The organism is Leptolyngbya sp. NK1-12, assembly GCF_032598965.1.
Taxonomy (GTDB): domain Bacteria; phylum Cyanobacteriota; class Cyanobacteriia; order Elainellales; family Elainellaceae; genus Elainella.
Map to the genome: position 1 here is coordinate 57672 of NZ_CP053586.1, position 230686 is coordinate 288357.

At 51.1% G+C, this 230686-nt stretch carries 158 protein-coding genes and 1 pseudogene (2 of these 159 only partly in view); 95 read left to right on the plus strand and 64 right to left on the minus strand.

Annotated features, from left to right (window positions below; translation table 11 throughout):
• Window positions 1-2822, minus strand: the 5' portion of a protein-coding gene (locus HJG54_RS00060) for an AMP-binding protein (protein WP_316432638.1). It extends 1285 nt beyond the left edge of the window; 2822 of the gene's 4107 nt are visible here — the first part of the coding sequence; it begins with the start codon at window positions 2820-2822; its stop codon lies off the left edge, out of view.
• 743 nt (window positions 2823-3565) lie between these two features.
• Here HJG54_RS00060 and HJG54_RS00065 point away from each other — a divergent pair.
• From HJG54_RS00065 to HJG54_RS00115, 12 genes and pseudogenes are all read left to right on the plus strand, one after another.
• Entirely contained in the window at window positions 3566-6160 is a 2595-nt protein-coding gene (locus HJG54_RS00065) for a TonB-dependent siderophore receptor (protein WP_316432639.1), read from the plus strand.
• 417 nt (window positions 6161-6577) lie between these two features.
• On the plus strand, window positions 6578-6883 hold the full coding sequence (locus tag HJG54_RS35315) for a hypothetical protein (protein WP_420717404.1): 306 nt from the start codon (window positions 6578-6580) through the stop codon (window positions 6881-6883).
• A gap of 161 nt (window positions 6884-7044) precedes the next feature.
• The gene (locus HJG54_RS00070; protein WP_316432641.1) at window positions 7045-8430 is read left to right on the plus strand and encodes an MFS transporter; all 1386 of its coding nucleotides are present in this window, start codon (window positions 7045-7047) and stop codon (window positions 8428-8430) included.
• A 20-nt stretch (window positions 8431-8450) separates the two neighbouring features.
• Window positions 8451-9869: a serine hydrolase gene (locus HJG54_RS00075; protein ID WP_316432643.1), complete on the plus strand. Its 1419-nt coding sequence runs from the start codon at window positions 8451-8453 to the stop codon at window positions 9867-9869.
• 776 nt (window positions 9870-10645) lie between these two features.
• Window positions 10646-11779 (plus strand): Ig-like domain-containing protein, encoded by a 1134-nt coding sequence (locus HJG54_RS00080; protein WP_316432645.1) that lies wholly within the window; start codon window positions 10646-10648, stop codon window positions 11777-11779.
• Between the two features lie 176 nt (window positions 11780-11955).
• Complete coding sequence (locus HJG54_RS00085; RefSeq protein ID WP_316432647.1) at window positions 11956-17481, plus strand: PPC domain-containing protein; 5526 nt, start codon at window positions 11956-11958, stop codon at window positions 17479-17481.
• A 1093-nt stretch (window positions 17482-18574) separates the two neighbouring features.
• Window positions 18575-23212 carry a DVUA0089 family protein gene (locus HJG54_RS00090; RefSeq protein ID WP_316432649.1) on the plus strand — a complete coding sequence of 1546 codons (4638 nt, stop codon included), beginning with the start codon at window positions 18575-18577 and terminating at the stop codon, window positions 23210-23212.
• Window positions 23213-23316: 104 nt separating this feature from the next.
• Complete coding sequence (locus HJG54_RS00095) at window positions 23317-25119, plus strand: TIGR03118 family protein (RefSeq protein WP_316432650.1); 1803 nt, start codon at window positions 23317-23319, stop codon at window positions 25117-25119.
• A 70-nt stretch (window positions 25120-25189) separates the two neighbouring features.
• Window positions 25190-25426, plus strand: a pseudogene (locus HJG54_RS00100) (helix-turn-helix transcriptional regulator); the annotation flags it as partial.
• Between the two features lie 77 nt (window positions 25427-25503).
• Window positions 25504-25920 carry a hypothetical protein gene (locus HJG54_RS00105; protein WP_316432651.1) on the plus strand — a complete coding sequence of 139 codons (417 nt, stop codon included), beginning with the start codon at window positions 25504-25506 and terminating at the stop codon, window positions 25918-25920.
• A 248-nt stretch (window positions 25921-26168) separates the two neighbouring features.
• On the plus strand, window positions 26169-26363 hold the full coding sequence (locus tag HJG54_RS00110; RefSeq protein WP_316432652.1) for a hypothetical protein: 195 nt from the start codon (window positions 26169-26171) through the stop codon (window positions 26361-26363).
• A gap of 7 nt (window positions 26364-26370) precedes the next feature.
• Window positions 26371-26724, plus strand: a complete 354-nt coding sequence (locus HJG54_RS00115; protein ID WP_316432653.1) for a hypothetical protein — start codon at window positions 26371-26373, stop codon at window positions 26722-26724.
• Window positions 26725-26811: 87 nt separating this feature from the next.
• Here HJG54_RS00115 and nagA read toward each other — a convergent pair whose 3' ends face one another.
• Genes nagA through nagE form a run of 3 tightly spaced genes read right to left on the minus strand, consistent with a single transcriptional unit; the run spans window position 26812 to window position 30646 of the window.
• Complete coding sequence (gene nagA / locus HJG54_RS00120) at window positions 26812-27969, minus strand: N-acetylglucosamine-6-phosphate deacetylase (RefSeq protein ID WP_316432654.1); 1158 nt, start codon at window positions 27967-27969, stop codon at window positions 26812-26814.
• A gap of 21 nt (window positions 27970-27990) precedes the next feature.
• On the minus strand, window positions 27991-28794 hold the full coding sequence (nagB, locus tag HJG54_RS00125; RefSeq protein WP_316432655.1) for a glucosamine-6-phosphate deaminase: 804 nt from the start codon (window positions 28792-28794) through the stop codon (window positions 27991-27993).
• A 55-nt stretch (window positions 28795-28849) separates the two neighbouring features.
• Window positions 28850-30646 (minus strand): N-acetylglucosamine-specific PTS transporter subunit IIBC, encoded by a 1797-nt coding sequence (nagE, locus tag HJG54_RS00130; protein ID WP_316432657.1) that lies wholly within the window; start codon window positions 30644-30646, stop codon window positions 28850-28852.
• Between the two features lie 69 nt (window positions 30647-30715).
• Between nagE and HJG54_RS00135 the strand changes: the two genes are divergently transcribed.
• Window positions 30716-31531, plus strand: a complete 816-nt coding sequence (locus tag HJG54_RS00135; RefSeq protein WP_316432659.1) for a DUF2993 domain-containing protein — start codon at window positions 30716-30718, stop codon at window positions 31529-31531.
• Window positions 31532-31623: 92 nt separating this feature from the next.
• Window positions 31624-32265, plus strand: a complete 642-nt coding sequence (locus tag HJG54_RS00140) for a GerMN domain-containing protein (protein ID WP_316432660.1) — start codon at window positions 31624-31626, stop codon at window positions 32263-32265.
• An 81-nt stretch (window positions 32266-32346) separates the two neighbouring features.
• On the opposite strand, the gene HJG54_RS00145 is transcribed toward HJG54_RS00140, so the two are convergent.
• The 5 genes from HJG54_RS00145 to ilvD all read right to left on the minus strand — a co-directional run bounded on the left by HJG54_RS00145 (window position 32347) and on the right by ilvD (window position 38650).
• Window positions 32347-32700 (minus strand): ArsR/SmtB family transcription factor, encoded by a 354-nt coding sequence (locus HJG54_RS00145; RefSeq protein WP_051925079.1) that lies wholly within the window; start codon window positions 32698-32700, stop codon window positions 32347-32349.
• A gap of 170 nt (window positions 32701-32870) precedes the next feature.
• Window positions 32871-33647: a CAP domain-containing protein gene (locus HJG54_RS00150; protein WP_316432661.1), complete on the minus strand. Its 777-nt coding sequence runs from the start codon at window positions 33645-33647 to the stop codon at window positions 32871-32873.
• A gap of 97 nt (window positions 33648-33744) precedes the next feature.
• The gene (locus HJG54_RS00155; RefSeq protein ID WP_316432662.1) at window positions 33745-34923 is read right to left on the minus strand and encodes a TRC40/GET3/ArsA family transport-energizing ATPase; all 1179 of its coding nucleotides are present in this window, start codon (window positions 34921-34923) and stop codon (window positions 33745-33747) included.
• A 250-nt stretch (window positions 34924-35173) separates the two neighbouring features.
• Entirely contained in the window at window positions 35174-36604 is a 1431-nt protein-coding gene (locus tag HJG54_RS00160) for an MFS transporter (protein ID WP_316432663.1), read from the minus strand.
• A gap of 345 nt (window positions 36605-36949) precedes the next feature.
• Complete coding sequence (gene ilvD, locus HJG54_RS00165; protein ID WP_316432664.1) at window positions 36950-38650, minus strand: dihydroxy-acid dehydratase; 1701 nt, start codon at window positions 38648-38650, stop codon at window positions 36950-36952.
• Between the two features lie 566 nt (window positions 38651-39216).
• On the opposite strand from ilvD, the gene HJG54_RS00170 reads away from it, so the two are divergent.
• Both HJG54_RS00170 and HJG54_RS00175 read left to right on the plus strand, forming a co-directional pair.
• Window positions 39217-40056 (plus strand): pentapeptide repeat-containing protein, encoded by an 840-nt coding sequence (locus HJG54_RS00170; protein WP_316432666.1) that lies wholly within the window; start codon window positions 39217-39219, stop codon window positions 40054-40056.
• Window positions 40057-40449: 393 nt separating this feature from the next.
• Window positions 40450-41742, plus strand: a complete 1293-nt coding sequence (locus HJG54_RS00175) for a type IV pilus twitching motility protein PilT (RefSeq protein WP_316432668.1) — start codon at window positions 40450-40452, stop codon at window positions 41740-41742.
• 184 nt (window positions 41743-41926) lie between these two features.
• On the opposite strand, the gene HJG54_RS00180 is transcribed toward HJG54_RS00175, so the two are convergent.
• Together HJG54_RS00180 and HJG54_RS00185 are read right to left on the minus strand one after the other, a co-directional pair.
• Complete coding sequence (locus HJG54_RS00180; RefSeq protein WP_316432669.1) at window positions 41927-45037, minus strand: DUF4347 domain-containing protein; 3111 nt, start codon at window positions 45035-45037, stop codon at window positions 41927-41929.
• Window positions 45038-45945: 908 nt separating this feature from the next.
• Window positions 45946-49293: a bluetail domain-containing putative surface protein gene (locus tag HJG54_RS00185; protein WP_316432670.1), complete on the minus strand. Its 3348-nt coding sequence runs from the start codon at window positions 49291-49293 to the stop codon at window positions 45946-45948.
• Window positions 49294-49806: 513 nt separating this feature from the next.
• Here HJG54_RS00185 and HJG54_RS00190 point away from each other — a divergent pair.
• Entirely contained in the window at window positions 49807-51237 is a 1431-nt protein-coding gene (locus HJG54_RS00190; protein ID WP_316432671.1) for a sensor histidine kinase, read from the plus strand.
• A 173-nt stretch (window positions 51238-51410) separates the two neighbouring features.
• Here HJG54_RS00190 and HJG54_RS00195 read toward each other — a convergent pair whose 3' ends face one another.
• Window positions 51411-51641, minus strand: coding sequence for a photosystem II protein, Psb35-related (locus HJG54_RS00195; RefSeq protein WP_036000570.1), 231 nt, complete (start codon window positions 51639-51641; stop codon window positions 51411-51413).
• Window positions 51642-51743: 102 nt separating this feature from the next.
• The gene (gene pgr5, locus HJG54_RS00200; RefSeq protein WP_036000574.1) at window positions 51744-51941 is read right to left on the minus strand and encodes a cyclic electron transport protein PGR5; all 198 of its coding nucleotides are present in this window, start codon (window positions 51939-51941) and stop codon (window positions 51744-51746) included.
• Window positions 51942-52134: 193 nt separating this feature from the next.
• Between pgr5 and HJG54_RS00205 the strand changes: the two genes are divergently transcribed.
• The gene (locus HJG54_RS00205; protein WP_316432672.1) at window positions 52135-52881 is read left to right on the plus strand and encodes a 16S rRNA (uracil(1498)-N(3))-methyltransferase; all 747 of its coding nucleotides are present in this window, start codon (window positions 52135-52137) and stop codon (window positions 52879-52881) included.
• Between the two features lie 100 nt (window positions 52882-52981).
• On the opposite strand, the gene HJG54_RS00210 is transcribed toward HJG54_RS00205, so the two are convergent.
• Entirely contained in the window at window positions 52982-53812 is an 831-nt protein-coding gene (locus HJG54_RS00210; protein ID WP_316432673.1) for a TrmB family transcriptional regulator, read from the minus strand.
• Between the two features lie 80 nt (window positions 53813-53892).
• On the opposite strand from HJG54_RS00210, the gene HJG54_RS00215 reads away from it, so the two are divergent.
• Window positions 53893-54891 carry a branched-chain amino acid transaminase gene (locus HJG54_RS00215; RefSeq protein ID WP_316432674.1) on the plus strand — a complete coding sequence of 333 codons (999 nt, stop codon included), beginning with the start codon at window positions 53893-53895 and terminating at the stop codon, window positions 54889-54891.
• A 102-nt stretch (window positions 54892-54993) separates the two neighbouring features.
• Complete coding sequence (locus HJG54_RS00220; protein ID WP_316432675.1) at window positions 54994-56076, plus strand: tetratricopeptide repeat protein; 1083 nt, start codon at window positions 54994-54996, stop codon at window positions 56074-56076.
• Between the two features lie 79 nt (window positions 56077-56155).
• Here HJG54_RS00220 and HJG54_RS00225 read toward each other — a convergent pair whose 3' ends face one another.
• The 5 genes from HJG54_RS00225 to HJG54_RS00245 form a co-directional block, all read right to left on the minus strand.
• Window positions 56156-57202: a glycosyltransferase family 61 protein gene (locus HJG54_RS00225; RefSeq protein WP_316432676.1), complete on the minus strand. Its 1047-nt coding sequence runs from the start codon at window positions 57200-57202 to the stop codon at window positions 56156-56158.
• Window positions 57203-57621: 419 nt separating this feature from the next.
• The gene (locus tag HJG54_RS00230; RefSeq protein ID WP_316432677.1) at window positions 57622-58110 is read right to left on the minus strand and encodes a hypothetical protein; all 489 of its coding nucleotides are present in this window, start codon (window positions 58108-58110) and stop codon (window positions 57622-57624) included.
• Window positions 58111-58258: 148 nt separating this feature from the next.
• Window positions 58259-59743 (minus strand): signal recognition particle protein, encoded by a 1485-nt coding sequence (gene ffh / locus HJG54_RS00235; protein ID WP_316432678.1) that lies wholly within the window; start codon window positions 59741-59743, stop codon window positions 58259-58261.
• 353 nt (window positions 59744-60096) lie between these two features.
• Window positions 60097-60900: a histidine kinase gene (locus HJG54_RS00240; RefSeq protein WP_316432679.1), complete on the minus strand. Its 804-nt coding sequence runs from the start codon at window positions 60898-60900 to the stop codon at window positions 60097-60099.
• Window positions 60901-61208: 308 nt separating this feature from the next.
• Complete coding sequence (locus tag HJG54_RS00245; RefSeq protein ID WP_316432680.1) at window positions 61209-61403, minus strand: hypothetical protein; 195 nt, start codon at window positions 61401-61403, stop codon at window positions 61209-61211.
• 178 nt (window positions 61404-61581) lie between these two features.
• Here HJG54_RS00245 and HJG54_RS00250 point away from each other — a divergent pair, with 178 nt between their 5' ends.
• Window positions 61582-61974 (plus strand): hypothetical protein, encoded by a 393-nt coding sequence (locus HJG54_RS00250; protein ID WP_316432681.1) that lies wholly within the window; start codon window positions 61582-61584, stop codon window positions 61972-61974.
• A gap of 143 nt (window positions 61975-62117) precedes the next feature.
• Here the strand turns inward: HJG54_RS00250 and rffA are convergent, their stop codons facing one another.
• On the minus strand, window positions 62118-63293 hold the full coding sequence (gene rffA, locus HJG54_RS00255) for a dTDP-4-amino-4,6-dideoxygalactose transaminase (RefSeq protein WP_316432682.1): 1176 nt from the start codon (window positions 63291-63293) through the stop codon (window positions 62118-62120).
• A gap of 1007 nt (window positions 63294-64300) precedes the next feature.
• On the opposite strand from rffA, the gene HJG54_RS00260 reads away from it, so the two are divergent.
• Window positions 64301-65182 (plus strand): glycosyltransferase, encoded by an 882-nt coding sequence (locus HJG54_RS00260; RefSeq protein WP_316432683.1) that lies wholly within the window; start codon window positions 64301-64303, stop codon window positions 65180-65182.
• Between the two features lie 10 nt (window positions 65183-65192).
• On the opposite strand, the gene alaS is transcribed toward HJG54_RS00260, so the two are convergent.
• Complete coding sequence (gene alaS, locus HJG54_RS00265; RefSeq protein ID WP_316432684.1) at window positions 65193-67832, minus strand: alanine--tRNA ligase; 2640 nt, start codon at window positions 67830-67832, stop codon at window positions 65193-65195.
• A 450-nt stretch (window positions 67833-68282) separates the two neighbouring features.
• On the opposite strand from alaS, the gene HJG54_RS00270 reads away from it, so the two are divergent.
• The 4 genes from HJG54_RS00270 to HJG54_RS00285 all read left to right on the plus strand — a co-directional run bounded on the left by HJG54_RS00270 (window position 68283) and on the right by HJG54_RS00285 (window position 72151).
• The gene (locus HJG54_RS00270) at window positions 68283-69293 is read left to right on the plus strand and encodes a diguanylate cyclase (protein WP_316432685.1); all 1011 of its coding nucleotides are present in this window, start codon (window positions 68283-68285) and stop codon (window positions 69291-69293) included.
• 177 nt (window positions 69294-69470) lie between these two features.
• Entirely contained in the window at window positions 69471-70925 is a 1455-nt protein-coding gene (locus HJG54_RS00275; RefSeq protein WP_316432686.1) for an ATP-binding protein, read from the plus strand.
• Entirely contained in the window at window positions 70922-71590 is a 669-nt protein-coding gene (locus HJG54_RS00280; protein ID WP_036000604.1) for a response regulator transcription factor, read from the plus strand. The genes HJG54_RS00275 and HJG54_RS00280 overlap by 4 nt, the downstream gene beginning before the upstream one ends.
• A 192-nt stretch (window positions 71591-71782) precedes the next feature.
• Complete coding sequence (locus HJG54_RS00285; RefSeq protein ID WP_316432687.1) at window positions 71783-72151, plus strand: response regulator transcription factor; 369 nt, start codon at window positions 71783-71785, stop codon at window positions 72149-72151.
• Between the two features lie 15 nt (window positions 72152-72166).
• Here the strand turns inward: HJG54_RS00285 and HJG54_RS00290 are convergent, their stop codons facing one another.
• Window positions 72167-75793 carry a response regulator gene (locus HJG54_RS00290; RefSeq protein WP_316432689.1) on the minus strand — a complete coding sequence of 1209 codons (3627 nt, stop codon included), beginning with the start codon at window positions 75791-75793 and terminating at the stop codon, window positions 72167-72169.
• 349 nt (window positions 75794-76142) lie between these two features.
• Between HJG54_RS00290 and HJG54_RS00295 the strand changes: the two genes are divergently transcribed.
• Entirely contained in the window at window positions 76143-76973 is an 831-nt protein-coding gene (locus HJG54_RS00295) for a CheR family methyltransferase (protein ID WP_316432690.1), read from the plus strand.
• A complete protein-coding gene (locus tag HJG54_RS00300) occupies window positions 76973-77530 on the plus strand; it encodes a chemotaxis protein CheB (protein WP_316432692.1) in 558 nt (185 codons plus the stop codon). Before HJG54_RS00295 ends, HJG54_RS00300 begins: the two co-directional genes overlap by 1 nt.
• A gap of 63 nt (window positions 77531-77593) precedes the next feature.
• Here the strand turns inward: HJG54_RS00300 and HJG54_RS00305 are convergent, their stop codons facing one another.
• Window positions 77594-79117, minus strand: a complete 1524-nt coding sequence (locus tag HJG54_RS00305) for a sensor histidine kinase (protein WP_316432694.1) — start codon at window positions 79115-79117, stop codon at window positions 77594-77596.
• 286 nt (window positions 79118-79403) lie between these two features.
• Between HJG54_RS00305 and HJG54_RS00310 the strand changes: the two genes are divergently transcribed.
• Window positions 79404-80387: an alpha/beta hydrolase gene (locus HJG54_RS00310; protein WP_316432695.1), complete on the plus strand. Its 984-nt coding sequence runs from the start codon at window positions 79404-79406 to the stop codon at window positions 80385-80387.
• A gap of 25 nt (window positions 80388-80412) precedes the next feature.
• On the opposite strand, the gene HJG54_RS00315 is transcribed toward HJG54_RS00310, so the two are convergent.
• Complete coding sequence (locus tag HJG54_RS00315; protein WP_316432696.1) at window positions 80413-82740, minus strand: peptidoglycan DD-metalloendopeptidase family protein; 2328 nt, start codon at window positions 82738-82740, stop codon at window positions 80413-80415.
• Window positions 82741-83650: 910 nt separating this feature from the next.
• On the opposite strand from HJG54_RS00315, the gene HJG54_RS00320 reads away from it, so the two are divergent.
• Window positions 83651-84409, plus strand: a complete 759-nt coding sequence (locus HJG54_RS00320; protein WP_316432697.1) for a hypothetical protein — start codon at window positions 83651-83653, stop codon at window positions 84407-84409.
• A 141-nt stretch (window positions 84410-84550) separates the two neighbouring features.
• Window positions 84551-85567, plus strand: coding sequence for a pentapeptide repeat-containing protein (locus HJG54_RS00325; protein WP_316432698.1), 1017 nt, complete (start codon window positions 84551-84553; stop codon window positions 85565-85567).
• Between the two features lie 37 nt (window positions 85568-85604).
• Here the strand turns inward: HJG54_RS00325 and HJG54_RS00330 are convergent, their stop codons facing one another.
• Window positions 85605-86300, minus strand: a complete 696-nt coding sequence (locus HJG54_RS00330) for a hypothetical protein (protein WP_316432699.1) — start codon at window positions 86298-86300, stop codon at window positions 85605-85607.
• Window positions 86301-87278: 978 nt separating this feature from the next.
• Here HJG54_RS00330 and HJG54_RS00335 point away from each other — a divergent pair.
• The 13 genes from HJG54_RS00335 (at window position 87279) to HJG54_RS00395 (ending at window position 113574) form a co-directional block, all read left to right on the plus strand.
• Window positions 87279-88898: a hypothetical protein gene (locus tag HJG54_RS00335; protein WP_316432701.1), complete on the plus strand. Its 1620-nt coding sequence runs from the start codon at window positions 87279-87281 to the stop codon at window positions 88896-88898.
• Window positions 88895-91183: a tetratricopeptide repeat protein gene (locus HJG54_RS00340; protein WP_316432702.1), complete on the plus strand. Its 2289-nt coding sequence runs from the start codon at window positions 88895-88897 to the stop codon at window positions 91181-91183. Before HJG54_RS00335 ends, HJG54_RS00340 begins: the two co-directional genes overlap by 4 nt.
• A 111-nt stretch (window positions 91184-91294) precedes the next feature.
• Window positions 91295-93685 carry a cellulose biosynthesis cyclic di-GMP-binding regulatory protein BcsB gene (locus HJG54_RS00345; RefSeq protein WP_316432703.1) on the plus strand — a complete coding sequence of 797 codons (2391 nt, stop codon included), beginning with the start codon at window positions 91295-91297 and terminating at the stop codon, window positions 93683-93685.
• Window positions 93682-96315, plus strand: coding sequence for a UDP-forming cellulose synthase catalytic subunit (bcsA, locus tag HJG54_RS00350; RefSeq protein ID WP_316432704.1), 2634 nt, complete (start codon window positions 93682-93684; stop codon window positions 96313-96315). The genes HJG54_RS00345 and bcsA overlap by 4 nt, the downstream gene beginning before the upstream one ends.
• A 1221-nt stretch (window positions 96316-97536) precedes the next feature.
• On the plus strand, window positions 97537-98640 hold the full coding sequence (locus HJG54_RS00355; protein ID WP_316432705.1) for a response regulator: 1104 nt from the start codon (window positions 97537-97539) through the stop codon (window positions 98638-98640).
• Window positions 98641-98808: 168 nt separating this feature from the next.
• Window positions 98809-99171 carry a response regulator transcription factor gene (locus tag HJG54_RS00360; RefSeq protein WP_036000628.1) on the plus strand — a complete coding sequence of 121 codons (363 nt, stop codon included), beginning with the start codon at window positions 98809-98811 and terminating at the stop codon, window positions 99169-99171.
• Window positions 99172-99242: 71 nt separating this feature from the next.
• Complete coding sequence (locus tag HJG54_RS00365; RefSeq protein ID WP_316432706.1) at window positions 99243-99755, plus strand: chemotaxis protein CheW; 513 nt, start codon at window positions 99243-99245, stop codon at window positions 99753-99755.
• 214 nt (window positions 99756-99969) lie between these two features.
• Window positions 99970-103365: a methyl-accepting chemotaxis protein gene (locus HJG54_RS00370; protein ID WP_316432707.1), complete on the plus strand. Its 3396-nt coding sequence runs from the start codon at window positions 99970-99972 to the stop codon at window positions 103363-103365.
• A gap of 278 nt (window positions 103366-103643) precedes the next feature.
• Entirely contained in the window at window positions 103644-106808 is a 3165-nt protein-coding gene (locus tag HJG54_RS00375) for a hybrid sensor histidine kinase/response regulator (RefSeq protein WP_316432708.1), read from the plus strand.
• Window positions 106809-106821: 13 nt separating this feature from the next.
• On the plus strand, window positions 106822-107598 hold the full coding sequence (locus HJG54_RS00380) for a pentapeptide repeat-containing protein (protein WP_316432709.1): 777 nt from the start codon (window positions 106822-106824) through the stop codon (window positions 107596-107598).
• A gap of 840 nt (window positions 107599-108438) precedes the next feature.
• A complete protein-coding gene (locus tag HJG54_RS00385; RefSeq protein WP_316432711.1) occupies window positions 108439-110877 on the plus strand; it encodes a phosphoketolase in 2439 nt (812 codons plus the stop codon).
• 271 nt (window positions 110878-111148) lie between these two features.
• Window positions 111149-112453 (plus strand): phosphopyruvate hydratase, encoded by a 1305-nt coding sequence (gene eno / locus HJG54_RS00390; RefSeq protein ID WP_316432713.1) that lies wholly within the window; start codon window positions 111149-111151, stop codon window positions 112451-112453.
• A gap of 95 nt (window positions 112454-112548) precedes the next feature.
• Window positions 112549-113574, plus strand: a complete 1026-nt coding sequence (locus HJG54_RS00395) for a 2-hydroxyacid dehydrogenase (protein ID WP_316432714.1) — start codon at window positions 112549-112551, stop codon at window positions 113572-113574.
• 30 nt (window positions 113575-113604) lie between these two features.
• On the opposite strand, the gene HJG54_RS00400 is transcribed toward HJG54_RS00395, so the two are convergent.
• The 7 genes from HJG54_RS00400 to HJG54_RS00430 all read right to left on the minus strand — a co-directional run bounded on the left by HJG54_RS00400 (window position 113605) and on the right by HJG54_RS00430 (window position 124442).
• Entirely contained in the window at window positions 113605-115056 is a 1452-nt protein-coding gene (locus tag HJG54_RS00400) for a glycosyltransferase family 39 protein (RefSeq protein ID WP_316432715.1), read from the minus strand.
• Window positions 115057-115338: 282 nt separating this feature from the next.
• A complete protein-coding gene (locus HJG54_RS00405; protein WP_316432716.1) occupies window positions 115339-116634 on the minus strand; it encodes a glycosyltransferase in 1296 nt (431 codons plus the stop codon).
• A gap of 661 nt (window positions 116635-117295) precedes the next feature.
• The gene (locus HJG54_RS00410) at window positions 117296-117949 is read right to left on the minus strand and encodes a class I SAM-dependent methyltransferase (RefSeq protein ID WP_316432717.1); all 654 of its coding nucleotides are present in this window, start codon (window positions 117947-117949) and stop codon (window positions 117296-117298) included.
• 677 nt (window positions 117950-118626) lie between these two features.
• On the minus strand, window positions 118627-119544 hold the full coding sequence (locus HJG54_RS00415; RefSeq protein WP_316432718.1) for a glycosyltransferase family 2 protein: 918 nt from the start codon (window positions 119542-119544) through the stop codon (window positions 118627-118629).
• Window positions 119545-120146: 602 nt separating this feature from the next.
• A complete protein-coding gene (locus tag HJG54_RS00420) occupies window positions 120147-121568 on the minus strand; it encodes an O-antigen ligase domain-containing protein (protein WP_316432719.1) in 1422 nt (473 codons plus the stop codon).
• A gap of 130 nt (window positions 121569-121698) precedes the next feature.
• On the minus strand, window positions 121699-122808 hold the full coding sequence (locus tag HJG54_RS00425) for a glycosyltransferase family 4 protein (RefSeq protein ID WP_316432720.1): 1110 nt from the start codon (window positions 122806-122808) through the stop codon (window positions 121699-121701).
• A gap of 251 nt (window positions 122809-123059) precedes the next feature.
• Window positions 123060-124442 (minus strand): oligosaccharide flippase family protein, encoded by a 1383-nt coding sequence (locus HJG54_RS00430; RefSeq protein WP_316432721.1) that lies wholly within the window; start codon window positions 124440-124442, stop codon window positions 123060-123062.
• Between the two features lie 530 nt (window positions 124443-124972).
• Here HJG54_RS00430 and HJG54_RS00435 point away from each other — a divergent pair.
• A complete protein-coding gene (locus HJG54_RS00435; RefSeq protein WP_316432722.1) occupies window positions 124973-126097 on the plus strand; it encodes a Gfo/Idh/MocA family protein in 1125 nt (374 codons plus the stop codon).
• Between the two features lie 147 nt (window positions 126098-126244).
• Here HJG54_RS00435 and HJG54_RS00440 read toward each other — a convergent pair whose 3' ends face one another.
• The 5 genes from HJG54_RS00440 to argC all read right to left on the minus strand — a co-directional run bounded on the left by HJG54_RS00440 (window position 126245) and on the right by argC (window position 132406).
• Window positions 126245-127504, minus strand: a complete 1260-nt coding sequence (locus HJG54_RS00440) for a glycosyltransferase (protein WP_316432723.1) — start codon at window positions 127502-127504, stop codon at window positions 126245-126247.
• 39 nt (window positions 127505-127543) lie between these two features.
• Window positions 127544-128590: an NAD-dependent epimerase/dehydratase family protein gene (locus HJG54_RS00445; protein ID WP_316432724.1), complete on the minus strand. Its 1047-nt coding sequence runs from the start codon at window positions 128588-128590 to the stop codon at window positions 127544-127546.
• A gap of 91 nt (window positions 128591-128681) precedes the next feature.
• On the minus strand, window positions 128682-129728 hold the full coding sequence (locus HJG54_RS00450) for a glycosyltransferase (RefSeq protein ID WP_316432725.1): 1047 nt from the start codon (window positions 129726-129728) through the stop codon (window positions 128682-128684).
• Window positions 129729-129956: 228 nt separating this feature from the next.
• Complete coding sequence (locus tag HJG54_RS00455) at window positions 129957-131174, minus strand: glycosyltransferase (RefSeq protein WP_316432726.1); 1218 nt, start codon at window positions 131172-131174, stop codon at window positions 129957-129959.
• A gap of 173 nt (window positions 131175-131347) precedes the next feature.
• Complete coding sequence (argC, locus tag HJG54_RS00460; protein ID WP_316432727.1) at window positions 131348-132406, minus strand: N-acetyl-gamma-glutamyl-phosphate reductase; 1059 nt, start codon at window positions 132404-132406, stop codon at window positions 131348-131350.
• A 529-nt stretch (window positions 132407-132935) separates the two neighbouring features.
• On the opposite strand from argC, the gene ribBA reads away from it, so the two are divergent.
• Complete coding sequence (ribBA, locus tag HJG54_RS00465; protein ID WP_316432728.1) at window positions 132936-134762, plus strand: bifunctional 3,4-dihydroxy-2-butanone-4-phosphate synthase/GTP cyclohydrolase II; 1827 nt, start codon at window positions 132936-132938, stop codon at window positions 134760-134762.
• A 25-nt stretch (window positions 134763-134787) separates the two neighbouring features.
• On the opposite strand, the gene gntT is transcribed toward ribBA, so the two are convergent.
• The 3 genes from gntT to ppc all read right to left on the minus strand — a co-directional run bounded on the left by gntT (window position 134788) and on the right by ppc (window position 139961).
• Window positions 134788-136161 carry a guanitoxin biosynthesis MATE family efflux transporter GntT gene (gene gntT, locus HJG54_RS00470; RefSeq protein ID WP_316432730.1) on the minus strand — a complete coding sequence of 458 codons (1374 nt, stop codon included), beginning with the start codon at window positions 136159-136161 and terminating at the stop codon, window positions 134788-134790.
• A gap of 13 nt (window positions 136162-136174) precedes the next feature.
• Window positions 136175-136768, minus strand: a complete 594-nt coding sequence (locus HJG54_RS00475; protein WP_316432732.1) for a rhomboid family intramembrane serine protease — start codon at window positions 136766-136768, stop codon at window positions 136175-136177.
• 70 nt (window positions 136769-136838) lie between these two features.
• Complete coding sequence (gene ppc / locus HJG54_RS00480) at window positions 136839-139961, minus strand: phosphoenolpyruvate carboxylase (RefSeq protein WP_316432733.1); 3123 nt, start codon at window positions 139959-139961, stop codon at window positions 136839-136841.
• Between the two features lie 624 nt (window positions 139962-140585).
• Here ppc and HJG54_RS00485 point away from each other — a divergent pair.
• The 3 genes from HJG54_RS00485 to ccsB all read left to right on the plus strand — a co-directional run bounded on the left by HJG54_RS00485 (window position 140586) and on the right by ccsB (window position 145201).
• Complete coding sequence (locus HJG54_RS00485; RefSeq protein WP_316432734.1) at window positions 140586-141890, plus strand: recombinase family protein; 1305 nt, start codon at window positions 140586-140588, stop codon at window positions 141888-141890.
• Window positions 141891-142161: 271 nt separating this feature from the next.
• On the plus strand, window positions 142162-143949 hold the full coding sequence (locus HJG54_RS00490; protein WP_316432735.1) for a DUF3352 domain-containing protein: 1788 nt from the start codon (window positions 142162-142164) through the stop codon (window positions 143947-143949).
• Between the two features lie 229 nt (window positions 143950-144178).
• A complete protein-coding gene (gene ccsB, locus HJG54_RS00495; protein ID WP_316432736.1) occupies window positions 144179-145201 on the plus strand; it encodes a c-type cytochrome biogenesis protein CcsB in 1023 nt (340 codons plus the stop codon).
• A gap of 52 nt (window positions 145202-145253) precedes the next feature.
• On the opposite strand, the gene HJG54_RS00500 is transcribed toward ccsB, so the two are convergent.
• On the minus strand, window positions 145254-145625 hold the full coding sequence (locus tag HJG54_RS00500) for a hypothetical protein (RefSeq protein WP_316432737.1): 372 nt from the start codon (window positions 145623-145625) through the stop codon (window positions 145254-145256).
• A gap of 228 nt (window positions 145626-145853) precedes the next feature.
• Between HJG54_RS00500 and HJG54_RS00505 the strand changes: the two genes are divergently transcribed.
• Window positions 145854-146315, plus strand: a complete 462-nt coding sequence (locus HJG54_RS00505) for a KGK domain-containing protein (RefSeq protein WP_316432738.1) — start codon at window positions 145854-145856, stop codon at window positions 146313-146315.
• A gap of 30 nt (window positions 146316-146345) precedes the next feature.
• Window positions 146346-147359: a tRNA lysidine(34) synthetase TilS gene (gene tilS / locus HJG54_RS00510; RefSeq protein ID WP_316432739.1), complete on the plus strand. Its 1014-nt coding sequence runs from the start codon at window positions 146346-146348 to the stop codon at window positions 147357-147359.
• Here tilS and hmpF read toward each other — a convergent pair.
• The gene (gene hmpF, locus HJG54_RS00515) at window positions 147356-149095 is read right to left on the minus strand and encodes a pilus motility taxis protein HmpF (RefSeq protein ID WP_316432740.1); all 1740 of its coding nucleotides are present in this window, start codon (window positions 149093-149095) and stop codon (window positions 147356-147358) included. The genes tilS and hmpF overlap by 4 nt on opposite strands.
• Before the next feature lie 1044 nt (window positions 149096-150139).
• On the opposite strand from hmpF, the gene HJG54_RS00520 reads away from it, so the two are divergent.
• From HJG54_RS00520 to HJG54_RS00540, 5 genes are all read left to right on the plus strand, one after another.
• Window positions 150140-151441: a response regulator gene (locus tag HJG54_RS00520; protein ID WP_316432741.1), complete on the plus strand. Its 1302-nt coding sequence runs from the start codon at window positions 150140-150142 to the stop codon at window positions 151439-151441.
• Window positions 151442-151621: 180 nt separating this feature from the next.
• Complete coding sequence (locus tag HJG54_RS00525; RefSeq protein ID WP_036000701.1) at window positions 151622-151987, plus strand: response regulator transcription factor; 366 nt, start codon at window positions 151622-151624, stop codon at window positions 151985-151987.
• A gap of 121 nt (window positions 151988-152108) precedes the next feature.
• Complete coding sequence (locus HJG54_RS00530) at window positions 152109-152636, plus strand: chemotaxis protein CheW (RefSeq protein WP_036000703.1); 528 nt, start codon at window positions 152109-152111, stop codon at window positions 152634-152636.
• Between the two features lie 46 nt (window positions 152637-152682).
• Window positions 152683-155682 (plus strand): methyl-accepting chemotaxis protein, encoded by a 3000-nt coding sequence (locus HJG54_RS00535; protein ID WP_316432742.1) that lies wholly within the window; start codon window positions 152683-152685, stop codon window positions 155680-155682.
• Window positions 155683-155726: 44 nt separating this feature from the next.
• Window positions 155727-156512, plus strand: coding sequence for a TrmH family RNA methyltransferase (locus HJG54_RS00540; RefSeq protein WP_316432744.1), 786 nt, complete (start codon window positions 155727-155729; stop codon window positions 156510-156512).
• Window positions 156513-156537: 25 nt separating this feature from the next.
• On the opposite strand, the gene HJG54_RS00545 is transcribed toward HJG54_RS00540, so the two are convergent.
• A complete protein-coding gene (locus HJG54_RS00545) occupies window positions 156538-157791 on the minus strand; it encodes an FIST N-terminal domain-containing protein (protein ID WP_316432745.1) in 1254 nt (417 codons plus the stop codon).
• 603 nt (window positions 157792-158394) lie between these two features.
• Between HJG54_RS00545 and HJG54_RS00550 the strand changes: the two genes are divergently transcribed.
• Window positions 158395-158622 carry a Calvin cycle protein CP12 gene (locus tag HJG54_RS00550; RefSeq protein WP_036000717.1) on the plus strand — a complete coding sequence of 76 codons (228 nt, stop codon included), beginning with the start codon at window positions 158395-158397 and terminating at the stop codon, window positions 158620-158622.
• A gap of 235 nt (window positions 158623-158857) precedes the next feature.
• Window positions 158858-159355: a tRNA (adenosine(37)-N6)-threonylcarbamoyltransferase complex ATPase subunit type 1 TsaE gene (tsaE, locus tag HJG54_RS00555; RefSeq protein WP_316432746.1), complete on the plus strand. Its 498-nt coding sequence runs from the start codon at window positions 158858-158860 to the stop codon at window positions 159353-159355.
• Here the strand turns inward: tsaE and HJG54_RS00560 are convergent.
• From HJG54_RS00560 to HJG54_RS00570, 3 genes are all read right to left on the minus strand, one after another.
• On the minus strand, window positions 159352-159753 hold the full coding sequence (locus HJG54_RS00560) for an ExbD/TolR family protein (protein WP_316432747.1): 402 nt from the start codon (window positions 159751-159753) through the stop codon (window positions 159352-159354). The two genes, tsaE and HJG54_RS00560, sit on opposite strands and share 4 nt — an antisense overlap.
• On the minus strand, window positions 159737-160384 hold the full coding sequence (locus HJG54_RS00565; protein WP_036000723.1) for a MotA/TolQ/ExbB proton channel family protein: 648 nt from the start codon (window positions 160382-160384) through the stop codon (window positions 159737-159739). The genes HJG54_RS00560 and HJG54_RS00565 overlap by 17 nt, the downstream gene beginning before the upstream one ends.
• Before the next feature lie 89 nt (window positions 160385-160473).
• Window positions 160474-161274 (minus strand): DUF2993 domain-containing protein, encoded by an 801-nt coding sequence (locus HJG54_RS00570; protein WP_316432748.1) that lies wholly within the window; start codon window positions 161272-161274, stop codon window positions 160474-160476.
• 362 nt (window positions 161275-161636) lie between these two features.
• On the opposite strand from HJG54_RS00570, the gene HJG54_RS00575 reads away from it, so the two are divergent.
• From HJG54_RS00575 to HJG54_RS00590, 4 genes are all read left to right on the plus strand, one after another.
• On the plus strand, window positions 161637-162563 hold the full coding sequence (locus HJG54_RS00575) for an NAD(+) kinase (RefSeq protein WP_420717304.1): 927 nt from the start codon (window positions 161637-161639) through the stop codon (window positions 162561-162563).
• A 132-nt stretch (window positions 162564-162695) separates the two neighbouring features.
• Entirely contained in the window at window positions 162696-163391 is a 696-nt protein-coding gene (nblR, locus tag HJG54_RS00580; RefSeq protein WP_316432749.1) for a response regulator transcription factor NblR, read from the plus strand.
• 10 nt (window positions 163392-163401) lie between these two features.
• Window positions 163402-164337, plus strand: coding sequence for an amino acid ABC transporter substrate-binding protein (locus HJG54_RS00585; RefSeq protein WP_316432751.1), 936 nt, complete (start codon window positions 163402-163404; stop codon window positions 164335-164337).
• Between the two features lie 130 nt (window positions 164338-164467).
• Window positions 164468-165019: a DUF192 domain-containing protein gene (locus HJG54_RS00590; RefSeq protein ID WP_316432753.1), complete on the plus strand. Its 552-nt coding sequence runs from the start codon at window positions 164468-164470 to the stop codon at window positions 165017-165019.
• A gap of 47 nt (window positions 165020-165066) precedes the next feature.
• On the opposite strand, the gene HJG54_RS00595 is transcribed toward HJG54_RS00590, so the two are convergent.
• Complete coding sequence (locus HJG54_RS00595; RefSeq protein WP_316432754.1) at window positions 165067-165858, minus strand: Crp/Fnr family transcriptional regulator; 792 nt, start codon at window positions 165856-165858, stop codon at window positions 165067-165069.
• 379 nt (window positions 165859-166237) lie between these two features.
• Here HJG54_RS00595 and HJG54_RS00600 point away from each other — a divergent pair, with 379 nt between their 5' ends.
• Both HJG54_RS00600 and HJG54_RS00605 read left to right on the plus strand, forming a co-directional pair.
• Window positions 166238-166771: a cysteine dioxygenase gene (locus HJG54_RS00600; protein WP_316432755.1), complete on the plus strand. Its 534-nt coding sequence runs from the start codon at window positions 166238-166240 to the stop codon at window positions 166769-166771.
• A 6-nt stretch (window positions 166772-166777) separates the two neighbouring features.
• Window positions 166778-168250, plus strand: a complete 1473-nt coding sequence (locus tag HJG54_RS00605) for an FAD/NAD(P)-binding protein (RefSeq protein ID WP_316432756.1) — start codon at window positions 166778-166780, stop codon at window positions 168248-168250.
• Here HJG54_RS00605 and HJG54_RS00610 read toward each other — a convergent pair.
• Complete coding sequence (locus HJG54_RS00610; RefSeq protein WP_051925104.1) at window positions 168178-168489, minus strand: NIL domain-containing protein; 312 nt, start codon at window positions 168487-168489, stop codon at window positions 168178-168180. The genes HJG54_RS00605 and HJG54_RS00610 overlap by 73 nt on opposite strands.
• Window positions 168490-169601: 1112 nt before the next feature.
• Between HJG54_RS00610 and HJG54_RS00615 the strand changes: the two genes are divergently transcribed.
• Window positions 169602-169799 (plus strand): DUF2949 domain-containing protein, encoded by a 198-nt coding sequence (locus tag HJG54_RS00615; RefSeq protein ID WP_036007722.1) that lies wholly within the window; start codon window positions 169602-169604, stop codon window positions 169797-169799.
• A gap of 179 nt (window positions 169800-169978) precedes the next feature.
• Here the strand turns inward: HJG54_RS00615 and HJG54_RS00620 are convergent, their stop codons facing one another.
• The 6 genes from HJG54_RS00620 to HJG54_RS00645 form a co-directional block, all read right to left on the minus strand.
• Window positions 169979-171130 (minus strand): pyridoxal-phosphate-dependent aminotransferase family protein, encoded by a 1152-nt coding sequence (locus HJG54_RS00620; RefSeq protein WP_316432758.1) that lies wholly within the window; start codon window positions 171128-171130, stop codon window positions 169979-169981.
• A gap of 163 nt (window positions 171131-171293) precedes the next feature.
• Window positions 171294-172607, minus strand: a complete 1314-nt coding sequence (locus HJG54_RS00625; RefSeq protein ID WP_316432759.1) for a hypothetical protein — start codon at window positions 172605-172607, stop codon at window positions 171294-171296.
• A gap of 118 nt (window positions 172608-172725) precedes the next feature.
• Complete coding sequence (locus HJG54_RS00630) at window positions 172726-173022, minus strand: DUF5340 domain-containing protein (RefSeq protein ID WP_316432760.1); 297 nt, start codon at window positions 173020-173022, stop codon at window positions 172726-172728.
• Between the two features lie 180 nt (window positions 173023-173202).
• A complete protein-coding gene (gene trpC / locus HJG54_RS00635; RefSeq protein WP_316432761.1) occupies window positions 173203-174111 on the minus strand; it encodes an indole-3-glycerol phosphate synthase TrpC in 909 nt (302 codons plus the stop codon).
• A gap of 25 nt (window positions 174112-174136) precedes the next feature.
• Window positions 174137-175570: a dihydrolipoyl dehydrogenase gene (lpdA, locus tag HJG54_RS00640; RefSeq protein ID WP_316432762.1), complete on the minus strand. Its 1434-nt coding sequence runs from the start codon at window positions 175568-175570 to the stop codon at window positions 174137-174139.
• Window positions 175571-175799: 229 nt separating this feature from the next.
• A complete protein-coding gene (locus HJG54_RS00645) occupies window positions 175800-177197 on the minus strand; it encodes an IS110 family transposase (protein WP_316431088.1) in 1398 nt (465 codons plus the stop codon).
• Between the two features lie 408 nt (window positions 177198-177605).
• Between HJG54_RS00645 and HJG54_RS00650 the strand changes: the two genes are divergently transcribed.
• Entirely contained in the window at window positions 177606-178502 is an 897-nt protein-coding gene (locus HJG54_RS00650) for a DMT family transporter (RefSeq protein WP_316432763.1), read from the plus strand.
• Window positions 178503-178530: 28 nt separating this feature from the next.
• Here HJG54_RS00650 and HJG54_RS00655 read toward each other — a convergent pair whose 3' ends face one another.
• The gene (locus HJG54_RS00655) at window positions 178531-180726 is read right to left on the minus strand and encodes a phosphoketolase (RefSeq protein ID WP_316432764.1); all 2196 of its coding nucleotides are present in this window, start codon (window positions 180724-180726) and stop codon (window positions 178531-178533) included.
• A gap of 355 nt (window positions 180727-181081) precedes the next feature.
• Between HJG54_RS00655 and HJG54_RS00660 the strand changes: the two genes are divergently transcribed.
• Complete coding sequence (locus HJG54_RS00660; protein WP_316432765.1) at window positions 181082-181927, plus strand: Uma2 family endonuclease; 846 nt, start codon at window positions 181082-181084, stop codon at window positions 181925-181927.
• Window positions 181928-181948: 21 nt separating this feature from the next.
• Here HJG54_RS00660 and gshA read toward each other — a convergent pair whose 3' ends face one another.
• Window positions 181949-183097 (minus strand): glutamate--cysteine ligase, encoded by a 1149-nt coding sequence (gene gshA, locus HJG54_RS00665; protein ID WP_316432766.1) that lies wholly within the window; start codon window positions 183095-183097, stop codon window positions 181949-181951.
• A gap of 177 nt (window positions 183098-183274) precedes the next feature.
• Window positions 183275-183811, minus strand: coding sequence for a GNAT family N-acetyltransferase (locus HJG54_RS00670; protein ID WP_316432768.1), 537 nt, complete (start codon window positions 183809-183811; stop codon window positions 183275-183277).
• 130 nt (window positions 183812-183941) lie between these two features.
• Here HJG54_RS00670 and purU point away from each other — a divergent pair, with 130 nt between their 5' ends.
• The 4 genes from purU to HJG54_RS00690 all read left to right on the plus strand — a co-directional run bounded on the left by purU (window position 183942) and on the right by HJG54_RS00690 (window position 193776).
• Window positions 183942-184826, plus strand: coding sequence for a formyltetrahydrofolate deformylase (gene purU, locus HJG54_RS00675; RefSeq protein WP_316432769.1), 885 nt, complete (start codon window positions 183942-183944; stop codon window positions 184824-184826).
• Between the two features lie 294 nt (window positions 184827-185120).
• Window positions 185121-185564: a hypothetical protein gene (locus HJG54_RS00680; RefSeq protein ID WP_316432771.1), complete on the plus strand. Its 444-nt coding sequence runs from the start codon at window positions 185121-185123 to the stop codon at window positions 185562-185564.
• Between the two features lie 113 nt (window positions 185565-185677).
• Entirely contained in the window at window positions 185678-187870 is a 2193-nt protein-coding gene (locus tag HJG54_RS00685; RefSeq protein ID WP_316432772.1) for a S8 family peptidase, read from the plus strand.
• A 296-nt stretch (window positions 187871-188166) separates the two neighbouring features.
• Window positions 188167-193776, plus strand: coding sequence for a filamentous hemagglutinin N-terminal domain-containing protein (locus HJG54_RS00690; protein WP_316432773.1), 5610 nt, complete (start codon window positions 188167-188169; stop codon window positions 193774-193776).
• A gap of 167 nt (window positions 193777-193943) precedes the next feature.
• Here HJG54_RS00690 and HJG54_RS00695 read toward each other — a convergent pair whose 3' ends face one another.
• Window positions 193944-194786: a DNA adenine methylase gene (locus tag HJG54_RS00695; RefSeq protein WP_316432775.1), complete on the minus strand. Its 843-nt coding sequence runs from the start codon at window positions 194784-194786 to the stop codon at window positions 193944-193946.
• Window positions 194787-195123: 337 nt separating this feature from the next.
• On the opposite strand from HJG54_RS00695, the gene HJG54_RS00700 reads away from it, so the two are divergent.
• On the plus strand, window positions 195124-196752 hold the full coding sequence (locus tag HJG54_RS00700) for an MFS transporter (RefSeq protein WP_316432777.1): 1629 nt from the start codon (window positions 195124-195126) through the stop codon (window positions 196750-196752).
• Window positions 196753-196844: 92 nt separating this feature from the next.
• On the opposite strand, the gene HJG54_RS00705 is transcribed toward HJG54_RS00700, so the two are convergent.
• Window positions 196845-197375, minus strand: coding sequence for a hypothetical protein (locus HJG54_RS00705; protein WP_316432779.1), 531 nt, complete (start codon window positions 197373-197375; stop codon window positions 196845-196847).
• 319 nt (window positions 197376-197694) lie between these two features.
• Between HJG54_RS00705 and HJG54_RS00710 the strand changes: the two genes are divergently transcribed.
• From HJG54_RS00710 to HJG54_RS00775, 14 genes are all read left to right on the plus strand, one after another.
• Complete coding sequence (locus HJG54_RS00710; RefSeq protein ID WP_316432780.1) at window positions 197695-198318, plus strand: hypothetical protein; 624 nt, start codon at window positions 197695-197697, stop codon at window positions 198316-198318.
• 465 nt (window positions 198319-198783) lie between these two features.
• Window positions 198784-199278 (plus strand): DUF1269 domain-containing protein, encoded by a 495-nt coding sequence (locus tag HJG54_RS00715; RefSeq protein ID WP_316432781.1) that lies wholly within the window; start codon window positions 198784-198786, stop codon window positions 199276-199278.
• Window positions 199279-199781: 503 nt separating this feature from the next.
• The gene (locus HJG54_RS00720) at window positions 199782-200165 is read left to right on the plus strand and encodes a hypothetical protein (RefSeq protein ID WP_316432782.1); all 384 of its coding nucleotides are present in this window, start codon (window positions 199782-199784) and stop codon (window positions 200163-200165) included.
• Window positions 200166-200303: 138 nt separating this feature from the next.
• Window positions 200304-200873 (plus strand): HdeD family acid-resistance protein, encoded by a 570-nt coding sequence (locus tag HJG54_RS00725; RefSeq protein WP_316432783.1) that lies wholly within the window; start codon window positions 200304-200306, stop codon window positions 200871-200873.
• Window positions 200874-200963: 90 nt separating this feature from the next.
• Complete coding sequence (locus HJG54_RS00730) at window positions 200964-203699, plus strand: MGH1-like glycoside hydrolase domain-containing protein (RefSeq protein ID WP_316432784.1); 2736 nt, start codon at window positions 200964-200966, stop codon at window positions 203697-203699.
• Between the two features lie 18 nt (window positions 203700-203717).
• Window positions 203718-204599 carry an SMP-30/gluconolactonase/LRE family protein gene (locus HJG54_RS00735; protein WP_316432785.1) on the plus strand — a complete coding sequence of 294 codons (882 nt, stop codon included), beginning with the start codon at window positions 203718-203720 and terminating at the stop codon, window positions 204597-204599.
• Between the two features lie 142 nt (window positions 204600-204741).
• Window positions 204742-205548, plus strand: coding sequence for a glucose 1-dehydrogenase (locus tag HJG54_RS00740; protein ID WP_316432786.1), 807 nt, complete (start codon window positions 204742-204744; stop codon window positions 205546-205548).
• Window positions 205549-205718: 170 nt separating this feature from the next.
• Window positions 205719-206435: a hypothetical protein gene (locus tag HJG54_RS00745; RefSeq protein ID WP_316432787.1), complete on the plus strand. Its 717-nt coding sequence runs from the start codon at window positions 205719-205721 to the stop codon at window positions 206433-206435.
• A 126-nt stretch (window positions 206436-206561) separates the two neighbouring features.
• Window positions 206562-207080 (plus strand): META domain-containing protein, encoded by a 519-nt coding sequence (locus HJG54_RS00750; RefSeq protein ID WP_316432788.1) that lies wholly within the window; start codon window positions 206562-206564, stop codon window positions 207078-207080.
• Window positions 207081-207086: 6 nt separating this feature from the next.
• Complete coding sequence (locus tag HJG54_RS00755; RefSeq protein WP_316432789.1) at window positions 207087-209894, plus strand: cyclic nucleotide-binding domain-containing protein; 2808 nt, start codon at window positions 207087-207089, stop codon at window positions 209892-209894.
• 865 nt (window positions 209895-210759) lie between these two features.
• Window positions 210760-211923 carry a response regulator gene (locus HJG54_RS00760; protein WP_316432790.1) on the plus strand — a complete coding sequence of 388 codons (1164 nt, stop codon included), beginning with the start codon at window positions 210760-210762 and terminating at the stop codon, window positions 211921-211923.
• 129 nt (window positions 211924-212052) lie between these two features.
• A complete protein-coding gene (locus HJG54_RS00765) occupies window positions 212053-212289 on the plus strand; it encodes a hypothetical protein (protein WP_316432791.1) in 237 nt (78 codons plus the stop codon).
• Window positions 212290-212320: 31 nt separating this feature from the next.
• Window positions 212321-213124: a cyanophycinase gene (locus HJG54_RS00770; protein ID WP_316432792.1), complete on the plus strand. Its 804-nt coding sequence runs from the start codon at window positions 212321-212323 to the stop codon at window positions 213122-213124.
• A 13-nt stretch (window positions 213125-213137) separates the two neighbouring features.
• Window positions 213138-214199: a M14 family metallopeptidase gene (locus tag HJG54_RS00775; protein WP_316432793.1), complete on the plus strand. Its 1062-nt coding sequence runs from the start codon at window positions 213138-213140 to the stop codon at window positions 214197-214199.
• Window positions 214200-214466: 267 nt separating this feature from the next.
• Here the strand turns inward: HJG54_RS00775 and HJG54_RS00780 are convergent, their stop codons facing one another.
• Both HJG54_RS00780 and HJG54_RS00785 read right to left on the minus strand, forming a co-directional pair.
• On the minus strand, window positions 214467-215006 hold the full coding sequence (locus tag HJG54_RS00780; protein WP_316432794.1) for a DUF308 domain-containing protein: 540 nt from the start codon (window positions 215004-215006) through the stop codon (window positions 214467-214469).
• Between the two features lie 31 nt (window positions 215007-215037).
• Window positions 215038-215751, minus strand: a complete 714-nt coding sequence (locus HJG54_RS00785; protein ID WP_316432795.1) for a hypothetical protein — start codon at window positions 215749-215751, stop codon at window positions 215038-215040.
• Window positions 215752-216675: 924 nt separating this feature from the next.
• Between HJG54_RS00785 and HJG54_RS00790 the strand changes: the two genes are divergently transcribed.
• The 4 genes from HJG54_RS00790 (at window position 216676) to HJG54_RS00805 (ending at window position 220700) form a co-directional block, all read left to right on the plus strand.
• Window positions 216676-217236, plus strand: coding sequence for an HdeD family acid-resistance protein (locus HJG54_RS00790; protein WP_036000818.1), 561 nt, complete (start codon window positions 216676-216678; stop codon window positions 217234-217236).
• A 77-nt stretch (window positions 217237-217313) separates the two neighbouring features.
• Window positions 217314-217940, plus strand: coding sequence for a hypothetical protein (locus tag HJG54_RS00795; protein ID WP_316432796.1), 627 nt, complete (start codon window positions 217314-217316; stop codon window positions 217938-217940).
• Between the two features lie 126 nt (window positions 217941-218066).
• Complete coding sequence (locus HJG54_RS00800; RefSeq protein ID WP_316432797.1) at window positions 218067-219491, plus strand: DUF2252 domain-containing protein; 1425 nt, start codon at window positions 218067-218069, stop codon at window positions 219489-219491.
• Between the two features lie 300 nt (window positions 219492-219791).
• Window positions 219792-220700: a transglutaminase family protein gene (locus HJG54_RS00805; RefSeq protein WP_316432798.1), complete on the plus strand. Its 909-nt coding sequence runs from the start codon at window positions 219792-219794 to the stop codon at window positions 220698-220700.
• A 12-nt stretch (window positions 220701-220712) separates the two neighbouring features.
• Here the strand turns inward: HJG54_RS00805 and HJG54_RS00810 are convergent, their stop codons facing one another.
• A complete protein-coding gene (locus HJG54_RS00810; protein ID WP_316432799.1) occupies window positions 220713-220913 on the minus strand; it encodes a cation:proton antiporter in 201 nt (66 codons plus the stop codon).
• A 40-nt stretch (window positions 220914-220953) separates the two neighbouring features.
• Entirely contained in the window at window positions 220954-221331 is a 378-nt protein-coding gene (locus HJG54_RS00815; RefSeq protein WP_316432800.1) for a response regulator, read from the minus strand.
• A gap of 314 nt (window positions 221332-221645) precedes the next feature.
• On the opposite strand from HJG54_RS00815, the gene HJG54_RS00820 reads away from it, so the two are divergent.
• The 5 genes from HJG54_RS00820 (at window position 221646) to HJG54_RS00840 (ending at window position 230151) form a co-directional block, all read left to right on the plus strand.
• Window positions 221646-224141 carry an HAD-IC family P-type ATPase gene (locus tag HJG54_RS00820; protein WP_316432801.1) on the plus strand — a complete coding sequence of 832 codons (2496 nt, stop codon included), beginning with the start codon at window positions 221646-221648 and terminating at the stop codon, window positions 224139-224141.
• Between the two features lie 468 nt (window positions 224142-224609).
• The gene (locus tag HJG54_RS00825; RefSeq protein ID WP_316432802.1) at window positions 224610-224864 is read left to right on the plus strand and encodes a hypothetical protein; all 255 of its coding nucleotides are present in this window, start codon (window positions 224610-224612) and stop codon (window positions 224862-224864) included.
• Between the two features lie 445 nt (window positions 224865-225309).
• Window positions 225310-227388 carry an NAD(P)H-quinone oxidoreductase subunit 5 gene (locus HJG54_RS00830; RefSeq protein ID WP_316432803.1) on the plus strand — a complete coding sequence of 693 codons (2079 nt, stop codon included), beginning with the start codon at window positions 225310-225312 and terminating at the stop codon, window positions 227386-227388.
• Between the two features lie 278 nt (window positions 227389-227666).
• Window positions 227667-229244 carry a photosynthetic/respiratory NAD(P)H-quinone oxidoreductase subunit D1 gene (gene ndhD1, locus HJG54_RS00835; protein ID WP_316432804.1) on the plus strand — a complete coding sequence of 526 codons (1578 nt, stop codon included), beginning with the start codon at window positions 227667-227669 and terminating at the stop codon, window positions 229242-229244.
• 322 nt (window positions 229245-229566) lie between these two features.
• A complete protein-coding gene (locus tag HJG54_RS00840; protein WP_316432805.1) occupies window positions 229567-230151 on the plus strand; it encodes a Uma2 family endonuclease in 585 nt (194 codons plus the stop codon).
• A gap of 14 nt (window positions 230152-230165) precedes the next feature.
• Here HJG54_RS00840 and HJG54_RS00845 read toward each other — a convergent pair whose 3' ends face one another.
• Window positions 230166-230686, minus strand: partial view of an SDR family NAD(P)-dependent oxidoreductase gene (locus HJG54_RS00845; protein WP_316432806.1) — the 3' portion only. Its footprint extends 253 nt past the window's final position; the window shows 521 of its 774 coding nt (coding positions 254-774); its start codon lies beyond the right edge, outside the window; its stop codon occupies window positions 230166-230168.

The window sequence follows — 230686 nt, forward strand, 5'->3', positions numbered from 1 at the left end:
TAGCGCAGCATCAGTTGGGCACACCGCTTCATCCCGCCGATGCTAGCCGCCGCGATCGCCAAACGGCCATACATCATCGCATCCTGAGCAATTGACATACCGGTTCCCACGGTACCCAGCAGTTGATCGGTCGTTACCGGTGCGTTTTCCAAGTAGAGCGTATTCTGCACCATGCCGCGCATGCCCATCGTTAGGGCTTCTGGCCCCTGCCGCAGTCCTGGGTTGCCGCGTTGCAGCACAAAGCCACTGATGCCGCGATGCTGATCCTGTTGATGCTGCACAAATACATTAATCACTCCGGCCCAAGCCGCCGAGCCGCTCCAGATTTTGGTACCGTTCAGCCGCCAGCCGTCTTTCTCTGGAATAGCGTGGGCTGCAATTGCCTGGGGATTGGCTCCGGCCCCCGGTTCTGTTAGAGCAAAGGCGGCCAGTTCCCGTCCGGTAGCGAGTAAGGGCAGCAGATCGTCCTTGAGGGCAGGGGCAGCAGATTGAGCGATCGGGCGAATTCCCAAAACATTGTTGAGTCCGACAAAGAGGGCTAAGGTGGGGTCAATCGCGCCGAGTTGCTGCAAGACCCGCATCGTCTCGGTATGCCCTAGTTCGAGGCCGCCGTACTGCTGCGACACCTGCATGCCCAGCAGCCCTTGATTGCCGAAATCTAAAACAATTGCAGGCGGAATACAGCGGCGTTCGTCGATCAGGCGGGAGTTGATGTGGTGGGTGGCGTAGTCGCGCAGCCAATCGATCAGGCAATCCGTCAGGTGCTCGGTTTTGCGGCTAGTTTGGTTTGGTTTGGCAGCGGGAGCAATTGGCAGTTCCACTAACTTGTTAGTCGAAGCGTTCAATCGGTTCAATGGATTCATCAATGGATTCAATCGATTCAAATCGGTTTGTGGGCCTGCACTAATAAGACAGGCAAGATGACCATTCCACGGTGATGCAATCGGTTTTTTAGATTGACTTCTAGTCGGCTCCGTTTGTCTCGAAGGCGAGGTCGGATCTTGTTCAATAACCGTTTTAATAACTGTAAATTCACCGTTCTCAAACTTTTCTCGACAGGCATACCGTTTAATTTTACCGCTAGATGTTTTGGGAATTGTGCCCGGTTTAAGCAATTGGATCGTATGGACCTGAAGCTGATGTTCCTCGGAAATGGCCGCTCGGATTGCCGTAATCATCTCTTCTGGGTTTGCCGATCTCCAATGCTCACGATTTACTTCTTGTATGATAATGAGCTGCTCAGTACCATCAACTTCACAGATAAAGGCGGCTCCACATCCTGGACTTAGGGCTGGATGGGATTGTTCAACCGTGCGTTCAATGTCTTGAGGATAATAATTTCTACCGCGAATAATCAGGACATCTTTAAGTCGTCCAGTTATGAATAACTCGTTATTATAAATGAAACCTAAATCCCCTGTGCGTAAATAAATACTTGGATTGTGCTCTGATCCGGTTGCTGACTGGAGTTCTACAAAGGTTCGGGCATTCAGCTCCGGCTGATTCCAGTAGCCCCGCGTCACGCTTCCGCCCGCTAGCCAAATTTCACCGATGCGATCAGGCGCATAGGGCTGCCTGGTTTCTGGATCAACAATGAGCAGCGACTGATCTGCCGCTGGCTGACCGCAGCTCACCAATCGTTGTGCGGCTTCTGACTGGGCAGCGTCTGAATCGCACACAACTTCAACCCGATGCTGCTGGAGAGCACTGATCGAAACTGAGATCTGCTGTGGCTTACTGGCTTTGTCCCCTCCCGTCACCAATAGAGTTGCTTCGGCTAGGCCATAGCAGGGGTAAAACGCCTCCGGGCGAAAGCCACAGTCGGCAAAAGCAGCGGTGAATCGAGACAGGGTGGCAGCCCAAATTGGCTCGGCTCCGGTGAAGGCCACAGTCCAACCGCTCAGATCTAGATTAGCTTTCTGTGCGGGCGTAATCTTTTCAACACAGCGCTCGTAGGCAAAATTGGGACCACCGCTGGTGACTGCACCCTTCGCACCACAGCGGGAAATGGCCTCTAACCAGCGAATCGGCTTTTGCAGAAACGCCACTGGAGCCATTAGGGTGACGGGAAAACCGCCGTAGAGCGGCTGCAATATGCCACCAATCAAACCCATATCATGGTAAGGCGGCAGCCAAATCACACCCCTACTAGCTGGAGAATGACCGAATTTTTCGTAGATCAGAGCTGAATTGTGCAGCAGATTGGCATGGCTGACCATCACTCCCTTGGGTTGCCCGGTTGAACCAGACGTGTACTGCAAAAAGGCGAGTCTATTGGGATCAAGGGTAATCGGTTGCCAAGCATCTGGTTGCCCATTAGTCAGTTGCCCATCGCTGAACGGCGGGCCAGAGCTTTTGCTCAAAATTTGATCGGTGGCAATCCAGTGATCGATCCCGACCAATTGGGCTGTTTGCGTCAGCAAGGACTGCTGGGTCAGCACTGTGCTGGCTTGGGCATCAGCGGCAATGGTCTGTACGGATGATAAATTACGACGGGGCGGATAAACGGGAACGGCAATCACCCCAGCATATAGACAGCCAAAAAAGGCAGCTATAAAGTCCAAACCAGGCGAGTAGATTAACAGAGCGCGTCCGCCTTGTAATTCTAAGCGCTGAAGTTGGGCTGCGATGGCTCGCGCCTGTCGGTCTAAATCGCGATAACTGAGGCTGGCTTCCTGCTGTTCCCCATCGATCAAAAAGCGGTAGGCGAGCTGATTCGGTTGGTGGATGGCCCGATAGTGTAGCAGATCCACAACCGTAGAGAATTCGGCGCGTTGGGAAGCAGAGCTGAGGAGATTTGCCGCCATAAGGAACTCAGACATTCAACCATTTATCAACAAATTCGGCGATCATGCTTGTGCAACTCTTCTCCAGATTTGAGATTTCGCCTCTAAACTCGATCTGGCTCCTTCTATGAGAGGTACAAAAATCAATTCGGTAATTCTATAGTGCGTATATTCGTCTCGCTGCCACAGAAGGCGTCCGCACTTCAAGGAACCTAATTATTTTTTTAACTTTCACTAGAGAGCAGTCAGACTAGTATTGAAGACAACGGTTCGGATTCAATGGCATCCTCTTCCGATATGAAGATTATCGACTGATTAGGTGTTTCGTGCAACCATTGTTAGTAAAATTTCTCAAGAACATTGAGGTCGATGGTATGACTGAAATCTATAATCTAGGCAGTATAACCTAGGCAGCCAGAGCATAGTTAGCCAATCTCAGTAGATTGCAAATCCTGTTGAGATCCCCCCTGGCCCCCCTTACAGAAGGGGGGAACCATAGGCGAAGCCTGGGCGCAGCACATACTAACAATGATTTGAAGGTCCCCTTCATAAGCTACGGCGTCTACACAAGTCGAAGATCCCCCCTAACCCCCCTTAAATCAAGGGGAAGAGGCAAAGCCTGGGCGCAGCACCTACCAATCAGGGCTTGAAGTCCCCCTTGATCTACGCCGAAGGCGCATCCCCGCTGGGGTTTAGGGGGAGTGTGCTAGGCACACGCTGCGCGAACGAACTCAAGTCTAGTGAGCAAAACGAATTCATTTTCGATCGACTGAGGTTTAATGGTGCGTTTTTGCTGGTTTTTCCAACTCGTGGCGGTAGCTTCCGTCATTGCGGCTCAACCCGTAGGGGCACAAACTGTTTCTCCGGGTAATGAGCTTGGTATCGATCCAGATAGTGCGGATGTCCATTCTGCCCCGGCTGAGGTCACAGGTAATTCTGGGCCAATCGTGACCAATATTCACCTGGAGCCATCTTCTGATGGAGCCAACCTGATTCTCTTCAGTGAAATGCCGCTTCAGTTCCGCCAATTTCAGGACGGCAGCAGTCTGATTGTCGAAATCGAGCGGGCGCGGCTAGCGGGTGAATTTGCTGACGAGGGGTTTCGGCAGGACAATCCGGTCGCGGGTATGGCGGCAATTACGGTGATGCAGGTAGAAACCGGGATTCGGGTGACGCTGACGGGAGTAGATACCGTTCCCAATGCCACGGTCACTCCAGATCCGCGAGGATTAGTGTTAAGTCTGACTGTTGCTGATAGCAGCACTGCCGAAGCGCTGGAACCGCCCGCCGCTCTACCGTTGCAGGTGCCGCCTCCTTCAGAGAACGCGATTCGGATTATTGTCACCGGTGAGCGAGAGACCTATCGAGTTTCCGAGTCTGCGGTCGGGACGCGCACCGATACGGATATTCGCGATGTGCCGCAGGCGATTCAGGTGATTCCACAGCAAGTCCTTGAAGATCAGGGAATCCAGGAAATTGGCGATGCGTTACAAAATGCAAGTGGAGTCGTCCAGGCAGAACGTGCTAGCACCCCCCTGCCAGGAATTTCCGCCATCATTCGCGGCTTTGAGACAAATAACGTCTTACGAAACGGGTTGCGAGATACCAACGCTCGATTTGCAACAGTAGAAGACAATATTGCACAAGTTGAAATTTTGAAAGGCCCTGCTTCTGTGCTGTTTGGGCAGGGTAATTTAGGTGGAACCATCAACTTGGTAACAGAGATTCCGCTTGAGGAGCCAACCTACCAGTTTGAGTATAGTGGTGGGCAGTTTGGTTTCAATCGATTCGCGGTTGATTTTTCTAGCCCATTTGAATTAGGTAGTCCTTTGGGGTTTCGGGCAAACGCTGCCTATGAATTTGCAGATGGTTTTCGAGAATTTGAACACACCGAACTGCTATTTGTTGCCCCCACAGTCCAGTTGATTGCTAATGATACTACCGAACTGCTAGTCGATTTAGAATACCTCAAATTTCGCTCCTATGGTATTGCACCAGAGCTTCCAGCATCGGGGACGGTGCTAGATAACCCGAATGGTGATGTGGATCGTACAATCAACCTAGGTGAACCAGATCTGGTAGAAGGAGAGGATATTATCACCCGTGTCGGCTACCGATTTGAGCATCGATTTAGTGAAGATTGGCGTTTGAGGAATGAATTTCTACTGTCGCATCGCGAATCAGAGAGCGTTGGAGTTACGCCCAGATCAGATAATCGCACGGATGTGGGTTTAGAGCCTGAACTCCAAACTGTACAGCGGCTTTTGACTATTAACCCTGGTGAGCAAACTAGCATCGCCTTAAATACGAGCGTGACGGGCCGCTTTGAGACTTGGGGCATTGAGCATCAGGTGCTAGCTGGCGTTGAGCTGCTTTCCGACCGTGCCAAAGATCGGATTGTATTTGACACGATCGATTCAATCAATATCTTTGATCCAGATTATGCTCCTGAGAGCCGTCGCCCCTTAACGGTGTTTCAAGATGAAGTGACCCAGACAGTTTCAGTTGGACTGTATTTACAGGATCAGATCACCCTGCTGGATAACTTGATTTTGCTCTTGGGCGGGCGATTCGACATTGTGAATCAGAGTAATCAGAATTTGATCAACGAAGAGTTGAACTTTGAACAGGAAGACCGGGCCTTCAGTCCGCGTGTAGGAATTGTCTATCGTCCAATTGAGCCAATTTCGCTCTATGCAAGCTATTCCGAGTCGTTTCTGCCTGTTAATGGCCGTGAGACATCCGAAGGAGCAGATGGGCAAACCCTGTTTGGCGATCCGTTTGAGCCAGAGCGGGGTAGACAGTATGAAGTAGGGATTAAAGCAGACATTTCAGATCAAATTTCGGCCACTTTGGCATTCTACGATTTGGAGCGTAGCAATGTGAGGGTGCAAGGTAGCGATAACCCCTTAACACAGTTTCAGGTGGGAGTTCAACGTAGCCGTGGCATCGAATTTGATATTGCAGGAGAGATTTTACCAGGATGGCAGGTAATTGCAGGCTATGCGTACACTGATGCTAGAGTGATCGAAGACGATCGGATTGCAGTAGGAAATCGCCTCTCCAACGTGCCAGAACATGCTGCTAGCATTTGGACAAGCTATGAAATTCAGTCAGGAACTCTGCAAGGTCTAGGGTTTGGAGTTGGGCTATTCTTTCAGGACGAGCGAGAAGTCGCACCTGAGAACTTATTCACGTTACCTAGCTACTGGCGAACGGATGCAGCACTGTTTTACCGGCGCGATCAGCTCCAGGTGTCTTTGAATTTTCGGAATTTATTTGACGTAGAGTATTATCCAGCAGGTCGGGACTACGTTAGAGTTATTCCTGGTCAACCTTTCACAATCATAGGCAAGATTAGCTGGGAGTTCTGATTGCAAGAGGGAGAAAGTTGCAGTACGCCCTATTCAGCTATAAGAAAGCTAAATGCAAGATTTGAGATTATCGTGTTTAATCAAAGAGCTGATATCTCTAACTTCTCATTTGCAAAGAATCTAGAACTACTACATCCACATTTGCTCATTTCATTGATGAAGATTCAGTTTTTGTTATCAATACACGTGCTAGCATTGCGATTTATTTTCACGATGATTACTGCCACAGAATATACTTGAATAAATATCAAGCTGCGATTATTCTCATCGTAGAAACTCTTTTCATAGTCTAAATAATTCAAGGATTTCAGAGATGGCACTAATCAGAGGTACCAGTGGAGCAGATAATCTGAATGGTACTAATTCAACGGCTACGGAGGTAACGATCAAATAAATGGAAATCGCGGTGATGACTTAATTTATGGAGGTGCTGGTGCAGATCGTCTATACAGTGGCGGTGGGCGAGATGATCTTTACGGTGAAGGTGGCAATGATCAACTCTGGTCTACTGGGGGCGGTTCCGTAAATATGTACGGCGGTTCAGGTGCAGATTCGTTTTATTATGGCAGTGGAGGGGTGACTGTTTTTGACTATAATGCCTTTGAAGGGGACAAAGTATTGCTTCCAAATTCTTATAGATCGGGAATTTCAATCAATTTAATTGATCCGGTGGGACCAATACTGTATTCAGATATCAAGTGCTCTACAACAACCAAGCAATAATGACCATTTTAGGTCCAGGTGGTGCTTCTGCTCCTCCTCTCACCGTCGAATACTACTAACAGCTCTCCAGTCAAAGGGTTGTGAACCGGGAAAGTTAGGGAGTGTGAGCAATCGCAACTCCCTACTTGGCTTTTTGGGTAGTTTGGAAGCTTTTAAATTTAATGCGGAACTTTACCATTCTCTGGTTCGGGCAGTTGGTTTCGACGATCGGCAGCTACATGACCGTGTTTGCTCTGTTGATCTGGGTCTGGCAGCAAACCGAATCGGCCACAACGCTGGCTCTGGTGACTTTCTTTTCCCAGCTACCGCGCATTTTCATCACGCCCATTGCTGGGATTATTGTGGATCGATTCCATCGCAAACGGCTGATTCTGCTAGGCGACGGGATCGCACTGTTGAGTACATTGGCGATTGGATTGCTGTATCTCACGGGCGTACTGCAAATCTGGCATCTCTATATCGTCGTAGCGCTCTACGGCTGCTTCGGACAACTGCAAACCCTAGCCTATTCTGCCTCAATTGCCATGCTGGTTCCCAAGGCACAATACACCAGGGCCGAAAGCATGATTGCAATGGTGGGCTACAGCGGTGCCGTTTTTTCACCAATTTTGGCCGGCAGCCTCTACCCGCTGATTGGAATTACCGGCATCATTGCCATTGATCTGATCAGCTTTATAGCTGGATTAATCACGCTAATTCTCACGCCAATTCCTCAGCCCATCAGTGAGCCAAACAGCAAGCCTAGCAGCGACAAATCTGGAATCAACCCATTCACCTGGCAAACTCTCACCTTCGGCTTCCGCTATATTGCCGCCAAACCTGCTCTGACCGCAATGGTGGTTGCCTTTACGCTGTTTGCCATTCCGGGCGACATTGGCAAAGCCTTGTATAATCCGATGATTTTGGCCCGCTCCGGCGGAGATGCCAGAGTGCTGGGATTTGTCACAACAGCGGCAGGGGTAGGGGGCGTAATCGGCGCAATTCTGTTTAGCATTTGGGGTGGCTTTCCGCGGCGGATTCACGGCATGTTGTTGGGGTTTGCCGCCACCGGGCTATGCAAAATTATTTTAGGACTGGGGCGAACGCCGCTAATCTGGGCCACTGCTCACTTTTGTGCCACCCTGCCGATTCCGATGTTCTACAGCTCTAGTAATGCGATTTGGTACGCCAAGGTGCCGCCGTCGTTGCAGGGCCGAGTCCTGGCCGCCGACCAGATGATTGGCCTGATTGTTGGCACGCTGGCTCCGCTGCTGGCTGGTCCGTTAGCCGATCGCGTCTTTGAACCGGCGATGCAGCCGGATGGTTGGCTCGCACCTTTGTTTGCTCCCCTGTTCGGCACAGGTTCCGGATCTGGCATGGCACTGCTATATACGCTGACAGCCCTCTGGATGCTGCTGGTTGGTCTGGGTGGCTACGGATTTCGGACGCTGCGCCAGGTAGAAACGCTCTTACCCGATCACGATGTGGCGGATCAGGATGCTTCTAACCAGAATGCTTCTAACCAAAACATCTCCAATCCCGATCAGTCACTGTTTCATACGCCATAAATTTATTTCTATCATTTCCCATGACAACTCAGTTATCTTTAGCGTCTGCTGATTCGGTTACTGTTGCTCGCAGGCGCGCTTTACAAACTGGATTGGATCACGCCTTGGGCAGCACGGTTGGTGCCACAGCCGCAATCAGCACACCAGCTGGAAACTGGTTGGGAGCTAGCGGGGTTGCCAGCCGCCGGACCGGGTTAGCGGTACAGCCAGATGATTTGTTTCAAATTGGCAGCATCACTAAACCATTTGTCTCAACCGTTGTTTTACAGTTGTTCGAGTCCGGTCAGCTTTCGCTGGATGATCCCCTGACTCGCTGGCTATCGCCGGATCTGGTGCAGCCAATTCCCAATGGCAGCCAAATCACGATACGACAGTTGCTCAACCACACCAGCGGCATTCCCGACTATGTACCAATTTTATTAGCAGCGGGTGTCAACCTATTTCGCGACTGGCAGCCGCAGGAATTGACTCAGCTCATTGGCGGACAGGCGGCGGCATTTACCCCCGGTACCGGCTGGTCCTACTCTAACACCAACTACATTCTGCTAGGGCTAATCATTCAGCAGGTGACGGGCAATCCGATCGCTAGCGATATTCGCTCCCGGATTCTAGATCCACTTGGTCTGAAGCAGACCTATTTCGCTGCAGCCGAGGTAGGGCCAAATCCGGTCAGCGGCTATTGGGACGTGAACAACGACGGTCGTTTAGATGATGTCAGCAGTCTGAGCCTATCTTGGGCTTGGTCTGCCGGAGCATTGATTTCCAATACTAAGGACTTACTGCGGTTTAGTCGAGCATTGTTTGGGGGTGAACTGCTCCAGCCCGACACCCTGAAGCAAATGCTCACCTTTGTCGAACCGATTCGCTCGAATGCTTTTTCCGGCTATGGCCTGGGGATCGCTCGTCTCAAAACCAGCGAAGGCACTTTCTATGGACACACCGGCCTGACGCTGGGCTTCCGCAGCAGCCTTTGGTATGAGCCGGAAACGCAGTTGATTTATACTGACCTGCAAAATACGCGCCGGTTTAATAATCTGTTCTCGCCTCTGTTAGCAACCTGGGAAGGCGAACCGGAACGCTCTTTAGTCGGCACTGCCAGCAATGATTTTCTCTTAGGCAGCGGCAAGCACGATACGATTCAAGGCCGAGCAGGAGATGATCTCCTCAGCGGCGGCAAGGGCAATGATTTTCTTTGGGGCAATGCCGGGCGCGATCGGTTCTATCTGGTACCCGGCGAAGGCATCGATGCGATTGTAGATTTTGTCGCCACAGAGGACCGCATCTTGCTGCCCAATCTTGACTTTGACCAAATCACCCTCACCGAACGCTACGGTAACACCCTTATCAGCCTCACGGCCACCGGAGAACGACTAGGCGGACTGATCAACGTTGCCGCTAGTGACCTAACCACCGCCAATTTTGTCAGTACTTTGACTTGATTAGCCTGCTACAGTCCCTACAACTGTGCAAATTTTGCACAAACGTCTTTTGGAGAAGCAACAATTCTAACTGGCGTTGCTGAATCTAGTATGCTTTTGCCCTCCACCTCCCTTCTGGAGTGCCCGACAGGGCTATATGCCGAGGGTTAGAACCGACTCAAAGTCCCCCAAAGTTGCTACGGTATACACACCAGTCGAAGATCCCCCCTAACCCTCTTACCTAAAGGGGGAACCGTAGGCGCAGCCTGGGCGTAGCCCATACCAACCAAGGATTGAAGTCCCCCTTGATAAGGGGAATTTAGGCGGCCGGGAGGAAACGAAACTCTAACCAAACGTTCCTCATTCAACAACGCCCTAACTTTCACTCATTAGGGGCTTCTTTATAAGAACTTAACAAATCTGTAGTGTGAAAAGGCAGAAGAAAGTGTTATTGTTTGTACTGTTTGCAGTTGTTGAGAGGAATTCTCAAGAAATAAACTTTAAATAAAATTTGAGCAAGAAATGGAGCCTGTCTAGATTGTGGCAATCCGATTGTGGCAATCCGATTATTTGGCCTCGTCACTTTCCATCCGCGTGTCAACAGCGGGCTGCTTTGTAGCAGCTCCCTGGCCTTTTTACTAGGCCGATTGAGCCTTGTCTGAGTTTGGATCGCCAATGGCGATTGAGTGTGATTGTTTTCGTTTGCAACTAGGTATCCCTTTCGTAGAAGCCAATGGTTATTCTCAATTAATTTTTAGCTACTTTTACTTGTAACTATCAACGCAGCATCTGGATTAATGAAAATTGGATTTACAGCGAATCCCACAACGCTGATCGAGGATCAAAAAACGACCTTCACACTAACATTCACCCTGGATCAACTGCCGCCCAGCGAAGGTCTTCTCGTTAGTATTGATAGTGATATTCCTCGCGCCTTAGCCGAATTGGATGTCTTTGCGGCTGAGTTCTCTGGAGTTAGGCTGACAGGTGCTAATGCTGATGCGAGTGGTTTAACCTTGAGAATCACCCAGCAAACTGCCACAATCACGCTGCCCGTCTTCGACGACGATCAACCCGAAGGAACAGAGCTGTTTACTTATACGATCCAACCCAGCAGCAGTTACACGGTTGATCCCAATGCTGCATCTGTGACGCTGACCATTCTCGATCAGCCAGCCCCCAATCAAGCCCCGGTTGCCAATCCAGACAGCTACAGCACCACCGCCGACACGACCTTGACGATTGCAGCAGCGGGTCTATTAGCCAATGACACTGATGCCGATGGCAATGCCTTAACTGCAGCTCTGGTGACGCCGCCTAGCAACGGCAGATTAACGCTGAATCCAGATGGTTCCTTTACCTATAGCCCCAATGCTGGCTTTAGCGGCACCGATCAGTTTACCTATCAGGCTAATGACGGCACAGTGAATTCTAGTCCTGCCACCGTTAGTTTGACTGTCACAGCTGCGCCTGCCCCATCTCCACCTGGAACGATCTTAGGTACAGCAGGCCGCGATTTGCTCAGGGGCACACCGAATTCTGACCGGATCGAAGGGTTGGGCGGTAATGATCAAATCACGGGTTTAGGCGGCAACGATCTGCTGTTGGGTGGTGCCGGAGCAGACCGAATTGTGGCAGGAGCAGGTGACGACCAGATCTTTGGTGGCACGGGCAATAACCGGCTCACAGGTGGTCAAGGTCGGGATCGGTTTGGTTTAGAGGCCGGAGCCGGACGCAGCCTGATTACAGATTTCCAAGATGGTCAGGACCGCTTGGGATTAGTTGGCTTTAGCTTTGGTGAGTTGGAGATTACTCAACGAGGCCGCAACACGCTGATCCGCAGTGGCGATGACCTGCTAGCGATTTTGAGCGGAGTGCAGCCCAATCAACTGACGCGGGCTGATTTTATCCAGGTTTCAGTTCCAACCTAGCGGTCTGAAGTGGCAGTCTCAACAGGCTGCTTCGATGCAACCGCTGCAAACGGGAACTGAAACCGCGACTGATGCAAAAACACTGATGCAAAAACACTGATGCAAAAACACCGATCCGGCCAGCCTGTCATCAGGGTGCAAATTTCAACAAAACAACTCCTCAAAAGGTAGGAACTATGGCAATTTCAATCTCAGCATCTCCCTCGGTTTTGCAAGAAGAACAAGGTACTGTTATTACCCTCACCCTCACCTCTAGTGAACCAGTTCCTCCAGAAGGTTTAGAGGTAACGGTGGATAGCGGTGTTGAAAATGCCCTGGGTCAGTTTGATGTATTTGCTACTGAGTTCAACAATGTACGTCTAGTCCGTGTTACTGACAATACCAGCGGCTTCACCGTGCGTTTGACTGGACAGACCGGAACGCTGCGCCTACCAGTGTTTGATGATGATTTATCCGATAGTCCGCTCAATCTAACTTTCGCAGTTCAGCCCGGTGCGGGGTATACCGTTGATCCGAGTGCCGGTTCCGTGTCTCTGACCATTCAGGATACAGACAGCGCTCCCACTCCATCTCCGGCCCCGAGTCCCGCACCCGCTCCAGCCCCCGCACCCGCTCCAGCCCCGGCCCCCGCTCCGGCCCCGAGTCCTGCACCCACCCCGGCTCCATCTCCGGCCCCGAGTCCAGCCCCTGCCCCCGCCCCGGCTCCATCTCCGGCCCCGAGTCCAGCCCCTGCCCCTGCCCCGAGTCCAGCCCCTGCGCCGAGTCCAGATCCCGGAGCCCAACCTATCGTCAGCTTTGAAGTGACACCTGCTAATCTTTCAGAAGAAGATGCTGATGCAACTGTGATCTGGAAATGGACAGTGACAGGAGACTTTCCAGAAGATGGTGTGGTGATCAATCTTGATACATTGGGCGACAACGATGTAATTAAGTTCACCGAACAATTTGCTGCCGATCGAGAAGTTGAGTTTGTCAACTCTGAAATTGTCGGGTTTGATGAGGCAACTGGCCGTCTGCAAATTCTGCTTTCAGCTCCCGAAGCTTCTTTTGTGTTGCCAATCATTAACGACATTATTGAGGAAGGTGCACAAACCTTTGATTTCAAACTTGCTGAAGGCGAGGGGTACACCGTCGATCCACAGAAAAATGCTACTCTGCTGACGATTACGGATGACAATGGCGGCCCTGGAGTCGGTCCTACTGTGGGTCTATCGGTGGACAAAACCAATTTGGTCGAAGGCGATCAGTTGACCGTCACCTTTACCGTTGATGGCGAGATTCCGGCAGACGGTTTGCAGGTGTTGGTGCAAAGTCCCGTGATGGCTGCACTCGGACAGTTTGATCTGACAGATCTGAGTACACTTCAAACCACGGGCATCAAAGGAGAACCGACCGTTGGTGATGGCAGCGGCAGCAGTTTCTTTGTCACAATTACCGAACCCACGGCAACCATTACGCTATCTACTTTGGATGATATTGAGGCAGAAGAGCCGTTAGAGATTCCGTTCAGTCTGGCGAATGGCGAACTCTACGAAGTTGATCCCAATGCCTCATCGGTGACGTTGAACATTGCCGATGAAGTGGAACCTGGACTTGGTCCGACGGTTGGCCTCACGGTTGATAAAACGAATCTTGCTGAAGGCGAGGAATTCACGATTAATTTTACGGTAGATGGCGAGATTCCGCCGGAAGGCGTCACGGTTTTGGTTCAAGGCCCTGGCATTGCCGCCCTCTCTGAATTTGATATTGCTGGCATCGATCCGGCAACCGACATCACGGGCACCAATGGTGAATTTCCCATTCCCGGTGACGATCGCAGCAGCTTCCTGATCACGATTACGGAACCGCAAGCCTCGATCACCCTCTCCACATTTGACGATGGACCCAACGAAGGGGCAGAAGAACTGACATTTAACTTAGCCGATGGCGAGCGCTATAACGTCAATCCAGAGGCAAGCGGAGTCACGCTGACCATCAATGACGGCGGGACGCCCTCTCCCTCTCCTAGCCCGTCGCCAGCGCCCAGTCCAGATCCATCCCCCGATCCATCTCCAACTCCGGGTGCACCTACCGTATCCTTCTCGACCGTGACGGGGACGTTTGATCCAGAGGATAACATCCTCTCGCCCTATCTGGTGCAGTCGATCGAGGGCGGCAACCCGGTGTTGACCTTGGCGTTCAGCGTCGATAGCGAGATTCCGGAAGAGGGTTTGGTTGTCACCGTCAACAGCGACATTCCGCTGCAAGATTACTTTGCCAACCTGGGCATTGAACCCTTCTCACCCGGCGGTAAGCTGCTGGAGGCTGTCTACGATGACGATGGAGTTGCTACCGGCTTCAAATTCCGGATCGAGCAGCCGCGTGCCCTGATCACGCTGGTGGGCAAAAATGCCGACAATACCGAGCCAGTCGATGCCACCTTTACCCTAGAGGCAGGCGAAGGCTATAACCCTGATGCTCAGGCCAATGCGTCTACCGTTACCTTCTACGACACGATCGAGCAGGTGCCCGCCACGGCAGTGACCCCCGAAGTCAGCCTTAGCCTCGACGAGACGACCCTCAACGAATCCACGGGCAACACGACCACACTGACCTTCCAACTCAGCGAAGCACCGCCACCCGAAGGAGTCTTGGTCTACCTCAAGGGCACGGCTCCGGTTGGGGTGGATGAAAACCAGACGGGCAATTCGCTGGCCGAACTAGATGTTTACAATGCCAAAGTGACTGGCGGTGCCTTCCCTGCTCCCAACTTTGGGGCGAATGGGTTCTTCTTCCGGATTACCGAGCAGATGGCCACCATCACACTGCCCGCTTTCAAAGACGAAGATTTGGAAGGCATCGATGAATACACCTTTGCGCTGCAAGAAGCACCAGGGTATACCATCGCTGAAGATGCAGGAGCTATAACCGTAAACGTTATCGATGACGAGAACTCCCAGATTCAGGTGGGCCTTACCACCGAGCCAGCGGTGCTGATCGAATCGGAGAAAACTGTGTCGGTGCACAACTTCAGCCTCAGCGCTACCCCGCCGGACGCAGGGCTGGTTGTTTCGGTGGTGGCTCCCAATCTCAGCGAGTTTGACCTCAGTGGCATCAAGACCGAAGGCGGCGAAATTGCAGCCGTCACTCCGACTGGCTTTGACTTCAAAATCACGGCCAAGAATGCCAAGATCGAGCTGCCAGTGGCCGAGGATGGCGAGGACGAAGGACTAGAAGAAGCTACCTTTACCTTGCAGGATGCACCAGAGTATCAGGTGAACCCCGATGCGATTGTGGGTAGCTTCCAAATTGTCGATACGCCGGAACAGGCTCCAGCGCTGGAAGTGACTGAACCGAATGACACAATCGAGAAAGCGCTGGATACTAAGTTGAGCGCTACCAATAATAAAGTGTCGTTCAAGAGCACGCTCGATTTTGAGTTTGAGAACTCCTACGAAAATGCTGATGGCAGTGTCGTCTATGTAGACGCCAGCGAAGATGTTGACTTCTATAAGGTCAGCCTCAAGGCCGGAGACACGATCTACATCGATACCGATTCCAATCAATTCGACGAGGGCAGAAAGGTAGACACTTGGCTGCGCGTCTTTGATGGAAGCGGTACGGCCCTAGCCAGCAACGACGATGGTACTGCTCCCGATGAAGTGTTTGAGTCGCGCTTCCAGTCCTATATTGAGTTCACCGCTCCATCGGATGGCGATTACTACGTGGGTGTGACGCTGTATAACAACAGCAAATACGACCCCAACAAACCTGCCACAGGTGGTGCCTTCTCCTCTCTCGATCCCAATGAATACGGTACCGGAGAATATACGCTGAATATTAACCTGAACGAATCACCGCTAGCTGCACCAACAGCAATTCCACGCGGCGATGGAACAGGTCCGGCGATTTCCCTGTTTAGCGTGGCTGGCGTCTACGGCGATGATTTCGATACGCTTGGCTTCGATATTAAAGCCACCGGATTGGCAGAAACTGTTGCCGAAGGTGCGGGCGCAGCGCTCAACTTTGTCCTGACCGCCGATAGCGAAATTCCTGAAGGTGGTGTCGAAGTTGTGATCAACAGCGATGTTGACCTGACCCAGTACTTCGGTGGCGTTGGCGAAGAGAACTACACCGTGCCCTATGGCGGTAACTTGAACAACAAACCGTTTACTCGCGGTGGGCAGTTCCTCGATGCGGTGTATGACGCGACAGGTAAACCGACTGGCTTCAAGTTCCTCTTGGAGCAGCCCTTTGCTACTATCGTTCTCAATCCCAGCAACCGGGAAGAGGCAGAGACTGATGGCCCCGAAACTGCTACCTTCTCAATCGTTGAAAGCAAAGGCTACACCACCTCGGATCTGAGCAGCTCTACTGTTACTTTCTACGACACCGTAGAGCAAATCCCAACTCCGGCCACCACCCCCGAAGTCCGCCTGGAACTGAGCACCACCGAGCTGATCGAAACGGAAGAAACGCCAATCACGCTCACCTTCACCCTGAGTGAACCTCCACCCGAAGGCGGCGTCCAGATCTATGTCAGCGGTAACGCCCAAGACTTCCTGAATGAGTTCTCCATCTTCCAGGCAGAATTTTCTGGTGGGGTTGCCGTAGCCGATGGAGCCGTGAGTGGCTTCTACTTGCAGATGTTCGAGCAGACCGCCACCATCACCTTGCCCGTCTTCAATAGCACCGACATCACCGAAGGCATCGAGGAGTTTAACCTAGCGATTCGACCGGGTGCGGGCTACACGGTGAACGAAGCCCAAAATGGCGGCACGATCCGCATCAAGGACACGCCTGACTCCCAGATTCAGGTCAGCCTCAGCACCGAACCTGCTGTGCTGATCGAAGCAGAGCAAACCGTGTCGGTGCATAACTTCAGCCTCAGTGCCACACCGCCGGAGGAGGGAGTAACGGTTGCCGTGAGTGCCCCCAATCTGAGCGAGTTTAACCTAGAGGGCATTGCCGTCGAAGGCGGTGAGATTGTTGGAGTTCGAGACGATGGCTTCGACTTCAAGATTACGGCCAAAGAGGCCAAGATCAGTCTGCCTATTGCCAACGATGGCACGGAGGAAGGAGTCGAGGAAGCGACCTTTACGCTCAATCCCGGCAGCGGCTATCAGGTCAACCCAGATGCAGGCAGCGCTACTTTTACCGTAGTGGATGCCCCAGAGCAGGCTCCCGGCTCCACCGAGGAATCCAACGATACGCTGGATACGGCGATTGCCACTGGTCTGAGTGCAGCCAAATCAACCGTGACGTTTGATGGTGAAATTGCCGAGCACTCGATTGAAGTGGGTCCGGAAGAAGAAATCACGATTGATGGTACCGAAGATGTTGATCTGTACAAAGTTGATCTGCTCACAGGTCAAACATTAACCATCGATCTGGATTCCCTTGATCCCGATCCCGACCAAGCGGGTGCCACCAAGCTGCAATATGCTCAAATCCGTGTGTTTGATGCCACCGGCAAAGAGCTAGCCAAAACCAGCTTTGATGATTTTCAGGCGGCACCGGATGAATTGTTCACCGTGTTCAATGATCCGTATCTTCAGTTCCGGGCTGAAACCGACGGCGTTTACTATGTCGGCATCAGTCAGATTGGTAACGATTACTATGATCCGACCAAGGCTGGCAGTGGCTCCGGCTGGATCTTCCCCGACTTTGACATCGGAACAGGCGGCAAGTACACGCTGAATTTGGGTGTTACGCCGGCATAACCTGAACCGAGGTTAGCTCCTCTCAGCGATGGTGGGAAGTTCCGAATGGGGCTTCCCTTTTTTGCCGATTTTTAGCTCGTTGCCTGAGTTGGAGGATCGTGCAAATTTTGCACAGGCTGCTAAATAGGTTACCCAATTAAACAGTAGATGGAGCGCGGGTATCTTGCCTACGCCAGCGAGACGCTGACACTACGGAGCTTCAAATTGGTGATGTTGATTTACTTATAAATTGTGCCAATCAACACACCATCTTATAACTTTACAGAAACTTTGCAATCAAACAATTCTGAACTAAACTGGAGATGTTATTTTTATAACTATAGACAGCCCAAAACATGCCTAGAGTGACTTGTCTGTATAAGCTGCTCTGAACAGAATTGTAGTTTTTATCCAGATGGTTACTATCTAGGATTCATAGCAGGGTGTATGGAATGTATTTATGCTAGAACACAAAAGCTAATTTCTCTAACCGATCAACAACTGATCAACAGTGGAGAAGCGAGCTGAGTGTTGAATTAAGTTGATCAACCCAATCATTGGTGATTTGGTATTGCCCAAATCACCTGGCTAAAGCATTTGGCCAAAGCATCTTTGCGCAACGCACACTCGATGAGTGAGGCGGGTTGAATCACTTAAAATTAGTAGATTCAAAGGGTGTATTCAATCGTTCTAAGCAGTTTTGAAGGACACGTCAGAAGACAGGCCCTAAAAAGTTGTCCTGAAGTCATCCTAAAATCATCCTGAAAATTGTCGCATTAATCCACTCAACCGGGCTTTCGCTGCTTAGGCAGTGCTTAGGCTCAATTGATCCCATCGGACCATTCTACCAACTGAACCATGATCTACAGCGTCAATGCTCTACGACATGATTGTCGGACCACCCAGGATTACTGTCACTGATGGCTGGTACGAAATTAGCTTGAACAGGCTATCAATCCATCGTTGCACCAGGATCTTGTGAGAGGAGACAGTATCAGCATTGAGTTAGTCAATGTTGAGTCACGACCCATCAATCAACACAAGGATCAGGACTATTCATTTGATCCATCTAGATTCTTACTGACTGTACATTACGACCCAAAAACTAGAAATTATGGCAATTAGAATTTCGGCAGCTCCAACCATTCTCCGAGAGGAGGAGGGTACCTTTGTCACCCTCACCCTATCCTCGACTGAACCGGTTCCAGCAGCGGGTTTGGTGATCACCGTCGATAGCGGCGTACCTAACGCCCTCGGCCAGTTTGATGTATTTGCCACTGAATTCAATAATGTTCGCTTGGTTGGTGTCACCGATAATACCAGCGGCTTTACTGTGCGCCTGACCGGACAAACCGGAACGCTGCGGCTACCTGTATTCGACGATGATTTACCCGACAGTCCGCTGACACTCAATTTCACCGTTCAGCCCGGTGCGGGGTATACCGTTGATCCGAGTGCCGGTTCCGTGTCTCTGACCATTCAGGATACAGACAGCGCTCCCACTCCATCTCCGGCTCCGAGTCCCGCTCCCACTCCAGCCCCCGCACCCGCTCCAAGTCCGGCTCCAAGTCCCGTCCCCAGTCCTGCCCCTGCGCCCAGTCCCGCTCCCACTCCAGATCCCGCTCCCACTCCAGATCCCGCTCCCACTCCGGGTGACAAACCTGTCGTTTCTCTTGAGACGGTTACGGGTGCCTTTGGCGTTGATGACAACGTGTTAGCACCTGCTCTCGTAGATGGACTCGTTACCTTTGAAACCGGTACTTCGGTCCTCAGCTTGGTGCTGAATGCGGCAGGTGAGATTCCAGCCGACGGCTTGGTTGTCACGATCGATACCGATGTGAATTTAAGCGATTACTTTGGTCGTCTTGGCCGGACACCATTCACACCGGGCGGTGAAATTGTCGAAGTTCTGTATGACGAGGCGGGTAAAACCACGGGCTTCAAGTTCCGTATGGATGCACCCAATGCGATTATCAACTTGAATGTAGCCGATGATGACAATGTGGACGGCGTGCGGGAAGCAACGTTTTCCTTAGCCGATGATGAGGGCTATGCCGTCAAGTCAGGCAGTGATGCTTCGACTGTACAATTCTACGACACGCTAGCGCAGGTACCGCAGCCCACAGTGACGCCTGAAGTTGGCTTCTCAGTAGACAAGACCATGCTAGTCGAGACAGAAGGCACAGCTCTAACGTTGAATTTTACCCTCAGCGAACCGCCTCCAGCCGAAGGTGTACTGGTCTATGTCTTGAGTCCGCAGCGGGGTGCATTGAGCGAATTTGATGTCTTGAATGCCAAAGTCGAAGGCGGCGTCTTTCCTCCGGCCAACTTCCAATCGAGCGGGTTCTATTTCAAGATCACCGAGCAAATGGCCAGCATTACCCTGGAAGCGTTCAACGATGGTGATCAGGAAGGTATCGAAGAACTCACCTTTGCAATTCAGTCGGGTCCAGGATACACCATTGCTGAAGGCAAAGATACGGTTAAAGTTAACATTGCCGATGATGCTAACTCGCAAATTCAAGTTGGATTAACCACCGAACCAGCCGTGTTGATCGAAGCGGAGAAAACCGTGTCGGTGCACAAGTTCAGCCTCAGCGCTACCCCGCCGGACGCAGGATTAGTTGTCTCGGTGGTGGCTCCCAACCTCAGCGAGTTTGATCTATCCGGGGTTGAAACCGAAGGTGGAGAAATTGCCAGAATCACGCCAATCGGATTCGATTTCAAGATCACGGCGAAAACCGCCACGATCAAGCTGCCGGTTGCCGACGATGGCACAGCGGAAGGGCCAGAAACTGCCGTGTTTACGCTGCAAGATGGGCCGATCTATCAAGTCGCTCCCAATGCTATCGAAGGCCAGTTCACGATTGTAGACACTGCCGATCAAGCTCCACCCGCAACTGTAGTGAGGGAACCCAATGATACGATTGCTAACGCTTTCGATACCAAGCTGAGCGATTTGTATCCCACCTTCAAGATCAAGAGCCGCATTGATTTCGACTCTGCGAATCCTAACGTGGATGCAACCGAAGATGTAGACTTCTACAAGTTCACCCTCAATGCTGGTGAAACCGTCACCATCGACACGGACGCTACAGCCGTTAATCTGGGCAACTTCATCAACACTGGCTTCAACACGGTGCTGCGCTTGTTTGACGCCAATGGTAACGAGTTGGCCCTCAACAACAACGGCAGTGCGCCCGATGAGGTGTTCTTCCGGACGCTGGACTCCTTCATCAGCTACACGGCTGAGACTGATGGCACCTACTATGTTGCAGTCAGCAGTTCCAACAACAATGCCTATGATCCAAACCAGGCTGGAACCGGCAGCGGTAACACCCGCGGTGAGTACGAATTGGAAATCAAGCTGAATCCAGAGCAGCCTGCACCAACGGCCTTGCCTCCAGCAGGAACACCAGCTGCCAATGCGCCGACTGTGACCATGGATACGGTAGTGGGAACATTCGACGGTGTGCTGCCGGCTGCTGAAAATCCCAACTTCGATAACATCGTTGTGCCAGCTCTGGTACAGTCGTTGGCTCCTTCGCTAGTACGTGGTCAGTCTTTGCTCACTTTCTCCTTCCAAACCGACGGCGAAATCCCGCCGGACGGATTAGAAGTGTTCATCCGAGCTGACTCCGATATTGCCGAATTTCTCAATAAAGATGCGCGAGTGCTGCTGGTCGGAGCCAACACCAACGGACCAATTTACAGCAACAGCGGCGAACTGATTGGCTTTAAGTTGTCCTTATTTGAACCCCAGGCCAACGCCACCTTTGTATTGCAGAACAAAGAGGAAATTGAAACCGACGGCCCCGAAACGGTCAATTTCTCACTGTTGCCAACTAGCAGCTACAAGATTGGTGGGGAAGCGACGCTGCCGGTCACAGTTTACGACACAGTCGAGCAAGCCAAGGCTGCTGTCCTAACCGGACCCGAACCCGAAGTCAGCCTCAGCCTCAGCCAAACCGCGCTAGTGGAATCGGAAGGTACCGAAACTACCCTCACCTTCAACGTCAAAGGGGACATTCCCCCCGATGGTTTATTGGTCTACGTAGATAGCCCCACCCGTGCTGCTCTGGGCGATTTAGACTTGACCAAAGCCAAAATTACAGGAGCCGAATTCCCACCTGCAAACTTCGATGCCAGCGGCTTCTACATCAAGATCAAGGAAAATGGAGCCAGCATTAGCTTCAAAGCCCTCGATGAAACCCAACTGCCGCTGATCTACACCCCAGAAGAAGCCTCTGAAGGGCTGGAAGGCTTCACCTACAAATTGGTCGATGCTCCTGGCTACACGGTGAATTCAGAGGCCAGTGAAGTCAAGTTCACGATTGCTGACACACCCGACTCGCAGGTACGGGTCAGCCTCACCGGATCGCCTGCGGTGCTGGTGGAATCGGAGCAAACGGTAGCCAAGCTCAACTTCAGACTCAGTGCCCCCCCGCCTGACGAAGGAGTGCTGGTGACGATCGCTGCTCCAGAAATGCTGGAGTTTAGCCCCAAGAGCTTGACGGCTGAGGGCGGTGAACTAGTTTCGGCTTCACCCGATAACACGAGTTTCACCTTCCGCATCACGTCACCAACCGCTAGCGTCAGCGTCGCCGTAGCCGATGATGGTGTGGCTGAGGAGCTAGAAACGGCGACCTTCACCCTCCAACCCGGTGCTGGCTATGAAGTCAGCCCAACGGCGGGAGCCGCCACCTTTACGCTGGTAGATACGCTCGCGGATGTGCCGCCCATTGCCCAAGAGACCGACACAGGCAGCGCTGGAAACGATACGCTCGAAACAGCCAATGTGGTATCCCTGCGATATGGTGAAGCGGATGTTAAAGGTGCAATCTCAGGTCGGAGTGGCGTTGATGCCTCCGAAGATGTTGATCTCTATGCCATCACGCTAAAAGCCGGTGAAACGATCAAGCTCGATGTTGATTCGGTGCCTTATTCCATTGCGGAAACCAGCCGTGAACAGCGAGTTGATACCGAACTCCGCATCTTTGATGCCTCTGGGGTCGAGTTGGCCTACAACGCCGAAGCTCCTGCCCCAGGCGAGATTTTCCAATCTGGTCGGGATGCTTACTTGGAGTTCACAGCTCCTAGTGATGGAGTCTACTATGTGGGCGTTGCTCAGTTGGGCAACCGCAATTACGACCCCAACCAGCCGGCGTCGGGCAGCGGTCGCATCTTCCCCAACTCTGGCATCAACACCGGAGCCTACACACTCAACTTCACGCTCGATTCCACCGCAGCCCCCGTGCCTGCCTCCGCCAACGACCTGCTGGATCTGCGCCCGCTGACCGGCATGCCCAAGGTAGAGATCCGTAACCCGCAGTCGGAGGCGCTGTTCAATAACGCCGTTGGCTTCTACCGCATCGAAGACCCCAGCGGCACGGTGATCGATCCGTTAACGGGCAGTTCCCTAGCGCCCGGAGATGCTGGCTATGCGGTAGCCGCTCTACGGCGCAGCCAGACCAAGGGCGATGGCTTCAGCTTTGGCATCCGCGGCACAGAGCCTGTAGTCGCTAACCTGAAGGGTGGTGCTCTCTATGCTCCATTCATTGTGGCAGATGGCAGTGTGGAGCAGGGCATCAGTGGCAGCAAGGATGTCTTCTTTGACTTCGCAGCCGCCAACCCAACCGGGCTGGATCACGTCAGAAAATCGAGCAACAGTTATTCGTTTGAAGATTCTCGCGGGTTCGACCTCGACTTCAACGATGCGGTGTTCTCGGTGAGAACGACAGTGGTGGCATAGCCAATGCTGTGGGGAAGGACAGACTGAAGCGATTCAGCAGTTCTTCCCCGACTCCTTCTCTACTTTACCGAAACTCGTTCAACCAAGGAAAGGGATAATCAACTATGACTTCCACAGCTCAATCAGGCTACCTTGAAACAACGCTTGCCTCCAATAATCCCAATTACGATCCCCAACTCCTTGATCCCTATGTTCAATTAGCCTGGGGAATTGCGATTCGTCCAGCAGGGTTTGGCGGTCACTTTTGGGTCAACAATAGTGCTACCGGAACCGTTACTGAATATGTAGGTGATGTTAGGGGTATACCAATCTACCAGGATGCCCTCAAAGTTGTGGATATTCCTTTTGCGCCCGGGAATCCTTTTGAGGTCTCTGGACCCACCGGACAGGTCTTCAACGGTTCCAATGAGTTTGTGATTACCCAAGATCATCCCAATGGCGAAATCACGGCTGCCAGCAAATTTATTTTTGTCACCACCGATGGCAGTATTACCGCCTGGACAGAGCGCAAAAATCCAGACGGTACATTTGACTGGCCATCTGAAGCCGAGATCGTGATCAATCAATTTGGTTCAGCAATTTATTATGGGGTCGCCATCACCGATTTTGAGCAAAACAACCGCCTCTACGCTGTAGATTTTGATGACACGCCCAGCATCCAAGTCTACGACGGCAACTTCCAGGATATTAGTGACCAAGTTCAATTCACGAATCCGTTTGCAGTAGAAGGATACGCCGCCTATAATATTCAAACCCTGGGCGATTCTCTCTACGTCACCTATGCCCAGCCGTTGCCGGATGTTCCTGGAGATGAATTGGTTGGTCCTGGGTTGGGGAAACTAGCACAATTTGATTTTGACGGTAACCTGATCGCCACTTGGGACGATGGGGGCTTGCTGAATGCCCCCTGGGGATTGGCCATTGCTCCGGCGGATTTTGGTGAATTTAGCAATACTTTGCTGGTGACGAACTTTGGTGATGGGACGATTGTTGCCTTTGATCAAACCACGCGCCAACCGTTAGGTTACTTGGAGGACCCCAAAGGTGACCCAATCGCGATTCCTGGCATCTGGGGAATTCTTTTTGGCAACGGCGCCAGTCTCGGTGAAACCAACCATCTCTACTATGCCGCTGGTCCCGATACGGGTCCCAATGCTGGCGATGGACTGTTCGGTAAAATTCAGCCTGCCGATACGGTGACGACCTTTCCGGGCGGTGATTCCACCTTCTCTGGTAATGATCAGGACGATTTGTTCCAAATCGGTGGAGACAATAATCTCATCCTGGCAGGAGAAGGAAATAACACAGTTACGGCTCGCGGTGTGAATCAAACTGTATATGCTGGATCTGGCAATGATATTATCAGCATCGGTAGCGGTATAGTATACGCCGGAGAAGGAACCAATTTTGTCGCCACTAGTAATGGGGTAACAACCATCTATGCCGGAGCCGGTGACGACACGCTGAACGCTGTGCGAGGTAATACAACTATCTACGCTGGCGACGGTGCGAACACAGTTATAACTGGAGCCGGTGATGATTTAATCTATGCCGGTGCAGGAGATGATGTGATTCATGCTGGCGCTGGAACAAATACAATCTACCTGGGTGAGGGAAATAATTCGATTACCTCAGTTGGAAACGATACAATCTACGCAGGCAGTGGCATCGATACCTGGACGTTAAGCCCTGGTGAAGGAGTCGCCACTATTTTTGGATTTGGCAGCAATGACAAGATCAATTTAAGCGGATTTAACAGTGATTTCACCGGAGCACTCACTGCTGCCGATCTGAGTTTGGAGCAGGTGGGTACCGATGCGGTAATCAAAATTACAGCTACCGATGATGTCCTGGCGATTCTGAAATGGACGCAGGTGAATGCGATTAGCAGCAGCAATTTTCAGTAGCTTGCAAATAAGCTGATTTTGATTGCGAGGTATGATCTCTCCCTAACTCTGATCGCAACTCAACGAGTGTACGTTGAAGCAAGGATTCAAGCAGGAATTTGGCATGACGGTGTTCGATTATTTGTTGAACTACCGCTTAGAGCAGGCACGGGAACTGCTGGAACGGGGAGCAATGCAGGTGGCAGAAGTGATGACGGCAGTGGGGTTAAAGAATCGCAGCTATTTTGCAGCGGCATTTCGACGAAAATTTGGACAGAACCCGAAGCAATATCAGCAGCAGTTTTGGCATTTTCAGACAAAAGGTTAGCCCTCCGTCTGACGTTCTTTTTGCTTTTCTGAATCATACCAAGCCTGATATGGTTCTTGGCAGCTATTCTCAAGAGCATGGAATGGTGTGGGAGCAGTGATGGTAAGCAGCCAGCGTTTTGTAATGAAGTCCTGGAGAAAGTTGTCGTTTCAGGTATGGCTTTGATTGGTGTGGTGTCGGGAGGTGTGGCGAAGAGCTTACTTGTGTTTCCGGCTAGGGCACAGGAAGAAGGGGAACGGTTATTGGTCAATCGTCAGCCGTCATTAGTCATAGGTCAGCCGTCATTAGTAGAAGATCAATCACAACTGACAACTGACCAGGGGCAAATCACCAATGACTCTCTCCTCCTGAGTGAGATTGAGCAGCCTGCTACAACGATCGCAGGCTGGATGGCACAAATTGAGGCATCGCTGGTACAAATCACTGAGGTGCGAGGTTATCTGCACCTTACAAACAGAGGTAGCTTTTTATCGAGATGCTGTTTTTCTCTCTAAAAACTGTCCAAACTATTGATCTAGGCTATTTTAGTAATATCGATAATATTACGATTGTTCATCCTCAATCCATTTTAGAAGCGCCCCAAGATTAGCTGTTTAGGGTTCTTAGAGATTAAGCAGAACACAATGAAATCTAATCTGTAAAGCGTAGATTTTTAATTCCACTCATCGCACAACTCGCCATTCCTAACAACCAGATGCGTAAAGCGCATCTTGGCTCAAGCTGCCGTATTCATATTTTTCTTATGCGTACTTTCATCATCATCTGGTCAGGACAACTGGTGTCTACCGTTGGTAGCTCCATGACCGGTTTTGCCCTGACCCTCTGGGCTTGGGAAGTAACGGGTTCTGCCACGGCTCTTGCCCTCGTTGAGTTTTTTGCCCAGATGCCCTCCGATCACCCTGGTTGTCGGTCTAATTGTCGATCGCCTCAATCGTAAACACTTGATGATATTGGGAGATACGATCGCCGCTTGCTCTACCCTGGCTATTTTACTGCTGTATTTCACGCATCAACTTCAAATTTGGCACATTTATCTCATTAGTGCTGTGAATGGTGGATTTGGTCAAATTCAAAATCTTGTCTACTCCACTTCACTGACCCTGATTGTGCCGCCACACCACTACATCCGCACCAACAGTATGGATTCAATCGTAGGATATGCCCCGCAAATTTTTGCGCCTGCTTTAGCGGGTATTCTTTACTTCATCATTGGTCTGGTCGGAATTGCGTTGATTGACCTTGCCACCTTCGCAGTGGCGATCGCCACGCTCCTTGCAATTCACATTCCGCAACTATGATTAGATTGAATTGTTGACTATAATCATTGATGTTGATTTTAGATTTTGGTAGGAGGGTAGGGAGATATAAACATGATTTGCAATCTACTAAATATCTACTGGGATATATTTACCTCGATCGACCATCGCTTTGATCTGGAACGTGTCATCAAAAATTATCAGATTAGCTACATAGCCTGGGGCAATTCTGCCAAGATAATCGTCTACACCAATTGCTTGGGCTGGATACAAAGAGGCCATTCGCAGCGCTTCAGCTAAGGGTAGCCCGACCTGCTGCACACAGTTGGCTACAGCCTCGATCATCGTCAGAGCGGACCCTCCCAGCGTGCCATCAGCGGAAACACATTTACCGTCTTTATAAAAGACCTCTTGACCACCAATCCAAAACGACGCCATCTGGGTGCCCACGGGCGGTGTGGCATCGGTGACTAGCAGCAGTTTGGATTGCTTGAGGCGATGAGCCAGCGCAATCGATTCAAAGTGGACATGATAGCCGTCGGCAATAATCCCCGCGTAGACCTCAGAGTGGCTGAAAACGGCTCCCACCACCCCCGGACTGCGGCCTAACCAGGGCGACATGGCGTTGAACAAATGGGTCACCATCGCTACACCCGCCTCAAATCCGGCAATCGCCTGCTCGTAGGTCGCGTCGGTGTGTCCAGCGGAAACCACGATGCCCTGCTCGGCCAGTAAGCGGATCTCGGCTGGCGTAGCCTGTTCTGGAGCCAAGGTGATCAGTTTAACTACGTCTGAACCAGCGGCAGCGATCGTTTCCAGCATGGCGCGATCGGGCAGGCGGATATAGGCTTCGTTGTGGATGCCTTTGCGTTTGGGATTCAGATAGGGTCCTTCCAGATGCAGCCCCAGCACATTGTGGGGGCTATGCTGGCGATAGGTTTTCACTACTTCTAAAGCCTTCAGCATGTCGGCATTAGGAGCTGTAATCAAAGTTGGTAGATAGCTGGTTGTACCGCTTTTTAGACTGGTTTGATGCATGATCTCTAGCGTTTCTGCAGTGATGGCATCGTTGAACATCACTCCACCACAGCCATTGAGCTGCAAATCAATAAATCCGGGAGCGACAGAATAGCCCGCTAAATCGATGATTGGGTGAATAGTGGTGTGAACAAAATCGAGCGCATTAACAGGAACAATATCAACAATACGTTCAGCATCGATGAGCACCGCCTGATCGGTCAATGCTTGCTCGCTGGTGTAGAGATGGCAGTTGGTTAAGGCATACATAGAAAATAGACTCTATCAAAATTAATCAACTAAGGTGGGACTATCGTGTTCCAACTCTTTGAAATACTTCACGGTCTTCACCTTCAACTCCAGCGTTGCGTCTTCATCACAAACGATAATACTGTGGGGATGGAGTTGGAGAGCTGAAACTGTCCACATGTGATTTACACTGCCTTCGATCGCCTGTTTCAAAGCAATGGCTTTGTTATAGCCCTGAGCTAGAATCATCACTTCTCGTGCGTCCATGATAGTGCCAACCCCAACGGTGAGGGCATGTTTCGGAACTTTCGTAACATCGTTGTCAAAGAAGCGAGCGTTGGCAAGCTGGGTACTGTAGGTGAGGGTTTTGATGCGGGTGCGGGATTGGAGCGATGAACCTGGCTCGTTGAAGGCGATATGCCCATCTTCGCCCACACCGCCAATAAATAGCTCGATGCCGCCAAAGGCTTGGATTTTTGCCTCGTATTCTTCGCACTCTTTGTCTACGTCAGAAGCATTACCATCGAGAATGTGAATGTGATGATGGGGAATATCAATATGGTCAAACAAATTGCGATACATGAAGGCATGATAGCTCTCTGGATGATCATTCGGTAAGCCAACGTATTCATCCATATTGAACGTCACCACATGTTGAAAGCTGAGTTGACCAGCCTGATGCAGTTGAATTAGCTTTTTGTACATGCGCAGCGGCGTTCCGCCCGTGGGCAAGCCCAGCACAAAAGGCCGCTCATTTGTAGGAGCAAACGCTGCGATGCGGTGTTTGACATACCGCGCGGCCCAGTCTGCTACGGCATCTGGGGATTGGCAAATAATCAGACGCATACTATGCTCCTAGTAGAGGTGATCTAAGGGTTAATCAACAAAGTTAATCAAAAAGTTAATCAACGATTTTCTTCATTGCGGCTGCAATTGAGTCTGCCTGCTGCTCCAGAAAAATCTGCACTACCTCGGAGCCAGGGCGGGCCATGCCCACAGCACCCAAGGCGATAATTTGGGATTCAGATACGAGGTCGCGATTGGTTAAGACGACCCGCAGCTTGGTACCGTTGGCATCGATGCTCTTAATGTTATCTCGTCCGCCTAGGGCCGCGATGTAGTGGTGGGCGAATTGGGTAGCGCCAGTTTGAGCCAGATCCGTTTGAGCCAGATCCGTTTGGGCTACAGAAGCAGGCTTATCAACAATGGCGATAGTATCCCCGGTGGCTGCCCGGTTGGTGATGGGTGCGCCCATGTTCAATGTCCCGACATTTGGAGCCATATCGCGCAGGTTTTTCATCTCTTCGGCTACAGATTCCGCTAGCGGACCGAGGATAACCTGCATGCCATCTGCCCCAGCCCGAATCACGCCTTTGGCTCCCAGAGACTTCAAGGCATCATCCGAAACCAGATCGCGATTCACCATAGTCAGCCGCAGTCGCGTAATACAGGAATCAATCGTTTTGATGTTTTCGTGACCGCCCAAGGCGGCCAGATAGCGACGGGCCAACTGAGTTGTATCGTTGGAGGCCGCCATTCCTGGACTGGGAGTGTCCTGCAATGAAGTAGCCGAATCTGCTTCGACAACTGTTCCGGCTTCGCGTCCGGGTGTTTGCAAATTCAAGGCCCGAATCATAAAGCGGAACAAAAAGTAATAAATAGCAAAATACACTAATCCAATCGGCAGAATCAGCCAGCCTTGGGTTGACAGACCCAGATTGAGGACAAAGTCAATGGCTCCGGCAGAGAAGGTGAACCCATGCTTGATGCCCAAGATGTCGAGTAAGGCTAAGGAAATTCCGGTTAGTACCGCATGAACCGCGTACAGGACCGGAGCTAGAAACATAAACGTAAACTCGATCGGTTCGGTAATGCCGGTCAGGAAGGAAGTCAGCGCCATACTCAGCATCACGCCGGAGGTAACACGCCGGTTTTCGGGACGAGCCATGTGAGCCATCGCGATGCAAGCTGCCGGTAGCCCAAACATCATCACTGGATAGAACCCGGCCATGAAGGTGCCCGCTGTTGGATCGCCGGCAAAGAAACGGTTCAGGTCGCCCGTGGCAATTGTGCCGTCCGGTTTGGGATAGGAGCCGAATACAAACCACACCAGACTGTTGAGAATGTGGTGCAGCCCCAGCGGAATCAGCAGTCGGTTCAGCGTGCCGTAAACAAACGCGCCAATTGAACCGGAGGTCACAATCCAATTGCCGATCGCCTCAATCACCGCCTGGATTGGCGGCCAGATAAAGCCAAACAGTACCGCTAGCAAAAAGCAGACACCGCCTGTGATAATTGGCACAAACCGTTTACCGCCGAAGAACCCCAGATAGTCGGGCAGTTTGATTCTATAAAAGCGGTTGTAGAGTAAACCAGCCGTAACGCCTGTGATGATACCGGCTAATACGCCCATGTTGATATCGGCGTTGATGGCTTTCATCCCCGTTGTCATCACATAGTAACCCACCAAGCCCGCTAGCCCTGCTGCTCCTGCCGCATCTTTGGAAAAGCCAACTGCAATCCCCGCTGCAAAAATGGCCGCCAAATTGTCGAACACGGCCCCGCCCGCTTTGGTCATGACCGGAATATCTAACACATCGGGTGCGCCCAAGCGCAACAGCAACCCCGCCGCTGGCAACACGGCAATCGGCAGCATCAAGGCTTTTCCCAAGCGCTGTAGCTCGCTAAATCCTGCCATTTGTCTTCCCTCCCCCGCTTGTGGTTAGTTATTAATGAATCATGTCTGATCAGTGGAACCGTAAATTTGATGGAATTTTTTACGATTGTCCTGTCGGGATTGCTAGGAATCGTTTCGCCGTTTGGGTTTGTGGTGGAGCGGGTGGCAGAAGATACGATTCGTGATCGGTTGGAAGCTGTGGAAACGCTGGCTGTTCGCGTGGATAATACGCCCAACTATCAGTTGGCTCAAGGGAACGTGGATCGAGTGCGGCTGGCGGCGCGAGGTGTTTATCCAGAGGCAGGAATTCGGATTGCGCTGCTGGAGGTAGAAACAGATGCCATTCAGGTCGATCCAGGCAGACTGCGGCAGGGTGAACTGACACTGGAACGGCCCTTGAACGCAGGAGTGCGGCTGGTGCTGACGGAAACTGACCTGAATCAAGCCTTGCAGTCGCCCCAAGTCAGTGAACAACTCCGGGACCTCAGCCTGGATTTTCTGGGCGATCCGGCGCAGCAGCTAGAACGCTATGAGTTCGTCGATCCTCAAGTCGAGTTTCTGGACGGCAACCGCGTGCGCTTTCAGACGGTGTTGCAGTCGCAGCAGTTCCAGCAGCAGCTTGTGATTATTGTTGAATCAGGAATTCAGATCCTTGCCGGTCGGCAACTCCAGCTCGTAGAGCCAACTGTTACCATCGATGGCAACCCCTTACCACCTGAATTGATTCAGTTTTTGGTGGGTGGCATCAGTCAGCAGCTCGATCTCGCTAATTTGACAGAGCAAGGCATCACGGCCCGCATTCTAGAATGGAGCCTCGATGCAAATCAGCTCAGCTTGGCAGCCTTTGTGCAAGTCCAACCCGAATTTGTAGAACAGAACTTGACTCAACTGACTCAATCAAATTAGCTGATGCAAATCACCATTTTCTGGCTAAACTGAAACCTCTGACGGTGCTAGCAGTCAAGTGAGAAAGCAATCCAGCGAATAGGAGCAGGCCAATGCGAGACCATGATCCAGCATCCCCCCAACCCACCTCCCGCCGCTCAGTTCCCCGTGGCGTAATTGCCGGACTAGCCGCCGTGGTGCTGGCAACCGCAGCTGGAACCGCCTGGTGGACTTGGCGATCCTTCCAAGCTCAGCAACAGCCGCAGCCACTTCCCACCACCGCACCGCAGCCAACCCAATCTCCTGACATCAGCCAAGCCCCGATCCAACAAACCGTTCAGGTCTACTGGCTGAGAAGTTTGGACGACCGCTTTGAACTGGTGCCAGTACCCGTCGCAGTCACAGCTCCCGGTCAGCCGGATGCCTTAGTGAAAGCGGCGCTAGAAGCAATGCTGCAAGGTACCCCGGAATCAGAATTCACCTCAACTGTGCCCCAGGGCACCCAACTGCGGCAGGTTGAAATCAAGCCAGACGGCATCCATGTAGATTTATCGCCAGAATTTACTGGCGGCGGCGGCAGTGCCTCCATGACCGGCAGACTGGGACAGGTGCTCTACACAGCCACAACCCTCGATCCGAATGCACCCGTCTGGATTTCTGTGGAGGGTAAACCGCTGGAGGTGCTGGGTGGCGAGGGATTGATGATCGATCAACCGATGACGCGGCAAAGCTTTGAGCAGAATTTTCCGCTCTAAAAATGTGCTCTTAAAAATGTGCTCTTAAAAATGTGCTTTTGAAAAACTGTTCTAAAAACTTGCTCTAGTTTTAAATCAAGCCTACTGCCGACTGGTGAGGCTAAAGGACCGAAAATGCTTGGCTTGTTCTTCGATCCGGCTGGCGAGTCGGTCACATACCAGATGGCACAGTTCGTAGCTGAGGTCATCCGCCACACTGTAATAGGCTGATGTGCCCTCACTGCGGCGATTCAAAATGCCAGCTTGCAGCATCACTTTCAAGTGCTTCGACACATTGGCCTGACTGGTTTCGGTGGCTTCGACTAGATCTTGGACGCATTTTTCCCCATCCCGCAGCAAGTTCAGGATGCGTAAGCGCATCGGTTCGCTCAACACGCTAAAGTAATCAGCCACCTGCTGCACAACCTCTGAAGGTACAGATTCCGCCGTTTTCATGCAATCTAACCTAGAAAGGACTGATCCCCAAATTGTAGCACTCAACCCCTCTATAGTAATGGAGTGATTGACCCCCGCTCAGGTGGAGGCTCCAAAGAGACGGACACTGCATTCTAGCGACAAATTTCAAAATCGGCGCAACCAAAATTAGCGTCATTAAACTAAAGAATTTAGCGAATCCGAATCCGCAGGCGCGGCAACCGGACTCCCCGCTGTGTGGGTGGTTGGGAGGCTTCAGATGGCATGATTCGCCGGTTATTCGGATCAATCGAAGCGATTTCTGCCTTGACCGGGTCGCGGTCTTCTCCCACCCAAAGCACCGCATACTGCCGGTAAATCCCAATTCCCATCGCTCGCCAGCGACTATTCCGCCAGTTGTTCAGATTCAGGAGCAGCGCGTTGTGGGAAGGGCTGTTTTGCCAGCCGCGCAGAGCTGATGCTGCCGTGGCTCCCCGCGCACTGTAGTGGGCATTCTCGTAAGCTTTGCCAGGATAGGCTGTGCCGAGCCGTTGAGCCGCCCGCGAGCTACAGTTTAGGGTTCTCAAATCACTGGGATTATAGTCACAATCACTCCAGCTATGGGTAAGCTGACCGATATTTAGCGCTATGTCTAGAACATGCCGATTCGCCAGTAAATCCAGCGACGGAGAACGGGGAATGGGTGGTAAACCCTGCTCAGCCCGATATTGATTCACCAACTCGTGCAGGCGCGCTTCTTCCAGTTCCTGTCCATCGCCCTGGCACTGAATGGCACTGAAAATCGCCTGACCAGAACATTGGGGCAAGGCCGAATTGACCGCTGCATCGGTGGCTGTATCAGTCCTACTCGCTGAGGGTGAACGGGTGGCTTGGGAAATTTGGTGCAGTGGAGTTGGCGAGGGTGGTTCTACTCCAGACGAGATACCCAATACCAAGCTTGCTAAAACCGAAACCCCAAGTTGTTCCATCGATAGTAACCTCCCGACTCCGTGATCCCACGACCTGGAGAAAGTTTACCATCTGCTCCAATCAGCACTCCGTATCGCCCGATTCAACCGCTGTCTACTAAACCGAGGCAAACCGAATCTTCAGGTAGTCCTCCTCCATCTTGGCGCCGGCGGGCTGGAGGGCAGCTAATGCCTGCGGTAAAACCAAATTGCGACGGTGGTTGCCGATTCGGATGTTGAGTTCGTCGCCGGTTTTGCTCAGCTCCACTTTGTTTTTGGGAATGCCGGGTAAATAGACTTCTAAGCTGTATTGGTTTTGCTCCTGCACGACCCGCAGCGTGGTTTCTTTGTAGTAGACCTGGGCCGGATCTTCGTCGGCATAGAGCGTTTCCTTCAGGCGTTCCAGCGCTGCTAAGCCGCACATTTCCTCAGAGTAAAGCGGCACTTCTTTCACCGGCAGCGGCGTAAAGTTATCGTGGATCTCCTGGCGGTATTGCTGTTGATTCTGCTTCCAGCGCTGAAAGAAGGGATCGTTGACGTGATCGGGAATGATTCGATTGGCGATCACCAGATCGGTAGCAACATTGTACAAACTGAGATAGGCATGGGCACGCAGCGATTCCTTGATCACCATTTTTTCTGGATTCGTGACCAGACGAACCGAGGTTTTGGTATTGTCCGTCAAGACTTTCTCCAACTCCTCGATCTGCTGATAGAACTCGTAGGGAGCATCCATCACCTGTTGGTCCGGCAGCGAAAATCCGGCAATTGGCCGAAACAGCGGTTCTACCAGCGGACGCAGGGCGGCTGATACGGCTTGTAAAGGTTTGTAAAAGCGTCGCATATACCAGCCCGCTACTTCCGGTAGACTCAGCAATCGCAGTGCCGTTCCCGTCGGAGCCGAATCGATAATCAGCACATCGAACTCGCCTTCATCGTAATGGCGCTTCATCCGCACCAAGCTAAAAATTTCATCCATGCCGGGTAAAATCGCTAGTTCCTCAGCTTCGACACCTTCCAAACCCCGTGCCTGCAACACCTGAGTGATGTAGCGTTTCACCGCTCCCCAGTTGCCTTCCAACTCCATCAGCGCATCTAGTTCAGCCCCCCACAGGTTTGGCCGCACTTGCCGGGGCGCATGTTCTAGCTCCATATCAAAGCTGTCGGCCAGCGAGTGGGCCGGATCGGTACTCAAAACTAATGTCTTATACCCCAGTTCGGCACACCGCAATCCCGTGGCGGCTGCTACCGAGGTTTTGCCAACGCCTCCCTTACCGGTCATCAAAATTACGCGCATGGATGAACTATACCTACCTGAGAAGTCTTCACATTCCTTTACCTACTGTATCGGTTTTTTGCAGAAGCCGGAGGATTCAGTATAAGTTTTGATAGGTTTTGAGGTTTAAGTTTTGTATAGATCCGGTAGGGGCGGTCGCATGGCGGTGCTTCGCACTCAGCATATGCCAAAGAGGCTGCAACGCAATCAGACAGATTTATGAGAAATGCTTCGCCCTTAACTAATCTAGGCAAAGTGCATCGTTTTGGTTCTATTGTCTTTCCTGGCGTTCTCGTAGTTTCAGCAGAATTTCTGCGTGGACTTCGCGGGTGATCGGGTAGAAATAGGCCAGGAATAGGCCGATGATCAGCGCTACGGTAGGCACGGGACCGATTGCCAGCCGGATGGCCAGCAGCGCGGATTCGGGTTGAACCGGAGTGGGTTGTCCGGCCACACTCTCGATGAAGCCAGCTTGGTCGAGGGCCTGTCCCACGATAAATAAACCGAGTGCCAATCCCAACTTTTGCAGCAGCACCATAAAGCCGTAGAAAATCCCTTCCCGCCGCTGGCCGGTGTTTAGCTCGTCCAGTTCAATCACGTCGGGAATCATCGACCAGGGAATCAGGTAGGCCGTGGAGACGCCGATGCCCGCCATAATCGCCAGTGGGTACACCAATCCCGATTGGTTGGGCTGCAAGAAAAACAAGCCAGCCTGGGCGATAATCCACAGCACCATGCCCATAAAGTACACTGCCTTTTTGCCGACGCGGGCGCTAATCGCGCTCCAAACAAACAGCATTAACAAGGCCGTTCCCTGTACCGCTAGGGCAATCAGGGTGAAGGTCTCTGACGACAGACCCAAACAGTTGACGACAAAATAGGGCAGGATCGTGGCTGTGATCTGCACCGCTAACCAGGAGCAGAGGTAAATCCCAATCACAAATAGAAACGGGCGATTGCTGAAGGCGATCTTGAGCTGGGTGAAAAATGGGATATTCTGTTCATTCTGGGATCCGTGCAGTTGCACCATTGCCATTGTGCGGCGGTAGGTGCCAAACACACACCAATACAGCGGCAGGGTTGAAATCACAGCACAAATCCCCCCCAGCCACAGGTACTGCTGGCCCGCATCGGGCACGATTCGGAAAATCACCAGCGCCAAAATCAGCGAGAGAATACTGCCACCAATCGAAAAGGCGAACCGAAAGCTGTTGAGGCTGGTGCGTTCGTTGTAGTCTTGGGTCAGTTCGGGGGTAAGGGCCGTGTAGGGCAGGTTCACCATTGTGTAGAAAATATTGAACAGCACCGAAATCAAGACATAGTAGGCAAACAATCCCCATTGATTGGCAGCTTCGTTCTGGCTAAAGCGAGGCACTACCCATTGCAGAAAGAAAGTGACCCCAAACGGAATTGCACCATACAACATCCAGGGATAGCGCCTGCCCCAGCGCGCCGAACGGGTGCGATCGCTCAAGACGCCAACAAGCGGGTCATTCACCGCATCCCAGATTTTGCCGATCATCAACACGCTGCCTGCTAACGCCGCATTCATACCGGCCACGTTAGTAAAAAAGAACAGCAAAAAGAAGGCCAGAATGTTGGCCGTAATCGCCGGACCCAGATCTCCAGCACCGTAAGCTAGTTTCGTGCTGAAGTTGAGCGGTGGTGGGACAACAGGGCGTGGCGCAGAAGACTCAGACATAGGAGTTTGATGGGAAAAATGAATTGAGAAGGGCGATCAGACAGGGCGAACTAGAGCCGCCCGCAAGTTCTCAGCCGCCCGCTCCGAATCGTTGGCCAGATAGAGTTCTCCAGCCAGCATGTTCTGTTTTTCTGTTTTTTCGGAGGATTCACCGGAAAAGTCAGTAATAGAGTGGCAACAAACTGTGTTCCCACTCTATTACGTTTTCCCTTTACCGTTTTACTTCTTTGATCAAATCCAAATACAGGCGTTTTGCCAAAAGTACAGACGTTTTGCCAAAAGTACAGGCGTTTTGCCAAAACGCCTCTACGTACGCGAACGCTGGCGGATCAACCGGATTTGATATTATTTCTCTTGCTCCACAAACAAATTCAAATCCGTCACCGCGCCTAAGCTGCTCGAAGAAACTAGTTTGGCGTACTTAGCCAGCACTCCTCTTGTGTAGCGGGGCTGGGGCGGTTTCCAGTTGAGGCGACGCTGGGCTAGCTCTTCGTCGGATACATTCACTTGCAGCAGACGCGCATCGGCATCGATGGTAATCGAATCGCCTGCTTGGACTAGGGCAATCGGTCCACCCACAAAGGCTTCTGGAGCCACATGGCCGACTACCATGCCGTAGGTGCCGCCAGAGAAGCGGCCATCGGTAATCAACCCCACCGAGTCGCCTAAGCCTGCGCCGATAATCGCTGAGGTGGGAGCCAGCATTTCTCGCATGCCGGGACCGCCCTTCGGACCCTCGTAACGAATCACAATCACATCTCCGGCCTGAATCTTGCCAGCCAGGATCGCGTCTAGACAGGCTTCTTCCGATTCAAATACACGAGCGGGACCGGTGATTTTGCGATTCTTGACGCCGGTCAGTTTCGCGACCGACCCATCGGGAGCCAAATTGCCGCGCAGAATCCCCAAATGCCCCTGCGGATACATCGGGTTACTCCAGGGACGAATCACATCCTGGTCGGCACGCGGTTCTGCGGGAATGTCTTGCAGCAGCTCAGCCACGGTTTTGCCGCTGATCGTGATGCAGTCGCCGTGCAGCAAGTCATGGGCCAGCAGCATTTTCATGACCTGAGGAATGCCACCAGCTTGGTGCAAATCGGTGGCTACATAGCGGCCCGAAGGTTTCAGGTCACATAAAACAGGCACACGGGCGCGGATAGTTTCAAAATCGTCGAGGGTCAGGGGCACACCGGCTGAATGGGCAATCGCCAGAAAGTGCAGCACCGCATTTGTGGAACCACCCACAGCCATGATCACCGAAATCGCGTTTTCGATCGACTTGCGGGTGATGATGTCTCTGGGGCGGAGGTCGTTGCGGATCGCTTCCACTAGGGTTTTGCCGGCAATCTCGGTGTTGATCGCCTTTTCGGCATCTTCAGCCGACATGGTTGAGGAATACATCAAACTCATGCCCATCGCCTCGAAGGCAGCCGACATGGTGTTGGCCGTGTACATGCCGCCGCAGGAACCCGCTCCCGGACAGGCATTGCGCTCGACCGCCAGCAGCCGCACCTCGTCGATTCGGCCTGCGCTGTATTGCCCCACCGCCTCAAACGAACTCACAACCGTCAAGTCTTCGCCTTCGAGATGACCGGGTTTGATTGTGCCGCCATAGACAAAAATTGCCGGAATATTCATGCGCGCCATTGCAATCATGGCTCCGGGCATGTTTTTGTCGCAGCCGCCGATTGCCAGCACTCCATCCATGCTCTGGGCATTACAGGCGGTTTCAATCGAATCGGCAATTACATCGCGAGACACCAAAGAATACTTCATGCCTTCGGTGCCCATCGAGATGCCGTCACTCACCGTGATCGTGCCGAATACCTGAGGCATTCCCCCTGCCGCTCGAATCCCGGCTTCGGCCTTTGCCGCTAAGGGAGCAATGCCCATGTTGCAAGGAGTAATCGTACTGTGGGCACTGGCAACCCCGACAATTGGCTTAGAAAAGTCCTCATCCTTAAAACCAACCGCTCGCAGCATGGCCCGATTTGGCGATCGCTGCACCCCCTGGGTGATCGTCCGGCTCCTTAAATTCTCTGGCATTGCGCTTCCTCTCTGTGATCTCTAACTAAACTGAACCGATTGCTGTGATGTCTGCCGACCCAAAGTTTATTAGGGATTTGGGCCAGTTGGCAAAACGCACTCCGCTGCCTCCGAACCGATGGCAATACATCATGAAGCGATTCCAGTCGGCTCCAACTGGCAACAGAGATCGGATGCAGTGTTAACAAGACTAACTATTTTACAGGAGAGCCGTTGCCGTGAGATATCTAGCGTTGCTGGCTTATTCCCATCCCTTGCTCAGGTTCTAACCTTTCCAGCAATTGCTCCGGGCTGGGGTTAGTTGGACCTCGAAGCAGTATGATTATCAGCACCAAAGGAAGCGTTCATCTCCATTATCAAAGGTTCTAGAAGAATCAATACAAGCTAATTTACCGTAGTGTTTCGCCGAGCTTGGCAGGAGATGTGTCTTTCCATTCAGTCCTATTGAACTTATTTGAATTATTGCCCACCCGATACCACCGTATGATGAAGGGACCCGTGAGGATTGTGCTTTCTATTTTGGGCAACCTAGGGGTTAATACATACAGGCGATGAGACGATAAAACATGTACGTTGAAGAACTGCTGAACCACTTTGCAGCAGGAAAGCGCGACTTTCAGGAAGTGAGTTTGATTGGAGTTAACTTAAGCGGCAAAGACTTAAGGGGCATCAACCTGCGGCGAGCCAATCTCAGTCAGGCAATTTTACGCGGAGCGGATCTCAGTTCCGCCAATTTACGAGAGGTCAATTTAAGTGGAGCAGACCTCAGCCAAGCTACGTTGATCGAAACGAACCTGATCGGGGCAGATTTAAGTCGGGCTAATTTGTACGAAGCGGATATGTTGCGGGCGGGTCTGCGGGGTGCCCGTTTGGGAGGGGCTAATCTGAGTCGGGCTAATTTGCCAGAGGTGAATTTGGGTGAGGCAAACCTCAGTCATGCCAATCTGTGTGAAGCGAACTTGAGCCATGCTAGCCTGCACCGCTCCAAACTGCTAGAGAGCGATCTAACGCGGGCCATTTTAGAAGGTGCCAATCTCTCGAATGCCCTCCTCAGCAATGCCATCTTGGAAGGCGCAAATCTAACAGACATTGCTGGACATGGAGCCACGCTGGAAGAAGCCGATTTGCGGGAAGCCGATCTGAGCCGCGCTAAGTTGATCGGTGCCAATTTGATCAATGCCAATCTCGGACGCATCAACGGACGAGCCGTTAACTTGAGTTGGGCTTCACTACGGGGTGCCAACCTGCGGCGGGCCAACCTGTATCGGGCACAGTTGAGTTGGGCCAACCTCAGCGAAGCGGATTTGAGTGAAGCGATGTTGATTAGCGCTAACATCAACCAAACTAACCTACACAACGCCGATTTGACTGGAACGATAATGCCCAGCGGCGCAACGCACGATTGACTCAAGTATTAAAAGTCACTTTCATAGAATCAGTGATTGCCTGGTACGGATGCAATATTTACGCCAGACTGATAGGAATTGACGAGTAGCAATCAACGGACGCTGCTAAAACTGGCAGAGGCCGCTGAAAGCTAACAATAGCGCTAACACTTAGGAATCCCAAGAAACTACAGAAATGATATTAATCCCCAAGGTTCTGGGCAACCTTGAGACCAGTTGCATTCCGTTGAGGCCCAAATTGAAGCTGAAGTTGAAGCTGAAGATTTGCTAAGTAGAGCTTGCGATTTAAACGAATCAATCCAGTCTTTAATTCTTCATCGCCCTGCAACTTTTCTTGTCTGAGATTACTGTCTGAAATTCTGTCCTGCAACGTTTTTGCCGATAAGGTGGTCTATGACTGAAGCACAACGTCCGACGACTCCTTCTTCTACTCCCCGCGTCCCACCGCCCCCACCGCCGTCGCGATCGATGGCAAATCCGGCTCCGTCTGGTCCAGCCCAACCTACCTCGTCTCAAACGATGCCGATGGCCCCCGCCATGCCCGGTGCCGTCCGGCCCGCCGTTCCAGGCCATCGCCCCGCTCCGCCACCGGGCATGCGAACCGGACGCAGCAAGCCTGCCCCTGGACAGCCCACGATGGAGCAGTTGGTGCGAGAAGCGTTTGAGAAAGGATTTTCGGATGTGCATGTCGGCGTGGGGGAAGTACCCCGATTCCGCAACCGAGGAGAGATCGAAGTCACAGACTACCCAACGACCGATCGAGAAACTTTCTTTAGCTGGTTGAAAGAAATCCTCAGCGATGAAGAGATCAAACGCTTCCAGGACACGTTAGATTTTGACGGTGCGACTCAGTACGAATTTGCCCGTGTCCGGATCAATATTTTTGATTCGTTGCGGGGTCCGGCGATGGTGATGCGTCTGATTCCGCTGAAAATTCTCACAATTGACCAGCTCAATCTACCGCCTGTCTTCAAAGATGTGTGTCACTACCACAAGGGGTTGATTCTGATTACCGGCCCAACTGGCTCCGGTAAATCAACTACCCTGGCGGCGATGATCGACTACATCAACAACGAAATGCCCAAGAACATTATCACGATTGAAGACCCGATCGAATTTGTGCATACCAGTAAGAAATCCCTGATCAAGCAACGGGAAGTTGGCATCCATACTCTCAAGTTCGACAGTGCCCTGAAAGCCTCGCTGCGAGAAGACCCGGATATTATTCTGGTGGGTGAAATGCGGGACCGGGAAACGGTCAACACTGCCCTCAAAGCCGCCCAAACCGGCCACTTGGTGATGGGAACCCTGCACACCAACAGCGCCGTTAAGACCATCGAACGGATTTTGCAGCTCTATGAACCGGATCAGCAGGCTCCGATGCGGGTGTCGATTGCTGAATCGTTGGTGGCAGTCATCGCCCAAGGACTGTGTCGGACGACCGACGGCAAGCGGGCCGCCTATCACGACATCATGATCAATACCGACGCAATTCGGGATTACATTCGGCGTGGCGAGATCGATGAGATCGAGGCGATCATTCCCCGCTGTACCTTCGACGGCATGTGTACGATGAACCAATCCCTCTACAAACTCTACGAAGCTGGCCGCATTACTGAAGAAACAGCCCTAGAGCATTCCCCCAAACCCAACGAAATGGCGCAAATTTTGCGTGGGCGAGTGTAGGAGGGATAGGGATCAGCATTAGTGCATCGGCACTACTCATCTCAACATACTCATCAAGATACTCAAGATACTAAAGGGGAAGGCCGAGTTTTCTCACCTTCCCCTCACGATTTTTGATTGAGCAGGACTCAGCAGAGTGAAACTGAGAACTTTAGATTAGACAACCTAGACGTATCTAAACAATCTAAACAATAAAGTTAGTCACAGGATTAATATCGGCTACCTGGACCCCCTGTAGGATGGCCAACCGTAAAAATCCACCTGCTGCATCTCCATTCGAGTCTACTCGCAGAATCGCGCCATTATCACTATCGCGCAGCCGAACATATGCCCGGAACCGATCGGGATTGGTGTACTCGGGCTTGTTGAAGATACGCCGCAGGTTGATTACGTCGTTGGCAACATCGAAATCGACAATCCGATCGACTCCGTGCTCAGCAGACCGATAGTTGATCTGATCTCTGCCTACTCCGGTCCGAATTCGGTCGCTGCCGTTGCCACCCGTGAGTGTGTCATTGCCAGGACCACCGTTCAACCGGTCGTTCTGAGTGTTACCAGAAAGGCGATCGTTGCCTTTGTTGCCGAACAAAACATCGACACCAGGACCACCCCAAATCACATCATCCCCTCGGCGTCCATAGGCAGTGTCGGCTCTACGGCTACCCCGCATCCGATCGTTGCCTAGGCCACCATTCATGAAATCGTCGCCTTTAGCACCTCGCACTTCATCATTGCCCTGTTGACCATCCACGAAGTCGTTGTTAGGGCCACCGTTAAGGGTATCTCGACCCCGACCGCCTCTCAGGGTGTCGTTACCGCCTCTGCCCTGAATCCGATCGTTACCACGTCGACCATCGACAATATCGTCGCCTTTGCCACCAAAGCCGCGGTCATTGCCTAAGCCCAAATCAATCACATCATCGCCCGCATTCCCACGAGCAACGTCATTGTTTTGTTGGCCCTTGATCACATCACGGTCAGCCCCACCGGCCAGTGTATCGTTGCCGCGTCCGCCTTGCAGGATATCGTTACAATCGAAGCCACGAATCCGATCATTGCCACCCAAGCCGCGCAGTTGGTCAAACAGGGGCGTACCGTCAATCTTGTTATCACGGTTATTCCCTGTGAAGTTTCTACCGGGTGGGCAGAAGACGTCGCCTGTCCCGACTCGAATCAAGCTCACCGTGGCAGGCGTCGGGTCGATTTCGCCTTGGTCATCAATGGCAGCATAGGTAAAGCTACTGCCTCTAAAGGTAGAAGAAGACTGGAAATAAACCTGGGTGATTTCAGCAGGTGTGAGCCGCTGGCCCGCCTGGATCGGTCTGCCGCCTTGAGTCGGATTACCCAAGAACAATTGACCTTCGCTGGCCGGTGGCACGGTCAGAATCTGGAAGAACTGAATCGTGTTATCGCCATCGGGATCCGTTCCTGACAAACCAGGCACCAGCCGCACATCATCTCGCGGTATTTCTAGCTGGCTTGGATTAGTGTTGGGCGGTTGGTTGGTAATATCGCGCAGGTTCAGCGTTACCGTTGCTGGCAGTTCGGCTGCTTGTCCTCGACTATCAATTGCGGTGTAAGTGAACGAAGCACCAGTAAAGCCAGCCGTGGACTGAAAATAGATGGTTTGAATTTGCTCAGGCGTCAGCGTAGTTCCAGCAACTACCGGTACACCGCCTGTTAAAGGATCACCGACAAACAGCGTACCCTGGGCCGGATCGGGCAGGGTCAGAATTTGAAAAGAAGCAATAAAATCGCCATCTGCCACATCTGGATCAACGGCAAAGAAACCATCAGATGGATCGGCAGATGTCGTTCCATCTAGCAGGATTGTGGTGCCCGGCAGCAACACTTCGGTGAACGGTGAAACTAGGGGCGCATTGTTGAATGTGCCGAGAACCAGATTACGGATTTCGTGAATATTATTGAAATCGCCTGTACCGGAGGCAAAACCAAACTTAATCGTTTCGGGTTTGGGAGTCCCGGTGAGTTGAGCTACATCGATATTGCTGAGACGCGGATCACTCTCAAACGGATCGAGAAAATCACCATCGTTGTTGCCATCAATTTGAACTGTTAGACGACCAGCGGGGGTCAGATCAATCTTGATCGTGCGCGTGGCTTCTTCTCGTGTGGTTGCGGTTGGGGCGTCAATACCAAAGGGTAGCCCATCAGTTCCACCTAAGAAGAGATAGTTTGAGGCTTGGCTACCCCGAATCCCAATCGAGTCGGGCACTCGCCCTTGAGGTTGGCCGCCATTCCGCACAGGGTCTTCTCCGGGAGCATCGGTAGCGCTTGAGAAGTTGCCGAATTCATCGAAACCAATGCCCAAGTAGCCGCCTACCAGCCCTGGCGCAATATCTTCTTTTTGGGCATAGCCCAGTGAACCACCAAACGCCCCAGCATCAGTAGGCGAAGCTGTGCCATCCAGCAGAAAGAAGCTGACGCCATCAGCTCGTTCAGGGTTAGTCGTTCCACCGTAGGCATACAGCTCAAAGGTAATCGTCAAACCTTGGACCGACGGAACGGGATTGTTATAGAGAACAAAGGTCGCTTGATCAGGTAGGGCGCTAGTTAACCGCAGTGCGCCTTCTCCTTCTGGATCAAGCTGACGGCTGGGGTTACCTGGTAAGCCGCCAGTCGGAGCTACGGTCGTATTCCGAGCTGTCAAAAACGGTAGCTCTGAAGGTGGCCGGCCTGGAGCCGGAGCATCAGTACCAAACACCCAGACTTTATCAGTAACATCTCCATTTCTGAACGTATCTGAGACCAGTACTGGCAACACATGTGGATAGCTAGCCATTGCTGAAGCAGAAAAAGCTAGCGGTGTGCGGATCTCACCCGTTGTAAACTCTAAGTTCCAGTCTCCTCCCAGAACGGAGCTACCGGTGAGATTCGTCGAAGCTGCAATTTCTGCACCGGTCAAGCACTTTAACTGGCGCACAAACCATTGCCCGATCGATCCAGCCGCTACCTTACAGCCATAAAGCAATATTTCTGCACCAGCTAGTGGTTTTGCCCAGGCTTGTAGTTGAGCAGCATAGCGCCTTAACGTTTGCCAATTCAAGCTAGTTGAGCCTAATTGCAGTACCCCAGCACTACCGTGGGAAAGAATATGCAGGCTTTCTAGCGAATCAGCTTCGGCCAAAGCTTGAGAGATTTGCTCAATTCCATCTCGCTCAGCGTCGAGAACGAGAACGGCAGTGCCCGGTTTTGTGCTGTTAACTAAACTTTCGTAATCTACAACCGTTGAATCGACTACGACTAAGGTGGAAAGATGACGACAGGAAGTCATGGCCAGATGCCTCTGAGTGATTTTTTTTACTTACAAACTCGGAATCTTTTCAAAGCATGTAGCTTCAGGAGATGCGTACCTTGGTGAAAAACAGGTTCTACTCATCAAGTTATAGCAGTAAATCCCCTGAACTAAATGCAAACTTAAGTTAAATTAAACACCAAGATTCCGGGAAGATACTATAAACTACGAATTTCTCAGGGATTTCTACTAAAAAATAATTCAGATTTTACCCGGAGTTCATAGAAAATTCACCTTATTTCAAGATTTACACTGAAATGAGTCGCTTGTGATCAAGCCCGTTGCACTGTTGCTCATACAGCTGTAAAGTAGCCCGTTTTTGTAAGAATTTAGTATGAAACCAACATTTACAGCCTTTTGGGCAGCACACTTTTGCAGCTCAAGCTATGAGCTAGCCCAAGGCTGACTCGAGTCACAACTTGTCGATCGCAATGGCAGACAGATTTGTAGGCAAATTTGCAGGCAAATTGCAGCCGACTTGTCTGTCAACTCCACTTGTCTGTCAACTTCACTTGTCTGTCAACTTCAACAGATAGGCGCTAGCCCAATACTTCGCCTTATTTGGATGGAGTTCAGTTAGACCAGTTTGGTTTCTGCGTGATCAGATCTCATCTGAACTACAAAAGCCGCAAATTTAGCAAATTTAAAGCTTCACCAAGCTGCGTCAATAGGCATTACTACAAACCGGATAGGCGAGCAGTGCTGCCGTAAACAAGGGCAGCCTTCAATACACCCCAGCAGCATCCCTGATGGTAGGACTACGCTTGTCTCAAGCGCTGTATATCTTTCATACCATTAGCGCTGAACCAGCACACTCAACCTAAAGTAGTAAGTGCTACACCGGACATCTCAGCTTTACGATAGTTTGCTTAAAGAAGCAAACTCATTTAGGCAAAGTAATTCGAGACATTCAAATTGCCATTACGGGTATCGCCTGGTTTAAATTGAATCCCCGTGACGTTAATCAGTAAATCTTGGTTTGCCGCAAATTCCTGGCTTCTATCGTTGACCGACAGGTAGGTGCCCCCCCGCCAGTTAAAGAAAACTGCTTGGTTCGCCAAAAGCTTTTGGGCATTTTCTGTCGCTTGATCCTTGTCGCGATAGGCGCTTTTAGCCGCTTGCTCTAGAGTGCGACCTTTGACTCGTCCGGCGTTAAACAGGCTGCGCGGGCGGTCTGAACTATTCAAATTGTCGTCAAAATCCAACTGGAATTTATCACCCTGAGAAAATCTAAATTTGACGATTTGATCGGGGTTGGCTGCCAAGGAATTTTCGAACGCGCTGGCCTGATCTGCACCAGAGTAGATAAAGCGATCCGCTCCAGCCCCGCCGACTAAAATATCCGCACCGAGTCCGCCGTTGAGTCGATCTGCTCCAGTTCCTCCATCTAGTCGATCACGGCAGTCTAAACCGATCAGCACATCATTCCCTGCCCGCCCGATCAGCACATCACTATCGTCCGTACCCTGTAAGCGATTGGCTCCCTTTGTGCCACGCAAGGTGATGCCTGGGTCACAAGCCTCTACCGTTACCAAGTTGGTCCAGCGATCACCCGCATTATTGATTAAGGGATTGCCAGCTACATCCGTAATGCTGCTGCCCGTTGCCACCAGCAACAGCTCATAGTTACCCCTGAGGCTCGTGAGCTTGCGCAGGTTACCCAGCGTCCAGGTGATCCCATCGGCGCTCGTTAACGTGGCTTGATTTAGGGAAACCAGCCTACCGCCTCGGGTGAGCTGCATATCCGATAAATCAAACCCTCTAACAGCTTCACTGAAGCGGATAGTAACCGCATCAACTTTATCTTGGCGCGGGTCAGGAATCACATCGATTAAGTCAGCAATCGGAGCGGTACGGTCAATGCTATAGACCTCGCCCACCACATTGCCGTTATTGGCCCCTGCGCCACCCAAGGGCAACCCTAAACTGTTCACAATCGAGTCGTTGTCCACCAAGTTAAGCCCAACGGTGCCTTCGCCTCTGCCTGTACTGACTGCCACCGAGTAGAAACTGTCATTCACCCGTGTCACCGCAGTAATGCCAGCTCCCGTTAGTCCCTGAGTGACTAGCGTGAAATCGGATGGATCGACGCGGCTAACGGCCTCATTGAAGCTGATCGTAAAGTTGACTGTAGCTGCATTGGTTGGGCTGGACTCTAACCGATTAATCGCTGTGACCCGGGGAGGGGTTCTTTTGATGGTGTAGCTCTGCCCAGTAAAGTTGCCGTTCCCGCTGCCGCCTCCACCTAGCGGTGCCCCAATGCTGTTGCGAATGCTGTCGTCATCTACTAGATTCAGTCCCAGGGAGCCACTGCCCCTCCCGGTGTTGACAACGACTTTGTAGGTGTTGCCGCTGCCCGAAACTTCCTGGATGCTAAATCCACTAATCCCTGCTCCCACAGGGCGAAAGTCGTCTCTTGTGACGCCTGTAACATTTTGGTTGAATGTGATTGTAAAATCTACAGTTCCAGATGCTGTAGGATTGGGGCTAGCTAAATTGATGGCTGAAACAAGCGGTGCACTTTTGATCACCGAATAGGCGGGTCCGACAAAATTACCGTTGCCTGCTCCTGCTCCCCCCAGCGGCACACTCAGACTGTTGCGGATGCTGTCGTTGTCAGCCAGATTCAACCCCAAGCTGCCATCGCCACGGCCAGTATTCAACACGACCGTATAGGTGCGGGCATCCACAGGCGTCACTGAAACCACACTCGCGCCTCTGAGGCCACTGCTGGCCGCCGCCACAAAATCATCTCTCGTAACGCCAGCTACGTCTTGTGTAAAACTGACTCTAAAACGAACTGAGGCGTCACCAGTTGGACTATTCGCCAATCGCTCGATCGAGGCTACGCTGGGCGGAGTTTTGAAGATGCTGTAGTTTGGCCCATCTACATTGCCATTCAGCGGCACACCCCGCACCCGGCTGGTAATCGAGTCGTCATCGATCAGGCGCAGCAGAATCTCGCCATTGCCGCTGCCGGTATTCACCTCGACATCGTAGGCAGTGTTGTTGTTAGTGTTGGTTCGAGGCTTGACCGAAACCACCTGAGCACCTGAAAGGCCACCGCTGGTTAACACCTGAAAGTTTTTGAAGCCGCCTTGAGCGCTGGTATCAACCCCGTTCACCGGTTCACTGAAGAAAACCGTATAGGTCACGAGGGTAGCGGCTGTGTCTTTAGGGGCACTGCCCTGACGCAGGATTTGTGCAGTCGGGGGAGTCCGATTCACCGTATAGGCTTGGCCTGGGAAGTTGCCATTGTCCAACCCTGAGCCGCCTAACGGTACCGTACTGCTATTTCTAACCGAGTCGTTGTCTTTCAAATCGAGCCGGACTGTACCATTGCCCGTACCCGTATTCACCTTAACGCTATAGGTTCGGTTGTTGACTGGAGTAACCGAAATAATTCCTTCCCCGGTAATGGTTCCGGATTTAACAACCACAAAATCGGACAGATCAACACCCGCCACGTCCTGACTGAATTGCACGGTAAAGTCTACTGTGGCTTGCGCTGTTGGGTCAGGGTTGGCTCGGTTAATCGACTGAACCTGGGGCGGCTCTACAATCTCGTATTTGCCTGGTCCGAATGTATTGGGTCCCGTATTTGCCGTGTTGCTGCTGAAGCGCGGGTTGCCCTCCGCCAAAACATTGCCAGCATTGATGTAGATGGCTCCGGCCTGACTTTTGCCTGCTTGGCCTGGACTGGTGCCCCCCGTGCCCGGTCTACCGGCAACAGCGCTATTGTTGCTAAACGCTGTGTTGCTGATCCGCAGTGCCCCTTGATTGACGTAAATGGCTCCCCCCAAGCCATCTCCTCCATTACCACCGACGCCAGTGGTACTGTTGCCACCTATACCACCAATTGCACGATTGTTCTCGAAGGTTGTGTTGATCAGCGTCACCGAACCACCATCGATGAACAAACCACCGCCTAAACCGTTACCACCCTTGCCGCCCGGATTACCCACAGTTCCAGCCGTGCCGCGAGCCGTGCCGTTAGCAATGGTGAGATTCGTGAAGGTGACATTGCCCCCCGTCACCCGAAATACCTGACGGCTATCGGCACCGCTAATAGTTGCGTTGCGTCCGGCACTGGTAAAGGTCAAATCTTTATTAATGACAGGTAAGAGGGCTTCCAGTACAATCAAATCCGTCGTGATACTGATCGTGTCGCCATTTTGGGCATTGATGATGGCGTCACGCAGACTTGCAAAACTGTTAACAGGGAAAATGGCCATGGTAGATCGGTCCAGGCTGGAGATTCACAGAAACGACAGGACGATATTGAGAGCAGGACTTTACTCGTCAATTTGAGAGAAGGCCGCTAACAGCGCTTACCCTTATGAAATTTAACTACAACTAAAGAAAATTGGCTGAGAGAATTTGCTGAGGATCAGATCTAGAAAACTAACCTTGCACTGAATTAGCCAATCGAGTTTGTTTGATTCGGTGTTTTGCCCCGTGATTTGACGATCCGTTTCAAACTGGTTTAAGTAAGATCTGGTTAAGAACGGGGCGCAAAAGCCAAAGGTTGATAATAATTTGGCTGAATTATTGGCTAGATCATTGGCTGCGTTGGTTACTTCAAGGTGGCCCAATCCCAAGCTAGGGTTAACGTCGTATTTAGACTGCCCAAATTCTGGTGTTAAATCACTGTGCTATCAAAATCGGCTGGCTTCGGGTGTGCAGTTTCTTAGGGACTGGGCACTTTAGAGAAAGCCGCCCATTTACTTGTTTTTTCTGTAAGCTTCATGCCCTCCCCCAAACGCTCTAGCCCTAAACTGCCGCTTCCTCGTCTGTTGGAAGCCGGTAGCCAGGCTCTTTGTTTGGAGTCGCTTCTAGCTGACTTGCCGCTGCATGAATTTCAGGTGGAATCTCACCATACGGGCATGGAGCTTGCCCAGATATTTGAGCAGCATCCCAGCTTACCGGGTGTTGTACTGCTCGAACATGGCTGCTTCTTGGGCATGATTTCGCGGCAGCGGCTGCTAGAGTTTTTAATTCGTCCTCGGGGAACAGCTCTATTTTTGCCAAGTGCGCTCTCGGTGCTCTACAGCTATGCCCGAACCGAGCATCTAATGCTGACTGCCTCAACGCCGATTTTAACCGCAGCTCAAATGGCCCTGCGTCGTCCACCGGAGCAGCAGAGTGAGCCAGTTGTGGTGCAGGTAGACCCGCAAACTTACCGCTTATTAGATATCCACGATCTCAACATTGCCTACTGGCAAATTCGCGGTGTCGAAACGCAGGTGCGGTATGAGCGGACCCAAACCCAGATGATTCAAACCGAGAAAATGGCGAGTTTGGGGCGGCTGGTCGATGGGGTTGCCCATGAGATTCTTGACCCAGTGGGGTTTATCTGGGGTAATTTGACCCATCTCTCTACCTATACAACTCAAATCATGCAGCTTTTAGCTGCCTACGAGCAGCACTTTCCAGAAGTACCACCCGAAATTACCGATCTACAAGACGAGATTGAGCTAGACTACCTGCGCAATGACCTACCGCAAACGATTGGCAGCATCCGGGCTGGCGCGGACCGTTTGAAGAATTTGGTTACTAGCCTACAAAACTTTTGTCATATTGACGATGTTTACCCCAAGCCTGCCAATATTCATGACTGTTTAGACAGTATTTTGCTGCTGCTCAAAAGCCGTCTATCGGGCATTCAGATTGTTAGAAACTATGGCCACCTCCCACCCGTTTCCTGTTTCGCAGGGCAACTCAATCAAGTGTTTATGAACATTTTGACGAATGCAATCAACGCTCTGTTGAATCAGGCGGTGCAACAAGAGGTGGCCTCCGAATTGCGGAAGCGCCAATCTTCAATCGTTGGACCGGAGGAGCAGTTGAAACCGCAAATCACGATTACTACTCAAGTGCGTTCTGCTCCAGCCGACAGCCCCGATCCGATTGCCTCACGCTGGGTAACAATTCAAATTGCCGATAACGGACCTGGGATTCCAGCAGCGAAATATCAACAGATTCTCGATTCATTCTCAGTGGAAAACCGCGCCGATAAAGAAACCAGCCTTGCGGTTAGCTACCAAATCATCACGGCCAAACATGGGGGCAGGTTTTACCTTCGCTCTCAGCCAGAAACCATTATGGCCTCATCTGTTGCTCCAGCCTGCTCCATCAACCACGGTACGGAGTTTGAGATTTGGTTGCCGCTAGTTTAGGGAAGTTTTGAGTTTTACGTCTTGGGTTTTGAGTCGGATGACTGGTTTCACACAAGTACGCTTCAGATCTCAAAAAAACCTCCGGGCCATGCCTGGAGGTTTAGATACTAGAGGAATCCGTTGAAACAGATAGGAAGACCGAAATTGAGGCTTATGCCTATGCACTAGTTTGCCTATGCGCTAGGCAGAATGCGGCTGGTGTAGGCATCGACTGAGAAACCAGGTACCCGCTCCTCGAAATCAGTCTCAGTTCCGGTGACAGAAACGGCCAGCTTCTCAAATGATTCAGAACGCCAGTTGCGCTCATGAATGGGCTTGGTTTGTTCACCTCGGAAATAAGCTTGGCTGCCAATCACTGCTGCCGCAACCCAACCTACTACAAACAGAGCAATTACAATTGCCATCGTCGTTACCTCCTACTTCAAACTTGCTACTTTAAAGCTCTAAACTTTCAACTGCATCTCCAGCCATCGGCGGAGTTAAGGATTTTCAACGTACTAAATCAACTAAGCCAGTAGACCCAACTTCTTACCGTTGTCCCGTGCTAGGCGAATCCAGTTCTGCCGCTGAGTGCGATCGATGCCAAACCGCTCACAGAAGTTGGTGATGGCTTGAGCATGGAGAGCGATCGCTTTACCTCTGAGGCGAACAAACTGAGGCTCACCTACCCACTGACGCAACAGAACAACGATTGGTGCAAACATGGCAAATCTCCTTAGAACCCTTACTCAAACATCAGGTGGCTCAGCCGGAAGCAGGGAATAGACAGACTCTACAAACTGACATTCGGGCGTTTCGCTTCCTTTTGTAACCTTATGTAAATAAATATAACAGTCTTGTTACAAAGCTGCAACATTTCTTGCAAAAAATCGGTGGTAGTGCTAGTAAAAATTTCTTATGGCTCAATTGCAGCGGCTAATCATCACGGCTAATCAACGCTCTGGGCAACGCATCCAGCTCAGTCAGTCGCAGCAGCATTACCTCTATCGGGTTCTGCGGTTGCGAGCTGGCGATCAGTTTATTGCCATTGATGAAGCTGGTCAGTGGTGGTTAAGTCAGCTACAGGCCGAGGCAGCAGCCGAAATTCTAGAGGCAATTCCCGTTGAAACTGAACTGTCGATCGCGATCACACTGCTGATGGCCCTACCCAAAACCGGCATGGATGATGTGGTGCGGCAAGCCACAGAAATTGGGGTACAGCGAATTGTGCCAATTTTGAGTCAACGCACTGTTCTAAAGCCCAGTTCTCAAAAGCTAGAGCGCTGGCAGCGCATTGCCCAAGAAGCGGCTGAACAATCAGAGCGGCAGTTTACTCCCGAAATTCTGCTGCCCCATTTTTGGCCGGATGCTTTGCAAACCTGGAATCACCAACTCGCCTCCTGCTACCTCTGCGAGGCTCGCGGTAATCATCCCCATCTGTTAACTTGCCTATTGCCTGGCCCGCTCTCCGCCTCCCTTGCATTTGCCATCGGACCAGAAGGCGGCTGGACTGACTCAGAAATTGCCCAAGCCCTTGAAGCTGGCTATCAGCCTGTCTCTCTGGGAGCAAGAATTCTACGAGCCGTGACGGCCCCGCTGGTGGCCCTTTCCCTTTTAGCTGCCGTCAGCGAAATCCAAGCGGCAACCGATCTAAACCCGAGCTAAAACCAAATCTAAACCCCTTGCCCAGTCGTGCCCGTTCGAGTCGGGGATACCGTAGCCCAAAAGGGCAGTGGATTCAAAATGGCATTAACCCAAAATGACCTTAACTCTCTGATGGCGTAACTTGTGGAGTGAGAGTGCCCTGCTGCCAGAGATGTTCAAAAGCGATTTGCAGCATGTTTGCCAAACCGGGATGGGTGATGCTGAGCGCCGTAAAGCTAGGGGTACCGACTAATGGATCTTGCAAGGACAATAGGGTAACTCGACTATCAAACAACTGCATTTTGAATGGCACTTCTGGAACAAACCGCACCTGTTGCCCCCAGTCCTGACACTGCCGCACAAACTCGCGACTGTCTGTCTCTTGCCAGATGCTGTGTTCATAGATTGTGCGGTAGCTAATGCCGCGTCTAAGAGGGTTTTGAGCCAACTGCAGCCCTTCTTCATAGCTCAACAGGGACGGATGGCTGAAAAAAACGCAGATGCTGTGCTGGGCAGACTGCGCTAGGGTGGCTCCTCGCTCCACAATCCGGCGTGGTTCTGAAAGAACTTCGATATAGGCTAAGGGGTCTTGTGTGCGATGACCTGATTGATAAAGCGGCGTCAGAGTAGTCACAAGCTGTTGGGTTTGCTGCTGTTGTCGAGACAGTTCTGCTTCATACTGGCGCTGCTTTTCGGCCAACAAGCCGGGTAGGGCATCGGCGGGATCTACCGCCTGAAACAAGCGCTGCCGACCTGAATGGCGCTCCACGCAAAGCCCTCGACTACAAAGTGTTCCCAACACATCGTAGATGCGCTGTCGCGGTATCTGGGCACGGGTTGCTACCTGGGAGGGGGTGAAATCTTGTCGTTCTAGCAGCGCCAAATACGCGGCGGCCTCATAACGGGTTAGGCCCAGATTTACCAACTCGTCTAACTGTTGTAGATCGGACATTGAGATGTTGATTGAGTGACACCACTGCTCAGTGGTGCTATTTTAGGTTCATTCCAATTTCTTTGCAAGAGGACGCTGTGATGAATCCCCCTGTTATGTCAGAATCAATCGATTTGCAGCCGACTGCTCAATTTGAGAATCCACAAGCTAACTCCAACGAACCTCTAGCTGGTTTTTTGCCGCAGGCTTATTTAGGAGGTCGTTTTCTTCCCTTTGCACAGGCGCAGATCTCGATCGCTACCCATGCGCTGCATTACGGGACAGCCGTATTTGGTGGCATTCGCGGCTTGCCGTCTCCAAGTGACCCGCAGCAAATTTTGCTGTTTCGTCTAGAAGCCCATTGTCGTCGGTTGAGCGATAGCGCCAAATACCTGGGTTACAGCGTCACGCCGGAGTTTCTCCAGGCTAAATTGATCGAGTTTGTGCAGTTAAACCAACCGAGTCAGCCGTTTTATCTGCGTCCACTGGTTTACACCTGTGGTTTGGGAATTGCACCCCGGCTGCATGAAATCGAGAAAGACCTGTTGATCTATGGCTTGACGATGGGCGAATACCTTTCGCAGGTAGGGGTGAATTGTCGGTTTAGCTCCTGGTACCGCCAAGAAGATCGGAGCATGCCCCTGCGTGGTAAGGCAAGTGCAGCCTATATCGCATCAGCTCTTGCAAAAACCGAGGCGGTGGCTTCTGGCTTTGATGAGGCGATTTTGATGAACGCACAGGGTAAGGTCAGCGAAGCCTCTGCTATGAATTTGTTCCTGGTGCGCAATGGTCAGCTGATTACGCCTGGGGTGGATCAGGATATTTTGGAAGGAATTACCCGCGATAGCATTTTGACGATCGCCCATGACTTGGGAATTCCAGTACAAGAGCGAGCCGTAGACAAATCAGAGCTACTGATTGCAGATGAGGTCTTTATTTGCGGCACTGCGGCCCAACTCACTCCGGTGCTGCGAATCGAAAACTATGGGCTGCCAAACGAACGTCCTGTTACTGCCAAACTGTCAGCCCAGCTGAAGGCAGCCTTGGAGGGGCGCGATCCTGGTTACGACCACTGGCTAACTAAGGTGCCGCTTGGCTGAGTAGATCAGCAGCCGTCAAGCTAGCGTTAGTGAAGAACGAGCCGAATCAGCGAAAACAGGGCAAAATGAAATTTCAGACCTCCCTTCACCTCAAACTGCGCCATGCTCGACCAACTTGCAGCAGCGTTTGATCGAGGCGATTATCGAACGGCTGCATCTCTGCTGAAGCAACTCCAGCACCAGACTCCAGATAATCCCTGGGTCAAGTTGTATAGCGGACGGTTACGAGAAGTGGCCGGCAAACTAGAGGCTGCAGAAACCATCTATCGCCAATTGCTGCGGGAAACCACAAATCCTAAAGTGGCAGTTCAAGCACGACAAGGGTTGCAGCGCCTGACCGATCTGGCCCAAGCTCAACGAGAGGCCGCTCTGGCTGAAGCTGCTGCGGATCCGGCCAATACAGGGATTGGATTTTTAATCCTAGACGCTGTGGGACCCGAACAACGGCAAACAGCAGCTCAATCATTCGCTCGCATTATGAAGCTAGATGCCTATACGGCACGGTTGTTGCTGCCGAGTCGAGGCTGGCGGCTCTATCGGGTTGGCCCTCTAGCAGAACTACAGCTTTACGGTCAGGACCTGCTTAAAGCTGGCATTCCGTCTTTTTGGCAGGCGCTAGCAAAAATTCAGGCGATTCGAGTGTTTCGGGTCCACTATCTGCAAGCGGTATCTCCCCAAGTTACGGTAGTGTGTGAAAATGAGGCGGGTCAGTTGGGAGCGCTGTCGTTTGATTGGTCTGAGGTGGCAAAGCGGGTCGAGGGTAGACTGCCGATTTTTGAAGATGTGGTAGATACCGATAGCCGCAATCAGCTAACTCGTAAACAGAAAACCCAAGATTACGCTCAGGTGATTGATCTGCATTTGCCCCGACGCAACTGTATGCTGCGATTTTGCGACTGGAGCTATCAATACCAGCAGGGCGTGATCTTTGATGCCAGCCAGGACGGCGAGCTGTCGGTAACGCAATCGACTAACCGCATTCGCTGGAATCAACTTGTTTATTTTTTAGACCACTACCTGGCTGCTGTTCCAGTCTGGGCTGAGTTTCCTGCCTTTGCCGAAACGGCGCTCGAACCCTTAGCTCTGGTCAGAGATCTAAAGTCCCATATTGACTTACTCCGCAAGGCACCCAGTCGATGGGATCCGGCCTTCCAGCTTTACAGTGGTTTGGTGTTTGCCCGCTAAGGGATTCTGCTCTATTTAACGGCTCCCTTACAAACATTTTGGATAAACCATCTTGCTGACAATGGGCGCTTGCATTCTGTCAAACAAGCTGAGCCTGAGATAGGCGATCCAGCATTTTGGCTAGGTCTTCGAGGCAGATGGAAAAGCCGTTAGCTTCCGGATTACCGACGACAAAGGCATAGTTCATGCCCAAACAATCGGTATAGTCCTTGTGTACATTATTGAAGCGATTGGGTGGCTGTAGGGTCAGTAAAGTACCGCCGTCGGCCATTGCAAACAAGCCATGCACCAGTTGGCTCCCTTCGACCCCAATCACAAGTCTGGCGCCTAGGGCTTGGCGCATAATCTCGGCTACCGATAGGCTTTCAGCATCTAGAATCACAAACCCCTGTTTCTGCAGAAATGCAGCCACTTCGGTTTCATTCAGCAGCCAGCGCCGCACTCCAGAAGACTTTCGCAGAAACATCACTCCTTCACAGGTAGAAGGACCCAATTGCTGCAGCCGTAATCGCATCCTTTCATAGCGTTGGCGCTTAAAACGATTTTGTCCTACATCGTCGATAATAAGTAGTTCCTGGCATTGAGCTTGAACTACCGGCAATGGATCGATGCCAAATAGATGGCGATATTCCAACTGATGAGTTGTCAAACGTTGGGACATGGTAATGGGCTGGGCTAACGATTCAGCCGCCATTGCTAGCGTTAGATCGTCTGTGACAAAATGGCCGAAATAACGCAACCCAGCAAACGTGCAGGCTAAGGCAGCTCGGTCGAGCAACTCGGTAGTTGAAACTGAACGAAAGCGGGTTTGCGCTGGAGCAAGGCAGTGCCTCATGGCACCTTTGTAAACAGACCCATTCTGGATATGGGTTTGCCGTATCTGATAAACCGTTGTTGCCGCATGATTTACTTTGCCTCCCTGGATGCGTCCTACTTCATAGGCATAGGTGGTTTCTGGATGGACCGCTGTCACCCGTTCTAGGTCCTCACTCCGGTATATCGCCCTTGGAGTCAAACAACTTTCCTGGGGATACAGGACCCACTGCCGATCGCAAATTTCCTGGTAGGTTCGACGTCCTTTGAGTAGACGCAGAACTTGCCATTGCAGCGGAATTGGAAGAATCATAACTGGCTCAACTTGGTTTGAGATTAACAATCCCAGAAGGTAATAGTTTGCCTCACTCTTGTAGCAGAGATTACAAGCCAACGAATCAGCCGCTAGCACTAACTTTACTTAAAACGGAATAGTATTCACTCGAACTACTGCTATCGCTCTTTCACGACAGCACAACCAGATCAAGCACAACAAAAAGGCACAGTTACCCGTGCCTCATGTAGATGACTATGATCAAGAGCCTATCCGAAACCCCTAAGGGTTTTGAACCTCAAGAACTCTGACGAGCGTTCGGATAGGTAGTAAAGAGCATAAACTCAAAGCCAGGAAGGTAGGCAACTGATACTGTTACCACTGCTAAGCACCAGCGTTGGCAAACTGACCCGCCTCAATGGTGGGAAATTAATGTTTTACTCCCAGCAACAATCTTGCTACTTGCGAGTCTTCACATCCTTGGCCATATCGCGGAACATGTTCAAACTCGGACCGGGACGCCGCCGTGGAGTTGCAGAAGGCATCAAGTAGTCAGTAGCAAAGTTTTTAACCGGCTCTGGCTGTGGAGCTGGTTTAGCAACAGGCTTAGCGACCGGAGCTGGCTCTGCCACTTTGGCTTCAGAGGCTGTGCTATCCGCAGTTTTCGTTTTCTTAAACTTTTTTGCTTTGGATTTGGCTTCATTAACTGGAGCCGCACCATTACTTGTCAGCTCGGGTTTTGCTGGAGCATCGGCTACTGCAGCAACTTTATCGGTCACCTGATCGGCTACTTTGTCGGCAACTTCAGCCACTTTGTCGGTCACCGCGCCAGCAACCTCAGCAACTTTATTCGCAACCTTAGCAGCAGGGGCTGCACCGTTGTCAGCAGGGGGTGCTTCTAGAAAATATTCAGATTTTTTGCCTTTACCTAAAAATTTAAAGACCATGCTTGACGATCGCTCCCAACGTCTTAATCTATCTCTGCGAGGTGAAGAGCTGCCTCATGACGAGGCAACAGATCAGGGAAAAACCTATGAATGATATTTGCCCTATGAATATGAGCGTATCATGAGATGCACGTGCTCACCGGAAGAATTATAGTGATCCGAATCCCTTCTTTTTTTTCTCCTTTTTCTTTTTCTTTTTACTAGCCATCGGCGCTTGATAACCTCGCCATCCTGGAGGTGACATATTGCCATATCCCCCCGTAGGTGCACCTCCAAACATGCCACCCATATCGCCCATACCGGGCATCCCCATACCACCCATGCCAGGAAAATTACCTTGGCCCATCTGCTGCATTAGGGTCCGCATTTTCTGAAAATCGCTGACCAGCTTGCTGACATCTTCGAGCGAATAGCCAGAGCCTCTAGCAATCCGCTTACGCCGGCTGGGAGAACCGGCCAGCAAATCGGGGTCTTTGCGCTCCGCCATGGTCATGGAGTTAATCATGGCCTCTGTTCGCTTCAGTTGAGCCTCGCCTTGCTGCAACTGCTCATCAGAAATTTTGTTGCCCATGCCGGGGATCAGCTTCATGATTCCAGCTAGGGACCCCATGTTTTTCATCAAGCGCAATTGCTTGACAAAATCTGTGAAATCAAACTTGGCGGTGAGAATTTTCTCTTGCAGTTTTTCTGCTTCGGCAATGTCAACTTCTTCCTGGGCTTTTTCAACCAATGTCAGCACATCGCCCATACCCAGGATGCGGGAGGCCATTCGGTCCGGGTAAAACGGCTGTAACGCCTCAACCTTTTCGCCCACACCAATAAATTTGATCGGCTGCCCAGAAATACGGCGCACTGACAGGGCGGCACCACCACGGGTATCCCCGTCCATTTTGGTGAGAATCGCGCCTGTAATTCCAATTTGTTCATGAAAGGTGCGAGTCAGGTTGGCAGCCTCTTGGCCAGTCATGGCATCGACCACCAGTAGCACTTCGTGGGGCTGCACTGCCTCTTTGATCTGCGCCAGCTCAGCCATCATCGATTCATCGATCTGCAAACGACCTGCCGTGTCGATGATCACGGTATCAATGCCGTCGGCCTTGGCTTTTTCAACCCCCTGACGAGCAATTTCCACCGGATTAGCATCTTTGCCCAGCTCAAACACCGGCACGTCGATCTGCTTGCCCAAGGTCACAAGCTGATCAATCGCTGCCGGACGATACACGTCAGTCGCTACCAACAGCGTGCTGCGGTCAAGTTTACGTAGGTGCAGAGCCAGTTTTGCCGTTGCGGTTGTTTTACCGGTTCCTTGCAGACCTGCCATCAAAACAATGGTGGGCGGAGTGTCAGCCTGCGCGAGGGGAACATTGGTATCCCCCATGACGGCAACCAGCTCATCGTAGACAATTTTGATGAACTGCTGCCCTGGGTTCACTCCTGCGATGACTTCTGCTCCCAGTGCCCTTGTCTGCACATCGGCAACAAAGTCCTTTACCACCTGCAGGTTGGCATCTGCCTCGAGCAGCGCCCGCCGCACCTCTCGCAGCGCTTCCTGGATATTTGCTTCGCTGATTTTGTCCTGGCCTCGGAGTTTTTTCCAGGCTCCTTCTAGGCGGTCGGCAAGGGCTTCAAACATAGGGTTGTTTAACGGTCAACTTTAGACTTCTTCTTATTTTAGGGTGTTGGGTGGCTTTTAGGGTGTTGAGTATTGAGTTGGGGGGCCAAGGAGTGAGCAGAAAAGTTTCCATCTATCGTTAATTAGGTACTAATTTGAATATTGTCTAGTTAACTAAGCATGGAATTAGAAGAGCAACTAAAAGTGAACTGTCTCTTGGAGACAAAAAAGAAATTTGCTAAGCCGTAAACCCTGCGCTCGTAGGGTGATTCAAACGACTGTAAGCAAGAAGCATAAAAAAGGACACTACTGTGCCCCTTCCGTTCCTTATCGTTTGAAACCCTGAATCCGACTTTGATTGCCTAAAGTGTCGTTTAGCGAGAGCCTTTGTCGTCTTTGACTAGCTCTACAACCGTATGTAGCAGATCCTTGAGGATTTGTTTCACCTGTTTTTCCTTCCGAGCAATAGCGGCTCCGGCCTCGCCAATTTTTTGCTCAAACTCAGCCTGCTTCTGCTCCATTGCACCTGGTTCAGATGTGGCAGCTTTGGTTTGAGCTTCTTGATACCAAGCCTTGGCATCATCGAGATGGCGTTTCATTTCTTCATATCGATCTCCATAGCGGGCGGCCAAGTTGGCTCTTAAGATAGCGAGTTGAGCTTGCAGTTGGGCATAGCGTTTCCGCAGTAGAGTCGCCTCTTCACTTTCCTGGATAGCTGCCACTGCTGATTCAATCGCGGCTCGAACATCAGCCGATGAGGATTTGGCATCGGTTTCAAGCTCGGTTAGGGTCCCTTCAATTTCGGCATTAAGCTGCTCTTCCTGCTGCTGAATGTGAGCCTGGAGCTGATTGACTTCAGTTTGAGATTGATTGATGGCATCACGACGTGCATGGCTAATGCCATCAATGATGCCTTCGACCGAGGCGGCCAAATCATCTCGGATTTCCTTTCCTCGCCCCTGAAGCGTTTCAATTACAACGGTTAGGGCTTCCTTTGCCAGCACTTGAATTTCACCCGACCCTTGTTTAACTTCGCCTGCTACCTGCGCCATTGCATCCCGTACAATTTCGCGAATTCGCTCGGTTCTTAACTGGCCTTCTTGCTGTGCTCTGCGTAGATCTGTCTTAATTTGCTCAATTTGCTGATGAGTCTGTTTTTCTTCTAGTGGGTTTGTCATATTCCACTCCTGATAACTTTTTAAAAAGGCTCTGATTAATGCTGGAATGCCATTACTATGCACACGTGGCAGGTCTGATGTTCTGATCTTCCGTAATCGCTCAATTGTTGCAACCTATCGGAGGAAAGAGGTTCGGCCCTGAGCAAGATTGCGATTTGAGCAAAGGTAACAGTACTGCTGCTTCCAAGCCTCTGACCCACAATACTCATCGCGAAGATATCCCTCGCTCTTCTTTGACGACGTTGTGTCACATAACCACTGCTGAAGCTGAGCCGTAACGTTGCAATTTCTCCGATTACCTTCTCCGATTACCGAGAGTGAAACAAATCATTGCCGATGCCTCTCTCGATAGAGGTATTGCTCGATTGTGCCTCTGGGGTGGAACCACCCGCCACTTGGGGATCGTTGACCAGAATCGACAAGTCATTGAATGAATGGATTATGGCGACAATAGCAGTCTGACTCAACCAACGGCAGGAAGCAGCGCCATCTAAGTCATCCATTCTGTTTGTACTCAGGAGTAATCTCAACAATTAAGGGCGAACAGTTCTGTCGATGGTTGCTGAACCTTTCAAAAGTTGGATTTATGTTAGCCTCTGAGATCAAAACTCACAAAGTTTTTTACTATCAAATAGACTGTCCTGCCTAACTATTTTTTCGTACTGAAATCTTTTTACAATCATGTCTTCCTTAAACCCTCAACAAGAAAAAATCCTTGCAGCGTTTGTGACCGCCTTGGCTCAGCAAGAAGAATCCTTGCCAGCGGGATTACAGAACCAGCTCCAGGCCATTGGTCAGAACTTGGAAACCCGGATTGTCGAACTTCCTGTAATTGCAGCCAGCCTACCTAGTTTAAATCAAGCCTACCAGGCCGCTCTATCAGATACTCAAAGCGAAGGTCAACAGGAAGCAACCCTTGTTTCCACCAATCAAGATCGCAGTGCTAAACTTCGCGACCGTGCGGTTCAGATTCTCACCGATCCAGACCCGGTGCAAGCGGCTCAACGCCATCAATCGCGAGGGATAGGGCAAATCGCCTCAAATCCACTGAAGCGCTTGTTTGGCAGAGGTTAGCAAGGGTAAGGAACTGATTATCTCGTTTTAAACCTCTCAAATCAAAAACGACGACCCATCCTTTCCAGATTGATCGTCGCGGTGTCAAGAGTCGTCACCTAAGCGTTTGGAATCGCTTGGAATCAGCTTAGCGACCTTGGCTTCTAGCTTTGCTGGTTAAAAAATGCCAGCACTTCTTCGCTGACGTATTTAGCTTCGGTTAAGGTCATACCTGCCCCTAGTGGCAACCGAATCAAGCGATCGCTTAAGTCATCCGTGACAGACAACTCTCCAGTTGTTCGACCGTACTTGAGTCCAGCGGGGGCACTGTGTAGCGGTACATAGTGGAAGGTCGATTGGATTCCTTTGCGCTTGAGATGGGCAATCAGGGCTGTGCGGACCTCCAGGTTTTCCACCAGCAGGTAGTAGATATGAGCATTGTGCTGACAGTCAGCCGGAATAATCGGACGACGGGCAATTTCCTGCTGTTCCAGCGTCTCTAACCGTTGGTGATAGTAATTCCAAATGGCCATTCTTTGTTGAATGATCAAATCTACCTCTTCCAGCTGAGCCAGGAGAAAAGCAGCTAAGATATCGCTGGGCAGGAACGAAGAGCCGACATCCACCCAAGTGTACTTATCCACCTCGCCGCGGAAAAACTTGCTGCGGTTCGTTCCTTTCTCGCGGATAATTTCAGCCCGTTCAATTAACGCCGGGTCGTTAATGGCCAGTGCGCCCCCTTCGCCGCAGACCACATTCTTTGTTTCATGGAAGCTAAAAGCAGCAAGGTGACCGAGGCTGCCGACTGGCTTGCCCTTGTAGAAAGATCGGATTCCTTGAGCTGCATCTTCGATGACAAGCAGATTGTGCCGTTCTGCGATCGCCTTCAAGATATCCATTTCACAACTAACTCCAGCATAGTGCACCGGAGCAATCACCTTGGTTTTAGGCGTAATCGCAGCCTCTACCTTGGATTCATCCAGATTGAGCGTGTCTGGTCGCACATCCACAAAAACAGGCGTCGCTCCTCGTAACACAAAGGCATTGGCAGTAGAAACAAAGGTGTAGGAGGGCAGAATCACTTCATCTCCCGGCTGCACATCTGCCAGAATCGCTGCCATTTCCAGCGCTGCGGTGCAGGAATGGGTCAACAGCGACATGCGACAGCCAAGCTGCTGCGTCAACCACGCCTGGCACTGTTTAGTGAACGTGCCGTCTCCAGATGTGCGTTTACTGACAATTGCTTGCCGAATATATTCCAGTTCCTTGCCTGTGATCAACGGGTTGTTGAACGGAACGCTGGACGGCAATGCACTTGGGGTAGATGCTGTATCTGGCATGATGAAGCTTTGAGCTTTGCTAGCACTGTCTAGGGACGAATCCGAAGGGGGATAAACCATTTTTGTCAATAGGTCAGGGTTATATAGTGGACGTAATTCAACAGCTCACTATTGGCCGTAGTCAGGAACGAAGAACGGGCATTAGATAACACCACTGTCATTTCACTCATTTTGCAAACAATTTCAGCAGTCCGCGAATCATCTCAAACAATAGAGCAGCTCAAAGGGAACAAAATTCAAACGAGCATCCGGTGGAATATCAATGCCATCATTCATGTTGTGGACAACTGCTGGTAGGAAACACTCTGTGATTTACGCAGTGGCACGATAATTCCTGCTTTCTGAAGTTAAGTAATGCAACAGAGTAGGGGTAATAATCACTACACTACAATTCTGGGTTGAATTTATCGCCACCTAGCTCGGCAACTTCGTTAAAAATCAATTGAATGATGAGATTTGTATGAAGCACAGCTACCCTAAATCTGACCTGAAGCCGAGGGTGGATCCGCAATTGTGCCATCTGTTGTCTATCGCCGCTCTGCATCCGGTTGTTTTCTCGGTGGTATCTCTGCTTTGGTTAATCTATATTTAATCGTTTCACAATACGCCTCACGTAAAATTTTTGTTTAGGTAATAAAACTATCCGGAGCAGTGCTTTCGGATTGCGTAAGTTGATTAATTCCCAAGATGAACTGATAACTACATCAAAAATTGATTAAACATGGTCTGCTCATAACATTTCTGCAAAGCATCCTATAGATATTGCGTAAAGATCGCAGGATTGATTGAAACTCAATTCAGGATTTGGTTTATAGGCCGGTCACAACGAAACGGACTGGCATGGCCCTTCTGAACTGATTTCGCAGCCTTCTGAGTCGAGAGAGTGTAATATGCGTTTTATTTTCTTGGTGCCAGATTTAGATACTCGTGAGAGCTGGTGGAAGCTACAAAGGATCGTTTGGGATTTACGCCTTCGCTCTCTTGATCGCTTTCTGTGGCACAGATTTATGAAGACTGACCAAGTATTTGGTGGTACCCTCAACATTATGCGCCACTGCCAGGTTGCCCGCAATTGTGGGGCTGATGCGTTTTTAGCTACCATGAGCGGCGAGGATTCCTACGGGGAGAAGGGTATCGCTGGTCTTCCGTTTATGCGCTGGCAAGATCGTCGTCATGATGATGTTTGCATTGTGCCCGATCTTTCGACTGGGTTGATTTCTGAGGTTCACGGACCAGTCATCGCCTATCTTCAATCACCCATATTTGTCAAAAACAACTTTGATTTTCGTGACGAGCGCGTATCGCTATGGACCGATTCTCCGTTTATGCTAGAGATCTGTCAGCGCACTTATCCGGGCAAAGAGATTCGCATCGTCCCTAATATTATTGACAACAACAAGTTCCCCTTTATCCCCCAGTCGGAGCGAGAGCCTGGTTTGATCTTTGCCTTTCCTCGAAAAGGGCCAGACTATATTGACCAGACTGAGCAGATCTATCGAGACATGGGAGGGCGCTACTGGAAGTTTGAGCGAATTCATGGGCTATCGATTCACGAGCTAGCAATGGCATTTCGTCGCCCCCAAGCATTTTTGGCCTCGGCAGAAGTGGAGGGATGTGCATTGCCGCCGCAAGAATCGATGGCAGCAGGTGTGGTGGTAGTAGGCAAGAATGCCAAAGGAGCCAACTTCTGCATGGAGCATCGGGAAACAGCAATGACTGCTAATACTCCAGAAGCAGCAGCCCGTTGTTTGTTTGAAATTGAGAATCCTGAACTGCGCGACTTGCTGACCCAAAATGCTTATCAGGCTATTAAGCGCTATTTCCCAACTGAAGAGCCTGCCGACTTTTGGCGAGAAACCACCCGCAATTATCAGGCGCTGCTCCGTTAATAGAGCCTAATTAATCCTCCTTCAAGCCTGATTCGATCTGCTGCCGTGCTGCCTTCAGGGCTTCGGGTAGTTTGTTGGCATCGCGTCCTCCCGCCTGAGCTAAATTAGGCCGACCGCCGCCGCCGCCGCCACATAGTTTGGCAATAGCCCCGATGAACTTACCTGCTTGCAGTCCTTTATCGTTGACAGATTTACTGAAGGCGGCTACCAAACTTACCTTCTCCGGTTCTGGAACCGAACCTAGCACCACAGCGCCTTCACCGAGTTTCTGAAGTAAGCGCTCTGCCGCCGTCTTAAGCGAGTCAGGATCAACGCCCTGCATTTCCGCCACTAAGACCTTGAAAGCACCAATGGTTTCCACCTGGGTCAAAAGCTGATCTGACTTGGCCAGAGCCAATTCGGCCTTCACAGATTCAAGCTGTTTTTGCGTGGTTTTCAGTTCGGTTTGCAGAGTCGTAATCCGCTCCGGCAGTTCCTCTGGTTTTGCCTTGAACCGCTCGCTGAGGTCGCGCACTACCTGATCCCGCAGGTTCAAGTAATCGAGTACTGCTGGACCGGCAACTGCTTCAATACGGCGAATTCCAGCCGCCACACCGGTCTCTGAAATGATTTTGAAGACGCCAATCTCGGTGGTGTTGCTGACATGGGTACCGCCACACAGCTCCATTGAAACGCCCGGAAAGTCGAGTACCCGCACTTCGTCTGCATATTTTTCACCAAACATGGCAATTGCCCCTTTGGCCTTTGCTTCAGATAAGGGCATGACGCTGATTTGTGCCTGGTGGGCTTCAGCGATCCAGGTGTTGACCTGCTCCTCAAGTTGGTGTACTTCCTCGGCCGTTAGTGGCCGTGGGCAATTAAAGTCAAATCGCAATCGGTCAAAGGCAACAAGAGATCCAGCTTGTGAAATCGAATCATCCACAATCTTTTTCAAGGCTGCTTGCAGCAGGTGGGTTGCCGTATGGTTGGCCTGTGCTCGGCGGCGGCAAGCTTGGTCAACTTGGGCTGTCACCACATCTCCCACATGCAGCGTTCCCCGCTCAATTCGTCCGTGGTGAACGAAAAAGCCCGATTCTTTCTGCACATCTTCAATCCGAATCAGCAGGTTATCGCCTGACAGATAGCCCCGATCACCAATTTGCCCACCTGACTCAGCATAGAACGGCGTCTGATCCAGAATTACCTGTACCGTTTGTCCAGAGCTAGCAGATTCTACCGGCTTGCCTTCGATCAGCAGGACGGTTACTTCGGCTTGGCTGGAAAATTGGCTGTAGCCCAAAAATTCGGTGGCGTTAATTTGCTCGGCCAGTTGATCCAGCGAACCCTGCACCGTCAAATCGATGGTTTCATGGGCTTCTTGCGAGCGTTTGAGCTGTTGTTCCATTTCGGCCTCGAACCCTCGAGCATCAACTGTTAAGCCCTGCTCTGCCGCAATCTCCTGGGTCAGTTCCAGCGGAAAGCCGTAGGTGTCGTAGAGGACAAAGGCATCATGGCCTGAAATCAGGTTTGTCTTCTCCTGCTGTGCCCGTTCGATTACTTTCTCCAATAGCTTAACGCCACGCTCCAGAGTTTTTTGGAAACGGTATTCCTCCCGTTCTAGTTCCGCTTTAATCTGCTCGGCTCGTTGCCGCACATGGGGATAGACTGACTCAGCTAAGGCAATTGCCGTTTCTGCGACTTGAGCAATGAATTCCCCTTCGATGCCAACCAAGCGGCCATGACGCACGACTCGACGAATTAAGCGGCGCAAAATGTAGCCTCGTCCCACATTTGAGGCGTGAATTTCATCAGCGATCATGTGGACCACGGCCCGCACATGGTCTCCGATCACTTTGAGCGAAACTTTGGTTTTTTCATTGGCCTCAGCATAGTTGATACCAGCGAGCTGAGCGGCAGTTTTAATGATGGGAAAGATCAGATCGGTTTCGTAGTTGTTGGGCACTTGCTGCAGGATTTGAGCCATGCGCTCTAGACCCATGCCCGTATCGATATTCTTAGCCTTTAGAGGTGTGAGTTTGCCTTCTGCATCCTGGTTGTATTGCATGAAGACAAGGTTGTAAAACTCGATAAAGCGAGAATCATCCTCTAGATCGATGTGGTCATCGCCTTGTTCTGGATGAAAGTCGTAGTAAATTTCTGAGCAGGGGCCGCACGGGCCGGTTGGGCCAGACTCCCAGAAGTTGTCCTTGGCACCCATACGGATAATCCGCTGGGGCGGAATGCCAATTTGATCGCGCCAGATCGCGAAGGCTTCGTCATCTTCTTCAAACACGCTGACGACCAAGCGTTCAGGTGGCAATTGGTACACTTCGGTAGACAGTTCCCAGGCCCAAGCAATCGCTTTTTCTTTGAAATAATCACCAAAGCTGAAATTGCCCAGCATCTCAAAGAAAGTGTGGTGGCGAGCCGTGCGACCCACATTCTCAATATCGTTGGTGCGGATGCATTTCTGTGAGGTCGTAGCTCGCGGAAACTCAGCCTGCCGCTGTCCCAGAAAAATAGGCTTAAACGGAAGCATCCCAGCAATCGTTAGTAGGACAGTGGGATCTTCTGGCACAAGGGAAGCGCTAGGCAGCACCTGATGGCCTCTAGCCGCATAGAAATCCAAAAACGTTTGTCGAATTTGCGAGCCGCTCAAGAAAGTGGACATGGGACGCCTACGGTTCAAAAGTCATCAGAGTATCTAATTAAAACGGGTTCCGATCCGTCGCTGTGGGCACGTTCGATGCAGAAAGTTATGATTTCTATTCTCAATCATGTTTGCCAGATTCGACAAAGTTTGATCGAGTTCTGGTCAGTTTCCGTCAGAACAGTCAACTAAGTTGAGCTATCGTGTCTGTGATCTCTAACCTAGGGTAGAGTTGGTCGAGGAACTAAACTAGGGAACACTACCAACAGTCAGCCGAGAAGACAGTCAGCCAAATGGCGCTGTGCCTAACGCTGAGAAACCCTCATGATACGTCCAGACATACCCAAGAGAGATCCTGCCATTTGTTCAAAGGCTGAGCAGGGTCAATGCTAGATCCGGAGTATCCATGATATCTTACCTAGGCTCTCAGAATTTAACTTGGCTACCTAGAGCGTAGCTGGCTAAACGTTGATGGATGCTTCAATTCTCCTAGTCGGCGACGAAAACTTCCGGTACTCGCTTTTTAACCTGGTGGGACAAACCCCAACTCTAACGATGGCCAGTGCAGCCGATCCCCTAGAGGCAATGCCGGTGATTTTAGCTCAGCAGCCGGATCTGCTGTTGGTGCAGGCGACCCAGTCTGATGGGTTAGACCTCTGTCAGCAGGTGAAGGCTCAGAGCCGCCTTGCCTGGATCTATTGCATCTTGATCGCCACTGCGGCGGAGTCTATGGATCGAGCTAGGGAAATAGAGCTGGAAGCGATTGCTTTAGAAGTCGGGGCGGATGCCTACTTACAGTTGCCCCTCCTGCTGTTTGAACGAAAAGTTTTTCCAAATGCTCCAGATTTGTTGGCAAAGAGCGTTCCCACTGCCCAGCTTCAGCGGTTGTTGCAGGCAAAAATTCAGGCAGGTTTACGTCAGGTTCGAACCTATCGGGAGCTGATGCGCACCAATGATGTGCTATCGGCTATTGCCCTGTCGGATCCATTGACCTCGTTGAACAATCGGCGGGCCTTTGAATGGGAGTTGCCTCGTCAAATTCAGAATGCGCGCAGTCGTGGAATCCCGATTAGCTTGATTATGTTAGATGTTGACTTCTTCAAAACCATCAACGACACCCACGGCCACCTAGCAGGCGATCAGGTTTTAAAGTTTCTGGCAGCTCGTCTGCGGCATAATTTGCGAATCTATGACACGCCCTTCCGCTATGGCGGAGAAGAATTTGTGATCATTCTCAGCAATACCGACAGCCAAGAGGCCTTTGCCATTGCTAATCGGTTGTGCCAGTTGGTTAGCGAGCAGCCCTTCGCGATTGATGACAGCCTGGACTTGACGGTTACTATCAGTGCCGGAACGGCAACTCTGAGGTACGACGACGATGGTAAAGGGCTAAGCCTTTTGCAACGGGCTGACCAATGCCTGCTACAGGCCAAGACCCAAGGCCGCAATCGAGTGGTGGGGTGTGGGGTGGAATCAATTTGAAGCATAGCTGCTATGCCATGTTGGGGTTGGGCTTGTCCACCCAGCTTGGCGACTATACCATTAACAGTGAACAAGTATTGGTAATAATTAACGAGTAATAGCGATCAAAATTTGGATTCATCCATCACGCAGCTTGTGAGTAAAACTCAGGCTCGATCTCCGTCTAACAACCAGGCGGTGCTTCTTACTTCAAAGCATTTTCCTTGGTGGCGCAAGATTCTTGGCGAGGCGCGCACCCGGATTTTGCTGCTTTATTTGCTCTTGATGCTGATGGTGACAGCCGCAGCCGTACCGCTATTTGTTTCGCTCTTTTTCGCGAGCGTCCGCAATCGAGTTCAGGAGAACCTGAACCGGGAAGTTGAGCGCTTTCGCGGTGCCTATTTGGAGTGGAGCCGCCCGTTTAGCCGATCCGACGCAGAGCTGCGGGAATTTCTAGCAGACTATCTGGCCGTTCAGCTTCCTAGCGATGACAATTTTTTGATTACGATCGTAGACAATCAGCTCTATAAGTCGAACCCAGCCAACCTGCCCGATGTTCTGCAACCCGGTTCGCCGCTAGCCAATCGGTGGCTTTATCTTTCTCGCCCCATTTCAGGTCAGCAGCAGGTCAATGATCCTGCGATTGGCAGTGTCCTCTATATTGCAGAACCTTTAGTGGTTGGGGGCAGAATTCGTGGGGTATTTGTAGCTGTGCACACTACTGCTGGAGAGCAACAAGAAGCCCTAGACAGCGTTGGCATTTTTATTAAAGTAGCGTTTGGCGTTGTGTTAGTTTCTTTTGGGTTAGCTTGGTTTGCCACCGCTCAGGTGTTGGCTCCAGTGAAGCGCCTATCAACCATTGCTCGCTCTATCAGCGAAACGGATTTGGCCCAGCGGATTCCCGTCCAGGGTTCAGGAGAGATGTCTGAACTGGCCGATACATTCAATGCCATGATGAATCGGCTCCAAGATGCCTTTACCAGCCAGCGCAACTTCATCAACGATGCTGGACACGAACTGCGGACGCCGATTACGATTATTCAAGGTCATCTAGAGCTATTGGGGGACGATCCGGACGAACAACGGGAGACGCTGGCTCTGGTGATGGATGAGCTAGAGCGGATGAGCCGATTGGTCAACGATTTAATTCTTTTAGCTAAAGCAGAACGTCCAGATTTCTTACGCCTGGAAACCATCGAGGTTCAATCGTTTACTCAAGAATTATTTACCAAAGCCCAGGCTTTGGCTGAACGCGATTGGCAGCTTAAGATGCGGGCGAGTGGTCGGATTGTAGCCGATCGGCAGCGTCTTACCGGAGCCATCATTAACCTGGCTAATAATGCGGTACAGCATACTCGTGAAACCGATCGAATTGAACTGGGTGTTAGTTTATATCGTAATGAGGTCCGCTTTTGGGTCAGCGATACGGGTGAAGGTATTGCCCTAGAAGATCAGGAGCGAATTTTTGCTCGCTTTGCGCGAGCCAGCAGCCGGTTTCGCCGTTCTGAAGGCTCGGGATTGGGCTTGGCGATTGTGCGGGCAATTGTGGAAGCCCACGGCGGGCGAGTGGAATTGAACAGCAGTGTGGGAATGGGGTCTACATTCACGCTGGTCTTACCGTTAGAACCACCGAAGGAGCAATGGTCTACATGAGTCATATTCTGATTGTGGAAGATGAACCGCGCATTAGCGCTTTTGTTGAAAAAGGGCTGCAAGCCAATGGGTTCACTACAACGGTGATTCAGGACGGTGACGGTGCTATTGGTCTAGCGCTAGACGGCGATTTTGATTTGATCATCCTAGACTTGGGGCTGCCTGATAAAGATGGGCTAATGGTGCTAGAAGAAATGCGGGGACAGGGCATTCAGACACCAGTGATCATTCTGACGGCACGGGATGACATTCACGACAAAGTCAGTGGGTTTGAACTGGGAGCCGATGATTACATCACCAAGCCGTTCCGGTTTGAGGAACTGCTGGTCCGAATTCGGGCCAGGTTACGCTCGGCTCCGGTTGCCCAATCTCAAGCAGATATGCAGATCACATTTGGAGAGATTGTTCTTGATCTGCGAACACGGCGAGTGCGGGTGAACAATCGCCCCGTTGATCTATCGGCGCGTGAGTTTACCTTGGCAGAAATCTTTTTGCGCCACCCAGGGCAGGTGCTGAGCCGGCAGCAGCTGCTAGACCGTGTTTGGGGCTATGACTATGATCCTGGTTCTAACATTGTGGATGTTTACGTAGGCTATTTACGCAAGAAGCTAGGCAACGACTTGATCGAAACTGTGCGCGGTATGGGGTATCGTTTGCGGGCATGAATTTCTGCAATTTTGCAGTCTTGGAAATTGGCGAATCAGTTAGGGGAATAGATACCGTTTACGTGAAACATCCTAGCTAGTAGACGCATATTTCATGAGAAAATTCTCATGAAATATTCATTCTAAATTCATTTCTATATTGCAGAATTTTCTTCTGCTTGCTTGAATGCGCTCTAATTCAATCAATTACGCATGTGCCGGATTCTAATTGCCGAAGACGAGCCGCGCATTGCGGCCTTTATCGAAAAGGGGTTGCGAAAGCATGGTTACCAAACAGTTGTGGTTCACAGCGGCATTCAGGTGGTAGAAGTGGCACAAGCGGTTGAATTTGATCTGCTTTTGCTCGATTTAGGGCTGCCGGGTAAAGACGGCTGGACAGTCCTCCAGGAACTGCGACAGCAGTTGCCCCATTTTCTGAGCGTTATTATCGTCACGGCACGGGATGATATTCAAGATCGGCTGATTAGCCTTGATTTTGGCGTAACTGATTATATTACCAAACCTTTTCGGTTTACAGAACTACTGTCTCGGGTTGAAGCAAAATTAGGCAAGGCTCAATAGCATTAGTGAGCACGCCTATCGACTGTAGAGCCAAACCCGCAGCAGCGAGAGGAGTTGTTCGGTATCAACTGGTTTGGTGATGTAGTCGGATGCACCAGCTTCCAAGCATTTTTCTCGGTCGCCCTGCATTGCTTTAGCCGTAAGGGCAATGATAGGCAGCGTCTGAAAGTGAGACTGCTGACGAATCGTGCGTGTTGTTTCATAGCCATCCATTTCGGGCATCATCACGTCCATTAGAATAGCATCAACATCTGGGTTCGCTTCGAGCTGCTGAATTCCATCTCGACCATTTTCTGCATAAATAACTTTCATTTGATATTTTTCTAGTAGACTAGTTAGTGCAAAAATATTTCTAACGTCATCATCTACAATCAATACTTTCTTGTTCGCTAGGATTGGATCATTGTGGCGCAATTGTTCCAGTATTTGCTGTTTAGGCTGGGGTAGATTAGATTGGACCCGGTGGAGGAACAGGGTTGTTTCATCGAGCAACCGTTCGGGCGAACGCACATCTTTAACAATGATTGTTTCGGCGAAACGTCGTAATTCGGTTTCTTCCTGACGGCTCAGCTCTTTACCGGTGTAGACAATAATCGGCAGATTGGTAAGCTGGGGATCCTGCTTAATTCGATTTAGTAACTCAAAGCCGTTCATATCTGGTAGGCCAAGGTCTAGTACTGCACAGTCAAATGATTGAGATTTCAGCAGCTCCAGAGCCTCTGTACCGCTGTGGGCTGGCGTACTTTTAACATCTCCGTTACCAATCAGCTCAATGATACTCTGAGCTTGTACCGGGTCGTCTTCGATGACCAAAAGCTGTTTAACTGGACGTTCTACGAACCCTTTGATTTTATTTAACGCCTGCGTAATTGTTTCTGCTGAAACTGGCTTTTGCAAATAGGCGATTGCCCCCAATTGCAAACCCCGTTGCTGCTCTTCGTCTACTGAAAGAATATGCACTGGAACATGACGAGTGCTGGAATCATGCTTGAGTCGATCCAAAATCGTCCAGCCATCGGTATCAGGCAGGCGAATGTCCAGCATGATAGCCGTGGGTTGAAATTCCTGTGCTAGCACCAATCCTGCTCCGCCTTGAGTAGAGACCAGCACCTTAAAACCTTGGTTTCGGGCCATATCTACCAGAATGCGAGCAAAGTTGAGGTCATCTTCAATAATCAGCAGCACTTTGTCATCCGCTTGGATCTGATCGCGATCATCGGGTAGAGCTAGAGGAGCCGACGGCAGCACAGCAGGGCGTTGAGCGGATGCAGTTGCCTGCTCCTGGTTTTGGGGTCCTGCATCCTGGAGGCGAACGGTGGAGTGGTTGGACTGCAATGGTAAGTAAAGTGTAAAGGTACTGCCCTGTCCTAGTTGGCTTGTCAATTCAATGTGACCACCGAGGAGTTGGGCTAGTTCGCGACTAATCGATAGCCCTAGGCCGGTACCGCCATACTTGCGGCTAGTTGTGCCATCTGCCTGCTGAAACGCTTCAAAAATCACCTTTTGTTTCTCTGTCGCAATGCCGATGCCTGTATCTTGAACTGCAAAAGCTACCGCCGGCTGGGGAGCTTGGGATTCTCCAATCTGAAGCACATGGGGCAGGGGTGAGATGGTCAAAGAGACTTTGCCTCGCTCGGTAAACTTAAACGCATTTGAAAGTAGATTTTTGAGAATTTGCTGTAGTCGTTTGGGATCGGTGACGAAATCAGCAGGTAAACGATCATCTAACACAATTTGAAACTCTAACCCGTTGTCGGCCGCAACCTGATCGAAGGTCCGTCGCAAGTAAATTTGTAAGTCGGTAAAGGGCATCGATTCTAAATTTAGAACCATCATGCCGGACTCAATTTTGGCCAGATCAAGGATGTCGTTGATCAAATCCAGCAGATCATTGCCAGCCGAGTAAATGGTGCGGCTATAGTCCACCTGCTTCTCGGTCAAATTGCCCTCGTTGTTATCAGCCAACAGGCGAGCCAGAATTAACAGACTATTGAGCGGTGTCCGCAGTTCATGGGACATGTTCGCCAAAAACTCTGATTTATATTTCGAGCTGAGGGCCAGCTGCTCTGCTTTTTCGGCTAACTCTTGTCGAGCCTTTTCAATTTCCTGATTCTTCTGTTCAACCTCGCGTTTTTGAACCGACAATAGCTCTGCTTTTTCTTCTAGCTCTTCGTTGAGCTGTTGCAATTCTTCGTTGGTTTGCTGTAATTCTTCCTGTTGCTCTCTGAGTAAGGTTTCAGATTGGCGCAATTCTTCAGCCTGTTCTTCCAAACGGCAATTGCTCTCTTCTAGTTCTTCTTGCCGCTGCTGTAGTTCTTGGGTCAAGATTTGCGATTGTTCTAGCAACTGAGCTGTGCGCGTATTGGAGGCGATTGTATTTAACACAACGCCAATGCCTTGAGTAACCTGATTTAGAAAAGCCAAGTGAATTTCACTAAACCGCTGCAGCGACGCCAATTCAATTACTGCCGTCACCTGATCTTCAAACAGAACTGGCAGCACAATAATATTTAACGGCGTCATTTCTCCCAAACCGGAACTGATGCGGATGTAATCACTAGGCACCTGGGTCAGCAAAATCCGCTGTTTTTCCAAAGCGCACTGACCAACCAAGCTTTCACCGAGATGGAACTGATTGTTGAGCTGTTTACGCTCATGATAGGCATAGCTCCCAACTAATTTGAGCAGAGGTGGATCGGTGTCGCTATCCAGAATGTAAAAGGCACCCTGTTGAGCTTCCACTAATGGTACCAGTTCTGACAATATCAGCCGAGCCACGGTGACCAGATCTCGCCGTCCTTGCAGCAGTTGGGTAAACTCCGCCAAGTTGGACTTCAACCAACCCTGTTCCTCGTTCTTGCGAGTAGTCTCCCGCAAATTCACCACCATTTCGCTAAAGGCTTGGTTGAGTGTACCAATCTCATCTTGACGAGTCATGGGTGGAATATCGACTGACAGATCTCCTGTGCCAATCCGCTCAGCCACCTTAGCAAGTTGTCGCAATGGACGGGAAATGTTGCGTGCTAACAAGAACCCAATCGTAGCCAGCAAAATTAGATAGAGCGGTACGCCGTATAAAATACTGTTGAGAGTACGCTGGGTAGAGCGCTGAGCTGCTTGCGATCGCTGGGCTAGAAGTGCCTGCTCTTCCTGTTCCATCTCGGTCACAACCTTTTCGATCTGATTGCTAAGCTGTAGCCCTCTGCCCTGCGCCACGCCCGCTTGAGCGGACTGAAATCCTTGCTCTCGCCGCAGATCAATTCTAGATTGCATCACTTCGAGCCGCTCTTCGATCAGAGGTTCTAGCGTATTCAGTCGCTGCTGCTGGTTAGGATTATCTGCCGTGAGCTGTCGCAGCCGCTGGATTACAGTATCCAAATTGTTCAAAGCCCGGCTGTAGGGCGCTAAATACTGAGTATCTCCAGTGATGATGTAGCCCCGCTGCCCTGCCTCTGCTCCTTTGAGCTGAGCGTCTAGATCCGTAAGGTATCTCAATACTTGAAAGGTATGTGCTTCGCGCCGAGAATTTTCAACGAGTTGATTGATACTACGATGGGAAAGAAGGGCAATAACTGTAAAAATAGTTAACCCCAACGCGAAACTAGCTCCGATCTTCGTTCCGATTTTTAGGCGATTCAACATGTTGTGCAATGAGTTGTGCAGTAAAACGATAGTCTTGGAACAGGGAAAGGAGATACCCAATCAAGTATCAAGTAATGCTTTTCAATTTTGACAGAGGTTGAGCCGGTTAGGACACTCTGGCTAAACTTAGCCTAAGATAGGCTTAAGATAGCCGCCTGCTCCCCCTAGAAGACTCGTCTAAGGCTAGGTCTAAGGGTAGAATGACAAATAGCTCTAACCTAACTCCATAGACAACCTCTTTAAAATATCTCTAAGGATAGATTCTACCTTTGAGCGAGTTTAACTTGATACCTGCGATAGGGGCGGAATGTTGCAGATAAAGCTACGCTGCTACCTGATGTCTGTGGTTATGAGTGTGTCACAGCCAAACCTGGAAGATATTGAACTTCAGCTATTACTTGAGGGGATTTATCAATACTATGGCTTTGATTTTCGCAACTATGCGGTCTCATCCTTAAAGCGGCGGATCCGCAAAATTTTGCATGCCGAAGAATTAGCCACAATCTCTGAGCTGCAAGCTCGCATTCTGCATGATCCAGATTGTTTAAAGCGCTTTCTTCTCGGCATCACCGTTAATGTCACGTCTATGTTCCGCGATCCGAGCTTTTTTCTGGCGTTTCGGCAAAAGGTGATCCCGTTGCTGCGCACCTATCCTTACATCCGGATTTGGCATGCTGGCTGTTCAGAAGGGCAAGAAGTTTATTCGATGGCGATTCTACTTCAGGAAGAAGGGCTATATAACCGCTGCCGGATCTATGCTACTGATGCCAACGAAATAGTGCTACAAAAGGCCAAGAGCGGTATCTATCCACTGGGCTTGATGCAGCAATATACTCAGCTTTATCTACAAGCGGGCGGGAAACAATCTTTTTCGGAATACTACACCGCCGCTTACGACAGCGCCATTTTTCGAGCCACGTTACGCGAAAACATTGTCTTCTCGCAGCACAATCTAGCAACCGATCGGTCCTTCAACGAATTCAATATCATTCTCTGCCGCAATGTCTTGATCTATTTCGACTCGGTGTTGCAGCAACGGGTGCATCAACTTTTTCACGAGAGCCTCTGCACGTTTGGGATTTTAGCCTTAGGACGGCAGGAATCGCTCCGGCTCAGCCCCTTTGCCAATCGCTACGAGGATTTAGACAAACGGGAGAAGATCTACCGGAGGTTGGACTGATGCAGTCGCGTCTGGTTGTAGTCGGTGCCTCATTGGGGGGAATGGCTGCTTTGAAGGTGCTGCTGCAAGAGCTAGCCCCCGCCTTTACCCTTCCTATCGCAATTGTGCAACATCGCCACAAAGACTCTGCCAATCAAATCATCGAGTTTTTACAGCGCTCCACTAGCTTGATAGTGAAAGAAGTAGAAGACAAGGACCAGATTGCTTCCGGCTATGTTTATCTGGCTCCGGCAGATTATCATTTACTGATCGAAGCAGATCATTTTGCCCTATCCACTGATGACCCCGTTTTCTACGCTCGCCCCTCGATTGATGTGTTATTTGAATCGGCTGCCGATGTCTATCGCGAGCGCACAATTGGCATTATTTTGACCGGTGCCAATCAGGATGGAGCGGCTGGAGCAGCAGCAGTGAAAGCCTGTGGTGGTGTAGTGATGGTGCAAGATCCCGCAACTGCCCAGAGTCCAGTCATGCCGGAGGCCGCCATTGCTCGCACGTCGGTGGACGAAATTTTATCATTGCCGGAAATTGCCGCACGGCTCAATCGGCTCTGCTGAACTCAATCAATCTCAAGCTGACCGGTCTCTTGCTTGGGTAAGGCTGCCTTGGCTGAAGTAAACTCAGAACCGAGGTTTATATTTCAACGGGCTGAATGTCAGCTCAACGCGAACACCGTGGCTGCCATCAACCGTAAGCGTGGCCCGCAATTGCCTGGTCAGAATCTGCACTAGCTTTAAGCCCAACGAAGTGGAATTACGCCAATCAAAATCAGCCGGTAACCCAATTCCGTCATCCTGAACCAGGATGTGAATGGTATCCTGCACCTGAAACAGCGTAATCGCAATTTCTCCAGGCTGCTCTGGAAAGGCATGTTTGAGTGCATTAGTAACTAGTTCGTTGATCAGGAGACCACAGGGCACGGCTGTTTCTAGGTTGAGCAATACAGGTTCGGCAGTGAGGTTCGATTGAATGGGGTGGGTAGGATCATCAGCAGCTAGCCTAATATTGTCCAACAGACGACGCAGGTAGTCGGCAAAATTGATGTGTCCTGCGTGATCAGATTGATAAAGCTGCTCGTGAATCAAAGCTATGGCCTGAATTCGAGTTTGTGCGTCTGTAAACAAGCTGAGCAACTGCGGATCTTGAATTCGGTCTGACTGTAAATCCAGCAAATTAGCAATAATATGCAGATTATTTTTGACCCGGTGGTGCACCTCCTTCAGCAACACCTCTTTCTCCGCCAATTTTTCCGCTAAAACCTGTTGTAGTGCCTGTTGAATTGGCAAGCTGTGTTCGCTGCTTTGGCAGTCTTTAGTGCCAGCAGCGGTGATAGGCGAGGTGACAGGCTCAGAAGCAGAGAGCCGAACGAAACGCCTGAAGCTACAAGCCGCAGGGACAAGCGCCAGTAAACTCAGTACCAGGATGCGGCTAATTGGATGAAAATTTGTCGTGAAGGCAGTTTCCGGCACAACTGTGACCAACCACCAATCCAACCCAAACGAATTCGTCCAGGAGGTCACTTGCGCGAAATAGCGCTCGCCATTAAGCTGAAATTCCAACGGCTGGTTGGTCAGATGGGGCGATGTCGGAGCTTTTTGGGCAGTCTGAAGTTGGTGGAGCGTTGTTTGCAATAGGAGATCGGCGCGAATTGCCATTGCAGTTTGGTTTTGCAACAAACTGGCCTGAGAGGAGCTGGCAATTATCTGTCCTGATGTTGCCACAATAAATAACCTGCCCAACTTGCTCGCTTGCTGTAACCCGTGAGATAGGTCAGCGGTTAGCTGGGGCGTAGGTGGTGGGATGGCTTGCCGAATCGGCGAAACAAGGGCTTGAGTGCTCACGATCTGCTGGCGATCGGAACTTGAGATAGAGGGCTTTGAGGGCTTTGGCTGAGATGCTTGCGACTGGCGGCCAACCCAAATGGCAAAGTAGGCGTCTAGGTAGAGATCTGTCAAAGCAAGGGCTTGGCGATTAAACTCATTTGCTAGATGGCGAGTTGAGCTAGCTTGGGGTTGGGTCAACCACCATTTCAGGCTCCCCCCACTGCCCAAAAGCAATAGCACGGTGATTAAAAACCATCGCTTCGATGGATTGGCTAGCAATCCACTCTGGAAATTGAAGATCTGAGCTTTGAAATTGGGCATGAACCATTCCGCCCTAAGCTAGGCGAGCTAAATTCTTTCACTAGAATTCCACTGGAAGTGGGCGTGACTAGAATTCCCGCATCGCTGCATCTGGCAACGAGCCTGAGTCGGGCAGCTGCAAAACTTCAGATTTACTTTGCAATCAAGAGATTTACGTTGCAACTAGTAGGCACTTGGAAACAAAGGCCCTCGGAATCTATGATAGAGATAGAGGCATATACCGCTGCCGCTCGCTCACGGCTTGTAATTTGCTGCTGTTGAGACAACAGAGGACATCCGATTCGGTATGGTCAAAACGATTGACATTCAGGGATTTCCCCACACCTACGAGCTTTCTGCCCCCACTGGCTCCCCTGTTGTTTTGGTCTTTATTCACGGTTGGCTTTTGAGCCGTGCCTACTGGCAGCCGGTCATCGAACGCTTATCTCCTCTCTATCAGTGCTTGGCTTACGATTTGCGGGGATTTGGCGAGTCCCAACTCGATGCTATTAAGCCAACCAACATCGGAACTAGGGTAGAGACTAGTGTGGCCGCTAATTTGGCAGAACGGGTAACGGTAGGAGCATCTGCCAAAAGTCCGCCTAGTCTAGCTTGGGAAGTTGAAACCGCCATCGCAGCCCCAACCACGGCAAATTATACGCCTGCAGCCTATGCCCAGGATTTAAACCTACTGCTGCAACAACTCGATATTCGCAAAGTCTGGCTGATTGGTCACTCGTTGGGTGGAAGCATTGCCCTCTGGGCTGCCGATCAAGCTCCCCAAACCATCGATGGCGTGATCTGCGTCAATTCGGGGGGCGGTATTTATCTAAAAGAAGAATTTGAGCGATTTCGCACGGTGGGCAAAATGCTGGTGAAACTGCGTCCCCGTTGGCTCAGCTATTTTCCCCTGTTGGATTTGCCGTTGGCTCGGATGAATGTGGCCCGCCCCTTAGCACTGAACTGGGCTAGGCAGCGTCTGGTCGATTTGGTCGCTGCTCAACCAGAGGCCGCTCTAGGAGCCTTACTTGATTCCACCACAGAAGCAGAAGTGCACCGTCTGCCTCAGGTAGTGGCCCGCCTCCAGCAGCCCGTTCACTTTATTGCTGGCGCTAACGACACGATGATGGAACCCAAATATGTGCACCATCTAGCCAGCTTTCATCCCTCGTTCGAGTTTTGTGGCAACAATGTCAGCGAAATCTCAGACTGCGGCCACCTCTCAATGGTGGAACAGCCCGATGCCGTAGCAAACGAGATTCAGACAGTTCTGGCGAAGTATTTGGGGTAGTGAAGCTTCACTTCCCCCATCTTTCTCACTTATCTCTTGCCACTGCAACCGCAGCTGACGCTAAGGGATCAACGGCAGTCCAGCCAGTTTCAGTTGAGATCAGAGATTCGAAATGGAGGTGCGGGCCAGTGGAATTGCCGGTGCTACCAACCCAGCCGAGAATCGCTCCCTGGGCAACCTGCATACCGGGTTGAACTGCAATTCCAGAGAGGTGGCCATATAGGTTCCGCTGGCGGGTCGTTGGATTTTCTACAACCACTGCCAGTCCGTAGCCACCCATATAATCGGCGGCCACAACCCGCCCACCGAGGGCGGCCATCACCGGAGTTCCCATTGGTACACCCAAGTCAAGACCTGTATGAAAGCTCAAATTGCCAGAAATCGGGTGGATACGCCAACCAAAGGCCGAAGTAATCACTGCCGGAATCGGTAAGGGGAACAGCAAATTCACCCAACCCATCCGCTTCGAGGTCGCCGGATCAACGACATAGCTGCCTGCATCATAATGGCCGAGTTGGGCGTTGCTACAGCTAATTGCCAAGAGAGATGCTGCATCGTAGACTGCTGGTTTCGTGGTTGCCTTTGCCACCAGGCTAGGAATTGATAGCTTCTGAGCCAATTTAGGAACATTGGGCTGCGGTTGCAGCGAAGCCAGCTTCTGTTCCAGAGTTTGCCAGAGAGGAGCGTTGCTCAATCCCACCTCAGCAGATGGGAGATTTAGCGGCTCAAACCCGAAACGAGCCGGTTGAATAGAGGCTTGAGCTGCATCAGCTAAATCAGCATCGGCAGGAGGCTGGTTGGATGGTTCCTTATCGTCAGCACCGAGCCACCAAGGACGCACCAGATCCAACGGCGTTGTCTTACGGCTAGAAAAATCAGAAAGTGGCGGCAGAAAGGGCAAATTCAACTGAGCCAAGGAATAGTTCAACGTTGATGCCATCCATGAATCTAGACCGGGGTTGAGCGGGGACGAGGTCAGAGCCTCGGCGCTTGCAGTTCCATCATTAGCGCTAGCCGGCAACAGAGCTGGCATCTCAGGCTCTGCTTTAACTTGCACTTGAGTTTTGACATCGGCTGCGGGCCGGGACGCCAGTTCAGCTGTGGGTTGTGCTGTGGGTTGTGCCACTGTGGGTTGTGCCGGAATCGGTCGGGGAGCCAGGGGTTGGGCCGTAGAGGCTTGAGTAGGAGCCTGAGGAACCTGGGCAGGAGCAGGTTGGTCGAGCTGGGGCTTGACGCTACTGCTAGCGACACCAGTAAATAGATGCGGAGCCACAAGCGGTTGCCGTGCGCGTGTGCTGGCCTCCTGCTTACCGGAGGTCTGATGATTGGCAACTCCACTGGGTTTCTGGCTCAACTGCACCAAACGGCTCGCTAAACTTTCACCCAGAGCCGGAATGAAAGCTGGAATCCCGGCTGGTTTGTCCGAAGCCTGAGTAGATTTAGCCGCTGCTACCGATCCACCTGGCTTTGCGTTTGTATTAGGAGCTGAGGCAACAGAGTGATTGACCGCTGGACACTGGTTTGCCAGGGAAATGCCTGCATGGTTGGATAATGAAGCTAGATTGACCCCAGCATAACCAGAGGGAACAGTGCGTCCTCGGTTCGCCCCAGCGGGCTGCTGTCCTGGGGTAGACGCTTGGGCGGTCTGTGGGCTGGGCTGCGTCGTAAGTTGAGCCTCAATGGCAGCAATCTTAGTCAGCACTTCCAACTGCAAAGTGGGTGGGAGAGCTGGATGTTTGGCAATCTGGCGGGCGCGCTCAAACTCTTTGTTCCAGGCTGCTTGTAGAGCCGTGTAAATCACGTTTTGCTGCCACTGAGATTCTCTGGTGGCCTTATCTTGCTCCACAATACCGGCTAGCCGTTTCTCTAGCACCTGACGCATACCGGCAATGGTCTGGGGGCTGGCATTGGCTCCTGCTTTGGGATTTGCTGGCGGCAATGGAGCGGCGGGGTTGGTGGTCGCCCCAGGTTGGTCAATTAGATTTGAGTCTACATTTGGATCTGTAGCTGCGGCCGGTGGGTGAGCTGGCTTGGGCAGGCTCGGTGTGGCTGTGGGCTTCTCAATACCGCTGGCTTGAGGTGCGGTGGGAACGGGTGTTGCCGTGGGGGCAAGCGTCTGAACCGGAGCCGCTGCGGGCTGCAGCGTTTCTGCTGGCGGAGCTGTGGAAGTAACTTCGGGTGGAGTAACTTCGGGTGGAGTAACTTCGGGTGGAGCAGCCTCTGGCGCAGCTACGGACACAGCTGGCAATGGCTCGGTGCTTCCAGAATTAGTAACTGTATCTGTGGAGAGTGGATCTGTTCCCGGATTGGGGGTGGAGGCTTCGGCAGGGGGCAATGCATATATTCTCAACATTGCCGATGTCATTACAGCGGTCGTGAGACAATGTCCAAGCGGTTTGAGAAGATGCTTCATTAGAGACAGACAATAACACCAAACTACGGGAATAGACTAGCCAAGTGGTGCTGACTATCGCAGTTGCCCAGTTATGACACGCTGTCAGCAGTGGGAACAGTCATTTTTTAGCGTTGTATTGCTTTAGCGTTGCGTTTTGTCAGGCTTCACTCGTTACATCCAGTCAGCGAATAGGGAGATCCGGATCATGTTTCGAGTCCATACTTCAAGTTCGTATTAAGTTTGCATTGCAAATCCCCATCTGTTTGTAACCAGTTCGCGTCGGTCGTCAGATCCAGAAGTTAGGATCAGAACGCCTATTGCATTATTCCATAAAGGATTCAGCATAATTGTGACTCTTAGCAAATTCAGAGATTCTTGAACTCAACTCCCAGCAGATGGGCAAATTGAAGTTGCTCAATCGTAGGTTTAAAAAAATTGGTCAGGGTTCATTCAAATTTTGCTAATTTCCACCGGATTATCTAGCACTGCACCCGTAGTCTAGGTTAAGAAGAAAGTAAAGTAGGTTAAGTAGGAATCAGCCTCAGTTGATCCAATCACTCGACTCATACTTCGCTTGCTTGCTGAGAAGAAAAAGTCTTTCGTTAGATGTATTAGCACAGATAAGCCAAGCTTTTTATAATGAGGGAACAAATTTTACCTTAACTAAATATTAAGAGTCGCCAACGCGGTTTTTCTGGTGCACTACCGCCCTCAAGTTTCTAACAGCTTATCCAAGGCCCCCTCTGGGTGGGAATTCAAAAATTCCGACGGGTTTACTGACTTGTAGTCAGAAAAATCGGATAGGTTCAAGTACAAATGTTTCACGGATACGTTCCCTGCTATTTTGAGGTTTTTAGAGCGGTGAGTCATGAGTAGTCGTCACGTTTCGAGTGCTATTTTGCCCGCTGTCGTTGCGTCTAGTGCAGTCTTTTCGTTACTAACGCTGCCATTCTTCTTCTATCATTCCCAACCGGAAGCAGTAGTTGACAGTTTGCCATTAGGGCGGGAACTGCAACCCATTATTGCCAGCCAAAATCGGGATTTAACGATTCGCTACATTGGTGGTGCATTAGTTACGAGTGTAGTAACGGGCATGGCTACAGTGGAGATATGGAGGCGGCAGAAAGATCGAGTGGCGATACCGGCTGCGGTTCCTTCAGTCCCCGCTGCTGAGCCAATTGTGGCTGCTGATTGGGATAGTGAGCTTGCATCCGAATTGCCATTGCTAACCGAGGTGACGTTTGAACCAGAATTATTGGCTGCTATTGCGGCGCAGCCGCAGCTTGATCTAGTAGAGCCAATTTCAGGAAGTATGACCGAGTGGCTTGCTACCGATCCAGAGATGGGGGAAGGAGTTGGGCAAAGTTGTGGGCTGATTACAGAACTAGCCGAAGAATATGCAACCTGCCGCATTCGAGTAAAGCATGAACACCGACGTCAATTTGCCATTCAGGTTGCAGGCCAATACTACAGTTTCTTTCGCCTACTCTCCACCAAAGAAGCGGCCCTAGAAACAGCTCGGCAATTGAGTTGCAGAGCACATCATGTGGTTGTAACACCAGTAGAACACCAGTATGCAGTTTGGATTTGGCAGCCAGTCACTGAACTAGAGCTAGTTTCCTCCTGATGGAAACCGAATGATGCTGATGCACTTCCCAGGAATGCAACAGTTGAATGCAATCTGTAGACGCATGCCATGTACGAAAAATAGAGAATAATTGTGAATTCGAATAAACAAAGATAACAGCAAGCAATACCCCCATGTGACATGAACTCAGCGGATTTTCAGGAGCAGTATACCCTTGGGCGACGAAACTTTAGTGGTGCAAGGTTGCGTCAGGTGGATTTGCGTGGAGTAGATCTACAGGCCATTATCCTGTGGCAAGCTGACCTAACGGCCGCAGACCTGAGGCAAGTCAACTTGAGAGGCAGTGATTTACGAGAGGTGGTTTTAGCAGCCGATCTAGAGCAGGCAGATCTGCGGCGAGCAGATTTGCGACAGGCTGATCTATCTGCTGCCAGTCTGCGCCATGCGGTTCTAGCTCAGGCGCTATACGATGAAACCACGCGATTCCCCACTGGTTTTGATCCGGTTGCAGCAGGGCTGTATTTGATTGCGCCCCGTGCCAATCTGCGTCAGGCTGACCTGCGCGAGCGTGACCTCAGCGGGGTCGATTTGAGTGAGGCGGATCTGACCGCAGCAAATTTGCAGGCTGTCAATTTGTTTGGAGCAGATCTGAGTTGGGCCAACTTGTATCAGGCCAATTTAAGCGGCGCCAATTTGAATCAAGCCAATCTGACGGCTGCCTGCCTGATCCGAGCCAACTTGAATGGTGCTAAGCTGCACAAAGCCACGCTCGATTATGCAATTTTGCGCTATGCCAATCTGTTTAATACGGATTTGCATACCATCCACAGTCAGCAGACCGATTTTGCTCAAGCCCTTTACGACGACACGACCCAATTTCCAGCCGCTTTCAGCCTCGATGAGCTGTATTGGATTGGTCCAGAAGCGCGTTTAGGACAGATGGATTTGAGTCGGGTGAACTTGGCCGGAGCCAATCTACGTGGTGCCAACCTGACCCATATCAACCTAGCTGAAACTGACCTCTGGGGTGCTGATTTAAGTGAAGCGAACCTAGCCCATGCGAACTTGCGTGCTGCTAATCTTTGGGGTGCTAGTTTAATGGGAGCCGATCTAACTGGTGCCGATTTAACTGGAGCCAATTTGCAGGAGGCGGATCTTACCGACACGATTCTAATGGTGCAAGAACGACAGGCGTAAGTTAAGACTCTCAAACTAACAACCATTATTGACTCTCCTAGCGCAAGAACTCCTCTGATCGGGCAGGCGCATCGGTTTGGCGGGTCTTGGGTCGTTCCAGCTGAGTTGGATTTTGCGGTTCCTGTGGAATCAGGTAACGGCGTCCCCAGCCAAAGTTTTCTGTGTCTACCTGAGCCGAGGAAGCCAACGTGCTGCCGGTGGGCAAGGCAACTGCCAGAGTTTTTTGAAACTGGGCGTACTGTTCTCCTTCCGTGCTGCTGCGAACCGTACTTTTGGCAAGCTGCTGTCCCTGTTTAGCAAGCTGCTGCTGTAATGCTGGCAATTGGTCAATCGGAGCCAGTGTCACCAAAAAAACCACATCTTCGCTGGGATTAAATCGAATCGCTAGTCCCTGTTGGTCGAGCTGCCAATTTTCCTTAAAGGTCCGATCCGATGCAACTTGCCACAGATTCAGTTGGGTTTGCCAAGTGCCCTGCTCTACCGTGACGGACTGATAATCCAAAATCGTATAGGTTGGGTCGGTGTTGAACCGACGAGCCGTTGCTGCAATGGGGTAGAGATAGCGGAGAGCGGCTACCGTGAGCTGGGTGCGATCCGGTAAGTTGGTTTTACCAGAAATTTCATAAGCTCCAGGTTGGGATGTTTGATTGACGTGCCAATCCATCATAATCTCTTTGAGTTGGCGTGCCGGAATTAGTTTGGTTGGCAGTTGGATCTCTGTGCATCCAGTCATCAGAGAGATGCAGGGAGTAACGCTGAGGAGAATGAGGAGCAACCGGCAACAAAAATTTGACCGGAGACCAGGCGATCGGAGCATAGAGAACTGAGTAGACATGGGAAAAGGATCAAAAACTGAAGTTAAACCGCAAACCAAAGTAGATGTGGCGATGGTGCTGACGGTCGAGCTTGCACTCCTATTTCATACCATACTCTAGAAATTGGACTGGTTCTACGGATTGGTCCAATATTTCACGATTAGCCGAAGAACTTTTCAAAAACTTCAACCAAGCTAACCCGATGCCGGTACAGGTCGAGCTATTTAGTCTAGTTGATACTAGTTAATGTCGTTTAAATTACCTGGATAATTACAACATTATGACTTTTTAGCTCCAGTTTAGGTTATCTTGTCAACCAGTCAAAAAAACAATCCAAAAATGGGATGGTGGCGAGTATAAATTGTTGCCATTCATCTTAAGTGCGGTCAATAAGTTTTTCCCACCTTTATATGGAGCTGCTTATCCTTAATGGTTCCTTCAGATTTTTTGCGTATACAAGGATAGAATGAGTTTAGTTGTGAAGCGCTTCTCGATCGCTTCCTGAATTCATCTACCAGGTTTTCTCAGGACGTGCATCGCTTCCTAACATTTACTTTCTATCTAATTGGTGTCATCTCCCAGACTGAAAGCTGAAACTGAAAGCTGAGAGCAATAAAATTGTTCTGAGGATTGATTAAGCGATCAGTTTGTGTTTACCTGTTGTATCAATTCTGGAAAAACAACTACACATCAGTTGTCATAGTCAGTTACAACGACTAGTTATACAATCCTGATTTTTCTGATTCTAGCGATGATATCCCGTTCTGTGCGCGTTTGCCGACAGAAGACGATCTCTCAATCAGTACGCCGGTATTCAGAATTATCTGAATTACAAGTTACAAATTAATTCCTTTCCTGGCCGATCAGGAAATTGCGTCTTTTATCTATCAGGAAACATGAATCCCCCACTTCATGATGTTGCTCTGCATCAGAGAAAAATTTCACGGTTATATGCTCAGTGCTGGTCTCGTTTATCTGCTACGAGCTTATCTGCTACGAGCTTATCTGCTACAACACTGATTGCACTGGGTGTTTGTGCTGGTTGGCAGCCCCATGCTCAAGCAAATTCTGAAGCAAATTCTGAGCGCTCTACCCAGATTGTCCAACCATTAATTACAGTGCAGGATGAGGTAGAAGAAATATCAGTGGTTGAACTGAGTGATGAACTCAATCATGACGATCTTCAGTTTTCTCCTGCATCTGAACTTATTGATTCTGACATTCCGCTGAATGCATCAATTGCTGAATCAGAAGATGCAGAACTTGCAAAAGTTGACATTCTAAAAGTCTCAGCTTTAGATGTACTTTTTGTCAATCGGCAGAATTATGAATCGACGGCTGAAGTTAACGAATCTCCGAACCGTTCACCACAGGAATCATCTAATCCGGTTCTTACCGTTTCTCAAGGTGTTTCTGAACTTACTCCTGAACTTAACTCTGAATCTATAGCGCAATCTGCCAATGATGTCGATCGCAGCAATGCCGATCGCCGCAACGAGCTGCTAACGCCCGCCTCTCGCCGCAGCCAGGATTTGGGCGAACCATTGGTGCAAGTACAGGGGGTGTATACGCTTCAGGGTGAGGAATCCTCGGCGCGCGGACGGGTGAGTGCCTCCTATGCAATTTCACCCAATCTCCTGGTTGGCGGCACGATTGATGTCACGGGAGGTGACGCTTTTTCGGATTCGCCAGAAACAGGATTTGACCTGAATGAACTCTATGTTGCTGTGTCGCCGACCGAAGTGCCCAATCTGCGCTTTATAGTCGGGATGCTGGATTTAACCTCCTATTTCGACCGCAATAGTTTTGCTAAAGATGCGGCAACTCAGTTTCTGAATCCCGTGTTTCAAAGCAATCCGGCCTTGACGGCAGCTGGGTTGGGGTCGCGTCCGGCGATTTTGCTCAACTGGAGTGTGGCAGATCCGCTAGAAATTAAAATTGCTGGCTTCTCGTCCGATCGAGATTTGGGTGATTTTGCCCTGGATGGATTCGCAGGTGAAATCGGGCTGCGATTTCAGAATTTGATTCTGCGTGGCACCTACATTACCGGGCGCGATGCTGGACAGGACAGTGGCTTTCGGGAAATTTTTCAGATTGCTCGCGGCGATCAGTTTGGGCTGCGGTCGGGGGACCGGGAAGCTGCCTATGGTCTCAATGCTGAGTACTTTATTCCGGAAATTAATCTGGGGCTGTTTGCTCGCTATGGTTGGTACGAAAATCTGGAGCTGGATCGGGGTGGTACGACCTACAGCGTGGGGGTCAATCTGCTGGATTTATTCATGCCCTATGACCGCTTGGGTCTCGCCTACGGCCAACAGCTCTCGAACGCAGATCTGAGGCGCGATCGGGGTGATGATTACCCAGACGTATGGGAATTGTTCTACGACTTTCGGATCACGCCCAATTTGCGGGCTGGCGTCACGGTGCAATCGTTCGATCAGTTCTCTGAAACGATCGGGGGATTCCGCATCCGAGCAGATTTTGACTCAAGCGATTTTGGGAGGCTATTTCGATGAGCCAGTTTTCTGTAGGTCGGTTCGCAATGGCCGCTTCTAAAGCACGACAGGCGCTAGGATTGGCATTGGTGCTAGCGGCCAGTCTCCATGTCACCATCACGGCAGGATTGGCTCAGGCTCGTTCGGCAGCTGCTCAGGAAGGCTACATCCTGCTAGAGCGGGGTTGGGTCAACGATGCGATTGCGGCCTTTCGGCAGGCTTTACGAACCAATCCCGATGCGATCGACGCCCGGTTGGGATTAGCGATTGCCTATCAGCGAGCCGGACAGGATGGCGAAGCCTGGAATGCCTATCAGCAGGTGATTGCTCAAGAGCCAAATAATTCTACCGCCTTGACTGCGATTGGTGAGTTGGCCTCCTACCGTCCGGAGTGGCAGCAAACGGGGATCACGGCTTTAACGACATTGCTGACGCTCCAGCCTAACAATCAAACCGCTCGTGCCCAGCGGGCGCTGCTCTATGGCTATCAGGGGCGGTTTCCAGAAGCAATTGCTGACTATGAGGCGGTCTTGTCCTCGAACCCGCCAGCGGCAGTGGTTTTAGCGGCGGCTCAGATCTACACCTACAGTGGGGATGTCCAAACCGGACTCGCTCTATTCGAGCGCTATCAAGCCAGTGGGGCCGCCATTCCCAACAGTGCGATCACGGCTTACGCCCTTGCCCTGCGGCAAACCGAGCAGCCGGATCTGGCCGTGCAGGTCTTAAGTGAGCGGTTAGAGCGTCTATCCAGTTCGGATCCGCTGGCGACAGAGTTGCGTTCGGCCTTAGCCGTTGCCTATATCGCCAATAACCAGCCGCAGCAGGCAATCACTAGCCTGGAGCCATTGCGCAACCAACCCAACGCCGAGTTGCCGTTAGCCCGTGCTTTCAGTGCCATCGGACGGCAGACCGAAGATGAGGCGATGTATCGAGAAGCGATTGCGCTGTATCAGCAGGTGTTGCAGCAGCCGTCACCCGCTCCCGGCTTATTGAGCGAAGCCGCCGATGTGTTGAGCGAAGTGCCCGAAACCAGAGCAACTGCTTTGCAGCTTTACCAGCAGGTGTTGGCCGAGCAGCCTCAGGACCGTAGCGTCCAGATCAAGGCGCGTTGGATGGCCTATCAGTTAGGAGAGTTGCCGCGCCGTCGCTTTCAGCAGGAGATTCAGCAGTTGGTGCAGCCCCTGCCCAGTTCTGCTGCCGAACAGCAGCCGTTGGCCCAAGCTCTGATTCGGATCAACCCGCCCGATCCGGCCTTGCTAGCCACCTACGAGGCGCTGCGTTCAACCAACGTGGCCTTTCTCCAGTTTCGGATTGCCCAGATTCAGCTCAGTCGAGGGGATATCGCCGCTGCCCGATCTGCGCTCGCTGCCTACCGCCAGACCGTTAGCGGCAAAGCCGACCCAGCAGGAGAACTGCTGTTGGCCGAAATTGAGCGGCAGGAAGGCAAATTAGAGGAAAGCGCCAATCGCTATCAAGACTTGGCCCAGCGCTATGCCAACCGGGCGACCGGCAAGGCTGCCCTGCGAGGATTGGCTGGAATTCGCCTGGCTCAGGGCCGTAGGGCCGATGCGCTCAAAATTTATCAGCAGATCCAGGCTACCTATCCCGACGACAGAGCGATTCCTCTGGGGGTAACAGCCATTGCTTACGAGCAAGGACAAATTTCCGCAGCTGAGGCAACTGCGGTGCTCAACAATTGGCTTGCTGCCTCTAGCAGTGAGTTTCCGCCGGAACTATTTTTGCTGGTAGGCGCATTGCCAGCGGATCCGGGCCGCGAATCCCTCTACGACACCCTGCTGGAGCTGGAGCCGAATCATATCGCCGTTAACCGTCGCTGGGTGCAGCTCTGGGCCAGCCGCGATCCGGATCGGGCGCAGAACCGGGTGAATCAGCTATTGGCGGAGAATCCTGACCGGATTGAGGTCTACTTTGTTCAGGGTGAATTGGCCCAGGCGCTGGGCGATTTGGAACGGGCCAGTCAAGCCTATGAAGGCATCCTGGCCCAACAGCCGGATCAGATAGATGCGGTGGCTGCATTGGCCGGCGTGCGATTTCAACAGCGGCGCTATGCCGAAGCCGAAACCCTCTACCGGCAGGTCTTAGCCCAACGGCCAGACGATGCCGACATTCAACGGGTGCTTGCCGAACTGAAGATTGTCCAGGACCAGCCCGTCGCCGCCACCCAGCAATTACGTCAACTGCAACAAGAGCAGCCCAACGCCTCCACCGAGGAGAGCCTGCGCCGCTTGCAAACCCAATTCCTGCGCCGCCGAGGTTTTCAGCCCGAATGGGAGCGTTACCGATAGTTCTTGATTGAGCGTGCTGTTAAGTGTGCTGATTAAGTGTGCTGATTGATTCTGATTGAGAAATCACTTCTGTCCTGATTTATTCACGCATCACGGTGCAACCCCCACCCTATGACAAGTCAATTTCCCTTCCGATTCCCCCAATCCTCTGCTGCCAATGATGCTAATCAGCGTGGCAATCGATCGCCGCAGATGAAATTGTTTCTTTGTCGGCTGCTGCTGGGACTGAGTCTAGCGCAACTCACAACGCCAGTTTTGGCCCAAGCCGGACCGGATCCGGTGAATACTCCAGCGAATGCTTCAACGAATGCTCCTACAAATGCAGCAACCAAATCGGTGGCTGTGCCTGCTGCACCCAAAACGCTTGTTCTAGCACCCGGTTCTGCCAGTCAGTATGTACTGGAGTTTAACCGCAGTCCGATTGTTAGCAACCGCCTGCGGTTAGAGAGTATCTATGACGAAACGCGACTTTGGTTTACCCGACCGCGGCACTGGAAAACTGACACGGTAAAGGTACAGTTACGCTATCGTCATTCGCCGGCCCTGTATGCCAGCCGCTCTAACCTAACGGTGTTAATCAACGGCACCAGCATTGGCAGCGTACCCCTCAATCAACCCGAAGGCCGGGTTGGCAGCGCTATTTTTGACGTTCCAGTGCGCCTACTGCGAGACTACAACGAACTGGCCATTGCTGCATTACAAAATAATTCACCCACCTGTACCCAAGACCCCTACGATCCATCCCTGTGGTCGGAAATTTTACCAGATTCCAAAATTGTTTTTAACGTCCAGCCGCAGCCGGTTTCGCTCAATTTCGACCGCTATCCCTATCCTGTGTTCGACACCCTCAGCCTGGAGCCGAACCAAATCGCCTATTTGCAGCCTAAAGCTCTTGACGAAACCTGGTTGACCACTGCCGCCCGCTTTCAAGCCTCATTGGGCCAGATTGCTCAGTATCGTGCCCTCGATAGTCGCCTCGTGGATGCGCCCGACCAAGTCAATGATGCCGAGCGGTTGGTGATCATCGGTACGCCAGACGAGCAGCCAATTCTGAGTGAATTGGAGTTACCGGTAGCACTGGAAAACCGAAAACTTCTTGATGGCAACCAGAAAGCGCTAGGGGATGACGTGGGTGTGCTGCTGATGGCAACGGTCAATCAGGGCAAAACCCCGGTGTTAGTTGCCACCGGCAATACGGCGCAAGCGGTAGAGAAAGCAGTCCAGTTTATGGTGCAGGCTCCCGATCGCCAATTGGGGACGGGCAGTGTGATTTTTGTCAACGAAGTGACGGCAGTGTCTCCGCCTCCTTTGCGCGAGTGGCGCGGCTACCTGCCACCTACCGATCGGTTCAAGCTGAGCGATCTGAAAACTTTTGAAGACAAGCCCTATACCGATGTGTCAGTGCGCGGCTCCCATGCGCCCGCCTTGGAGTTTGATTTTCGTGCCCTGCCCGACGACCGGATCTTGCCAGGTAGCTCGATGACGCTACGCTACAGCTATGGCCCCCAGGTGAATCCCTTAACCTCGCAGGTGGAGGTGCAGTTGGATGGGGTGCCCTTGGGGGGCGCGCGGCTCACTTCCGTCAGCGGGGCTAATCGCCAGTCCTTGCGGGTTGACATTCCTGCCGAAAGCATCAAACCCAACTCGAAGATGCAGATCAACTTCCGGCTCGATCCGCGCGAACGCCGTTCCTGTAGCCGCGTCACCGATCAGCAGCTCTGGGGCAAAATCCATGCCGACACCAGCTTTGACTTAAAGCGCGAACAGGTGGCCAAACTGCCCGATTTGAAGTTGTTGCAGGCGGGCTACCCGTTCACGGCTCCCCAGGATCTGTCCAGTACGGCAATAGTGGTACCCGATAATCCCAACAAAGCCGATCTGCTGCTCATGCTGGAAGTGAGCGAGCGGTTAGGCCGGTTGAGCCGCTATGATACTGTGCAGTTCTCGGTCTACCGGGCTGGCCAATTGCCCGAAGAACAACGGCAGAGCAAACATCTGATCGGAATCGGCGTTCAGGCCAAGTTTCCCTTTCCGGAAGCCTACCAGGCTGATAATCTAGCCTTGCAAAACCTGTTTTCCCGGCAGTGGCGCGATAGTCAGGTACAAACCTTACCCGATGTGGAAGGTGTTATCAAAGCGATCTTTTCACCCTGGAATTCAGACCGGATGCTGCTGGCCCTGACCAGCCAGACCGACACCGGACTTGATCAAGTGCGTGATTTGATCAGCCGCGATCCGCTGTTCTACCAAATCGAGGGAGACACGGTGCTCGTCAGCGCCAATACGGACAATCCGTCTCCGTTTGATGCGCAAGACTACACGCTAGAATTTTTGCGCCAATCGCCTCAGCGAGCCGTCACCAACGCAGGTGTGAGTGAACAAGTGACAAGCCTATTGCGTAACCATTGGTTTATCCTAGCACCCGGATTGATCGTGGCCGCGCTGATTCTCTACAGCATCACCCAGTTTTATCTGAAGAAGTTTACAGGACAGGAACAATGAGTCAGTCATATCCCCGCCGTTCGCGCCCGTGGAGAGCGCATATTGACCGCTGCGGTCAGCTGTTGACCACGCTGCTGGTGGAACGACTGCCTCGTCTGTTTGAACCACTGTTGGCGGGGCTGGGTCGCCGTCAGATTTTGCTGCTGATTATCTCACTGCTGATGCTGTTTATGCCGCTGATCACAATTCGGCCCAATTTATGGCAGCAAAGCATTGTGGCGGTTGTGGTGATTGGCATGGGCCGTTGGCTGCTGCATCTCGAAGAACGGCAGCCGGAAACCCGCGCCAGTGAATATCTGCATCTGCTGCTGTTGACCCTGAGCATTCTCACGACCCTGCGCTATCTCTACTATCGCGCCAGCTACACGCTGAATTTAGGCGAACCGCTGGATGCGGTTTTCTCGCTGCTGCTGTTTTTGGCTGAGCTGTACGGGGTGGGGACGCTGTTTCTGGCCTACTTTCAAACCATGAAAACCAGAGACCGACGACCCGTTGACCTCAACGATATTCCGGTCGAGCAGTGGTTCACCGTTGACGTGTACATTCCCACCTACAACGAAGATGTGGAGATTGTCCGCAAAACGGCCTTAGCAGCCCTCGCCCTCGATTACCCGACTGAGAAAAAGCGCGTTTATATTCTCGATGACGGGCGAGCTGAAAAATATCGCGAACGGCGTGCCCAATTGCGGGAAATGTGCGACGAACTAGGCTGTATCCTACTGACGCGAGATAATAACGATCACGCTAAAGCGGGCAACATCAACACGGCGCTGCACAAAACCACCGGCGACTTAGTGCTGATCCTGGACTGCGATCACATTCCAATGCGGCGGTTTCTGCAGGAGACGGTTGGCTTCTTCTACGATGAAAAAGTGGCGCTGGTGCAAACACCCCACTGGTTCTATAATCCCGATCCGTTTGAACGCAATTTGCGCACCGGAGGCCATGTGCCTGTCGGCAATGAGCTATTTTACAAAGTACTGCAAAAAGGCAACGATTACTGGAATGCAGCCTTTTTCTGCGGTTCTGCGGCAGTAATCCGGCGGAATTATGTGCTGAGCATTGGTGGCATTGCTACCGAAACTGTAACTGAGGATTGCCATACCTCGCTGCGGCTGCATGCCTTGGGCTACAAAAGCGTCTACTACGACAAAATCATGGTGGCCGGATTAGCGCCCGAAACGTTCTCGTCCTATGTGGGGCAACAGGTGCGGTGGGCACGCGGTATGGCTCAAATTCTGCGGCTGGAGAATCCGTTGTTTAACCGTAAATTGCGGCTGCGCTTTCCCCAGCGGCTCTGCTACTTCAGCGCTACGTCCCATTTCTTCTTTGGCTTTCCTCGCCTGATGTTTGCGATTGCGCCCGCCTGTTTTTTGCTGTTTGGCATCAACCCGGTGAAGGGATTGGGGGTTGAAACCCTAGCCTATGCCCTGCCTCATATTATTCTGTCGATGCAGACGAATTACATTCCCTACAAACATGTGCGGTTCTCGTTTTGGAATGAAATCTACGAGTTTGCCATGTCGTTTCAGGCTGGGATTGTGACTATTCTGGCGCTAATTAATCCTAAGCTGGGTTCGTTCAACGTGACGAGCAAGGGAGAAGTGGTCACCGAGCGGCGATTTGATCTGGATTCGATTCGCTATTTGGTACTTTTGGGTGTGATTACATCGGTTTCGCTGCTGACGGTGCCGTTTTGGCTGGTGATCAGTCCGCTAGAAACGCAGGCGGTGATCATCAATGCTCTCTGGTGCTGTTTCAACATTTTGCTGGTGATGGCTGCCTGTCTGGTGGCGCTTGAACAGCCACAGTTGCGCCGTGCCCATCGGTTGCCGCGCCAGCTCAGAGCCGTGATCCACAGCGACGGTAAATTTTGGATTGGCAAAACGGTGAATGTGAGCGAAACAGGAGCTTTGATCTTGCTCGATCTGTGGCCCAACATTCCCGATGAAGTGCGGGTAGAACTGATTGGCGACGCCGGGGCTAGCGTGTTGCTCGATGCCCGAATTGTGCGGGGAATTGCTACCAGCAAACTCCAAGTACTGCTGGCTGTTGATTTTATTGAACCGACGCGCACCCAACGCGATGATCTAACGCTCGTGATCTACTCAGATGTCAACGAGTGGTACGCCCAGCACCGGCGCGAAACTGATCATCCGCTGGCCTCACTGCGATTTATTGCTACTAGCCTGAATCGAGCCTTCCAGGAGTTTCGACCTGAAGTAGGAGTGCGAGTACGCAAACAGGTACGGGCCACGGCAGAACTGTTTTGGGAAGGCTGGGAAGGGGTGTCTTATAGCGGTAAAGTAACCGAGATGAGCCATCGCGATATCCGCATTGAACTGACGGGCGAAAAGGTAGCGGAACTCGAGGAATTGCAGTATACCCAACCCCTGATTGCTCTACTTTTAAGCCAATCCACAACTCAGCTCAATCCGCAAACCTATCCCCAGAGCTTACTGGCTCAGGTGCAGTCAGTGGAGGTGCTGCCTACCTATTCCCGCATCGATTTGACGCCAGCAGCTAGAAGCCCGCAGATGCAGCACATCATTATGGAGTTGACGTTTCCTGAAATGCTTGATCGGCAGCAAAAACTCAAGATCAAGCGACTTCTACGCACGCTTTCGTAAAAGCAGGCTCTTCAGCCCAATAGGAGGGCATCAACATCAATCAAGCATCAGTCAGGCAACTGTACGGATGCTTGTTTTGTCTACAGGCGGGCTATGAAAGATCCTCTGTAGCTCCTTTGCTTGGAAGCTCTCTGTGGAAAGACCGCGCCTAGAGCCTCGATGGCGTTGAGTCAGTCAATCTGATGATTTGAACGATTTGTAGTGCCAGCGTCTTGCTGGCGGTGGGCAAGATGCCCATACTCCCTTGATCGTTGAGTTGAGTTGAATGACTTCATTCGCTGTTCCCCTGCCGAGGGCAGGATGAGGAGTGACTTCCTCAAGTCAGGAGCGATTAATTAACGATATCGAGAAATTAGTAGTATAAAATCAAACTTAAATTTCAGATTTCTTGTACATAAATGCTGCTATTTGATACTTTTTTGAAATTCAATGTATTTATTTTTACAGCTTGACTGACTCTATAAAGAGATAACTATTTTATGTATCAACTTTATCGGTTTGCTGAGTGTCCGCCTTGCCCTGCTTCGCACTTTAGCGAAACTCATCTCATCTTTATGGTTTAAGGGTTGATCTTTAATGAATAGGGGATCATTTAGCTAACCCATCTGATAGGCTTGTTTATAGATAGAAAAGTAACTGCTCAAAACTTACTGATCGAAAATCGATCGAGACCTCAATCCCAGCCACTGGGGATGCACTACTGAACGATGATTCAACCCATCCTGCCAACTTAATTCTGTCAACAACTGGGTGAATTAGGGGCGTCTTGGCAATCTGTAAATTGTGGTTTGGTTTCTCTAATCTTTTCTGCTTTGCTTGCGATCTGTTCAGGCTAATTTGCTTAGACAGTTTTGCCTAACGCTTTCTGCCTAACACTTTCTGCCTGATAATGCTGCCTGATAATGCTAAAAGTTGCTGATTCCCTGCTTAAAAAGATTCTAAATGCATTTTCCGTAGGGAACTTAAAGAACAACTTTAGGTCCTCTAGTGTGTTGCAACTTTTCTTCAAGCATTCTCGCGTTGTCAGAGCTTGTTTGTCAAGAATGATGAAGCAAAGTTCTTGATCTTATTCTTAACTCTAGGAAGTTTTATTCCTACCTCTATCAACAGGGTGCGCTACTGACTCACTATACTTGCTAGGCTACTCCTGCATTTCAACGCAGAGTTTAGCTTGATAGCAGTTTTCAAACGGGATCGAGTCGTGTGCATACGGAGTACTCAATGAATACAATTCCTAAGGTGACTTACAGACCTGTACAAAAATTGCATCCACTTAGCTTGTTAGCTCAATTTATTAGCCGTGCATCTGACGGTTGTTTGCAGATTACCAGCGGCGGCAGCTCCTGGTTTATCTATTTAGAACAAGGCAAGCTTGTTTATGCTTCCGATTTGCTGGATCCGTTTGGACGCTTGGATCGCCATCTGCGACGGATGAGTTTACAAGCCCCCAGTTTGGTGAGTGCGGTACGGGTTCAGGTGCGTCTGATGTTTGAGACTCTCACGACTGAACAGCCTACCCCAAACAACGATTACCGTGCGATTTGTTGGTTGGTGGAACAGCAGCATCTCACCCCTGAGCAAGCCGCCGCTCTGATTGAAACCATGGCCCGCGAAGTGATTGAAGCCTTTTTGCCAGTCCAGTCGGGCAGTTACGAATTTGTCGAGGAGGATTTGTTAGCCGAATTTCCCAAGTTTTGTCAACTCGATCTGCGAGCGCTGGTCGAGGAGTGTCAATCCCAGATTCGGCGGCGGCAAGCTTCGGTGGCTATTCCAGTTTCAGAGCGGCCTCTATCTGAGCGTCTGAATTTGACAGCCAATATGGCGGCAAACATGACACCATTGCCTAAGCCATTTCAGCAGCCAGCGGAAACAAACTCCATCGAGCTGCCTGCTGCCCCTGCTCCAACGAATCAGGCTCCATCTCCGCAACCATCCCACTCTGTTTCAACGTCTAACGCTAAAACCTACACGATTGCTTGCATTGATGATAGTCCCACAGTTCTACAGGCCATTAACTCCTTTTTAGATGACAAGAGCTTTTCGGTGGTGTTGATTAGCGATCCGGTCAAGGCATTGATGCAAATTATCCGCAGCAAGCCCGATTTGATTCTGCTGGATGTGACCATGCCCAACCTAGATGGCTATGAATTGTGTTCCCTTCTGCGCAAACACCCCAGCTTCAGAGGTACGCCAATCATCATGGTCACTGGCAATACGGGCTTTATCGATCGAGCCAAGGCCAGACTGGTGGGAGCTTCAGGATATCTCACCAAGCCCTTCACTCAGTCTGATTTGATCAAGATGGTCTTTAAGCACTTGAGTTAGGTTGCTGGTTTGAGTCTACTTTCACGTTGTTGCCTACTATTAGCAGAACGAAGCTAGACCAGAAAGTCAGCACGATGGCGCTAATGGAACACCAATTGCGGTGACTATAAAGGTGACTAAAAAATCAATGTGTTCATTTACCAAGTGCGAAAAGGACAATAGAGATTCATGGGAACTGTTCTGATTGTTGAAGACACACCTTCGGAAATGGAGCTGATGAGCTACTATCTGCGTGAGGGCGGATATGTGGTAATTAGCGCTGGAACAGGAAAGGAGGCAATCAATAAAGCGATTGCTCAAAAACCAGATGTAATTTTAACTGATGTGGTCATGCCTGGGATGAGTGGCTTTGAGCTGTGTCGTAGCTTAAAAAAACATCCTGCGACTGAAAACGTTCCCATTGTGATTTGTACTTCTAAGAATCTAGAGATTGATCGGCTTTGGGGCATGAAGCAAGGAGCAGATGCCTACATCACAAAACCCTTCACTCGCGAACAGTTGATCCGTGTCGTGAAATCGGTGGCTGGCTAGAGAACAGGTTAGAAAAATCAGGCTCAAAATTAGGCTCAAAATCAAGCTCAAAATTAGGCTAGTGGCAGCATATGGATGCAGCAATTGCTTTACCCGATCGATTGACTAAACCTATTGGAGACGCCTACCTAAAGTTTCACTTAAATGGGCAAACTCCGGCTGTGTTCCCAATGCGTTCAGTGCAAGAGGCCGTTGTGTTGCCAACCCGCCGCTTATCGCCGATGCCCAATATGCCTCCTGCCATGATGGGGCTGATGAATCGCCGCAGCCGGGTACTTTGGGTGGTGGATCTAGCTCAGTTACTGGGAATATCTGCGCTTGATTTAAATGCGCAGCATTACACGCTGATCTTGATTCAAATTGGCGCTGTGCCTCTGGCGCTGGCCGTACAGCAAGTAGACGGAATGATTCGACTAGCCAACGATGAGATTCAATCGCCGGTTGGGCAAGTGAGTGCGGCACTCGTGCCCTATTTACGAGGCTGTGCCCTTCAGCAGCAGGAGCAAAAATCTGAAATTCTGCTGGTTTTAGATGCAGAGGCCGTTGTGCAAGCGCCGATTCTTCGTCATCCTTCAACTATTTAAGTTTTTATTTGCTTACGCAGTTCTATTTGATTCTGTTTTTCGCGCAGCAAGGATTCTCTCGATGACTATTCAACCTTCTCGCTCTGTATCTAGCCAATCTACCCCGTGCCAATTACCACTAGACACACAGACCATCACAACTGACTCAGTCTCTGATGCACCATTGCATTCTTCTAGTCAGGCTGCAAAACCAACAGAAAATGCAGTGTTACCTGTGCGGAGTACTCATCCCGAACCGGGGCAAACTCCTCAACCTATCCTGTCGGCAAGTTCGTCCCCCCTGTTGCATTGGTTTCATAATCTGCCGATTCGGCGGAAGCAGTTGCTAGCCTTGTTTGCATCTGAAGCTATTTCAGTGGTGGGGCTAGTGGGCGTAGGTTCCTGGCTAATCGTCAATGCAGGACGGGCGCAGTTAGTCGATCAGGCCAGATCCGAGGTTGCAGTCAACGAAATCGCTTACAACGTCAAGATCAACCAAATGGGCTTTGGCTTCCGCGGCCAATCTGAAAATGCGGCTATTATTCAAGCTGCGAAGGAATATGCAGAGTCTCGCTCGGTTAATTCAACGCTACGAGCTCAGGTGAGAGAAATCCTCAACAATGAAGTGTCCGCTCGTAATATTGAATACGCCACGCTGGTCGGAACCGACCTTCGCATTATTGCTAATGCCAATGCCAATCGAGCCGGACAAAAATTTGATCCGCAAGGGCTAGTTGGAACGGTCATGAACAACCCGCGCCAGATCAAAACTAGCGCCATTGTGAGCTGGGCAGAACTTGAGAATGAGTCCCCTTCTTTGCCAGATGGTTTAAATCAGCAAGATGCCTTGATTCGCTATGTCCTCACCCCTGTTCGAGATCCGCAAACTGATGCCGTGATTGGAGTACTGGTGGCGGGAGACATCGTCAATAACAAATTGCCAATTGTTCGAGACCCGCTGGCGGCCTTTAATAGCGGCTATAGTGCGGTATATCAACGCCAACCAACCGGGGAACTGCGTCTAGCAACATCCCTCGACTTGGGCAAGGCCACTGAGATCGATCAGGCTACCGCTCAGGTAGCCCTACCGAATAAACAACTCCTAGAAAAGGCGGCGGCGGCTCCTGGTACCGTCGTGACCCAGCGGGTGAAGGTGGGCGAGCAGACCTACACCACTGCGGCTCAGGCGATCAATAACTTTCAAAATCAGCCCGTTGCCGTGCTGGTGCGCGGTACCTCCGAAGTGGGGCTGAACCAACTGTTACTCCAGAGTCTCTTGCTGCAACTGTTGATTGCGGCCTTGGCTGTAGCAGTAGATATTCTGCTGGCAGGGGCACTCGGTCGTTCGATTGCAGCTCCAATTGAACGGTTACGACAAGTGGCGCTGCGTGTTGCTCAAGGCGATCGGCAGGCCCGATCACCCATCTTTGCGGCAGATGAGACGGGAGAACTCGCGGTGGCATTCAATCAACTGGCTGACAGTATTGAAACATCAGAGTCACTGCTGCGCGAACAAAACCAACGCCAACAGCAAGCTACCGAACGCGCTAGACTGCTGACCGAAATCACCGTGCAGATTCGCCGCTCCATGGATGCCGAAGAAATCCTCAGCATGTCGGTGGAAGGTGTACGCGCCCTGCTCAAAGCCGATCGGGTCCTGATCTACCGCTTTAATCCAGATTTCAAGAGCGGCAAAATTACAGCAGAATCAGTTGGTGAAGGTTGGATCAAGGGATTGGGCCAAACCATTCACGATCCGCTAACACCCGCATCGGTTGAGCGCTACAAAATCGGCAGAATTTCGATGGTAGAAAACCTGGCTGAGGCTCAACTTTCCCGCTGTCACTGCGAAATTCTAGAACGATTAGAAGTGAAGGCGAATTTGGTCGCTCCTATTCTCGTGGGCGATGAGTTGATTGGCCTGCTGTGTGTGCATCAGTGTTCGGCACCACGAGTGTGGGAAGCGGTTGAAATTGAGCTAATCCAGCAGCTTTCGACTCAGATTGGCTATGCCTTAGCGCAAGCAAACCTGTTGCAGCAGCAGCAAGGTATTGCGGAACGAGAGCGGCAGGTGAATGTGCTGGTGACTCGGATGCGGGAATCCCTCGATCGCTCCACCATTCTCAGTACGGTGGTGCAGGAGATCAAAGCAATACTACAGGTGGAACGAGCAATTGTTTTCCAGTTTGATGCTGACTGGAATGGCACGGTTGTAGCCGAGGCCGTAGAACCCGGTTGGACAGCAGCGATGAAGGCAAAAATTAAAGACCCTTGTTTTCATGAAAAATACATTGAGCAATACCGCAATGGGCGAGTTCAAGCCACTAATAATATCCTGGAGGCCAACCTGACGGAATGCCACATTAAGTTACTAGAACCCTTTCAGGTGAAAGCCAACTTGGTCGCTCCAATTATCGTTCGCGAAGCGCTAATCGGTCTGCTGATTGTGCACCAATGTTCGGCTCCCCGAATTTGGCAGGAAGGCGATATCAACTTTATGCGGCAGATGGCGATTCAGTTGGGATTTGCGCTAGAGCAAGCCGAGCTATTCAGCCAAAAAGAAGCTGCACGCCTAGATGCAGAAGCCCTTTCGGAAGAACAGCGTCGTCAAAAAGAAGCTCTACAAATGCAGCTTTTGGAATTGCTCAGCAGTGTGGAAGGGGTATCGCGGGGTGACCTCACGGTGCGAGCTGACGTAACGGCGGGTGAAATTGGTACTGTAGCTGACTTTTTCAACTCAATTGTGGAAAGCTTGCGCCAAATTGTCACCCAGGTGAAGCAGTCGGCAGAGCTAGTGGGCAGCGCTCTAGGGGAAAACGAAGATGCGGTGCGCCAGTTAGCAGAAGCGGCTCTGAAACAGGCCGAAGAAACGACCCACACCCTCAATTCAGTGGAGCACATGACCCAGTCGATTCAGATGGTGGCCGAAAAAGCTCAGCAGGCCGCTCAGGTGGCTCGTGCCGCTTCTACCACAGCAGAAATGGGCGGCAGCGCCATGGATATGACGGTACAAAACATCCTCAACCTGCGGGAAACGATTGGAGAAACCGCCAAAAAAGTCAAACGTCTGGGTGAATCGTCGCAGCAAATTTCGAAAGTCGTTTCGCTGATTAACCAGATCGCGCTGCAAACCAACCTACTCGCCATTAACGCCGGTATTGAGGCGGCCCGGGCTGGTGAAGAAGGGCAGGGCTTTGCCGTGGTGGCTGAAGAAGTAGGGGAGTTGGCGGCCCGTTCTGCTGCTGCTACCCGTGAGATTGAGGAAATTGTGGCGGCGATTCAGCGCGAGACCGGTCAGGTGGTGGAAGCGATGGAGCAGAGCACCACTCAAGTAGTCGAAGGAACCCATCTCGTAGAAGAAGCCAAGCACAGCCTCAGCCAAATCCTCGCTGTTTCGCGACAAATCGATGAACTGGTGCAATCTATCTCGTCGGCCACAGTTTCCCAGGCCGAAACTTCGGAAATCGTGTCTCACCTGATGCGGCAAATTGCTCAAGTCTCGGAGCAAACCTCGGCCTCGTCTCGTCAGGTTTCTCAGGCATTGCGCCAAACCGTGTCGATTGCCCAAGACCTGCAGGCGTCGGTTGGCACCTTTGAAGTCGGAGAAGACCAAAGGAGTTTTGAGTTTTAAGTTTTGAGTTTTAAGTTTGGTTGGAATTGGCATCACTTGCCGCTGGCAATAGCCTGCATAGAGCACGTAGTCTTGAATTGGGAAAGCAATCAGCTCTGCTCCTAACTTGTAAAGCCAACTTTGGATCGCCCCCCCACCCACCAAACCTAAAAACATCTGTTTCCCAACAGCAAGCAATATCCTCAAAACTCAACCTCAAAACTCAACCTCAAAACTTAATAGCAAGCAACTCAAAATTCAAAACTCAAAACTCAAAACTTTTCCTAACCGTTTGGCTTATGTCACAGGATAAGGAACTCGAAATCCAGCTCCAGTTTCTCGATGAGGCATTAGATTATGTCGCCACACTGGATGCTGCGCTACTAGGGTTAACCAGTCACGGAATCGATATCGATAAAATCAATGCAGCTCTGCGTTCGGCCCATTCGATTAAGGGTGGCGCAGGCATGATGGGATTCCAAACCCTGAGCGAATTGGCCCATCGGTTAGAAGATTCGTTCAAGGTCCTAAAAATTCAGAAACATACCGTTCAGGTTGATTCAGAACTAGAGCACCTTTTGCTAACCGCTGTGGATTGTCTGCGGCAAGTAATCGCCTGGGAGCGGCAATGCCTGGGAGTCAATCCCAGTTGGCTTGAAAGCTATGCAAACCCCATTTTCGCCCAGCTGCATCAGCGCCTCGGCGACCCTACCGATGAAGATGCCCAGTCAATTCTGTCACCCGAAGAAGGGCAGGACATCATCCCGCTGCTGTTTCAAACCGAGGTGGAAGGCTGTCTCCAGCGGCTAGAAACGGTATTGGCAACCCAAGATCCGCGCCTGCGGGAAGAAGTCGAGATTTTAACGCAGGAATTGGGCGGTTTAGGCGAAATGCTGCAACTCACTGCCTTTACCCAGCTCTGTGAATCGATTGCCCAACAGCTAAAGGCGCATCCACACCAAACGCAAACTGTGGCCCAACAGGCTTTACAGGCATGGCGACAGTCACAGTCCCTGATTTTGGCCAACAACTGGCAGGCGCTGCCCAACACAATTCCCCTAGCCAGCCCTGATCCGTCAGTAGAAGTGGTTTCCGCGGCAGAGGCAGAAGTGTTGGTAGATATAGCCCCAGAACTAGTTGAACCAGAACTAGTTGAACCATTAGTCGAAGCCGAGTTTGCTGAGGCTGCAAATTACCGATCAGAAGAGATACCAGAAAATATTCTCAATATTATATCAAATGAAATATCTGAATCCGCTACAGCTAATGAAGAAGTCGTTCAATCACCTGTCTCCTCATCTGCCCAGGAATTTACTTGGCAATCGACTCAGGCAAATTCTCAACCAAATCCTCAAATAAATTTCCAATCAAATTATCAACCGAATGTTCAATCATCAGCAGAACCAGCTGTAGAGGTGATGTCCTCAGCTACCAATGCGGCTGCATCTTCTGCTGCCTATGAACGAGCCGCAGACTTCCGGGTTCCTGAGCCGCCTGCTGCCGAGCCTGTTGACAATACCGTGCGGGTTTCCGTCAAGCAGCTTGATCAGCTCAATGATTTATTCAGTGAACTGGTGATTGAACGTAATGGTCTAGATCTGCATCTGAGGCGGCTGCGTAATCTGGTGGAAATTCTGCGTCACCGGGTTCAGATACTGGAAGAGTCTAATAGCCAGCTCCGCAACGCCTACGACAAGGTAGAAACTCAAACGAATCCATTTTTAGGACGGGAGATGCCCAAGCTGCCTGCCTCGGTGCGGCCTGCTAACAACTCCCCTGCTGAACCTAATCATCAGTTCGATGTGCTGGAAATGGATCGATACAATTCCCTGCATTTGCTGTCGCAAGAGGTGATGGAAACGATTGTGCAGGTGCAGGAAGTCACAAGCGACATTGAGCTGGGACTAGATGATGCAGAACAAACGGCTCGCGAACTCAACAAAACCTCTCGGCAGTTGCAAAGTAAGCTGTCTCAAGTGCGGATGCGTCCCCTCTCAGACATCACCAGTCGATTCCCTAGAGCACTACGCGAATTGTCTCTGCAATATCAAAAGCCAGTTCAGCTCAAGGTACAGGGCGATGCACTGATGATTGACCGCAATATTCTGGAGGCATTGAACGAGCCGTTAATGCATTTATTGCGCAATGCATTTGACCACGGCATTGAATCACCAGAACTGCGGCGACAGCAAGGCAAACCCGAACAGGGCACAATTCAAATTCGGGCGGCTCATCAGCAAAACCGTACCGTGATTACGGTAAGCGACGATGGTGCGGGCATCCCGATCGAAAAAATTCGGGCGCGTGCTCGCCAAATGGGCTTGGATGATGTGCTGCTGGCCGCAGCTAGCGATGAGGAACTGTTGTCGTTGATTTTTGAGCCTGGGTTTAGCACTAGCGATCGAGTAACCGCGCTGTCTGGGCGGGGTGTGGGTATGGATGTGGTTCGCAATCGGCTCAAGCAAATTCACGGTGAAGTGACCGTTGCTACTGAGGCAGGCCAAGGGACAACCTTTACGCTGCTGGTACCGTTTACCCTCTCGGTGGCGCGGGTTCTGATTGCTGAAAGTCGCGGGATGTTGCTGGCTTTTCCCACTGATGCGGTCGAAGAGATTACGGTGGTGCAGCCGGACCAAATTTTGTCAACGGCAGGCAGCCAAGCTTTTAATTGGAATGGCACTATGGTGCAGTTGATTCACCTGTCCCAGTGGTTGACGTTCCATCGTCCATTCCAGCCAGACAGTTTAGAAACCAGTGCAGCCATCAGCATTCCGACCACACTGCTGCTCAATCAAGGTGGTCAGCTCATTGGCCTTCAGGTGGATCGCTGCTGGGGTGAACAGGAGGTGGCGATTCGGCAAGTCGAAGGTGGGTTGCCGCTACCCGCTGGTTTTAGTAGCTGCACAATTCTGGGAGACGGGCGGGTGGTGCCGCTGGTTAGCCTCACCGAAATGCTGCACTGGATTGCTACCTGCCAACGCGCCAGTTTAGATCGCGCTAGCTTGGAGACAGAACGACTGCTGCCTCAGGGGCTACCTGCCCAGCTCAATGCCGCTCCAGCATTGCCAGCTATCCCGGCTGAACATCAACCCACGGTGCTGATTGTGGATGACTCGATCAATGTGCGACGCTTTTTGGCCTTGACGTTGGAAAAGGCAGGTTATCAAGTCGCGCAGGCCAAAGACGGGCAAGACGCCATCGACAAGCTGGCGGCTGGTCTCAAAGTAGAAGCCGTGATCTGCGATATCGAAATGCCCCGCCTCGATGGCTACGAATTTTTGGCCCGCGTCAAGTCGTCACCGGTGTTGAAGGAAATTCCCGTGGCTATGTTGACCTCCCGCAGCGGTGAAAAACACCGTCGATTAGCGATGAGCTTGGGAGCCACGGCCTACTTCTCCAAACCCTACAACGAACAGACCTTACTGCAAACCCTGGAAAAAATGATGGACCTCACCCCCGCCTAATTGCCTAGCTGCCATGAATGTCCAGCTTCTTGTTTCCGTTTCAGCCATTTCCTTGGCAACCCTGCCCCTAGCCATCTATGTGGCAGCAACGACACCCCAATCGCCGTTTCGATCGCTCTTTCCGGCTGCCGAAACCAGCGAACCAGCCGCCGAGCCGCCGGTAGCCGAAACTCTGCCTGTGGCTCCACTGGCCTCCGCTTTGGCCGAACAGCCGCGACTGGAGCAACCCACCGACATGATGCAGCGCACTATCCGCATGAAGTCCTGCACTGAGTGTGACCTCAGTCGAGCCGACTTCCGGGAGCTAGATCTGAGCCGGGTCAATCTAGCGAATACCAACCTGCGTCAGGCAAACTTTGAGCATACCAAGCTAGTGAATGCCATCCTGACTGGGGCCGATCTGCAACAAGCCAGCCTGCGCTTGGCCCATCTGTACGGTGCCGATTTGAAGCGAGCAGACCTCCAGAAGGCCGACCTCAGCCGCTCAGAGTTGCTGCACGCCAGCCTCTCCCAAGCCAATCTCTCGCACGCCAATCTCCAGTCTGCGGAGTTGCGGGATGCCGACCTCACCAATGCCCAACTCCGGCAGGCCAATTTGCAGTCTGCCAGTCTTTATGGAGCGCTGCTGCAAGGCGCAGATCTATCGGGTGCTAACTTGCGTGGTGCTGATCTCCGCTACGCCAACCTCACCAACGCCAACCTAGAAGGAGCTGACTTAACCAACGCCCGCCTCGAACTAGCGATCTTGCCTAACGGCGAACAAACCTACACCGGCAAGTATGAGTACTAGAATCTGATCGATCATGAAGTGGAACGGATATTAAATCCGGCTAGATGATCAGAATTAAAATTCTGACTATGTATGGGCAATAGTATTAGAAAACGACTCTGCCTACTCGAATGTCCTACCAAAATAATGAAAATTATAGTGTTTGCCAGAAGAGAGCCGTGGCGACGGCTATAACTTAACTAAGAATAAAATCTCGCCTAATTCACTGCCATAGTTAATGTACGTTCTAGATATGAATCCAGTAATGGAGCTATTTGGTAAATATCATGTAAGAGATATATGGAAGTATTGAACTACTGCAAAGTAATATTTTGCTTATTTCAAGCTGATAATTATTTCAAGCTAATAGCTAGCCTGCCTATAGTAATCATAGTTGTTGCTATATAATAAACGAGTTCTCCATCGAACTGCTTCCTGGAAACGAACTGCCGTCCAGTAGATGCTCAGAAATTTAGTCCTTAAAGTTAATCTAAATGGGTTCTAACAGGCTCTAAGCCGAAGGTTCAATCCGCTACAGTCTGCCAGTGAACAGCGATTTATAAGGTTTTCTTTACGAATGGAACGATGGCTTGGAATTAGGGCAATTGGGTCAACCGCACTGCTTAATAACTCACTGAGTTGTGTCGATTGTACTAAACGGGCCAGAATTTTCTGACCTATAATGCCAGGAAACTGAATCCAGTTTGCATCTGGTTTGCTGCATCACATTCAGCAAGCTATGTCGATTGTGCCGTTCTATCTAGATTTAGATAGCAGAAATCCCATTGGTTTTACAAGAGTATGTGCTTTCTGTACGGCATTGTACGGCATTTTGTGTAGGTATTTGGCATTTGGAGAATTATGGTAGCTACTCCTGAACGACCCACCATTGACACCTCCTCGATTAGTGCATTTGGTCAAGCCAGATCAACGATTCCAGGAGCACCCCTCAGCCCTGAAGAACTGCAAAACATGCATGCCTTCTGGCGAGCCGCCAACTATCTGGCTGTGGGCATGATCTATCTACGAGATAATCCTTTACTGAGAGAACCCCTCAAAGAAGAGCATATTAAAAAGCGATTGCTTGGCCATTGGGGGTCCAGCCCTGGGATTGCCTTTCTCTACACGCACCTCAATCGCATCATCAAAAAATTTGATCAAGACATGCTGTTTGTGGTGGGGCCAGGACATGGCGCACCGGGATTCCTCGGCCCCTGCTATTTAGAGGGCAGCTACTCGCAGTTTTTCTCCCAATGCACTGAAGATGCAACCGGCATGCAAAAGCTGTTCAAGCAGTTTTCGTTTCCGGGTGGGGTCGGTAGTCACTGTACTCCCGAAACTCCCGGTTCGATCCATGAGGGCGGCGAGTTGGGATACAGTCTGTCTCATGCCTTTGGTGCAGCCTTCGACAATCCCGATTTGATTGTGGTCGCCATGCCGGGGGATGGAGAAGCCGAAACCGGAGCGCTGGCCACCTCCTGGCACTCCAACAAATTTCTCAACCCGATCCGAGATGGAGCCGTGCTGCCGGTGCTGCACCTGAACGGCTACAAGATCAACAACCCCACCATTTTGGCCCGCATCAGCCACGACGAACTAGAGGCGCTGTTCCGCGGCTATGGCTGGACGCCCTACTTTGTAGAAGGCTCCGATCCTGAATCGATGCATCAGGCGATGGCCGCTACGCTGGATCATTGCGTGACCGAGATCAAGCACATTCAGCAGGAAGCCCGCAGCAGTGGACAGGCGACTCGACCCCGCTGGCCAATGATCGTGATGCGTACACCCAAAGGCTGGACCGGCCCCTCTGACGTGGATGGCCGCAAAGTCGAAGGCTTCTGGCGTGCCCACCAAGTGCCGATGGGAGCCATGCACAACAATCCAGGCCATATGCGGCTGCTAGAAGACTGGATGAGGAGCTATAAACTGGAAGAACTGTTTGACGCCAATGGCACCCTGTTCCCCCATATCAAAGCCACCGCTCCCACAGGCAGCAAGCGGCTGGGATCTACACCCTATGCCAATGGCGGCCTGTTGCGCAAAGAGCTAAATCTCCCTGATTTTCGCAACTACGGTGTTCAGGTGGATAAGCCAGGAACTACCGAAGCGGAGAACACCCGTCCGATGGGCGTCTTCTTGCGGGATGTGATGCGCAACAACATGACTAGCTTCCGGGTTTTTGGTCCCGACGAAAACACTTCCAACAAGCTGAATGCCATCTACGAAGTCAGCAAAAAATTCTGGATTGCCGACTTTTTACCCGAAGACCTGGATGGCGGCGAGCTTTCACCCGATGGCCGCGTCATGGAGATGCTGAGCGAGCATACGCTCGAAGGCTGGCTCGAAGGCTATTTGCTCACCGGACGGCACGGCTTCTTCTCCACCTACGAGGCTTTTGCCCATGTAATCGATTCGATGGTGAACCAGCACGCCAAGTGGTTGGATATTTGCAATCACATTCACTGGCGGGAAGAGGTCTCATCCCTGAACCTGTTGATTACCTCAACCGTATGGCGGCAAGATCACAATGGCTTTACCCACCAAGATCCGGGCTTTTTGGATGTGGTCCTGAACAAAAGTCCCGATGTGGTACGCATCTACCTGCCACCCGATGTGAATACCCTCCTGTCGGTCGTGAACCACTGTCTCAAGAGTGCCAACTACATCAACGTCATCGTGTCGGACAAGCAGATGCATTTGCAGTATCACGACATGGATGCGGCGATCAAAAACTGTACCAAGGGCATTGATATCTGGGAATGGGCCAGTACTGATGCCGGCGAAGAACCCGATGTGGTACTGGCAACGGCAGGCGATATTCCCACCAAAGAGTCGCTGGCGGCTTCACTGATGCTGCGGGAAAACTTTCCTGATCTGAAGATTCGCTTTGTCAATGTGATTGACCTGTTCCGGTTAACACCAGATACCGAACACTGTCATGGCCTCAGCGACCGGGATTTCGATAGCCTATTCACCCTCGATAAGCCGGTAATCTTTAACTTCCACGGCTATCCCTGGCTGATCCACCGCCTCACCTACCGGCGGACCAACCATCACAACATCCATGTGCGTGGCTACAAAGAAAAAGGCAACATCAACACGCCGTTGGATCTGGCGATTGCCAACCAAATCGATCGCTTTAGCATCGCGATTGACGTGATCGACCGCGTGCCCAGACTTAAGGTGGCGGGTGCCCATGTCAAGGAAATGCTGAAGGACGAGCAAATTGCCTGCCGTCAATATGCCTTTGAGCACGGCATCGACCGACCTGATATCGTCAACTGGAAGTGGCCGTATTAAACTAATCTGAGCGTTTAGATTCTGAGCGTTTAGATTCTGAGCGTTTAGATTCTGAGCGTTTAGATTCTGAGCATGGGGGTGGGCGTGGCTCACCCCATTGACTTAGAGTCGGTTCAACTAAAAATTTAGGTTTGTGTTGCTGACTAATCACAAAAGTTTGCCGCGTCAATCTAAAATCGCTGAAGCGAGGTTCACACCGATGGAAAGTTGGCACGCCTTGACCTGTTGAGCCACAGCTCAGCTAGAAATTACGATCACACAGGAGACCCCTATGGATACAGCAATCAAATCTATCCACGCCAGAGAAATCTTAGATTCACGCGGCAATCCCACCGTTGAAGTGGATGTAGTTCTGGAAGACGGTAGCCTCGGACGGGCGGCGGTCCCATCTGGAGCCTCGACCGGTAGCCGCGAAGCGATGGAGCTACGCGATGGGGATACCAGCCGCTATGGTGGTAAAGGTGTGCTGAAGGCGGTGAACAATGTCAATACGCTAATTGCCGATGCGCTCAAGGGGGCTAATGGAGCCGACCAAGCCGCGGTAGACAACACCATGCTGGAACTCGACGGCACTGAGTACAAGTCGAAATTGGGGGCCAACGCAATTCTGGGCGTGTCGATGGCGGTAGCGCGGGCCGCGGCAATCGCTCAGGGCCAATCCCTCTACCGCTATCTGGGAGGTGAAGACGCCCATCTGCTGCCCGTACCCTGCTTTAATGTGCTGAATGGCGGTGCCCATGCCGACAACAGCGTGGACTTTCAGGAATTCATGATTGCTCCAGTTGGTGCTGCTACCTTTAGTGACGCTATGCGGATGGGAGCCGATGCCTACCATGCCCTCAAGTCGGTGTTGAAACAAAAGGGTTACAGTACGGGCGTGGGCGATGAGGGAGGCTTTGCTCCTAACCTCAAGGCGAATGTGGAAGCAATCGAGCTGATCCTAGAAGGCATCGAAAAAGCTGGACTGCGGGCCGGTGAAGACATGGCGATTGCGCTCGACCCCGCCACCAGCGAACTTTACCAGGAGGACGGCACCTATCTGTTCTACAAATCCGATCAGAGCCGCAAATCCTCGGAAGAAATGATTGACCTGTGGGAAGGCTGGGTGAACCAATACCCGATTGTTTCGATCGAAGACGGCTTGGGCGAAAAGGACTGGGAAGGCTGGAAGCTAATCACCAAGCGGCTTGGCGACCGCATTCAGCTTGTGGGCGATGATGCCTTTGTCACCAATCCCAAAATCATCAAGCAGGCGATTGCCGATGGCGTGGGCAACAGCACCCTAATCAAGGTGAACCAAATCGGCTCGGTCAGCGAAACTTTGGCAGCGATTCGGGATTCCTTTGCTGGCGGCTACACCTGTATGGTGAGCCATCGCTCTGGCGAAACTCCAGATGACTTTATCGCCGATCTCGTGGTGGCGACCGGCACCGGTCAGATCAAGAGCGGTGCTCCCTGTCGTGGAGAACGGTTGGCCAAATACAACCAACTGCTGCGAATTGAGGCCGAATTGGGCAGTAAAGCCAGCTATGCGGGTGCCAATGCCTTTAAGCGCAAGCAGACCATCACTCGGTAGCGCCAGCAGCTAACCTCTGGGGGTGGATGTCCACCCCATTCAAATTGCTTTCTAAACTGCCTTGAATCTGCTTTTTAACGATCTTGAGGTCGGCTATGAAAATTGCTGTTTTTAACACGCGCAAATACGATCGCCAGTTTTTGGATCGGGCCAATGTTAAGCGCGACCATGAGTTGATTTATCTGGAACCACGCCTTGATGCAACCACGGCAACTCTGGCAACAGGTGCAACAGCAGCCTGTATTTTTGTCAATGACACTGCCGATGCCCATACTCTGAAGCTTCTGGCATCAGAAGGGGTTCAATACCTGCTGCTGCGCTGTACCGGATTTAACCAGGTCGATCTCAAAGTGGCAGAGGAGGTTGGGATTAAAGTGGCGCGGGTGACTAACTATTCACCCTATTCAGTGGCAGAACATGCGGTAGGCTTGGTGCTAATGCTGAATCGTAAACTGCATCGCGCCTTCAATCGAGTTCGAGATGATAATTTTGCCCTCGATGGCCTGATGGGATTTGACCTGCATGGTCGCACGGTGGGCGTAATTGGCACCGGAAAAATTGGCATGATTTTCGCTCAAATTATGCACGGATTCGGCTGCCAGTTGCTTGGCTATGACGCTTACCCTAACTCAGCTTTCGAGGCAATTGGTGCCGCCCGCTATGTCGAACTCTTTGAATTGCTAGAGAACTCAGATATTATCTCACTACACTGCCCGTTACTACCTTCTACAGAACATATTATTAACACCAATGCTATCGACCAAATGAAACCAGGTGTGATGTTGATTAATACGAGCCGAGGTAAATTGGTTGATACAAAATCTGTGATTGAAGGCATCAAGTCTGGAAAAATTGGCTATCTGGGCATTGATGTATACGAACAGGAAGATAATCTTTTTTTTGAAGACCTCTCGGATAGCGTAATTCAGGACGACACCTTTCAGTTGCTTCAGTCCTTTCCCAACGTAGTGATTACTGCCCATCAGGCATTTTTTACCGAAGATGCTCTCACTACCATTGCCGAAACCACCCTTTTCAACGCCGATTGCTTTGCCCAGGGTCAGCATTGCCCCAACGAGTTGAAGTTTGAGGAGAAGGTCATCGTCAAGTCATCAGCTTAAGTTCCTCTAGGCAAGACTTATACAAGCCTTTCAAGGAAGCTCCAAACTAAGCAATTTTGTCTCAGAGGTTGGCATTAGAGAAACTTCCTTAATTTGAAAAGGAGCTTGTTGCTTGGCCCAAGTGATTGCCGCATCTGACGGATGAGGAAACAAAAAAATACGGCTAAATTGGGATAGCTCAACATCTTCAGCCGGTCTAAAATCTTTAGGGTCAACCTGGACACTACAACTCACACAGGTCGGTTTGGTTAAGATCTTGACGTTGGGGTTAAGATATTGACTCAGGTACATAATATCCCAGCCGCTAGAGTCGGTTAGCAGCAGGGGTTTCTCAGTTTCGTTAATGATATTAAAGGCGGCAAGATTGGTTTGCATTTCGTCTTTGTGGCCATTTAACCATGTAAACTGGGCCTGCCAAAGCGATAATGTATTGAGTAGCTGCGTTGATATAAAAATGGCTACCACGACTATCCAAATCCGTCGTTGCCATTGCTTCAAACTACCTTCAGTGAGTTGATAAGCAAATAAATGAGCAATCGCTAAGATAATGCCAAGGAAACAGGGTGTCAAATACTTGGGAATATTAGACATCCCACCTGTAGCTGCATGTCCACCTAGAGTTAAATCCTGAATTACCAAGCCAAGTGCGGTTGTGCCAACTAATGTAAAAATGAACAGCCACACTCTTTGAACCGTTGTTTGTAACAAAAAGTAGAAAGTATAGAGTACGAAGATCAGACAACCAACTGTAACCGAGTACTGCAGAATTTTCTCTACTGTGGAAGGATCTGCTGAAATATTTGGATCGTACAGTAGTTTTCCGGGTTGTCGTACCCATCCTCTAGCTAGCTCAGCCAAACTCAGTTTGACCGTATCTGTCTGACCAGACATTTGTTGCAGTTGTGCCCAGTTGAAAAATACAATCGCAACCCAAGGTATAAAAGCAATTATACCCACGACTGAAGCTAGCACATAGGATAGAAATCGTTCCTGAAAGCGAAATCTTTCCATCGAGAATACATAGATTGCATGACCAAAAGCAACGATAATAGATAGTAAACCGGTATATAAGCTAAACGCTACACTGAACGCATAGATTGCCCAACTGACCTGGTTTTTGATCCGCATTGCCTGCAACAGCGCCGCACTCATTAAAAGAATCGAAACAGTCCAGAGGCTATAGTGTCTCGCATCCTGTGAAGCCATGAAATAAAATGGAGTGATTGCTAGAATCACTGTGGCTAGACTAGCAGTGAGGCGAGATTTGAATAACTCCATACTCAACCAGTAGATGCAGGGTAATCCAAACACGCTAATCAGGGCAGACCAACTACGTAGAATACCAATAGCTCCACCCCAGAGCTGTGCCCAAAGCTTGACGGTAACAAAATAGAGTGGCGTTAGCTGGGGCTCTTCTTGAGCTAGCCCATTGATCGTATGCCAAATAGTTTTCTGAGGATTGGGAGTTTGATATTTTTGCAAATACTCGATCCCAACTGGTCGCACATTGCTTGACAGATCCTGAACCAGTTCAGCCTCGGTATACCCCGAAACTCTTAAAGCTGTAAACACCTCATCATGAGTAGGAAATTTTTGCTCTAGATGAGTGAATCGTAGAAAAACGCCGAAAAGTGCTGCTAGGACAACGAGGCAAACGGTAGCTGTAAAAAAGCGATTCTTCCCAATCATGTTTCTCATCCTTGTTCAGAAAATTAGGCAAACCCCAGCCTTCTAAACTTCCCTGCTTCAAATTAGCCGTCCTCTCTAATTTTGGGTATCAGTGACGCGCCAGCTTAGTTTCAGGTTCAGCCAAAAGTTCCAAAGGGTCACAGCAGCAATCGCAATCAGGTTAGCAACATAGCGATTTAGTCCAAAAGCGTTAAATAATAAATTCAACAGCAAAACATTTAAGACCAAACCGCCTAAGCAGATCAGGTTGAACTTCACCAAGCGTTTGATCCGCTTACGCCAACCTCGTTGTTGGCTGGATAAATCTCCAAACGTCCAGCGATCATTCCAGAGAAAATTATTGATAATGGCTACTTCAGCCGCGATAATCTTACTGCGCGTTAATCCCCAGTTCAGAGCATCTGGATCACTCAGTAAGTAAAAAACGGCCATATCGACAAAAACACCGCTTAATCCTACTAGGCCGAATCGCATAAAACGACCAATCGGCCAATTCAAGTGTTGACGCAGTCGGCTGAGTTTTCCGCTCAGGCGTAGCCGAGTCAAGTGCCTCAAATACTCGACATACTGCTTCCAGGTGACTTTGCTTTCTCCTTCAAGCCGCTCCTGAAATACATAGCCTACTTCAGCAATCGTCTCAATATTTCCTCGTCCGATTACTTCCAGCAGAATCTTATAGCCCACTGGGCTAAGAATTTGTCCGGCAATGGCTGAACGCCGCAGCATAAAATAGCCGCTCATGGGGTCAGATACTCTCCCCACGACCCTGGGCAGAATCAGCAATCCCAAAAATTGTGCTCCCCGCGAAAGGAAACGGCGAGTTGGACTCCAATCGCTGACGCCTCCTCCTTCGACATGCCGGCTGGCAACAGCTAAATCTGCACCACCCTGAATTGCCGCTAGCAGTTGCAGTAAAACCTCAGGCGGATGTTGCAAATCTCCGTCAATCACGCCGATCACTTCTCCCCTCGCCACCTGCCAGCCCCGAATTACCGCAGTTGACAAACCCCGCTCTTGCTGTCGCCGCATCACCCGTAATTGAGGATACTCATGCACCAGTGTTTGGGCAATTTCCCATGTGCGATCCGGGCTATCATCATCGACTACAATTAACTCATAGTTCTTTGGTAGCTTCTGATCTAAAAGGGAAGCAAGTTGGTGAACTAAGCGATGGATATTTTTAGCCTCGTTGTAGGTGGGAATTACCAGAGAGAGGGTAATTGGAGCGAAATTGAAAGAAATAGACTGTTCAATTGATTGTGGAATTGCCTCTGAGATCGACTGCTGTGATGATTGCTGAAAATGATCAGTCAATGCAGGAATTCGCAAAATACCTGAAGGCGGAATCAAAAATATGCTGGACTCAGTCATGTTACAAGAATGAAGTTCAATGCTAAATAGCAGACGCTGAAAACTGCTTAACCTACTGATTAATCTAATCTATATACGTCTAACGCTTAATTGAATAAACCTCAGCTGATTACAGCTATAAAATTTATAGCTACAAACAATAGAAGAGATAAATTACAAAAAATCTCACACTGATGATCGACAGGTTGAAATCTGCCGCTATTAAACCTAAGATGTCTTCGCACATTGCGAGAGAAGAATTCAGCTTACGAAAGTAGGTTGAGCTTCAGATCAGTAAATGCTTCTGTGTTGCTTCGTTGCCTGACCTACCCGCAATTGATTTGCGGGTGAGAGAAATACGAAGTCACAAGCTGGATTGATCCAAAACTCTGAACAGACCCTTAGCTTTTGCAGCTTGTGATTTGAATCATTGTGTACAAGCTCTGAATATGCTGATTCAAGAAGGTAGCTGAAGCCCTAAATCTAAACTCAATCGATAGCTCAAAACCATCCAGCTGGGTACCTCACTCTAGTCAGTAATCCAAACTATTTGAAACTAGCGCAAGTTTGCTTGGACTTGTTCCACTCATCACTTAACTCAACTATACAAAATTACTCAATCCAAGACTAGTTATTCCAACTATAAAACTGCAAACTTAGTGGAATTTTCATATACCTAGTGTCAGATCTGCTCAAAGGGACGATAAATCACATAGGATTTTTCAAGTAGAAAAGCGCGCTCTATGTAGAGTTTCCCATCTGGGAATAACGCCTGCATTTGCTTACGGGAAATTACGCGAGTTCCTTCCACCATTTCCGTCCAAACTGGTAATTTTTTCTTCCAGGAACGCTTCAAGTGCTGGCGCGCAAATTCGGGCAGTTGCCAATAGAATGGGAAACCGGTATGAGGTTCAATTGGCCAGCGGTCGCTTGGCGTTTGTACCCAATAGGCTTTGCCTAAGCGATACACCTCTTGCGCAAAATCGGCCTGTTTGTTGTCATCGCCTACATGCTCAATCACCGAATTGCTGAATACAACATCAAAGGATTGATCGCTAAACACATCTTTTAGATTCGTGGCATCTGCTTCAATAAACCGAATCTGGTGGTGTCCATGGGGTCTAACGGTTCCTGGCAGGTTTACCAGCGTTACCTCAAAGTCGTGAGGCACTAGTTCCCACATGTAGGGTGTACCCCCTAAATCGATGATCTTAGCTCCAGAAGGTGGTTTTACCAGCTCTAGAAAATCTTTGAAGCGCCGAGTTCGCCAAGTGCCGACGATGGAGTCTTTGTTAGAGTAAGCGCGTTCAGTAACCCGGCGAAGCAGTAGTTGCATGATAACTTCCACCTACAATATGACTGGTATAGCGATCCTCTCAAATCACAGTTTTCGCTGAGCTTTTATCTAATCGCAAGCTCTGACAATGCCTGGATATCTGACGAAATCCTCACCCTGGTATCTAACATTTGACACTTTAGAACCCTGATACCCTTTCTGGTGCTTAAGCTAGGAGGATCCCACCTTTAAATAGAACTACAATGCTCTCTACTGTAGTCCGGAATTTTTACGTATAGTTCTAAATGAAACTACAGGTAGGCCACTTTAAAAACTCTCTATGGGTGGATGTTTTTTGAGTAACAGGTCAACAGCTATCTACACATTATCTAGTGAATTAAGCAGCAATCCAGTAGGTGGACCCAATTATTGAACAGATCTGTAGCGCGGATATCTGTCAACCTGTAAGCAAGATGCCTCCCCTACGCCTTGCATTTGACCTCACCCATTGATTCAGGAAAGCAAAAGGGTTGGCTGGCTTACAAACCTCTAAACGCTAGCTGTTGCAAACGCGAAAATTCTCCGAAAGAGGCCGTGTCTACAGGAGCAAAGCCTGATCACCAGTTTAAAACCGCTGCTATACAAGCCGACTCGGCGACTCGGCTGAGCTGCGCCGAACACACCCTGCACCGACTATTCGTTTGGTTAAGTAACTTCATTATCCATTTGACAAATTGCTATCCCTTTTGCAGCAACAGTTGTTTCAGCGAGCGCCAATAAGGGCCGATTTGAGAGCGGCCAACTGCAACCCGCAGTCGTTTGATCAAGCTGTCTTTGGGAGCACCATAATAAATTGCTTGGCTAGGATCCGGTGGAGCATCGGAGAACGCAGCGTTCATGTATTGCTCAATATTTTTACGAGCGCGATAGCGCTGACGCACAAGCTTGAGGCGTTGCTCGTGTGTATTAGTATGGAAAACTGTCCAGTCAGGATCTTCGACCTTAAAGAGCGTATAAACGTTATGTCGTTCCATATAGCGTTCTAGGGCGATCTCTAACATATACCGCTCCTGGTTCGTAACAGCAGCAGGATTTTCGCTTGTAAAACCAGAGGCAACATAATCACCTGCATACTCGTGAACTGCCGCCATAAACACACTACGTTTCATCAACGCAAAGTTCAGACTACATTTGTAGCTAAAGTACCAACCCTCCCAAGCATCACGGAGTTTTGCTGGCATGTTAAAGGAGCCACCAACGGCAAAAACATCTTCCCGATCCAAGTAACCAATCGATTCTTCTAGCCAACCTTCATGGCCTTTGCGGTACGGTAAAGTATCAATATTGAACCAGAGGAGATAAGGTTTAGTTGCAATTGCAGCCGCTGTGTAGGTCTGAATGTATCCTCGATCGAAATCTTGCTCTTCGTGGTCCTGCTGAATAATTTGCAATTTGTCGATTAATCCTCTTTTGAAGAGCTGCCAATAGATTTCCTGCGTCTCTGGGTTGCTGCCAGCATCAACAATCACCACTTCACCGGGCTTTCCTCCCAAGAACTCAAACCAGTCTAGAAGCACGTCTTCAAGAACAATTCCATCGCCGTAGTTACGAGCAACCAATGAAATTTGTTCTAGGACTGTATTCAATGCACTCATCAATTCATCTCCTTTAGAAACAGCAGCTCTCAGATTCATTAATTAGCAGTTTTAGGCTTTGGTGCTTACTATAGGGAGTACCTTTAAAATTGCTCCAGTTGAGGAAAAATCAACTTGTCGCTTCAAAATTTACCTCTTCAAAAGGAACGATATCCTGCCTCTTCAGCAAGGTAAAACCGGGTGTGTCAAGAAAACACAATTCGGGGGGATTTCGGAGGGAAACGATAAAGTTCTTGTGAAGATTCTCATATCAAATCCGGTTGATCAGCCAGAGTTCGCGTACAGGTGTTTCGGCGAAACGCCTGTACAACGCAGCATTTAAATTTGGGGCGTTTAGTCGGATTTGATGTCAATATTCAATGATTTAGTAACCGAAGAACTGAATTCATCGCAAGTTTGAGCGGCAAATTGGCATCAGATCTACGGTTAGATGACAATCAGCCTTGCCTTTCGAGGAGCTGGGTAGCAGTCGCAAAGTAGCAGTTGCGAATAAAATTCTTGCAATCAAACACCGCCTGAGCAGAGCAACAAACCGCGATAATCGGTGAAGACAGCGTGTTGAAAATGATTTTTTAGAAGCAAACCTTTCACAGGCTGAGTTTCTACAGCGGCCTCTGCTGCACGAGTTGACGACGAACTGGAACAGCTGGATTGGTTGCCTTTCGCCGTCGGGGTTCAGGACTCATAACAAATCCTGCAATTCCTCCAGCGGCCAAAATGTAGATTGGGTTAATCATGGCGTTCATAATACAGTCCACCATGTAAAGGACTACCATGATTGCCAAAACAGCAACTGGGGCAATTTGGGGATGGGTCCAGAGTCGTGCCGGACAACGAGACCAAAATAATGCCACAACGGGCGCTAGCATGGAGGTGAAGATGCTAACCAGGCCAACCGTACCGTTCTCTCCAAAAGCAAGAATCCACAAGCTATCTTGAATTGCTAGCTGATCAACAGTCCCCGGAATGATAACCCGTGAGCGGTTAAATCCACCCCAACCAAACAATAGTCTTTCCCGCGCGTGATCGGCTAGAAGTTCTTCGTTATTGAATCTAAATTCCAATGATTGAATCCGCTCTGGCGGAAAGATTTGTGACAAATAGGAAACTAACTGATCGGTGAAGTAGGTATCGGTTTCTGCATTGATATAGAGATAGACTGCCATTGCTGCAATTAACAAGAAGACGGGTAAGGCAGTGCGAAATTGTTTGCCGATGTAGAGCAGCACTATTCCAATCAGCAGTAGGGTCAATGCACCGATCGATCGAACTAATACAAAGGTTAAAAATAATCCAGCTACCCAGCCACCCATTGGAATATTCCAAAGGCGTTTGATTGTATTGGTTTGCCACAGCCATAGGCCAATCAAGGTCGCTGCCATCATAAAGGCCCCAACGGCCAGACCATGCTGCATAAACACAATCGGTCGATAACCACCTAAACGAATGACTTGGGTGAAATCCTGTACTGTGTAACCGCCGTAAACAATCCGGTGAAGTTGAGGGCTAAGCCTCGATTCGAGGATACACAGCGGCATGTACACTAACCCACCGATAAAAATCCCAATTGCTAACTGGCGCAATCCCAGCAAACTGTTTAAATAAATTCGGCCTAAAAAGTAGGGAGCGCCCCAAGTCACCGTGCGATCCAAAGCTTGGGCCAAACCATCATAGACACCCAAATCATTCGTGACCGACGACATATAGGGGCAAAGGCACCAAATCAGCATGGGTACATCCAGCCAGCCAAACCGGAAGGAACGGAACCGCCCCACATCAAAAATGAAAGTTGCTAGCAAAATTCCATAGCAGGTAGCGGAGGTTTTGGTGTAGTCGGGGATACCTGTGAGGGGTAGGGCTGCTTGAGGCAAAAACATCCAGGCAAACAAAAAACTGATGACAACAGCTTGTCGGGCAGGTAGCTGCGAAAATAAGTAAAGAACGACGGGAATCCAGCCCAACATAACCAATGGAACAAGCAGGTTGGGACTGGCCATGGGATTGCCGGGAAAAATGAAACTCATAGCTGCAAAGTTCAATAAACTAAATGGCGGTGGCGGATCGACCCCGGATAGCAACTAGTGTGCTGAATGCACCTACAATGGCTTCAATGCGGCCAGAATGCTCGATTTATCGAATGCTTAGGTCAAATGCTTAGACTAAGTCTTGAATCAAATTTTTGTGACGTGAGCGTCTCACTATTTGACATAGTGCCGCCTCAAATAAATGAGTTGCATCATCCCAGGTATAACTTGTCGCGCGCTGATGGGCAACCTGCGACATGAGTTGCCACTCCCGCTCGGTCATCCAGCAAATCCGCTCAATTGCTTGTGCCATATGTTTTGGGTCTTCCGGCCTAACTAAAATGCCAGCTCCTTGCTGCAACAATTCGGGCGCAGCTCCAGCCGGAGTGCCAATCACCGGTGTCCGACAGGCCATTGCTTCTAAAATGGGCAGACCAAACCCCTCAATGGTGCTGCCAAACAGCCACGCATCACATTGGGCATAGATCTCTCTCAGTTTGGCTTGGGGAGGTCGAATGATATATTTAGCTCCTTTGGGTAGCGGCACCTGACGCGAAGGTTGGCCGACGCCAAACGCTACGAGCTGCAGTTCTGGCACGGCCTGAGCTGCCAAGGAGAACGCCTGTAAACTAATGGCACTACCTTTCCATGTTGCCCTTGAGTACATCAAACCAACTGTAGGCACGGGCTGCTTGCCGCGAGGCGGAGCAAAGAATTGCTCAGTACTGACGCTGTTGGGTACTAGGGTAACGCTATCAGCACCATGTTCAGCTCGAACCAGATCGGCTAACCAGCGAGAAACGGTTATTTTGTGCATCGGTAAGTGCCAAGTTGCTTTGACCCGTTCCATCGGCTGGCCTGCCAGCAGTGCTTCGTAGTGTTGAATGAAATAGACTTTCGCGCCCTTAGAGCTAGGAAACTGCGCCACCCATTCGGCCGTCTCCCACCAAGTGGCAATCACCACATCCGCATCGGGAACATCATCGGCTGTGATCGGTCGCCAACGATTGATGATTTTGCGCTCGATTGGTTTGTCTTCAAAGTGTTGGCAGGGTTCACTGAAGGTCCAACCTTCTCCTTTTACTAAGGAGCGAAGCTGATCGCGTAAACGAATAGGACGGGGCGGTAAACAGACTACACAAACCTGATGACCTCGCTTTTGCAGGCGCTCAGCGTACGTTGCTACCACACGAATACCGCCAGCAATTCCTGCATCTGGAAGAACAAAGGTGATTCTCATGCTAAACCATCGCGCTAGTCAACCGGAGTCAGAAACTGAAAACTATGCTTCAAACTATGCTTCTCAAATACAGCTTCGCCAATAGGATTTGTTAACAGAAACGTGTAATGTGGATCAAAAATATCAATCAGATTTGATCTTGATTCAAGCAGCACCCGTAACAATAAGCAACATTTAGCTGAAGATCATGTTTTATTGTAAACGGGTTGGCAGTTATGTCCAGTGATCTAAATCCAGCGGCTTAAAACTGTCTAGAACATGGTGTCGATAGGCAGGCCAAAACCTAGAGCCTGACGTATACTCAGCAAGACTGCTAAGACAGCAAACAAAATTCCGCTAGCTAAAATGTCTTGCTTTACATTGCCTAATCCTTCACGCCACAGTCCCCAATTAATCACCAAATGGTAGAAAAGGTCATTGAGCGCCACTCCTATAACTGCTCCCGGCATCCCGAATAGGTTATATCCCACATAGATCCCAACGGATGTACAAACAAATCGGGTGAAGTTAGCTCCAGCTGTGTATTGAGGTCTGCCAATGGCAAATAGAAGCGCTTCATTGGTGTTACACATTAAACGGGGCCACAATCCTAGAACTAGAATTGGCAACATCCAAGCTGCTTGACTGTAGCGGCTATCATACAGCGTTTTGATGATCACATCTCCCATGCAGACCATTAAAGCCACAGCCAGCGCCATCAAGACTAGAATATATTTACGTTTGCGCCCTACTTTGGTTCGCACTTCAGATCGAGGCTGATCGATAATCTTTGAGAACGCAGGCATCATTACTTTGCCATTCAGAGCATTGGTCACCGCACGGGGTAATTCAGCAAACGTGAGGGCAATACCATAAACCCCTAGTAGGGTTAACCCGGCCGTTTCACCCAGATCCTGGATCAAAACTTTACCCAAAATTAGCCGATCGGCTTGCTCACCCAAAAAGGTGATAGCGGTGGTTAAAAAGATCCAGGCTCCAAAGGAGATCAGTTCACGGGCCGCAGACTTATCCCAAGCAAAGCGGTTCGGTTTACCCTTGCTGAGGCGGTAGCTCATCCATACTTGATAGACGCTGGATGCAATCCCCCCAGCCACCAGTGCCCAAACTGAACGATGGAAGAAGGCCCAGGTGATCATGACAACAATGCCGACGATTTGCCCTGAGAGTTCAAATAGCGCGACTTCTTTAATGGAGAGATGGCGGTTTAAGCTGAAGATGGCCGTAAAGGTAAAACCAGTAATAACCGTATTTAGCCCTACCACGGGCAGCAGCCACAGGAAGCGTGGATCCTTATAGACGAAAGCAACAAAGTGGGCCAGGAAAAAACAGCCAACCCAGATTAGAACACCGCGAACCACCTGGATTGTCCAGGCTGTGTTGAGAAATTCCCGCTCATCACCTCGCTTATTTTGAATAATGCTGACACCAATCCCCACATCAGAGAACATGTGTAAGCCGGTGATGAAGGCATAGATCAATGCCATTAAGCCAAACAGCTCCGGTGCCAACAGCCGAGTCAGGATCAGGTTACTGATAAAACGGACAATATTGCCAGCACCAAAGCCAACAATTGTCCAGAGTGCACCACGAATAGCCAGCTTTTTGACAGAAGAGTTTTCAGTAGATGAGGCCATGACTCCCAGACAGAAACAACAAAGCAATGAGCAGGAACTCAAACAATGATGAGGTCACCTGAACGAGAAATGCATCCCCACAGAAGCATCCCCACGATTTGACAGCAGATATGCCATCCTCACTCCAATCATGACTTTTTACAGGAGGAGCCTAGAGGAGACAGTGAACCAAACACGATAGTGGGGCTGAAGTAGGGCTGAACTGACGGATGCAAGAATCGTCCTAGTCCCATTAGGGCAGCAATCCGTGGAATTCAGGAAATTGTGCAAGCGATCTTCATTCATTCTTAGCAGGACCACAGGTTTATTTGGGAAAACAATGAAGATCTAATTCCTGAAACAGGCACCGCTCCTACGCCTTTGCTTATAATCAGGACTGGCCAAGGCTGCTAGCAGGTTCCGCCAAAAGTGTGAACTTGTGATGAACCGGTGAAACTTGTCAACCTGGCTTGGACTTGTTAGAACAGGGTGAATGACTGGGTCAGTTGCAGTTCTAAGCTGGGCCAATTGCAGTGCTAAAAAGAGGTTGAATGCAGATCGCGATTGTTGGGTGTGGTTTTGTCGCAGATTATTACCTGAAAACTCTAGCGAACTATCCTGACCTCCAGGTCGCAGGAGTAATGGATCGGGTCGAGGAACGGGCAACTCGATTTTCTGCCTATCATGCAGTGCCCATGTATCGTTCTCTCGCTGAACTGCTTGCCGATCCCAACGTCAGCATTGTGCTGAATTTGACCAATCCTGGCAGTCACTACGAAATCTCGAAAGCAGCCCTAGAAGCCGGTAAGCATGTCTATTCAGAAAAGCCCCTGGCAATGACAATGCCTGAAGCAGAGGAGTTGGTCGCTCTAGCGGAACAGCGAGGCTTGCTGATCTCATCAGCTCCGTGTAGCTTGCTGGGGGAAAGTGCTCAAACCCTGTGGAAAGCGCTGCGGGAAAAACAGATTGGCACAGTCCGCTTGGTCTATGCCGAAATGGATGATGGGTTAGTACATCGGATGCCCTATCAGAAGTGGGTGAGCGAATCAGGCATTCCTTGGCCCTACAAAGATGAGTTTGAGGTGGGCTGCACCCTAGAGCATGCAGGTTACTACGTGACTTGGCTAACGGCTTTTTTTGGACCTGCTGAAACCGTAACGGCTTTTTCCTCCTGTCTAATTCCTGATAAACAAACTGATGTACTACTAGACCGCAACGCGCCTGATTTCTCAGTAGCCTGCATTAAGTTTGCCTCTGGTGTGGTGGCTCGTTTAACGTGCAGTATTGTTGCACCCCACGATCATCAGTTAAGGATTATTGGTGATGATGGTGTTATGGGCATCGAAGACTGCTGGTATTACGGCTCGCCAGTTTACATCAAACGGATGATCCGAATTCGCCGCAAGACGTTCATGTCTCCCTGGAAGCAGCGGTATCCACTCGTGCAAAAACCACCCAAATTTGGCTACAAGGGTTCCCAGCAAATGGACTTTGCCCGTGGTGTTGCAGAACTGGCGGCCGCAATTCAGGAAAGACGGCCCTGTCGCTTGTCGCCTCAATTCTCGCTACACAATAATGAACTGGTGCTAGCAATCCACAATGCGTTGGAAACTGGTGCTCCCTATAAAATGACAACCAGCTTTGATCCGATTGCCCCTATGCCTTGGGCAAAATAGCCAACTGCTGTTGTAGTGGGCTTGTACTGATGTGGCTTATAGGAATTGAGTACCCCGCAAAGGCGGGTTTTATCTGTATAGGTGCGATTCTTAACTGCCAGTATGAAGTTGTCAATCAGCTTGACTTTGACCCTATTTAGACAGGATTTAGACAGGGCTGAGAAGAACTTCAGGTTTCGTTTGCGGTCGAATCGTTTCCACGTTACCGGCTAGTGCGGCAGTCATAATCTGACATAGCCAAGCTGCCTCGTGGTGAATGTTAAACTCCTGCTCGATCTTGGCGCGCCCGGCAGTCCCAAACTGCATCCGTAATTGGGGATCGGCCAGCAGGGTAGCAATTCGTTCCGCTAACAAAGCTGCATTTCCTGGCGGCACCAGATAGCCACTGACGCCATTTTCTACCAGCTCACTAACGCCAGCGATTTGAGTTGACACAACTGGCACGCCAGCAGCTAAGGCTTCCATCAGCGAGACAGGCACTCCCTCCGCAAAGCTAGGCAGCACAAACACATCAGTGGCCTGCATGTGCTGACGCACTTCTGTTTGTGACTGATAGCCGACAAAGTTGACGTTTTGGGTTAAACCAAGCTGGGCTGTCATTTGTTCAAGCTGAACCCGATCGGGGCCATCGCCAACTACCGTCAGCAGCACATCTGGATAGGTCGCTTTGAGGATTGCCAGACTTTCTAGCAGAATCGGTAAGCCTTTGACGGCAGCAAGCCGTCCGGTATAGAGCAGCCGTTTACCAACTTGCTGATGGCAAACCAGGTCGAATAGGGCTGGGTCTACCCCACAGTGGACAATATGCATGCGTCGCCACTGCTCCATAGGCGCAAAAATCATGCCCTGACTGCGACAAAAATAGCTGATGCAGCAAACAAACAGCGCTCGCTTCAGTTTTTCATCAAGTCGCCACCGCAACGGCTCGAAAAAGATGTAAGGGCCATGCATTGTGAAGCTGAAGCTAAAGCCGCCTAATTCGGCTGCCAACATCGCTACGGTACCGCTTGAGTCTGGGAAATGATTATGTAAATGCTGGATCTGTTGCTGATTGATCTGGTGAGCAACAATGCCAGCCTCGAGAAAGTAAAAGATCTGGTAGAGCGTGCCGCGCAGTCCAGGCTGGTGGGTTTGCCAGGCTAGCTTGACAGCTTGGAAATAGCGTTTTGGTGAACGGAAAACCAGCGACAGATGGGCGAGCAGCAGCTTCAGCGGGTTGGGCGGCAGGATATAGAAAGTGCGATCGGCTTCGGCCTGCTGCTCTGGGCCAACAATGTGTTCTGCTCCAGTGCGGCGAATCGAGAAGGTGAATACATCAATTCCCTGCTCTCGCAGGGCGGCAACTTCCCGTTGGATAAAGGTGTCGGTGGCTCTGGGATATTCACCCGTCAGATAGGCAATCCGCATACAGTTTTCCTGATCAAGACTGGTTAGAAATCATGGACCCTAAGAAGGGACAGAAGGCGACTGACTCGATGGTTGAATAGCTGTGACTGCCAATAAATCAGCGTCTCCCCAGCTTCGTGCTAACGCCGCATCGAGAGAGTAGGAAGGCGTCCAGTTCAGCATTTGTTTAGCGTAGAGATTGCTGTACTGCAAGGGTTTGAAGCGGGCATGCAATCGGGCCGGAATCAGCAATCCTGGTAGTTTCAAGCGTCCAGCAAACAGGGTTTTGTTGATCTGCCAAACAAAACGAGCCAGCAGCCGCATCACGGTCCAGTTAATTACAACCGTGCGGGGTGGAGCAGACATGCGGGCCAGCAGCTTGTTAGCGTAGACGCTCTGCGTGGGCAATTGATCATCCACAATATTGATCGTGGCTCCGACTGACTGCTCCTGTTCTACAGCATTGGCAATGGCTGCCGCGCAATTTTCTACATAGGTTAGGGGCAAGATGGCATCGGTCCCAATCCGCAGCCAGAGATTGCCGTTCTTTGCCCCCAAACAAGCATTCCATAATGCATCGCGCCCATAGACCATACCGGGACGCAGAATTGTGACTTGGCCCTGCTGTTGGCCAAACTCTCGCATCAATCGTTCCTGCATCAGTTTGGTTTGGGCATAAGCATCTCGCTCGCTTGGGTTGCATTCTAGAGGGGATTGTTCGTCTAGGGTAGAGCCAGCAGGCAAGTGCAGATAGTCGTAGACGGAAAAGGTACTAATCCCGATCAGGCGCTGTACGCCTGCTTTCGTCATCGCTTGAAGCAGATGTTCGGTCGCCGTGACTGTGCCACTGAACTGAGTCTGCCAGTCTCCTGATTTGGCCGCTGCCAAATGCACAACAGCATCAACGCCTTTAAGAGCAGATTCCCAATCTCCTGGCTGGGTTAGATCGAGCCGAATTATCTCAACCTGGGGAGAATTGTGCCAAGCGAAGACACTGACATCAGCGGTTGGTCGTACCAAGGCGCGCACCTGATGGCCACGTCGCAGCAGTTCCGCAACCGTATAGCAACCTAGAAAGCCCGATGCACCTGTGACAAGGATGTTCATACAAAAGGATTGGAGAGAAATAAGCAGGAAAGCGGGGATGGGTGAATGAGTAGATGGGATGTGGGGTAATGTTCGTCGCAAAGTGCTGCGGCTAGGGACTACGCAACGCAGTTGGAGCCTTGTACTCGATCAGGGTGGCCTGTTGTCCGCGCCAGCGGGTCAGCCAGTATTTTGCCTGTCCAAGCATTTCGGGAAATTTCCCTAGGACACAGAAGCAAGCGTAGAGCCAAGCGTGAGTAGGCGGATCGTTGAATTTGCGTCGGTAGTGGTATACCTTTGCCATTTGAGCGGGATAGCCCAACAGCAGCAGCAGGCTGAGGCCGGAAGTGGGCCAGACCAAACCAAGCGTTAGCACGGGCACAATCAAGCCCCAGACCCAGCGGCTCCAGGTTTCTTTCACCCGATAGCGTTCTGGTGAAGCACCATGAAGCGCAGCTCCAGCCGCCATTGCCCAGCCGCCACGCACTGTGCGCTTCCACCACTGGCTGAATTTCAGCATTGCGGCGTCGTGGAGCGTCATGTCGGCATCAATCCGCTCGATTTTCCAACCCTGTTGACGTAGCCGTACACACATCTCTGGTTCTTCGCCCGCAATCAAAGCTTCGTTGTAGCCGTTAACTTCGCGAATCGCGTTCATCCGCATCAGAGCATCACCGCCACAGGCCGTTGCTTCTCCTATGGGTGTGTTCCATTCCATATCGGCTAGGCGGTTGTAGATCGAAGCCTCGGGGAAGCGCTCGCGTCTCCGTCCACATACGATTGCGAGTTGGGGATTGCGCCTCAGAACCGCTAGTGCCTTGTCGATCCAACCAGGCAGCAGCTCACAATCCCCATCAATAAACTGGACATACTCGATCTGAGGAAAATGGTCGGTCAAATAGCGGAATCCGGTATTGCGTCCGCGCGCCATGGTAAAGGGAACTGACATATCTAGCTCGATTGCGTGCACACCTAAGGACCGAGCCATTGCCACACTGCCGTCCGTTGACCCCGAATCGACATAGACAATCGGCATTCCCGCCGGAAGCTGGGCCAGCAGCGACTTGAGACAGCGCACGAGCCGTTCTCCCTCGTTCCGCCCAATGGCAACGACGCCAATTTGGCTAATCTCCCCTACCGGGTTTACAGTTTCACTCATAGGATTGGTTCATACCAGCACCTGATGCAGTGATCACAGAATTGGTAGTGACCGTGTTAGTAACCGTTAGTGACCACATCATACAAATTAATCGGTTCCAGAACTGGGCCTGAGGTCCAACCTGGAGGTTTCACGGAAGCTTAATGCCGGTCTAGATGGAATCCACCAAACATCAAGAATAGGTAAACTTTTCCAGGTTATTGGTTGGAGTTCAGCATTTCAGTTCAGCTAAGCTTCTGCCAGTTGCACCGAAGTCTGACTGATTGGCTGCTGTTTATATAGCCCGGAAGTCAGTCGGTGCTGATATAGCCACTGCTGGTTTTCTGGCGTAGTGTTGACCCAGCGCGCCAAAAGATCGCCCATTTTGACTGGTAGTTGGAGTTGGTGCCAGGTGGCGGCAGTTGCTTCTGAAATCTGGCTGTAAAGCGCTGCATCGCTGAATATAGCTTCGATCTGACCAGCTATGGCTTGCGGCTGACCGGCTGGAAATAGCATTGCATTGACTCGATGCCGCAACTGGCGGACGAACATGGGATGATCCGAGGCTACGATTGGGGTGCGCGAGCACAGCGCTTCATAAATCGTCAGAGGAAATCCTTCTGGATAGTCGTGACGACTCGGAACTAACACCAGATCCGCCGAACGCATCAGCGGAATAATGGATTTGTTGTCCACCAGGCCCAAAAATTCAACGGCATCAGTGATGTTCAGGGTAGCCGCTTTTTGTTGGAACACCTCCAGATCGCCCTTGCCAGCCAACTTCAGAGTCACTGGGACGTTCTTGGAGCGCAGCAGGGCCACGGCTTCCAACGCATCTCCTACGCCTTTGGCCTCCGTGATCAACCCCACATACACCAGGGTACGGGGTTCATTGCCTGTGAAGAGGGTTTTAGCTGAGAAAGCATCGGGTGTTAGCGGGTAGGGCCAATCCCAGGGAATGATCTTGTTGGGGTTGACACCAATCGAACACAGCGACTCTGAGGCAGTGATGCCGTGGTTTGCTACCCACTGAATCTGGGGATGGTTCAAGGCTCTCACGAGCTGAAAATTACGCAAGCGCTGACGCCAGTTTTTACTATTGAAGGAATCAGCCAAGCAAGTGATGGTGGGAAGTTGGCGCTTGATAGCCCAGTTGAGGATTTCGCGGCTGGGGATGTTGAGAATCAGATGGGTAGGCTGGTAGGCTTCGATCTGCTGGATGATGGCCTTAAAGTCAACCGGATGCTGGCAGCCTGCTCCAATCGCCCGCACGCCATTCGGCAGCTTTTCGTTGTAGGGAGACTCAGTGATGCAGCATAGCACTGCCACTTCTTCCGCAAAGGAAGTCAGAGCTGCCACCGAATTTACTGAATACCTTTGGGCATGGTAGGTCTCACCTTGGCCAGCGGCAAATCGATACACGGCTTCCCGGTAGTCGCCTGCATACTGCACGATGATGATTCGCATTTCAATCAACTCCAGTCGCTGCCTTTCGAGTCTAAGCAAAAATGCTGGCAACTTGGAGTGATCTCAGCCAGAATTCTTGGCTTTTTCATCCGAATATTAAACTTCTCCAAGATTCTGCCAATTTCCAGAACCGAAGCAGCGGGCTTTGAATACAGCCGATTAATTTTATTGATCTAGGGGTAGAAGCTGAGTTTGGGCAAGCCAAGCGTTTCCTCCCAGCCCATCATCAGGTTCAAACACTGGATTGCTTGCCCTGCCTGCCCTTTCATCAAGTTATCAATAGCCGCCATCACTATCACTCGGTCAGTACGCGGATCGACTTCAATGCCGATGTAGCATAGGTTTGTTCCCTGTACCCACTTGGTTTGAGGATAGATACCGCTGGGCAGAATTTTGACCCAGGGCGAAGAGCGGTAGAACGCTTGAAAGATCGTAATCAAATCGTCTCGGACCAAGCCTGGATCGCGCAGAGTAGCATAGACGGTGGCCAAGATACCCCGAATCATCGGAATCAGGTGCGGCGTAAATTGAATCATTACCTCGTGCCCTGCCAGATCGCTGCATACTTGCTCGATTTCGGGAGTGTGACGATGACGAGCCACATTATAGGCAGCCACGGACTGATCGGCTTCAGCCAACAGCATATTCACGACTGCTTTTCGTCCAGCTCCAGACAGTCCCGTTTTCGAGTCGATGATGGCCGTTTCGGGAATGATCAGCCCTTGCTTTAGCAGTGGGGAGAGCGCTAAGAGGCTAGCTGTGCAATGGCAACCCGGACAGCCCACAAGCTGAGCTTCGCTAATCCGGTCGCGGTAGAGTTCGGGCAAGCCATAGACAGCGGTTTCGGCAACGGTGTGATCGGTGCGTTCTTTACCATACCAAGCTTCGTAGGTTTCTAGATTGGTGAAGCGATAATCGGCAGACAGATCCAGCACCTTACAGCCTTTGGCAAGCAAAGCAGGAGCCATGTCACAGGCCAAGCCGTTCGGCAAGGAAAGAAACACAACTTGGCAACGATCGCCAATGGCCTCCAGATCAATGGCTTCGATCGTCAATTTGACCTGATTGCCCAAGTGGGGATAGAGATCGCTAAAGGACTTGCCAGCGCTACTCTCACCGCCCAAGTAGACTAGCTCCAGATTGGGATGGTCTTGCAGAAGGCGCACAAGCTGTACACCTCCATAGCCAGAGGCTCCCACAATCCCTACTGGCACACGTCCTGAATCACCCATGATGCCTTACCGTTCCATGCTCTTAGTAGAAATACAATAAAGTAACTCGGCCAACTACGTCTATTAAGAAAACTGCATTCTAATCTAAACTTTTGCTCTAAGCCGTATCAAACGTTGCCCTCAACACCATAGCTGCAGAATCGGCATTGAAACGGGGCGGTTGGTAAGAACCCCACAAGCCGCAAAACTTCCCTTACAGACTAGCAAGCTTCTGGTTGAATGACCGGGTCTGCTGATCAATCGCTGTTACGTAGCAGGATGCTAGGCAAACAGGCGCATAGCACCGCAGGAAGTCTCAGTCCCAGAACCAAAGCAAGGACGGAAAAGCGCTAAAATCGGAATCGAGCATCTGTAAATAAAATTCACAATTGTTGGTGCGGCCTGCCGACTGGCTTTGAGGGAGAGAACAACTGAGGAGAACCCTACCGCTGACTTGAGGATGCTTTAGGCGCTGATCGTTTAGTGCTGATCTAGTGCCACTCGTTTAGCCCTGATTTAGCACTGATAGCGATGGTCTTACAGCACTCGTATGGTTGTCGCTTATATAGTTGTCGCTACATGGAATTTTCTTGTGGAACCGCTGCATCTTGAAGAATTGAATTCACCTGCTTCGTCTACCTCTGTGTTTGACTCCATCGAAGCTGCTCTGAACGATCTGAAGGCTGGCAAATCGATTGTGGTGGTGGACGATGAGAATCGCGAGAACGAAGGCGATGTGATTTGTGCGGCTCAGTTTGCCACCCCTGACATGATCAATTTCATGGCGGTAGAAGCCCGTGGCCTGATTTGCTTAGCTATGACTGGTGAACGGCTCGACCAATTGGATTTGCCGCTGATGGTGAGCAACAAAACCGACGAAAGTGAACAGACCGCATTTACGGTTAGTATTGACGGAGCCTACCATCTAGGGGTTGGAACGGGCATTTCCGCTGAGGATCGCGCTCGCACAATTCAGCTAACCCTCAATCCCAACACTAAGCCGAGTGATTTGCGGCGTCCGGGGCACATCTTCCCCTTGCGGGCCAAGGAAGGCGGCGTGCTGAAGCGAGCTGGTCATACCGAAGCGGGGGTAGATTTGGCGAGACTGGCAGGGCTTTATCCAGCGGCGGTGATCTGCGAAATTCAGAACCTAGATGGATCGATGGCGCGATTGCCAGAGCTGATCGAATATGCCAAGCGCCACGAGCTGAAGCTGATCAGCATCGCCGATTTGATTAGCTATCGGTTGCAGCATGAGCGATTTGTACAGCGCGAGGCCATTGCCAATTTGCCGACCCAGTTCGGGCATTTTCAAGTTTATGGCTATCGCAACCTGCTAGATAATTCTGAACATATTGCGATTGTCAAAGGCGATCCGGCTACCTTCAAGGACAGAAGCGTGATGGTGCGGGTGCATTCCGAATGTTTGACCGGGGACGCTCTCGGCTCGTTGCGCTGTGACTGTCGAATGCAGCTTCAGGCAGCCCTGAAGATGATCGAGAATGCGGGCCAAGGTGTGGTGGTTTACCTGCGGCAGGAAGGGCGAGGGATTGGGCTGATCAATAAACTCAAAGCTTATTCGCTGCAGGACATGGGGCTGGATACTGTAGAAGCGAACGAACGCTTGGGCTTTCCGGCGGATCAGCGCAACTACGGCGTCGGTGCTCAGATTCTCAATGATTTGGGGGTGCAAAAGTTTTGCTTAATTACCAACAACCCTCGCAAGATTGCTGGCCTTAAAGGTTACGGCTTGGAAATGGTCGATCGAGTGCCGCTGCTAATCGAAGCCACCTCCTACAATGCTGATTATCTGGCGACTAAGGCCGAGAAGCTGGGCCATCTGCTGCTGCGCACCTTCCTGATTACTGTGTCCATTCAGTGGCAAGACGAGCAGCTTTCGGTTACAGAACGCTATGAACGGTTAGAAAAAATCCGTCACTTAGCTAAAACTCACGATTTTTTACTGCAAGAAGAAGCGCGATCGCTCGCCTCAGCTCTGTTTGGACAATCCACCCTCACTTTTCATTTAGGGTTTGATCAATCTGAATTGGCTACACCAGAGTGGTATCGCCAGCCGAGTCATCCCTATGTCCGAGCCATCGCCGAAATTCTGGATACTTTAGCAGCTTGGCCATCGGTGCAACAGCTCGAATTCCTGATCGCGACAGGAGACGATCCGCTGACCAATTTGCAGGTGCAGCTCGATCGGCAAATCTTCCGCCTCGGTCCCACTCCGGGCGATGCGGAGCACCATCGCTCTTCGGATGCTGCAGAGCGTGGTCAATTGACGCCTGACTCTATCAAACCTTCGGCAGTTTGTCAGAATTTGCAAACTCAACGCATTTACGTATTCTCAACCCATCTACCGGCAGATTAGCCGATTGGTGTTCTTGAGATTGGTGTTATTGAATTGTTCTCAGCACCTGACTGCCCAAAAAGACCACTCGCGCTGCCATGAAAACAGAGAGGGCAAGCCAGAGTAAATCGTTGCTTTGCAGTTGCCAAGCCCAAACTACCAATGGCACAAAGCCAAAGAGGGTGGCAAACAGGGCGGCGTTGCGCAACGTTGCCCCCTCTGCCAAACCCAAAAAATAGCCGTCTAGCATAAAGGCAATCGAGCCGAAGCCCAGCACGGGAATCAGCCAAAACACGTAACGCCCGATTTGAGCCAGCACTTCAGTATGGTTGGTCAAGAGGGCAAATAAGGGCATCGGAAACAGTACAAACAACAGCGCAAACGTGACACCAATCACCAGACTGCTGCCACCCGACAGACTAATCAAACCCAGCAGCGGTTTTTTGTTGCCTTGCCCATGCAGTACACCGGTGAGGCTTTCTGTCGCAAAAGCGAGGCCATCAATCAAGTACACTGCGAAGCTAAACACCTGCAACAGCAGGGCATTCTCTGCCAACAGGATGGCTCCAATTGCAGAACTGAAATTTGTGAACACCGAAAAGGTCGATAGAAACGCCAGGGTGCGAATAAAAATATTGCCGTTCAGCGTCAGAGTGCTTTTGAATGCGGCAGTATCCCACAGCTTTGACTGGATCGCCTGAATTTCCAGCCAGGAGGTTTGGCGAGCGCATAGGACCAACCCCAACAGCGCCATCAGGTATTGGCTCACAGTGATCGCCCAGCCCGCTCCGGCACTATTCCAGCCCCAGCGCACTACAAAGAAATAGTCAAGCAAAATGTTGGCTCCATTGCCAAGTGCCGAAATGAGCAGCACCTGACCACTTTTTTCCTGACCTAGCAGGGAACCAATCAAGACAAAGTTGAGTAACGTAGCCGGGGCGGCCCAAATTCGAGCGTCATAGTAAGCTTGCCCTGCCGCTTTGATCACAGGTTCAGCGCTGAGTACGGCAAACCCTAAGTCGCGAATTGGATGCTGCAATAGCAATATGATCAACCCCAAGCCAACCGCTAGAATGCCGTTGCGCAAAGCGGTTAGCAGAATCGCAGCTCGATCGTTGCGTCCTACCGCCTGAGCGGTTACACCCGTCGTGCCCATGCGCAGGAAGCCGAGGGTGCGGTAGAGGTAGTTAAACAAGACCGTAGCCAAAGTGACGCCAGCCAAATAGCGAATTTCAACTAAATGGCCGAGGAAAGCAACGCTCACCAACCCCGCTAGCGGCACTGTCAGATTGGAAAGGATATTAACAATCGCCAGTCGAAAAAACCGTTGAGATAGGGATTGGTCTAGATCTGTCACCAGCAGGGGAGGAGAGTGGCTGGCCTGAGAAGATTGGGCTGGTGGCATGAAGCTGGGCGGCAAAGGAATACTCCAACTAATAGCTGCGGGACGATCGAGGTTTAGCCAGCATCCAGGCAGCAATGATGCCACCGATGAATCCAAATAGGTGACCTTGCCAGGAAATGCCGATTCGGGTCGGTAGAACGCCCCAAATCATCCCGCCGTACAGGATACCAACCATGAGCGACATCAGAATTGAACCAAAGCTGCGCTCAAAGTAACCCCGCGATAGCAGAAAGCCCAAGTAACCAAATACAAGGCCGCTAGCACCGATATGGATAGTAAAGGGAGAGGCAAATAGCCAGGTGCCCAAACCCGACACCAGCATCACAATGAGTGTAACTGGCCAGAAATCGCTCGTGCGCCGCAGCATCACCAACCAACCCAGGATCAAAAATGGCACCGTGTTGGCGATTAGATGCAGCAGGTTGCCGTGCAGAAACGGTGCAAACAAGACCCCGCGTAGGCCAATCAGTGAGCGAGGCCGAATCCCAAACTGGTCTAGCGCTCCGCCTAGAAACAAATCAAGGATTTCCAACGCCCACATCAAACCCACGAAGCCGCCCAGAATGCCAATTTGGGCTTTAACTTCGCCTACTAAACCTCTCACTTCATCACTACGACTCATGACTCATCCTCGGCTGATTTTTCTGAGCAAAGGTCAGTACCAGACTCATTCTAGCCAGACCTAATTCAGATCAACCTGTATTCCGCATACCGGCAGCGATGCCGTTGATCGTCAAGAGGGCACCGCGCAGCAGTTCGCCCCGACTGTAGCGGGAGCGAATCACTCCCGATGCGGCACTCGATTTATGTTGACGCAGCCGCTTCAATAGCGACACTTGTAAAAAGCCCAGCGGTACGATTGTGTTGTTACGCAACTGCACCGAGCGCTGTAAGTCTGGATCGCCATCGAGCAGGCGGGGATGGCCAGTAATTTTCAGCACCAGATCCCGAGTCAAGTAGTATTCGTTGGCAATTTGCTCGAACACCCCTTCTAGGCGCTCCCGGTCTTCAGGATGGCTGAGTTCCTGCACATAGTGATGGGCGATCTGCAAATCCACCTTCGAGAGCGTCATCTCACACTTGGAAATCGCCATCTTAAAGAAGGGCCACTTGTAGTAGAAGTAGCGCAGCAGCTTCATATTCTCCTGGGGAGCCTCTTCGAGGAAGCTCTGAATCGCGGTACCCACTCCATACCAAGACGGCAGTAGAAAGCGAGTTTGCGTCCAGCTAAATACCCAGGGGATCGCTCGTAGACTGGAGAGATCCTTTTTGCTGCCGCTGCGTCGGGCCGGACGAGAACTGATCTGTAGCTGGCTAATTTCCTCAATTGGCGTCACCTGCAAGAAAAAGTCGAGGAAGTCTGGCTGTTCATAGATCAGATTGCGGTAATGGGCACGAGAGCGAGCTGCCAGTTCCTCCATGATTTCGCGCCAAGGTTGGATGTCATCAAAGCCACTGCGCAGCAGGCTAGCTTGAATCACAGCGGTAGTGACGGTTTCCAGATTGTAGAGCGCCAGCTCCGGCAGGTTGTATTTAGATGCCAGCACTTCGCCCTGTTCGGTAATTTTGATGCGGCCATCGATGCTGCGTCCGGGTTGAGCCAAGATTGCATCGTAGGCAGGACCGCCGCCGCGGCCCACCGAACCGCCGCGTCCGTGGAAGATACGCAGCGCAATGCCAAAGCGATCGGCCACGCCTTGCAGCGCCTGTTGAGCTTTGTGAATCTCCCAGTTACTGCTGAGAAAACCTGAGTCCTTATTGCTATCGGAATAGCCCAGCATGACCTCTTGCAGGGAAACAGTACTCCGAGGCGAGTCAGCACCATGAGCGGTAGTTTCAGAGTCAGCCTGCCCACCGGAGAAACCACCCGCCAGCAGCGCCCGATAGAAAGGCAATTCAAACAGTTCTTGCATCACCGCTGGTGCCCGCTGCAGATCCTCGACGGTCTCAAACAGAGGGACAACCTGAAGTGTGCCTGAACCTGTGGCCGGATCATACAAACCCGCTTCTTTGGCCAGCAGCAGCACTTCTAGCAAATCGCTGGCATGGTGGCTCATGCTGATAATGTAGGTCTGGCAGATCTCGGTGCCAAATTCCTGTTGCAGGGTCCGCACCATTCGAAAAGTCTGAATCGTTTCACAGGTTTTTTCCGAGAAGGGCAGCTCAAACGGAATCAGCGGACGACGAGTTTGCAGTTCGGTCGCTAGCCAACGGCATTTTTGCTCTTCCGGCAGTTCATCGTAGGGCTTGGGTAGAATTTGCAGATAAGCAATGATCTCAGCCAGCGTGTCCGAATGGCGGGAGCTTTCCTGGCGAATATCCAGATGGGCTAGATTAAACCCGTAGATCTCCACCTGGCAGATCAGCGTTTCCAGTTCTCGGCTCTGTAGGCCAGTTTCCTTGAGGTTGCGCTGAATCAGCTTCAGTTCGTCCAAAAACTCCTTGCCGGACCGATAGACCAGAGCGGGATTAATTTCTGGCACTTCAAACTGGGGATAGTCGCCGTTATAGAGCTGGAGGCTGCGATCTCGCGTATTTTCTAACCGTCTCTGAATGTAAGCCAGCTTCAGGCGGTAGGGTTCCTGGCGATAGCGGATAGCCAACTGTTCGTAGATATCGGGCATCTGCACCTGATCCTGCTCCAGCGATTCCAGCAGATCGGGCAGCACGTCGCTCCAGTGCAGAGACATGCTTAGCAGGTTGATCAGATTTCGCACTGAGTTGATATACTTGCCCAAAACCAAATTGCGCTGATAGCAGGCGGTTTTCCAGGTGACTTCTGGCGTTACTGAGGGGTTGCCATCGCGGTCGGCACCGACCCAAGAGCCGAACTTGCAGAAATTGTGTTGCGGTGGACGCAGACCTGGGAAGGTCGTGTGGAGCGAACGACAAAACCGCTGATAGAGCTGGGGAATGGCGTCGAATAGCACCTCATGGAAATAGTGCAGCGCGTAATCTACCTCGTCCAAAACCGTGGGCTTAAACTGGTGCAACTCATCGGTCCGCCACCACAGTCGGATCTCGTCCATCAACTGGTCGCGCAAATCTTCGGTTTCCCACGAGGATGAAAGTCCTAGCGCCCGCAGACTTTCTTCAGCGGTATCAAGTTGACGGAGAATTTTAGCGACTCGGCGTTGCTTGTCGCGAATTGTGTGGCGGACAATTTCGGTCGGGTGCGCCGTAAATACCAGCCGCACATCTAAATTATCAATCAACTGTTGGATCTGCCGGGGAGGTACGTTTAAGCGCCGCAGTTTTGGGAAAAGGGATTGCAACGTTGCCGGCTTTTCACGTCGGGCGGGAGACTCTTGTAGGTTTTTTTCTAGCAGCTCGGCCTGGGGAGAACCCGATTCTTCGCCTTCTCCAATCAAGGACGGATCGGTCGTGAAGATCGACTCTTCGTGACCTGTGGCCTGTTCGTATGCGGCTCGATATTGTTGCTGTTGTTCCCGCTGCTCATAGTGCTGTTCCACAATATTGATCAGCTGGAAATAGAGCGCAAAAGCACGGGCAGCTCGAATGGCTTCATTCAAATCCAGATTCTCGATCAATCTCAGCACTTCGGCAGCGGCAGCTTCTGCTGCTTCACTTTCAGAAGAATGGATCGAGCGCAACTGGCGCAATAAATCTACCAAGGTTTGTCCACATTCCTGTTGAAGAACCAGTTCCCACAGATCCTCAACAATCCTGAGGCGATGGCGCAAAAACAGATCCGAAGTCGAGTCAGGGGTCAACGCTGGGATAGTTTTCTCCTCAATTACTGTATTAGCACTAGAGCGAAAAGCATCGTCTGAGGATTGGAGGGTTGAACTCATAGTTTATCCTGGCAAGATCATTCGATAATTCTATGGCGTTTGCTAGAGCAAATCTAGATGTTTGCGTTCATTGCAAAATTCTGTTGCATCCTAAAAAGCAAAGCTTTAGAAGCATAAAATTGTGCTGGTTCTCTTCCAAAACCAACCAATAACCATTTAGAATTGGCGGCCCATTTCTTTAGCTAATTCTTCGACTAAAACTGCATATTTGGCAATTAATTGACAATAAATATAGGCTTAAATTGCCTTAGAGTAAAAGCCATAGCAGCACGCATACGATAGAACGGGCTTGTTTTTTGTATCAAAAACTACGTGATTGTAATTGTTTGAGTTTAGAGTCATAGTAATCGCTGCATCGCATGATTTAAAATTGCAAATTGTAAATGCTGATGGATTCACATTGATAGAGTTACTAGTTTCTCAACGGGCTTCCATGAAACAGGACCTAATTCAATTAAGCGCTTACCTTAAAGTGCCTGCAAAAAGTGCCTGCAAAAGAGCAGCCAAGTAGAGGACCTACTCTCTAAACTTGCCACCAACTGATTTAGGGTGGGTTGAGATTTTGCTTGTCAATTGGCTGCCTACCCCTCTTCTGCCGCATTTTTGCCAGTTGCATCATCGCCTATGACACCTGCTTTGGGTCAAGTTTTTGCCTATACATACAGCGATCCCCTGCTAGAAGTTGTGCCTGATGCATCCATTTGGGGATGGGAAGTGGACCGGGTGTACCAAGATCAAGGCACGCGACAGCAGTTACAGCAGCTCTTGCAAGATTGTCGCACTGAATCTGTCGCTTATCTACTGGTGCGGCATCTCAACGAGTTGGGCGACTCCCTGACTGCTATTCGGGCCATCTTAGCCGAGCTAGAGACGCTGCAAATCCAACTGATCACAACCGAAGATGCGATTGGCCTCGCTGAACCATCGATCTGCCCTTCGGATCTGATGCAATTGTTTCAAACGATCCAAACCCAGCAGCAGCGTCAACAACTCCGCCGGGGCCATGCCCGCAACCGCCTCAAAGCTCTGCCTCCACCAGGCAGAGCACCCTACGGTTACCGCCGTGGCAAAGACCGCTATGCGTTAGATCGGAGTACGGCTCCAGTGGTGAAAGATTTTTTCGATCACTTTTTGCTGTACGGCTCGCTCAGGGGCAGCGTTCGCTATTTGCAGAAAAAATATAGCAAGAAAATCTCAGTTTCGACTGGCAAGCGCTGGCTGACTAGCCCGGTGTATCGGGGTGACTTAGCGTACCAAAACGGTGAGGTGCTGCCTGACACCCATGTGCCGATTCTGTCACGAGAGGAAGCCGCTCAGGTGGATCGACTCCTGCGGCGCAACCAGCGGATGCCGTCTCGAACTGCCAGTGCCCCTCGCTCGCTGTCGGGTTTAGTGGCCTGTGAAACCTGTGGCTCCGCTATGAAAATTAGTCGAGTGGTGCGCAACCAACAAGAGTACCTCTACCTGCGCCCGGTGGCCTGTCCGCGTCAGCCACTTTGTCGTAGCTTGCCCTATCAGCAGGTGCTGGAAGCAACGATTCAGCAGATCTGTGCCGATTTGCCGCCTGCAGTCAGTAACGCTGCGATCCCCGATGTAGATGGCATTCAGCAAGGGTTAACTGCCCAAATGACCGCTAAACAAGCTGTTCTAGATCAACTGCCGCGTCTAGTCGAAACTGGCGTGTTAGATGAAGAAACTGCTTCCCTGCGCGCCTACAAAGTTCGGACGGAGATCGCCGCCATCCGCACCAAACTAGCCCAGCTACCGCCTGTAAACCTGAAGACAATTGCCCAACTCGTCTCGATTCCCCAGTTTTGGCTGGATCTGTCTGAGGCAGAACGGCGTTTCTATTTTCGAGAATTTATTCAGCAAATTAAAATTCTGCGACTGGATCAATCCTGGGCGATTGCGTTAGTTTTTATCTTTTAATGCTGTTGGGTGTAATGCCTGTTGAGTAGATTACTACAGCGTTTTTCACTCATGTGAGGTATGGGGGGTGTGGGGATGAAGCCCCCATGCAGGGGTACTGCCTCTGCACCCCATTTTTCGTACTTCACTAGCCTGAAAAAGGCTGTAAGTGCAAAACTGAGTGCAAATTTTCTTTTTCAAACTAGTTATTGAGATGCGTTGCAAACCTGGAACCATCGTCTATAGTCTATCTGTCTGTTCTAACGCAACCTGTGGTGGAGGGCAGTGACCTGTGGTAGAAAAACTGTTCAAGCGTAAACCGGCGCTTCTATTAACCCTCGGAAGTGCTGCCGGCTTTTTGATCGGCGGAGTCGTGGCCTGGAGCTTGCTGCAAAGACGCCCCACCCTGGTTGGGATGCCGAGCGGAGCCGCGATTATTCCGCAAGAGGCGGTCATGACGGTTTCCGTTTCAACCGATCGAGGGCAGTGGCAGCAGTTGCGGCGGTTTGGCACGCCTGCATCTCAGGCTGCTTTCGATAAACAGTTGGCCCAATTGCGCGATCGGCTGCTGATTGCCAACGGCATGAACTACCAACGGGACATTCAGCCTTGGGTCGGCAGTGAGATTACGGCGGCCTTTCTGCTGCCTGCCATCGAAGCAAACGGTCAAGACAAGGCGATTCAGCCCTACAATCCAGACGCCCTCACTGCTGCTGAACAAGCGACCGTCATGGTGCTGCCGATTGCCGATGCCGGTAAAGCGCAACAGTTACTGGCCAGCCCCAAAGTAGCAGCCACTCAAGACTGGGTGGATCGAGACTATAAGGGCGTCAAAATTCGCGAGGTGCATGGTCAAACCGAGAAGGCTTACGCCGCGGCAGTGGTAGACAATCAGTTTGTAGTGGTTGCCAATGACAGCAAGGCAGTAGAGCGAGTCATTGATACGGCGAAGGGCAAACCCTCGGTGGCGCAAACTCCGGGCTACGGTCAGGCCCTCAACCATATCACGGCTGCCAATCCCTTCATGCAGCTTTATGTCAACATCCCAGTCGCCACAGCCCTAACCGCGAATAATGCTAGCCAGCCAATTCCACCCCAGGTTTTGGCTCCTCTTAAAAGCAACCAAGGCTTAGCGGCAACGGTCAGTTTAGAATCCGAAGGGATGCGCATCCAAAGCGTGTCCTGGCTGGCAGCCAATCAAAAAGCTCGCTTTAAGGTGACAAATAATGCCGAACGAATGCCGCTTTTACTGCCATCAGATGCCCTGCTGGTCGCGTCGGGGGGCAACCTGAAACAGCTCTGGCAAAACTATACGCAACAGCCCAACGATGTACCAAGGCTGGGCTTTTTTGATCCAGAAACTCTGCGGCGTGGGGTTAACAACCTGACTGGTCTGGATCTCGACCAGGATCTGATTGCCTGGATGACTGGTGAATACGCGCTGGCCGTCATCTCTAGCCCTGCTGGCAATGCCGCTAATGCTGACAAAACCACGGCAACCAAAGCTGGCATTGTGCTGCTGGCACAAACTTCTGACCGCAAAGCCGCTGAGCAGACCTTTAAGAAACTGGATGAGCTGATGAAAACCCGCTACCGCTTCCAGGTGAGCGAAACGCAGGTAGAAGGCAAACCGGCCATTAGCTGGGTCTCGCCGTTCACCGCTCTGAAGGTGACGCATGGATGGTTGGATGGCAATGTGGCTTATTTGGCGATCGGTTCAGATTTGGCAACCACGATTGTGCCCGCACCCGATCAACCCTTAGTTGAGCATCCCCTGTTTCGGCAAACTAGCTCGACCGAGCTGAACCCGAATAACGGTCAGTTTTTCCTGGAGGTGGATCGCCTGACGAATGCCAACACCAATTTGCCGCTGCCCACTCTACCGCCTGAACAACAGGTTTTTCTCGATGCAATTCGAGCGATTGGGATCACGGCGGCACTACAAGACGGACGCACCACTCGTTACGATGCCCATGTGCTGTTACGTAAAGGCAATGCGCCTGGAGCACTTCCACCCCCAGCGCCCATCAATCCACCTCTGCCGGGTAGTTCGGAGACGCCGACTTCGCCTGCCCAGTAGGGCATTCCCATCCAACAACCGGGCTGAATCATGTCCCTATCGTTTCTATCTTTCCTGACCAGAAGCGAACAAGACTCGATAGGATAAGAAAAGAAACCATTCGAGATGGCTGATCTAGATGGCAGATATAAATGTCTCTTAACCATTGAAGAGACATCCATTTCAGGCCCAGCCATCAGCCGAATTGAGCTTGATTTGAATTGCCCGTTTATAGGCTGGAGAACACTGCATGGATTTAGTTGCCCTTCAGAACTGGCTTGATAATGCTGCGTTCGCCGTTCTGTTTCTGACCATGCTGATCTATTGGAGTAGCGCGGCCTTCCCCAAGATTCCCTTTCTGCCTACCCTGGGTACAACAGGTATGGGAATCGCCAACCTTTGTATTGCTGCTTTGCTGGGAGCACGTTGGCTGGAAGCTGGCTACTTCCCGCTCAGCAATTTATATGAATCGCTGTTTTTTATTGCCTGGGGTATTACGGCCGTTCATTTTTTGGCTGAGTCCATGAGCCGTAGCCCCTTAGTGGGCGTTGTCACAGCTCCAGTCGCGATGGGCATTACGGCCTTTGCTGCCCTCTCGTTGCCAGCCCAAATGCAGGTAGCTGAGCCATTGGTGCCGGCGCTTAAATCCAACTGGCTGATGATGCATGTCAGCGTCATGCTTCTGAGCTATGCAGCTCTGATGGTGGGATCCCTGCTGGCAATCGCGTTTTTGTTTGTGACGCGGGGGCAGAATGTAGAACTCAAAGGCAGTTCGGTAGGAACGGGGGCCTATCGCAATTCTCGCTATCAGATCCACCGCTCTGATGAAGCTACCCTGCAACCACTACCAACCACATCCTTGCCCCAAGAGGAAATCAGCCATAATGGATCGGGTGGCACTGCTGTACTCATACCCGTCACAACTACTACGACTCCCTTATCTCCGCAGCGGTTGAGTTTAGCCGAAGCGCTCGACAATATCAGCTACCGGATTATTGGCCTTGGCTTTCCGCTGCTGACGATCGGGATTATCGCCGGTGCGGTTTGGGCGAATGAAGCCTGGGGATCCTACTGGAGCTGGGATCCGAAAGAAACTTGGGCATTGATTACCTGGTTGGTGTTCGCCGCTTATCTCCATGCCCGGATTACTCGAGGCTGGCAGGGACGCCGTCCGGCAATTTTAGCCGCGTCAGGATTTTTGGTTGTGTGGGTCTGCTACCTGGGAGTCAATTTGTTGGGCAAAGGACTGCACAGCTATGGTTGGTTCTTTTAAAGCAATCAGAAGCAGTAATTTTCGCCCTGCAAACTGAGAATCAATTGAGAATTTAGTATTCTCTACCAATCCCAATTCCTCCCCGCGAGGAACCGCGAATGATCATGCCGTCGGGTAAGTCAAGTAGGTCCCGCAGTCGAGGAGCGGTATTCTGGCCCGCGTTGAGATTGCGGTTAATCTGCTGGGCTTGACCCTCTAGATGGACAGAGCGATCGCTGGGTGAAACCAACTGGGAATCTTGACCAACTGACAGAGGTTGAATCGACTCAGATGGGGTTGGCTGTGGACTGTCTAGAGTTGAACTGTCTACATTTGGACTCATTGGGACAGATTCAGGAGTGACGAGTCCTGGCTCTGCATTTGCGGTAGTTGCGAGGCTCAACGGAAGCAGCATCGCTAGCGTCATAATGGATAAGAACTTCATGGCCGAACTCCTATTACGCTATCTCTAAGCATGACGAGGTAAAAGTTGCACAGGGCATGATTGAAATCACCATATCGCCGGGATTCAGGCCAGTCAAGATGGCAGCAGCGCTTGATTTTTGCGATAGATTGCACCCTTAAAGCAGTATCAGCTAATCTTGGCAGCGCAATTGCCATAACTGGTTTAGCGTTTAAAGTTCAATCTAAATTTACATTTGGGAAAATACACATGGACAACGAATACGGACTGCTCGGTGATGATGAAGTCCTGTTTGTGCGCTCAGGACGGATTATTGTGTCTAATCCGACGTTCAAGGTGAGCGAATTTCTTGATGCTCTGGCCCAGCTGATCAGTGAGCAAGAAGGCGAGTGGTCAGATGAGCGAGAGGGTTGGTTCACCGATCGTGGCCAGACTTGTGAAGTGCTGCGCTTGGGTAATCAGGGCTGGCAGCGGGGCAGAGTACGGATTCGGCTAGAGTTTTGTCCGGATCGCCCACCCAAGTTGCTGCGCGAAAGTTCTGATCTGCGGTCAGAAAAATCAACCAGAGATAGCGAATACCGTGATGATCTGTTCCGTGATGATGTCTATACGCCTCGTCGCAGCCGGGAAACGCCTTTTCCTGCCGATGAATCCTACCGCTGGCCGGGAGGCAGCAATGAGATCTATCCCGAAATCGACGAAGATTACTAAGTAACTAATCGCTCACCCCATCTCTCTAACATGGCTGCACAGGCGGATTGGACGCCGTTTCATGCTCGCATTCATCGAATGCTGAGGCAGCGTCAGTTGCTTCCCCCACAGAGTTGGCTGCTTGTAGCAGTGTCGGGTGGGCAAGATTCGCTCTGTTTGTTAAAGCTGCTGTTGGATTTGCAACCCAAATGGCATTGGTCTGTAGCCGTTGCCCATTGCAATCATCGCTGGCGACCTGATGCCGATGCTAATGCTGAATACATCAGGCAGTTAGCTACCGCTTGGCAATTTCCCTTTTACGGTACGGTAGCACCTGAGCCGTGCCCAACCGAGGCTGCCGCTAGAGAATGGCGCTATCAAGTGCTGACCGAGATTGCGAGTGAACAAAACTACGGCTATGTTGTCACTGGCCATACCGCTAGCGACCGCACCGAAACCTTGCTTTACAACCTGATGCGCGGCAGCGGTGCCGATGGCCTGCAGGCTTTGGCATGGCAGCGCCCTTTGGCTTCCAAAGTTCAACTGGTGCGTCCGCTGCTGGAAATAACCCGGGCCGAAACCGCCGCCTTCTGTCAGCAAAACCTGCTGCAGATTTGGGAAGACAGCACCAACCACGATCTCAAGTTTGCCCGCAACCGGATTCGGCATGAGCTGATTCCCTATTTGCAAACCCATTTCAATCCTCGAATTGAATCAACCTTAGCCCAAACGGCTGAACTACTGCGCTCGGATGTGGAATATTTGGAAATGGCTGCGGAGCAGCTATGGCAACAGGTTGTTATCGTCGAATCCAATCAAGTGATCCGGCTGAATCGAACTCTGCTGCGGGATGCACCACTGGCGCTGCAGCGTCGTGTGATTCGGCTGGGGTTAAAACACATTCTGTCCACGGCTTCCAGCTTTGAGCAAATTGAAAAACTGGCTGCTCTTTTATCTGCCCCGAACCGCAGCCAAACCGATCCGTTTCCCGGTGGAGCGATCGCTTGGGTTCAAGGAGATTGGATTTGGCTAGGCAGCAAAGAAGCGGCATCAACCCACAGCTAAGAAGCGGCTAATTCAGGTGTGGGATTGGCAGTTAGGCGCTGCAAGGTGTCTCGGATCCCAACAACGGCTTGCTGTTGAGCGGTGCTGGATTCCTGGAATTGGCTGAGGTTGGCAACGGCAGTTTCGGCTTGCTGTTTGAACTGGTTTAAGTCATCCTGCACGGGCTGCAACATGGTTTGATAGGTGTTGACCTTACCCCAGATTTCGGCCACCGTTCCAATTTGACTGCGGAGCTGCTGCTCGACTTGGCGCAGTTCATCCCAATTCGCGGCTTGGGTTACTCCTTGCTGAGCCACCACCTCCTGACTCGATTGAATGGTTGCCTGCAATTGCTGAATTTCCTGCTGAGCGATCTGAAGCTGTTGGGTCAACTGCTGCCGCATCTGATCGATTTTCACCAGGATCGGGTCTAAATCCACCATGCGGGCCTGATCCTCTGGCGGCGGGAAGCCTTGCCGTTTCGCCAATACGGTCTGATAGAGTTTCAGCGTCGCCTGCCGCTCCTGTAAATTGCGCCGCTGGCCTACTAGGGTTTCGTTCAGCATTTGGTAGCGATCTTGCTCGTCGGCCAATTCAGTTTCTAGCCGGAGCCGGTCATATTCGCTGGCTTGTTGAATCTGCTGCCGCAACTCGTCAATCTCCTGCTGCTGCAACACCAGTTCTTCTTCCTGACTGCTGACAAAGCGAGACATTTTTTCCAGATCTTTTTCCAACTCCTGCACTGTTGATTGCAGCTCGTCTAAGGACATTTGCTCGATGCTTTGCAGGTTAACCTTTACCGAACCTTCGACCAACTGGACCAAATCCTGATGCAACGAAGTCTGGTTCTCGATTTGAGCGGTCAACCATTCGGCATAGTGCTGCTTGGAACGAAGTTCAGTTTGGCTGGCTTCTAGCTGGCTACGGGTTTGCTCCAAAGCGGCCTGAGCCTGCTGCCATGTTTGCCAGCGGTCCTGTAGGGTTTGGGTTTGCTGGGCTACTTCGGTTTGCAGGTGTTGGGCCGAGGCGCGCTGCTGCTCTAGCTGCTGCCAATGGCCGTTCAGGGTTTCCTGCTGGCGAGCAATCCCCTCGAGCAGGTGGTGGAGCGGCTCTTGAATTGCCTCGACTGGGGTTGTCGTCGCTAGTTGGTCAAGCAAGGACTGCAGGGAACGGGCTTCATCTTCATCCAAAACTGCTTTTTGCTGTAGCTCTGCCTGCCGATCCTCCAGCCGACTAGCTTCTCCTCGCAATTGTGCCCATGCCCCTTCGAGTTCCTGGCTTTTGCGCTCAAACTCTTCGCGCAGTCGGTCTACCTCAGCCTGGGCGGTCTCTATTTCTTGCTGCTGCTTCTCCAAACGTTCAAAATCCGCTTCGAGTTGTTGAAGCTGCTCTTGGGCGGCCTCAATCTCCATTTCGCGCCGGTTTAGCTCCTGGCTTTGATAAGTGAGCGACTGCTTCCACTGCTCAATTTCTTCTTCTTGATTTTTGGCTTTCTCTTGCAAACGGGAAAAATTCTGCAAAATACTAACTAGCTGCCGCCCCGCCTCACTGTGACGCTGTACCTGCTTGGTTGCGGAAAGCTCTACCATTACCAGTGTTCCCGCTCCGTAGTTCATATCGTCAGACGCAGGAATCACCTCTTCGCCAGTCACCGCACTCCAGCTCAGTTCAGCTCGTTGGCAGGCGAGTAGTTTCAGTTCAGCTCGACCACCACCGATAACCCTGGCTTTTCTTAGTACTTCCGCTAGATACAGCACGCTGATAATCCCCTTCTGTGTCTATGCTCAAATCAGGACTGGTGTTCTACCACAGGTTCTACTACAGGCTCTACTACAGTAGTTTCTACTCACAGAGTTGGACGATAAGTGCAAGTTCAGAGAGAAGCGCCTTTCAGAATTTGCCTTCAAAACTTGCCTTAGGTCACTGGCTAGTGCGTCCTCAACAATCTTTAGCCTAATCAACTGTAGCCGACCCAGCTAGCCAAATTCAGTAGATCGAAAATGAATTCGTTTGGATCACCAGACTTGGGTCTGCTCGCGCAGTGTGTGCATAGCACACTCCCCCTCAAGTAAGGGGGACTTCAAATCATTGTTGGTTTGGTTCCCCCTTACTTAAGGGGGCTAGGGGGGATCTCAACATGATTTGCGATCTACTGAAATTAGATTTTTGTCAATCTTACTGCCTTCCTAGAGCTGAGTGTTGGTATTGGCCTCGAACCCAGCTTGCGTGAATAGAGCCAGTTGCCATTTCTAACTTGTTGGCCCGATCGGCAACCCTGGGGGACTATCATCGCTACTTGGGTCACAAGCGTCTGTTTAGGCAGTGCATTTCTAAGATTCCCTAGACTTTTCCGGCAACAACAGGGGTAACGACAGCGAGAAACAACAACAGAGGCGGTTGCTTGGTCGTGCCTGTGGAGAATGGGCAGAGGTTTAGGTAGGCCAGCCTGATATTGTTGCAGATCCTACAGATCCTACGGGGAAAACACCTCGCGTCTACAATTGCCAGTATTCAAAGTTTTGTCCGTAGAAAACAGGAGAGTTATAGTTGTGGGATAGCAAGCAGGTGATCATTCCTCCCTACACAGGCATCCGGACCAAGTCAGGACAAATTTCCACAGATGCTTTTTTCTTAACTCTGCCAACACCTGCCGCTGGTTCAAATCACTAGCCCCCTATCTCTAGATCCTGTTCTCTAGATACTCTCTAGCAACATACTCTCTAGCAACAAATTTTATCGAACAACGACAGCAAGCCGAATTAACCTAAGCTTGAGCTGTGTTCAGGAGAAATGCAGGCTACATGCAGGGAAAACTCAACGAAATTGATATTCGTAGCATTCTACAGCTGATTGAGCTAGGGCAGCGAACGGGGGAGCTGTTTGTAGAAACCCATAGTTCTGCGAGTTTTAGCCCAAATCGTGAACCAGCCATCGGCTATTCTACCCTCTGGGGCCGGAATTCTCGTGGCTCCATGCAGTCCTGGTTTGTCTTTTTCCTGAATGGGCAGATTATTTATGCTGGGGACAGCAGTTCTAGTCTTGCTCGCCTGCGCGATTACCTGCGTCGCTACAAGGTTGACAAAGCGCTAGACCATACAACGGTTTCGGCCATTGCTACGATCAATGCACCGGAATATGGGTATTTCTGGACCCTTCTGGAGAATCATGTGCTGACACCGGAGCAGGGCCGCAGCATTATTCAAAGCATGGTCCAGGAGACGCTGTTTGATTTGCTCAGTCTGCATCAAGGGTCGTTTATTTTCGAGTTGGGTTCGGCTTTAGCTCCCCAATTGACTACGCTGGAGATCGGGCCTTTGATCGCCCAGATCATGAAGCAGGTTCAGGAATGGAAACAGTTTCATCCCCATATTCAATCGCCGGATCAATGCCCTGCGATGGCTGATCCAGAACAGCTGCGCAAATCTTTAAGCGAATCTAGCTTTGAAGCGTTGGGCCGCTGGGTAGACGGCAAAACCTCATTGCGGCAAATGGCTCGCTATTTGAATCGAGATATCGTCACGGTGGCGCGAGCAATTTATCCTCATGTGCGGCAAGGCACTGTACAGTTGCTGGCTCCTGAAGTTTCAGACCCAGGACAATTGCAGACAATCCAAACCGCTGCCGCAGGAGGTAAAGTACCGCGCATTGTTTGTATTGATGATGGAGCAACCGTTCGAGCCACAGTGGAGCAAATTTTGAACCAGCATGGCTATGAAGCCGCCAGCATCAGCAACCCACTCAAGGCTCTCAGCTTAGTGTTCCAGCTCAAACCTGACTTGATCCTGTGCGATATTGCCATGCCCGAACTCGACGGCTACGAAATTTGCGCCATGCTGCGAACCTCCACTGCCTTTCGGGAAACGCCAATCATCATGCTGACTGGGAAAGATGGATTTATTGATCGGGTCAAGGCTCGCATGGTCGGTGCAACGGATTACTTGACCAAACCCTTTGGCGAAGGAGAACTGCTGATGCTGCTGGAGAAATACGTCGGCTTGGGGTATCCAGATCGTCCTACGCCTGACAAATTATTAGCAAAAGCGCTAGCAGATGAGCTAGAAATTGATAGCGAGGGTTCTACCTCGATTTCCTCAGTTCCCTGACCCAATTTGCTTTATCCGGATTATCGTTTCAAACAGTCGCTAATTCAAATTAGAAAGAACTGAAATGCCGCGAGTCAAGTTAACTCAGGGTAAAGAGAACAAGTTTTAATGATAGAAGAGCAGATCCAGAAACTGCATCAACCTTGCCCGTTAATTCTTGCATCGAGCAGGTAGAACTATATGAGTACTGTGTTAGTCGTAGAAGATAGTGTTGCCCAACAAAAAATGATCACCGATCTGCTCAAGGGCAGCGGCTTGAATGTCACCGTGGCCAATGATGGTGTGGATGCCTTAGAAAAAATTCAAGGACATCGCCCGGATCTTGTGGTACTCGATATTGTCATGCCGCGCATGAATGGCTATGAAGTTTGCCGCCGACTCAAAGCCGATCCAAAGACACAGCATGTGCCCATCGTCATGTGTTCTTCAAAAGGCGAAGAGTTCGATCGCTATTGGGGTATGAAACAAGGTGCAGATGCTTACATTGCTAAACCCTTCCAGCCCACTGAACTAATTGGAACTGTAAAGCAACTTTTGCGAGGGTAGTTCAGTAGAATAGTGGCAAAATTTGTTAAACAAAGGGCATAAACTGAATGATACGAAATATTTTGTTGAGGGTAGGTTAAAGGTGGTAGGAAGTCATTTTCAGTAGCGAGTTAGGTCGAGCATGATTGGAAGTCCGGATTTTTTAGCAGGTAGAGGCCAAGACCAAGCTCCAGAGCTTCAGCAGTTAGAAAGCCCAGAAGGCGAACTGCACCTGAGATTCTTTGTGGCTTCCGGCGATGAATTTGCCCTGCCTGCTTCTGGCATCCGCGAAGTGATCTCGGCTCCTCCTGATCGCATCACTCCCATTCCCAACGTCTCCCCCCTACTGCTAGGGACGCTGAATATCCGAGGCCGAGTGATTTGGGTAGCTGATTTGGGCCAGTTTTTGGGTGGAGCTACCTCTCTAAGTACTGATCGAGCAGAGATTTCGGTGATTGCAGTTGAAGATCAAGACATGATGTTGGGGCTGGCCGTTGAGCGAATTGTTGGCATGGACTGGTTAGATATCGATGAAATTCAGATGCCAACTAATGTTCCAGACGGCATGGCCCCGTTTTTGAGAGGAGAATGGTTCGCAAAGGAGAACAACCAGTCGCTCCGTTTACTGGATCAGGTAGCAATTTTGCGGTCGGCACGATGGGCAGCGTAAACATTGAAGCTTAACTTGGGGCACTCGTATGGGCAGAAAAAGGGAAATGGGATCAACGACTAAGTTTGCAGACGAGTACAAGCAAGCTGAAAGAGCGTATATGCTTGGCAGCTACGAGGAAGCTGCAACTATTATTGACCGGCTGTCAGAAAACCATCCAACTGATCCAAATGTCTGCCTGCTCAAAGGCCACATCTACGGCTATGGTCTGCAGCGCTTCGATGTTGCCAAAGAGCAGTACCAGTCGGTCCTCAGCCTGACCACGGATGCCGAATACGTCAACTATGCCAACAAGGGCTTGGCTGATGCGGACGAGTTCTTGAATGCAGAACCGGCTGAAGCCGGAGCCGCCAATAGTGATGTCAATAGTGATGTCAATAGTGATGCCAATGATGATGCCTTTGCCCTAAACGAATTTGCTGATCAAGATGAGGTGAATCAATTCGATGAGCAATTCGATCATCAATTTGAAAACCAGTTCGGCAGTCAATTTGACCAATTTGACGATCAATTTGATCCTGAGCAACTTGATGCTTTCGGGGAGTCAGCCGTTGCTCCGAATGAGTTAGCCCTAGAAGCCGACGAGCTAGATCAAAATCCCTTTGCTCAGCCCCAATATCAAAACCAATTCGACCAAACCGAACTTGAGGAGGGTCCGTTTACCGATCCAGCGTTTGATCCTGCTTTTGGCGATGATCCGGCCTTTGCCGACTCGTCGTTTACTGACATCGATGCTGATTTCGTCAGCACAGTGGACTCGCAAGCGGCTCCATTCGCTGAGCCTCAGGCTGGAAACGAGTGGCAGAATACGGTTAGCTCCGTGAATCAGTTGGGAGACGATTTCGACTTTGCTGACCTGAGTCTAGATAGCACTGAAGCGTTGGAAGACTTGGGGCTAGATTCGGGCAATCCTTTTGCTCCACCCCAAGCTTTTGACTCGGCAGAGCAATCTGGTTCTGAATTCGACAATCCATTTGCGCTTGGTACTGCCTCTGATCCGATGGCTGATTTGGATCCGTTGGACCAACTCGATCCGCTAGACGAAGCCTTTACCGCACCGCCATCCTACGAAACCAATTACGACGCAGACTACAACACAGACTACAACGCGACTCAAACACCGCCGCAGGATTTCAATCTCGCCTCAGAAGACGAAACGCTGTTTATGGGGCTAGACGATCAAACCCCGAGCCAGTCCTTTACCGACACCTCATCCGGCTATGCCGCAAATTTTTACAGCGACGATGACGAGCATACCTTTGTCGCCAACAGCAGCTACGGTCTGGATGGCACCGATGCTCAAGATTTCTCAACCAGCGAGGAGCCGTCTCTAGAAGACAGCCCCACCAGCCGCCGTAGCAATGTTGACTTTCTCGATGAGTTCGACGAGTTCGATGACCTGGGTAGCCTGCCTGATTTCGACCTGTCCGACAATTCGGTAGACTTTACCAGTCCGTCGATTGGCTCCAGCATTAGTTCGACTTCCTCGGTCTCAACTACTTCTAGCTTTGACTTTAGCGATGCCGATCAGTCGATCATCCGCGAAGACGATGCCTTTCCATTAGCTGGCGGCGGCGAGCCGTTGCCCACCTTCACCCAGGTTGACAGTCGGGGACTAGAACCAGATGTTACCGTCGAGCAGGGCTGGACCGCTCCACTAGAGAATGCGCCCCTCTCCACCAAAAAATGGATTGTAGGCGGTGTTACTGGCACCGTTTCGATGCTGGCTGTGGCGGCAATTAGCATGTTGACGGCGAGTAATGTACCTCCCATGAATCGTCTGGCTATGAGTGCGACGGCGGGCATTGCCAGCTTCGGTTCAGCGCTGGCTTTAACCGGAATCGCGACTCGGCAGGCCAAACGCACCGCAACGGATTTGCAGGCTCAGTTTGATGCGGTCTCGCAAGGTAATCTGAATGCACGAGCCACTGTCTATTCCGAAGATGAGTTTGGCCGACTTGCCACAGGCTTCAACCAAATGGCGCGGGTAATTTTGACGACCACGAGCGAAGCCCAGCGCAAGGCCGAAGAGCAGGAACAGGCCAAGGAAGATTTGCAGCGGCAGGTGATTCGCTTGCTCGATGATGTGGAAGGTGCCGCCCGTGGTGATCTGACCGTGCAGGCCGAAGTGACGGCAGATGTGCTGGGTGCCGTGGCAGACTCCTTCAACCTCACAATTCAAAACCTGCGCGAGATTGTGCAGCAAGTGAAGCTGGCTGCTCGCCAAGTGACTAAGAGCGCCACAGAGAATGAAATTTTCGCCCGTTCACTCTCTTCGGATGCTTTGCGTCAGGCTGAAGAGTTGGCTGTGAGTTTGAACTCGGTTCAGGTGATGACCGACTCGATCCAGCGGGTAGCCGAAAGTGCGCGAGAAGCGGAAGAAGTGGCTCGCTCCGCGTCCGCAACGGCCTTGAAGGGCGGTGAAGCTGTAGAACGCACGGTATCGGGAATTCTGGAAATCCGCGAAACTGTGGCCGAGACGACTCGCAAGGTGAAGCGCTTGGCCGAATCCTCGCAGGAGATTTCTAAGATTGTCGCCTTGATTTCCCAAATTGCCTCCCGGACTAATCTGTTAGCCTTGAACGCCAGTATTGAAGCCGCGAGAGCTGGAGAAGCCGGACGCGGTTTTGCGATTGTGGCCGATGAGGTGCGCCAGTTGGCTGACCGGGCTGCAAAAGCATCGAAGGAAATTGAGCAAATTGTGTTACAGATCCAGAGCGAAACTAGCTCGGTGATGACGGCGATGGAAGAAGGCACTCAGCAGGTAATCGAAGGAACGCGCCTAGCTGAGCAAGCCAAACGTTCGCTAGAAGACATTATTCAGGTCTCGAATCGTATCGATGTGCTGGTGCGGTCAATTACGGCGGACACAATCGAGCAGACCGAAACTTCGCGGACAGTAGCCCAAGTGATGCAATCGGTTGAGCTGACGGCGCAAGAAACCTCTCAAGAGGCGCAGCGAGTATCTGCTTCCCTCCAGAACCAGGTAGGAGTTGCTCGCGATCTGCTGTCTTCGGTGGAACGGTTCCGCGTCGAGAAAGTTTAGTGAAGTTTAGTGAGAAAGTCTAGGTAGGCAAACGTGCAGACAGCATGCTAACCAGCCTGCAGAATCCCTTAGTGAAAAAGCTACGCAAGCTGCATCGGGCTAAAGAGCGACGCGAGCAAGCTTTGTTTCTGTTAGAAGGCACCCATTTGCTGCAAGAAGCCTGTGCCGTTGCCTATCCCCTAGAGACAGTGTGTTGTACCCCGGACTGGCAAGCGGCCCATCCATTGCTTTGGCAGCAGGTGAGTCAACAGGCCCAGCGCGTCGAACTGGTGAGTCCAGAGGTGTTGCAGGCCATTGCTACAACTGTCAATCCAGATGGTGTCGTTGCAACTGCCCGACGAGTTGAGCAATCGTTGAATCACCAGTCACTCCAGCTCGGTGTTGCCTTAGAAACGCTGCAAGATCCGGGCAATCTAGGGACAGTGATTCGCACCAGCGCGGCGGTAGGGGCCGATGGGCTATGGCTGAGCTACGACAGCGTTGACCTCGACCATCCGAAAGTGTTGCGAGCTTCGGCAGGACAGTGGTTTCGCCTGCCTATGCGTGTGAGTCCCGACCTAGCTACCGATCTCCACCAACTACAGGCCGAAGGCATTCAATTGGTAGCGACCTTGCCCACCGCATCACATACCTACTGGCAGGTTGATTTTACCCGTCCTACCGTAGTGCTGCTTGGCAACGAAGGAGCCGGACTCTCACCTCAGCTCACCGAGATTGCCGACATCGTCGTCAAAATTCCCCTGGCTGCAGGGGTGGAGTCCTTAAACGTTGGTATAGCCGCTGCCCTCATTCTCTACGAAGCCCGCCGACAGCGAAACAGTGGTTTTTGAGTGTTGAAGACGCTCAAACTTTGCTTTACTCTGCTGGCCGACAGATGCCGAACACAGAGGTGTAGCCGTGTAGAAATGTTGTACCGCCAACTGGACCAATTTCGCCATTACAGAAAAAGCCGCTAAGGGGAATCTGACCGACATGCTGTGTGAACAATTGGGAATCAAAGTTAGGCTCCTCGTAGAGACTCTCGCCCCGCCCCATGCAGGAAAAAAGCAATGCTCCAACCGGAGAAGTCGTGCTAGTGCAATGAATTCGATAGCGGGCTAACAGCGTACTGAGATCGTCTGCCGAAGCGGTTGCATCGCGTAAATGAAACTGGATCCGCTGACCAGGACGAATCCGATCACCCACCGCAATTGCTCCGGTTCTCGGATCAACTCCCAGCAAGTTGCGAATCAGAAAATCACCTTGTTCAAGCTGCTGTTTAAAGGCACTCTGCGCCACGCCAATAAATAATGAATGTTGGGCCAGGGCACGATCGGCAGGGTCGAGATCTTGAAATAGCGCTTGTAGGATTTCTAGAGGTGTACGGGTGAGGCCACAAGCGGTATCGTCACTCACCTGTTCTTCAAGCTGAGTCAAGATATTGCGCTCTGCTGCGGCTACTCGGTACGGCTGCCCAATTGGACGGCACCCCTGGGCCACAATCGTATCCAGCACAATGTTGCCACTCAAGGCGACCCCCACAATTCCGTCTTGGTAATGAGCGTGATTACAAAACAAACCACTGCTGCCCGACAGTGAATTCACACTTGCCAAGCCACCTACCTTCACAGAACCCGGATAGGCAAAGTCTAACCCTTGCAGCAATTCTGAAACGCCTGCAGAGGTGGGAGACGCCAACAGCACAAACTGCGGCTGCTCTTGAGCCGGTACGCCAATCACCTCAATCCAAGCTTCGGGAGGGCTATCGAGATCGGGTAAATCTTCAGTCGTAAGGTGGAAGGGATGCACCTTCACATCGGGCAGCTGAGCCAGCGTGAGGCTGAGGGCTGCTTTGCCTTCGATTTCCTGAGCCTGACCCGTTGCATCAATGCCAATTACACCGCCACCGCTACAGCCAATCCAAGCAGGAACCGATAACATCTCTTGCAAGAGCGGCATCAGGCGGGGATATTCACTGGCAAAGGCGGATGAAATAAACACCAAGGCCAGATCGGGCGTTTGGATTTTCTGTTGGGCCTGAGCCACCACATCCTTCACGGCTGCTTCTAACGAAGCACGGGTCGAGAGGGCACTAACCCACCGCATGGATTGCAACATCGGTTCTGCCATTTGTTCTCCCTCCGTAGATTTTTAGGCAAGGGCTAGGTTCTATCGGATCCCTACGCCGATCATCGCATCAATTACTCGAGGTCTAAATACTCGAGGTCCAAAAATCCGAGTGTAAAAATCAAAACTAATGTGACTTAACAGCAACAATAGCTACTTTAAAATTTATTATGAATCCTTACATTCACTTTGTTGCGGTAGATCACTAATTATCACTAAAGGAATAGATTAGGACTATCCGCTCTAGCCTTGAGTGTTCGCTATGGTTCGGCTGGCTAGATCGATGCGCTTCGGGCAATCCATTTAGACAAAGCTGCCTTACTATGGGCGTTTCCAGGTTTCAGTATCGTAGCTCACAAGTCTTCGCCAAATTAAAGGCTAGGATTAGTTTAGACAGTGGTGTAAGCTGCGATTTTCCGGCAGGATGGGCCAATTCTTAAGAAAGCCACTTAATTTTGGCTGATCGAACCTAACCTTAGGCATTACTAAAGTATGGGTGATGTCTAGCAAGACACCCATAAGGGTGATTTGGTTTGAAAGCAGTTTAAGCTATTTTAGAAGCAGACCACCCGGTAAACTTTAAGAATCATTAACAATTGCTAACTCATGAGCAACAATATCCAAGAACAAATTGAAAAAGAACGGCAAGAGGCCCGTGAAGCCTGTGAAGTCAACGGTACTAACTCTCCTGAGTGTGCTGCTGCCTGGGATGCCGTAGAAGAACTTCAGGCTGAAGCATCTCACCAGCGGGAAAAAGAACCCCCAAAAAATGCCTTTCAGCAGTACTGCGATGCTAACCCAGAAGCTGACGAGTGCCGCGTTTACGATAACTAGACGTTTCACTTGAAGGCTTGAAGTTGGTATTCGTTTGACTGGCTACGGGCTTTTTACGATGAAATTACCGATTGGGGCACCTCCGCAGGTGCCTTTTTAGTTTTATGGCTTAGTTTTATGGCATCTGGCCGAGAGCATTTTTCGCTGCTTCAGATGCTGCTTCAGATAGAGAAGTGTGATTCGCGAGTTATCCTAACAACCATCAAACTAATTGCATCAGCTAATTAAACCAACGATGGCAGGACAACAAAATTCAAAACCAGTAGGACAAATTAGGCTTGCAGATGAACCAGCAACGCGACAGTTCGGTTTTGAATTAGGCCAACGGCTCCCGGCGGGGATTGTTCTGCTGCTGAATGGCGATTTGGGCAGCGGCAAGACTACCCTGGTGCAGGGGTTGGGACAGGGCTTAGGTATTGCTGAACCGATTGTCAGCCCCACCTTTACGCTGATTAGTGAATACCCGGAAGGTCGAGTACCGCTGTATCACCTGGATCTGTATCGCCTTCAATCAGAAGAAGTGGATGAGCTGTATGTCGAAGCCTATTGGAGCGGCAGTGAGTATCCCCTGGGAATTGTGGCCATCGAGTGGGCAGAAAGGCTGCTGCATCGTCCGAGTGAGTATTTGCAGATAGATTTCACAATTCTCGATGCTGGCAGATTGGCGCAGTTTCAGGCGGTAGGAGCCTTCCATCAGCAGATTCTCCAGCAGCTTGAAAAGCTTGGCTGCTAAGGACGTTGAGTCGCAATAGCGAGTCGCACGCCTTTGATCCCCCGCAGCCGATCCATAACGGCAATCACCTGGCCGTGACTCACTGCTTCATCAGCATTGATCACCACAATGGGCTGCTGTTCGGTGAGGGCACGGGACTGCACTTCAGCAATGAGGCCATCTAGCTGGATGGGCTGGCGATTCAGCGCTAGTTTGCCGCTCTGATCGATCGTGACCACGAGTTGGTTGCTGGCTTGTTTTTCGGAACGGCTCGCCTCTGGTAAGTTTACCGGCAATCCCTCAGAACGGGTGAGGAACAGGGTAGACATGATAAAGAAGGTCAAAATCGCGAAGATCACATCGATCATCGGCACGATGTTGATTTGAAACGGCGGTTCTGGCTCATTGGGGAGACGCATAGGAAGCTCCTCGCTCGTGGTGACGACGGTAAATTAATTCCAACTGGCCGCCATACTCCTGAATTAGCGCCATTTGCCGCAAATACAGACCCCGAAACATGTTGGCAAACAGCAGCGTAAAAATAGACACTACCAATCCGGTTGCGGTAGAAACCAGCGCCTCGCTAATTCCAGCCGAGACGTTGGTTGTAGAGGTGCCGCCCAAGTCGCCAATCCGCAGCGAAGAAAACGAATTAATCAAGCCCAGAATGGTACCCAATAGCCCCAACAGTGGCGCGACGCTAATCACCGTTTCAAACACGGTATTAAATCGCTTTAGCAGAGGAATTTCGGCCTGAGCTGCACTTTCCAGGGCCAGACGGAATTCTTCGGGGGTTGCCTGTTCGAGTTCCAAAGCTGCTAGAAAAATCCGAGCCATTGGAAAATGAATATTTTTTTCTAGCTTGTGCAGAGCCGCTGCCGCATTGCGACGATACAGCAGCAGCACCTCGCGCACCACTCGCTCTTGACGACGCACCACCTGAAACCAGAAAACAATTCGCTCTAGAATCAGCGCCATTGCCAGAATGGATAGCCCCAGCAGGGGCCACATCACCACCCCACCCAGAGCAAACAGATTACCAATTGGCATGGATCTCCTCGATTACTGTGAGATTAATGTGATCAGCTCGCAATTAGCTATCAGCATACCGCTATCGGAGATCTTGGGGATCAGAGGGATCAGGCACTGCCTTTGGGAAAATGATCAATCTGGGCGTAGCCACTAAACAGAAGCTGCTTGTCGTGGGTTTCCAAGCGATTTAAGCGCATGGTTACGCCATCCAGGTCGAAACGGTCCAGATCGACCATCTCATTCAGCACCTGCACAAAAGCCATGGTCAACGGTTCAGAAATGCCGCGCAGGGCTGTATCGGAAATGGCTTCAGCCTCGAATTGGGGATTGGCAAACACAATCCGCCGCCGCTTTTCGATTTCCAGGGTAGCCGCCAGATGAATCGGCACATCGCTTCGGTTGGGTAGATCGGTTTTGGCCGCGATCGTAACGCGATTTTCGGGCAGGAGGGTGATCTGGACATCGCGGAAGGAAACGGGTTCGCCGCCGGAGAGATTGGTTAAGGGTGGTAGATCCAGCATTTGCAGGCGCTTTTGTACCAGTTCGGCCTGAAAAGCGCGGTTGATGGCATCTTCCACCAAAATAATCTGGGCTACCGCCTGCGTTGGCTGCTTGAGGCGGAGTTGTCCTCGCACTAGAGTGCTGAAATCAATCGCCACCGCATCGGTTTCAAACGACATTTCGGCTACTTCAAACTGGCGGCGAATCACAAGTTGCCGTCCGGTCATTTTGAAACTGTCAATGCTGCCCTGCATCAGCTTGCTGGAGGGATAGCAGCGGACCACCACATCCACAAATTCGCTGCTTGTGAACAAGTGCCGAATGGATTGGGTAGCAACTGCATTCAGCATCCGCTCGCCGAAATCAGTGCTGGAGTTGCTCTTTGACCCTGTAAAACCGCTAAACATGATGCTTTTTGGGGGGAAACGATCCGTACCGTGAACCTAAATTGAGCAGACTTCAGCCGCTGGATCAGCGCAATTTAGTTTGGTTGATTTTCTTGCTAATCCTGTCTCTGTTTGTAACAAAATATTAAGACATCGACAAATTAGATTGGGTTCAAATAACTTAACTGTTTTTGATGGTGATTCTAAGAAAAACTTTGGCTTTGGCGTTTAAGGCCAAAGGGCGGCTTGATAGAAGCAAGGCCGAAACCGTCGAGAGAATCCCCAAGGATGCTGTTCAAAGCCTGGGCAATCCCCTAATCTAGATAAAAGCGTTGCCGGCAAGGCTGGCTGCTGACCCGTTGATTCTTGGACCTAAGATCTGGATGCTGCGCGTGCCCAAAGCTGGCATTATTTACAACGACATTAAACCTGTCGCCCGTCGAACTGCGGAAGAGATCGCAGATAAGCTCAGGGGCTATGGTTGGGATGTTTGCCTCACCACCGGAGTTGGTGGCATTTTGGGCTACTCTCAGCCCCATCGTCCTATCTGTCATACGCCGATTAGCCAACTGGTGCCGCCCGGATTTGATCGAGATATGGCATTTGGCATCGTCCTGGGTGGTGACGGAACGGTGCTGGCCGCCTTTCGTCAGGTTGCCCCCTGCGGTATCCCTCTCCTAACCGTAAATACTGGCCACATGGGGTTTCTCACCGAAACTTATCTAAACCATCTGCCCCAGGCAATCGAAGCTTTGATGCAGGATAATTACGTTGTCGAAGAGCGGGCAATGCTGACGGTACAGGTCTGGCGCAATGAGGCGCTAGTCTGGGAAGCCCTGTGTTTGAACGAGATGGTGCTGCACCGGGAACCGTTGACTAGCATGTGCCATTTCGAGATTGAGCTGGGTGCCCATACGCCGGTCGATATTGCCGCAGATGGAGTTATTATCTCTACACCAACCGGTTCCACGGCCTATTCCTTGTCGGCTGGAGGGCCGGTGATTGCTCCTGGCGTGCCGGTTTTGCAGTTGGTGCCCATTTGTCCCCATTCGCTGGCGTCGCGGGCGCTGGTGTTTGCCGACACTGAACCAGTGACGATTTTTCCAGCTAACTCCAATCCCTTGGTGATGGTTGTAGATGGCAATGCGGGCTGCGCGATTCTGCCCGATGACCGGGTGCGGGTGCTGCGGTCCCCCTATGCGGCTCGCTTCATTCGGCTGCGGCCCAATGAGTTTTTGCATGTGCTGCGGGAAAAGTTGGGCTGGGGGTTGCCCCATGTTGCCAAGCCCACTTCGGTTGAATTGCCATAGTAAACTATCCCGGTGAACTGTCCAGTGAACTGCCCAGTGAACTACCCCAGATGTTGCCGGCTAATTTGCCAATTAGACCCGACTCAGTGCTAGGCATGCTAGAACTGAGAATTAATATGCGTGAGTATCACCATGAGTATTGCTCCCCTTGATGCTAGTCCGCGCGTGCTGGTGATTGAGACTGATGAGAGCTTAGCCCAGCATGTCAGTACTGATCTGCGCGAATCAGGCTACGAAACGACCGTGGTCTACGATGCCATCGATGGCCTCCGGCAGGCCCAAACCCTACAACCCTCCCTAGTGGTGATTGACCGGATGTTGGCGGGTGAGTCTGGGCTGTCGCTGTGCAGCCACCTGCGAGCTAGCGGTGCCCGCATGCCAGTATTGCTGCTGATGGCACGAGATTCGTTGGATGACCGGGTGGCTTGCCTGCAGGCTGGTGCAGATGATTATTTTCTCAAGCCCTACCGCAGTGAAGACTTTCTCAAACTGGTGCGGCTATATCTGCATTCGGATACCGGCAACGATGAGCAACTGCGGTTTGGCGATCTGGTGCTCGATCTGGCGACGCGGCGAGCGATTCGCAACGAACGCACGATTGATCTGACAATGAAGGAATTTGAGTTGCTGAAATACCTGATGGAGCATCCGCGAGAAGTCTTGACCCGTGAGCAAATTCTGGAGAATGTCTGGGGCTACGACTTCATGGGCGAATCAAATGTGATTGAAGTCTATATTCGCTACCTGCGGCTCAAGATTGAAGATGAAGGCGAAAAGCGTCTGATTCAAACTGTTCGCGGCGTTGGCTATGTGCTGCGCGAAGCTTAGGCTGAGAACGGTGCTCAAAATCTTTTCATGGACCAGCTTAATTCTGATCGGCGGTAGCATCTTTCTTGCCAATGTCCCAGCAGAAGTCCCAGCAGAAGTCCCAGCAGACGCTTCAGTAGCAAGCATCCTGGAAAAGGTAGCTCGAACTGGAAAACTAGTAGCCGGAGTACCCACGGATGCTTTGCCCTTCGCCTATCGGAATCAAGCAGGCGAATGGAGTGGATACTCGGTGGATTTGTTAGAACGCATCCAGGCTCAGTTACGGCAGCAGCTGCGTCGGCCAGTGGAGTTGGAGCTGGTACCAGTCACGAGTGCTAACCGCCTGTCGATGGTGACCGAAGGTACAGTAGATATTGTCTGCGGTACTGTGAGCGCCACACGCAGTCGAGCACTGGATGTAGAATTTTCGCTTGGGTACTTCATCACGGGGACCCAGTTGCTCGTTAATCCGGCTAGCCGCTTAGGAAATCAATTCACCATTGGTGTCATTGCTGCCACCACAAACCAACAGTTTGTCCGCCAACGCTTTCCGATTGCGCTATTTGTCGAGTTTGAGGACCGAGCGGCTGGTTTGGCTGCCCTAGAGCAGGGACGAATCGATGCCCTTGCCAGTGACGGCATTTTGCTAGAAGCGATGCGGCAAACCCTGCCGGAGGCGGAATCGTTTGAAGTTGTCCCCGACCAACCCTATACCGAAGAAGAATATGCTTGTGCCATGCCGCGCAATACGCCCGATTTGCAGCAAGCGGTTGATGAAAGCCTGCTGACCTTTATGCAAGGCGTCCTCAATGGCAATCCGGCCGATTTGCAAGTTTTAGACACCTGGTTTGGCACTGTAGTATCGATCGACCAGCAGCCGTTGCTGGATTATTTTCAACGCCAGATCTACAGGCATAGGCAGTCTGCTCCCGATCCCGAAAGTCCGCCTGCTGGCTCAAGCTTTTGATACGGCTCCTTAAAACCCCCTTAAAACCCTGGGAAACTTTGTCGAGCGCAAACCGGAATGCCTGCTTCTCAGCAACTTAAGCTACAATCCAAAAGCTAAACTTCAAACTGGTCTGGAGCGGGGCTGGAAAATGATGCGTAGAGGCTTTTCTCGTATTCAATCGGTTGGGCTGAGTGTTGGAGCCAGCCTGTTGCTGCTGAGCTGCTCAGTGACTCCAGCAACCCGCGCTGGCAATCCCGCTGCCTCCCCGATTGAACTATCGCAGGACCCCACTGTTCAGGAGGATTTAGCCCAAATGCTGCCCATCTCAGCCGAGGCAGAAATTGCCGGTCAGATCATTCAGCTGGAAGTGGCACGAACGCCTCAGCAGCAGGCTCAGGGCCTGATGTATCGGCCTGCCTTACCGGATGATCGCGGCATGCTGTTTCCACTGGACCCACCCCGAATTGCCAGCTTTTGGATGAAAAATACACCGCAACCGCTGGATATGGTGTTTTTGCTCGACGGTGAGGTGAAGGCCGTAATTGCCAATGTGCCTCCCTGCACGAGTCAGCCCTGTCCCACGTATGGACCCGGCACACGCGTAAATCAGGTGATCGAGCTGCGCGGCGGACGAGCCGCAGAACTTGGTCTGAAGGCAGGCGATCAAATCAAAATTCGGTTTCTGGAGACAGAGCGTTAGAGATAGAGGGCGGTACTTCCCCTCCACCCCTCCACCCCTCCCTACGTCTACTTCAGCGGCCACCAGGATACCTTGTCTCGCGTAGCGCTGTAGGTTTCTTTCAACCCTTCTGGATCGAGCACATGCAAGCTATCTTCTGAGGTATCCTTCGGACGATGGAGTGAAATCAAACCCGCCTGCTGCATCCCCTTCAAGACCTGTTCAACGGTGCGCTGGTTGAGTTGGCAGGTTCGAGCAATGATATCGACCGGCAGATCGAAACAGTAGGTGCCGTCAGCAGCAGGTTGGTTGCCGAGGCTGCGCTCCTGATAGATTAATGCCCGCAGTAAGGACGCAACAGCCTGAGGTGGATAGGTACTGCAATTGAGCAAGTGGTATTCAAATTTCTCCCGCAGTTCAAATAGCTGGTCATAGCGAGATCGGAACAGGTCGCTGGCTTCGTAGAGCGCGCGTACCGTTTCGACCGGAATTTTGACGACATCGGTGGTTTTGTATGCCTCCACCAGGCTAGGAAAGGCATGCCGAATCAACCCGTAGGCAAGCGGTAGATTGCGCATGCCGAAGGAGGCACCTGGGTAGGTAATGGCAATAATCCGGTCCAGCGGCGAACTGCGTGTAATCACTGGGCCACCGCTAATTACCAGGTAGAGAACTTGCAGAGGTTCACTGGCTCGATAGGCGGTGTAGATCGGACGGCTAGAGTAGAGCTTTTCAGTTGCCAAGGGTTGAGCGAGCAGATGATCGGCTAGCCATTCTGGATCGAGGTCACGAAACAGGTAGTGGCGTTGTCGTAGCCAACTCACCAAATCGATTTCAGAAAGTTTAAGGCTCGATGGCATGGTTTCCGGGGTTGAGCGCACAAGGGAAAAGCAATCAGACATCCTGAGTTGGATCGATTTGATCAGAGCCTGTTTTTGTCTATCCAGACTTCACAAAGGCTTCATCAAAACTTTATTACGGCTCGCAAACAAGACTGAATCACGACTTGAGCCAGCCTCACCTTTTCCATTATCAGACAACTCGCTTCAAACAAACCATTTGGTATTGCATCCTACTTGCATTCAAAATGTATTGAAATGCAAAATAGATTCAATTCAGAAACAAATGGCTATTGCACTCTCAGAATCCGGTTGGTCAAGCATTTTGCTAAGTGCTGTTTGGTGTCTGAAACAGCCGCCTGCCGGATTTTGCCTCTCTCAAGCCCTTATCTAATCGCCTATGTACTTACTGAAAACTCGGTTCGCCATCGACGATTTCATCGTGGAAATGATGCGAATTCCAATCGAGCGTCTGCAATTGAGCCAATTGCAAGCGTGGGTATCACAGCTAGCGCTAAAGGACGATTTGTTTCGCCATCATCTTTGCTTTCGGCCTGAGCAGTACCAACGCAGGCTGCTTTGCCGCACGCCTCGGTTTGACATGCTGATTCTGTGTTGGCAGCCCGGGCAGGCGAGTACGATTCACGACCATCAGGACTCGCTGAACGTGACGCGGGTATATCGAGGCCATCTCACGTCGCGCTGCTTTGCGGCTGCCGAGGCAACAAACCGCCCACGGCTGACTCAAGAAGTGCATCTTGGACCCGGTGATCTGGCGGTTGTCGATCGCCATCAAATTCATCAGCTCGCCAACACTGCCAACGAAAACTTGGTGACGCTGCATGTCTATGCCCGCCCTTTGCAGGAGATCACCGTCTACTGCCCCCAATCGGGGATAGCCGAATCAATTTCTGTGCCCTATCCGCTTCAGTAATTCGCTATGCTGCCAACTTCCTCTCCCCAAACAATCGCCATCATCGGCGGTGGGTTTAGTGGCGCTATGGTTGCCACCCAACTACTGCGGCATACTACCCAGCCGCTGCAGATCAAGCTAATTGAACCAAGAGCCACCCTAGGCCAAGGAACTGCCTATAGCACTGGCTTTGACTGTCACTTGCTCAATGTACCCGCAGGCAAAATTAGCGCTTTTCCAGACCAACCAGATCATTTTTTGGAGTGGCTGCGATGCCGGCAGGTGCCATCTCCTTGGGCTGCTGCTGAAACAGTGCATGCCGGTATGTTCGTTTCGCGTCGGCTATACGGCGACTATATCCAATCACTCCTTCCATCTGTGCTGGCTGAAGCTCAGCAGCGGGTGAGGGGAGTGCAATTGGACTGGTTACAAGATGAAGCTACCGCCGTTCAATCTCATTCCCAAGGGCCAACGGTTTATCTCAAGAGTGGACGCATGCTGTCGGTGCATCAGGTCGTGTTGGCGCTGGGCAACCTACCGCCAGCGGATCCTGCGGTTGCAAATCGAGACTTTTATCAAAGTCAGCGCTATATCAGAAATCCTTGGTCGAATCAGGCATTGCAACAGATAGATTTGGATCAGCCGCTGCTGCTGATTGGCTCTGGCCTAACGATGCTGGATTGGGCGATAGCACTGCATCAACGAGGCTTTCGGAGCACTATGCATGTGATTTCTCGGCGTGGTCTTCTACCGCAAACCCATCAGCCAACTCTGCCATACTGCATTACTCCACCTAACAGACCTCACACAACCCGGTCTCTGTTGCGGTGGCTGCGACAAGAAATCAAACTAGCTCAGCAGCAAGGTAGCGATTGGCGAGCAGTGATCGATGGTTTGCGCCCCTATACTCAGACCATTTGGCAGTCGTTATCTCTAATTGAGCGGCGGCGTTTTCTGCGGCATGTTCGACCCTATTGGGAGGTGCATCGCCACCGGGTTGCTCCTGAGGTTGCCAAAACAATTCACCATCTCATCCAAATAGGACAATTGCAGCTCTGGACTGGACGCATTCAGGATTATCGTGAACAGACTGAGGCAGTTGAGGTCTACTTTCGCGCTCGTCCAACCAATCAGCTACACTGCCTGACAGTTAGTACGGTGGTCAACTGTACTGGAGCTACCTGCAACTATAATCGATTCCACCATCCTTTGATTGCAGACTTACTTCAAACTGGGTTGGTCTTATCCGATCCGCTTGGGTTGGGACTTGAGGTTGCGGCCAACGGTGCATTGATTGAAGCAAGTGGTTGCATGTCCAACTGGTTGTTTACCTTGGGGCCAACGCAAAAGGGCCGCCTCTGGGAAACCACAGCCGTGCCCGAACTGCGCCAGCAGGCAGCCACCTTAGCCCAACAGCTTTTACAGTCTTACCAGTCATCCTGCTCGGAGTCATACCAGATTTCTAAATCTAGGTCGTTTAGGTACAGCAACGCACTCTGAATTTGCGGTACGGTGCCTTGAAGCTCTAGATCAAACCAGCCGTCTTCTCTAGCATTGGCTCCTAGGAGGGCGGCGGCAATGTTTACTGTCAGGCTGTACTGAGAGATCAAATTGGAAATGATTGGCTCTTGCTGATAGCGCTTCGGAATCCGAATTCGAATTCGCGTTGAGGTCAGCCTCTGGTCGTTGCTATGGCTGCTTAGCTTTACGGCGACATCATAAGGCTTGAGGGAGGTCATCGATCCATCTCCTTAGGGATAAACTGCACAGGTTTAGAACACAGGCATCAGCAAAACCTACAGCTGGGATTTAGCACTGATGAAACTGCCTAAAAAAGTAGATTTCAGTAACCACAAACCAAAAATACGGTAAACCGACAGAGATTTAGTAATTTAACTGAATTGATTCTACGCTACTTACATTTAGAAGTCTAGTATTCCGCTCGGCGAACCGGATTTTATTGCCGCTATCAGCAAGGTGTCTGTAGGTATTGCAGAAGCTGAAAAATCATTGGATGGATCTACAGACTAGTAGATTTTGGCCCTGGTTGAGCCGTTTGCGAGAGCCTCAACCGGCGGGCATAACCCTGGGGCAATAAGCCTCATGTCATAAAAGTTATTGTGTTTTATGGTTTCGCTAGAATCTGCTTCAAAATAATTGCTTCTAGTTAAGCTGAACCCAGTCAAACTTCAGCAGCAAGCCGATTCCAAGTTTCAATCAGAAAAATTTATAGCGCCAAACAGGTAAAAATGATAACTTGCATTTGAATGAGAAATACAGTATTTTTACGGGAGTACCACGAATCGTAGAGAATCCCCCCAAAAGGTGTAGTCTGATTTCTGAGATTTCATCTATCCTTGATTCTTAACTCGGATTCGCGTTCAGCTCTGATTTAGTTGCGTTTCATTAGTGGTTCTATTGATGTTTGGCTGTGATGGTTAACTGGGCATTCGCTCTCGGCAATCAACTTGGCAATCAAGTTATCTAGTTGAAAAGCTATTCAGCTTGTGCCGGTGAGCAGTGCAAGAGTGAGGAGAGCGAGTCACAACGCAGTAGTAGGGCATCAGTGGCATTAGTCAAGTCGCACTAGTTCGATAGCAGAGTGTTGACAAATGTGGTGTGGTGAAGGGTGAATTGTTTGCCCGCAAAAGTTTGATTGCTAGTATGGGTGCCGGTCTTTGGCCGGGGGCTGCCGAATCTCGCCAGCGGAGTGAGTTAGAAGCAGCCGCGTTTTCCGGGATGTTTGCCTATCATCCTGGATCTAGGGATAGCAGCGCATAGGGTTTAGGCAGTTGGTATCTATGGTCGGAAGGAGATGATTTCAGGGCTTGACAACGGAGGTGAACTTGAAATGACCCCCACAACTTACTCGCGTTTCATTCGCTTCCTACAGGAAGACTTGGCCCTGTCGTCTGCCTCGATTGCCATTGCTTTGCGCTATCGAGAACACGATCCTGGCCCGCTGCCGATGATTCTTTGGCAATATGGCTTGATCACGCTAGAGCAGCTCGACCGGATCTTCGATTGGTTGGAGACAGCCCAGCCTTAGTGACCCCTTATTCTGGCTAGAAGTTAAGCAAATAATGGGGTTATGAAAGTGCAGATAGTTTGCCAATCTGGCTATGCAAGGCATGGAATATGCTCGCGGGCGAGATGCCCGCACTACAAAATGCCCGCACTACAGAAGCGCCAAAGTCAATTTTGAGAAACTGAAAAACTGAGAAACAATTAACTCGCCAGCACCTTAGCTGCTGCTGCCACACCGGCTCCCACGCTCGCGCCTTCGTAATTCAGTTCCTGCAGAGCTGCTTCTAGGGCACTGATGGCAGTGAGGATATCCCGATCGCTAACGAAGCCTAAATGACCAATGCGGAAAATTTTGCCCTTGAGTTGGTCTTGACCGCCAGCCATCGCGATATCAAACCGCTTGCGCAGAATCGAACGAATTTGTTCGGCATCGACGCTAACCGGAGCCACAGCCGTAATCGCCGGACTAGAAGCGTGATCAGCAGCAAACAGCGGCAGGTTTAGAGCCTTAACCGCAGCACGAGTAGCATTCATGTGCCGTTGATGACGAGCAAAGATATTTTCTAAGCCTTCAGTCTGCATCATCTTGAGAGCCACCTGCATCGCGAAGAACATGTTCACTGGTGGCGTAAACGGATGGCTGTTTTTAGCAGCTTCCTTGCGGTATTTGCCCAGGTCTAGATAAAAGCGGGGCAATTTAGCCGTAGTGTAAGCCTGCCAAGCTTTGGAGCTAACGGCAACGAACCCCAAACCGGGCGGCAGCATAAAGCCTTTTTGCGAACCAGAGGCCACCACATCCAAGCCCCAGGCATCGATTGGTACACTGGTCGCGCCCAAGCTGGTGACAGCATCGACCATAATCAGCGCCTGTCCGTGGGCTTTTACATAGCGGTTAATCGTCTCCAAATCATTGAGGACGCCGGTAGAGGTTTCGCTATGGGTGACAATTACCGCTTTGATTTGCTTGTCGGTATCGGCTTCTAGGGCAGCGCGGAACTGCTCTGGGTCCAGCGGTTTGCCCCACTCGGCGGTGATGCGTTCGGTGGCTAAACCATAGACATCGCAAACCTGTGCCCACCGTTCGCTAAATTTCCCGTTGCAGCCAACCAAGACCCGATCGCCCGGACTGAGGAAGTTGATAATTCCAGCTTCCATCGCGCCAGTACCGCTCGACGCTAAAATCAGCACATCGTTCTGCGTCTGGTGCAGCCACTTCAGCCCTTCGGTGACCTCGGCCATAATTTTGGCAAAATCGCCGCTGCGGTGTCCGATTGGGTGTTTGGCAAGCGCTCGCAATACCTGCTCCGGTACGGGGGTGGGACCGGGGATCATTAGCATCAATTTGTCGTCCATCGCTGTGTCCTGCTGTTTCAATAGGGTGATTGTCTAGCCACAATCCAGCCCCCGCACGGGCAGATTGGGCCTCTGTAGGGGTTGACATTCAAACCAATAATGATACACCGTTCCTTGTAACTATAAATTTTTGGTGATGAAGAGTTTTCGGCAGCCCGTTTGGTCAACTGTGAGAATTCGATAAATTCGGCAATGGCTCAATCGGCATGGATTTGGAGGTCGTTTTGTGAGCGACTGTTTTTTGGGTCGGTGGGTTCTGGGCAGCGCGGCGGCGCATCAGAAACTCCGGTAGCTCAACGGTAGTGAGGCGCGGTAGGGGCAGCGGCGTAATTGGCTTCGATTCAGGCCGGTCGCCGGGTAAATGCACTTGTAGCGTGGTCAGCAGTTCAACTAACAGTGGATTGGATTCGGGTATGGGATAGAGTAGGAGCTGCTCGGCTAGCTCTTTCAAGTGGCTAATCTGCCGGTGTATGCTGGTGTAGCGATCCTTCCAGTACTGTACTGCCGTCTCATATTCGGTGGCCTGCTGTGCCTGCTGGAGAATCTGCTCTTGCATTTCCGCCACCTGCTGTTCCAGCTCACGGACTCGCATGTGCAAGTGATGGCGATCGGCTTCTAGCTCATGCTGCTGCTGTTGCCATTGGGCATGCTGAGCGAGCTGTTTGTCGATCTCGTCGCTGAGGGCGGCTGGACTGAGCCGTTTGCCAGAGGCTGATTCAAGTTGGGTTTCAAATTGCTCTAGGTGCGAGCGGTTTTGCGATAGGCGGGTCGATAATTCCTTGATCTGCTGCTGCGCCATTTCCAACTGGCCTTGCAGACGGCTGCTGAGCGTCCGGGCGGCTAAGGTTTCGGCCTCTAGTTCAGAAACGCGCTGCTGCCGTGACTCCAAGGCTGATTGTAAATCTTGCAGATGTTTGCCCAAGCGGCTGCGATGCGTCTGCACCTCTAGCTGATCTTGCGCTAAGCGGGACCGCAACCGTTCCACCTCTCGCTGCTGGGCTTGAGTCATATTCTCAATCGTGGCTAGCAGTTCCTGAATTGCCTGATCGCGCTGTTGGGTTTCCAGAATTTGGGCATCAAGGGCCTGCTGCTGTTCCACGATCTGGAGCTTTAGCCGCACAATTGCCTGTTGCTGCACCGAGGCATAATCTTCGGTATTCGCGAGTTGGGTTTCTAGAAGCTGCTGATGTTGCACCTGGGAGCGCAATTCTTCTAGGCAAATCAGGGCCTGGTCCAGCGCTTGTTCTAGATGCCGAATCCGAGTGCAGCGTTCTCGGTCGAGGGCTTGCGCTTGGGCTAATTCATCTAGCAGTGCTTGGTAGTCGGCCACGGTCAGGTCCACCGACTTGGAAGCAGTTTGGCTCGCTTGGCTCAGCTCGGTTTCACCATCGCCAGTCAAATCAACAGGAGCCAGCGGTGCTCCCTGGAACGATTCACCAGCCAATTCACGATCGGATGCCAGGTCCAATGAGTGCAAACCTCCGAATAGTGCTCAACGAATCTAACAGACAGCTCATCGCATGAACAGTCTATAGCATTCGCCTGGTTTTCATCAGCCGTGCCATTAATTTGTTGTGAAGATTTAATGAGCAGTGCTAGAGGCTGGGCTGAGACGGAGTACTGTTGGGTGCAGCGGGTGCAGAAGGCGTTTGAGCTGTTTGATCAGCTATGGCTTGATTCAGCGACCAGCGGTAATCGACCGGTAGACTAGCCCGCTCACAGCTCTCTTCTAGCTGCTTTTGCTGGGTAAATGCTTTGCGCAACGTGACGATTAGCTCATGCAACTGTTCTTGCTGGGGTGATTTGCGACCAATGGCATGCATGGTCTGGCGTTCCAAAAGTTGCAGCAAGAGTTCGTAATGGATGTGGGATGGAAGAGGAATAGGATCCATGCAGCCTGCGGTTTAGGAATACGTCAATCTAAGCACGAATCTGGGAAAGTGCCCAGCTACTGATTATGGCCATTGCGTGAATGGCCATCTGGTTACGGCCATCGCGTGAACAGCAATCAGGGTGATCCGGAGCGATACCGTCATACCGATGCTGAAACCTAACAGAAACCTAGCAGAAACCTAGTCTTGGACCCAGTCCACCCACTGGTCTTCAAAGAGCTGAGCAATCGCCGCTGCCGGATCGGGTTGGCTGACCAGCGATTCGCCAATCAAAACTGCCTTAGCTCCGGCTCGGTCTACCCAGTTTAGGTCAGCTCCGGTCAAAAGTCCTGACTCACTGACCACCAGAATGCCGCGTTCCTGAATTTGTTCACCTCTAGCGGCCAGCAACTGCTCGGTGGTGTTCAGATCTACGGTGAAGGTTTCCAAATTGCGGTTATTGATTCCAATCAAGCTGACGCCCGAAAGTTCCAAAACCCGATCTAGCTCTTCCAGCGTATGCACCTCTACCAACGCCGTCATGCCCAGAGCGCTGGCAATTTTGAGGAAATATTGCAAGTCCTTATCAGACAGAATCGCCGCAATCAGCAACACTGCATCTGCCCCATGCAGCCGCGCCCAATAGATCTGGTAGGGGTAGATGACGAAATCCTTGCAGAGCAACGGTATATCCACAGCAGCCCGGATTTGCTTGAGATACTCGAAGCTGCCCTGAAAAAACTCGCTGTCGGTCAAGACAGAAATGCAGGCCGCGCCTCCCGCCACGTAGGACTGGGCAATCCGGACCGGATCAAAGTTTTCGCAGATCACACCCTTGCTGGGCGAGGCTTTTTTCACCTCGGCAATCAGGGCCGGATGGGTTCGGGCTTGCTGCAATGCGCCAATAAAATCCAGCGGCGGTGCCTCATCCCGGACTTTGCGCTGCAACTCGATCAGCGGCATCCGTTCCCGGCGTTGATCAACCTCTTTTTCCTTGTGCCAAACAATTTTTTCTAAAATATGACGCGGTTCGGCATCGGGCACCTGGACCTGATAGCGGAGGGTTTCCACCGAAACAGCTGGGTTGGGGGGGCGGCGGCGAATTTGCATAAATTCTGACTGTGAGTGTGTTTCCTTAGTGTGCGCCAACGGCTCGCTTGTAGGCTTCGTCTAGAACTTCTGAGAGGGTGGGGTGGGTGTGGACCAAGAAGGCCAGATCGTGAACTGAGCGGCGTTCGGCAATTGCGTTGGCGGCTTCCTGAATCAGGTCTGAGGCATGCAGGCCCAGAATGTGGACGCCCAAAACCTCGCCCGTATCCTGGCGGAAAATCACCTTGGCAACTCCATCGGTTTCTCCTTCAGCAATCGCTTTGGAGTTGCCTTTGAAGTAGGAGCGCACGGTTTGCACCTGAAAACCTTCAGCCTTGGCTAGCTCTTGGGCAGCGGGTTCGGTGAGGCCAACAAAGCTGACTTCGGGATGGGTGAATGCGGCAGCCGGAATACTGCGGTAGTCTACCGTGCGGGGGCGGCCACAGATGTTTTCTACAGCCACAACACCTTGGGCCGAGGCCGCATGAGCCAGCATCATTTTGCCGGTGGCATCGCCAATTGCCCAGAGGTGCGGTACCGGCTGACCATCGACCAGAACTGCCATTTCGTCATTCACCGGAATGAAGCCTCGCCGATCCAGTTCCACTCCAACCGATTCTAGGCCCAAATCCTTGGTGGCGGGAATGCGTCCGGTGGCAACCAAACAGGCATCGACCTCCAGCACCTCGACCACTTCTTTGGTTTTGGCATCGGCCAGTTCAATCACAACTGGCGAACCGGGCGTCACTTTCTTAGCAAGCAGACCGACTTTGGTATCAATGTCACGGGGGGCGATCAGAACCCGCTGCGCTAGTTTGGCAATGTCAGGATCGAAACCGGGCATGAGCTGATCCAGCGCTTCGATCAGGGTGACTTCGCTGCCCAGGGCCGTGTAGATATCGGCAAATTCCAGGCCAATGTAGCCGCTGCCAACCACCGCTACCCACTGGGGCAACCAGTCAAGCTTGAGGCCATCATCGCTGGTGAATACGGTTTTGCCGTCTAGCTCGATCCCCGGCGGCACAAACGGCACCGAGCCAGAAGAAATAATAGTGTCTTGCGCAGTAATTGTCTTTTCGCCAGAATCGCTGATGACGCTGACTTTATGGGGACCGGCCAGCTTGCCTCTACCCTGGATGGTTTCGACCCCCAAGCGCTTAAGGCTGTTGGTCAGATCGTCGCGGATCTTTAGGACTAGATTATTGGCATGGTCGGCAATTGCCTGCCGCTCGAACGAGACCCGATCCACCTGGATGCCTAAAGCTTTGAGATGATGGGCATTACGCAACTCCCGCACCCGCCCTGAGGCAGCCAATAACGCTTTTGAGGGAATGCAGCCGCGATTCACACAGGTGCCGCCCATCTCTGCCATCTCAACAATCGCAGTCTTTAAACCGCAACTAACGGCGTGGAGGGCAGCTCCATGTCCACCAACTCCTGCCCCAACAATGACCAAATCGTAATCGAATCCGTGACTCACTTCTCGTGCCTCTATTCTCTGCTATGGGTGATTGCGGAAACACCGTGCTAGTAACACTCTGTTTAATTCTCAACGGTGAAGGGGCCATTCGACAAGGGCGTAGGCCGCGCCAAGATTGGTAGTTTACCAAATTCTGCGAATCAGGTCTGTTAGTAAGCAAAGAGTGGAGGCAGATGGGATGCGTATGCTAGGCTAACTCAGAGCCGCTTGTAGAGAAACAGTATGTCTCTCAAGAAACACTTTCAGTGGAGGAGTGGGGCACAACTTCAAAACCGAGAGACTGAGCTGTTTTCTTCAGGTGTTTAACCAGGCGTTCCCGGTATTGCTGCTCATAATAGTTTTCTCCAGGGTCAGCATAGGTTCCGCCCTCAGACCATAGCTTGTAGAACAGACGAGCAATCTTGTGAGCCGTTGCTGTGATTGCCTTAGGTGCGCCTAAACGAGACCGCAGGCGTCGATAAAATGCCCCTAAGGCTGAGCGACTATGGCTAACAGCTTGAGCCGCTAAACGAAAAGCATTCGCTGCTCGATTCACCACTACTCGTGTCTGAGAACTCAGCGACTTTCCCCCAGTAATGCGCGTCCCAGGACATAATCCCAACCAGGAACAAAAGTGTTTGACACTGGCAAAGCGATTGGACTCTAAGCCCACCTCAGAGAGAATCGTCTGGACGCTCAACGCATCAAGCCCAGGAATCTGAGTAAAATCGATGCCGCTGATTCGATATAGCTGCCCACGCAAATCAAAGGCAGGAGCATTTTGAGTGGTCTTACGCCGCTTGTTCTTTGCCTCTGGTGGTGCTTGCTCAGTTTTTGCATCAAACTTCAACAGGCACTGCTCGATCTGCTCATCACAAGCAGCAATCTGCTGTTGATGCAGATCGTAAAGCGTTAACTCCTGTTGCAAAACAAACACCAATTCTGCTCGATAATTACCGCTGAGCGCTTTGGCAATTTCGTCATGGCTACTGCGGATACGCGAGTGCTTGAGGGCAGCTAAGGTTTGAGGGTCATGCTCTCCTGCAACAATTGCTCGAATGATGGACATCCCCGTTAAGCCAGTAATGTCGCTAATCACCTTGTGCAGATGCAGATTCATCTGAATCAAGGCATGTTGCATCCGTTGAATATGCACAGCCGCACTTTGAATCAGTCGTTCTCGTTGACGTACATAGCTTCGCAGCACACATACTTGCTCCTCAGGACGGAATGAGCCAGCTAACAGACCATAGGTGTGCAATTTCTGGAGCCATTGACAATCAAGCACATCGCTCTTACGTCCAGGCACCGTTTTGAGATGGTGTGCATTCACCAGTTTGACCTCCAACCCGCTGGACTCCAGAATCTGAAAGACTGGAATCCAGTAGACTCCTGTTGATTCCATTGCGACTGTTGTCACCCCACACCCCTGCAACCATGCTGCCATCGCTTGTAAGTCTGGGGTAAAGCAACCAAAGGCACGGACATTGACTTCGGCTCTTCCAGCAGGGACACAAACCCAATGCTCAGCAGAACCCACATCAATTCCCGCTGCATGCAGATTGAGTTGCTCAAGATGAGCCAGCTGGGCAGGCAAGGCTGGAGATTGAGCTAACTTACGCTTTGCGATGGACGAGGTATTTTTCATAACGCTCCTCATTACGATTAACCTCCCAAGTTGGGGCGGGCTGAACAGCTAATCTCTCAAACGGGATAGGCTTTGCCACCTTCACCAATCTCATTGCCAGTACGCCCCACAACCACGCTCCTAATCAGACCCTTGATGATACTATTGACCGCTCGGTTTCCTAACTCAGGATTGTCTCTACAATAAATCGAGTACAGACTTGTTTCTTCCATTCGTGCACAGGGCAAACCTGCCCTAGTGAGGCGCTCCTAAGAATCAAGTCGTTTGCATTTTGCCACCGCCTGTGGGCGTCTAGGGCAGGATGCAGTAATTTCTCAAGTTTGGAGCTAGCTCAGTGAGTTAGCTGCTTTAATGTCCTGCCCTCGTTTGATTCGCTTCAGTCCACAACGAGGAAAGGAAAAGGTTTCTATGAAAATTGAATCTATGGCTCAGGTGCGCCTGGGCCTCGCCTTGGTGCTGTTCTCTGCCATCCTGTGGGGAACGACGGGGGTATTCGTGCGGGCACTGTACGGCATGACGGCCACCAATCCTCTGTCGGTCGGCTTTTTTCGACTGGCATTTGCGGTGCCGGTGCTGTGGTTTGCCTGCTGGCTCGTGTTGAAGCAGCGGATGTTTCGGGTCAAGCGCCATGACCTGCTGGTGATGCTGCTGATCGGCGGACTCTTGGCGCTCTATCAGGTGTGCTATTTCAGTGCGATTGTTCAACTTGGAGTTGCAGCAGCTACGCTGATTACCCTCTGTACCGCTCCGCTGGGAGTGGCGCTGTTGGCAGCAGTGGTATTGCAGGAACGGCTAACGTTGGGTGTAATGCTGGCCGGAGGCTGTGCGATTGCAGGCACGATTTTGTTAATTGGCCCGCAGTCGAATGGAGCCGCAAACGCGAATCGAGTTCTGGGCGTGGGATTAGCCTTGATGTCGGCCTTGGGCTATGCGGCAATGGTGTTGTGCAGTCGGCGATTGGCAGGACGCTATCATCCGTTGCAGTCAGTAACAATTAGCTTTACGGCGGGAGCATTGGCTTTGCTACCCTGCACGCTAGCGACCGGCTGGATCAGCAGCTATTCAATCCAAGGCTGGATGGTTCTCCTGTATCTGGGACTGATTCCCACAGCGCTGGCCTATTCACTTTACTTTCGCGGCATGCGCCATACATCTGCGACCGTTGCCAGTATCGCCACGCTGCTAGAGCCACTCACCTCCACCCTACTAGCCTGGTGGCTATTTGGCGAACAGCTCGGCTCGTTGGGCCTAATCGGCGCATTGTTGCTGATCGGTTCGATTGGGCTTCTGTACCGCCAACGCTGAGCAGCCGCTAGTTATTGAGTTAATTTAGTTATTGGGTTAATTTAACCGCCCGGGTTGCCAAGTTCTCAGCGGTGATGCCGTTCACAGCCATCAGTTCACCAGGGCTAGCGGTAGTTTCGCCACGCTTCCAGGCCACTGTGTCGCGCTTGACGGTGCTGCGGAGCATAACTGGCTCCAACATGCCGCTGGCCCCACCCGTGATACCAATCAAGGCATCGCCGCCAAACAGCGTCTCAAAGCCCGCATCATCCAGGAAACCGCCATCCGGTTCTGAGCAAATCTCCCAGGCCACATCGGTAGGACGGTAGAGGCGACGTGGACTGACCACCGAAACAATCCGACTGCCAATACCCTGTTCGGCTAGGCGATTAGCGGCTTCATAGACAGGCAGCAGAGTCATGTCGCCCACCACGGCAAACACAACCGTCTTGCTGCCGCTGGTTTCTTGCAGCACAATCGCGCCATCCCGCAGAGCTTGACGAGTTTGCTCTAGCGTTGTGCGGATCGGTAGAGGTGACTTGCTGGCCGTGATCACAACGCCTTTATTGACGGTGGATAAACCCCACTCGTAGCAAACCTGAATGCTGTTGGCGTCTGGGGGAAACAAAGGAAACACATTGCCATTGCGCATCATAGCCGCGAAGTAGGCTTCGATCTCTGGTCGTTGGTGAGTCCAACCATTGCGGCCTTGCTCTAGAGCACCGGCAGTAAACAGCGTCAGTGTCGATGGTGTAGGGCGACGCAATTCGGCCATTGCCTGGGTCACAGTTTGCCAGATCGGCAGGCCGTTGATCGCAAAGGATTCGTAGGAACACCAGAGCGTGCGGGAACCAAACAGCGCCAGTCCAGCCGCTAGTCCAGCACAGGCATCTTCGTTCAGCGGCTCATAGACCTGACCTTTGGGGCTTTGATTGTAGAGCGGATCTTCGGTGGGGTGAATAATTTTCAAGCCTTGGTTGATATTGGCAATCCCAGAGGCTTCGTTGCCGTCTGCATTGGTGACTATATAATTAGCGTCTTTTTGACCCACATAGGCCACTAAGCGTCCCATTGCGGTAGTGGACACCTTTGCTTCGCCGACGGCATATTCTTCTAACGGCAGTTCCCCCAGTTCCGGCAGGGGCAGCACCGATTCGGTCACGGCCACTTTGCTGGCAGGTCCACCGGCAGCTCGTTCGCAGTTGGTGCGTACCACTTCCCACACTTCCGGCGGCAGGGCGTTGGCTTGCAGTCCGGCCACGATATCGGGGTTATCGAGTGTGTGATGACCGTAAAGATTATGGGACTTGGCTCCGCGCGCATGGACACCGGCACCCTTGAGCTGCTTGATAATAAACACCGTCAGTTTGCCGCTGAGGGCCGAGCGCGCTGCTTCATCCACGCCCACCAGCACTCCCTTAGTGAAGGCCAGCCGCTGTTCAAACGAGAAAGCCGTGCTGTCTACAAACGCTCCGGGCTGGTCCTGATCGTCAAAATCCTTGGCGTCTACCAACACCACTTCTTCAAATCCGTTGCCGTGCCAGTAGGCCATCATCTGCTCGTTGGTTTGCAGCGACACCATGCTGTGGTGCTCTTGCGAGAAGCCATTCCACACTAACACCGGCAAAAAGTTGGTAATGCCTGGAAAGGCCGTGTGGAAATGAGCCATGCTGCTCATCGGGTAGGGTTCGCCCATGCCACCATCACCGATCGTGAAGGGAAACAGCTTATCGCGGTGCAGAAACGCCCCCGCCATGGCAAAGTGCTGCCCCTGCCCCAACGGACCTGCTGGAGCCAAGATGCCCGGAATATAGCCAGACAGGTGGCCGAGCAACCCATGCTTTTCCCGAAACCGATTCCGCAGTTCTTGCACGGTCTGAATTCCCATGTCTTCTAAAGAGCGGTCCAGAAACATGGCGCTATAGAAACCCGGTGCATGGTGCCCCACTTCAGTGACGATATTTTTGTAGCCCAGCATCACCAGAGCGGCGTAGGCTTCGGCTTGGCTGGCGAACCCACCCGGATGCCCAGAGGCTTTGCTGGCTGTGATTTGCAGCGTTAGGTAGCGCAAGGCATCGGCATACAGCAGGGTTTGATAAACGGCGGCGGCATCGGTGGGGTCGGCAATGGCTGTGTTTCCAGCGGCGATTGCTGGAGTTTTACCGTAGGTGTCGAAATGCGGCGGCAGCTCACCAAAGTATTGAATTCCTTCACAAAAAGCCGGAACCTGAGTAACAGCAGCCATGAATCTATAGACCTCTTCGTAGTGAACCGCAGACGAGTGAACCGCAGACGGAGAATCAGCTCGATCTAGAACTTTATCATTATTAATGATCGATCCTATCGTCTGTTGCTGTGGCGAGTAGGCATTTAGACTGTTGAAACTGCAAGAAATTCGTGATGGTGCGCCTAAGAATTGCCAATAGACACGCGCATTAATTCCATTACAGCCTTTTTCAGGCTAATGAAGTACAAAAAATGGGGTGCAGGGGCCGTGCCCCTGCGTGGGGGCGAAGCCCTCACATCCCTCGTACCTTACCAGAGTGGAAAAAGCTATAAACTAGAACTAACGTTCTGGTAAACCATTCTGGTGATCAATCATGTCCTCTTTGTCAAATCCTGAAATTCAGGACAAGGTACAGGATCAACCGCAGGATCAAACTACTGACCTGCAGTCACAGGAAACATCAGAAGCAACAGCAGAGCTGGGAGATAGTTTGGAAGATGGGATTGTCTTTCCACCCGGCGATTTATACAGTGACGAACCTCCGATGGAAACAGAATTTCATCTGCGGCAAATGATCTTGCTGCTTCAGTGCCTAGAGGCTTGGTGGCGAGGGCGGCAAGATTTCTACGCCTGTGGGAACATGACGATTTACTACAGCCCCCGTCAGCTTAAGTCAGAGCATTTCAGGGGTCCTGATTTTTTTGTCGTACTGGGCACCGATCGTAAGCCGCGCAAAAGCTGGGTGGTGTGGGAAGAGGGCGGCCAATATCCCAACCTGATTATCGAAATTCTGTCAGATTCCACGGCCAATACAGACCGGGGCTTGAAAAAGCAAATTTACCAGAACATTTTCCGCACGCCAGAATACTTCTGGTTCGATCCCAGCACTCAGGAATTCAAAGGATTTCAGCTTCTAGCAGGCGTTTATCAAGATCTGCAGCCCGACTCACGCGGTTGGCTGTGGAGCCAGCAGCTTGAACTATATCTTGGTGTCTATGAGTCTAAACTGCGCTTTTTTACGCCTGACGGAGAGCTGATCCTGAATCCAGAGGAAGCCGCTCTGCAAGAAATCCAGCGGGCCGAACAGGAAAAACAACGCGCCGAGCAAGAAAAGCAGCGGGCCGAGCAAGAAAAGCAGCGGGCCGAGCAAGCCGAACAGCAAGCCGCCCGTCTAGCCGCCAAGCTGAGAGAATTAGGCATTGACCCTAGTCAGGTCTAGTCGCATTATCCCAGTCTCTACTCAGGCGACTAAAGGTTGACAGATATCATCGGCAAGGACGAGTTCCGTTTCTTCGAGGTCGCGGATCGCCTGCTGCATTACGGTGCGCACATTGAATCCCTGCTCAATCAATTGCAGCCAGCGTTGGGCCTCGTTGCCTTCGCGCAGTATTTTTCTCAACGGCATCAGAAAACAGCTAAATCCCTGCTTTCTAGCGCTCTCCCAAATTTCTTGCTGGAGTGCTTCGATCCAATCGCGAGCCAGAATCGGGCGACCGTCTTTCCAGTGGCGCAGTTCGGCATCGAGACTCGATTGAGCAACAGCCATTTCGTTAGCATCAGTCAGAGCCGCCAATTCCTCAGCACGGTTGTGGGCCGGGAGAGTGCTGATTTCTAGCGGATCGAGGCTGGGATCGGCGATTAATTGCAGCAGACGGGCTTCTAGCAGCGCTGTGATTGCCAATAGGGTCAGCGGATCGCCCACCATGTCGCAAATCCGCAGCTCCAACCGATTCAGACTATAGGGCCGCCGATCGCCATTCGGACGCACGGCAGACCAGAGGTGACGCACATTTTGCATTGTGCCCAGAGCCAACTGTTCCTCAGTCCAGCGAATGTAGTGGGCATGGCTTTCAAACAAGGGTACTTGCTTTGGCGTTTTGGGAAACACACTCCAGCGGGTCGAGTGGTAGCCGGTGACTTCCCCATCGAGAAAGGGAGAGGCCGCACTCAAGGCTAGATACAACGGTGCTTCTACCCGCACCAACCGACAGGCCCGCATCAGGGTCTCCGCATCCGGAATGCCAACATTGATGTGAATGCTGGCCGTAACGACGGTGGTGCCATAGGTTTGCTCAATATAGCTGTGGTAAGGGTTGTAGGGATCAGAGCGATGAAACTGGCCGCTGCCGCCGGTAGATAAGGTGCTGCCGGGAATCAACGTGTAGTTGCCAAGCTGTTTCAGGAACGTCCGCAATCGCTGCCGTGGTCGCACCAGTTCACATAGCAAGCGGTCATAGCGGCAAAAGGGAGCCGTGGTGTATTCCACATTGCGTGTATCTGGCTCTCGGACAAACCCATCTAGAGCCGCCACAATTTTGTCGGAAAAGCCCACAATGTCCGCCTGAGGTGTACCCGTGTACATCTCAACTTCAAAACCCTTTGTCAGCATTGCGGTTCTCCAGTAAACGATTGAATAGAACGGTTGGGTGTTCTTTCATTAGTATCGAGGAAAAGCGGTCGGCTGCATCCCCCTGTTGGTTTAGCTCGTTGGTTTAGCTCGTTGGTTTGGCTCGTTGGTTTGGCTCGTTGGTTTGGCTTACTGATCTAGGCTAGTTGTTGCAGTGGGTTAGCGAGTCAGCTTCTTGCCAAATTCCGTCGCAGGAATGGTGTAGTAAAGTACTTTTGTACCGTTGTAGGACATGGTTTTCTCGTACTTCATGCCTAGCTTTTGCATGACTCGCTGCGAAGCAATGTTCTCAGGACCGGTGACAGCTACAATTTGGTCTAGTTTCAGCGTTGAAAAACCCCAGTGCAAAACGGCCTCTGCCGCTTCGGTGGCTAATCCCTGTCGCCAGTAGGCTGGATGCAGCGTGTAGGTCAGCTCAACTTCGGAAGGGTTTCCCCCATCGGTTTCTAGGTAATGCAGACCGCAATGCCCAACCAACTGCTGATCCGGTTTGTGAATTAGTGCCCAAGCTCCAAAGCCATGTTGTTGCCAATGCTGAAGCCGACGGCGCAATAGGAATGCCGTTTGCTGAAGCGACATGGTTCCCGTGGGAGACAGCGCTCCTGCTACCTGCGGATGGCTGTAAATCTCGCGGTAGAGCAGGTCGAGATCGGCTGGAGTAAAGTGTCTAAACTGCAGGCGAGGCGTTGAGAGCATAGCATTACGATTGGTGGACCAAATCCGAATTTTCGTTGGACTTGAGTGAAACTATCTCAAATCAGAGAATTAAAACTACACCGAACTGCAAGACTGCAAGATCTACTCTTTCAAACTCTTCTGACCTCCTATGCCTACCGCCAGTTCTACCATCACCCCTACCATCACCCCTACTGCAACGCTGCTGATTTCCTGCCCAGATCAGAAAGGGTTGGTGGCCAAAATCGCCAACTTTATCTACTCCAACGGCGGCAACATCATCCATGCCGATCAGCATACCGATTTTACGGCTGGATTGTTTCTTACCCGGATCGAATGGCAGCTCGAAGGCTTTAATTTACCGAGAGATCTGATTGGGCCGGCCTTCAACGCCATCGCTCAGCCGCTGCAAGCCAACTGGCAGTTGCACTTTTCCGATGCCTTACCCCGAATTGCGATTTGGGTGAGCCGGCAGGATCACTGTTTATATGATCTGCTCTGGCGACAGCGAGCCGGAGAACTTACTGCCGAAATTCCCCTGATCATCAGCAATCACCCCAACTTGCAGCCGATTGCCGACCAGTTTGGCATTGACTACTATCATATTCCGATTACAGCTGACACCAAAATGGTCCAGGAAGGGAAACAGCTTGAGCTGCTGCGTCAGTACAAGATTGATTTAGTTGTGTTGGCAAAGTACATGCAGATTCTTAGCTCTGAGTTTGTAGCTCAGTTTCCCCATGTGATCAATATTCATCATTCGTTTTTACCCGCTTTTGCCGGAGCAAATCCTTACCATCGTGCCTACGAACGAGGAGTAAAAATTATTGGCGCAACGGCCCACTATGTGACTGCCGATCTGGATGAAGGTCCGATCATTGAACAAGATGTGGTGCGGGTGAGTCACCGCGATCAGGTAGACGATTTGATTCGCAAAGGCAAGGACTTGGAACGAGTGGTGCTAGCTAGGGCTGTAAGATTACATTTGCAGAATCGAGTGCTAGTTTACGGCAATCGCACGGTCGTGTTTGCCTGATTTAATGAATAGATCAACATTATTAATTTGGAGATCCGTAGTGCAAGCGTTTCGCTGGCGTGAGCAAGTACTATATCTACCGTTTAATTTGGTTCGCCTAAGTAGGTGGGGGCAATGATTGAGAAGACGCATTTCGACTCCGCTCAATGCGCAACGTTTCGGGAAGCAGAGGGTTAAGCGGAGTCGAGACCCGGCATTGTGGAGCGAAGATTAATTTAGCCTACCTACTTACTTATTGGTTCCAACGAGGAATGAATGTACCTAGGTATAACAGAGCTATGATTAGGAGAAAATTTGGTGCGTTATCTAATCTTTGGGCTTGGATCAATTGCTTTCATTGTTCTAGTTAGTGCATTGATTTCAATCCGCCTTCAACCAAGTAAATCTCTAGATACTTCATCCCCTATTCCTCAAGATGTTTCTCAAGCCAAAGAACCTTTTCCGAAGGAGACTGATTTGACTGCCGAAAATGCCTCTAAACTGGCTCCAACACTGAGATTACGTTTAAGTCAACTATCACCTGAAGCCAATCCTCAGGTCAATATCTTGTTGCGCACAACTAGTGCTTTAACTGCTGAACAACGTTCCCAACTTGAAGCAAATGGAGCGAACGTTCGCACTGTAGCTGGAGATATTGTTACTGCTTCAATACCCTTAAGACAGACGCTCGCATTAGCTGAACTCGACTTTGTGCGCTATATCGAATTATCGGGTCCGCTCTATCCGGAATTGCCTTAATTTTCTATGTTTCTAGCTTATGAGCGATAAAATAAGCACCCGTGTTCTGGAATAGATTCTAACGGCTGTGCTCCTTCGCAAGCAAATTCACTTCACTTATCAATAGGTGTGCTATGAGTAAAATTGATCCCCGTCTTCAATTGCTCCAACGAAATCAAACTGTTTTACCAGAGCTAGAAGCAACCGGGCGATTTGCAATAGAGTCTACAGAAACAGGGCCGAAAGTGAAAGTGCTGCTGAAATATCGTGGCAGCATCACAGATTTAGAACAACGCGGATTAGAAGTTCGGACCGTAGCCGGAGATATTATTTCGGGTGTAATTGACTTATCGCGATTGAACGCCATTACTGCCTTACCGGACCTAATTCGGATCGAGAGCGCTCGTCCGATGGTAAGAGAACTGAACCGCAGTGTGCCGGAAATTCGAGCTAACCTCGTTCATACTGGCTCTCCCGCCTATAAAGGCACAGGCGTTATCATTGGGATTATTGATTCGGGGATTGACTACACTCACGCTAGTTTCCGAAAGCCAGATGGCACCAGCCGGATTCTGGCGATTTGGGATCAATATTTAGAACCAATTGGAAATGAATCCAGTCCAGCACGTTTTAATCCACGCTATGGGTATGGAGTGGAATACACCAAAGCAGAAATTGATGCGGCACTGGCGGCAGCTGATCCGTTTAGCATCGTTAGACATGAAGACGATTACTTAGTGGGACACGGCACCCATGTAGCTGGAATTGCCGCTGGAGACGGTTCAAGCGCTGGTAATGGGCAACCTGCATCTACATTCGTGGGAGTTGCGCCAGAAGCTGACATTATTGTGGTGGCGAATCAGGTTAACTCAGAAATTTTTGGCGATTCGGCTGAAACATTAGATGCAATTAGCTACATTTTTGATAAAGCCACTGCTTTAGGAAAAGCCGTCGTCATTAACCTGAGCCAGGGCGATAACTTAGGACCCCATGATGGAACCAGCCTGTTAGAACAGGGGATTGATAACCTGTTGGGGAACCCTGGCAGAGCGATGGTAAAATCTGCTGGAAACGAAGGAGCGCTGGGTAGACATGCTAGCGGCTTCGTTGCTGTAGACGGCCATACTCAGGTGCAGTTTGCGGTAGATGCGAATGATGCCACCTTGAATACAATTGACATCTGGTATGCGGGCAGCGATCGGTTTGATATCACCATTACATCCCCTGATCTCAATACCAGTGCAGTTGTGAGACCCGATACTACCACCAGTTTTACCATGCCCAATGGCAATCAGATTTCGATCGTTTCCGCTATTAATAACCCCAACAACAAAGACAACCAGATCTACATTCAGCAGACGCGTGGTACCAGTCCGAGCATTCAGCCCGGTAGCTGGTCGTTTACCCTGCGGGGCACAACGGTCACCAACGGTCGGTTTGATGCCTGGATCGAACGGGGGCACCCTGCCAACACACCTGAATTTCGGCCGCCCCATCGCGATGACACGCTGACAATTTCGATTCCGGGTACTTCTAAAGAAGTGATTGCCGTTGCGTCCTACGTTACCTCCGATGGTCCAAACAGAGGTAGAATTTCGGCCTTTTCGAGTCGTGGCACCACCCGCGACCGGCGGCTGAAGCCAGAACTTGCGGCTCCGGGTGAAGGAATTATCGCTGCTTTGGCGGGTGCTAGTGGCGATAACCAATATCAGGGCCTGTCCGGAACCAGTATGGCAGCTCCCCATGTGGCTGGTGTGATTGCTCTGATGCTGCAACGCAACCGCAGTCTCACCCAGTCCCAAATCCTGGATTACTTGACTAAAACCGCGCGGCGCGACAGCTTTACTGGGGCAAGTCCTAATGCAACCTGGGGCTATGGCAAACTGGACGCCAAAGCAGCGGTTGATCTGGTTACGCCACCTCAATTGAAAGTCGTTTCACTCTACGAATACCATGCTCAGGAACCGGCAGGTCGCTGGCGCTTCTTCTATAGCAGAGCCGCAAATGTGATGGATGGCTGGACGCGCAGCGGACGAGAGTTTCTGGTGATTGGTGAGAAGGCCGAGGATGCAGTTCCGGTCTATCGCTTTTCCGCCGATACGCCTTGGCGGTTCCAGTATTCGCGTTCGATCAATGCCGGTGGCGACGGTTGGCACAACGACGGGATTGCCTTCTACGCCTATGCAAATGCCGCTTTCAACAGACGGCCCATCTATCAATACTCGGCTCCAAATCCCTGGCGGTTCCGCTATTCGCCTGAGGCCAGTTTGCCTGATCCAGGCTGGCGCAATGACGGCGTGGCGTTCTACGTTCCAGCTAGCCGCTAGTTTCCGGGACATTAAGCCGCTTGGAACTTGGTGATTAGCCAAGCTACAAGCCAAGCTACAAGCCGACTATCATCTATCTGTTGCCGTTGTTCGATCGCCTCTCGGATAACGGCAATTTCTATTTGGCAATACGAAATCTGGTCGCCATTCTAAAAATTCTTGATCGAAAACCATCACTGCTGAAATTTTGTGGTATTCATCGTTTAACACCTATTTCAACACTTCATGGTTGGGCTATTCCGCAGCATGAATTCTAGCTCTGTAGGTGATTTGTGGTGACTCATGGTAGGTGACTTATGACATCAACCAATCTTCTACTCGGCTGGTTGGTTTTTCTCAGCCTCAGCGTTCCCCTCGCTGTTGCAGCTCAGGTCGTTCCAGACGCAACCTTAGGCAACGAGAACTCACGAGTCAGACGGGCAACGGTACGAGGACGAGAGGCCGACTTAATTGAGGGCGGTGCTGCCCGCGGTAGAAACCTGTTCCATAGCTTTCGAGAGTTTGGCGTGCGGGAAGGCGATGCTGCCTATTTCGCTAATCCAATCAACATTGAGAATATCTTTGGACGCGTTACAGGGAATAATCCATCAAATATTCTGGGTACCCTCGGTGTTGATGGAGCTGCGAATTTATTTCTGATGAATCCGAACGGGATTTTGTTTGGTCCGAATGCCAGTTTGGATATCCAGGGATCGTTCATGGGCACAACAGCCAATACCATCCAGTTTGGCAACTTCGGCTGGTTTAGTACTACCGATGGAACGGCTCCGGGCTTACTCACCGTCAATCCCAGTGCCTTTTTTTTCAATCAGGTGGCGAGTCAGGGTGGAACCATTGCCAATAGGGGGCACCTCATTACCGGACAGGATCTCACACTGGCAGGAAACACGCTGGATTTACAAGGGCACTTAACAGCAGGTAGAAACCTAACTCTAGAGGCTCGTGATACGCTGCGAATTCGCGATAGTGCGACGACTCCATTTGTCGCGGCGGCAGTTGGGCAAATGCAGTTACAGGGCGACCGAGTAGTAGATATCTTTGCCCTGAATCATCCTAACAGCGGCTTGGTTTCCGGTGGTGATATGGTGCTGCGCTCGGCGAATCAAGTCGGTGGCGATGCGCATTTCTGGAGCGGCGGCAATTTTCGGATTGAGCGGTTGAATGGCAGTTTGGGGGATCTTTACAGTCCTCACGATCCAATCATTCGGGTGACAGGGGATTTAACCTTTAATAACTACGTTGGAAACTCATTACATATTCTGGCAGGTGGTTCAGTCGTAGTTCCGGGAACAATTGTCATTTTGGGGGCAGACACTCCAGCAACCACGCGCGCAGAAACTATTCCACTTTCAGATGGCACAGAAATTGAGATCAATGGAAGCACTCAGCCGACTCTAGATATTCGTGCAGGGGTCAATCCATCTGCTGTTGTTGTCTCTAATGGTTTTGAACAGATTGGCTCAGGGAACTTTCCAGGAGGTGGTACTTTCTTCAGAACACCTACATCTGCTGGCATTGTGCTTGGAAGCGTGATCATTGTGCCACCAGATGGTCAGGTATTAATCACCAACCAATACTTACCCAACCCTACTTTGCCGTCACCCGATATTCTCATTACTGGCAGAGGGATTAGCCGATTGGGTGCAGCGAGTCCTGTGTTGGGAATTGACGCACGCGGCTTTGCAGGCAATGGCAGTGCAGTTACATTAGACGCACGCGGTCAGATTTTGCTGTTTAGAGAACGCTCGATTGATTCATCCGCTGAACTGGGTCAGTCCGGGAATGTTCGGCTGCTTGCAGATGCAGGAATTGCACTAGGTAATTTAGCTTCTATCAATGCCTATTCTGAGAATAGGGGAGGTGATATTAGCTTATCAACCAACGGAGAAGTTTCACTCGGCATCGGTAGCTCCATCTTGACCAGTGGCGGAGGCAATATTCGGATTCAATCTGATCAATTAACGATGGAGCCACTTTCTCAGATCAGCGCGCCTGTTAACAACATTCGAGATGGAGGTAATATCACGCTTCTCGCATCTGATTTTATTCGTATTAATGGTGGCAATATTGGCACTTTTGTCGCCTTTCCGCTACCTTCTACTGATCCACTGCCAGAATTTGGAGATACTGGAGATATCAGAATCGAAACAGGAACGTTAGAGCTAACTGGATTTGTAATTCCTGCTGCCAGCTCGCCAATTGGGTTTTTAAGCGGGGGAGATATCACGTCTGATGTAACCAGTAACGCAGATGCTGGCGACATCACTATTACTGCTGAGCAAGTTAGACTTTTGAATGGAGCACAAATCAGAGCTTCCACGTCTGGAGCAGGCAATGCAGGCAATGTCACGCTGCGTGCTTCAGATGTAGTTGAGGTGACTGGCCGTACTCCAGAGACCGATCAGGTCAGCAAAATAGCGACTTCCGTCAATAGAGGAGCTACAGGCAACGGCGGGGATCTGTTAATTGAGACCAATCGGCTAATCGTTCAAGATCAAGCGCAAATTCAAGCAGGTGTATTTGGAGCAGGACAGGGTGGTGCTCTGGTGATTAATGCACCTCAGTCGATTGAAATCATTTCTACAGCAGATAGCGGTAGTGGCACTGGCATTTTTACGGGACCTGAAGGCAGTGAAGCTAGTGGTAATGGTAGCACCCTTAATATCACAACAGGACAATTAACATTACAGGGTGACGGAGCGCAAATCTCGAATGAAGTTGATTCAGAATCAACCGGTAACTCAGGTAACACATTAATCAATGTCAATCGTCTGGTTGCTAGAGACGGTGGGCGGATCCGGACTGGAACATTGAACACTGGGCAAGGTGGTAATTTAGAAATTACTGCTGCTAGCTCGGTTGAGCTATCTGGAGTTTCGAGCACAGGTGAAGATGCAGAACCTAGCGGAATTCTGACGGGTACGTTTGGCTTGGCAGATGCTGGAGATCTGTTGCTGACTACTCCGCAACTGATTATCCAGGGCGGAGCTGCCATTACTGCTTCTACGGTTGGTCTTGGTCAAGATACTTCTGCTGGAACAGGTCGGGGAGGAAATATTACTATCAACGCTGACACGATTGAGATTGCTGGGGAATCGGCGGGTGGATTGTCTAGCAATATTGTGAGTGAAGCGGGCAGCTTGTTTGGCATTCTCAATCCGAAATCACAAGCGCCTGGAGGCACGATTCGCTTGATGACTAGACAACTCACGGTGCAAGACGGTGCGACAATCTCGACCCAGACCGTTGGAGCAGGCAATGCAGGCGATTTGCTGATCAATGCCACTGGAACTGTACAACTTTTAGAAGGAGATTTACGAACTCGCACAACGGGAACTGGCAATGCTGGTGATCTGACCATCGCGGCTGGACAGTTAACCATGCAAAACGGAGAAGCAACCGCAGCGACAAACAGTGGGGGAGGTCGTGGCGGAAACATATTCGTAGCAGTTGGAGGAACAACTGAGTTGATTGGCGGTCAGGGCGGATTGGCGGCAACGTCATTTAGAAGCGGGGATGCAGGGAATTTGTCGCTACAAACGAACCGATTAATTGTGCGAGATGGGGCAGGCGTGATTACAGAATCGATTGGGAGAGGGCAAGCTGGTCATTTATCGATTATTGCTCCAAATGGTGTTGACGTGAATGGGGGGCGATTTGTGACCGGATCTGAGGCTAATACATTAGTCAACAATGAGTTGCCCGGCGTTACCCCCTTCGATCCCAATCAAACCTATTTCTTCCCGAGCCGCATTTCAGCCCAGATCGCCTCTCCAGCCGGTACTCCTGCTGCTAATCTTTCGATTCAAACCGGCCAACTTACGGTTCGCGATGGTGGAGAAATTACAACCCAAACCTTAGGCCCTAGCCGTGGTGGTCGTTTATCAATCAATGCTTCCCAAATTAACCTGATTGGTAACTCAGGCAATCTGCGAGTCGATGTAGAAAGCAACCCTTCTCTACTCTCAGCCCGAACTTCTGATACCGGTGATGCAGGTGATATTCAGCTTGATGTGAGGCAGCTACAGATCAATAATGGTGCAGCTATTTCAGCCGCAGCGGTAGCAAGAATGGGTGACTCGACTAGAGGCAGACCTGGTAGTATTTCAATTCGCAATGCCGATTTGGTCAGGCTCACAACCAACGGTGAGATTTCTACCGTGATCGAACCAGGCGTATCCGTCAACAGTTCTGCTCCCGACAGTGGCAGTATCGAGATCCAAACTCGGCAGCTTTCTGTCAATTCCGGTGCTGAGATCACGGCCAGTACATCTGGGCGAGGCAATGCAGGTGATATCACCATCCGTGACGCCAATATAATCAATCTCAATCGCGGCAATATTTCTACTGCTGTCAACGCAGGTGCTATCGGTCAGGGTGGCAGCATTAATCTCGAAACTGGTGTCTTATCATTAAACAATCGCTCCACTATTACCTCTAGTACCTCTGGTGAAGGTGATACCGGTAGCATCAATGCTGATGCAAACGAGCGTATTACTTTAGATAATGGCAGCAGCGTCACCAGTACGGTCAACCCAGGTGCAACCGGTGACTCCCAGACAATCACTCTTACTACACCTAACCTTTCACTTCAAGACGAATCCCTCATCTCTGCTGCTACCAGCGGCGATGGCAGTGCAGGTGATATTCAGATTCAAGCTGTTGATTCTGTTTTGCTCTCCAATAGCACCATCTCGACCCAAGTGCAGCGAAACGCCGTTGTTCTTCATAACCAGGCTCGAACATCAACTCGTTCTAATGCCAATCAAGGCAACATCACAATCGACACCAATTTGCTCTCACTAGTCAATGGTGCTCAAATTACTGCTAGCACCAATGGTCAAGGTGATGCTGGCGATGTTACAGTTCGTGATGCTCAGACTATTTTTCTCAATGACAACAGCCGCATCTCTACTGAAGTACAGCGGCAAGGTCGCGGCAGCGGTGGCTCCATTCGACTCAACACTAACTTGCTAAGGCTCAACAACAGCGAGATCACTGCTAATACCCAAGGTCAAGGCGATGCTGGCAATATCCTGGTGCGTAATGCCGACACCATCGCTCTCAATCAAAGCACGATCTCCTCTGCCGTAGGCCCTAACTCAACTGGGCAAGGTGGCAACATCGACCTCGTCACCAACTCTCTCAACCTCGACAACGCCCGCATCAGTGCTCGCACCCAAGCCCAAGGCCGTGGCGGAGACGTTACTATCAACGCCAGTGACCGCATCAACGCTAGCAACAGCGATATTGAAACCCGTTCTGAGTCTTCCTCCAGTGGCAATATCACCGTGACGGCTGGAGATATCCGACTGCGGGGCGATAGCGATATTCGTACTCAAGTCAATCAAGGGCGCGGTACCGGTGGCACCATTACCCTCAGCGCGGATTCTATCGTAGCGTTTGATGATAGCGATATTGTGACTCGTGCGCCTGAAGGCCAGGGAGGGGATATTCGCTTTGAAACACCTGCTTTCTTTGGCGAAGGTTACATTGCTGATTTCTCTGGCCGTAGGACAGTTGCTCCAGAAGCCGATGGCAATAATCGAGTCGATGTGGATGCCAGCGGTGTGCGTTCCGGAGTCGTGACTGCTCCAGATGTTAGCTTTATTCAGAACAGCTTGGCGGACTTGCCCGCAGGAGCAATTGACACCGACCAATTACTCGCCAATAGCTGCATTGCTCGCACCAATCAAGATGGTACCTTTTTGATTACTGGAACGGGCGGATTGCCCGCTGCTCCAGGCAATGATGCAGCATCGAGCTATCCTACAGGGGAAGTGCGAGAAATACCTGCAAGTGAAGCAGGTTCGAGTTGGCAGCCCGGAGAGCCGATTGTGGAACCGCAGGGGGTATATCGTCTGCCCGACGGTCGCTTGGTGATGAGCCGGGAATGTTCAGAATAAGTTCAGAGTGAGAGATTGGAACGGACAGCATTGGTTCTGATTATATTGATGCCTTATGTCAAGTCTGGTTAATCGCAAGGGCGAAGTATTTGCGGCAGAAGCTCTGTAGCTATGCCTTAAATTCATTTCGCAAATGCTTCGCCCTTACGGTTCCATCCGACTTGATATTAGCCCAAATTGCGATAGGCCAAAATTTCCTTGGCAGGCTTCCGATCACCATCACAAGAAATGCGGCGAGGAGCGTCTAGAAAGTGAATCGAGAATCTCAGGCTACGATAGAGATCAACAATGCGTTCAGTTGCCTGATTTGAAGCCAGCACCGGTCCCGAATGCGAAGATAACCATTCGGCTAATCGCACCTGATCCTGCCACTTGAAATCATTCGCACTGTATTTGGTGAACTCTACGTCATAAGGGGGGTCAGCGTAGACCACATCATTGGTATGGATTGGTAGAGCGGCGAAATCCATTGCAGTGAATTGAAAGTTTTTTAGAACAGGTACGTAACTCGAGAAGTCTTTGACATAGTTAATCGTTTTGTAACGCCCAAAGGGAACATTGAATTGATCGTTGTTGTTGAAGCGACATAAACCGTTGTATCCAGTTCGATTCATGAAGTAAAACAGTTTGGCTGCCTCTAAACTGGTAGCTTGCCCCCTCAAAATCAGATCGTTGAATCGCTGCCGGCAAACATAGTAATATTGGGCGTTATTTTCCAGGGGAATGTCAATCGTCAAGCCTTTTTGTAGCCAGGTGTAGAAGTTGATTAGATGGGGATTCAGGTCATTTAATAACGCGATGCGGGGCTGTAGTCCCAATGCAACCGCCATTCCCCCTACAAAGGGTTCCACCAATCGGGTCGAGTCCGGTTGCCAAATGTCTTGTAGAGCTAGCCTCAGGATTGGCACCAGCCAGCGTTTACCGCCAGCCCATTTCAGCGGAGGACCCAATGCTGCCTTAGTGCCAGTGAGTGCCTCTACTGACTGCTGGTCAGAAAATAGTAAAGCCAACGCCCCAAGCTTCCTAGTGGTTTAAGGTATCCAAATTCTATCAAATCTTGGCTGCTAATTTCTCTAACCAGAAGTTAGTTTCGTGGGCAATGCTCTACTGACCTGCGGTCAAAGAAATCACAAAGAAACCAGAGCTTGGTCAGTTAAACAACAGGCTAGCTTTTCTAGATTGGGCATAACAGGTTTGGATACAGGATAATTTTTAAGCAAGTTTTTCAGAAGGTAAAGTAGGAAGATGTATTGAGCACCTTTCTGTCAAAGTAAAGGTTTACTATTGAAAGGTAATTCAGTGATGGGACAGCAGCTCGGTCAGTAACGCTGCTACCAAGAGGTCGTTATGGAGCAGGCAGAACCGCTGCAACTGAGACGTAAAGGGTTTTGGGCTATCAGTCTCACCCTGTTTATGATTGCCTACAATGTTAGCGTCATACCTGCGATTATGCCCCGGATTGTGTCTGACTTGCAGACTAGCGTGGGTTACATTCAAAGTATTTTGGTACTGTTTTCGTTAGTTGCAGCCTCTTTTGCCCCTACAACCGAGAACCTGTGCCGTTTCTATGGCCGCACTCCAGTATTCCAGATGGGCTTGATTCTATATGGGATTGGGATTGGCCTGACTGCCCTGAGTCCTTCGATTGGCGTGCTGGCAATTAGTTTTTCTCTCTTGACTGGTCTAGCGGCTACGCCCTTAATCAGTACGCCTTGGTCGATTGTGGATTTAATTTATGACGGCAAAGCAGAGGATCAGGCCAACGTTGGGCTGATTGTGGCTTCGGCGTTGGGAGGTTTATCGGGTGTACTGCTAGGGGGGTATCTGGCGTCCCAATTTAGCTGGCGTTGGGCGTTTGTACCGTCCTTTGTTGTTTTGATTCTGATAGGGGTGCTGCGGCAATCGTTGCCGAAACTAATTATTCGCTGTCAGCAGCCAATCGATTGGGTGGGAGGGTTGCTTTCGTTTTTGGGACTTAGCTCGATCTTGATGGGCATTAGCTTAGGGGGAGAGTTTGGCTGGTGGAAACCGAAGCAACTCTTTTCCATCGCGGGAGTTGTGCTGCCTCCCTTCTCCATTTCGATTGTGCCCACCCTGATTGCCGTGGGCGTAATCTTGCTGGGATTCTTTATTTTTTGGCAACGACGACAGGCCAATCAACGGATGGCTTCCTTACTGCGAGTCGGGCTACTGCGGAACCAGAAATTTGTGCTGGGTATGCTGACAGCCATGCTGCACACCTTGATTACCACTGGCCTACAATTTAATTTCTTTCAATTCGTGCCTGTAGCAATGTCGCTCAATCCGTTCCAAACTGCTCTGACGATAATCCCCTATAATATCACGATGATCATCACCGTGATTTCAACTTTGAAGTTACTAAAATTGGGTGATCGGATTCCACCCAAGTATATTGTCTATAGTGGTATTGCGCTTCTAGCGATTGGGATCGGAGTAATTTACCGAAATCTGCATCTTCAGATCACGTCACTGGAACTGATGCCGGGACTGATCTTAATGGGTATGGGTTCAGGTTTGTTTTTATCCCATATCAGCCGCCTCACCTATGCTGATGTTTCCAGACACGAAAAACCAGAAGGATCAGGCATTTACAATCCAGTGCAGAATTTGGGCAGCTCTCTAGGCAGAGCGATCCTCGGCACACTGCTGATCTTCTACGCTTCCAAAGGCATTGTAGATGGCATCTTAGAGAAACTAAGCAAAGCTCTACCACCAGCTCAACGCGGTCAACTAATTGCTGACCTACAAGAAATGATTCAAACCCTTTCTCAGCAAGAAATCAGAAAGGTTCTGGGTGAGCGATTGCCACCAGAAATTCAGTCGCTGATCTACCCAATTAGCTTGGAAGCGGCAATGGCAGGAATGCGGACCTCGTTGCTGATTGCCCTGTTGTTTACCGTTGTTTGCTTTCTGTTGTCTACCCGTCTACCTAAATACCCCTCTAAACATTCCTAGAGAATTTAGCAAGAAATTTACTAAAAGTGATTTTGCAGACAGTTTTCAGACCGTTGAATTTGCTCTACCTATAAAGTTTACCTAAATAAAGTCTACCTAAACGTTAAAGTCTTCTCCAGCGTAGATAACGCCCCAGACTCTTGGCGGCTGACCCGTTCACCGCCGATGCCCCAAATGCCTTCTTCTTTTACGGCCTTGGCGACTTGAGTAGCAAGCTCCAAAATCCATTGCTTAAATTCCTCTGCCTGCACAATCGGCACTTTGTTCAACAAGATATCCTTCACCTGCTTGAAGTGTTCAACTACCTGATTTTGTCCATCTGATACACTGCTGAAGGCTTGAATGCGTTTGATCAGCTCAAACTGTTGTTGCAGCAGCAAATCCTCACCCTGGAGTGGCGATTGGCCAATCGCGTCGTTTATAGAAGCAATCATCGCCTTAATCAGATCGCTGGAAATATCCTGCCGCTGCAGTTCGGCTGCCAGGATCTGAAAGGCGGCCTGCATTTCTTTGAGAAAGGAAACTGGATCAGTTTTGTCGGCTAGGATAACCGCTAGGATTGCTTGCGTAGGAGATTGCAACAGAGTAACCCATTCGCTATCGGAAAAATACTGCTGCTTCATGGTTGAGTCCCTGATCAAGGTCAGCCTATCACTATACAGAGAAACTGTATGAAAGTTATAAGATGGCGCTGCAGGCGGGGAAGCTGAGGAGTCATATCAAATCCGGTTGATCAGCCAGAGTTGGCGTAGAGGCGTTTCGCCGAAACGCCCGTACAACGCGGCATTTATTAGGGCGTTTAGTCGGATTTGATATTAGGAGTCAAAAGCTATTTGGAGCCAAATGACCAATAACTGATGGCCTTTTATTCTGTTATTCTGACAAGTCTGCCAACTGATATAGGATTGCTATGGTGTGAATTGACTAACCATGAGTTCAACGATGATTAAACCAGATTTTCTAAAGCGGTTTCTGCGAACCTGCGGTTGGGGACTTGGGTTGAGTTTAGAAATAGTAATTTTGGCCAGCGTTGCGTTAGAACCGGCAGAGGCTGAAACCGAACTGGTTTGGCATAACTGTCTCACTCGCGAGGTATTTACTCCAGACAAGCAAGTTTGGTGTGACCGTTGGCAAACGCTGCAAGATGGCACCTTTACTGTCCCTACCAGTCTGGATCCCAATCCTACCTTCACGACTGTGGCGTTGGAGAATGGCCGCTATGCCCAGCAAGATGGGCAATTTATCGTTGAGCTGGTGAACGAGCGAGGCTGGTTGGCGTTTGGAGATTTGGATGGCGATGGGCAGGACGATGCTGCGGTCATCTTTGGCGTTGCTCTCGATCCAGACGGTAAAGCGGTAGCGACCTATCTCACTGCGGTGTTGGATGTGGATGGAGCCGCCCAAGCCCTAACTCCGATTCGACTCGGCGAGCGCATTGTACTCAATGCCCCCATTGCCATTGCTGAAAACCGCATTATCATTCCATTTCTGACCTCAACTGAGGTAATCAACCGTTCTTATGGTATTGATACTACCCTGCGAGAGATGGCAAAACCTGTCAATTAGTCAAAGCAAACCAGCTGCACAGATGACCGGTTCAGGGTTCAAGGTAGAATTCTGGATCAAGCTCTAAATCTGTTCTAAATCTGTTCTAAATCTGTTCTAAATCTATGTAATACCTTGTAACTTGCTTGTGAAAAAACTATTTCATTTCTCTTTCGCTGATGCTTCATCTCCAGTCTTGATGGATTGAACGGCACTGTTATATATAGCTGTCGCCGCGACAGTTAGGATGATATTGTTGTGGACGCGCTTCGTACGTCCACAACATCTCTTCTAGCAAACACTATAGCTGTCGGACAGGCTTGTCATTTCGCAATTAATGAGATACTCTTAGTGCCCCGATCAGTGATTTCTATAGCTCGTCACAAGTGTTTGTCTTAGCACTACCAAAAGCACGTTTCTCGTATAGAATGTGCGAAGCTGTAATGTTCTCTTATATTTGCTTAAGACAAGATTAAGGAGGAAATTATGTCAACCTTAACAGTCTGGAAATTCAACACGGTTGATGGTGCAGACAAAGCTTTGACAAAACTAGAAAGCTTGCAAAAACAGCAGCTAATCCAGGTGCTCGATGCGGCAATTGTCAGTTGGCCCCAGGGGCGTAAGCGGCCTAAAACCTATCAGGCCATGAGCACGGTGGGAGCAGGAGCGCTGGGTGGTGCCTTCTGGGGCATGTTATTTGGTCTGATCTTTTTCGTGCCGTTGCTGGGAGCAATCGTGGGAGCTACAGCCGGAGCTGTGGCCGGTCGGTTTACCGACTATGGCATCAACGATGATTTCATCAAGGAGCTGCAAAGCAAAGTCACCGAGGGTACGTCTGCCCTATTTCTGCTGACTGGACAGGTAACGCTCGATAAAGTGGAAGCAGCATTCGCCCCTGAGGAACGCGGTGAACTGATCCAATCCAACCTGTCTACTGAGCAGGAAGCCAAGTTGCGGGAAGACTTTGGGGCAGAGGTATAGAGAGGTCGATGGGTATGATTCAAATGAACATGCGTACAGGCAAGCTGTTTAGGCAAGTTCATATGAGTTTCATATTTTGTTGCTCTAAGCTAAGAGGCGAACAAGTCTCAGTAGCATCTAATAACTCTCATCATGCTCAGAGTGCTCGAATAAGCTAACATCTACTCCCCTTGAGGGGGGCTACACCATAGTCACGGCCTCCCTTTCTTATTGATATAACTCTATGTTTCGTTTCGTCTTTGGATGAGCCATTTATTGTATCGATTGAGTTTTTATTGGCATGGCACTTGACATCACACTGATATCAGTTAGTCAATATTAGTCAATATTAGTTGGATACTGTGAGTTGGCTAATTTTAGTTGACGGTATCAGTTCATCAACAACCAATTGAGGTTTCTCGTTTTTAATTATTTATAGAGTAAGAGATCAAAACCAAATGATTGAGGCGCTGCAGGGGAGCTTAAAGTCAAGCTCGGCTCTTTTGACGAAGGGGAATCGACCGTTGGCTCAGGCTGTAACGGAATCATCAAGATTATCTAGTTTTGGAACTCGCTCTCGGCTAGAAATTGGGGAATTTAGCCAAGTTTTCAGCTCTTCTGGCAGCGTTAGGCGCGATTTTCCGGATGTTTTTCGGTTCAGTTTGTCTAGCCGCAATCGGCTGCGGATCTATGTAGGCAATCAGTTCTCCAACCCTCGCTCTGGTAATCGGCGCATGGTTGTGGATCTCTTGAATGATCGTAATCTGAGACGGATAAACAGCGTTACCGTGAATCCCACCCAAATCGACGCCATTACTACTACCTTGAGTCCGGGGACCTATCGCATCAGGATTGCCACCCAGAGTAATGACAGAGGCCGATATTTTCTGGATATGGTCAGGCTATAGGTGGGGGATGGATCGATTTGTGTATTAAGCGATTGGCCCTAAATCGGCTCTAACTCTAATGGTATTCATTTTGTCCAACAACAGCAGTTAGCCTAATATAGCCTTGAGAGTAGCCGTGAGAGAACTGGAGCACTGGCGATGCAAACTAGAATTGTGAATCAGGTCAGGCGAAGCTTGAGTTGGATGATGGGTCTGGGGATTTTGATGATTTTACTAGGAATCGCCGCAATCATTGAACCCTTTATTGCCACCCTTGCCGTTGCTCGTCTGCTCTCGTGGTTTTTCTTGCTAGCCGGGTTGATGCGAGTGGTCTATGCACTGCAATCTCGTCAGCAGCAGGGCTTTTGGCTGCGGCTTCTGGTTGGCATTCTTTATATCGTGACTGGGATTTTGTTACTGAGCAACATCTTTGGAGCACAACTCACCCTAACCTTAGCGTTGGGATGGGCAATCTTGATCCAGGGAATCGTCGAGGTGATTGCGGCCCTATCCATGCGTCCGGCCCTAAATTGGGGTTGGATGCTTCTGAGCGGAATAGTTGCGGTTGTGCTCGGAATCTTGATTTTATATCGCTGGCCCTCTAACGCCTTTTGGTTATTAGGGGTTTTCACTGGAATTAGCTTCATACTGGCGGGCGGTTGGATGCTGATGATCCCCTGGGCCATTCGGAACCAGTTGTCGAATGACGCAACACGAGATCGAGTATGACTTAAATCTTTTAATTACAGCCCAATCTGACCGATTGAGTCCTGTTTCTATTCTGATTCATTTACATATTTCCGGATTTAGGAGCCATCCATGAGCACAGAGCAGCAGCGGCTAGAGCAAACCCGTCGTGGTCAGGTTGATTGGTACAAATGGGGTCCCTATCTGAGTGAACGCCAGTGGGGTACGGTGCGCGAGGATTACAGTACAGATGGCAATGCCTGGAATTATTTTCCCCATGACCATGCCCGATCACGCGCCTACCGCTGGGGCGAAGATGGACTGGGTGGCATCACCGACAATCACAACCTGCTCTGCTTTGCGCTAGCGCTCTGGAACGGCAGCGATCCGATTTTGAAAGAGCGGCTGTTTGGGTTGACCAACAGCGAAGGCAACCACGGGGAAGATGTCAAGGAATACTACTTCTACCTGGACAGTACGCCTACTCACTCGTACATGAAGTATCTCTACAAATACCCTCAGAATGAGTTTCCTTACCGAGATCTGGTAGAAACGAACCGCAACCGCAGTCGCTATGAGTTGGAGTACGAGCTGTTAGACACGGGCATCTTTGATGAGGATCGCTACTTTGATGTGTTCGTCGAATACGCCAAAGCCGACGCCGAAGATGTGTTGATCAAAATCAGCATTGCCAACCGCGGTCCAGAAGCGGCCCCGATTCATGTGCTGCCGACGCTCTGGTTTCGCAATACCTGGTCTTGGACCGATGGCGGAGCCAAACCGGTATTGACCAAGGTTGAGGGAATGGGCAACAGTGCCGTATATGCCCATATAAACGATACGTTATTGGATCATTACATAAAAGACTATTATTTCTACTGTGATAGTCTTGTGCCGCTGCTGTTTACGGAGAATGAAACGAACAATCAGCGGATTTTTGGTACAACCAACGCCAATCTCTACACCAAAGATGGCATCAACAATTACGTAGTCCAAGGGCAACTGGATGCCGTCAATCCCCACAGTGCCGGCACCAAGGTTGCTCCCCATTACGAGCTGACCATCGGACCCGGAGAAACCCAGGTGATCCGCTTGCGCCTCACTAAGTATGAACCCACTCAAATGGGAGATCCCTTCGGCATCGGCTTTGACCAAACCTTTGCAGCGCGGCTGAAGGAAGCCGATGAATTCTATGAGACCGTGATTCCGCCACTGGTTCTGACCGATCCGGATCGTACCAACGTCATGCGGCAAGCGTTGGCCGGAATGATGTGGACGAAACAATACTTCTACTACGACCTGGATCAATGGCTACGGGAACGCGGCATTACTCCCTGGACGCCCTCCTCTCAGCGCAAGTATGTGCGGAACAGCGACTGGTTCCATATGCATAACGACGACATTATTTCGATGCCAGACAAGTGGGAATATCCCTGGTACGCGGCGTGGGATCTGGCCTTTCATGTGATTCCGATCAGCCTGATCGATCCAGCCTTTGCGAAACATCAGCTGATGCTGATGCTGCGGGAAGACTATCTGCATCCCAACGGCCAAATCCCGGCCTATGAATGGAACTTTGGCGATGTCAACCCGCCGGTGCATGCCTTTGCTACTTGGGAAATCTACACCCGTGATCGGGAGGTCAATAAGGGCGAGGGTGATATTGAGTTCCTCAAATACGCCTTTTCTAAGCTGTTGATCAACTTCACCTGGTGGGTAAACCGCAAAGATGAAGGCGGCAACAATCTGTTCCAGGGTGGATTTCTGGGGCTAGATAACATCGGCGTGTTTGACCGCAGTTCGCCGCTGCCGACGGGCGGCTATCTGGATCAGGCAGACGGTACAGCCTGGATGGTGTTCTTTAGCCAACGGATGTTCCAGATTGCGATCGAGCTGGCCCTACACGATCCGCTCTACGAAGACTTTGCGATCAAGTTCTTTGAACACACAATGTGGATCGCGGGTGCAATGGACCGGATTGGAGAACACCACGATGAATTGTGGGATGAAGAAGATGGCTTCTTCTACGATGTGCTCCACTTTCCAGATGGCCACTCCACTCGCTTAAAAGTGCGCTCGTTGGTGGGGTTATTGTCGCTCATGGCCGTTTCCGTGTTTCCGCAAGAAGCCTTTGCGAAACTGCCCAATTTTAGAGAAGTAGCCCAGAAGTTTATCATGCAGCATCCTGAGCTGACCCACAACATCCATCTGCCCAGTCAGCCGGGTGAGCGAGGCCGCCTGATGCTGTCGATCTTGAACGAGGCGAAGCTGCGCCGTGTGCTTTCCAGAATGCTGGATGAATCCGAATTCCTCAGCGATTACGGCATTCGTTCTCTGTCGCGCTATCACCTAGAGCACCCCTACCGCTTCCATTACGGTGGACAGGAGTATAAGGTGGGGTATGTTCCTGGCGATTCTACGTCTGGGATGTTCGGCGGCAACTCCAACTGGCGCGGCCCGATCTGGATGCCGGTCAATCTGCTGCTGCTGCGATCATTGCTGCAACTCTATACCTACTATGGCGATTCCTTCACGGTTGAGTATCCCACTGGGTCTGGTAAGTATATGTCGCTGTACGAGGTGACTCGCTGCATCACTGAACGGTTGGTAAGTATTTTTCTCAAGGACGAATCGGGCCGGCGTCCGGTGTATGGCGGAGCTGAGAAGTTTCAGACCGATCCCCACTGGCGCGATCTGATTCTGTTCTATGAATATTTCCATGGTGATAGCGGAGCCGGAATTGGTGCCAGCCATCAAACCGGATGGACGGGCTGCGTGGCTCGCCTGATTCAAGCGCTGGGCTACGTGACACCAGAAGTCGTGCTGGATACCATGTCTCCTGGAGAAGTGGCAAGATATCGAGTTTAATGTCATGGGCTTAATGTCATGAGTCAATCTGTCAAAGCTGTGCTGGTTGCCCGTGCCCGCCTGGGCGAGTGTCCGGTCTGGGATGCCGATGGTCAGCAGTTGTTCTGGGTCGATGCCTACAATCACCGAGTGCACCAGTTTGACCCTGCCAGTGGACAAGACCGTTATTTTGATACGGGTGATGTAGTCAGCGCTCTTGTTTTGGCGGGCCGCAATCGTTTGCTGGTCGCCCTGCAAAATCGTCTTGCCTTGCTGGATCTGTCAACCGGCGAAGTCACCACGCTGTATACGGTTGAGTTTCCCCATCCCGACACACGGTTTAACGACGGTAAATGCGATGCCCAGGGGCGGTTTTGGATCGGCTCGGTGAGTCAGGCAACCGGGCAGGCTGCCCTCTATCGCTATGACCCCGATGGATCGTTTCAGGTGATGGAGACCGGGCTGACCATTTCGAACGGGTTGGGCTGGAGTCCAGACGGAACCACCTTTTACCTGACCGACTCAGCACCAGCCAAAACCATCTACGCCTATGATTTTGATGCTGAAACCGGGACTATTGGCAACCGCCGCGTTTTGGTAGACCTGAGCCAAGAAGAGGTAGAACCCGATGGCTTGACGATTGACCGGGAGGGAAACCTGTGGTCGGCCCTGTGGAATGGCTGGCAGGTCGCTTGCTTCGACTCCAGCGGCCAGGAAAAGTTTCGAATCGCGATGCCGGTGCAGCGGCCAACTAGCGTCACCTTTGGCGGGCCAGATCTGAGCCATTTGTACATCACCACCGCATCGGTAGGGCTGAGCCAGAAAGAAATTCAGCAGGGCTTTTTAGCGGGTGATTTGTTTCGGATGGAGACTCATACGGCTGGGCTACCAACTTGCTCATTCTTGGCTGAGCAAGATTGAGTTGCAGTAAATTTCAGCCAACAAAAGTGACATTGAGACACAGTGACATTGAGGCAGGCTCATTTCTGATCAATCATGAGTTGGATGCGATGGAGCGTCAGCTCCGCTTAAATGAGGAGTGGTATTTTGGAGAACAATCAGCATGAAAGGATTAGCTGGGAAAAATGCGTTGATTACCGGAGCTAGTTCCGGCATCGGCCAGGCGATCGCCATTCGTCTGGCTCAAGAAGGCTGCAACATTGCGATTAACTACCGCAGCAAACCAGAAGCCGCTAAGGAAACCGAGACAACGGCGCTACAGCGGGCTAGTGAAGCCGGATATGGCAATATACAAACCCTGTTAGTGCAAGGGGATGTCTCCAAAGAAGAAGATATTCTCCGAATCATGCACCGTGTAACCGAGCAATTTGGCAGCCTGGATATTCTGATCAACAATGCTGGCGTTCAAACCGAACATGCTTCCCACGAAGTCCCGACCGATGAATTCGACTGGGTACTCTCCGTCAATTTACGGGGGGCGTTTATCTGCGCTCGTGAAACGATCAAGCAGTTTCTCGCCCAACAGCGTCCGGGTGTAATCATCAATGTTTCCAGCGTTCACGAAGTCATTCCTCGTCCGAGATACCTCAGCTATTCCATCAGCAAGGGCGGCATGGAAAACCTGACGAAAACCCTAGCCTTGGAGTATGCCAATCAGGGAATTCGGGTCAATGCAATCGCCCCTGGAGCCACTATCACCCCAATCAACGAAGCTTGGACAGACGATCCAGAACAGCGAGCCGTAGTGGAAAGCCACATTCCGATGGGACGGCCTGGAACATCCGAGGAGATGGCAGCCGCAACCGCGTTCTTAGCCTCAGATGAAGCCGCCTACATCACGGGACAAACCCTATTCATTGACGGTGGCCTCACCCTATACGCTGATTTTCGAGAGACATGGTCGGCTTGATTCTATTGCCTGTTCTGATGGGCGTTATTGGAAACGAATTGTATAATTACAGCGTTGGCAGTGGCGGAACAAAATTAGGCTTAAGACAGTCATAGCTGAGATGATTTTGAAGGCAATCAGAGGTGCAAATCTGCACTTATTTCAAAGTTATTGCAGAGGATGTTCAAAGTATGTTAAAGCAAATTCAACTTTCGCTTGGATTGGCAGCCTTGCTCGGCGCAGGGAGCCTAGCTTCACCCCATGCCATGGCTCAAATTAGCAGCGAAGAATTTCAGATGGGGCGTGCTCGTGAAGCCTGTGCTACTCAAGCTCAGCAACAGTTACTCACTGTCAACAATGTCGTTTCCACCACCCCAGTGACCGGCAGCGGTGGGCGGATGATCGGCTCCGAGGTGATTTTGAACGTGAGTCGTGGTGGGGAAACCTACGATGTTCGCTGTAGCTTCGACAACGCTACCAGAACCGCCACCATTGCCAGCATCCCATCGACAGGAAGTGGCTCAGGCACGACCGCGTCCCGTCCGGCATCCGGCACCTTCCAGGGGCGTGGTGTGGCTCATGGGGCTACCTTTACCAGAGGCCGTACTGCCAACGTCGCTCTGACAATTGAGGGCGATAACTTTGGTCTAGAATTGGCGGAACCAGCTCCTACAGGAGCAAGAGTCCAGTATCGCGGCGTAATCATGCGCCGGTCTGATGACGCTGCTAACAGCTTTACTCTGCGGACACGGGTGCGGAGTTTCAACTCGTCCGGCAATCTGCGCGTGCTCAATACCACCACCGGCACCTGCCAAATTGAAGTATTCGACGCGCGGGTGATCTCAAGCAACTGCAATACGGCCACTTCCGACAGCTCGACTCGGTTTTTAGGATTAGAGCAATTCTGAATTAATTAAGGAAAAACATAACGCTGATGCTCGGCTCCTGTAAATTGATCACTGGGAGTGAAGTCAGCGAGTTAACCTGAGTAACACTAACTGAAGAAACTAACTGAAGAAATACTAATACACACCATGAACGATAGCCCTTTATTCCATTGCCGCTTCAGTCAGCATTTGACCCGTCCGATCCTGGCTTTGATAGTTGGGCTAAGCGGAATTTCTGTGGCAAACATGGCAAGCGCCCTACCTGTATTGGAACAACCTCCCCTGCTGATGGCTCAATCCACTGCTCTCGCCGGAAACTGGCGGCTGGCCAACATGACCGAGGATCCAACTCCCACTCCAATGGTTCCGGCTGGTGAACTCACCGTCGAGTTTGCTGGCGATCGGATTTCCGGATCGGGCGGCTGCAATCGGTTTACAGGCAGCTTCGACACTGAAGGAAACCAGTTGCAGGTTAGCCCGTTAGCCTCCACGTTCAAAGCCTGTGAACAGTCAATCATGGACCAGGAAACCCGGTATTTAACCGCTCTGCAAGGCGCACAGCGCTATGAACTCGATGATCAAGGCCAGTTGACGATTTTCTACCAAACGGATCAGACATCGGGCGTGCTGCGCTTCACGAATCAAACCGTTCGAGGCATGTGGTGAGTTGTTATGGTTGCACAAGTGCCAGAACGCCAAATGCATTGGATTCGCTGGATCCTGACGGTTGGATGGCTGCTGGTGATTGCCTCGTTGTTCTATGACCCCTGGACCGCTGCCCTCACCGCACCCGAGCATCCCTGGAGTCCGCTGCGGCTGACTGGTGAGTGTGTGCCGGTGCAGGGCCAATGTGTCGAGGAGCAGCCCTACCCGATCGGAGCCACCTTATTTTGGGGCGCGATTGTGCCCTCTGGTATCTTGATTCTGCTGGTGTTTGGGCATGAACTATGGCGGCGGATTTGTCCTTTGTCGTTTTTGTCTCAAATTCCCCGTGCGCTGGGCTGGCAGCGTCAATTCAAGCGAGAAAGCGCCAATGGCAAGGTGCGCTATGAGTTGGCTAAGGTAAAGCCTGATTCCTGGTTGGGCCGCAATTATGCCTATGTGCAATTTGGCTGGCTGTTTGTCGGACTGTGCGGACGCATCCTGTTTTTCAATGCCGATCGGCTGGTGCTGGGTCTGTGGTTGCTATTTACAATTGCCGTTGCGATTGCGGTGGGTTACTTCTATGGCGGCAAATCCTGGTGTCAATACTTCTGCCCGATGGCTCCGGTGCAAACCATTTTCAGCGAACCCAGGGGGCTGCTAGGTAGCAAGGCCCACATGAGCGATCAGCGCATTACCCAATCCATGTGCCGCACTGTATTGCCCGATGGCAATGAGCAAAGCGCCTGTGTTGCCTGCCAGAGTCCCTGTTTTGATATCGACTCCGAGCGTACCTACTGGGATGGCCTGAATCGACCCGAGGAATCGGTAATTCGCTATGGTTACGTCGGCCTGGTAATTGGCTATTTTCTGTACTACTATCTCTATGCTGGCAACTGGGATTATTACTTTTCCGGCGTCTGGAATCGCGACCCCAATCAGCTCGCCGCTTTGATGAGTCCGGGGCTGTATATCGCCGGACAGCCGATCAACATTCCTAAATTAGTTGCAGTGCCGCTGGTGTTGGGGGGATTTACGCTGGCGGGCTATGGAGTTGGCCGTTGGGTGGAAACGCAGCTCAAGTCCTATAGTCGGCAGCGGCGTCCCAATCTCAATCCCGATCTGATTCGCCATCGCATCTTTGTTGTTTGCACCTTTGGTATTTTTAATTTCTTTTTCTTTTTCGCCGGTCGTCCACTGCTGCAACTGACGCCTGCCTGGGTGCAGTACGGATTCGATGTCAGCGTTTTGTTCCTCAGCACCCTCTGGTTACAAAAAAGCTGGCGACGCCAACCCGATCTCTATGGACGGGAGAACCTGGCTAGCCGCTTCCGCAAACAGCTAGGGCGCTTACAGCTCGATCTGTCCCAGTATCTAGAAGGTCGGTCAATCGATGACCTCGATGCCAATGAAGTTTATGTACTGGCGAGAGTTTTGCCTGGGTTTACGCGCCAGAAACGGCATGAAGTCTACAAAGGTGTGCTGCGCGAAGCATTAGAAGAAGGCTACGTCAGCTATTCCAGCAGCCTGGAAGTGTTGCAGCAAATGCGGCACGAGCTAGATATTTCTGACGACGAACACCGCGAAGTGCTGGAGGAACTAGGGATCGAAGATCCGCAACTGCTCGATCCTAACCGGCAGCGGTCTCTGGAAAATCAGATTCGCTTGAGCGGCTACCAGAAATCGCTAGAGCGGTTAATGCGATTGCAGCAACAGCCCGGCCTGACTGAATTTGAACCCTCACCCCAGGATTCCACCACAGTGCGGGCCTTGCGGCGCGAGTACTCGATTACCCCTCAAGAAGAAGCGTGGATCTTGAGTGGACTTCCCGGCGAGACGGGTAATTTGCAAAAAGCCGAACGGCTATTGGCTCAACTCGACGAATGGCTGGCCTGTGAGCGGGCACTGGCGCATCCGGCTTTGCAGGCGCATCCACCCGTAACCCTGCTGCAAAAAGCCGCTCAGCGTAAGCAGGAGCTGATTGTGCAATCGGTGCTGGATATTCTGGCGACGCTTCCCAACGATGCCCAGACCGTTGCTCTAGCGCAGTCCTTACACCAGCGTTCGCCCCAACGGGTAGCCACATCAATCCAGCGCGAACCCTGGCCAGACCGGCTAGCACCCCAGATCCTGGAGCTGTTGTCCCAACCGACGGCTCCGCCGCTGTCTGTCGAACCTTCGACCTCAGAAGCCCTGAGCCACCTAGAACACCTGCTGCAACACTATAATCCCGTAGCGCAGGCGGCGGCCCTATACCTAATCGCCCAACTCGATCCAGAACGCGCCCAGACAATTGCTCGGAACCTGAGTCAAATGCCCGATTCGCCGCTGGTGCAATCCACCGCAGAGCAATTGCTGGCCTTGCCGCCTTCACCGCCGCTTACCGCCTTTCCCAGCTTGGAAAAACTGGTTTACCTGTCCAACAGTAATTTCTTTGATCCAATCCAACCCCACACCCTGATAGCGCTAGGCGAGCGGGCCGAGGTGCGGACCTATGCCACGAATGATCTGATCACCGAAGCAGGCGATACCTGCCGGGAATTGCTGCTGCTGATCGAAGGGGAGGCCAAGATTCGCTACCAGTTAACCGATGGGGTGCGTATCGAACGCCTCCAGCCGGGGCAGCTCTTGGATGAGCTGGAGGTTCTGACCCACAGCACCTCTGAAAATACGATTCTGGCTGATAGTCCCAACACCCGCATCCTGGCTCTATCCATAGATGCTGTTGACGATCTGCTGGAACACGATCCAAATTTTGCCCGCCGGATTCTAGAACTGGAAAGTCGGCAACTTCAGCGATTAGTCAAATCGGGGGCAGGGCCACTGTCTCTACCCTAAGCAGAGCCGTGTGGGTGATTTGGATAAGACGTTTGTATTGTTTAACACATCTGGGTATTGCCCTTTCACAGCGATGCCATATAATGAGGCTGCTAGCTGTTCTGCTGACTTGGTTATAGTCCCCATATCCATTAAAAAGCTGTTTGGAAAGGGTTTTGTCGTCTGGACCCATCTCCTTTCCCTACGGTGTCCACACAAGTCGAAGATCCCCCCTAACCCCCCTTAAGGAAAGGGGGGAACCGGAGGCGAAGTCTGTGCGCAGCATCTACTAATCAGGAATTGAAGTCCCCCTTGATAAGGGGGATGTAGGGGGATCGACCCCTTGCATTGATTCGCGATCGAGATCTGTGTACACGGTAGCTTCCTTTCCTGGGATGCCCACAGAGCTAGAACCCCTCACTGATGGGGAGTTCTGAACAGCGACAGTTTGAGGTCTCCCAGATTGGGGGATGTAGGGGGCTTTTCAAACAGCTTCTGAGATAAAGATCTTAAAGATGAAATCTTAAGAACTGAGATCTTAGACAAATCTGACATTAGGCTGGGTCTTTTTGAGAAAGATCGCTTTTTATTCTCCTTTCACTCGTCACTTAAAGTAGGGTTTAACGTTTGCGTATGGTCTAATTCATAGAGAAGATACACTGGAGATACACTATAGTCCTACCTTTAATGTCTTTGTAAACGACAAATAAAAGTAAACGACAAATAAAAGTAACGACAAGTAAAAGTAAGCGACAAGTAAAAGTAAACGACGAGTAAAAAGCCAATAGATTAAGAAGCATAACAATAAGCATGATTGCTAACCCATTGGTAATCCTGCACAGACGCAGCTGGCAAATTGAGCTAGGTTTACCGAGGAAGGTGCGTAATGAAAATTCTTTTAGTAGAAGATGACGAATACACCGGTCAAGTGCTTTCAGCCACCCTTTCAGCTCATCGTTACGCGGTGGATACTGTCACAGATGGCTCGGTGGGGTTGGAGTTGGCTACTCGCTGGAATTATGATCTGATTCTTTTGGATGTATTGCTGCCAACCCTGAACGGCATCGAAGTCTGCCGCCGACTCCGGGCGCAAGGCTGCCAAACGCCAATCTTGATCCTGACTACAAAAGATTCGAATGATGATGTGGTGACTGGACTAGATGCAGGTGCAGATGACTATTTAGCCAAGTCCTGTGAATCGTCTCAGCTTTTGGCTAGAGTGCGGGCGCTGCTGCGGCGCAGTGGCATGGTTTCACCCTCGCCGGTTTTAACCTGGGGACCGCTTTGCTTGGATCCAGCCTTAGCGCAAGTTACCTACCATCAGCAGGTGATTTCGCTCCGACCTAAAGAATACAGCCTGCTGGAGCTGTTTCTGCGTCACCCCCAACGGATTCTCAGCCGCAGCGCCATCATCGATCACATGTGGCCCATGGAGGAAACCCCGGTGGAGGGGGCTGTCACTAATTTGATCAAGGATTTGCGGCAGCGGTTGAAGTCGGCGGGAATGACAGCGGATCTAATCGAAACGGTGTATGGCTTAGGATATCGGTTAAAAACGGCACCTGTACCCGAAGAAAAGACCGAAGAAAAGACCGAAGAGAAATCTGAATTGGGTCATGCTACAACCAGTCCTAGGGAAAATCAGCGGGAGACGCCATCCTTGGCCGAAATCAACTTCCCTTCAGAGATGAGGCAGCAGCGCGGAAAAACGGCGATTCAGCAGATTGCTGAACGGTTCTACGGCTCGCTAGAGCAGCGGCTTGCTGTACTAGAAGCGACAGCCTTGCTGTTCCATGCCGATGGTTGTAATTTGCAGCAACAAAAGGTCGCCCGCACCGAGGCTCACAAGCTGGCCGGCGGTTTGGGAACGTTTGGCTGTAGCAAAGCTTCCGATATTGCACGAGCAATTGAACGTTTGTTGGAAACTAGACTCAGCCAACAAGCGCGAGTTGCCGATCGGTTTTCGCGACTGTTGGCCGAGCTAAGGCAGGAACTGGGGCAGCCCCAGACATACCAGCCCATGGCTGATTCCGCGATGGCGAGAAAGTAGGTGAATCGAAAGGCCGGTGAATCGCAAGTCAATGAGGCAGTGTAGGCGCTGCGCAAAACAGGTCTTATCAGTTTCATATGTTTTTAATTTAGGCTGAAGGCTAAATCCTTTTAATACTTATGCTTCGTCATGCATAGCGATGACTGGTTTAGGAATGATTCATTTCAAATTGAGCGGATTGAAGCAGCGTCCCATGCTTTAAATCAAGCGCTACAAAGTCTTTATGAACGCGATTATGCGTCTGCTCGAAATCTAGTAACCTTCACCCAACAAGTATTAGAAGAATTGTTGCTGGATTGCGAGCATCACGTTCAAGCTGAAGCACTGCTCAGCCAGTTTCGCTACTATAACCAGTCCATAAACTAGCGAAGGTAGACAACCACTAGGAGCAACAATTATGGGTACTGATACGGCGCGGGGGCCTTTGGTCATCATTGGCGGCGCTGAAGATAGGGACGGTGAGTGCATCGTTCTGCGGGAGTTCCTGCGCTTAGCAGGCGGGTTGCAGGCTCGGATTGCGGTCATGACGGCAGCTACCAGCATGCCCAAAGAAGTCGGAGATGACTATATTCGCATTTTTAAGCGGTTGGGGGCTGATTCCGTCGAGGCTGTACACACTGAAGACCGGGAAGACTCCAGACGCGAAGACTCACTCCGCATCATCGAACAGGCGACCGGCATCTTCTTCACTGGGGGCGATCAGTCCCGGATTGTGGACTTTATTCGCGGTACGCCACTGGATCAGGCGATTCACAGACGGCACGAGGAAGGCGTCGTGATTGGTGGAACGAGTGCAGGGGCAGCCATGATGCCCGATGAGATGATTGTCGGCGGCGCGTCGGTCTCGAATCCCAGCGTCGATGCGGTCAGCATGGGTCCTGGCATGGGCTTTTTACCTGGCGTTGTGATCGATCAGCACTTTGCTCAACGGGGCCGCCTCGGTCGTCTGCTAGCCGCTCTGGTGCTGCAACCTGCTGTGTTGGGTTTGGGCATTGATGAAGACACGGCAATTATTGTCAATGGCGACGAGTTTACCGTCGTGGGCCGGGGCAGCATCACCGTTGTGGATGAAACCACCGCCACCCACAACAATCTGGAAGGCTTGCTCAAAGATGAGCCGATTGCCCTGTGTGACGTTAAGCTGCATATTTTGCCCCACGGCTATCGCTTTAATCTAAACACGCATCAACCGTTGGTGTAAGAGGCAGGCAATCATGACAACTCTGATTCAGCCGGAAACACAGCTGCCGCAGACGGTCTACACGGGCGATATCATCCAGAAAGTGCCGGTGATCAGTCAGTTAAATGTCAACGACCTTGAACCCGGTCAGCATCGCTTCTTCTTTCAGGGCGTGCAGATGGGCACAGGCCAGCACTGGTATGTGCCGGTCATGGTTGCCAAAGGGATACGAGCTGGTAAACGCATCGCGCTAACGGCAGGTGTGCATGGTGATGAGTTAAGCCCAGTCAAAGCGGCACAGCAGGTCATGGCCGCTCTTGATCCAACCCAAATGGCCGGCACAGTGATGGCGGTCTATGACCTTGCTCGCCCCGCTAAGGAGTACACGCAGCGCCAGTGGCCGGTGGCTCAAAAAGGCGGTTCCCTGATCGACCTGAATCGGGTCTGGCCAGGCAATGAGACGGGCGATGATACTCCCACTCGCCATGCGGGTCTGGTCTGGAATCGGCTGTTCAAACCGAATGTTGATATCGCGCTGGATTACCACACAGCCTCCACGGGCGGTGATTTCACGATGTTTATCTTTGCTGACCTCCGCCGACCAGAAATCCGACAACTGGCTGAACTATTCCCAGCCGAGCAGATCAAGGATGATCCAGGCGAGGACGGTTCGCTGGAAATGGCCTTTGTGCAGGCGGGCATCCCGGTTCTGACTGTTGAGATTGGCGGTCCTCGTGGGTTTGATCGAAACAAGATTGCGATGGCTGTTGAAGGCAGCCTGAATGTACTGAAACATTACCAGGTGATGTCGGGACCGTTGGGTCGCACCTCGAAAGAAGTGGGTACTTTCTTTGGCAATGCCTTTGAAACAATTCGAGCCACGACTGGCGGCTACCTGGAAATGCTGGTCGATCTGCAGGACAAAGTAACGCCCGGTCAGCTCGTGGCAATTCAGCGCAACTCGTTCGGCGATGTGGTAGCTGAGTACAACGTGAGTGTAGCTGGCGAAGTGGCAACGATCACCCGCGATGCGTTGAATGAACCTGGCTCCCGGCTGTTGCAAATTCTGTACAACCGTACTGAGTTGGGTGGATGAGTAAATGAGTAAATGAGTAGAGGAGTAGATGAGTGGATGGGTGGCTATGCACCGAGATGGGATACGAAGCAGAGTTACTGTAGAGTGCTGTGAGGAGTGAATTGTTTAACCAAATACCATACGATAATCAGGAGAATATCAGCTAGAAACCTGATTTGAATTCTCCAGTTGGTTTTGAAATGAATGCGATTGCGGCACGGCAGCTAAAATGGCAGCTGGCAGAAGGCGTTAGTTCATGACGTTGCTTATTCAGGACTTAGCCAGAACCTACCGATGAGGGACGGCAAGCCCCATCATCCAAATGCCTTGGCCGATAAAACTCACCCCGATCCAAAACCCGATGATCCAATCGGCCCGTAGCGGCCAAGCGGACCAGATGAAAATGCCGACCATAATTCCCAGCAGTCCGCTAAGCAGTACCCAAGTCCAACGAGTAGCCGGACGAATCCAGAAGGCGAGAATCACCTGCACGACTCCGATCAGGAAAATCGTAATTCCTAGCAGCAGCGTCAGCGCAAGTGCGCCTTTAAACACGTTAGACAACACCAAAATGCCCGCGCCCAGACAAAGCAGCCCCAGCAGTAGCCTCCAGAGCAACTGACCTCGTGGCGATCGCACCGCGTAGACTAGCAGATCCAGCCCCGCCAGCATAAAGATCCAGCCAAACACCACCGTTGAGGCAATCGTTGCATAGGTTGGGCGAGCAATAGCCACCAGCCCCAAAAGCGCTAGTAGACCACCCACGAGTATTTCTAGTTTGGAGCGTTTGGCTCGATTCCTGCTCTCTGCTTCAGAGTCACTAGTCATGTGGATCTCCCGAATATCAGAACTGCCTCAACTAGAACTGCTTTAATCCGGCAAAGCGGGTTGCACTATCCCGCGCCCTTGTATTGCAGGTAGAAGAAATCACCCGTGCATCAAACACTTCAATTTCGCAGGTGCCAGTGGCATTGATCACCTCTAAGTTATTGGCTGAAGAGGCAAACCGTTGCACCTGTCCTCGCAACACAAAGCTGTTAGCCCCTGTACTGCGCGTACTCCGAATTCGTCCGCTGTAGTTTACCTGCGCTCCGGTGCCGGGGGGAACGGCCAATGAAAAGCTGAAGTTATTCGTGCTGTTAAAACTCAGCATTGCATCAGTTTCCCGCTCGTTGCCAAACACCGAACCGCTGGCTAGCCCTCGACCTTCAAACGAACCTTCGGTTGGCACCGTTGTTGAATTACCCGAACCGTTTGGGTTGGGTAAATTGGCAATGGTTGCCGATCGAGAAGCATTGTCATAGGTGCAGCGAACATCGTAGGTGTTCCCGCCCCGGCTGACATTCAGAATCACATCGGAACCAATCATTTGCCCGCCACTGCCAGAGATGGGCATGGTAGAAACAACTTGGTTAACCGTGAGGCGCTGCTGTTCTGCCTGGTTTCTGCAAGCTTCTCGAGCACGCCCCATTTGAAATTCCTGCTCGTTGATTTGCGCATAGCCTTGAGGAGCCAACGCAACTCCGATCACGGCGGCTGTAATTCCAGTCCAAACACCAACTTGCTTAAACATTGTGGTTTCTCGAAAGAATGAAATGATGGATAGATACAGCGTTTTTCACTCATGTGAGGTATTGGGGGTGTGTGGGCTTCGCTCCCACGCAGAGGCAGTGCCCCTGCACCCCGTTTTTCGTACTTCACTAGCCTGAAAAAGGCTGTAATTACTTGTTACCTGGCTAATGCCTAATTAGATTAAACTTGAGCGTGCTCAAATTTGCTCAGCATTTTTTCAGCTTTCTAGTCTAAACACTTTATCGTTTCTGGTTTCAGATCTTCTGCTACTGCTGCCATTTTGAGTTACTTTTTGTTCCTCAATTGCGTGCCTCAGATCACCTGCTGTAGACGCCTAAAAACCTACTAAGCAGATACGTGCCAAGGCATTTCCCCTGACAATCGAGCCACTATTCAAGCCCCTATTATAGGGCAGCTACAGAACCGTAGTTTCATCAGCAATCAAAGAATATTACCGCAAAAGATACCACTATCCGATCTCGTAGGTAAGCAATCAAATAATCTGTAACGTTGCGTAAACTTTGCCTCTGTAGTAGTTTTGTAGTAGTTTAGGCCCAACTCAATGTCAACTGAGTCACAGTCAATTGAGTCGTGTGAAAGCTCGGGAAGTTGAAATTTTGTGTGTAATTCGCTCGCTCATCCATGTTCTTGACGTATTCTTTAACTTAAGAAAATATGTATAGAATGCAGGGGTGTACTATTAAATGTACTAAAGAGATCTACTAGAGATAAATGCCGAAGATCATTGCGTTTCGGGTCTAGTAGTCCGCAATTGTGAAGCAGCTATTGGCAAAATCTAGAGTAGGCAAATAGCTGAGCTAGCCTTTTGCAGTTATCGCTAGCGATTTAACCCATACTCAGTTGATTGGTTGATTGATAGTTGTTAATTGATAGCTGAACTGTCTAAACATAACGAGGTGAATTTATGACGACTGATTTTCAACCTGAAGTTCAGATCAGAAAAGCAACAGGCTGGGTAATTGCCCTCAGCATCGGTTTAATTATTCTGGGCGTGATAGCGATTCTGCTGCCAGGGATCGCGTCTGCCTTTTTTACCTCTGTCATGGCTTGGATCGCAATCATTAGCGGTGCCGTGATGATTGTAGAGGCATTTCAATCTCGCCCACTCAGAGGCTTTTGGCTGAATTTATTGGTTGGCATTGCCTATGTGATTGCCGGTATTTACATCCTGTTCAACTTGGGAGCGGCGGTAGTAGCCTTAACCTTTGCTTTCGGCATTCTGTTCATCGTGGAAGGAATTTTCACCATCATCATGGCCTTTACCAACCGGGCCGGTCATCGCATGTCTTGGCTGGTGGCGCTGAACGGAATTGTGACTTTGATCTTAGGCATCCTGGTGCTGAATCGCTGGCCTGATAGCTCTCTTTGGCTGATTGGTTTGTATGTGGGTATCAGTCTGCTGCTGAGTGGCATCTCGTTACTGGTGGCGGCAATGGCGGCACGGCGGGCGGTCACTAGTGCCTGAGCAGAGCACGGGAAAAAGCATCGATCAAACTTGTGAATCAGGTGCATCAACTCGGTTTGACCAACGCCCAAACTTTCATGAAGAAGAGCAATAGCATATTCAGTGAGATTTACAAACTCGACCCAGTCACCAATTGCTACATCATCGAGGTGGGGTTGGATCAATACGCCGATATCTTTGATGAGTGGGATCCAGCTCCTTTTAAGCGACGATCCCTCGATCCTGATCTGGAGCTTTACTTAAAAGGTAGTTCCGAGGAAATTCCTCTGCGCCATCCGATTGAGTTGATGTTTCTCATGCCTGCCGGCAGCCGCAATGAGGCGCTAGAGCAGGCTGCACGACATGGGATCAGGAACAGTATTGCCTTCAAAATGTATCTGCTCAGAAAAGAGCTGAAAAAAACTCAGTTCCGCTTAGTGCGCTATGTTCTGCTTGGGTTTGTGTTTTTATGGGCAGGGCAAATCTTCCCCGCTCGGTTCGGAGAAACCATGTTAACCTCACTCTTGGCTGAAGGGATATTCATCGGCGGCTGGGTGTTTCTATGGGAAGCCGTCTCGCTGTTTTTCTTTACCGATCTGGAACTGTATGAGCGCTATCGTGCCTACAAACGATTGCTGAATGCGCCGGTGTTTTTTCGTGAGGTGTCGAGCCAGAGCTTGGCTGAAATTAATCGCCAGAGTGAAAGTGATATTGAAATAGCCTAACTAATGTTAAGTAGAACAACATAATTAAATATGAAACCCAAAGGAGGGGTTGTCGCCTGGAGGGCGGTGACAACACCCTGATCTTAGTTTTAATTAAGTTGAATGACTTATCTGAATGATTTCTAAATGATTGCAATTCAAGCCCCAGATCATGACATCGCTACGCCCAATTTGCCTCAGCCACTGACGGTGGCAGAACGGTTAGCTGCTGGAAAAGCCTTGCGCCAAACCGTGAAACGCTCCGAGCATGGCATCTACCCGCCTGCGGCCAACCGCGAAGACCCAGTCGCTATTCTGGAAGCTCAAGCCCAAACCCGCCTGCCGGATCTGGTGCCAATCCGCTATGCCCGCATGTTAACGTCTCCGTTTGCCTTCCTGCGCGGTGCCGCTGCCATTATGATTCGGGACATTGCCCCAGCTCCCACCACCGGTCTAATCGTGCAGGCATGCGGTGATATGCACCTGTCGAACTTTGGCGTGTTTGCCTCTGCTGAGCGCAACCTGATGTTTGCCATCAACGATTTCGACGAAACCCATCCCGGCGCTTGGGAGTGGGATCTAAAGCGCCTAGTGGCGAGTGCGGTGGTAGCCGGACGCTTTTTAGGAGCAGATCGGGTGCTGTGTGAGGCGGCAGTGCGGTCCGTGGTGCAGTCCTACCGGCAGCATTTGCAAGAATATGCCGAAATGGGCTATCTGGAGCTGTGGTACACCCACATCAAAGAAGACGAGTTGCTCCAGAAGTTACCGGATGAGTCGCGTCAGCGGGCCAGTCGGCTGTTCCTAAAAGCGCGCAATCGCAACCACCTCCAGGTGCTGGAAAAAATGACCAACCTGGTCGATCAACAACACCACATTATCGAATCGCCGCCGCTGGTGATGCGGATGGAAACCGATCAGGACGGGCGGCCCATCACCGAGGTGATTGCTCCCTTGATGCAGGATTACCTGAACTCTCTTAACGCCGAGCGGCGCTTTTTGCTGTCGCGCTATCGCATTTTGGACGTGGCTCGCAAAGTAGTGGGCGTGGGCAGTGTGGGAACGCGCTGCTGGGTCGTGTATCTGGAGGGCAAAGACCACAATGATCCGCTATTTCTGCAAATAAAAGAGGCGCAGCCGTCGGTATTGGCTCCCTATGCCCAGGTGCAGCATGACGACCGATTGCCGGACGATCATCAAGGGCAGCGGGTGGTGGTCGGACAGCGGCTCATTCAGGGAGCACCCGATATTTTTCTGGGCTGGGGTACATTGCAGGGCATTCACTACTACATTCGCCAATTGCGGGATATGAAGGGCGGCGTCAAGCTGGAACCCGGCAAGTTCCGTCTCGCTGCTCTGCCCGATTATTGCGAACTTTGTGGCTGGGCGCTGGCGTTGGCTCATGCCGATTCGGGGGATGCGGCCATGCTGGCTGGCTATGTGGGTACGAGCGCAGCCCTAGACGATGCGTTGGTGAAATTTGCCCAAGCCTATGCCGATCAAACCGAACGAGACCACGACCAACTAGTTGCTGCGGCCCGTCAAGGCCGAATTCCGGTGGCGAATGAATTTTGACTAGAATCCCATAAGAGAATGTTTGAAACGTATCAAACGTGTTGCAATGTCCCCCAACCCCCCACCCGTGGGGGACTTCCAATCCGTATTTCGGTGCCCCCTAAATCCCCCACGAGTGGGGGACTTCCGACCCCGGATGTCTGGTTCACAGTCCCCCATTGATGGGGGATGGAGGGGGCTAGTTCACAGTCCCCCATTGGTGGGGGATGGAGGGGGCTATGGGGGATATAGGGGGCGGTTCGGGTTGCATCGGCGACTTTTAAAACATCCTATAAGCATGATTTGTAAGCAGCGTGATCAATGAGCGTTATCTACGATCTAGAACATACCACCAGCTATCGCTATCGCAATCCGGTCCGGTTTAGCGAGCATCGCGCCATTTTCCTGCCCAGTTCTGGCTATGGCGGGCGAATCTTGAGCTACGGTCTGGAAACTAATATTCCATCCAACGTCCGCTGGCTGATGGATACCCTCTCGAATAACGTGGCCCTGATCGAATTTAGCCAGCCCGCCAAAGAGTTGGTCATCACCTATCGCGTCCGAGGCGAGCATTTTGGCATTCCGGCCATCGCTGCCTTTCCCCTCGATCCTCGTGCTGAGGAAGTGCCGGTGCAATACACTCCAGATGAATGGACCGATCTGGCAGTGTTTATCCGCCCCCATGCCGAAGACCCGGATGGCAGCCTAGCAGCTTGGGCCAAGAGCTTTGTAGCGGGCGATCAGGACAATACGCTGGATGTGCTGCAACGCATGATGGATACAATCTGGACCAACTTCACCTATCAGGCGCGGGAGGCCGAAGGCACCCAGGCTCCAGGCGAAACCCTGCGGTTACAGTCCGGCACCTGCCGTGACTATGCCTGGCTAATGATCGAGGCACTGCGGCGGTTGGGGTTTGCCTGTCGCTTTGTCAGTGGCTACCTGTATGACCCCGCTCTGGATGGAGGCGCCGTAGGCATGACCGGTTCCGGCGCAACCCATGCCTGGTTGCAGGTGTATCTACCTGGTGCCGGCTGGCGCTCCTATGACCCCACGAACCGACTCACCGCTGGCTTTGACCTGATCCGCGTTGCGATTGCCCGCCATCCCAACCAGGTGATTCCCCTATCGGGGTTCTGGTTTGGTGATGCTCAAGATTACCTTGGCATGGATGTAAAAGTGACGATTCGTAAATTGGGAACGCTGCCGGAATTTGAAGACATTCGATAGCGGCCATTCTGCTCACACCTCGACGCCTACATTCAGCCAGCGGGCCACCGGCGCGAGCGAAAAGCCTTGCACCAGCACCGAAGTCACCACAATGAACGTGACTACTGTAAAAATCTCTCCTGCTTGCGGCATCGCCAGGGCAAGTGGAAACGTGGCCAGCACGATTGGTACCGAGCTGCACAATCCCACCCAGGCAATAAATAATTTCTGCAATTCTCACTAGATGGAACCCTGTTCTCGACTGCATCTGCTTCTAGGCCAGCCAACCCAAAATGGCTCCAATCTGTTGCCAAATTGTCATTGGGTCAAACGGTTTGGTGATCACACCCGCCACATCCAACTGGGTAAATCGCTGCTGGTCGCTGGGCAACACCTTGGCGGTTAAGACAATCACCGGCAGATTTTGGGTTTTGGGATGATTTTGCAAGGCTTCGCATAGCTCAAATCCATCCATGTCGGGCATCGAGATATCGAGCAAAACGGCATCGACTGGTTCTGTCGTAGCTAGACACAGTGCCTCCATGCCCGAAGCCGCACTCAACGTCTGCCAACCAGCAAACTCTTCCAGCGACACTTGCACCACATCACGGATATCGTCTTCGTCATCCACGATTAGAATTCGTTTGGTCATAATCAACTAGTTATAGTCAACAGGGAGATGCGGCTCGTGAGCCTCGCCGAACGAGGGGAGATGGGAATTGATGTAGATGATATAGTCTTTGTGGCGAGTTTAGGACGAGTGAACAGGTTCGCTGCTCGCTTCTCTGCGGGTTATCTGCAAAATATCTTTACAGAATTGACAGAGTAATTGGATTATTTGTAGTTTAACGGCTACCCCTCGGCTGATTTCTCAGAGCAAAACCTCCCTGGATAAGAGCTGCTGAAATCGATTTCCTGGCATAGGAATTAGTAAACAGAAATTACTGGAATAAGGATTTAAACGTTATGCAAACTGTCCCAACTCATCTGCAAGGGTTAAGCCATTCGGAAGTGGCGAAGCGACGCGCGGCTGGGCAAGGCAATGACGTGCCGATTCAAACGAGTCGCACCTACTGGGACATTTTTCGAGATAACCTGTTCACGTTTATTAATTGGGTATATTTCTTTCTCAGCCTAGTACTGATTGCATTGGGACGGGCCAGCGACGTGCTGGTGTTGGCCTTTGTCGTTTTACTGAACGTGGTAATTAACGTCATCCAGGAAATTCGCGCCAAGCAAAAACTCGACAAAATCGCCTTGATTACTCGTCCCAAAGCCAGCGTGATTCGAGACGGACAGGAACAGGAGATTGACCCATCCGAGATTGTGGTGGGGGATGTGCTGATGGTGCGTCCAGGCGATCAAATTGTCGTGGATGGCTCGATTGTAGGCGAGGGTGAAATTAAAGTCGATGAATCCCTGCTGACGGGAGAATCAGATCTGATTCCCAAACAGAGCGGGAATCTGGTCTATTCCGGCAGCTTTTGCGTCAGCGGTGCGGCGTGTTACGAAGCCGAAAAAGTAGGAGCCGAGAGTCTCGCTAGCAAGATGACCGCCGAAGCCCGCAAGTTTCGCAAGGTGCTGACGCCGTTGCAGCATCGGATTAACCTGATGATTCGCCTGCTATTGGGCGTCGCAATTGTCTTGGGATTTGTGACAGTGCTACGGATGACGCTAGGAGTTACTTCCATCACCACCGGGGTGCAAAACCTGGCCGTTATCGTTGGCCTAGTGCCGATTGGGCTGTACTTTATGATTACCCTTGCCTATGCGCTGGGGGCGGTGCGAATCGCCGAGCAGAGTGCTTTGGTGCAGCAGTCAAACGCGGTGGAATCGATCAGCAACGTGGATGTCATGTGTTTGGATAAAACCGGCACCCTGACTACCAACCGGATCAATCTACAAACTGTGTATCCCATTGGTATCGACCAGGCAAAATTGGAGGCAATTTTAGGTGACTTTGCGGCTAGTGCCTCTACCAGCAACAAAACCAATGACGCGATTATCGCCGCTCTGCCGCGAGCCAAGCGTCCTGTGAAGGTAGAAGTGCCGTTTGGCTCGGCCCATAAATGGAGTGCTGTTGGCTTTGCCGATGCTCCCGGTCTATATGTGCTGGGCGCACCAGAAATTTTGGGCACCGTGATGCCGCTTTCAGCCGAGCAGCAAGCCTCTATCCGCGAAGCAGCCGACCGGGGTCTGCGGGTGCTGATGATCGCCCATAGCCCAACGGTGCCGGATCTATACGATGGCGCCGGCGATCCCGTTCTACCCGCCACACTCCAGCCCCTGGGCATTCTGCAATTTGGCGATGAGTTGCGTCCCGATGCGCGCCAAACCTTGACTGAATTCCAGCAGGCGGGCATCCAAGTCAAAGTGATTTCGGGTGATAATCCACTCACGGTAGCCGCCCTAGCTAAACAAGCGGGCCTCAGCGATGACATCATTGCCGTATCGGGTCAGGAGTTGGCCCAGATGGACGATGCCGTCTTTACCCAAACTGCCGAAGACAGCACGATTTTTGGCCGGATTACTCCAGAACAAAAAGCCCGCTTGGTGCAGAGCCTCCAGTTGCGCGGGCACTATGTGGCCATGATGGGCGATGGGGTAAATGATGTACTGTCGCTGAAGCAGGCGAATGTGGGGGTGGCAATGGAAAGCGGCAGTCAGGCGACTCGTGGCGTAGCCGATATTGTTTTGCTCAAGGATACCTTTAGCGCTCTGCCTAAAATATTCCTGGAAGGACAGCGGATCCGCAATGGGGTAGCCGATATTAGCAAACTGTTTATGGTGCGTATCTTCTCGTTTATTCTGGCCATTATTGCCATTGGCATGATCACGCTGTCGTTTCCCTTTGGGATCAAAACCAGCACGATTGTCACGTTCCTCACCGTTGGCATTCCGCCCTTTTTTGTCACCCTCTGGGCCAAACCCGACAAACCAAGAGGCGGTCAAGGTAATCCGTTCATGCATTTTGTCTTGCCGGCAATGTTCACCCTTTCGATCGCCAGTATTCTGATCTACCTGTTCTTTTTGGCGGAAAACATTGGCCCGGTATTCGATTGGCTCAACGGTCGCATTCCATTTGAAGAACTGGGCCGCCGCATCACCAGGGCTGACATTGCTAGAGCGCAGCGAGTAGCCGAAACTGCGATGGTGACGATGCAGGTGTTAGGCGGGTTGCTGCTACTGCCCTTCCTCAAACCGCCCACTCCAGCCTGGGTGGGCGGAGAACCGCTCAGCCGCGATTGGCGCTATACGATTCTGGCAAGCCTAGTTTTGGCCGGTTATATCGTGATTCTGGCAGTTCCAGCTCTGCGCCGCTTTTTTGAACTCTCTCAGCTCGATTTCACCGATTACCTGGGCATTGGCTTGGTCGCGGTGCTCTGGGCTTTGGTGGTGCGGTTTGTCTGGAGGAACTCGCTGCTGGATCGGTTTTTAGATACCAAAATTAGTCCATTTTGAGGAGGCAAGACAGAGCAACTCTTGCACGGTGCGTTCGCAAAGCGTGATGTTGGAGGCGGATTCATGACCACCTGGTGCCCTGAGTGAAAGTCTGCTAAGGGCTTGCCTCCAGCTTCAGTGCGGGTAGTCTAGATTCTCAAACGGTGCTAACTGCGGTCATGGCGCAGCTAAACAGACCAAAGAAGGCAATATTTCGCTTCATTAATTTGAGTAACTAAAAAGCGGCGAATTAATGAACAAACGCAAATAAACGTAAGCATCGTGTTGAACTTGCCGACTTTACCCTGACGCTTGCGGTTTAATCAGAGTGATTGCCAAATTGCCTCTACTTGAATTTGCTAAATCAAATCACCCAAACTGAATCGGCTAAACCAAATGCAGCGTCCGTCAATAGAGGTAAGGCAATCGAGGGATGAAATCGTCATCAAGATTCTCTATAACTAAAACAGAATTCAGGAGATTGCAGAAATGATTACTGCTGCAATACACACTGCCAACACTGCTAACCCTGCCACAACTCCGACTGGTGATCATCTCCGGGCTGAAGTTGAAAAGCTGGCTGCCGAGGCATTTCATCAGCATCTGATCTCAGGCTATGGGGATGGTGAGTCCCCGGATGAGTATCAAATTGTCCTTCAGGGTAAGCCGAGACACTATTCGCTTGAATATGCTCACTCGCTGCTCGCTAATCTAATCGAACACCAGATTTCCCTTGTGGAATAGGATGCCCCGTGGCAAACATTGTTCAGGAGGTTCGAGATACCTCTCCCAGTCTTACATTCATCTTCCATCCATTAGGGTCTAGCACTAGTGACCTGGCTCGATTGTCGAGTCAGGTTTTTTACGGTGCAGATTTGATGAATATTTCTATTGGCCAGCATCCCGTTGCGGTGCTCAATGAAATAGATAGAAAACTGCAACACTGCTTTCCAAGTTAGGAAACAACCGTAGGAGTGATGGCAACAATAACAAAGAACTGTTGAAGATGAACAGTCTAAACTTGATCACCCTTCAAAAATGGGAAATAACAAACTGTGAAGGCCAGAACTATACCAGCAGTAGGAGTTCAAATTACTTAGCTTTAGTTTAAGAATCTTCTAAGGCAGTCATGTGTCACAATGTAAACGGTTTTGCCAACTCAATCAGAGGCGAGGAGTAGGCGCGAGTCATGGAACCAATATATGAGTACGCCTGGTTGATTCCGGTCTTGCCGCTGGCAGGAGCGATGATTCTAGGCTTAGGACTAATTTCGTTTGGCAAGACAGTTGCCACTATGCGGCGGAGCAGCGCCATTTTTATTGTGTCTCTGCTCGGTGCGGCAATGGTGCTGTCCTTTGCGTTGTTGTGGAGTCAAATTCAAGGGCATCCCCCCTATGCGCACATGATTGAGTGGGCGGCGGCGGGCGATTTTCGCTTGACCATGGGCTACACGGTCGATCACCTGACGGCGATGATGCTGGTGATTGTCACCACGGTTGCCTTTTTTGTAATGATTTATACCGACGGCTACATGGCGCATGATCCGGGTTATGTCCGGTTTTACGCCTACTTGAGTTTATTTAGCTCGTCAATGTTGGGGTTGGTAGTCAGCCCCAATTTGCTGCAAGTGTATGTGTTTTGGGAGCTGGTCGGCATGTGCTCCTACCTGCTGATTGGTTTCTGGTATGACCGCAAAGCCGCCGCTGACGCCTGTCAAAAAGCATTTGTGGTCAACCGGGTGGGAGACTTTGGCCTGCTGCTGGGGATGCTGGCGATGTTCTGGGCCACGGGCACCTTCGAGTTTGAGCTGATGGGTGAACGGCTGAATGATTTGGTGCAGTCGGGGGCACTCTCGGCTGGGCTGGTCTCGCTGTTTGCGATTCTGGTGTTTATGGGTCCGGTTGCTAAGTCAGCCCAAGTGCCGCTGCATGTGTGGCTCCCCGATGCGATGGAAGGTCCGACCCCGATCTCAGCTCTGATCCACGCGGCAACGATGGTGGCTGCCGGTGTGTTCTTAATTGCTCGCATGTATCCGGCTTTTGAGCATGTGCCCAGCGCTATGAATACCATCGCCTGGACTGGAGCCGTGACCGCCTTTATCGGAGCCACTACCGCGATTACTCAGAACGACATCAAGAAAGGTCTGGCCTATTCCACCATGTCGCAGTTGGGCTATATGGTGATGGCGATGGGCGTTGGTGCCTACGGAGCAGGCTTGTTCCACCTGATGACCCATGCCTACTTCAAGGCAATGCTGTTTTTGGGATCGGGTTCGGTAATCCACGGGATGGAGTCAGTCGTCGGCCATGATCCGGTCTATGCCCAAGACATGCGCTTGATGGGCGGACTGCGGAAGTACATGCCGATCACCGCGATCACCTTCTTGATTGGCACACTGGCCATCTGTGGGATTCCTCCCTTTGCCGGCTTCTGGTCCAAGGATGAAATTCTGGGCGCGACTTATGCTGCCAATCCGGCTTTGTGGGCAATTGGTTGGTTGACGGCTGGAATCACCGCCTTTTACATGTTCCGCATGTACTTCAGCACCTTTGAGGGCGGTTTTCGCGGTCAGAATGAGGGCATTAAGCAGAAACTGAAGCTAGAACAGCTCCAGCGTTTGGGCTTGGCCTTTGGTCCTGGGGCGATGAATCCGAAGGAACTGACGGCAGAATTGCCACAAGAAGCCCACGATCACGAAGCGCCGGTGGATCATCACAGCAGCGAACCGCACGAGTCGCCGAACACGATGACCCTGCCGCTGATTGCCCTAGCCATTCCGTCAATTCTGATTGGTTTGGTCGGGACACCGTTTGCCAACTACTTTGAGGCATTTATTCACCCGCCCGGCGAAGTCGTAGAAGGAATTCCTTCTGAGTTTGAGTGGAGTGAGTTTCTGCTGATGGGAGGCAGCTCGGTTGGCATTGCTCTGCTGGGTATTACCTTGGCCTCGCTGATGTACCTGAGCCGTAAGATTGACCCTGCCGCAGTGGCCGAGAAAATTCAGCCGCTGTATCAGCTCTCGCTCAACAAGTGGTACTTCGATGATATTTACGAAGTGCTGTTTGTGCAGGGCAGCCGTCGCTTGGCGCGGCAAGTGCTGGAAGTTGACTTGCGAATTGTGGATGGCGTTGTCAACCTAGCGGGCTTTGTCACCCTTGTGACCGGCGAAGCGCTGAAGTACTTAGAAACAGGACGTGCCCAATTCTATGCCCTGATTGTGTTTGGGGCCGTACTGGGACTTGTGCTGCTCTCAGGAATTACTGGGTAGGAAATTTAGGAAAGTTTTGAGTTTTGAGTTTTAAGGTTTGAGTTGGAGCGGGTGAAATAGTTCTGAGTTTTAAGTTTTGAGTTGGGGCCAGAATCAGGAAACCTATATTTTCGTCCTCCTAGCCAAGATATCTCGTCTTACTAAACCGTCGGGACCAATGCGAAACAAACCCAAAACTTAAAACTCAAAGCTTTTTACTACAGTCCAATGCTAAATAAACCCAAAACCTTAAAACTCAAAACTCAAAACTTAAAACTCAAAACTTGATAAACGCTGCAATGAACACTGCTGATTTTCCTTGGTTAACAACCGCAATTCTGTTTCCAGTGTTAGCCTCCTTGGCAATTCCCTTTATTCCAGACAAGGATGGCAAAACGGTGCGCTGGTATGCACTCATCGTGGGATTAATTGATTTCCTTGTCCTCGTCTATGCCTTCTACACGCAGTACGATCTGTCGAATCCGGGTCTCCAGTTGGTGGAGAGCTATACCTGGGTACCGGCGATCGATCTGAAGTGGTCGGTGGGCGCGGATGGGTTATCGATGCCGCTGATTTTGTTAACCGCTTTCATCACCACCCTGGCGATTTTGGCCTCTTGGCCAGTGACGCTGAAGCCCAAGCTGTTTTACTTTTTGATGCTGGCGATGTACGGCGGCCAGTTGGGTGTGTTTGCCGTGCAGGACATGCTTTTGTTCTTCCTAATGTGGGAGCTGGAACTGATTCCGGTCTATCTGCTGCTCTCGATCTGGGGCGGCAAAAAGCGCCTCTACGCCGCGACCAAGTTCATTCTCTATACGGCGGGCGGTTCGCTGTTCATTCTGGTGGCAGCCTTAGCAATGGCCTTTTATGGCGACACCACCACGTTTGATATGCGCGCCCTGATGGCAAAGGATTATCCGCTCAACTTCCAGCTTTGGGTCTATGCTGGGTTCCTGATTGCCTATGCCGTGAAGTTGCCAATTTTTCCCCTGCATACCTGGCTGCCCGACGCCCACGGTGAGGCCACAGCCCCAGTCCACATGCTGCTGGCGGGGATTCTGCTGAAGATGGGCGGCTATGCCCTGATCCGCATGAATGTGGAAATGCTGCCCCAGGCTCACGTTTACTTTGCGCCGATTCTGGTGATTTTGGGCGTGGTGAATATCATTTATGCTGCCCTCACCTCCTTTGCCCAGCGCAACCTGAAGCGAAAGATCGCCTATTCTTCGATTTCCCATATGGGCTTTGTGCTGATTGGGATCTCGTCCTTTACCGACCTGGGTCTCAGTGGGGCGATGCTGCAAATGGTGTCGCATGGGTTGATCGGAGCCAGCCTGTTCTTCCTGGTGGGAGCCACCTACGACCGCACCCATACCCTGATTTTGGATGAGATGGGCGGCGTCGGTAAGAAGATGCCAAAAATCTTCGCCATGTTCACGGCCTGTTCGCTCGCATCTCTGGCGCTACCGGGCATGAGCGGCTTCGTGGCTGAACTGATGGTGTTTGTCGGTTTTGCCACCAGCGATGCCTACAGTCTGCCGTTTAAGGTGATTGTCGTGATCTTGGCTGCGGTGGGTGTGATCTTGACGCCGATCTACCTGCTCTCGATGCTGCGAGAAATCTTCTACGGTCCCGAAAACAAGGAATTGGTTGAGCATGAGGTCTTGGTCGATTCTGAGCCGCGTGAGGTGTTTATCATCGCCTGTCTGCTGATTCCGATTATCGGCATTGGCTTCTATCCCAAGCTGCTGACTCAAATCTACGACGCGAAAACCCTGGCTATTACTGCCGAGTTGCAGGAAGCTCGTGCGGCTCTGGGCGATCAACCCATCAGACCACTCGCCCTACAGGCAAGTGAGGCCCCTGCGCTCAACTGACAAATCTCTGCGACAGTACAATACTAGGTAGGCTAAATTAATCTTCGCTCCACAATGCCGGGTCTCGACTCCGCTCAACCCTCTGCTTCCCGAAAAGTTGCGCATTGAGCGGAGTCGAAATGCGTCTTCTCAATCATTGCCCCCACCTACTTATTTTTTGTCAGTCGCGCAGGTAATAAGCAGGTAATAAAGGTAATAAATCCTATGCTCCAGCTTTACGGTGTTCACTGAGGCTGGAGTTTTTGTTGAAATTATGTCTATGCTGTTAAGTAATCATCAACTAGGGCATGTTTAGTCACGATCCGTAAAGGGCCAGATCGTTATGACACAGGCGCTTGAACAACGAAACTATACCGCTGAAGAGTATCTTGAGCTTGAGTTAGCAGCCGATATCCGCAGCGAATATCGCAATGGCACAATTGTTTCTATGACCGGGGGCACGCCAGATCATAATGAATTAGCCATCAACCTTGCTACCCTTCTCAAAGCTGCCTTACGAGGCAAACCCTATCGAATTTTTGCAATGGACCAACGGATTTGGGTCCCCAATCGCAATCTCTACACCTATCCGGATGTCATGGTTATAGAAAAGCCCTTGCAGCTTCAAGAAGGGCGCACCGATACTGTAACCAATCCTTGCTTGCTCGCTGAAATTCTCTCAAAATCAACTCAAGATTATGACCACGGTGAGAAGTTTTTTGCTTATCGCAGTATCGAAAGCTTTCGTGAATACCTACTGATTGATCAATATGAAATTCATGTAGAACACTACGTTAAAACGGCTGCTAATCAATGGCTGCTATCCGAGTATGATGATCCCGCTGTGACGCTATCCTTGGCTACGTTTGAGGCGCATATCCCAATCCTTGATCTCTACGAAAATATTGATATTACGATTGATTCTTGAAGCAAGCAGCTTGGTTAGATCGCGGTGTAGCCTCCGTCTACATACAGCACGGTTCCAGTCACATAGGAAGAGGCATCAGATGCCAAGAACACGACTGGACCGACTAATTCTTGCGGTTGGCCCCGTCGCTTCAGCGGTGTAAATGTAGCGATTTGTTGCTGCTTCTCAGGATTATTATGTTCCGCTTTGGCTCCTTGCATAATGTTCTCGAAATAGCCTGGTGCAATGGCATTAACCCGAATCTTCTGGGCCGCCCATTCTAATGCCATCACCCGCGTCAGTTGGTTGATGCCACCCTTGGCCGCACTATAGGCTACTAAATTTGTAATTCCTACCACCGAGGCAATGGAAGAAATAAAGATAATCGAACCACCTTGGCCCTGATGCATCATCTGTTTCGCGGCAGCTTGAGCACAGAGAAACTGCCCTTTCAGGTTCACGTCCAAAATTTTGTCCCACTCGGCTTCGGCTAACTCGATAGCTGGCTTAATGATGTCGATCCCAGCATTGTTGACCAAAATATTTACACTGCCAA

Excerpts from the sequence above, each read along its gene's own strand:
- HJG54_RS00065 (WP_316432639.1), top strand. The coding sequence starts at position 3,566 with ATGGTGCGTTTTTGCTGGTTTTTCCAACTCGTGGCGGTAGCTTCCGTC.
- HJG54_RS00070 (WP_316432641.1), top strand. The coding sequence starts at position 7,045 with ATGCGGAACTTTACCATTCTCTGGTTCGGGCAGTTGGTTTCGACGATC.
- HJG54_RS00075 (WP_316432643.1), top strand. The coding sequence starts at position 8,451 with ATGACAACTCAGTTATCTTTAGCGTCTGCTGATTCGGTTACTGTTGCT.
- HJG54_RS00080 (WP_316432645.1), top strand. The coding sequence starts at position 10,646 with ATGAAAATTGGATTTACAGCGAATCCCACAACGCTGATCGAGGATCAA.
- HJG54_RS00085 (WP_316432647.1), top strand. The coding sequence starts at position 11,956 with ATGGCAATTTCAATCTCAGCATCTCCCTCGGTTTTGCAAGAAGAACAA.
- HJG54_RS00090 (WP_316432649.1), top strand. The coding sequence starts at position 18,575 with ATGGCAATTAGAATTTCGGCAGCTCCAACCATTCTCCGAGAGGAGGAG.
- HJG54_RS00095 (WP_316432650.1), top strand. The coding sequence starts at position 23,317 with ATGACTTCCACAGCTCAATCAGGCTACCTTGAAACAACGCTTGCCTCC.
- HJG54_RS00105 (WP_316432651.1), top strand. The coding sequence starts at position 25,504 with ATGGAATGGTGTGGGAGCAGTGATGGTAAGCAGCCAGCGTTTTGTAAT.
- HJG54_RS00110 (WP_316432652.1), top strand. The coding sequence starts at position 26,169 with ATGCGTACTTTCATCATCATCTGGTCAGGACAACTGGTGTCTACCGTT.
- HJG54_RS00115 (WP_316432653.1), top strand. The coding sequence starts at position 26,371 with ATGATATTGGGAGATACGATCGCCGCTTGCTCTACCCTGGCTATTTTA.
- nagA (WP_316432654.1), bottom strand. The coding sequence starts at position 27,969 with ATGTATGCCTTAACCAACTGCCATCTCTACACCAGCGAGCAAGCATTG.
- nagB (WP_316432655.1), bottom strand. The coding sequence starts at position 28,794 with ATGCGTCTGATTATTTGCCAATCCCCAGATGCCGTAGCAGACTGGGCC.
- nagE (WP_316432657.1), bottom strand. The coding sequence starts at position 30,646 with ATGGCAGGATTTAGCGAGCTACAGCGCTTGGGAAAAGCCTTGATGCTG.
- HJG54_RS00135 (WP_316432659.1), top strand. The coding sequence starts at position 30,716 with ATGGAATTTTTTACGATTGTCCTGTCGGGATTGCTAGGAATCGTTTCG.
- HJG54_RS00140 (WP_316432660.1), top strand. The coding sequence starts at position 31,624 with ATGCGAGACCATGATCCAGCATCCCCCCAACCCACCTCCCGCCGCTCA.
- HJG54_RS00145 (WP_051925079.1), bottom strand. The coding sequence starts at position 32,700 with ATGAAAACGGCGGAATCTGTACCTTCAGAGGTTGTGCAGCAGGTGGCT.
- HJG54_RS00150 (WP_316432661.1), bottom strand. The coding sequence starts at position 33,647 with ATGGAACAACTTGGGGTTTCGGTTTTAGCAAGCTTGGTATTGGGTATC.
- HJG54_RS00155 (WP_316432662.1), bottom strand. The coding sequence starts at position 34,923 with ATGCGCGTAATTTTGATGACCGGTAAGGGAGGCGTTGGCAAAACCTCG.
- HJG54_RS00160 (WP_316432663.1), bottom strand. The coding sequence starts at position 36,604 with ATGTCTGAGTCTTCTGCGCCACGCCCTGTTGTCCCACCACCGCTCAAC.
- ilvD (WP_316432664.1), bottom strand. The coding sequence starts at position 38,650 with ATGCCAGAGAATTTAAGGAGCCGGACGATCACCCAGGGGGTGCAGCGA.
- HJG54_RS00170 (WP_316432666.1), top strand. The coding sequence starts at position 39,217 with ATGTACGTTGAAGAACTGCTGAACCACTTTGCAGCAGGAAAGCGCGAC.
- HJG54_RS00175 (WP_316432668.1), top strand. The coding sequence starts at position 40,450 with ATGACTGAAGCACAACGTCCGACGACTCCTTCTTCTACTCCCCGCGTC.
- HJG54_RS00180 (WP_316432669.1), bottom strand. The coding sequence starts at position 45,037 with ATGACTTCCTGTCGTCATCTTTCCACCTTAGTCGTAGTCGATTCAACG.
- HJG54_RS00185 (WP_316432670.1), bottom strand. The coding sequence starts at position 49,293 with ATGGCCATTTTCCCTGTTAACAGTTTTGCAAGTCTGCGTGACGCCATC.
- HJG54_RS00190 (WP_316432671.1), top strand. The coding sequence starts at position 49,807 with ATGCCCTCCCCCAAACGCTCTAGCCCTAAACTGCCGCTTCCTCGTCTG.
- HJG54_RS00195 (WP_036000570.1), bottom strand. The coding sequence starts at position 51,641 with ATGGCAATTGTAATTGCTCTGTTTGTAGTAGGTTGGGTTGCGGCAGCA.
- pgr5 (WP_036000574.1), bottom strand. The coding sequence starts at position 51,941 with ATGTTTGCACCAATCGTTGTTCTGTTGCGTCAGTGGGTAGGTGAGCCT.
- HJG54_RS00205 (WP_316432672.1), top strand. The coding sequence starts at position 52,135 with ATGGCTCAATTGCAGCGGCTAATCATCACGGCTAATCAACGCTCTGGG.
- HJG54_RS00210 (WP_316432673.1), bottom strand. The coding sequence starts at position 53,812 with ATGTCCGATCTACAACAGTTAGACGAGTTGGTAAATCTGGGCCTAACC.
- HJG54_RS00215 (WP_316432674.1), top strand. The coding sequence starts at position 53,893 with ATGAATCCCCCTGTTATGTCAGAATCAATCGATTTGCAGCCGACTGCT.
- HJG54_RS00220 (WP_316432675.1), top strand. The coding sequence starts at position 54,994 with ATGCTCGACCAACTTGCAGCAGCGTTTGATCGAGGCGATTATCGAACG.
- HJG54_RS00225 (WP_316432676.1), bottom strand. The coding sequence starts at position 57,202 with ATGATTCTTCCAATTCCGCTGCAATGGCAAGTTCTGCGTCTACTCAAA.
- HJG54_RS00230 (WP_316432677.1), bottom strand. The coding sequence starts at position 58,110 with ATGGTCTTTAAATTTTTAGGTAAAGGCAAAAAATCTGAATATTTTCTA.
- ffh (WP_316432678.1), bottom strand. The coding sequence starts at position 59,743 with ATGTTTGAAGCCCTTGCCGACCGCCTAGAAGGAGCCTGGAAAAAACTC.
- HJG54_RS00240 (WP_316432679.1), bottom strand. The coding sequence starts at position 60,900 with ATGACAAACCCACTAGAAGAAAAACAGACTCATCAGCAAATTGAGCAA.
- HJG54_RS00245 (WP_316432680.1), bottom strand. The coding sequence starts at position 61,403 with ATGGATGACTTAGATGGCGCTGCTTCCTGCCGTTGGTTGAGTCAGACT.
- HJG54_RS00250 (WP_316432681.1), top strand. The coding sequence starts at position 61,582 with ATGTCTTCCTTAAACCCTCAACAAGAAAAAATCCTTGCAGCGTTTGTG.
- rffA (WP_316432682.1), bottom strand. The coding sequence starts at position 63,293 with ATGCCAGATACAGCATCTACCCCAAGTGCATTGCCGTCCAGCGTTCCG.
- HJG54_RS00260 (WP_316432683.1), top strand. The coding sequence starts at position 64,301 with ATGAAGACTGACCAAGTATTTGGTGGTACCCTCAACATTATGCGCCAC.
- alaS (WP_316432684.1), bottom strand. The coding sequence starts at position 67,832 with ATGTCCACTTTCTTGAGCGGCTCGCAAATTCGACAAACGTTTTTGGAT.
- HJG54_RS00270 (WP_316432685.1), top strand. The coding sequence starts at position 68,283 with ATGGATGCTTCAATTCTCCTAGTCGGCGACGAAAACTTCCGGTACTCG.
- HJG54_RS00280 (WP_036000604.1), top strand. The coding sequence starts at position 70,922 with ATGAGTCATATTCTGATTGTGGAAGATGAACCGCGCATTAGCGCTTTT.
- HJG54_RS00285 (WP_316432687.1), top strand. The coding sequence starts at position 71,783 with ATGTGCCGGATTCTAATTGCCGAAGACGAGCCGCGCATTGCGGCCTTT.
- HJG54_RS00290 (WP_316432689.1), bottom strand. The coding sequence starts at position 75,793 with ATGTTGAATCGCCTAAAAATCGGAACGAAGATCGGAGCTAGTTTCGCG.
- HJG54_RS00295 (WP_316432690.1), top strand. The coding sequence starts at position 76,143 with ATGAGTGTGTCACAGCCAAACCTGGAAGATATTGAACTTCAGCTATTA.
- HJG54_RS00300 (WP_316432692.1), top strand. The coding sequence starts at position 76,973 with ATGCAGTCGCGTCTGGTTGTAGTCGGTGCCTCATTGGGGGGAATGGCT.
- HJG54_RS00305 (WP_316432694.1), bottom strand. The coding sequence starts at position 79,117 with ATGCCCAATTTCAAAGCTCAGATCTTCAATTTCCAGAGTGGATTGCTA.
- HJG54_RS00310 (WP_316432695.1), top strand. The coding sequence starts at position 79,404 with ATGGTCAAAACGATTGACATTCAGGGATTTCCCCACACCTACGAGCTT.
- HJG54_RS00315 (WP_316432696.1), bottom strand. The coding sequence starts at position 82,740 with ATGTTGAGAATATATGCATTGCCCCCTGCCGAAGCCTCCACCCCCAAT.
- HJG54_RS00320 (WP_316432697.1), top strand. The coding sequence starts at position 83,651 with ATGAGTAGTCGTCACGTTTCGAGTGCTATTTTGCCCGCTGTCGTTGCG.
- HJG54_RS00325 (WP_316432698.1), top strand. The coding sequence starts at position 84,551 with ATGAACTCAGCGGATTTTCAGGAGCAGTATACCCTTGGGCGACGAAAC.
- HJG54_RS00330 (WP_316432699.1), bottom strand. The coding sequence starts at position 86,300 with ATGACTGGATGCACAGAGATCCAACTGCCAACCAAACTAATTCCGGCA.
- HJG54_RS00335 (WP_316432701.1), top strand. The coding sequence starts at position 87,279 with ATGAATCCCCCACTTCATGATGTTGCTCTGCATCAGAGAAAAATTTCA.
- HJG54_RS00340 (WP_316432702.1), top strand. The coding sequence starts at position 88,895 with ATGAGCCAGTTTTCTGTAGGTCGGTTCGCAATGGCCGCTTCTAAAGCA.
- HJG54_RS00345 (WP_316432703.1), top strand. The coding sequence starts at position 91,295 with ATGACAAGTCAATTTCCCTTCCGATTCCCCCAATCCTCTGCTGCCAAT.
- bcsA (WP_316432704.1), top strand. The coding sequence starts at position 93,682 with ATGAGTCAGTCATATCCCCGCCGTTCGCGCCCGTGGAGAGCGCATATT.
- HJG54_RS00355 (WP_316432705.1), top strand. The coding sequence starts at position 97,537 with ATGAATACAATTCCTAAGGTGACTTACAGACCTGTACAAAAATTGCAT.
- HJG54_RS00360 (WP_036000628.1), top strand. The coding sequence starts at position 98,809 with ATGGGAACTGTTCTGATTGTTGAAGACACACCTTCGGAAATGGAGCTG.
- HJG54_RS00365 (WP_316432706.1), top strand. The coding sequence starts at position 99,243 with ATGGATGCAGCAATTGCTTTACCCGATCGATTGACTAAACCTATTGGA.
- HJG54_RS00375 (WP_316432708.1), top strand. The coding sequence starts at position 103,644 with ATGTCACAGGATAAGGAACTCGAAATCCAGCTCCAGTTTCTCGATGAG.
- HJG54_RS00380 (WP_316432709.1), top strand. The coding sequence starts at position 106,822 with ATGAATGTCCAGCTTCTTGTTTCCGTTTCAGCCATTTCCTTGGCAACC.
- HJG54_RS00385 (WP_316432711.1), top strand. The coding sequence starts at position 108,439 with ATGGTAGCTACTCCTGAACGACCCACCATTGACACCTCCTCGATTAGT.
- eno (WP_316432713.1), top strand. The coding sequence starts at position 111,149 with ATGGATACAGCAATCAAATCTATCCACGCCAGAGAAATCTTAGATTCA.
- HJG54_RS00395 (WP_316432714.1), top strand. The coding sequence starts at position 112,549 with ATGAAAATTGCTGTTTTTAACACGCGCAAATACGATCGCCAGTTTTTG.
- HJG54_RS00405 (WP_316432716.1), bottom strand. The coding sequence starts at position 116,634 with ATGACTGAGTCCAGCATATTTTTGATTCCGCCTTCAGGTATTTTGCGA.
- HJG54_RS00410 (WP_316432717.1), bottom strand. The coding sequence starts at position 117,949 with ATGCAACTACTGCTTCGCCGGGTTACTGAACGCGCTTACTCTAACAAA.
- HJG54_RS00415 (WP_316432718.1), bottom strand. The coding sequence starts at position 119,544 with ATGAGTGCATTGAATACAGTCCTAGAACAAATTTCATTGGTTGCTCGT.
- HJG54_RS00420 (WP_316432719.1), bottom strand. The coding sequence starts at position 121,568 with ATGAGTTTCATTTTTCCCGGCAATCCCATGGCCAGTCCCAACCTGCTT.
- HJG54_RS00425 (WP_316432720.1), bottom strand. The coding sequence starts at position 122,808 with ATGAGAATCACCTTTGTTCTTCCAGATGCAGGAATTGCTGGCGGTATT.
- HJG54_RS00430 (WP_316432721.1), bottom strand. The coding sequence starts at position 124,442 with ATGGCCTCATCTACTGAAAACTCTTCTGTCAAAAAGCTGGCTATTCGT.
- HJG54_RS00435 (WP_316432722.1), top strand. The coding sequence starts at position 124,973 with ATGCAGATCGCGATTGTTGGGTGTGGTTTTGTCGCAGATTATTACCTG.
- HJG54_RS00440 (WP_316432723.1), bottom strand. The coding sequence starts at position 127,504 with ATGCGGATTGCCTATCTGACGGGTGAATATCCCAGAGCCACCGACACC.
- HJG54_RS00445 (WP_316432724.1), bottom strand. The coding sequence starts at position 128,590 with ATGAACATCCTTGTCACAGGTGCATCGGGCTTTCTAGGTTGCTATACG.
- HJG54_RS00450 (WP_316432725.1), bottom strand. The coding sequence starts at position 129,728 with ATGAGTGAAACTGTAAACCCGGTAGGGGAGATTAGCCAAATTGGCGTC.
- HJG54_RS00455 (WP_316432726.1), bottom strand. The coding sequence starts at position 131,174 with ATGCGAATCATCATCGTGCAGTATGCAGGCGACTACCGGGAAGCCGTG.
- argC (WP_316432727.1), bottom strand. The coding sequence starts at position 132,406 with ATGGGTGATTCAGGACGTGTGCCAGTAGGGATTGTGGGAGCCTCTGGC.
- ribBA (WP_316432728.1), top strand. The coding sequence starts at position 132,936 with ATGGTTGTCGCTTATATAGTTGTCGCTACATGGAATTTTCTTGTGGAA.
- HJG54_RS00475 (WP_316432732.1), bottom strand. The coding sequence starts at position 136,768 with ATGAGTCGTAGTGATGAAGTGAGAGGTTTAGTAGGCGAAGTTAAAGCC.
- ppc (WP_316432733.1), bottom strand. The coding sequence starts at position 139,961 with ATGAGTTCAACCCTCCAATCCTCAGACGATGCTTTTCGCTCTAGTGCT.
- HJG54_RS00485 (WP_316432734.1), top strand. The coding sequence starts at position 140,586 with ATGACACCTGCTTTGGGTCAAGTTTTTGCCTATACATACAGCGATCCC.
- ccsB (WP_316432736.1), top strand. The coding sequence starts at position 144,179 with ATGGATTTAGTTGCCCTTCAGAACTGGCTTGATAATGCTGCGTTCGCC.
- HJG54_RS00500 (WP_316432737.1), bottom strand. The coding sequence starts at position 145,625 with ATGAAGTTCTTATCCATTATGACGCTAGCGATGCTGCTTCCGTTGAGC.
- HJG54_RS00505 (WP_316432738.1), top strand. The coding sequence starts at position 145,854 with ATGGACAACGAATACGGACTGCTCGGTGATGATGAAGTCCTGTTTGTG.
- tilS (WP_316432739.1), top strand. The coding sequence starts at position 146,346 with ATGGCTGCACAGGCGGATTGGACGCCGTTTCATGCTCGCATTCATCGA.
- HJG54_RS00520 (WP_316432741.1), top strand. The coding sequence starts at position 150,140 with ATGCAGGGAAAACTCAACGAAATTGATATTCGTAGCATTCTACAGCTG.
- HJG54_RS00525 (WP_036000701.1), top strand. The coding sequence starts at position 151,622 with ATGAGTACTGTGTTAGTCGTAGAAGATAGTGTTGCCCAACAAAAAATG.
- HJG54_RS00530 (WP_036000703.1), top strand. The coding sequence starts at position 152,109 with ATGATTGGAAGTCCGGATTTTTTAGCAGGTAGAGGCCAAGACCAAGCT.
- HJG54_RS00535 (WP_316432742.1), top strand. The coding sequence starts at position 152,683 with ATGGGATCAACGACTAAGTTTGCAGACGAGTACAAGCAAGCTGAAAGA.
- HJG54_RS00540 (WP_316432744.1), top strand. The coding sequence starts at position 155,727 with ATGCTAACCAGCCTGCAGAATCCCTTAGTGAAAAAGCTACGCAAGCTG.
- HJG54_RS00545 (WP_316432745.1), bottom strand. The coding sequence starts at position 157,791 with ATGGCAGAACCGATGTTGCAATCCATGCGGTGGGTTAGTGCCCTCTCG.
- HJG54_RS00550 (WP_036000717.1), top strand. The coding sequence starts at position 158,395 with ATGAGCAACAATATCCAAGAACAAATTGAAAAAGAACGGCAAGAGGCC.
- tsaE (WP_316432746.1), top strand. The coding sequence starts at position 158,858 with ATGGCAGGACAACAAAATTCAAAACCAGTAGGACAAATTAGGCTTGCA.
- HJG54_RS00560 (WP_316432747.1), bottom strand. The coding sequence starts at position 159,753 with ATGCGTCTCCCCAATGAGCCAGAACCGCCGTTTCAAATCAACATCGTG.
- HJG54_RS00565 (WP_036000723.1), bottom strand. The coding sequence starts at position 160,384 with ATGCCAATTGGTAATCTGTTTGCTCTGGGTGGGGTGGTGATGTGGCCC.
- HJG54_RS00570 (WP_316432748.1), bottom strand. The coding sequence starts at position 161,274 with ATGTTTAGCGGTTTTACAGGGTCAAAGAGCAACTCCAGCACTGATTTC.
- HJG54_RS00575 (WP_420717304.1), top strand. The coding sequence starts at position 161,637 with ATGCTGCGCGTGCCCAAAGCTGGCATTATTTACAACGACATTAAACCT.
- nblR (WP_316432749.1), top strand. The coding sequence starts at position 162,696 with ATGAGTATTGCTCCCCTTGATGCTAGTCCGCGCGTGCTGGTGATTGAG.
- HJG54_RS00590 (WP_316432753.1), top strand. The coding sequence starts at position 164,468 with ATGATGCGTAGAGGCTTTTCTCGTATTCAATCGGTTGGGCTGAGTGTT.
- HJG54_RS00595 (WP_316432754.1), bottom strand. The coding sequence starts at position 165,858 with ATGCCATCGAGCCTTAAACTTTCTGAAATCGATTTGGTGAGTTGGCTA.
- HJG54_RS00600 (WP_316432755.1), top strand. The coding sequence starts at position 166,238 with ATGTACTTACTGAAAACTCGGTTCGCCATCGACGATTTCATCGTGGAA.
- HJG54_RS00605 (WP_316432756.1), top strand. The coding sequence starts at position 166,778 with ATGCTGCCAACTTCCTCTCCCCAAACAATCGCCATCATCGGCGGTGGG.
- HJG54_RS00610 (WP_051925104.1), bottom strand. The coding sequence starts at position 168,489 with ATGACCTCCCTCAAGCCTTATGATGTCGCCGTAAAGCTAAGCAGCCAT.
- HJG54_RS00615 (WP_036007722.1), top strand. The coding sequence starts at position 169,602 with ATGACCCCCACAACTTACTCGCGTTTCATTCGCTTCCTACAGGAAGAC.
- HJG54_RS00620 (WP_316432758.1), bottom strand. The coding sequence starts at position 171,130 with ATGGACGACAAATTGATGCTAATGATCCCCGGTCCCACCCCCGTACCG.
- HJG54_RS00630 (WP_316432760.1), bottom strand. The coding sequence starts at position 173,022 with ATGGATCCTATTCCTCTTCCATCCCACATCCATTACGAACTCTTGCTG.
- trpC (WP_316432761.1), bottom strand. The coding sequence starts at position 174,111 with ATGCAAATTCGCCGCCGCCCCCCCAACCCAGCTGTTTCGGTGGAAACC.
- HJG54_RS00645 (WP_316431088.1), bottom strand. The coding sequence starts at position 177,197 with ATGAAAAATACCTCGTCCATCGCAAAGCGTAAGTTAGCTCAATCTCCA.
- HJG54_RS00650 (WP_316432763.1), top strand. The coding sequence starts at position 177,606 with ATGAAAATTGAATCTATGGCTCAGGTGCGCCTGGGCCTCGCCTTGGTG.
- HJG54_RS00655 (WP_316432764.1), bottom strand. The coding sequence starts at position 180,726 with ATGGCTGCTGTTACTCAGGTTCCGGCTTTTTGTGAAGGAATTCAATAC.
- HJG54_RS00660 (WP_316432765.1), top strand. The coding sequence starts at position 181,082 with ATGTCCTCTTTGTCAAATCCTGAAATTCAGGACAAGGTACAGGATCAA.
- gshA (WP_316432766.1), bottom strand. The coding sequence starts at position 183,097 with ATGCTGACAAAGGGTTTTGAAGTTGAGATGTACACGGGTACACCTCAG.
- HJG54_RS00670 (WP_316432768.1), bottom strand. The coding sequence starts at position 183,811 with ATGCTCTCAACGCCTCGCCTGCAGTTTAGACACTTTACTCCAGCCGAT.
- purU (WP_316432769.1), top strand. The coding sequence starts at position 183,942 with ATGCCTACCGCCAGTTCTACCATCACCCCTACCATCACCCCTACTGCA.
- HJG54_RS00685 (WP_316432772.1), top strand. The coding sequence starts at position 185,678 with ATGAGTAAAATTGATCCCCGTCTTCAATTGCTCCAACGAAATCAAACT.
- HJG54_RS00690 (WP_316432773.1), top strand. The coding sequence starts at position 188,167 with ATGACATCAACCAATCTTCTACTCGGCTGGTTGGTTTTTCTCAGCCTC.
- HJG54_RS00700 (WP_316432777.1), top strand. The coding sequence starts at position 195,124 with ATGGAGCAGGCAGAACCGCTGCAACTGAGACGTAAAGGGTTTTGGGCT.
- HJG54_RS00705 (WP_316432779.1), bottom strand. The coding sequence starts at position 197,375 with ATGAAGCAGCAGTATTTTTCCGATAGCGAATGGGTTACTCTGTTGCAA.
- HJG54_RS00710 (WP_316432780.1), top strand. The coding sequence starts at position 197,695 with ATGATTAAACCAGATTTTCTAAAGCGGTTTCTGCGAACCTGCGGTTGG.
- HJG54_RS00715 (WP_316432781.1), top strand. The coding sequence starts at position 198,784 with ATGTCAACCTTAACAGTCTGGAAATTCAACACGGTTGATGGTGCAGAC.
- HJG54_RS00725 (WP_316432783.1), top strand. The coding sequence starts at position 200,304 with ATGCAAACTAGAATTGTGAATCAGGTCAGGCGAAGCTTGAGTTGGATG.
- HJG54_RS00730 (WP_316432784.1), top strand. The coding sequence starts at position 200,964 with ATGAGCACAGAGCAGCAGCGGCTAGAGCAAACCCGTCGTGGTCAGGTT.
- HJG54_RS00735 (WP_316432785.1), top strand. The coding sequence starts at position 203,718 with ATGAGTCAATCTGTCAAAGCTGTGCTGGTTGCCCGTGCCCGCCTGGGC.
- HJG54_RS00740 (WP_316432786.1), top strand. The coding sequence starts at position 204,742 with ATGAAAGGATTAGCTGGGAAAAATGCGTTGATTACCGGAGCTAGTTCC.
- HJG54_RS00745 (WP_316432787.1), top strand. The coding sequence starts at position 205,719 with ATGTTAAAGCAAATTCAACTTTCGCTTGGATTGGCAGCCTTGCTCGGC.
- HJG54_RS00750 (WP_316432788.1), top strand. The coding sequence starts at position 206,562 with ATGAACGATAGCCCTTTATTCCATTGCCGCTTCAGTCAGCATTTGACC.
- HJG54_RS00755 (WP_316432789.1), top strand. The coding sequence starts at position 207,087 with ATGGTTGCACAAGTGCCAGAACGCCAAATGCATTGGATTCGCTGGATC.
- HJG54_RS00760 (WP_316432790.1), top strand. The coding sequence starts at position 210,760 with ATGAAAATTCTTTTAGTAGAAGATGACGAATACACCGGTCAAGTGCTT.
- HJG54_RS00765 (WP_316432791.1), top strand. The coding sequence starts at position 212,053 with ATGCATAGCGATGACTGGTTTAGGAATGATTCATTTCAAATTGAGCGG.
- HJG54_RS00770 (WP_316432792.1), top strand. The coding sequence starts at position 212,321 with ATGGGTACTGATACGGCGCGGGGGCCTTTGGTCATCATTGGCGGCGCT.
- HJG54_RS00775 (WP_316432793.1), top strand. The coding sequence starts at position 213,138 with ATGACAACTCTGATTCAGCCGGAAACACAGCTGCCGCAGACGGTCTAC.
- HJG54_RS00780 (WP_316432794.1), bottom strand. The coding sequence starts at position 215,006 with ATGACTAGTGACTCTGAAGCAGAGAGCAGGAATCGAGCCAAACGCTCC.
- HJG54_RS00785 (WP_316432795.1), bottom strand. The coding sequence starts at position 215,751 with ATGTTTAAGCAAGTTGGTGTTTGGACTGGAATTACAGCCGCCGTGATC.
- HJG54_RS00790 (WP_036000818.1), top strand. The coding sequence starts at position 216,676 with ATGACGACTGATTTTCAACCTGAAGTTCAGATCAGAAAAGCAACAGGC.
- HJG54_RS00795 (WP_316432796.1), top strand. The coding sequence starts at position 217,314 with ATGAAGAAGAGCAATAGCATATTCAGTGAGATTTACAAACTCGACCCA.
- HJG54_RS00800 (WP_316432797.1), top strand. The coding sequence starts at position 218,067 with ATGATTGCAATTCAAGCCCCAGATCATGACATCGCTACGCCCAATTTG.
- HJG54_RS00805 (WP_316432798.1), top strand. The coding sequence starts at position 219,792 with ATGAGCGTTATCTACGATCTAGAACATACCACCAGCTATCGCTATCGC.
- HJG54_RS00815 (WP_316432800.1), bottom strand. The coding sequence starts at position 221,331 with ATGACCAAACGAATTCTAATCGTGGATGACGAAGACGATATCCGTGAT.
- HJG54_RS00820 (WP_316432801.1), top strand. The coding sequence starts at position 221,646 with ATGCAAACTGTCCCAACTCATCTGCAAGGGTTAAGCCATTCGGAAGTG.
- HJG54_RS00825 (WP_316432802.1), top strand. The coding sequence starts at position 224,610 with ATGATTACTGCTGCAATACACACTGCCAACACTGCTAACCCTGCCACA.
- HJG54_RS00830 (WP_316432803.1), top strand. The coding sequence starts at position 225,310 with ATGGAACCAATATATGAGTACGCCTGGTTGATTCCGGTCTTGCCGCTG.
- ndhD1 (WP_316432804.1), top strand. The coding sequence starts at position 227,667 with ATGAACACTGCTGATTTTCCTTGGTTAACAACCGCAATTCTGTTTCCA.
- HJG54_RS00840 (WP_316432805.1), top strand. The coding sequence starts at position 229,567 with ATGACACAGGCGCTTGAACAACGAAACTATACCGCTGAAGAGTATCTT.